Source organism: Duganella sp. OV510 (assembly GCF_900100205.1).
Lineage (GTDB): Bacteria > Pseudomonadota > Gammaproteobacteria > Burkholderiales > Burkholderiaceae_D > Rugamonas.
Genome location: NZ_FNEQ01000012.1, coordinates 1 through 186,059, shown reverse-complemented (window position 1 = coordinate 186,059; position 186,059 = coordinate 1). Strand labels below are relative to the sequence as shown.

At 62.8% G+C, this 186,059-nt stretch carries 175 protein-coding genes, 1 tRNA gene, 1 other RNA gene and 1 pseudogene; 59 read left to right on the top strand and 119 right to left on the bottom strand.

What is annotated here, in order from left to right:
- From BLS51_RS26445 to rfbD, 3 genes and pseudogenes are all read left to right on the top strand, one after another.
- Positions 1-182: pseudogene (locus tag BLS51_RS26445) on the top strand (glucose-1-phosphate thymidylyltransferase); the annotation flags it as partial.
- Positions 179-727 (top strand): dTDP-4-dehydrorhamnose 3,5-epimerase, encoded by a 549-nt coding sequence (gene rfbC, locus BLS51_RS26440; protein WP_090191459.1) that lies wholly within the window; start codon positions 179-181, stop codon positions 725-727. The pseudogene BLS51_RS26445 and the gene rfbC, both read left to right, overlap by 4 nt.
- Positions 724-1,581 carry a dTDP-4-dehydrorhamnose reductase gene (gene rfbD, locus BLS51_RS26435; RefSeq protein WP_090191457.1) on the top strand — a complete coding sequence of 286 codons (858 nt, stop codon included), beginning with the start codon at positions 724-726 and terminating at the stop codon, positions 1,579-1,581. Before rfbC ends, rfbD begins: the two co-directional genes overlap by 4 nt.
- A gap of 4 nt (positions 1,582-1,585) precedes the next feature.
- Here the strand turns inward: rfbD and icd are convergent, their stop codons facing one another.
- Positions 1,586-2,842 carry an NADP-dependent isocitrate dehydrogenase gene (gene icd, locus BLS51_RS26430; protein WP_090191454.1) on the bottom strand — a complete coding sequence of 419 codons (1,257 nt, stop codon included), beginning with the start codon at positions 2,840-2,842 and terminating at the stop codon, positions 1,586-1,588.
- A 115-nt stretch (positions 2,843-2,957) separates the two neighbouring features.
- Here icd and BLS51_RS26425 point away from each other — a divergent pair, with 115 nt between their 5' ends.
- Positions 2,958-3,518, top strand: a complete 561-nt coding sequence (locus tag BLS51_RS26425) for a pseudouridine synthase (protein WP_090191451.1) — start codon at positions 2,958-2,960, stop codon at positions 3,516-3,518.
- 94 nt (positions 3,519-3,612) lie between these two features.
- On the opposite strand, the gene rpsT is transcribed toward BLS51_RS26425, so the two are convergent.
- Positions 3,613-3,879, bottom strand: a complete 267-nt coding sequence (rpsT, locus tag BLS51_RS26420; RefSeq protein WP_090191448.1) for a 30S ribosomal protein S20 — start codon at positions 3,877-3,879, stop codon at positions 3,613-3,615.
- Positions 3,880-4,074: 195 nt separating this feature from the next.
- Between rpsT and murJ the strand changes: the two genes are divergently transcribed.
- Positions 4,075-5,613 carry a murein biosynthesis integral membrane protein MurJ gene (gene murJ, locus BLS51_RS26415; RefSeq protein WP_090191446.1) on the top strand — a complete coding sequence of 513 codons (1,539 nt, stop codon included), beginning with the start codon at positions 4,075-4,077 and terminating at the stop codon, positions 5,611-5,613.
- Here the strand turns inward: murJ and BLS51_RS26410 are convergent.
- From BLS51_RS26410 to gspG, 11 genes are read right to left on the bottom strand one after another with little or no spacing between them, the layout of a single operon-like run.
- Positions 5,610-6,326, bottom strand: coding sequence for a type II secretion system protein (locus BLS51_RS26410; RefSeq protein WP_307188171.1), 717 nt, complete (start codon positions 6,324-6,326; stop codon positions 5,610-5,612). The genes murJ and BLS51_RS26410 overlap by 4 nt on opposite strands.
- Before the next feature lie 5 nt (positions 6,327-6,331).
- Positions 6,332-6,712 carry a type II secretion system protein gene (locus tag BLS51_RS26405; RefSeq protein ID WP_090191443.1) on the bottom strand — a complete coding sequence of 127 codons (381 nt, stop codon included), beginning with the start codon at positions 6,710-6,712 and terminating at the stop codon, positions 6,332-6,334.
- On the bottom strand, positions 6,706-7,176 hold the full coding sequence (locus BLS51_RS26400) for a type II secretion system protein (RefSeq protein WP_090191441.1): 471 nt from the start codon (positions 7,174-7,176) through the stop codon (positions 6,706-6,708). The genes BLS51_RS26405 and BLS51_RS26400 overlap by 7 nt, the downstream gene beginning before the upstream one ends.
- 9 nt (positions 7,177-7,185) lie before the next feature.
- Positions 7,186-9,219, bottom strand: coding sequence for a secretin N-terminal domain-containing protein (locus tag BLS51_RS26395; RefSeq protein ID WP_090191438.1), 2,034 nt, complete (start codon positions 9,217-9,219; stop codon positions 7,186-7,188).
- Positions 9,219-9,773, bottom strand: a complete 555-nt coding sequence (locus tag BLS51_RS26390; protein ID WP_090191435.1) for a hypothetical protein — start codon at positions 9,771-9,773, stop codon at positions 9,219-9,221. Before BLS51_RS26390 ends, BLS51_RS26395 begins: the two co-directional genes overlap by 1 nt.
- Complete coding sequence (locus BLS51_RS26385) at positions 9,770-10,333, bottom strand: hypothetical protein (RefSeq protein ID WP_090191432.1); 564 nt, start codon at positions 10,331-10,333, stop codon at positions 9,770-9,772. The genes BLS51_RS26390 and BLS51_RS26385 overlap by 4 nt, the downstream gene beginning before the upstream one ends.
- A complete protein-coding gene (locus tag BLS51_RS26380; RefSeq protein ID WP_090191430.1) occupies positions 10,318-10,854 on the bottom strand; it encodes a hypothetical protein in 537 nt (178 codons plus the stop codon). Before BLS51_RS26380 ends, BLS51_RS26385 begins: the two co-directional genes overlap by 16 nt.
- Entirely contained in the window at positions 10,851-11,642 is a 792-nt protein-coding gene (locus tag BLS51_RS26375; protein WP_090191426.1) for a hypothetical protein, read from the bottom strand. The genes BLS51_RS26380 and BLS51_RS26375 overlap by 4 nt, the downstream gene beginning before the upstream one ends.
- Positions 11,635-13,314, bottom strand: a complete 1,680-nt coding sequence (locus BLS51_RS26370) for a GspE/PulE family protein (RefSeq protein WP_090191423.1) — start codon at positions 13,312-13,314, stop codon at positions 11,635-11,637. Before BLS51_RS26370 ends, BLS51_RS26375 begins: the two co-directional genes overlap by 8 nt.
- Positions 13,311-14,501 (bottom strand): type II secretion system F family protein, encoded by a 1,191-nt coding sequence (locus BLS51_RS26365; RefSeq protein WP_090191420.1) that lies wholly within the window; start codon positions 14,499-14,501, stop codon positions 13,311-13,313. Before BLS51_RS26365 ends, BLS51_RS26370 begins: the two co-directional genes overlap by 4 nt.
- Positions 14,502-14,513: 12 nt before the next feature.
- Complete coding sequence (gene gspG, locus BLS51_RS26360; protein WP_090191417.1) at positions 14,514-14,933, bottom strand: type II secretion system major pseudopilin GspG; 420 nt, start codon at positions 14,931-14,933, stop codon at positions 14,514-14,516.
- A 299-nt stretch (positions 14,934-15,232) separates the two neighbouring features.
- Between gspG and BLS51_RS26355 the strand changes: the two genes are divergently transcribed.
- Together BLS51_RS26355 and BLS51_RS26350 are read left to right on the top strand one after the other, a co-directional pair.
- Positions 15,233-15,946: an NF038120 family PEP-CTERM protein gene (locus BLS51_RS26355; RefSeq protein WP_090191414.1), complete on the top strand. Its 714-nt coding sequence runs from the start codon at positions 15,233-15,235 to the stop codon at positions 15,944-15,946.
- Positions 15,947-15,962: 16 nt separating this feature from the next.
- Complete coding sequence (locus BLS51_RS26350; protein WP_090191412.1) at positions 15,963-19,139, top strand: S8 family peptidase; 3,177 nt, start codon at positions 15,963-15,965, stop codon at positions 19,137-19,139.
- A 36-nt stretch (positions 19,140-19,175) separates the two neighbouring features.
- On the opposite strand, the gene BLS51_RS26345 is transcribed toward BLS51_RS26350, so the two are convergent.
- The 33 genes from BLS51_RS26345 to BLS51_RS26185 all read right to left on the bottom strand — a co-directional run bounded on the left by BLS51_RS26345 (position 19,176) and on the right by BLS51_RS26185 (position 58,878).
- On the bottom strand, positions 19,176-20,213 hold the full coding sequence (locus BLS51_RS26345) for an RpnC/YadD family protein (protein WP_139168794.1): 1,038 nt from the start codon (positions 20,211-20,213) through the stop codon (positions 19,176-19,178).
- Positions 20,214-20,271: 58 nt separating this feature from the next.
- On the bottom strand, positions 20,272-21,072 hold the full coding sequence (gene epsA / locus BLS51_RS26340; protein ID WP_090191409.1) for an XrtB/PEP-CTERM-associated transcriptional regulator EpsA: 801 nt from the start codon (positions 21,070-21,072) through the stop codon (positions 20,272-20,274).
- 2 nt (positions 21,073-21,074) lie between these two features.
- Positions 21,075-21,773 carry a winged helix-turn-helix domain-containing protein gene (locus BLS51_RS26335; protein ID WP_090191407.1) on the bottom strand — a complete coding sequence of 233 codons (699 nt, stop codon included), beginning with the start codon at positions 21,771-21,773 and terminating at the stop codon, positions 21,075-21,077.
- A gap of 91 nt (positions 21,774-21,864) precedes the next feature.
- Positions 21,865-22,497, bottom strand: coding sequence for an NF038129 family PEP-CTERM protein (locus tag BLS51_RS30035; RefSeq protein WP_090191404.1), 633 nt, complete (start codon positions 22,495-22,497; stop codon positions 21,865-21,867).
- A 15-nt stretch (positions 22,498-22,512) separates the two neighbouring features.
- Positions 22,513-25,533 (bottom strand): ExeM/NucH family extracellular endonuclease, encoded by a 3,021-nt coding sequence (locus tag BLS51_RS26325; RefSeq protein ID WP_090191402.1) that lies wholly within the window; start codon positions 25,531-25,533, stop codon positions 22,513-22,515.
- Positions 25,534-25,701: 168 nt separating this feature from the next.
- Positions 25,702-26,202 (bottom strand): FxDxF family PEP-CTERM protein, encoded by a 501-nt coding sequence (locus tag BLS51_RS26320; RefSeq protein ID WP_175472700.1) that lies wholly within the window; start codon positions 26,200-26,202, stop codon positions 25,702-25,704.
- Positions 26,203-26,594: 392 nt separating this feature from the next.
- The gene (locus BLS51_RS26315) at positions 26,595-27,143 is read right to left on the bottom strand and encodes an FxDxF family PEP-CTERM protein (RefSeq protein WP_090191396.1); all 549 of its coding nucleotides are present in this window, start codon (positions 27,141-27,143) and stop codon (positions 26,595-26,597) included.
- Between the two features lie 282 nt (positions 27,144-27,425).
- On the bottom strand, positions 27,426-28,388 hold the full coding sequence (locus BLS51_RS26310; protein WP_090191393.1) for a TIGR03790 family protein: 963 nt from the start codon (positions 28,386-28,388) through the stop codon (positions 27,426-27,428).
- A 197-nt stretch (positions 28,389-28,585) separates the two neighbouring features.
- The gene (locus BLS51_RS26305; RefSeq protein ID WP_090191391.1) at positions 28,586-29,116 is read right to left on the bottom strand and encodes an FxDxF family PEP-CTERM protein; all 531 of its coding nucleotides are present in this window, start codon (positions 29,114-29,116) and stop codon (positions 28,586-28,588) included.
- Between the two features lie 29 nt (positions 29,117-29,145).
- Complete coding sequence (locus BLS51_RS26300) at positions 29,146-29,685, bottom strand: FxDxF family PEP-CTERM protein (protein ID WP_175472699.1); 540 nt, start codon at positions 29,683-29,685, stop codon at positions 29,146-29,148.
- Between the two features lie 235 nt (positions 29,686-29,920).
- Positions 29,921-31,336, bottom strand: a complete 1,416-nt coding sequence (locus tag BLS51_RS26295; RefSeq protein ID WP_090191385.1) for a mannose-1-phosphate guanylyltransferase/mannose-6-phosphate isomerase — start codon at positions 31,334-31,336, stop codon at positions 29,921-29,923.
- Positions 31,337-31,556: 220 nt separating this feature from the next.
- On the bottom strand, positions 31,557-32,774 hold the full coding sequence (locus tag BLS51_RS26290) for a glycosyltransferase family 4 protein (protein ID WP_090191382.1): 1,218 nt from the start codon (positions 32,772-32,774) through the stop codon (positions 31,557-31,559).
- 4 nt (positions 32,775-32,778) lie between these two features.
- Entirely contained in the window at positions 32,779-34,020 is a 1,242-nt protein-coding gene (locus BLS51_RS26285; RefSeq protein ID WP_090191380.1) for a hypothetical protein, read from the bottom strand.
- Positions 34,021-34,022: 2 nt separating this feature from the next.
- Complete coding sequence (locus BLS51_RS26280) at positions 34,023-35,132, bottom strand: polysaccharide pyruvyl transferase family protein (RefSeq protein WP_175472698.1); 1,110 nt, start codon at positions 35,130-35,132, stop codon at positions 34,023-34,025.
- Positions 35,133-35,201: 69 nt separating this feature from the next.
- Positions 35,202-36,356, bottom strand: a complete 1,155-nt coding sequence (locus tag BLS51_RS26275; protein ID WP_090191376.1) for a nucleotidyltransferase family protein — start codon at positions 36,354-36,356, stop codon at positions 35,202-35,204.
- 44 nt (positions 36,357-36,400) lie between these two features.
- Positions 36,401-37,411 (bottom strand): UDP-glucose 4-epimerase GalE, encoded by a 1,011-nt coding sequence (gene galE / locus BLS51_RS26270; RefSeq protein WP_090191373.1) that lies wholly within the window; start codon positions 37,409-37,411, stop codon positions 36,401-36,403.
- Between the two features lie 3 nt (positions 37,412-37,414).
- Complete coding sequence (locus BLS51_RS26265; protein WP_090191371.1) at positions 37,415-38,569, bottom strand: DUF1972 domain-containing protein; 1,155 nt, start codon at positions 38,567-38,569, stop codon at positions 37,415-37,417.
- Between the two features lie 58 nt (positions 38,570-38,627).
- The gene (locus tag BLS51_RS26260) at positions 38,628-40,145 is read right to left on the bottom strand and encodes an oligosaccharide flippase family protein (RefSeq protein WP_090191369.1); all 1,518 of its coding nucleotides are present in this window, start codon (positions 40,143-40,145) and stop codon (positions 38,628-38,630) included.
- 4 nt (positions 40,146-40,149) lie between these two features.
- The gene (locus BLS51_RS26255) at positions 40,150-41,187 is read right to left on the bottom strand and encodes a nitroreductase family protein (protein WP_090191367.1); all 1,038 of its coding nucleotides are present in this window, start codon (positions 41,185-41,187) and stop codon (positions 40,150-40,152) included.
- Between the two features lie 54 nt (positions 41,188-41,241).
- Positions 41,242-42,465: a glycosyltransferase family 4 protein gene (locus tag BLS51_RS26250; protein WP_229207759.1), complete on the bottom strand. Its 1,224-nt coding sequence runs from the start codon at positions 42,463-42,465 to the stop codon at positions 41,242-41,244.
- Positions 42,449-44,809: a glycosyltransferase gene (locus tag BLS51_RS26245; protein ID WP_175472697.1), complete on the bottom strand. Its 2,361-nt coding sequence runs from the start codon at positions 44,807-44,809 to the stop codon at positions 42,449-42,451. Before BLS51_RS26245 ends, BLS51_RS26250 begins: the two co-directional genes overlap by 17 nt.
- Before the next feature lie 177 nt (positions 44,810-44,986).
- Entirely contained in the window at positions 44,987-46,399 is a 1,413-nt protein-coding gene (locus BLS51_RS26240; RefSeq protein WP_139168792.1) for a hypothetical protein, read from the bottom strand.
- 98 nt (positions 46,400-46,497) lie between these two features.
- On the bottom strand, positions 46,498-47,958 hold the full coding sequence (locus BLS51_RS26235; RefSeq protein WP_139168791.1) for a hypothetical protein: 1,461 nt from the start codon (positions 47,956-47,958) through the stop codon (positions 46,498-46,500).
- An 85-nt stretch (positions 47,959-48,043) separates the two neighbouring features.
- On the bottom strand, positions 48,044-48,727 hold the full coding sequence (gene epsI, locus BLS51_RS26230) for an exosortase-associated protein EpsI, B-type (RefSeq protein ID WP_090191354.1): 684 nt from the start codon (positions 48,725-48,727) through the stop codon (positions 48,044-48,046).
- The gene (gene xrtB / locus BLS51_RS26225; RefSeq protein WP_217636501.1) at positions 48,724-49,635 is read right to left on the bottom strand and encodes an exosortase B; all 912 of its coding nucleotides are present in this window, start codon (positions 49,633-49,635) and stop codon (positions 48,724-48,726) included. The genes epsI and xrtB overlap by 4 nt, the downstream gene beginning before the upstream one ends.
- 2 nt (positions 49,636-49,637) lie before the next feature.
- Positions 49,638-50,513: a chain length determinant protein tyrosine kinase EpsG gene (gene epsG, locus BLS51_RS26220; RefSeq protein WP_090191351.1), complete on the bottom strand. Its 876-nt coding sequence runs from the start codon at positions 50,511-50,513 to the stop codon at positions 49,638-49,640.
- A 16-nt stretch (positions 50,514-50,529) separates the two neighbouring features.
- Complete coding sequence (gene epsF, locus BLS51_RS26215) at positions 50,530-51,939, bottom strand: chain length determinant protein EpsF (RefSeq protein WP_090191349.1); 1,410 nt, start codon at positions 51,937-51,939, stop codon at positions 50,530-50,532.
- A 69-nt stretch (positions 51,940-52,008) separates the two neighbouring features.
- Positions 52,009-52,797, bottom strand: a complete 789-nt coding sequence (gene epsE, locus BLS51_RS26210; RefSeq protein ID WP_090191346.1) for a polysaccharide export protein EpsE — start codon at positions 52,795-52,797, stop codon at positions 52,009-52,011.
- A gap of 34 nt (positions 52,798-52,831) precedes the next feature.
- Entirely contained in the window at positions 52,832-53,764 is a 933-nt protein-coding gene (locus tag BLS51_RS26205) for an EpsD family peptidyl-prolyl cis-trans isomerase (protein ID WP_255369076.1), read from the bottom strand.
- 190 nt (positions 53,765-53,954) lie between these two features.
- The gene (locus BLS51_RS26200; protein ID WP_090191343.1) at positions 53,955-55,337 is read right to left on the bottom strand and encodes an undecaprenyl-phosphate glucose phosphotransferase; all 1,383 of its coding nucleotides are present in this window, start codon (positions 55,335-55,337) and stop codon (positions 53,955-53,957) included.
- 14 nt (positions 55,338-55,351) lie between these two features.
- On the bottom strand, positions 55,352-56,566 hold the full coding sequence (gene epsL / locus BLS51_RS26195) for an XrtB/PEP-CTERM-associated polysaccharide biosynthesis outer membrane protein EpsL (RefSeq protein WP_139168790.1): 1,215 nt from the start codon (positions 56,564-56,566) through the stop codon (positions 55,352-55,354).
- Between the two features lie 253 nt (positions 56,567-56,819).
- A complete protein-coding gene (locus tag BLS51_RS26190; protein ID WP_090191339.1) occupies positions 56,820-58,703 on the bottom strand; it encodes an ATP-binding cassette domain-containing protein in 1,884 nt (627 codons plus the stop codon).
- A 100-nt stretch (positions 58,704-58,803) separates the two neighbouring features.
- Positions 58,804-58,878: transfer RNA gene (locus BLS51_RS26185), tRNA-Arg, on the bottom strand.
- A 123-nt stretch (positions 58,879-59,001) separates the two neighbouring features.
- Here BLS51_RS26185 and BLS51_RS26180 point away from each other — a divergent pair.
- Positions 59,002-59,763, top strand: a complete 762-nt coding sequence (locus BLS51_RS26180) for a hypothetical protein (RefSeq protein WP_090191336.1) — start codon at positions 59,002-59,004, stop codon at positions 59,761-59,763.
- 7 nt (positions 59,764-59,770) lie between these two features.
- Here BLS51_RS26180 and BLS51_RS26175 read toward each other — a convergent pair whose 3' ends face one another.
- The 15 genes from BLS51_RS26175 to BLS51_RS26110 all read right to left on the bottom strand — a co-directional run bounded on the left by BLS51_RS26175 (position 59,771) and on the right by BLS51_RS26110 (position 78,488).
- Positions 59,771-60,811, bottom strand: coding sequence for an acyltransferase family protein (locus tag BLS51_RS26175; protein ID WP_090191333.1), 1,041 nt, complete (start codon positions 60,809-60,811; stop codon positions 59,771-59,773).
- 101 nt (positions 60,812-60,912) lie between these two features.
- A complete protein-coding gene (locus BLS51_RS26170; protein WP_090191330.1) occupies positions 60,913-61,308 on the bottom strand; it encodes a RidA family protein in 396 nt (131 codons plus the stop codon).
- 1 nt (position 61,309) lies between these two features.
- Positions 61,310-62,470 carry an acyl-CoA dehydrogenase family protein gene (locus BLS51_RS26165; protein ID WP_090191328.1) on the bottom strand — a complete coding sequence of 387 codons (1,161 nt, stop codon included), beginning with the start codon at positions 62,468-62,470 and terminating at the stop codon, positions 61,310-61,312.
- On the bottom strand, positions 62,470-63,324 hold the full coding sequence (locus BLS51_RS26160; RefSeq protein ID WP_090191326.1) for an enoyl-CoA hydratase family protein: 855 nt from the start codon (positions 63,322-63,324) through the stop codon (positions 62,470-62,472). Before BLS51_RS26160 ends, BLS51_RS26165 begins: the two co-directional genes overlap by 1 nt.
- The gene (locus BLS51_RS26155; RefSeq protein ID WP_090191323.1) at positions 63,321-63,803 is read right to left on the bottom strand and encodes a MarR family winged helix-turn-helix transcriptional regulator; all 483 of its coding nucleotides are present in this window, start codon (positions 63,801-63,803) and stop codon (positions 63,321-63,323) included. The genes BLS51_RS26160 and BLS51_RS26155 overlap by 4 nt, the downstream gene beginning before the upstream one ends.
- Positions 63,793-66,117 (bottom strand): bifunctional salicylyl-CoA 5-hydroxylase/oxidoreductase, encoded by a 2,325-nt coding sequence (locus BLS51_RS26150; protein WP_090191321.1) that lies wholly within the window; start codon positions 66,115-66,117, stop codon positions 63,793-63,795. Before BLS51_RS26150 ends, BLS51_RS26155 begins: the two co-directional genes overlap by 11 nt.
- Position 66,118: 1 nt before the next feature.
- Positions 66,119-67,714 carry an AMP-binding protein gene (locus BLS51_RS26145; protein WP_090191318.1) on the bottom strand — a complete coding sequence of 532 codons (1,596 nt, stop codon included), beginning with the start codon at positions 67,712-67,714 and terminating at the stop codon, positions 66,119-66,121.
- 82 nt (positions 67,715-67,796) lie between these two features.
- Complete coding sequence (locus tag BLS51_RS26140; RefSeq protein ID WP_090191315.1) at positions 67,797-68,510, bottom strand: response regulator; 714 nt, start codon at positions 68,508-68,510, stop codon at positions 67,797-67,799.
- Positions 68,511-68,590: 80 nt separating this feature from the next.
- A complete protein-coding gene (locus tag BLS51_RS26135) occupies positions 68,591-73,420 on the bottom strand; it encodes a two-component regulator propeller domain-containing protein (RefSeq protein WP_090191312.1) in 4,830 nt (1,609 codons plus the stop codon).
- A gap of 3 nt (positions 73,421-73,423) precedes the next feature.
- Positions 73,424-74,599 carry a patatin-like phospholipase family protein gene (locus BLS51_RS26130; protein WP_090191310.1) on the bottom strand — a complete coding sequence of 392 codons (1,176 nt, stop codon included), beginning with the start codon at positions 74,597-74,599 and terminating at the stop codon, positions 73,424-73,426.
- Positions 74,600-74,636: 37 nt separating this feature from the next.
- Positions 74,637-76,415 (bottom strand): gamma-glutamyltransferase, encoded by a 1,779-nt coding sequence (ggt, locus tag BLS51_RS26125; RefSeq protein WP_090191308.1) that lies wholly within the window; start codon positions 76,413-76,415, stop codon positions 74,637-74,639.
- Between the two features lie 141 nt (positions 76,416-76,556).
- Positions 76,557-77,315: a 3-hydroxyacyl-CoA dehydrogenase gene (locus BLS51_RS26120; RefSeq protein WP_090191305.1), complete on the bottom strand. Its 759-nt coding sequence runs from the start codon at positions 77,313-77,315 to the stop codon at positions 76,557-76,559.
- 61 nt (positions 77,316-77,376) lie between these two features.
- Positions 77,377-77,526 (bottom strand): hypothetical protein, encoded by a 150-nt coding sequence (locus BLS51_RS29860; RefSeq protein ID WP_175472696.1) that lies wholly within the window; start codon positions 77,524-77,526, stop codon positions 77,377-77,379.
- A gap of 58 nt (positions 77,527-77,584) precedes the next feature.
- A complete protein-coding gene (locus BLS51_RS26115; protein ID WP_090191303.1) occupies positions 77,585-77,854 on the bottom strand; it encodes a hypothetical protein in 270 nt (89 codons plus the stop codon).
- 1 nt (position 77,855) lies between these two features.
- A complete protein-coding gene (locus BLS51_RS26110) occupies positions 77,856-78,488 on the bottom strand; it encodes a GntR family transcriptional regulator (protein ID WP_090191298.1) in 633 nt (210 codons plus the stop codon).
- A gap of 59 nt (positions 78,489-78,547) precedes the next feature.
- On the opposite strand from BLS51_RS26110, the gene BLS51_RS26105 reads away from it, so the two are divergent.
- Entirely contained in the window at positions 78,548-78,988 is a 441-nt protein-coding gene (locus tag BLS51_RS26105) for an OsmC family protein (RefSeq protein WP_090191295.1), read from the top strand.
- A gap of 130 nt (positions 78,989-79,118) precedes the next feature.
- Positions 79,119-81,119 carry a TonB-dependent receptor domain-containing protein gene (locus tag BLS51_RS26100; protein ID WP_175472695.1) on the top strand — a complete coding sequence of 667 codons (2,001 nt, stop codon included), beginning with the start codon at positions 79,119-79,121 and terminating at the stop codon, positions 81,117-81,119.
- A gap of 7 nt (positions 81,120-81,126) precedes the next feature.
- On the opposite strand, the gene BLS51_RS26095 is transcribed toward BLS51_RS26100, so the two are convergent.
- The 8 genes from BLS51_RS26095 to BLS51_RS26060 all read right to left on the bottom strand — a co-directional run bounded on the left by BLS51_RS26095 (position 81,127) and on the right by BLS51_RS26060 (position 87,791).
- Positions 81,127-81,594, bottom strand: a complete 468-nt coding sequence (locus tag BLS51_RS26095) for a hypothetical protein (RefSeq protein WP_090191293.1) — start codon at positions 81,592-81,594, stop codon at positions 81,127-81,129.
- Positions 81,595-81,659: 65 nt separating this feature from the next.
- Positions 81,660-83,783, bottom strand: a complete 2,124-nt coding sequence (locus BLS51_RS26090) for a sodium-translocating pyrophosphatase (RefSeq protein ID WP_090191290.1) — start codon at positions 83,781-83,783, stop codon at positions 81,660-81,662.
- A 128-nt stretch (positions 83,784-83,911) separates the two neighbouring features.
- Positions 83,912-84,568, bottom strand: a complete 657-nt coding sequence (gene adk / locus BLS51_RS26085; protein ID WP_090191287.1) for an adenylate kinase — start codon at positions 84,566-84,568, stop codon at positions 83,912-83,914.
- A gap of 177 nt (positions 84,569-84,745) precedes the next feature.
- On the bottom strand, positions 84,746-85,492 hold the full coding sequence (kdsB, locus tag BLS51_RS26080; RefSeq protein ID WP_090191285.1) for a 3-deoxy-manno-octulosonate cytidylyltransferase: 747 nt from the start codon (positions 85,490-85,492) through the stop codon (positions 84,746-84,748).
- Positions 85,493-85,494: 2 nt separating this feature from the next.
- Positions 85,495-85,671 carry a Trm112 family protein gene (locus BLS51_RS26075; protein ID WP_008446346.1) on the bottom strand — a complete coding sequence of 59 codons (177 nt, stop codon included), beginning with the start codon at positions 85,669-85,671 and terminating at the stop codon, positions 85,495-85,497.
- Positions 85,652-86,782 (bottom strand): tetraacyldisaccharide 4'-kinase, encoded by a 1,131-nt coding sequence (lpxK, locus tag BLS51_RS26070; protein WP_090191282.1) that lies wholly within the window; start codon positions 86,780-86,782, stop codon positions 85,652-85,654. The genes BLS51_RS26075 and lpxK overlap by 20 nt, the downstream gene beginning before the upstream one ends.
- Entirely contained in the window at positions 86,739-87,173 is a 435-nt protein-coding gene (locus BLS51_RS26065) for an ExbD/TolR family protein (protein WP_090191280.1), read from the bottom strand. The genes lpxK and BLS51_RS26065 overlap by 44 nt, the downstream gene beginning before the upstream one ends.
- Positions 87,174-87,185: 12 nt before the next feature.
- Positions 87,186-87,791 carry a MotA/TolQ/ExbB proton channel family protein gene (locus BLS51_RS26060; protein ID WP_090191277.1) on the bottom strand — a complete coding sequence of 202 codons (606 nt, stop codon included), beginning with the start codon at positions 87,789-87,791 and terminating at the stop codon, positions 87,186-87,188.
- 939 nt (positions 87,792-88,730) lie between these two features.
- On the opposite strand from BLS51_RS26060, the gene xseA reads away from it, so the two are divergent.
- Positions 88,731-90,095: an exodeoxyribonuclease VII large subunit gene (gene xseA, locus BLS51_RS26055; RefSeq protein WP_090191275.1), complete on the top strand. Its 1,365-nt coding sequence runs from the start codon at positions 88,731-88,733 to the stop codon at positions 90,093-90,095.
- A gap of 33 nt (positions 90,096-90,128) precedes the next feature.
- Here the strand turns inward: xseA and glk are convergent, their stop codons facing one another.
- A complete protein-coding gene (glk, locus tag BLS51_RS26050; protein WP_090191272.1) occupies positions 90,129-91,121 on the bottom strand; it encodes a glucokinase in 993 nt (330 codons plus the stop codon).
- 211 nt (positions 91,122-91,332) lie between these two features.
- On the opposite strand from glk, the gene BLS51_RS26045 reads away from it, so the two are divergent.
- The 4 genes from BLS51_RS26045 (at position 91,333) to BLS51_RS26030 (ending at position 95,026) form a co-directional block, all read left to right on the top strand.
- Positions 91,333-92,313: a LacI family DNA-binding transcriptional regulator gene (locus BLS51_RS26045; RefSeq protein ID WP_090191269.1), complete on the top strand. Its 981-nt coding sequence runs from the start codon at positions 91,333-91,335 to the stop codon at positions 92,311-92,313.
- 122 nt (positions 92,314-92,435) lie between these two features.
- The gene (gene sodB, locus BLS51_RS26040; RefSeq protein ID WP_090191266.1) at positions 92,436-93,014 is read left to right on the top strand and encodes a superoxide dismutase [Fe]; all 579 of its coding nucleotides are present in this window, start codon (positions 92,436-92,438) and stop codon (positions 93,012-93,014) included.
- 69 nt (positions 93,015-93,083) lie between these two features.
- Entirely contained in the window at positions 93,084-94,124 is a 1,041-nt protein-coding gene (gene mgrA, locus BLS51_RS26035; protein ID WP_090191264.1) for an L-glyceraldehyde 3-phosphate reductase, read from the top strand.
- Positions 94,124-95,026, top strand: a complete 903-nt coding sequence (locus BLS51_RS26030; RefSeq protein WP_090191261.1) for a LysR family transcriptional regulator — start codon at positions 94,124-94,126, stop codon at positions 95,024-95,026. The genes mgrA and BLS51_RS26030 overlap by 1 nt, the downstream gene beginning before the upstream one ends.
- Before the next feature lie 18 nt (positions 95,027-95,044).
- Here BLS51_RS26030 and BLS51_RS26025 read toward each other — a convergent pair whose 3' ends face one another.
- Positions 95,045-95,380: a hypothetical protein gene (locus BLS51_RS26025; protein ID WP_090191259.1), complete on the bottom strand. Its 336-nt coding sequence runs from the start codon at positions 95,378-95,380 to the stop codon at positions 95,045-95,047.
- Positions 95,381-95,535: 155 nt separating this feature from the next.
- On the opposite strand from BLS51_RS26025, the gene BLS51_RS26020 reads away from it, so the two are divergent.
- The 7 genes from BLS51_RS26020 to BLS51_RS25990 all read left to right on the top strand — a co-directional run bounded on the left by BLS51_RS26020 (position 95,536) and on the right by BLS51_RS25990 (position 101,888).
- Positions 95,536-95,778 carry a DUF4148 domain-containing protein gene (locus BLS51_RS26020; RefSeq protein WP_090191256.1) on the top strand — a complete coding sequence of 81 codons (243 nt, stop codon included), beginning with the start codon at positions 95,536-95,538 and terminating at the stop codon, positions 95,776-95,778.
- 9 nt (positions 95,779-95,787) lie between these two features.
- The gene (locus tag BLS51_RS26015) at positions 95,788-97,221 is read left to right on the top strand and encodes an efflux transporter outer membrane subunit (protein WP_229207757.1); all 1,434 of its coding nucleotides are present in this window, start codon (positions 95,788-95,790) and stop codon (positions 97,219-97,221) included.
- A 101-nt stretch (positions 97,222-97,322) separates the two neighbouring features.
- Positions 97,323-97,769 (top strand): MarR family winged helix-turn-helix transcriptional regulator, encoded by a 447-nt coding sequence (locus BLS51_RS26010; RefSeq protein ID WP_229207756.1) that lies wholly within the window; start codon positions 97,323-97,325, stop codon positions 97,767-97,769.
- A gap of 10 nt (positions 97,770-97,779) precedes the next feature.
- A complete protein-coding gene (locus tag BLS51_RS26005) occupies positions 97,780-99,924 on the top strand; it encodes an FUSC family protein (protein WP_090191248.1) in 2,145 nt (714 codons plus the stop codon).
- Positions 99,914-100,114 carry a DUF1656 domain-containing protein gene (locus tag BLS51_RS26000; RefSeq protein ID WP_090191245.1) on the top strand — a complete coding sequence of 67 codons (201 nt, stop codon included), beginning with the start codon at positions 99,914-99,916 and terminating at the stop codon, positions 100,112-100,114. The genes BLS51_RS26005 and BLS51_RS26000 overlap by 11 nt, the downstream gene beginning before the upstream one ends.
- Before the next feature lie 21 nt (positions 100,115-100,135).
- Positions 100,136-100,996, top strand: coding sequence for an efflux RND transporter periplasmic adaptor subunit (locus BLS51_RS25995; protein WP_090191242.1), 861 nt, complete (start codon positions 100,136-100,138; stop codon positions 100,994-100,996).
- Complete coding sequence (locus BLS51_RS25990; protein WP_090191240.1) at positions 100,989-101,888, top strand: LysR family transcriptional regulator; 900 nt, start codon at positions 100,989-100,991, stop codon at positions 101,886-101,888. Before BLS51_RS25995 ends, BLS51_RS25990 begins: the two co-directional genes overlap by 8 nt.
- An 18-nt stretch (positions 101,889-101,906) precedes the next feature.
- Here BLS51_RS25990 and BLS51_RS25985 read toward each other — a convergent pair whose 3' ends face one another.
- The 5 genes from BLS51_RS25985 to BLS51_RS25965 all read right to left on the bottom strand — a co-directional run bounded on the left by BLS51_RS25985 (position 101,907) and on the right by BLS51_RS25965 (position 106,592).
- Positions 101,907-102,653, bottom strand: a complete 747-nt coding sequence (locus BLS51_RS25985) for an SDR family oxidoreductase (RefSeq protein ID WP_090191237.1) — start codon at positions 102,651-102,653, stop codon at positions 101,907-101,909.
- Positions 102,653-102,985: a hypothetical protein gene (locus tag BLS51_RS25980; protein ID WP_090191234.1), complete on the bottom strand. Its 333-nt coding sequence runs from the start codon at positions 102,983-102,985 to the stop codon at positions 102,653-102,655. Before BLS51_RS25980 ends, BLS51_RS25985 begins: the two co-directional genes overlap by 1 nt.
- Before the next feature lie 22 nt (positions 102,986-103,007).
- On the bottom strand, positions 103,008-103,658 hold the full coding sequence (locus BLS51_RS25975; protein ID WP_090191231.1) for a thiol:disulfide interchange protein DsbA/DsbL: 651 nt from the start codon (positions 103,656-103,658) through the stop codon (positions 103,008-103,010).
- A gap of 76 nt (positions 103,659-103,734) precedes the next feature.
- The gene (locus BLS51_RS25970; RefSeq protein ID WP_090191226.1) at positions 103,735-104,604 is read right to left on the bottom strand and encodes a cobalamin-binding protein; all 870 of its coding nucleotides are present in this window, start codon (positions 104,602-104,604) and stop codon (positions 103,735-103,737) included.
- On the bottom strand, positions 104,604-106,592 hold the full coding sequence (locus BLS51_RS25965; RefSeq protein WP_090191224.1) for a TonB-dependent receptor family protein: 1,989 nt from the start codon (positions 106,590-106,592) through the stop codon (positions 104,604-104,606). The genes BLS51_RS25970 and BLS51_RS25965 overlap by 1 nt, the downstream gene beginning before the upstream one ends.
- A gap of 267 nt (positions 106,593-106,859) precedes the next feature.
- On the opposite strand from BLS51_RS25965, the gene BLS51_RS25960 reads away from it, so the two are divergent.
- Positions 106,860-107,654: a DODA-type extradiol aromatic ring-opening family dioxygenase gene (locus BLS51_RS25960; RefSeq protein ID WP_090191221.1), complete on the top strand. Its 795-nt coding sequence runs from the start codon at positions 106,860-106,862 to the stop codon at positions 107,652-107,654.
- Between the two features lie 92 nt (positions 107,655-107,746).
- Here BLS51_RS25960 and ylqF read toward each other — a convergent pair whose 3' ends face one another.
- On the bottom strand, positions 107,747-108,697 hold the full coding sequence (gene ylqF / locus BLS51_RS25955; RefSeq protein ID WP_090191218.1) for a ribosome biogenesis GTPase YlqF: 951 nt from the start codon (positions 108,695-108,697) through the stop codon (positions 107,747-107,749).
- Positions 108,698-108,819: 122 nt separating this feature from the next.
- Here ylqF and BLS51_RS25950 point away from each other — a divergent pair, with 122 nt between their 5' ends.
- Both BLS51_RS25950 and BLS51_RS25945 read left to right on the top strand, forming a co-directional pair.
- Positions 108,820-110,811, top strand: coding sequence for an OPT family oligopeptide transporter (locus BLS51_RS25950; protein ID WP_090191216.1), 1,992 nt, complete (start codon positions 108,820-108,822; stop codon positions 110,809-110,811).
- 55 nt (positions 110,812-110,866) lie between these two features.
- Positions 110,867-112,831 (top strand): alpha/beta hydrolase family protein, encoded by a 1,965-nt coding sequence (locus BLS51_RS25945; RefSeq protein WP_090191213.1) that lies wholly within the window; start codon positions 110,867-110,869, stop codon positions 112,829-112,831.
- Here BLS51_RS25945 and BLS51_RS25940 read toward each other — a convergent pair.
- Entirely contained in the window at positions 112,828-113,754 is a 927-nt protein-coding gene (locus BLS51_RS25940; protein ID WP_090191208.1) for a histone deacetylase family protein, read from the bottom strand. The two genes, BLS51_RS25945 and BLS51_RS25940, sit on opposite strands and share 4 nt — an antisense overlap.
- A gap of 45 nt (positions 113,755-113,799) precedes the next feature.
- Between BLS51_RS25940 and BLS51_RS25935 the strand changes: the two genes are divergently transcribed.
- The 5 genes from BLS51_RS25935 (at position 113,800) to BLS51_RS25915 (ending at position 119,734) form a co-directional block, all read left to right on the top strand.
- Positions 113,800-114,720 carry an AAA family ATPase gene (locus BLS51_RS25935; protein WP_090191206.1) on the top strand — a complete coding sequence of 307 codons (921 nt, stop codon included), beginning with the start codon at positions 113,800-113,802 and terminating at the stop codon, positions 114,718-114,720.
- A 6-nt stretch (positions 114,721-114,726) separates the two neighbouring features.
- Positions 114,727-115,722: a DUF58 domain-containing protein gene (locus BLS51_RS25930; protein WP_090191202.1), complete on the top strand. Its 996-nt coding sequence runs from the start codon at positions 114,727-114,729 to the stop codon at positions 115,720-115,722.
- Positions 115,719-117,809, top strand: a complete 2,091-nt coding sequence (locus BLS51_RS25925) for a transglutaminase TgpA family protein (RefSeq protein ID WP_090191199.1) — start codon at positions 115,719-115,721, stop codon at positions 117,807-117,809. Before BLS51_RS25930 ends, BLS51_RS25925 begins: the two co-directional genes overlap by 4 nt.
- A complete protein-coding gene (gene mltB / locus BLS51_RS25920; RefSeq protein ID WP_090191196.1) occupies positions 117,800-118,957 on the top strand; it encodes a lytic murein transglycosylase B in 1,158 nt (385 codons plus the stop codon). Before BLS51_RS25925 ends, mltB begins: the two co-directional genes overlap by 10 nt.
- A gap of 423 nt (positions 118,958-119,380) precedes the next feature.
- Entirely contained in the window at positions 119,381-119,734 is a 354-nt protein-coding gene (locus BLS51_RS25915) for a hypothetical protein (RefSeq protein ID WP_175472693.1), read from the top strand.
- Positions 119,735-119,796: 62 nt separating this feature from the next.
- Here the strand turns inward: BLS51_RS25915 and cysM are convergent, their stop codons facing one another.
- Positions 119,797-120,699 carry a cysteine synthase CysM gene (gene cysM / locus BLS51_RS25910; protein WP_090191191.1) on the bottom strand — a complete coding sequence of 301 codons (903 nt, stop codon included), beginning with the start codon at positions 120,697-120,699 and terminating at the stop codon, positions 119,797-119,799.
- A 124-nt stretch (positions 120,700-120,823) separates the two neighbouring features.
- Between cysM and BLS51_RS25905 the strand changes: the two genes are divergently transcribed.
- Positions 120,824-122,593 (top strand): FAD-dependent oxidoreductase, encoded by a 1,770-nt coding sequence (locus BLS51_RS25905; protein WP_090191188.1) that lies wholly within the window; start codon positions 120,824-120,826, stop codon positions 122,591-122,593.
- Between the two features lie 78 nt (positions 122,594-122,671).
- Here BLS51_RS25905 and BLS51_RS25900 read toward each other — a convergent pair whose 3' ends face one another.
- The 16 genes from BLS51_RS25900 to gyrA all read right to left on the bottom strand — a co-directional run bounded on the left by BLS51_RS25900 (position 122,672) and on the right by gyrA (position 139,978).
- Positions 122,672-123,994: an MBL fold metallo-hydrolase gene (locus tag BLS51_RS25900; protein ID WP_090191185.1), complete on the bottom strand. Its 1,323-nt coding sequence runs from the start codon at positions 123,992-123,994 to the stop codon at positions 122,672-122,674.
- A 55-nt stretch (positions 123,995-124,049) separates the two neighbouring features.
- Positions 124,050-124,346 (bottom strand): ComEA family DNA-binding protein, encoded by a 297-nt coding sequence (locus BLS51_RS25895; protein WP_090191179.1) that lies wholly within the window; start codon positions 124,344-124,346, stop codon positions 124,050-124,052.
- A 103-nt stretch (positions 124,347-124,449) separates the two neighbouring features.
- Positions 124,450-125,373, bottom strand: coding sequence for a D-glycero-beta-D-manno-heptose-7-phosphate kinase (gene rfaE1 / locus BLS51_RS25890; RefSeq protein WP_255369075.1), 924 nt, complete (start codon positions 125,371-125,373; stop codon positions 124,450-124,452).
- Between the two features lie 10 nt (positions 125,374-125,383).
- Positions 125,384-126,751 (bottom strand): UDP-glucose dehydrogenase family protein, encoded by a 1,368-nt coding sequence (locus tag BLS51_RS25885; protein WP_090191177.1) that lies wholly within the window; start codon positions 126,749-126,751, stop codon positions 125,384-125,386.
- Positions 126,752-126,762: 11 nt separating this feature from the next.
- Positions 126,763-127,938, bottom strand: a complete 1,176-nt coding sequence (gene lapB, locus BLS51_RS25880; RefSeq protein WP_090191175.1) for a lipopolysaccharide assembly protein LapB — start codon at positions 127,936-127,938, stop codon at positions 126,763-126,765.
- A 9-nt stretch (positions 127,939-127,947) separates the two neighbouring features.
- Positions 127,948-128,253 carry a LapA family protein gene (locus BLS51_RS25875; protein WP_090191172.1) on the bottom strand — a complete coding sequence of 102 codons (306 nt, stop codon included), beginning with the start codon at positions 128,251-128,253 and terminating at the stop codon, positions 127,948-127,950.
- Between the two features lie 112 nt (positions 128,254-128,365).
- Entirely contained in the window at positions 128,366-128,671 is a 306-nt protein-coding gene (locus BLS51_RS25870; RefSeq protein WP_072787195.1) for an integration host factor subunit beta, read from the bottom strand.
- 10 nt (positions 128,672-128,681) lie between these two features.
- A complete protein-coding gene (rpsA, locus tag BLS51_RS25865; protein WP_090191169.1) occupies positions 128,682-130,358 on the bottom strand; it encodes a 30S ribosomal protein S1 in 1,677 nt (558 codons plus the stop codon).
- 70 nt (positions 130,359-130,428) lie between these two features.
- A complete protein-coding gene (cmk, locus tag BLS51_RS25860; RefSeq protein WP_090191166.1) occupies positions 130,429-131,097 on the bottom strand; it encodes a (d)CMP kinase in 669 nt (222 codons plus the stop codon).
- Positions 131,098-131,102: 5 nt separating this feature from the next.
- Positions 131,103-132,416 carry a 3-phosphoshikimate 1-carboxyvinyltransferase gene (gene aroA / locus BLS51_RS25855; RefSeq protein WP_090191163.1) on the bottom strand — a complete coding sequence of 438 codons (1,314 nt, stop codon included), beginning with the start codon at positions 132,414-132,416 and terminating at the stop codon, positions 131,103-131,105.
- A gap of 89 nt (positions 132,417-132,505) precedes the next feature.
- The gene (locus tag BLS51_RS25850) at positions 132,506-133,417 is read right to left on the bottom strand and encodes a prephenate dehydrogenase (RefSeq protein ID WP_175472692.1); all 912 of its coding nucleotides are present in this window, start codon (positions 133,415-133,417) and stop codon (positions 132,506-132,508) included.
- Positions 133,418-134,527: a histidinol-phosphate transaminase gene (gene hisC, locus BLS51_RS25845; protein ID WP_090191160.1), complete on the bottom strand. Its 1,110-nt coding sequence runs from the start codon at positions 134,525-134,527 to the stop codon at positions 133,418-133,420. It abuts the gene before it with no gap.
- Between the two features lie 15 nt (positions 134,528-134,542).
- Positions 134,543-135,616 carry a prephenate dehydratase gene (pheA, locus tag BLS51_RS25840; protein ID WP_090191157.1) on the bottom strand — a complete coding sequence of 358 codons (1,074 nt, stop codon included), beginning with the start codon at positions 135,614-135,616 and terminating at the stop codon, positions 134,543-134,545.
- On the bottom strand, positions 135,613-136,710 hold the full coding sequence (gene serC, locus BLS51_RS25835) for a 3-phosphoserine/phosphohydroxythreonine transaminase (protein WP_090191155.1): 1,098 nt from the start codon (positions 136,708-136,710) through the stop codon (positions 135,613-135,615). Before serC ends, pheA begins: the two co-directional genes overlap by 4 nt.
- Before the next feature lie 19 nt (positions 136,711-136,729).
- Positions 136,730-137,266: a DUF2059 domain-containing protein gene (locus BLS51_RS25830; protein ID WP_090191152.1), complete on the bottom strand. Its 537-nt coding sequence runs from the start codon at positions 137,264-137,266 to the stop codon at positions 136,730-136,732.
- An 81-nt stretch (positions 137,267-137,347) separates the two neighbouring features.
- A complete protein-coding gene (gyrA, locus tag BLS51_RS25825; protein ID WP_090191150.1) occupies positions 137,348-139,978 on the bottom strand; it encodes a DNA gyrase subunit A in 2,631 nt (876 codons plus the stop codon).
- Positions 139,979-140,382: 404 nt separating this feature from the next.
- On the opposite strand from gyrA, the gene ompA reads away from it, so the two are divergent.
- The 5 genes from ompA (at position 140,383) to BLS51_RS25800 (ending at position 145,012) form a co-directional block, all read left to right on the top strand.
- Positions 140,383-141,096, top strand: coding sequence for an outer membrane protein OmpA (gene ompA / locus BLS51_RS25820; protein WP_090191147.1), 714 nt, complete (start codon positions 140,383-140,385; stop codon positions 141,094-141,096).
- Between the two features lie 94 nt (positions 141,097-141,190).
- Positions 141,191-141,886, top strand: a complete 696-nt coding sequence (gene ubiG, locus BLS51_RS25815; RefSeq protein WP_090191145.1) for a bifunctional 2-polyprenyl-6-hydroxyphenol methylase/3-demethylubiquinol 3-O-methyltransferase UbiG — start codon at positions 141,191-141,193, stop codon at positions 141,884-141,886.
- Between the two features lies 1 nt (position 141,887).
- Positions 141,888-142,583, top strand: a complete 696-nt coding sequence (locus tag BLS51_RS25810; protein ID WP_090191143.1) for an HAD family hydrolase — start codon at positions 141,888-141,890, stop codon at positions 142,581-142,583.
- Between the two features lie 177 nt (positions 142,584-142,760).
- Positions 142,761-143,795, top strand: coding sequence for a hypothetical protein (locus BLS51_RS25805; protein WP_090191140.1), 1,035 nt, complete (start codon positions 142,761-142,763; stop codon positions 143,793-143,795).
- 119 nt (positions 143,796-143,914) lie between these two features.
- Entirely contained in the window at positions 143,915-145,012 is a 1,098-nt protein-coding gene (locus BLS51_RS25800) for a hypothetical protein (protein WP_090191138.1), read from the top strand.
- Here BLS51_RS25800 and BLS51_RS25795 read toward each other — a convergent pair.
- Complete coding sequence (locus tag BLS51_RS25795) at positions 145,009-146,280, bottom strand: O-acetylhomoserine aminocarboxypropyltransferase/cysteine synthase family protein (RefSeq protein WP_090191136.1); 1,272 nt, start codon at positions 146,278-146,280, stop codon at positions 145,009-145,011. The genes BLS51_RS25800 and BLS51_RS25795 overlap by 4 nt on opposite strands.
- A gap of 137 nt (positions 146,281-146,417) precedes the next feature.
- On the opposite strand from BLS51_RS25795, the gene BLS51_RS25790 reads away from it, so the two are divergent.
- The 4 genes from BLS51_RS25790 to BLS51_RS29580 all read left to right on the top strand — a co-directional run bounded on the left by BLS51_RS25790 (position 146,418) and on the right by BLS51_RS29580 (position 148,701).
- Entirely contained in the window at positions 146,418-147,290 is an 873-nt protein-coding gene (locus BLS51_RS25790) for an RNA polymerase sigma-70 factor (RefSeq protein ID WP_090191552.1), read from the top strand.
- 85 nt (positions 147,291-147,375) lie between these two features.
- The gene (locus tag BLS51_RS25785) at positions 147,376-147,840 is read left to right on the top strand and encodes a carboxymuconolactone decarboxylase family protein (protein ID WP_090191134.1); all 465 of its coding nucleotides are present in this window, start codon (positions 147,376-147,378) and stop codon (positions 147,838-147,840) included.
- A 99-nt stretch (positions 147,841-147,939) separates the two neighbouring features.
- The gene (locus tag BLS51_RS29585) at positions 147,940-148,488 is read left to right on the top strand and encodes a hypothetical protein (protein WP_139168789.1); all 549 of its coding nucleotides are present in this window, start codon (positions 147,940-147,942) and stop codon (positions 148,486-148,488) included.
- Positions 148,489-148,701: a hypothetical protein gene (locus tag BLS51_RS29580; protein ID WP_139168788.1), complete on the top strand. Its 213-nt coding sequence runs from the start codon at positions 148,489-148,491 to the stop codon at positions 148,699-148,701. It abuts the gene before it with no gap.
- A gap of 49 nt (positions 148,702-148,750) precedes the next feature.
- On the opposite strand, the gene ssrA is transcribed toward BLS51_RS29580, so the two are convergent.
- Positions 148,751-149,110: a transfer-messenger RNA gene (gene ssrA / locus BLS51_RS25775) on the bottom strand.
- Positions 149,111-149,260: 150 nt separating this feature from the next.
- Positions 149,261-149,797 carry a hypothetical protein gene (locus BLS51_RS25770; RefSeq protein WP_139168787.1) on the bottom strand — a complete coding sequence of 179 codons (537 nt, stop codon included), beginning with the start codon at positions 149,795-149,797 and terminating at the stop codon, positions 149,261-149,263.
- A 172-nt stretch (positions 149,798-149,969) separates the two neighbouring features.
- On the opposite strand from BLS51_RS25770, the gene BLS51_RS25765 reads away from it, so the two are divergent.
- The 3 genes from BLS51_RS25765 to BLS51_RS25755 are packed head-to-tail and all read left to right on the top strand — an operon-like array spanning position 149,970 to position 151,258.
- Positions 149,970-150,605 (top strand): TetR/AcrR family transcriptional regulator, encoded by a 636-nt coding sequence (locus BLS51_RS25765; RefSeq protein ID WP_090191128.1) that lies wholly within the window; start codon positions 149,970-149,972, stop codon positions 150,603-150,605.
- A gap of 26 nt (positions 150,606-150,631) precedes the next feature.
- Positions 150,632-150,931, top strand: a complete 300-nt coding sequence (locus BLS51_RS25760; RefSeq protein WP_090191126.1) for an antibiotic biosynthesis monooxygenase family protein — start codon at positions 150,632-150,634, stop codon at positions 150,929-150,931.
- Positions 150,932-150,955: 24 nt separating this feature from the next.
- Positions 150,956-151,258: a hypothetical protein gene (locus tag BLS51_RS25755; protein ID WP_090191123.1), complete on the top strand. Its 303-nt coding sequence runs from the start codon at positions 150,956-150,958 to the stop codon at positions 151,256-151,258.
- Between the two features lie 34 nt (positions 151,259-151,292).
- On the opposite strand, the gene pncB is transcribed toward BLS51_RS25755, so the two are convergent.
- The 3 genes from pncB to BLS51_RS25740 are packed head-to-tail and all read right to left on the bottom strand — an operon-like array spanning position 151,293 to position 154,021.
- Entirely contained in the window at positions 151,293-152,486 is a 1,194-nt protein-coding gene (gene pncB / locus BLS51_RS25750; protein WP_090191120.1) for a nicotinate phosphoribosyltransferase, read from the bottom strand.
- Positions 152,483-153,370: a cysteine hydrolase family protein gene (locus tag BLS51_RS25745; protein WP_090191117.1), complete on the bottom strand. Its 888-nt coding sequence runs from the start codon at positions 153,368-153,370 to the stop codon at positions 152,483-152,485. The genes pncB and BLS51_RS25745 overlap by 4 nt, the downstream gene beginning before the upstream one ends.
- Before the next feature lie 39 nt (positions 153,371-153,409).
- On the bottom strand, positions 153,410-154,021 hold the full coding sequence (locus BLS51_RS25740; protein WP_090191114.1) for an FMN-dependent NADH-azoreductase: 612 nt from the start codon (positions 154,019-154,021) through the stop codon (positions 153,410-153,412).
- A 103-nt stretch (positions 154,022-154,124) separates the two neighbouring features.
- On the opposite strand from BLS51_RS25740, the gene BLS51_RS25735 reads away from it, so the two are divergent.
- Complete coding sequence (locus BLS51_RS25735) at positions 154,125-155,351, top strand: LysR family transcriptional regulator (RefSeq protein ID WP_090191111.1); 1,227 nt, start codon at positions 154,125-154,127, stop codon at positions 155,349-155,351.
- On the opposite strand, the gene BLS51_RS25730 is transcribed toward BLS51_RS25735, so the two are convergent.
- The 4 genes from BLS51_RS25730 to BLS51_RS29855 all read right to left on the bottom strand — a co-directional run bounded on the left by BLS51_RS25730 (position 155,329) and on the right by BLS51_RS29855 (position 157,733).
- Complete coding sequence (locus tag BLS51_RS25730) at positions 155,329-155,652, bottom strand: chaperone modulator CbpM (RefSeq protein ID WP_090191549.1); 324 nt, start codon at positions 155,650-155,652, stop codon at positions 155,329-155,331. The two genes, BLS51_RS25735 and BLS51_RS25730, sit on opposite strands and share 23 nt — an antisense overlap.
- 2 nt (positions 155,653-155,654) lie before the next feature.
- Positions 155,655-156,602, bottom strand: a complete 948-nt coding sequence (locus tag BLS51_RS25725; protein WP_090191108.1) for a DnaJ C-terminal domain-containing protein — start codon at positions 156,600-156,602, stop codon at positions 155,655-155,657.
- Positions 156,603-156,677: 75 nt separating this feature from the next.
- Positions 156,678-157,322 (bottom strand): beta/gamma-crystallin, encoded by a 645-nt coding sequence (locus BLS51_RS25720; RefSeq protein ID WP_090191105.1) that lies wholly within the window; start codon positions 157,320-157,322, stop codon positions 156,678-156,680.
- A gap of 96 nt (positions 157,323-157,418) precedes the next feature.
- The gene (locus BLS51_RS29855; RefSeq protein ID WP_175472691.1) at positions 157,419-157,733 is read right to left on the bottom strand and encodes a beta/gamma crystallin-related protein; all 315 of its coding nucleotides are present in this window, start codon (positions 157,731-157,733) and stop codon (positions 157,419-157,421) included.
- 94 nt (positions 157,734-157,827) lie between these two features.
- Between BLS51_RS29855 and BLS51_RS25710 the strand changes: the two genes are divergently transcribed.
- Positions 157,828-159,186 (top strand): MATE family efflux transporter, encoded by a 1,359-nt coding sequence (locus tag BLS51_RS25710; RefSeq protein WP_090191102.1) that lies wholly within the window; start codon positions 157,828-157,830, stop codon positions 159,184-159,186.
- Between the two features lie 105 nt (positions 159,187-159,291).
- Positions 159,292-161,496, top strand: a complete 2,205-nt coding sequence (locus BLS51_RS25705; RefSeq protein ID WP_090191099.1) for a S9 family peptidase — start codon at positions 159,292-159,294, stop codon at positions 161,494-161,496.
- A gap of 77 nt (positions 161,497-161,573) precedes the next feature.
- On the opposite strand, the gene BLS51_RS25700 is transcribed toward BLS51_RS25705, so the two are convergent.
- Both BLS51_RS25700 and BLS51_RS25695 read right to left on the bottom strand, forming a co-directional pair.
- On the bottom strand, positions 161,574-161,765 hold the full coding sequence (locus BLS51_RS25700; RefSeq protein WP_090191098.1) for a CsbD family protein: 192 nt from the start codon (positions 161,763-161,765) through the stop codon (positions 161,574-161,576).
- A gap of 74 nt (positions 161,766-161,839) precedes the next feature.
- Complete coding sequence (locus tag BLS51_RS25695; RefSeq protein ID WP_090191095.1) at positions 161,840-162,472, bottom strand: class I SAM-dependent methyltransferase; 633 nt, start codon at positions 162,470-162,472, stop codon at positions 161,840-161,842.
- Positions 162,473-162,622: 150 nt separating this feature from the next.
- Between BLS51_RS25695 and BLS51_RS25690 the strand changes: the two genes are divergently transcribed.
- The 3 genes from BLS51_RS25690 to BLS51_RS25680 all read left to right on the top strand — a co-directional run bounded on the left by BLS51_RS25690 (position 162,623) and on the right by BLS51_RS25680 (position 164,400).
- Positions 162,623-163,057, top strand: coding sequence for a hypothetical protein (locus BLS51_RS25690; RefSeq protein ID WP_090191093.1), 435 nt, complete (start codon positions 162,623-162,625; stop codon positions 163,055-163,057).
- A 92-nt stretch (positions 163,058-163,149) separates the two neighbouring features.
- Positions 163,150-163,977, top strand: coding sequence for an HDOD domain-containing protein (locus BLS51_RS25685; RefSeq protein ID WP_090191090.1), 828 nt, complete (start codon positions 163,150-163,152; stop codon positions 163,975-163,977).
- 144 nt (positions 163,978-164,121) lie between these two features.
- The gene (locus BLS51_RS25680) at positions 164,122-164,400 is read left to right on the top strand and encodes a flagellar protein FliT (RefSeq protein ID WP_090191088.1); all 279 of its coding nucleotides are present in this window, start codon (positions 164,122-164,124) and stop codon (positions 164,398-164,400) included.
- A gap of 45 nt (positions 164,401-164,445) precedes the next feature.
- Here BLS51_RS25680 and BLS51_RS25675 read toward each other — a convergent pair whose 3' ends face one another.
- Both BLS51_RS25675 and BLS51_RS29850 read right to left on the bottom strand, forming a co-directional pair.
- Positions 164,446-165,663 (bottom strand): aspartate aminotransferase type Ic, encoded by a 1,218-nt coding sequence (locus BLS51_RS25675; protein WP_090191085.1) that lies wholly within the window; start codon positions 165,661-165,663, stop codon positions 164,446-164,448.
- A 101-nt stretch (positions 165,664-165,764) separates the two neighbouring features.
- On the bottom strand, positions 165,765-167,609 hold the full coding sequence (locus BLS51_RS29850; protein ID WP_175472690.1) for a type IV pilus assembly protein FimV: 1,845 nt from the start codon (positions 167,607-167,609) through the stop codon (positions 165,765-165,767).
- A gap of 118 nt (positions 167,610-167,727) precedes the next feature.
- Here BLS51_RS29850 and fumC point away from each other — a divergent pair, with 118 nt between their 5' ends.
- Entirely contained in the window at positions 167,728-169,125 is a 1,398-nt protein-coding gene (gene fumC, locus BLS51_RS25665) for a class II fumarate hydratase (RefSeq protein ID WP_090191081.1), read from the top strand.
- On the opposite strand, the gene BLS51_RS25660 is transcribed toward fumC, so the two are convergent.
- Complete coding sequence (locus BLS51_RS25660) at positions 169,122-169,910, bottom strand: hypothetical protein (RefSeq protein ID WP_090191077.1); 789 nt, start codon at positions 169,908-169,910, stop codon at positions 169,122-169,124. The two genes, fumC and BLS51_RS25660, sit on opposite strands and share 4 nt — an antisense overlap.
- A gap of 182 nt (positions 169,911-170,092) precedes the next feature.
- Here BLS51_RS25660 and BLS51_RS25655 point away from each other — a divergent pair, with 182 nt between their 5' ends.
- Both BLS51_RS25655 and BLS51_RS25650 read left to right on the top strand, forming a co-directional pair.
- Complete coding sequence (locus BLS51_RS25655) at positions 170,093-170,311, top strand: RNA-binding S4 domain-containing protein (protein ID WP_090191075.1); 219 nt, start codon at positions 170,093-170,095, stop codon at positions 170,309-170,311.
- Between the two features lie 143 nt (positions 170,312-170,454).
- Positions 170,455-170,748 (top strand): DUF883 domain-containing protein, encoded by a 294-nt coding sequence (locus tag BLS51_RS25650; RefSeq protein ID WP_090191072.1) that lies wholly within the window; start codon positions 170,455-170,457, stop codon positions 170,746-170,748.
- On the opposite strand, the gene BLS51_RS25645 is transcribed toward BLS51_RS25650, so the two are convergent.
- From BLS51_RS25645 to BLS51_RS25605, 9 genes are all read right to left on the bottom strand, one after another.
- A complete protein-coding gene (locus BLS51_RS25645; RefSeq protein ID WP_090191069.1) occupies positions 170,722-172,512 on the bottom strand; it encodes an MNIO family bufferin maturase in 1,791 nt (596 codons plus the stop codon). The genes BLS51_RS25650 and BLS51_RS25645 overlap by 27 nt on opposite strands.
- A 12-nt stretch (positions 172,513-172,524) precedes the next feature.
- Positions 172,525-172,776, bottom strand: coding sequence for a BufA1 family periplasmic bufferin-type metallophore (locus BLS51_RS25640; RefSeq protein WP_090191066.1), 252 nt, complete (start codon positions 172,774-172,776; stop codon positions 172,525-172,527).
- 142 nt (positions 172,777-172,918) lie between these two features.
- Positions 172,919-173,104, bottom strand: a complete 186-nt coding sequence (locus BLS51_RS25635) for a YjfB family protein (RefSeq protein ID WP_090191063.1) — start codon at positions 173,102-173,104, stop codon at positions 172,919-172,921.
- 53 nt (positions 173,105-173,157) lie between these two features.
- A complete protein-coding gene (gene mobB, locus BLS51_RS25630; RefSeq protein WP_090191060.1) occupies positions 173,158-173,694 on the bottom strand; it encodes a molybdopterin-guanine dinucleotide biosynthesis protein B in 537 nt (178 codons plus the stop codon).
- A 48-nt stretch (positions 173,695-173,742) separates the two neighbouring features.
- On the bottom strand, positions 173,743-173,928 hold the full coding sequence (locus BLS51_RS25625; protein WP_090191057.1) for a hypothetical protein: 186 nt from the start codon (positions 173,926-173,928) through the stop codon (positions 173,743-173,745).
- Between the two features lie 68 nt (positions 173,929-173,996).
- Positions 173,997-174,692 (bottom strand): general secretion pathway protein GspB, encoded by a 696-nt coding sequence (locus tag BLS51_RS25620; protein ID WP_090191054.1) that lies wholly within the window; start codon positions 174,690-174,692, stop codon positions 173,997-173,999.
- A gap of 45 nt (positions 174,693-174,737) precedes the next feature.
- Positions 174,738-176,333 (bottom strand): AAA family ATPase, encoded by a 1,596-nt coding sequence (locus BLS51_RS25615; protein ID WP_090191051.1) that lies wholly within the window; start codon positions 176,331-176,333, stop codon positions 174,738-174,740.
- 25 nt (positions 176,334-176,358) lie between these two features.
- A complete protein-coding gene (locus BLS51_RS25610) occupies positions 176,359-176,880 on the bottom strand; it encodes a hypothetical protein (RefSeq protein WP_090191049.1) in 522 nt (173 codons plus the stop codon).
- Positions 176,862-177,047, bottom strand: a complete 186-nt coding sequence (locus BLS51_RS25605) for a hypothetical protein (protein WP_090191046.1) — start codon at positions 177,045-177,047, stop codon at positions 176,862-176,864. Before BLS51_RS25605 ends, BLS51_RS25610 begins: the two co-directional genes overlap by 19 nt.
- Before the next feature lie 252 nt (positions 177,048-177,299).
- Between BLS51_RS25605 and BLS51_RS25600 the strand changes: the two genes are divergently transcribed.
- The 7 genes from BLS51_RS25600 (at position 177,300) to BLS51_RS25570 (ending at position 185,921) form a co-directional block, all read left to right on the top strand.
- Complete coding sequence (locus BLS51_RS25600; RefSeq protein WP_090191544.1) at positions 177,300-178,394, top strand: head GIN domain-containing protein; 1,095 nt, start codon at positions 177,300-177,302, stop codon at positions 178,392-178,394.
- A 284-nt stretch (positions 178,395-178,678) separates the two neighbouring features.
- Positions 178,679-179,548, top strand: a complete 870-nt coding sequence (locus BLS51_RS25595) for a glucosamine kinase nucleotide-binding domain-containing protein (protein ID WP_090191044.1) — start codon at positions 178,679-178,681, stop codon at positions 179,546-179,548.
- 13 nt (positions 179,549-179,561) lie between these two features.
- A complete protein-coding gene (gene nagA, locus BLS51_RS25590) occupies positions 179,562-180,659 on the top strand; it encodes an N-acetylglucosamine-6-phosphate deacetylase (RefSeq protein ID WP_090191042.1) in 1,098 nt (365 codons plus the stop codon).
- A gap of 5 nt (positions 180,660-180,664) precedes the next feature.
- A complete protein-coding gene (locus BLS51_RS25585) occupies positions 180,665-181,678 on the top strand; it encodes an SIS domain-containing protein (protein ID WP_090191039.1) in 1,014 nt (337 codons plus the stop codon).
- A gap of 1 nt (position 181,679) precedes the next feature.
- Positions 181,680-183,182: a beta-N-acetylhexosaminidase gene (gene nagZ / locus BLS51_RS25580; protein ID WP_090191036.1), complete on the top strand. Its 1,503-nt coding sequence runs from the start codon at positions 181,680-181,682 to the stop codon at positions 183,180-183,182.
- A 47-nt stretch (positions 183,183-183,229) separates the two neighbouring features.
- The gene (locus BLS51_RS25575) at positions 183,230-184,537 is read left to right on the top strand and encodes an MFS transporter (protein WP_090191034.1); all 1,308 of its coding nucleotides are present in this window, start codon (positions 183,230-183,232) and stop codon (positions 184,535-184,537) included.
- Between the two features lie 73 nt (positions 184,538-184,610).
- Positions 184,611-185,921 carry a hypothetical protein gene (locus BLS51_RS25570; protein ID WP_090191031.1) on the top strand — a complete coding sequence of 437 codons (1,311 nt, stop codon included), beginning with the start codon at positions 184,611-184,613 and terminating at the stop codon, positions 185,919-185,921.
- The last annotated feature ends 138 nt before the right edge of the window (positions 185,922-186,059 follow it).

The following is a 186,059-nucleotide window of genomic DNA, read 5'->3' as shown; positions in this document are numbered from 1 at the left end:
GCCAGTTCATCGCCACCATCGAGAAGCGCCAGGGCCTGAAAGTCGCGTGCCCCGAAGAGATTGCCTATCGCAAGGGCTATATCGACGCCGACCAGCTGCGCAAGCTGGCCGAGCCGCTGAAGAAAAACAACTATGGTCAATATTTGCTGCAAATCCTGGAAGATAAGGTAGTCCAACGATGAATGTTATTACTACGCCGCTGGAAGGCTTGCTGGTGCTGGAGCCGAAAGTGTTCGGCGATGATCGCGGCTTTTTCTTCGAGAGCTTCAACGCCCGCCGTTTCGCGGAACTGACCGGCGTGACCGCCGAGTTTGTGCAAGACAATCACTCGCGCTCGTCGAAAGGCGTGCTGCGCGGTCTGCACTACCAGATCCAGCATGCACAGGGCAAGCTGGTGCGCGCCACCGCTGGTTCGGTGTTCGACGTCGCGGTCGACATCCGCAAAAGCTCGCCGACTTTCGGCCAGTGGTACGGCATTGAACTGTCGGCCGAGAACAAGCGTCAGATGTGGATACCGCCTGGCTTCGCCCACGGCTTCGTCGTGACCTCGGATAACGCCGAGTTCCTGTACAAGACCACCGACTACTGGTCGCCGGAGCATGAGCGCTCGATCCTGTGGAACGACACGGCGATCGGCATCGTCTGGCCGCCGGAACTGGATACGCCGCGCCTGTCCGCCAAGGATGAGGCGGCGTCGCTGCTGGCCAACGCCGAGGTGTTCGCATGAAAGTCTTACTGACCGGCAGCACCGGCCAGGTCGGCTACGAGCTGGCGCGCAGCCTGCAAGGCGTCGGCGAGGTCGTGGCGGTGGACCGCAATGTTATGGACCTGTCCAATCTGGACCAGGTGCGTGAAGTGATCCGCAGCGTCAAGCCGCAGCTGATCGTCAATCCGGCCGCCTACACGGCGGTCGACAAGGCCGAGAGCGAGCCCGAGCTGGCTTTCCGCATCAACGCCGAAGCGCCGGGCGTCATGGCCGAGGAAGCCAAGGCGCTGGGCGCGGCACTGGTGCACTACTCCACCGACTATGTGTTTGACGGCTCGCAACCATCGGCGCGGGTGGAAGACGATGCGGTTGGCCCGCTGAACGTCTACGGCGCCAGCAAGCTGGCCGGCGAACAGGCGATTGCTGCAGCTGGCATCCCGCACCTGATCTTCCGCACCAGCTGGGTGTACGGCATGCGCGGCAAGAATTTCCTGCTGACCATGCTGCGCCTGGCGAAGGAACGGGACGAACTGAAGGTTGTGGCCGACCAGCACGGCGCACCGACCTGGAGCCGCACCATCGCCGACACCACGGCGCAAGTGCTGTCGCAGGCGCACGCCGGCGGCCGCGAATGGTGGGTACAGAACAGCGGCATCTACCACCTGAGTGCGCAGGGACAGACGACCTGGCATGAATTCACCCAGGCCATCGTCGAAGAAGCGGGATTGCAGTGCAAGGTGCTGCCGATCACCACCGCCGACTACCCGACGCCGGCCAGGCGCCCGACCTATTCAGTGATGTCGTCGGAACGCCTGACCACGCGCTTCTGCCATCTGCCAGACTGGAAAGAAGCGCTGCACCTCTGCATGCGCTAATGGCTTAGGCCATCTGCTCGATCATTACCTCGCCAAAGCCCGAGCAAGACACCTGCACTGCGTTTTCCATCAAGCGCGCAAAGTCGTAGGTGACTTGCTTGGAGCCGATGGCCTGCTGCATCGATTTGATGATGAGATCAGCTGCTTCGGTCCAGCCCATGTGGCGCAACATCATTTCCGCCGACAGGATCAGCGAGCCAGGATTGACGTAATCCTTGCCGGCATATTTCGGCGCGGTGCCGTGGGTCGCTTCAAACATCGCCACCGAATCCGACATATTGGCGCCCGGCGCGATGCCGATGCCGCCCACCTGCGCCGCCAGCGCGTCCGATATGTAGTCGCCGTTCAGGTTCAGCGTGGCGATCACGCTGTATTCCGCCGGGCGCAGCAGGATCTGCTGCAGGAAGGCATCGGCAATCGAATCCTTGATGATGATGTCGCGGCCGGTTTTCGGATTCTTGAACTTGACCCATGGGCCGCCGTCGATCAGCTCGGCACCGAATTCCTTTTGCGCCAGCGCATAGGCCCAGTCGCGGAAGCCGCCCTCGGTGTACTTCATGATGTTGCCCTTGTGGACAATGGTGACCGATGGCTTGTCGTGGTCAATGGCGTACTGGATCGCCTTGCGCATCAGGCGCTCGGTGCCCTCCACCGACACCGGCTTGATGCCCAGGCCGGACGTCTCCGGGAAGCGGATCTTGTTGACACCCAATTCCTTCAGCAGGAAATCCATCAGGCGCCTGGCGCCCTCCGAGCCCTGCGCGAATTCGATGCCGGCGTAGATGTCTTCCGAGTTTTCGCGGAAGATGGCCATATTGGTCTTTTCCGGCTCTTTCAGCGGCGATGGCACGCCGCTGAAGTAACGCACCGGACGCAGGCAGACATACAGGTCCAGCTGCTGGCGCAGCGCCACGTTCAGCGAGCGGATGCCGCCACCCACCGGCGTGGTCAGCGGACCTTTGATCGACACCACGTAGTCTTTGACCGCCTTCAGCGTTTCTTCCGGCAGCGCGATGTCCGGACCGTACACCTGAGTCGCTTTCTCGCCTGCGAAGATCTCCATCCATTTGATCTGGCGCTTGCCGCCGTAGGATTTGGCTACCGCCGCATCCACCACCTTCAGCATCACCGGCGTGATGTCGCCGCCCACGCCATCGCCGACGATATAGGGAATGATCGGGTTATCTGGTACATTCAGGGAAAAATCCGCGTTGACGGTGATTTTCTGGCCGTCAGCCGGTACTTTGATATGTTGCTGCATCGTGGTTCTCCGAAAGGGATGTATTCTTTAGTCTTCTATAAGATATAAGACGTTTGTGCCATTATGTGTCGAGGCATCAAAGTTTTCAAGCCTACACCATTTTTAGTTTTCAATAATGCCCCTGATTTTATTTAACAAGCCTTTTCAAGTGCTGTGCCAGTTCTCTGCGCAGGAGGGTAAGGCGACACTGGCCGACCACCTGGCCATTCCCAACATCTACCCTGCCGGCCGGCTGGACTACGACAGCGAAGGCCTGATGCTGCTGACCGACGACGGCAAGCTGCAGCACGCCATTGCCCACCCCGATCACAAGGAGGCCAAGATCTATCTGGTGCAGGTGGAAGGCGTTGCTGACGCCGTCGCGCTGGAGAAGTTGCAGGCGCCGCTCAACCTGGGGGATTTTGTGACGCAACCATGCAAGGCGGTGCGCATCGCCGAGCCGGCGTGGCTGTGGCCGCGCAATCCACCGATCCGCCAGCGCGCCGATCAGCCGACCAGCTGGCTAGCGATCACGCTACAGGAGGGCAAGAACCGCCAGGTGCGGCGCATGACGGCAGCGGTCGGCCTGCCGACGCTGCGACTGATCCGCACCGCGATTGGCGGCATTTCGCTGGCCACGCATCCGCTGATGCCGGGCGAGTGGATGGAGGTGTCGCCGAAAGATCTGGCACCCTGAAACGACAACAGCCCCATGCCGGGGCTGTACAAACGACAAAGCCCGCGCCGGACGAACCGGAGCGGGCTTTTGCTTTACTTCCCTGTGAGGGGAATTAAGCTGCCAGTGCTTTCAACGCAGCGGCCAGACGGCTCTTGTGACGAGCTGCCTTGTTTTTGTGGATGATCTTCTTGTCAGCGATGCTGTCGATGGTCGACACCGAAGTTTGGAAGATAGTCGTCGCAGCAGCTTTGTCGCCGGCCTGGATCGCCTTACGCACGGCTTTGATAGCGGTGCGCAGGGTCGAACGCTGGGACGAGTTGTGAGCGTTTTGCTTAACTGCTTGACGAGCGCGTTTGCGCGCTTGTGCGGTATTTGCCATGAAATTTCCTAAATCAGTAAATGATGCGTTTGCAAACATTATTGTTTGGCAAACAGGTGCGTCCAAGGTTGCAATCAGAGCGAACCGTGTGAGTCAAACTACTGCTTGCCAAACAATATTGTCTGCGCAACAGAATTTTGTACAGCCTAGGATTATAGCGATATTTTCCTGTCGGAGCAACTATAATCACGTCCCATGAACTTGCTTAAAACACTGACCGCCATTTCCAGCATGACAATGCTGTCCCGGATCACCGGACTACTGCGTGAAACCTTGATTGCCCGTGCCTTTGGCGCCGGCGGCATGACGGATGCCTATATCGTGGCGTTCCGCATCCCTAACCTGCTGCGGCGGCTGTTTGCCGAGGGCGCGTTCTCGCAAGCCTTCGTGCCCATCCTGTCGGAATACAAGAACAAACAGGGGCTGGAAGCCAGCAAAAAGCTGACCGACCATGTGGCCAATACGCTGGTATGGTCCACGCTGATCGTCACGGTAATCGGTATTATAGCCTCGCCGCTGTTCATCTACCTGATTGCCAGCGGCCTGGAGGAGTTCGACGCCGCCGTCTGGATGACGCGTTTGATGTTCCCGTATATCAGTTTCATGGCCTTTGTGGCGCTGGCCGGCGGCGTGCTGAATACCTGGCGCGAGTTCAAGATCCCGGCCTTTACGCCGGTGTTGCTGAACCTGTCGTCGATTGTCGCCTCGCTGTTCCTGCAACAGCACCTGGAACGGCCGATCTATGCCATGGCCATCGCCGTGTTCGTCGGCGGCATCTTGCAGGTGGCGATCCAGATTCCAGCGCTGATCAAGATCGGCATGCTGCCCAGGCTGTCGTGGAATCCGGCCGCCGGCCTTGGCGATCCCGGCGTGCGCCGCGTGCTGAAGAAAATGGGGCCGGCAGTGTTTGCCGTGTCGGCCGCGCAGATCAGCCTGATGATCAACACCAGCATCGCCTCGCGCCTGGTGGAAGGCAGTATCTCCTGGCTGTCGTACGCCGACCGCCTGATGGAGTTCCCCACCGCGCTGCTGGGCGTGGCGCTGGGCACCATCCTGCTGCCCAGCCTGTCCAAGGCACAGGCCGACGATGACAAGGTGGAATACTCCGGCCTGCTGGACTGGGGCCTGCGCCTGACCTTCCTGCTGGCGCTGCCAGCAGCGGTCGGCATGGCGGTGCTGGCCGAGCCGCTGATCGCCACCCTGTTCCATTACGGCGCCTTCACCGGCGCCGACGCCGCCGCTTCAGCCAGTCCGCTGATCGCCTATTGCGCCGGCCTGCTGGGCATCATCCTGGTGAAGACGCTGGCGCCGGCCTTCTATGCACAACAGGATATCCGCACGCCGGTGCGGATCGCCATCGGGGTGCTGATCGCCACGCAGCTGATGAATCTGCTGTTCGTGCCTTATCTGAAGGTGGCCGGCCTGGCGCTGTCGATCGGCCTCGGCGCCTGCCTGAACGCGGCCTTCCTGTACACCGGCCTGCGCAAGCGCGATATCTATCGTCCGGCGCCGGGCTGGACGATGTTTTGCGTGAAACTGGTGATCGCCTGCGCGCTGATGGGTGGCGCGGCGTGGTTTGGCTCGCAGCAAATTGACTGGCTGGGCTTGCAGCATCACGCTTTCCTGCGTATCGGTGCCCTGCTGCTGCTGGTCGGCGCTTGTGCAGTAGTGTATTTTGCCGCCCTGCTGGCGATGGGGTTCCGCCTGCGCGACTTCAAGCGCATCGCACGTTAATCGGGTTTAGTCTCTTCAGCGGGCGGCTCGGTTGGCGGGGCTGGCTGCTCGGCTGGCGATGTGGCTGGCGGAGCCGGCGGCTCGGCAGGTGGCTCGTCGGCGGGCACCGGCTCGGCTGGTGGGGCTGGCGGAGGCGGTGGCGAATCAATCAACAGCGGTGGCGTCAGGCCTGGCTGGGGCGCGGGATTCGCCGCCCCAGGCACTGCTGGTGTGGCCGGTGCCGGATTGGCGCTGCCCGGCCCTCCCGGCTTGCCCGTCGCTGCAAAACGCCATTCCGATATTTTCTGCTTGCCCTCAAAACCCGCAAAGCGCAGCGAGAAATTGCCGATCTTGACCGGCTTCGCATCCGACAGGCTATAGACCGCAAGCACCCCCGCCTTGTCGGCCAGGTACACAATCCCCCACTCCGCCTTGCCCGTCATCGGATCAGGATAAATCTGCCGCAGATGCCGCCGCATGGCCGTGGAGCGCGGATCGCGCAGCAAGTCCTTCAACGACGGCGGCTGCGTCGGCATGCCGGCCGGCGTGGCGTCCGCATAGCTTTGCAGCGCATCGCTGAACGCGGCGCCGATGTCCAGCAACTGCTCCTCCGCCCTGCTGCGCTGGATGACTGAACCCATTTTCAGCGTGGCGGCAGCCACCAAGCCGATGATCGCCACCAGGATAATCACGCTCAGATAGGTAAAACCGCCTTGGCGGCGGGGGCGAGGCATGGCCATCACCAGTCGGCGTAAGGCTTGCCGTTACGGTCGTTGCCGGCCGCGCCGCTGTGGATGTTGTACACGCCCCCCTTGGTGCCATCTTCCGGCGGCACGATGATCCACGTTGTATCGCTATCGGCAACCGGATCGAATGGCAGCGCACGCAGATATTTTTTCTCCACCAGTTGATCCAGCGTATCCGGATAGCGGCCGGTGTCACCGTAATACTGGTCGATCACCATGCGCATATTGCGCAGGTTGTCGGCCAGGACAGTCTCCTTCGACTTGTCCACGCTGGGGAAGTAACGCGGCACGGCAAGCGTCAGCAGCAAGGCGATGATGCCCAGCACCACCAGCAGTTCGATCAACGTGAAGCCCTTGGTTTTCATGGTCACCATTTTTTATAGGGGATGCCGTTCAAGCCGGTCTTTTCGCTCAGGCTGAAAACATCATAGACATCTTCACCTTCGCGCGGCTGATCGGGCTCGCTGGCGTAGCTGCGCTTGCCCCAGGTTTGCGCATCGCTCAGCGTGGCGTCGCCATTGAATGGATCGCGCGGCACACGGCGCAGGAAATAGATCCTGGCGTGCTTGGGATTCTGCAGGTCGGGCACACCCTCCACCAGCACCTCCAGATTTTTCGGATAACCGCTGGCAGCCAGCGTTTTGGTGATGCGGTTGTCGTCATAGGCTTTTTTATAGCCGTCCAGCGCGTGACGGATCTCGCGCAGCGATACGCGCAAGTCCTGCTCCTGGCGGCGCTGCACTACCACCTGCGCTGTGGGAATGACCAAGGCGCTGAGCAGGCCAAGGATGGCCAGCGTCACCAGCAACTCGATCAGCGTGAAGCCACGTGCGCGCATGGAAGGCCTTTACTGCTGCACCGGCGGTGCGGTGTCAGTGGGCGGCGCTGGAGATGGCTCAGCCGCTGGCGGCTGCACGGCTTGCGGCTGTGCGCCTTGCGTGGCCGGCAGCGGCGCCGGCTGCGTTTGCGATAGCGGCGTAGCCTGCACAGGCGATGGTAATGGCGCGGCTGGAACGCTGGCTGGAGCGCCTACGGTTGGCACGCTAGCCGGGCCCGCCGCAGGTGGCTGCGCCGGCCGTGGTTGTGCCCCAGGTGGTGATGGCAACGTCACCGGCGTGCGCGGCGTCAGGTCGGGGCGGCGGCGGAAGCTGGCTTCCGTGCCAGCCGAGAACTCCGCAGCGGAAGCCTCCGGACGCTGCACATTGCGGATCAGGTGGGGCGTAATCGACAGCACGATCTCGGTCTTCTGATTGTCATCACGCTGGCTGCCGAACAAACGGCTCAGCAATGGCAATTCGCTAAAGCCCGGAATCTTGTTGGACGAATTGCGCTCCTCGTTGTTGATGAGGCCCGCCAGCACCTGGTTCTCGCCGTCCTTCAGCTGCAACATGGTGGTCGCCTGGCGCGTGCCTAGCTGGTAAGCGGTGGTGCCGTTCTTGGTGGTGATGGTGCTGACCAGGTTGCTGACTTCCAGCTGCATCTGGATCGCCACCTCATTATTCAGATAGATGGTCGGTTCCGCTTGCAACGTCAGGCCCACGTCCACGTACGTCACCGAGTCGCTGGCAAAGCCGCCCACACCGGAAGACACGGTGGAAGTAATCACCGGCAGCTTGTCGCCGATGACGATCTTGGCCTTCTGCTTGTTGCGCACGCGGATGCGCGGATTGGCCAGCAGGTTGGAATCGCTGGCGTTCTTGTTGGCGTTGATCGCCAGCTGCGCGCCGGTGACACCAATAGTGCGCTGGTTCAGGTTATTCAAGTCGCGGATGGTGATGCCGGTGCCGCCCGATGTCGACAGCGGCGCAAAGCCCAGTGATGTCGGCCACACCACGCCCAGGTCCATCAGGCTGGAACGCTTCACTTCCAGGATTTCCACTTCCAGCATCACCTCCGGCTCCGGCGCGTCCTGCAAGGCGATCAGGCGTTCGGCCAGGCGGATCGCTTCCGGGTTATCGCGCACGATAATCAGGTTGAGCTTTTCATCCACCACCACGTCGCGCGACTTGAGGATGGTCTTCAGCGTGTTGGCCACCAGCTTGGCTTCGGCGTTCGCCAGGAAGAAGGTCTTCACCGTCATTTCCTGGTATTCCTTCAGCTTGGCCGCCACATTAGGGTAGATCAGGATGGTATTGGCATCCATGACTTGCTGTTCCAGCTGATTGGTCAGCAGCAGGAAGTAGATCGCTGATTCGACCGTGCTATTTTTCAGCAGCACGGTGGTCTTCTGGTCGCTCTTCACGTCCTTGTCGAACACGAAGTTCAAACCCGAGCGGCGTGAAATCACTTCAAACACCTGCTTCAGCGGCGCATCGCGGAACTCGATGGAGATCGGCTGCTTATAGGTTTTCGCCAGGCCGGATTCCACCGCTGGCGGTGCAATCTTTTCGTTTACCTCGCGCAGCATGGCGCGCGCCTGCTCGTGTGCCGGCGTCTCCGCCAGAACGGCGTTGAGTTTTTGCCTGGCCAGTTCGTTTTCGTTCTTGCCCATGTGCTGCGCGGCGGCTTCCAGCAGCTTGCCCTGGCGGCTGTCGCGCTCCAGCGCACGCATGCCGGCAATCGCGCGTTCGTTGCGCGGATCGAGGCCCAGCACGCGGCGATAGCCCTGCTCCGCCTGCGCCGCGCGGCCTTCTGCCTGGTCGCGTTCCGCCACGTCCAGCAGGCGTTGCGTGGCGCGCTCGCGTGCACTCAGCCAGGCGGCGCGATATTGCGCGTTGCCTGGCTCGGCCTGCACTGCCTGCTGGTATTTTGCGAGGCCTTCCTCGATCTGGTTTTTCGCGATCAGGTCATTACCGTCGCGGTAGGCCTGCTGGGCGGCGCAACCGCTCAGCAGGATGGCCAACACCGCGCAGCGGCCGATATTCGTCAGAGAGTTAGCCATCACTCGAAAACTCCAATATTCATCTGTTGTTGCTGATTCAAAGGCAGGTAGGTCACGGTCATCAACGGCGGTGCGATTTTCTCGACGCGGTAGGCGCCGTCGATCACCGTCTGCAAGCGCGCGCTATAAGTCTTGTCGCCGCGCGACAGATACACTTCCCACGCACCATCTGCCACCGCCTTGCCGATGTAGATGAATGGCAGCGGTGGCGCCATTGGCGGCGGAGGCGGCGTTTTCGATGGCGGCGGTGGTGGTGGTGGGGGCGGATTCCAGTTCTGACCAATGAACACGCCCTCGCCTTGCGCAAAACTGGCGTCGCCGGCCTCACCGACCAGCTCCGCGCGCGGCGTCAGGCGCAGGATAGCTGTCTCTCCCTTGGGCGCGGCGCCGGCTGCTTCGCGGCCGCTGCTGCGTGGCGCGGGTGCCGCCGGCGCCGCACTCGCTGTGCGCGTCACTGGTTCGGCGATATCGGCCGACGGCGAGTTATCGCCAAACAGCACCAGGCCCGCAGAGGCCACCAGCGCCAGCAGCATCACGATCTGGTACGGCTTCATGGCTGCTCCCCTTTCAGGTACAGCGTAAAACGCAGGCGCGCTTCCACCACCGGCTCGGCGATGGTGTCGCGGCGGAACGCCACCTCATCCAGTGATGCAAACGGCATGTCACGCAAGCCCTGCATGGCAAACTGCCAGATCGATTGATACGGGCCTTTTACCGGCAAGATGATCTGGTAGGTGCTGACGCTGCTGGCCTTGTCGTAGCCTGGCTTGTATTCGCCCTGGCTCAGCACGAGACTGGATTTCGCCGCAAGGTCGAACAATACTTTGACCTGCTGCTCGGCATGGCGTTTCTCGCCCAGCACATCGTAGAACGCGGCCAGGTTCTGATTGGCGGACGGCGGTGAAGGCGGCGTCACCAGCGTGGATGGCGCTGGCAGCGGCGTGGTCATCACGCGCGCCTGTTCGGCGCGCTGTGGCAACAGCCAGGCCCACGCGGCGACGCCGGCCACGCACAGCACCGCCGCCACGCACGCCGGCAGGCCGGCACGCGACAGCGCGATGCGGGCGCGCAGCAACAACGCCGATACGTTGAGGTTATTTACCGGGCCAGCCATGTCGCCTCCAGCTGGAATCGCAAGGGACGATTCGGGTCCTGCTCGTTGATCTCGTGGCGGGTCAGCAGCACGTCGCTGAAGCTTTCCTGTTCCTTCAGCGCTTCCACGTAGGCGACCATGTCATCGCTGCTTTTGGTTTCAGCGGTGATTTTCAGGATGCGCTTGCGCGGGTCCGGCTCCATCGCCACCAGTGCCACGCTGCGTGGCGTGGCCGCCAACACTGCGTCCTGCAATTCGCGCCAAGGCAGGTTGAGTTGCATGATGGCGCCGTTGACAAACGCAGCCTGCGCTTCCGGTATCGCGACACGCGCCACCTCCACCGGCCGCGCGCTGATGGCGGCGACACGCTCGCGCAGATGCTGTAGCTGATGTTCACGCTCGCGCTTTTGTTCGATCAATTGCCAGCCGCCGATGGCGGCGCCTGCACACAGCAGCACGCCCAAGCCAGCCAGCGCCAGCACGGCAGGATGGATGTGGAACAGCGTGCGGCGCACGCTGCGTGGCGCGAAGTCGATCTTCATGCCGCGCTCCCAACCAGCGTGCAGGGGATGTGCGCGGCGCTGCTTACCGGCTTGGTCCAGGCGGCAGGCGCGCTGCCGCTCACTTGCAGCAGCGCTGGCGCTTCCATATCCAGCAGCAGCGCTTCGCGTTGCAGTGTTTGCGTCAGCCATTGGTGATCGGCACCGTGCGGGACTGGCAGCGGACGGATGGCGCGCAAACGCTTGCTATCGGCCTCCGTCGCGGCCAGCGTTAACAGATTGTCGTGTACGTGGCCATACCATGCGCCCTGCTTCAGGCCACGGCGGCTGCGGTTCCAGGCGTGGACAAAGCGCGGCTCGATGGCGACAACCGACAGCTTGCACTCATTGACCGCCACGCTTAACGCGGCCAGCAAGGCGCGCGGCATGGCGGCTGCGAAAAATGGCTGCGTTGCGCTCCAGTCAGCCGCGAGCTGCCAGGCGGATAGCGACTCACCGTACAGCGCCTGGAAACGCAGGCCGGCGGCGGCTTCCAGGTCGGCCAAACGGGCGGCGCCAGACGGCGGCGTGACGCGCCACATGCGCGCCAGTTCGTCGGCGACCACCATGCTCACCGGCCAGCCGGCCACGTCCAACTCGCCGAGCAATGTGCGCATGGCGTTGGCGATGGCATCGAAAGGATGATCAGCCGATGGCGCAATCGCCTGCGTGGCAAGCGTGTCGGCAGGTGCGCCAGCGCGGCCCGGCAAACGCCAGCGGCTGGCGCGCTGCACACTGACCGCGTGCGGCGCAACGTCGATGCGCAGGTATTGTCCGATTGCTCTACGCATGCAAAGTCACCCGTTTGATTTCGGACAGCGTGGTGCCACCACGCTTGACCAGCTCCAGCGCCGCCTGGCGCAGGCTGCGCGTGCCGTTCTCGTAGGCTGCTTGCTTGATCTGGCGGATCGGCCGCTTGTCGACGATCAGTTCGCGGATCTCGTCGTTCAGCGTCAGGATCTCGGCGATAGAGCGGCGTCCCTTGTAGCCGGTGCCGCGGCAATCGCCGCAGCCTTTACCCTGCATGAAGCGGTACTCGTAGGCGTCGGCGCGCGTCATGCCGACACTGGCCAGTTCCTGCTCGTCCGGCGTGTATTCGGTGGCGCAGTGCGGGCAGTTGATGCGGATCAGGCGCTGCGCCCAGATGCCGTTCAGTGCCGATACAAACGCATACGGATCGATGCCCATGTGCGTGAAGCGGCCGAACACGTCGAACACATTATTCGCGTGCACGGTGGTCAGCACCAGGTGGCCCGTCAGCGCCGACTGCACGGCGATTTCCGCTGTCTCGCGGTCGCGGATTTCGCCGACCATGATCTTGTCCGGGTCGTGGCGCAGGATGGAGCGCAATCCCTTGGCAAAGGTCAGGCCCTTTTTCTCGTTGACCGGAATTTGCAGGATACCCGGCAGCTGGTACTCGACCGGGTCCTCGATCGTGATGATCTTTTCGCGGCCGTTGTGGATTTCAGTCAGCGCCGCATACAACGTGGTGGTCTTGCCGGAGCCGGTCGGGCCGGTCACCAGCAGCATGCCATAAGCTTCCTGCGCCAGCGTGCGCAGCGCCACCAGCGACGGCGCGTCGAAGCCCAGCGCTTCCAGCGTCAGCGAGCCGTAGGCTTCGATCATCGCGCGCTTGTCGAGAATACGGATCACCGCATCCTCGCCGTGAATGCTCGGCATGATGGAGACGCGCAGGTCGATCTCGCGCCCGCCCGACTCCACGCGGAAGCTGCCGTCCTGCGGCACGCGGCGTTCGGCGATATCCAGTTCGGCCAGCACCTTCAGGCGCGAGATGATCTGCTCGGCCACATCGATGCCGTTGACGGCTGTGGCGTGATCGAGCACGCCGTCCACGCGGTACTTGACCGCCAGGCCGCCGGCCGTGCTTTCCAGGTGGATGTCGGAGGCACCGGCTTTCAGTGCATCGTACAGCGTCGAATTGACCAGGCGAACCGCCGGGCTGGCGCCTTCCGACACCGAGGCGAACGACAGTACCGCAGCCGTCTTGCCATCGCGCCGGCCTTCGCTGGCGCCGGGCAGCAGCGTATCGGTGGCGCGTGCGGATTCCTCCTGCTTGGACAAATACGCCTGGATGTCGGCCTGCAGGGCCAGCCGCGTCGCCAGCGGTGCGGACGGCGTGGCGCGCGCCTGCGTGCCCAGCCAGGTTTGCAGGTCCAGATCGAATGGATCGGCGATCACGCCCATCACCGCGCCATCATGCGCGCGCAGCAGCACGCAATGGCGCGCCATGGCCTGCGACAGCGGCAGCAAGTCCCAGGCCGGTTCGTACTCCAGCATGTCGGCCGTTTCCAGCACCGTCATGCCGAACGGCTGCGCCAGCGAGCGCACCAGCAGGCGCGGCTCGGAACCGGTCAGCGCTTCCAGTTCCTCCACCAGCGTACGTTTCGATTGCTGGCGCAAATGGCGTGCGCGCGCCAGCAGCGTGGTGTCGATGGCCGTCATGACATATCTCCAGCCAGATCAAAGATCGGCATATACAGCAGCACCACGATGGCGCCGACCACCAGGCCGATGGCGGCCATCAGCAGCGGTTCGAAAGTACGGGTGAAGCGTTCGATCCAGCGGCTGATTTCTCCGTCGTAGAACGCGGCGGACTGGGTCAGCATCGGCCCCATGTCGCCGGTGCGTTCGCCGACACGCAGCATGCGCAGCGAGATCGGCGTGGTCAGCTGGCTGGATTCGAACGCGGCCGACAGCGGCAAGCCTGATTCCACCGCTGCACGCGCCGCCTGCAGGTTGGTGCGCATCGTTGGCGACACCATGCCCTGCACAGTTTCAATCGCATGCACGATGGTGATGCCGCCTTCGCTCAACATGCCCAAGGTCAGGTATAGCCGCGATAACTCATAGATGCGCACCCGCTCACCGATGGCTGGCAGCTTGCCCAGCAGGCGCACCAGGCCCCCATTGGCCATCAGCTGGCGCACGCCCAGCAGCAACGCCAGCAGCGCACCGGCAATCATGGCCAGCACCAGCGTGGTGTGGGCGCCAGCGAACTGGCCCCAGTTCAGCATCTGCTGCGACAGCCACGGCAGGTTGCGGCCGGCGCCCTGGTACACCTCGGCAAAGCGCGGCACCACGTAGCCGATCAGGAACAGGCTGACGCCACCGCCCACCAGCAGCAGGATGCATGGATAGATCGCCGCCGACACCAGCTTGGCGCGCACCGCGTCGATGCGCTGCTGATAGTCGATGAAGCGCGCCAGTGAGCGCGGCAGGTCCGACGTGCCTTCGGCCGCCTTGACGATGCCGACGTACAGCGGCGGGAACAGGTCGGGCTGTTCGGCCAGCACGGCGGAAAAACGCTGGCCTTCGCGCAGGCCTGCCAGCAGGCGTTCCAGCACGCCGCGCGTGGCCGGATTGCCCTCCTTCTCCAGCAAGGCTTCCAGCCCTTCGACGATGCCCAGGCCCGCCGTCAGCAGCGCCAGCAGTTCCTGGCTGAACAGCACCAGGGAAAGCGCACTGCGCTTTCCGGCGCGCCTGACCAGGCCAGCGCGCACCGGCGTGATGGCGCTGACGAACAAGCCGCGCGCCTCCACCTGGCGGCGCGCGTCCGCCTCATCGCGGCCATCGATTACCAGATGGGAGATGACCATATCGGCCGACAAGGTGCGCACGTCGAACTGCATGACAGGAGTGTTTTATTGCGAGGTGATGTCGGCGTCTTCGCCGCTGCCGCCCGGCTGGCCGTCGCGGCCCAGCGAGATGATGTCAAATTCAGACTTGCTGCCCGGCGCCTTGTACTGGTAAGGGTGGCCCCACGGGTCCGGCGGCACGCCCTTCTTCAGGTAAGGACCGTTCCATTTGGCGGTAGCAGTCGCCGGGGCCACCAGCAGCGCGTCCAGGCCTTCCTCGGTGGTTGGATAGCGGCCGACATCCAGGCGGAAGGTGTCCAATGATTTTTCAAACGCCTCGATCTGCGCCTTGGCGATGGTGACTTCCGACTTGCCCAGTTGCGAGAAGTATTTCGGCCCCACGTAGGCAGCCAGCAAACCGATGATAACGATAACGACCAGCAGTTCCAGCAGGGTAAACCCGCTGCGTTTTTTTACTACGTCCATCCCTGCAACTCCTCTGCAATAAAGCGGCGGTCTAAAGTCAGAGGCTACCACGTGATTTGCATCTCCGACAATCTTTTCTTCATCATTTGATGTGTTTCAAGCTTGTGGCATTTTTCTAACAATCCGACGCATGATTCCTCGACCATATTTTCATTCACGCAACGAAATAAACTTAACTTTCATAGTCGAATAAACAAATTTAATACGTTGCCACACATGCCACAAAATTAACAATAAGCCTATACTTTTCAACAGCACCACTCCGTTGTTTCCAACGACCACCTGAGAAGGAAAGACCCATGAAACGCGTTTTACATGCATTATTACTGGGCTTGATGACGCTGGCTGCCCTGCCATCCGCGTCCGCCAAGGACATCACGCTGGACTTCGAGAACCTGCCGCCGGGTCCCTTGTTTCACGGCGATGCCTGGAATATCGGCAACGACATCTACTTTGAAACCTTCTCCAACTCGACGGTGGCGCAGAACGGCGATTACGTTGGCGAAGTGGTGGACAGCAACTGGGCGTTCGAGCAGTGCGGGCAACTGCAATGCACGTCCAACGGCAGCACCTATGTGGCTGCGGTGAATGACGCCGCCATGTACTTCTCCACCTTCAGCGGCAACGCCTTCAGCGTGCGCTCGCTGAGCGCCAGCTTCCTCGGCCCCTACGCCGATAGCTATACCAGCATCGTTGGCGCGGTGCGCCTGATGGGCGTGCACGCCGACGGCAGCTCGGTGCTGCAAACCTTTACCTTCGGTGCACCGGGCGCGGATGGTTACGCATTCCAGAGCCTGTCGGTGTCAAACGCCTTTGCGGCCGACCAGTTCACCGAGCTGTATGTGTTCGGCCTGGCGTGCAACAGCGCCGGCAACTGCGCCGGTTTCAATAGCGACCGCGCCCAGTTCGCGCTCGACGACCTGGTGCTGATTAGCGCCGTTCCTGAACCGGCCACCTGGCTGATGTTCGGCAGCGGCATGCTGCTGGTTGCCACCCGTCGTCGCCGCGCCTGAGACAAGGAGATCCAACATGAAATTACGCCCCATTCCCGCCGCCGCCATCCTGCTGCTGTCGGGCGCCCTGTCGCTGGCCCAGGTGGCCCAGGCGCAGGAAGAACGCCGTTCCTACCTGATCCAGCTGGCCGACAAGCCGGCCGCCACCTACACCGGCGGCGTCGCCGGCCTGGCCGCCACCCAGCCGCCATCCGGCCAGCGCATCGATCCAGGCAGCGCCACGCTGCAGCTGTACACCGACTATCTTGGCCAGAAGCAGGCCGCTATCAAGGCCTTGGTGCCGGCGGCGGAAATCGAATATGACTACAAGGTCGTGCTGAATGGCTTCTCGGCGCGCCTGACCGACGCCGAGGTGCGCGCGCTGCAAGCCAATAGCGCCGTGCTGTCGATCCAGGCCAACGCCGTACGCCAGCTGGACACCGCCTACACCCCCACCTTCCTCGGCCTGGAAGGCGCCGGCGGCCTGTGGGCGCAGGCGGGTGGCAAGCAACACGCCGGCGAGAACGTCATCATCGGCGTCATCGACAGCGGCATCTGGCCGGAGAATCCAGCCTACGCCGACCGCATCGATGCCAGCGGCCTGCCAACCTTCGACAACAGCGCCACGCTGGCCTATACCGCACCCGTTGGCTGGACCGGCACCTGCCAGACCGGCGAGGCGTTCACCGCCGCCAACTGCAACAACAAGCTGATCGGCGCACGCTTTTTCCGCGACGGCTTCGAGCGCTCCGGCGAAACCCAGCACTGGTCCGAGTTCATCTCGCCGCGCGATTCGATCGGCGGCTCGCTCGGCAAAGGCGGCCACGGCACGCATACCTCCAGCACGGCGGCCGGCAACAACGGCGTGGCAGCGACGCTGGGCGGCATGGCGATGGGTTCGGTATCCGGCATGGCGCCGCGCGCCCGGGTCGCCATGTACAAGGTGTGCTGGACGTATGTGGACGGCACCACGCCCGGCAAGAACAGCTGCTGGGAGCAGGACAGCATCGCCGCCATCGAACAGGCGGTGCTGGACGGCGTGCACGTGCTGAACTATTCGATCAGCGGCGGCACCAGCCCCGGCAACTCGGTCGAGCTGGCCTTCCTGAACGCCACCGCAGCCGGCGTGTTTGTCGCCGCCTCGGGCGGCAATGATGGCCCGGCGCAGGCAGTCAACCACGTTGGTCCATGGCTGACCACGGTAGCGGCGGCCGCACACGACCAGTTCCGCGTCGCCACGCTGGCGCTGGGCAATGGTGCCAGCTATGCCGGCGCCTCGCTGAGCAATACTGTGCTGCCGTCCACCACGCCGATTATCCGCTCGGAGGATGCAGCGCTGCCTGGCACTGACCCGAACGCGGCGCGGCTATGCTTCAGCGCCGGCTGGATCGGCGCGCCGGTGCTGGATCCGAACAAGGTGCGCGGCAAGATCGTCACCTGCGAGCGCGGCACCAACGACCGCGTCGACAAGAGCCTGGCCGTCGCGCAGGCCGAAGGCGCCGGCATGGTGATGGTGGACAACGGCAGCGGCCTGGTGGTCGAACTGCACTCGGTGCCGACGGTGCACGTGTCAGCTGCCGATGGCGCCGCCATCAAGGCCTATGCACTGGCAGGCGGTGGCACGGCCAGCCTGTCGCGCTTCTTTGAAAAGAAAGGCACTGGCCCGATCATCGCCGGCTTCTCGTCGCGCGGGCCGAACGCCGCTGATGGCAACCTGCTCAAGCCGGACCTGGCCGCGCCCGGCGTCGATATCCTGGCGGCGGTGGCGCCTGAGCTGTCGCCTGCCCAGCAAGCCAGCCTGAACACCGGTACGCTGACGCCGGTGCCAAATGCCTGGGCACTGTACGGCGGTACGTCGATGGCTGCGCCGCATGTGGCCGGCATCGCCGCGCTGCTGCGCCAGGCGTACCCGGACTGGTCGCCAGCGGCGATCAAGTCGGCGCTGATGACCTCGGCCACGCAGACCTTCCCCGACACCCAGCCGGGCCTGTCGGCAGGCGTGCTGCCGTGGGCGCAGGGCGCCGGGCATATCAATCCGCGTGGCGGACTGCCGGCTTATGGCGGCACAACCAGCAACGCCACCGGCGCCATCGCACCCGGCCTGGTGTACGACATCGCGCCGGCGGACTATCGCAAATATCTGTGCGGCAGCGGTGTCAGCAGCCAGTGCAGCAGCGGCACGCTGGTCGGCTACAACCTGAACGTGCCATCGATCACGCTGGCCAATGTGCTGGGTAACGTGACCGTCGCGCGCACGGTCACCAATGTCGGCACCACCGCCTCCACCTATACGGCGCAGGCGTCGGTGCCAGGCTACACCACGGTGGTGACGCCGGCATCGCTGACATTGGCGCCGGGCCAGAGCGCCAGCTTCACGCTCAAGCTGACGCGCGGTGCGGCGCCGGACAACGTGTGGCAGTATGGGGCGCTGACCTGGAAGGATGGCAGCCACATTGTGCGCATCCCGGTCACCGCACGCAGCGGCAAGCCCATCTCCGCGCCGGCGTTACTGGCCAGCGTGCGGCCGGCAGGCAGCATGGCGATCAGTGTCGGCACCGGATTCTCCGGGCGCATGAATGCTTATACCGGGGGCTTCAAGGCTGTGACCAAGGGTGCGCCGCTGACGGTGACCCAGGCCGTCGCTCCGGTCGACACGCCGGAAGAAGTGGCGGCTGCGTGCAATGACAACGATCCCGGCGCGGCCAGGATTCCGGTCAGCTTGCCAGCCAACACGGTGGTGGCGGCGTTTGAGCTGTTCAACAATGACACCGCGCACGGCGCCGCCGACGATCTCGACATGGTGGTACTGGACGCCAGTGGCGAGCTGGTCGACTACAGCGGCACCGGCGGCTCCAATGAGGCCATCGTGCTGAAGTCGCCGGCGGCAGGCAGCTATACGGTGTGCGTGGTGGGCTGGAAGACGCCGGGAGCGGCGGCAACCACCTTCCGCCTGTCATCGGCGGTGGCGCTGCGTGGCGAGACCACCGGCAATCTGCGGGCTGGCGTGCCTAGCCAGGTCTACCTGGCCAGCACGGCATCGGTCAGCGCCAGTTGGTCGGGCCTGGCGAGCGGGCAGCGCTACTACGGCGGTATCCAGCTGCTGGATACCAGTGGCGGCGTTGGCGCCACCACGGCGCTGCTGGTGGAAACCAATAGCCCGATTCCGCAAGTGCAGCATCCGGACCGCAGTGCTACACGGGTGGCGCGCAAGTAGGCTGTGAAGCAGGCGCCGTACCTGGTGGTGCGGCGCTTATTCGAACACTTGTTTCAGCGACTCCGCCTCGGGCAGCATATCGCCCCAGGCCGTGAGTTGCGCCAGGCTGGCTTGTGCCAGCTTGTTGCGGACAACCTCAGGTAGCGGTCCGAAGCGCCGGACAAGCTGCCGCTCCAGCACCACCAACGCTCCCTCCTTGCGGCCCCGCGCCAGACCTTGTTCCAGACCTTGTTCCAGACCTTGTTCCAGACCTTGTTCCAAGCCCTTTTCAATGCCTTGCTCCAAGCCCTCCTTCAGACCTTTTTGCCGTCCCTTATCCAGGAACATTTGCTCCAATGGGGTGATCCATTCCATCTTATGCTCCTTCTCCAGCTTGACAACAGATTGCCAGTAACGTTCTTGCAGCGATTCAGGCAGTACCATCATCCAGTTGATCACTTTGAATAGCTCAATTATGCGCCGCCTGCGCCAACCATGTTGGAACAGGAGCTTTGTAAGTTGCCATTTGGCGGCATAGAGCTGATTTGCATCATGCCGTGCTTGTTGCGTGCGCAGATGAGCCAGCGTGACCCACGCAAAAGGATTATGCGACGCCAGTAACTCGTCAATTCGCTCCGCGTAGTCCAGAAGTTTGGCGGCGGAAAAAGAAATGCCCATCACGGTTCCAAGCACCCGGTTGTGGAATGCATCTGGTCGCCACTTGCGATCCTCATCCGCCAACAGCACCAGGCTTGCCACCGGTTGTTCATATTGCTTGAAGATACGGTAGTTGTAGTCCAGAACGCGCAACGCGAGGGAAGCGTCACGCTGCGCCTGCACCTCGACGTGGACCAGCACCCATTGCACGCTACCGTCGTGCAGACATACCTCGACCAGTTTATCGGCGACCATGCTGTCAGCGGCAGCGCCGAAATTGATGCCTGCCAGCTCCTTGTCGCGGAAGCGCGGCCGTCTGGACCAATCAATCTCGGCATGGAGGTGGGGGAAAAAGAAGGCCATGAAGTCGCCGAAAGCATGCGTCAATGCCGCTTTCCAGGGCAAATCATAACGGGCTGGCGGCGTGGCGGTGGACATCCGTCCAGTCTAAGACACCGCCATCAGCCCATTTTGCGATAGTACGAACATCTCGCGCTCAGGCGGCGCGGGCGAGTGGCTGGGGTGGGCGGTCGAACAGGTGCAGGGCCATGCTGCGGGCGATCGCCTGCGCGCGGTTGGAGACGTCCAGCAGGCGATACAGCCGCTGCAGGTGGTTTTTCACCGTCAGGCCGCTGATGCCGAGGATCAGGCCGATCTCTTCGTTGCTCTTGCCTTCGCGTACCCAGTGCAGAATCTCCGCCTCGCGCGCGCTGACCGGACGCGCCAGCGTGCCGGCCTTCGCCTGCGTCTGCTGGCGGTTGATGCGTTGCAGGCTCATGTGCAAATACGGCAGCAGCAGCTGCATGAAATAGGCGTGGCGCGGACGCGGGCGATGCGGCAGGCCAAACATCACGAAGAACGTGGCACCACCGGGTAGGCGCTCGCTGCCATGCATCAGCAGGTTTTCCAGGCCCAGCTCGCGCAACGCGACCTGGAACGGCACCAGGCCGTGTCCAGCTTTCAGCGGATCGGCGCCGGGACCGGCATCCAGCATGGCCGGCATGCGGCCCCCGAGGCGGGAATATTGGGCCAACCGCAGCGCCAGGCCATCGTCGCGATTGCTGAGGCGATGGCGCAACTCTGCATCCAGCACCGTGCTGTGCAGGCATTCGACCTGCTGCAATTCATCCTGTGCGCCAAACTGCAGGCACACCATCACCTGGTGCGGCAGCAAGGCCTGCAACTGCCCCTGCGTCCACAGGAAAAACTGGCGCGCATCCTGCAAGGGCAAGGCGGCTTCGATGGCGTGCAGCAGGTATTCCTGCTCCAGCTTGCTCAGGATGACCAGCTGTTCCATGTTCAGCCCTGCGCCGCGACAAAGCGGTAACCGCTGCCGCGCACGGTTTCGATACGCTGCTGGTAGCCGCTCGGCTGCAAGGCGCTGCGCAGACGGCCGACATGCGTGTCAACCGTGCGCTCATCCAGATAGACGGCGCTGCCCCACACCTGGTCCAGCAACTGCGCACGGCTATGCACCCGTTCCGGATGACTCATCAGGAAATTCAGCAGCTTGAATTCAACGCGTCCCAGCGCCAGCTCGCGTGCGCCGGCGGTGACGCGCTGGGTGCATGGATCGAGCCGCAGACCAGCCAGCTGCACCGGCGCGTCGGCGCCCACCGCCACCTGCACACGACGCAGCAGGCAATGCACACGCGCCACCATCTCGCGCGGACTGAAGGGCTTGGTCATGTAATCGTCGGCGCCGGCATCCAGCGCCATGATCTTGTCCGGCTCGCCGCAGCGGGCGGTCACCATCATGATCGGCAGGAATCGTGTAAGGGATTGTGCGCGCAGGCGGCGTACCAGCGACAGGCCGGATTGGCCGGGGAGATTCCAGTCCAGCAGCACCAGGTCGGGCAACTGGTCTTCCAGCATCAGCAAGGCGCTTTCGGCATCGGCCGCACGGCTGATCTGGTGGCCGGCCATGCCCAGGTTAAGCGCAATCAGCTCCTGGATCGCGGGCGTGCTTTCGATAACGAGGATATGGGCGGCTGGCATAGTGTTCCCCTGTAAAGGAAACACTATGCATTAAGCAATGTGGCTTTACTAATATGATTTCCATCGCAGATTGAGAGGTCTGCGATATAAATCAGCGCCCTTGCTGACGGCGGCGAATCAGGCCCAACAACGCCAGGCCGCCCAGCATCATGGCCCAGGTTTCGGCTTCCGGCACGGCGCTGACGGTGACGCCCGAGCCCAGCACATCGCTGGTGATGCTGCCCTGCCCGCCCACGGTCGCCGATGGCGTCCAGTTCAGGTGCAGCAAGGCGCCGTCGATGCTGCTGCTGTCGCCCAGCAGCGTGGTACGGTCGGCGCCGTACAGCGCCACCGACAGCAGCGAGCCGAACAGGCCGCTCGGATCAGCGTCGCCGCTGAAGCTGACGCTGAAGCTGACCTTGCCGCTGCCATAGTTCACCGCGTGGAACAGGTCGTTGTACGCACCGTACACATTCTCGATGCGGAAACCGCTGTTCAGCGAACCGCTCACGTTGTACAGCTCGGCGCCATCGCTGCTGCCGAAGTTGACGAAGTTGCCGATGTCGGCATAGGTGGCGACCACGCCGGTAGGCGCATGCGCCAGCGAGATATCGATCCAGCCGTTGCTGCCATAGCCGCTGGTGTCGAGCTCAACGGTCAGGGTGCCGGCTGCGGCGGCCAGGCTGCTGCAGGCCGCCAGTACAAGCGCCATCGCGGCGCGGCGGAAGTTTTGAATAGTGAACATGATGAGTTGCTTTCCTTAGAAGTTGCCGCTGTAAATTTTGACTGCCGAATAAGTGACGCTGCCGCTGCCGGTTTTGCTGAAGCTGGTCGGCACGGTGATGCTGGCGCGAGGTGCCAGCGTCGACTGGCCGAGCGTCAGATAAGGCGCACCGTCATGCGTGCCGTTCGCGCCGACCAGCGTGGCGCCTGCCACCAGGCCGTCGAATTGCAGCTGGAACGGACCGTTCAGCGTGGCGCCGCTGGTGTTGGTCAGCGTCACGCTGCCGCTCCACTTGGCGGTGGCGCGGCTGTACACCAGCGTGCCCGAGACGGCGCGCAGGCTGGCGCTGATGTCGCTGCTGGCGGCTTGCAAGTTCAGGCTGATCACCACCGGATCGTGGTCCGACGCGCGGTAAGGCGCGCTGGTGTATTTGTCCTGCGGCTTGCCATCGGTGTTGTAGTCGACCACGGTCGGCTCGTCGGCGTTGTTATGCCATTCGGCCGCGTCGGCCACCTGCGGATTCAGCGCGGCGCTGGCCAGCGCGTGGTCCAGGTAGCCGGCTTCGCCGTTGAACACATACGAGTACGGCAGCTTGCCGGCGCCGCGCACGTGACGCTCCAGCTGGTTGACGTAGCCGGTGGCGGTGATGGCGGCAATCGGATCTTCCTGGCCGTAGGCGTTGAAGTCGCCGATCAGGAGCACGCGCGCATCGCCGGCGGCAGCCACCACCTGCGGCACGAAGCTGTTCACCAGGCGCTGCGCCTGCTTGATGCGGGTGGCGTTCCAGCAGCTCTGGCTATCGTTCTGATCGACATCAAGGCTGCCGTCGGTCGGGCAGCTCCCCTTCGACTTCAGGTGGTTGACCACCAGCGAGAACCTGGCGCCGTTGGCCGCCTTGAAGGTTTGCGCCATCGGTGGGCGGTTGTTGATGCTATCGGCATCGGACAGCGCATTGCCCACCAGCGTCAGCTTGGCCGGCTTGTAGATCATCGCCACGCGGATGGCGTCGGTGCCGGTGGCGGCCGGTTTTGGCACCACAGCATAGGTTTGGAAGCCGGTGCCTGGGGAGATGGCTTCATTGAGCGCGTTCACCAGATAGGTGACGGTGGTTTCGCCGCTGTTCTGGATTTCCATCAGGCCGTAGACATCGGCGTCGATCGCCTTCAGTTCGCCAACGATCTTGGTGCTCTGGCGCTGGAACTCATTCAGGTTGTCGGCGCCACGGCAGTTCGACTTCGACACGCTGGTGCCCAGCGTGCAGCCGGCGGTGGCGCCGGTGACATCGGTGCCGTTGGTGAAGGTGGTGAAGTAGTTCAGCACATTGGCGCTGGCCACTTTGATGTTGCCGGCAGCCAGTGCTGGTGGTTCTTCACGCGGATGGTCTTGCGAGAACTGCGGCGCTTCGGTCGGCTGCAGCTTGAAGGCCGCGCCGCCACCGCCCTTGGCGCCGAAGTCGACCACGCCGGTCAGGCCGTGCACGGTGTCGCCGGCGCGCAGCGAACCGTCTGCTCCCAGGTAAGGAATGGTGGCCGGGGCGACAAAGATGCCATCGTCCAGGATGATCTGGTTCAGCTGGTTGGCAGCCGCTTGCGCGATGGCTTCGGTGGTGCGTGGGCGATAGCGGTTGGAGGCGATCTCCAGGCGGCCCGACGACAGCGTCACTTCGCCGCGCGAACCGAGGTACTCCAGCTGCGACACGGTCAGCGGGCTGGCGAAACGCACCAGCATGCCTTCGACGCGGCCCAGATTGGCGTGCGGCAGCGCGACATTGGTCGGCGTGATGCTGCCGGTGCCCAGCTTGGTGATCGCGCTGACGGCGGTCAGCTCGGTATAGGAACGGGTGGCGCTGGCTGGCGTGTATTCGCTGACCGTGCCGGTGATGCGGATCTTGTCGTTGAGCTGCACGGCGCCGATGTTGGCGGCGGTGGTGTAGACGAACAGGCCGTCCGAGGTCAGCGGATTGCCATCGCCGTCCTGGTCCTGGATGAAGAAGCCGGTGGCGATCTTGGCGGTGACCACGCCTTCGGTGGTCTGCACCGTGTTGACGTACGGGCTGGTATCGCCCTCGCCCTGGATTTGCGGAATGGTGTGGCTGACCGCCGCCGGCGCGCTGATGCTGACGTTGATCGCGCAGGTGGTTTCCTGCGACTGGTCATTGCCGAACTTGACCACCACCGCGTAGCTGCCAGCCTGAACGCTGGCAGCAATGTTCAGGCTGGCGGTAGCGATGCCGCCAGCGCTGGAAGCGGCCTGGAAATTGCCCAGGCTGATGCCCGGCACAGTGGCCGAACTCACGATGGCGCTGTTGACGATGCCATCGGCATCGGTGGCGCTGAGGTCGGCGCTGCCGTCGATGCCGAAAGCCAGAGACAGATTGGCCGGACAGGTGGCGATGATCAGCGGCTGTTGCGGCACGCCGCACTGGTTGACCGGGTTGGCGCTATTGCGCGGCAGCGGTTCGCCGGCGACGAAATCGGCGGCGTTGTTGTCGCTGTCGGTGCAGCCGCCGGCAGCGCGCAGCGCGGCGGTGGTGGCCAGCAGGCCAGGCGCGGCGCCGCTGCCTTCGAAATAGGTGGCGGTGCCGAAGCCGACCAGGTCGACAATGCTGCTGGCAGCCGGCGAGGCGCCGGACAGCGCGCCGGTGCCGGACACCAGCGCCACTTTGCCGTTGTTGGCGCTCATGGCCGAGGTGCCGGTCGCATCCGGCGTCGGCAGCGCCACGGTGCCTCCATTGCCCTTGGCCTGCTGCACCAGGAAATACTGGCCCGGCTTCAGCACGGTGCCGCTCAGCGGCGTGACGCCCCAGGCGCCGGTGCCGGCGGCGCTGGTGTACTGCACGCTCCAGCCGCTGAGGTCAACGTCGGCATCGCTGCGGTTGAACAGTTCGACGAAGTCATGGGTCAGCGTGGCGCCGGAATTGCCGCCACCGCCGTAGACCTGGGAGATCACCACCGGGGATGCGGCCAGCGCGGGCGCCGACAAGGCAGCCGACAAGGCGATGGCCAGCAGGGTGCGGCGGCCGGGTATCGCGGCAGCCAGGATCGGGGATGTTTTCATTAGTTGTCCTGTAATATAGGCAAATTGCTCTTTAAGTTGCAATTTGCATATTACGGCGTCGCGGTGACGTCTTGATGACAAGTGATTAGTCCAATCGGATCAATCCCGCAGGCGAAAAAAAACCGCCTTGCTCACGCAAGACGGTTTTGCTGCAGCGCAATGCCCTACTTAGGCAGCGTTCTTTTTGCGGCGTGCAGCCAGCGCGCCAATCAGACCCAAGCCGCCCAACAGCATGCCGAAGGTTTCCGGTTCTGGTACGGCAGTCACGCTGTAGTTGGCGCCCAGGAAAGCGGCATTGGTGAACTGGCCATCGTGGCCCAGCGTACCCGAAGCAATCACGTCATACACGCCAGCCGCGACGCCCTTGTAGCTGAACGCGCCGGTGGCAGCATCCAGGTCGCCGGTCAGGGTGCCGATCGAGGCGCCACTGAAGCTCACGGTATCCAGCGTAAACGTACCAGCGAACGGCTGGCTGAACGAGACGTTGGTGGCAGCAAACACCAGACCGGTGACGTCGGACAGCGAGCCCACGGTGATCGTACCAATTTTCACATCGGCAAAGGAGTAGGTTGGCGCCGTGACATACACAGCTTCCGAACGGTGGATGACATCTGCCGATGCGCTCAGCGAAGCCGCTGCCAGTACGATACCCGCAACAAGTGCTTTCATTTTCATATAAGTTCCTTGGGGAAAAATTTGATGGATCCTAACCACCATCGGGTTGAAAGAGAAACAACCTATAGAAATGGTAGCATAAATTTATCAAAATAAATTATTATTTTCCCATTGAAGATGTCGAATTTAAAACTTTTTACATTATGAAAAAATGAAATTGCACTGCAACAATTTCAATGACTCATCTACCTAGTTTGGGGAGTGCGAGCACAGACGTCTGCCAGAGTGAAAAGCAGAGCGGGGAGACGTTAAACGGGGATTGCGTCGCATGGCGGGGTTACGTTGGCGTGCGAACCAGCGACTGTTGTAGCGAAGGGACAGTGGCACCGTCGGCGCCACTGTCCCTGATGCGCTGCCGCAAAAGGCGGCAGCGCAAGACTGCAGGATCAGGACAGCTTTTTGGCGTCCTTGTTGCGACGACGGCTCACGAAGCCGATCAGGCCCAGGCCCGCCGCCAGCATGGCGAAGGTTTCTGGCTCAGGAACGGCGCTCACCGACACGGTGCCAGCGTAAGAGGTGGCAGCTGCCGACAGCAGCTTGCCAGTCACCAGCACATAGTAGCTGTCGTTCTGAATCGCGCCGGTGCTGCTCGCGGTCCAGTTATCCAGCGAACCTTGCGACCACTGGGTACCGTCCAGCGAGAAGCCCGCCGAGTTGAATACCTGGAAGTTGGTGATTTCGATCGCATCCGCCAAGTTAGGTGCGGTGAATGCGCCGACAAATGCGCTCAACACGCCGGTGCCGGAGAAGCTGTATTTATCGGCAAACGTGTCACCGATGCTGCCCGAAGTGAACGAGTGGCCGAAGAATGCCGTGCCATTCGACAAAGACAGGGTTTGTGCGCCCTGGCTGACGTCTGCAGCGCTTGCTACGCCGGAAGCCAGAGCGGCGGTTGCCAGAGCACCCGCTGCCATCAAAGATTTCAGTTTAACCATAATTCCTCCATTGATAAATCGTTGAAGCCGCCCTCGCGGCCGCGATACTCAATACCGCTGAACGATGCTAGCATGGCAAAAACACATATGTTGGTGTTTTGTCACTGAAAAATTTCGCCCAATAAACAAATTCCAATAGGAAATTCGGTCAAAACTTGCTGCCAAAATGCCAGCCACCATAGGAGAAATCAGGTATCGCGGTTACCGCAATGCAGCATGAGCATCGCGATGTAGGATTGATCCTACAAACAGACGGGAAAAATGGAAGGCTAACGCAACGGTTCATCGGCGATAAGGGGCTGCCAAAGGCTCGCCAATAAACACGCCCTGGGCGGGCCAGGCGACGCTCTTCCAATACGCTTCGATCGCCGTGTTACCAAGCAAATATTGCCGCAACAACACGGTCGGCTGCGGGAATTTTTGCCAGTAATTGCAGGGTTCGGTAACGGTGCCATAGCTGGCGGTAGCGCCGGCATCCAGCCAGCGCAGGCTGCTCATCTGGCTGTCGCTGAGCAGGTCGCCGCCGGTCGAGGTCAGATGATCGGCCAGTGCGCCGGGCAAAAAACGCAACGTGTCCAGCTTGGCCACGCGTGCCATGCCGGTCTGGTAAATGATGATGTCGCTCTGCCCTTCCAGGCTGTCGGCTTGCAGATGCCTGATGGTCAGCTTGCGCGCCGGCAGCTGACCAGCACGGGGAAACAACGGCGCGCGACTATTTCGTGCGGTTTCGCTGGTGGTCAGATACCAGGCGTTGGCAGTCGGCACACTGAAGCCGCTGGCCACGCCGCGCTCGATCAGCGCCTTGGCAGCCGCCACCGACTCGGTTGGCAACAGCATCGACAGCCGCATACCATGTTCTTTGAACGGCTGGCCGCCGGTAGCGTTGAAATACGGACTGGGCTTAGACGGCGCGCACGGCTTTTGACACAGCGCCGCATCCAGTCCCAGCGTGTAGGCGGCAGTGATGGCGTTGCACTCCACCGCGTAGGGCGCGGTCCACACCATCAACACCGCCTGGATCTGCGGCGATAGCTTGGCGTCGATCTGCTCCTTGAGCTGGCGAAACTGTTCGGCATTCAGCCGCCGTGGCCGGTTGGGGATGCGCACATGCACCACGTTTTGCTCCGGCACGGCGCGCGCGTTGCGGTAATATTCGCCGATTTCCACGCTGAGCGGATCATCATCGTTGATCACCAGCGCCAGCTGGCTGGCGCGCAGTGCACCGCTATCCGTAGCAGACGCCATTTGCGCCTGGGCGGCGCAGCAAGCCAATGCAGTGAGGCAGAACAATAATAAGGAACGCAAGGCAATACCGATCATGGCTGGGCAGGCGGCGGCGCCGTCTTTTTTGCATTATGGGGCAAGCAGGTAAAAAAAGAAAACCCCCGGCAGGATCGCTCCCAGCGGGGGTTTTGCTGCGCGCCGCCATCAGCGGCGCAGTATCAGGCGACGCTTTTGCGGCGACGGGCAACCAGGCCCACCAGACCCAGGCCAGCCAGCAGCATGGCATAGGTTTCCGCTTCAGGCACCGCCGACACCAGCAGGTTGCCGGAGTAGATGGTGACGTCCGTGCTGGAGACCTGGCCTTCGATTTTGAGGTAGTAGCTACCGCTGGACAGGTTGCTGCCCGACAGGATCCACAGGCCGCTATCGGCATCCAGGCCGCCGGTGGCAGCGGCAACGGTCGAACCGACTTGGTACAGGTTGAACAGGGTGAAGTCGATACCGGTGCTGTCATCCAGGCTGATTGCCGAGATGTTCGAGCCGGCATTGCTCAGCGCTGGAATGTCGAAGAAGAACAAGTCCGAGAAGGTTTTTCCCTTGCTGCCAGCAGCAAACTCGGTGGCGGAGCCGAAGCCGGACGAGCCGTCAACCAGGGACAGGTGCTCGGTACGCTCGAAATCAGCGGCGCTGGCAAAGGCGCTGGCGGCTGCCAGTACCAGGCCGATCAGGATGGAGGTAATTTTTTTCATGCTTTATCTCACAAGTTTAAAGTCAGCGCTTACACGCTTTTTTTGCGACGTCGCGCAACCACGCCAACCAGGCCGAGGCCAGCCAGCATCATCGCATAAGTTTCCGGCTCAGGAACAGCCGTGACCTTCAGGGCGATATTGCCAGACAGGCTGGCAGCCGAATTGACCTTGCCGATGACCTGCAGGTAGTAGTCGCCTGCCGTCAGGATCTGGTTGCTGGCATTCAGTTTCCAGTTATCAACGATACCACTGGACTTCTTCGTGCCCGAGTACACCAGGGTACCGCTGCTGGTGTAGACGGCGAAGCCGGTCAGGTCCAGGCCAGTGGTCGCCGACAACGCGGTCGAGGTCACATCGGCAACCAGCAGGCTGGTGTTGCTGACGTGGAAATTGAACTGGTCGGTGAAGGTCGCGCTGGCCGCAGCGGAGGTAAAGGTGGCCGTGTATTTTGCCGCGTTTTTGCTCAGGTCAATGGTCTTAACCGAGTGCGATGCGTCTTTCGCATGGGCGGAAAAGGCAACACCCGCCAGCAACAACGTCGCCATGATAGCTTGGGAGGTTTTTTTCATGCAAAGCCTACTTAAAGGGTTGGATAATGTCATCAGGACATCAGATTTATCGGAGAAACAACAACCTGCGGCAAGTATATTAGAAGTTGGCCAACAAAGCTTGTAAATTTTAAATTTATTTAAAAAAATGATAACGACAGGCAACTTTCATCAAGATTGCGCCGCTGGGCCGCGTTCGGACGAAAAAAAGGCCTGAAAATCAGGCCTTTTACGACAGAACTGTTGCGTCGCAACATCACGAACGTTGGTAGACATCCTCAAAGCGGACGATGTCATCCTCGCCAAGATAGCTGCCGGACTGAACTTCAATCAGGTGCAACGGCAGCTTGCCGGGATTTTCCAGCCGGTGGTTCATGCCGATCGGAATATAAGTCGACTCGTTCTCGGTCAGCAACGTCACCTTGTCGCCGCAAGTCACGCGCGCGGTGCCGCTGACCACGATCCAGTGCTCGGCGCGGTGATGATGCATCTGTAATGATAGCTTACCGCCCGGATTCACCGTGATGCGCTTGACCTGGAAGCGCTCGCCCAGGTCGATGCCTTCGTAGCAGCCCCATGGGCGGTAAACCCGCGTGTGATGCAAATGCTCGGTGCGCTGTGCGGCTTTCAGATGCTCGACAACTTGCTTGACACGCTGCACCTGGTCCTTGTGCGCCACCAGCACCGCGTCCGCCGTTTCCACCACCACCAGGTCCTTGACGCCAACCACGGCCACGATGCGGCTTTCCGCCCGCACCAGCGAACCGCTGACATCGTCCAGATACACGTCGCCACGGCTGACGTTGCCATGCTGATCGGCCTGCTGCACTTCCCACAGTGCCAGCCACGAGCCGACATCGCTCCAGCCGATCGACGCCGGCACCACCACCGCATGGCGGGTATGCTCCATGACGGCATAATCGATCGAATCAGCTGGGCAGGCAGCGAACGCCGCCTCGTCCAGCCGGCAGAAATCCAGGTCGCGGTAGCTTTGGCTGACCGCCGTCGCACAGGCGCTGGCCATGGCCGGCTGGAACGCCTGCAACTCTTCCAGGTAAGCGGCGGCACGGAACAGGAACATGCCGCTATTCCAGTAATAATTACCTGCGGCGAGGAAGCCGGCGGCGGTGTCGCGGTCCGGCTTCTCGACAAAGCGGTCGACCGCAAAGGCCCCCGGCTGCGCCAGCGCGGCGCCGGCATGGATATAGCCATAGCCGGTTTCCGGCGCGGTCGGCACGATGCCAAACGTGGTCAGCGCGCCATTGCGCGCCGCTTCGGCGGCCTGGTCGATGGCAGCATGGAAAGCAGGGACGTCGCCGATCACGTGATCGGCCGGCAGCACCAGCATCAAGGCCTCCGGATCGATGGCCTGCAGGTAGAGCGCGGCAGCGGCCACCGCCGGCGCGGTATTGCGCGCCACCGGTTCCAGCATGATGCACTGCGGCGTCAGCTGGATTTCCCGTAGTTGTTCGGCCACCATAAAGCGGTGTTCGTTACCGCAAATGATCAGTGGCGCTTGCAGCTCGGCATGGTCACGCAATCGCAGCGCGGTTTCCTGCAGCATGGTACGGTCCGAAACCAGCGGCAGCAGCTGCTTGGGCAGCGCCGCGCGCGACAGTGGCCATAAACGGGTGCCAGCGCCGCCGGACAGGATGACGGGATAAATTTTCATGAACTTACACTCTGATGGATGGAAATAATGTGCTGGTCGGGACGGCTGCGACGTTCGCGCGGCAAGCCAGGCGTCGCCGGTGCGGTGACACTATAGTCGCTAAAGCCGGTCGCCCCGCATAGAGAAACATTCGGTAACACACCATGGCGACCAAACGGCCACACCCCAAGTGAGCAATTTTACAATATTCTTTCCACTTCAAGCAATTGCCCGAGTGCAATCAGCTGGCGATGGCGTCCGGGACAAACTCCCGGTAGACATTCAGCATATTTTGATAATAAATATCGCGGCTGAAGGTATTGACGATTTTGGCGCGCGCCGCCAGCGCCATGTCGGCCGCCACGTGCGGGTGCTCGTGCAGATAGCTGATCGCTTGCCGCAGGCTCTCGACCGATTTCGGCTCCACCAGCAAGCCGCTGACCTGATGCTCAACCACTTCCGGCAAGCCGCCGATGCGCGCGGCGATCACCGGTTTGCCATAGGCCATCGACTCCGCTGCGGTCAAGCCGAACGTCTCCTCCCAGATCGATGGCACGACGGTGCAAAAAGTGTGCTTGATTTGCGCCGCCAGCGCCTCGCCGGTCAAATAGCCGAGGCAGGACACATGCGTCATGCCATGTTCGGCAATGTACTGCTGCACCTGCGGCAGCGCGGCGCCGGTCCCCACCATGTGCAGCCGCAAATGCGGCAGCGCGCGCATGGCTTCCAGCAGGACCATCACCCCCTTGTCGATCTCGATGCGGCCATAGTACAGGAAATAGCCGTCGTGCTGCGGGGACGGCTGCAACTGCTCGGTATCGATCGGGTTGTACACTGTCACCACCTTGTCAGCCGGCACGCCCATGCTGATCACCTTGTTGCGCAGGAAGTCGCTGACGGTGACAAATTTGTCGAACGCACTCACCGCGCCATTCGCATACGAAACATAGGATTCCAGCATCGACACCGCCGAACGGGCCAGCGACCCGCGATTGCAGCGGTTGAGCACGGCGTTGTAAAACTTGAAGCCGCTACACCGGTTGCAGCTCTCGCCGTGCAGCACATTGGTGTAGACCGGGCAGACAATCTTGTATTCGTGCAGCGTTTGAATCAGCGGAATCTTGCGCCGCTTGACCTCGCTGATGATCGACGAGGTCAGGCTGCCGTAATAGATATGGCAATGCACAACGTCGGGCTTGAGTTCGTCCAGCAAGGCAGCGATCGCCTTCTTGCTGCGCAGCGAATACACGAATGCCACCACATCGGCTGGTTTGGGCGACTTGATATTGGCGCCTTCAGGGAAGAACCTGCTCCACTTGGTCGGCAGGTTTTTTGCATGCTGGGCAGCAAAGGGAGCACACACGTGGCCACGTTCTTCCAGAATCGCGATGTGATCCATCAGGACACGATCGGCGCCGCCCTGTATCCAAAAATTTTGCCCTGCTACAATTAATTTCATAATCTTATCCGGTAAGCTCGCTGCGTTTAATCTTCTTCATGCTCGACAGGGTGTACAGCATAAACACCACCGTCAGCAACAGCTCTGCCGCAATCAGCGCCAGTAAAATCGTCAGCACCGACGGCGCCTGCAACAGGTACAGCACGGCGATGAACAGCACGATGCAGCCCAGCTGGACGCTGGTGCGCACCATCACATAGCGGGGCAGCGCCAGCAGCATGCCGGTCCACGACTGCAGGCATTTCAGCAGCAGCAAAATTGCCGCCACGCTCAGGAAGGTCGAGATGTCGGCAAATTTCGGCCAGATGTGGCTGGCCAGGAACAGCGCCACAAACACCACGCCGCCCCCCACCACCAGCATGATCAGCGCGGTCTTTTTCAGCGACTCAAGCAGGATGCGCACAATCTCGGCCGGCTGCCGCTGGTTGAACGCATGCGCCAGCTGATAGCCATAGCGGTTGGTGACCAGCGAAATCGACAAGGTCGAGCTTACCGACCAGAACAGCATATAGATACCGAAGTAGGCAGCCGTCTCGACGTTGGTCTTGCGCGCCACCAGGCTGGGGATCGCGGTGGCAAACGAAAACGCCATCACCACCCCGCTCCACGACGCATAAAAATTCTTGTCGCGCGCAAAGCCCAGCGCCAGCGGCGGACGCGCCACGCCCTTGAAGGTGCGCTGGCTGGCGGACAGCAGCAACAGCAGCGTCACCAGCGACAGCAGGCTGAAGACGATGGCGAACAGCTGGTCCTCCGGTGCCGCCGGCCACCACGCTTTGGCCAGCGTGACAGCCAGGAAGCCGGCCACCACCAGACTTTTCAGCAGTGTCGGCACGCCCTGGAAAAAAGCCACCCGCAACGGGCTCTTGCTGATTTGCGACTGCACCACAAACGCGTTGGCGATCACCGACACCAGCAGGAACAAGGCAAACGCCAGCGTCACCCACAGCGCAGGGGAAAACACCGCATACAGCAAGCCCACCACCAACGCTGCCACGACGGGCAGGAAGAAGAGATTTTTCTCCTGCTGCCGGTAGGCGTCGATATGGCCCAGGAAATAGCCGAGAAACCCCAGCGACGCCACCGCTGTCCAAAACGCCACCTGGCTGCTCATCACCGTGTACCAGCCGAAAACGCTGGTACTGAAATACACCGAGGCAAAAAATGATGACAGCAGGCCTAATGCCGAGCAAGCCAACGTGATAAGCGTGGCGCGGCGATGTTGCCCCCCTTCAGATTTCGACATGATCAAACGCGCCCGACAAGTTTTCCAATATTCTTCAGGCAAATCGCCTGCTGTGTTTCCGCGATGGCGGCCCGCTCATTGGCGCTGATCGGCACCCAGGCCTCGCTCAGTGCACTGACCGGCGCGGTGTAATCCACCACGCAGCGCTCCAGGCCGATCCCCTTGAAAAAGCCTTTTTGCTTGTAGCCGACATTCACGATGCTGGTCGGCGTAGCCATCGCTACCGCCAGAATACCGGAATGCAAGCGGCTGGCGACGACCTGGCGCGCGCGCGCCACCGCCGAGCAGTATTCAGCGTAGCTCTTGGCGTAGCACACCTGCAGGCCGTCGCGCTGGTACTCTGCGTACAGCTCGGCGGTCAACAGTTCATCGCCAACATCGCCAGTGGTGGCAAGCAGGATTTTTTTATCCTGAAATGCGCTCAGCATGCGCTGCAGAAAATCGCGGTAGGCCGCGCGCTCGCTGACCGCCGAGGTCACGTTCAGCAGCAAGTCGTACTCGGGCGCCGGCGAGGGCGCCGGCAAGGCCGGCAGGCAGAACGCGTAGTCGGAGCCCGGCGCGACGTGGACGCCAAACTGGGCTTGCGCCTTTTCCCGTGAAATCGGGTCGCGCATGTCGACATGGCAGGCGCCGGCCAGGAAGCGCCTGAACAACCACGCCGCTGGCCCGCTTATCTCGCCGGACAGGCTGACACCGGACACCGCATACGGGATCTTGTAGCGGTTCAGAACCAGGCCCAGCAAATACATGGCGGTTGGAAATTGCAAGCGGTTGTCCATGATCAGGCTACCACCGCCGAACACCGCCAGGTCCATCTGTTTGATGCGGCCCAGCGCGCGCAGCAGCCGTAACAGATAGCGCCCGGTCCACGCAGTGTGGTACAGATAACTGGCCTGCATGCTCATGCTGTCGGACTTGCCGGCACCTGCTGCCGGCACCGCCAGCGCCGCATCGTCCACTGCTATGCCTTTTTGCAACCAGAATTTATGGACCTTGGCCTGGCCGCCCGATACCGCGTTGATCGCGGCAGTCAGCCCGCCGGCGATTGCCCTGTCGCCGATGTTGTGCGACAAGCTCTCATTAATCACGAGAATGTTTTTTACTTCACGCATGCGCATCCCTAGTGAAATTATTATCCCGCGCCAGCGACGGAGCGTGCTCCGGCCGCCGGCGCACGGCGCTTATTTTGCTGCCAGGCTGAGGCCGGCGTCTTCTTCGGTCCGGCGCTTGGTACGGCGGTCACGCGCATTGCCCCAGGTATTCGGCTTCCAGTCCGAGACGTGCTGCATTTCGCCGGCGCGGTTGACGCTGTAATCCTTGAAGACGATCATTTCCTTCAGCGCGATGTCGGGCAGGATGCGGGTGTACTCGAACAGCACGCTGCGCACAATTTCCGCGCCGCTGCAGATGTGGCTGCCATGGCCGATCCAGGTCGGACCGACAATCGTGACACCCGACTCGATGCGCGTGCCGGAACCGATGTAGACCGGGCCCTCGATCCGCGTGCCCTCCCAGTCGATGCAGGTGTTGAGGCCGACCCACAGGCCATCGTTGATCTGGAAGCCGGGCATGTCCAGGTGGGCGACCTCGCCCATCAGCACGCTCTGGCAGACTTCCCAGTAGTCCGTTACGCTGCCGATATCGATCCAGTTGAAGGCACGGGTCTGGGCGTAGAACGGCAGGCCTTTCTCGGCCAGCAGCGGGAACAGTTCGGAGCCGATGTCAAACGGACGGTCGGTCGGAATCAGGTCGATCACTTCCGGTTCAAAGATGTAGATACCGGTGCTGGCGAAATTCGACAGCGCCTCTTGCTGGCTCGGCTTTTCCTGGAAGGACTTGATGCGGCCGTCCTTTTCCGTCACCACCACGCCGTAGCTGGATACCTTGTCCCATGGCACTTCCTTGGTGACCACCGACGCCAGCGCCCCCTTGCGCTTGTGCTCGAACAGCGCCGACTTGATATCGAGATCGATCAGCGCATCGCCGCACAGGACGATGGTGGTTTCGTCGAAGAAGCCGCCGAACTGCTGGATCTTCTTCATGCCGCCGGCCGAACCCAGCGGCTGCGGCACCACGTCGCCGTTATCCAGCGTGTAGCCTTCGAAGGAATAACCGATCTGCACATCGTACTGGTGGCCCTCGCCGAAAAAATTCTCGATTTTCTCGTGCAGGTAGCTGACATTGACCATGATTTCCTTGACCCCGTATTTGGCCAGATGCTCAATCAGATACGCCATCACCGGCTTGCCCAGGATGGGGATCATCGGTTTGGGTAAATCATAGGTCAGAGGTCGTACCCGCGTACCTTTGCCAGCCGCCAAGATCATTGCTTTCATCGTGTATGCTCCAGAGAGTTTACCAACATAAATTTGTGCTTGCGTTACGCTGCCGCCTGCATCTGCCAGCGCCAGACATCGGCGCACATCTGCGCCACGCTGCGCGTGGCGCGCCACCCCAGCTCGCGCTGCGCCAGGCTGGCGTCGGCATAATAGGCGGCGATATCGCCTGCGCGCCGCGGCAGGATTTCATACGGCACGGCGCGACCGCTGGCCTGCTCGAAGGCACGCACCATTTCCAGTACGCTGTGAGCGCGTCCCGCACCGAGGTTGTAGGTGCGCAAACCCGGTGCGGCCGACAGTTGCTCCAGCGCCTTGAGGTGGCCCCGCGCCAGGTCGACCACGTGGATGTAGTCGCGCATGCCGGTGCCGTCCGGCGTCTCGTAATCGGCGCCGTACACCGGCAGACGGGCACGCTGGCCAGCCGCCACCTGGCCAATATACGGCAACAGGTTCTGCGGCACGCCGCGCGGGTCTTCCCCTATGAGTCCGCTTTCATGCGCGCCCACCGGATTGAAATAGCGCAGTATCGCCACCCGCCAGCCCGACGCGGCCCCCACCTGGTCGCGCAACATTTCCTCGATCATCCATTTGCTGCGCCCATAAGGATTGGCCGGCAGCAGCGGAAAATCTTCGAGGATCGGCGAGCGCACCCGTTCGCCATACACGGTGGCCGAGGAACTGAACACCAGCGTCTTCACGCCCGCCGCCGCCATCACTTCCAGCAACACCATGCTGCCGCCGACATTGTTGTCGTAATAATGCAGCGGCTGCGCCACCGAATCGGCCACCGACTTCAGGCCGGCAAAGTGCACCACCGCGTCGAAACGATGGCGCGCAAACAGCGCGCTCAGGCCGGCGCGGTCACGCAGGTCCAGGCATTCGAACAGTGGCGCCCTGGCGCTGATGCGCTGCAGCCGCGGCAAGACCTCGGCCTTGCTGTTGCTGAGGTTATCCACCAGCACCACGGTGTGGCCGGCATTCAGCAATTCCACCGCCGTGTGCGAACCGATAAACCCGGTGCCGCCAGTGACCAGGATGTGCAGCCCCGCCATCCCTTAGTCCTTGATCCGCGCGGCGCCCGCTGGTGCTGGCGCCTCGGCCAGCATCAGGTCGGCGTGCGGCGCCAGCAACGCCAGGTAATCCGCCAGAATGGCGTCCCAGGTGAATGCTTCGCGGTGACGCTGGGCACTGGCGCTGCGCATGCGTTGCAGTTGCGTCTCATCGCTGAGCAGCGTGTCGAGCACCTGGGCGCAGCCCTGCTCGCCGTCGAAGAAGCGCGCATCGGGACCGCACACCCAGCGGTTAAAGCCGTTGTCGTGCGCCAGCACGGCATTGCCCGCGCCCAGTGCTTCCACCAGCGACGGGTTGGTGCCGCCAACCTGGTGACCATGGATGTACAGGCGCGCGTAGAAGCGCAGCGCTTCCACCGTTGGCGCGTCGTAGACCGCACCCACAAACAGCACCTCGTCCGAGCCGGCCGCCGTCACCGATGCCTGGTAGGCGTGGTTGGGATCGTACTTGCCAAGCACCACCAGTTTCAGGCCGCGCGGCTTGCGCGCCCATGCGCGCACCACTTCCAGAATCGAATTTTCCGGTTCCGCGCGGGCAATCAGGATCGCATAGCCGTTCGGTTCCAGTCCATAGTGCGCCAGCTTGCCGACGTCGGCCTGCTCCACCAGCTTGCCGCCGTAGGCAATGGTGGTGATCTTGCTGCGCTGGACGCGTGAGCTCAAGTGGTTCTTGATTTCCGGGTGATCGGCGATCAGGTGGTTGCCCAGCCACGCGCCAGCCCATTCATTCAGGTAGAACCACACCTTGGCCACCGTGCCCCATTTCTGCCGGCGCCACTCGATGCCATCCATATTGAAGAAATTGGTCAGGCCCTTGATGCGATACCACAGGCCGAACACCGCCGTGTTATAGCCCAACGTCAGGATCAGGCCAGGCGAGCGGCCCGCGTGCAGCGTCGATTTCCAGTCGAACACCACAGTGCCCAGCGCGCCGCCTTGCGTGACCGGAATATGCACCCGGTGCACGCCCATCCACTCGTCTTCATGCACCTCACCCGCCTCATCCTGCTGGCAATACACCGTCACCCGCCAGCCCCGCGCCACCAGATACAGCGCCAGTTGCTCCGCAAACGTTTCAAATCCGCCGTGATTGGCCGGTATCCCGCGCGTACCCAGGATACGGATTGCTTTTATCTTCATTTATTACTCCTGATCAATTTACTCAATATATGTTGTAGTCGACACTACCGCAGCGCCGTCAAAAGACGAATACTTTCCTCGGCAGCACGGCATTGAGCATGGCGCGTTCGGCATCGCTAAACGCGCCCATTCCCCGCACGATCAGTAAATAAACCGGCGCCCCCAGCAACAAAGCCATTGCCCCCCCCGTCATACCTGGCCAGCTCAGTCGCATCAGCCCCGCCACGGCGCACAGCGCCGCGCCGGCGAGCATGAAAATCAGCGCGCCGCGTCCGTCCGGCCGGTAGTCGTAGCCGGCCCGACGCAAGTAAATAATTGCAATTAGATTATAAATTAAACCACCGATTGCCGACGAGACGATTGCACCATAAATGCCAAATAATGGTAGCAAGAACCATGCACAGGGCAGCGCCAGCGACGACGCCAGGCCGGCGCACAGTTGCATGGCATTGCGTTCCAGCGTGCCGGCAAGCAAGGACAACACCTGCTGGTGGCTGCTGCTGACCAGCAATCCCAGCACGCCGACCAGCACCCAGCCGGCGTCGCCGTAGCGGCCGTCCGACAGCCAGCCCAGTACGGCGTCGCCATACACCGCCGCTAAAGCGATGCCTGGCGTCAACAATAACAAATTGAGCTTGAGGATCAGGCGCGCCATGTCATTCAGCAGGCTGAAGTCCCGGGTGCGCAGATAGCGGCTGACAAATACCGGTTTAATCAGGCGCAGCAGCAACTGCGCCGGCAAATAGCGTTGCACGGTATCGCTGAGGTTGTACACAAAGCCATAACGCCCCGCCTGTATCAGCCCCAGCAGTCGCGTCACCAGCAATTTCATCGCTTGCGCATTGAACAGTTGGAACACCAGCTGGGCGCTGTAGTTGAACACGGCAAAGCGGCCCATGCGCTGCCTATGTCTCAAGGCAATTTCCCAGCCGCTACGCCAGCCGGGGCCGGAGAAGCGTCGCAGCAGCAAGGTGCAGGCGGTGATGGCGGCCACGCCAGCTGCAGCGATTTCCACGTACACCAGCGCAGCCAGATCAAGCGTGCCGGCCTGCATGCTGGACAGCAGCAGCAGCAAGCGCAAGCCGCTGTAGACCGTGGTGCAGCGTGCCGCCTGACGCTGGTGCAACATCGCCTCCAGCAAGGCCACCGACAGCGCCAGCATGCCGTTGCAAAAAATCGCCAGCAGCCACAGGCGGAACAGATAAACATAGTCCGCCAGGCCCAGCGCCGCCGTCAGCCACGGCGCCACCAGCCATCCCGCCACGACCAGCAGCAACAGCGTGGCGGCGCGCGCGCCGAGCGCCAGCAGCACCAGGCCCGACAATTCGCGGTCGTCATGCTGGCTACGGAATTCCGGCAGAAAACGTTCGGCCGCGGTTTCGATGCCCAGCGCCGACGCCGCCAGCAGCGATACCTGCAAGGCGGCAAAAGCGATGTAGACGCCATACTCGGCCGGCCCCACCGTGCGCACCAGCAGCATGATGGTCAGCAGACCGATCAGGCCATTGAGCAGCTTGCCGACCAGGAAGTGCAGCAGCGACTGCTTCAGCGCCGACAGACTGTAGTGATGGGCCATCGGCTCAGCGCGCGACCAGCACGTGCGATAGCCGCTTGCGGTGCGAGCGCGGCACCAGGCTGGCTGGCGGCGGGTAGCCAGCCACCATCAGCATGACGATGCGTTCCGCATCGGGCAAGCCCAGCAATTGATGGGCGGCATGGTCGGTGGCAGGCGTCACGCACCAGTTCAGGCAGCAGCTGACCAGCCCTTGCACTTGCAGCGCATACAGCAGCGACATGGAAAACAGGCCGCCGTCGATATAAGGCTGATGGCGTTCGCTCGCATCGAAGAAATAACGCATGTCGGCGGTGATCACCAGCACCACCGGCGCCAGGTGGCCGAAGCCAAGGTTGCCGTTCTGATGGCTGAGCAACTGTTGCTTGCGTTGCGCGTCGCTGATCGCATACAGGCGGCACGGCTGGCGGTTGCAGGCTGACGGGCTCAGTTGCGCCAGCTGTACCGCCTGCTGCAACAACTGCTCCGGCACCGGCGTCGGCGCAAAGTCGCGGTAGCTGCGGCGCGCCTCGCTGAGCGCCAGCAGCTGCGCATAACTGACCGCCGGCGGCGCCGCCAGCGTGACCACCGGCGTGCTCGGCGCGCTGGCTGCGGCGGGCCGCGTGCGCAGGAAGGCGTCGATCTGCGGCAGGATGCGCTGCTCGCGGTCCAGCCCGTGCTCCAGCAGCCGCGCCCGATAAGCGCTGAGGCTGCTGAGGGCGCCGAGATAGATCGGGTCGTCGCGCTCGTGCCCGCCCTGCTCCCAGGCTTCCAGCAGGCGCATCACTTGCGGTAGCACTTCCAGCCCGAACAGGCGGCGCGGGCCCGGCATGCACAAGCCTTTTTCGATCTTGTGATAGTAGAACAGCAGCTTGGCCTGCAGCGGGCCGGCCGCCATCTGCGGTTCGCGCTGCCAGTACATGTGGCGCCAGACCTGTCGCAGGTCGGTGGCGCCGTAGCGCAGACGCGCCAGGCTGAGCACAAAATACTTGGCGCGGGTATAGCGCGCGTGACAACGCGGGCAGGCCTTCAGCAAACGACGAAGAGCGGCGATCAGCCCACGCATAGATTCCCCTGTCTAGTTGATTGAAAGCCGCAGTATCGCATGCGGCCGGACGCTTCAGCGCACGCCGAGATCGGCGTACAACGCCAGCATGGCCTGCAAATACGCGGCGCGGCTGAAGTCGCGGCAGACCAGCGCCCGTGCAGTCTTGCCGATCTGCTCCAGCTGCGCGGCCGGCAAGCTGGCCACCCGCGCCAGCTGGGCCGCCAGCTGCGCGACATCGCCACTGGCAAAGGTCCAGCCGGTGGCGTCATCGGTCACCAGCTCGGGAATGCCGCCTATGGCGGCGCCAATCACCGGCTTGCCCAGTGCAAAGCTTTCCAGCACGGTCATCGGCGCGTTTTCATACCATTCCGACGGCAATACCACCGCGCGCGCGCCGCGCACCAGGTCGTGCAGCGCCGCGCCCGCGCGGTAGCCGAGGAAGCTGATGTCGCCGCCCAGCTGCGCCGCCAGCGCGCGCAGCTCCGCATCCAGCGGACCGGTACCGACCAGCTTCAGCGGGACGCCGGCAGCCACTGCCGCCCGCATCAGCGTGGCAACGCCTTTTTCCGCGACCAGCCGGCCGAAATACAGGAAATAATCGCCCGGCCGGTAGTCCGGCGTGAAACGGCTGGCGTCGACATAATTGGGAATGTAGGCAAACCGCTCGCGCGGCCAGCCCCATTCGACAAACTTCTCCATGAAAAAGCGGCTTGGCACCACCACCTTGCTAAGCTTGCCCTGATAGCTGTTCAGCCAGCGGTGCACGCTGCTTTCAACCATCACGATGGCGCTGGCCGCCAGCGAGCCGCGCACGCAGCGATGCGTCAGTACATTGCTCAGCTTGCCTCCCTTGCAGCGTTCGCAGACGCCCTGCTGGTTGTACATCTTGTAGGCCGGGCAGGCGATCTTCAGATCATGCGCGGTCATCACCATCGGCACCCCGGCCTGCTCCAGCGTGCTCAGGATCGACGGCGACAAATGGTGATAGATACAGTGCAAATGCGCGACATCGGCGCGGTAGCCGTCCAGCAGCCGTGTCAGCTGGCGCTGCGCTTCGCGCGAGTACACCACCTTGGATGCCATCGCCAGCTTTTGCGTCAGCGTATAGGCGTGTCCATACTCGATCTCGCCGACAAAGTATTCCGACCATGGGGTCGCCATGTTCTGCGGATGATGCATGGAAAAGAAGGCATTGTCCCAGCCCTGCTCCTGCATCAGCGCCGCATGCTCCAGATACACCACATCTGAGCCGCCACGACGGTAATGGTAGTTATTAATGCTAAGCAATCGCGGCACGCGCGGGTTCCCGATCAAAAATGAAGTGAGCGTAAGCGCGGGCAATGCTGTCCCAGTCGCAAGCAAGGGCGGCATGCTGCATCGCCGCACGGTAAGGCGCGGGATCGGCGCGCACGCTGTCCAGCGCGCTGCGCAGCCTTTCCGCCAGTCCCTCGCCAGCGTCGAACAGCACGCCGGCGCCGGCTGGCACCTGTTCCGGAAAATCGCCTACGCGGCTGGCCAGCACCGGCACCCCAAAGGCAATCGCCAGTTTCAACACGCCGCTGGTGGTGCCCTCGCGGTAAGGCAGCGCCACCACGTCGCTGGCGGCGAAATAGCGCTCGACTTCTTCGAAGGGAATCCGCCGCTGGTCCAGCAGCACATTCGGCCAGCGCTGTGCCTGCGCCATCAGCGCTGCGCAGGCGGCGCCGTGCTGCCGCATCTCGCCATTGCCGGCCACCACGAACTTGACGCCGGCGACATCGCGCATATCACGCGCCACCGCCAGGAATTCCGCCAGCCCTTTGCGCGGTTCCAGATGGCCGAAAAACAGCACCACAAAATCGTCCGCCGCCAAGCCGGGCAACCCGGCGCGCGCCTGCGGCCTGCTGATCCCGCTCAGGCGAAACAGGTCGTAGACGCCGTGCGGCACCACCAGCATCGGCCGCTGCACGCCGAGCGCAGCGACCGCATCGCGCGCGGCCAGCGAATGCACCACCAGCCGTTCAAAGCCGCGATAAAACCAGCGGTACTCCCAGCGGCTCCACACACGCGGGTAGTGCGGCAACACATCATGTACCACCAGCACCGTGCGGATGCCGGCCAGGCGCAGCAGCATGGCCAGCGCTGCTTCCAGCAACGGCAGCTTGAGCGGTCCTTGCTGCAACACGCAGTCGGGACGCTCGCGCAGCAGCCGCAGCACCAGCGGCGGCATATCCAGCAGATAGTGGCGCGAGCGGCGGAACGCCAGCCGGACCTTGAAGCCCAGCGTGGCGAAGCGCGGGGTCAGGCTGGCAGCCGTGATCAGCTCCGGCTGCGCGTACGGCAGCAAGGCCCGCGCCAGCGATACGCTGTAGTCGGTCAGGCCCGAATCCCCGGTAAAGCACAGGATCGCCACGCTGCCGGTGGCGGTGGCGGGCGCTGGCAACTTGCCCATCCACCGGATATTGCCTTGCGACAGTTGCAGCACTTGCGGCAGGCGCACAGCGATCTGCGCCGCCATGGCGGCGCGCGTATCGACCGCGTCGCGCAGCCAGTACCACACCGCGTCGGCGTCACCCAGCTGGCGCGGTTGCAGGATCACCGAGGCCGGCAAGCCAAAGTGCGCCAGGCAGCCTTCGAACTTGTCCTGGTAGGACGCGGCGGCGATCGGCACGCCACTCCCCAGCGCGGCGATCGCCAGGTGCATGCGGCCGGTCAGCACCACGTCGCAATGGGCCACCAGCGCCTTCAGTTCATCGGCCATGAATTCAGTGGCGGGCAGCAACACCTGCGCCAGCAGCGCCGACGGCAGCAGCGCCAGGCAATGCGCCAGCATGCTGTAGTCATTCGGGCCATCACGGAAGTCGTGCGGCATCAGCAGCACTGCGGCGTGACGCTCGCGTATCAAGCGCGCCAGTCCCTGCGCCGCCACCGCCACCGCCGTGGCTTCGTCGCAGGCGCCCGGCACATCCAGCAGCATCCGATGCAGATTGAAGCCGACCACCACCCGCCCTTCGGCGCGCCGGGCGGCGCTCCAGGCGGCAACCTCCGTCACCGCCGCCGTGCTGCGCGGCGTCAGGCAGAACGCCACGTCGGCCACCAGCGGAATGGCGCGGCCACAATGCTCGGCAAAGCGTTGCACCGACAGCGGATCGCGGCCATACAAGCCGATGTCCGCATGCAGCGCGGCCAGCGCGGCCACGCAGGCCGGATGCGGCGCGGCATTGAAGCTGAAGCCCAGCACGCCTACCTGCAACCCTTGCAGGCGCGCCGATTCGCACAGCATGGCAATCCGCAGCACGGTCACCGGCCAGTAATAGCCATCCATGATGTCGGCGCCGATCACCGCCATGTGGCTGGCGCCGCGCAGACCCGCCAGGCCGATGCCGCGCAGGCGACGCCGGCCCCAGATCGGCAAGGCCTCCACGCCGGGTATGCTGCCGCTCAGTGCGGCGGCGTCGGGCGCGGTGATGAGCGAGATTTTTGCGGCCGGGTGCAGCCGGCGGAATTCGGCAATCACCGATAACAGCATGGCCTGATCGCCACGCGACCCCAGCACTTGTTGTGGATCGGACGGCAGCAGGATCAGATGTGCAGGCCGGCCAACGGGCGGCGGACTGCGGCGCGCGGCCAGACGCCGGATCGCCGCGACCCGATAACGCATTTCAGCCACAACGCGGATTTTTCGTATGGCCTGGAGTGGCTGCATGAATGAGTCAAAAAAGCGTGGATTACAAACCGCACGATGCCAGCATGATGATGATCACGCCAACGGCTGCGGGGACCAGCCACCAGTCCCCGACATCGGCCGCAGCCTTCTGGCGTCGTGCGCCCTACCTTATTATGGTTCGACGATCGAGAACACCGATTGCGCTGGTACACACCAGGACGAGCTCGTACGCGACGCCAGCTGCTTCTGGCTGGACGCCATGGTCACGGCATTCGGTGCGTTGTCGGTATTGTCGGTGGCGGCCGACGCTGCCGTGGTGGTGCGCAGCGTAGCGGTGCCGGCATTACGTTTGCCGGCGCTCCAGTTGATCGTGACCAGATACGGCTCGGTGCCACGATTGACACCGATCACACTGGCGCTATTGCCGCCGGTGGCGCTCATGCCGACCAGTTTCACGTCATAGCCGCCAGAATAACCGCTGGTGGACTTGGGCACCGTGTATTTGACCTGGACCAGATTGTCGAGATACGCCTCGCGCGCTGTGCGCAAGCCCCAGTAAACCGGGCTGGGATACAGCTTGTTGTCCAGCTTGCTGACGCGTATCAAATTCCATGGTCCCGCATTACCCAGCGCGTGCCAGTTGCTGCTGGCGACCTGGTTGTTGCCCATCAGCGCCAGCAAGAAGTCGACCGACGAAATCGCGCCGCCCAGGCTGGTGGCCATATACCAGTTGTCGCGCCACTCCCCCACTTTGGGCACGGTCGGCCAACGCGCATGCTCGGTCACATACACCTTGCCGTCCGAACGCGCGGTGGTCCAGGTCTTGCCGAACGCATTGACAAACTTCATGGCGTAAGGAATGTCGATGCCATCATAGTACGGATGAATGGCAATACCACGCGCCACCTTGGACAGTCCGGTCGCCAGCGTGTCGTTGAAATCGTTATAGTCGGTACCGCTCCATGGTGCGGTGCGCCCTGAAACAACCCATTCAATCCCGCTCAGATTGGCAGTTTTGTTGACTGCGCTGATCACAGCGCCAGCGCGCGTGACATAGGTGCTGGCGGACCAGTTAATTGGCGCCAGATCGAGTTCATTGCCAAGTTCCACTGCCATCACGCCGCAGCTGGCGCCTGTCACGCACTTGAACGGCGAGGTGGTACGCACATAATTAAGCATGCCCACCGCATCCGCGCTGGCCGCATCAGCGGTCGATGGCGTCGCCACTTTGCCATAAATATTCAGCGTCAGGATGGCTCGACTATTCAGGCGTTTTACGAAACCACCAAACTCATCCAGGCCGAAGCTGGGCACGGTCTTATTATTAAAATCCGACACCATGGTAGTGCGGGCAGCCGTCGCGCCAACGGTTTTTTTCCACTCAAAGTTATTGGTGGGATTACCGCCAGGGTAGCGATAAACCGCACCGGCAAAAGGCGCCAGCAAAGGATACAGATCTTCACGCACCACGCCTTCCTGGTTCACATAAGACGATTGAAAGTCACTCCATGGCACGTTAAAGCCGAACAATTCCTTAGGAATCCCCGCGCGCGTGACCACCGCAGTATTGATGTCTAACGCCAACTGCTTCGTGGACGGCGCTGTACACTGATCAGCGGCAATAGCCACCAGCGGTAAGCCGAGCAGGGTGAAGACGGCACTCCTAAGCTGATGATTTGCATTCATGACTGTTTTTCCTTGGAAACTGTTGAAGCAATGCCAAACAGCATCGCCGATAGGCTGAAGAGTCGGATATCTTGGAACGCCGGCGAACTAAACGACAACATGATCATATAAGCCATCATTGCCATTGTTGATAACCAGTAAGCGCGTGCCTTGGGGGCCAATTCCTTCACACTTCTTTTTATAGCATAAAGCCATAGCAGAACATAGGAGAGTAATAAAGTGAACGCGCCGAAGAAGCCAGTTTCCGCCAACGAGTTCGGCCAGTAAGTATCCATTAAGTAGTTTTGCTTGCCATACCAGAAGTAGCGATTAAAGCCAAGCCGGTCATACAGGCTATGGTCAAATTTCTCTGCGCCAGCGCCACCATAAGTTCCAAAACCAGAACCCAGTGGGTAATACGTCTTGGCTGTGACCAACGCGCCGTCAAAGATTTGCGCACGCGGTTGTTGTAATGCACCTACAGTTCCATAGCCCCACTGCCCCGCTTCTTTTTGCAAGTTTTCCTGGAACACTGATAAAAATATCACCGATGCAATCAAGCCAAGCGCCCCGCCGATCACGACTCGCGCAAACATCTGTTTGGGTTTGACCAGCACGAAGATCATCGCGCCCGACACCAGAAAACCGACCATCTCCTGCCGCTGCACACCACAAACAATCAGCAAAAAGTTCATACACACCGCAAGCCAACAAGGCGGATGCTCTTCATCCGCCATCAGCGAGCGGCCCAGCGCCAGCAAGCCGAATGTGGCGCCGGTATTGGCCAGGAAGGAGGGGTGCTCGAACATCCCCACCGCACGCGACGGCAGCAGACCGAGCGGGTCAACCGAGGCATTCAATGCCTGACCCGATGCGAAGATTTTAAAGTATATCCCCGGCGCCACCCATTCAAACGCCACCATGGCCAGGCATGGCAACCAAAACCAGCGCACCATAAACCACAGCAGTTTTTCGACCTGTGAATTCCAGGCGAAGGCGTAGCCCAACGCCAGCGCGACAACAGGCTTCAGATCGGAAAATATCTGGTACGCCGCTGCGTATTGCTGGCTGCGGCCGAAGAAGGTGGACAGCGAGCCGATCGCAAGAAACACCACGAAGGCGACCATGGCGCCGCGCAGCAAGGCCTCGCGGCGGATGTCGTGCCAGAATTTGGCCAGCCCGAACATGGCAAGCGCCAGCACACCCATCTGCCACACGCCAAACAACGAAATGCCGGTTACCTTGCGCACAAAGCCTACGGCTAACGGCAGGATAAAGATGACCCACAAAAACCAGTTGCGGTTGCTCTCCGTACGGAATTGCAGGATCAGGAAGAACAATAGCGCGCCACCTAGTCCAACGCCAGCGATGCCAGCCAGCGGACCAACCAAGGCGATCGCCGCGCTGGCCGCCAGGATGAAAAAAGCCAATCCTAGCCAGACAAAAGCCAAACCAGTAGAGCGTAGAGAGACATTCATAGGCATACCATCGGAACACAGCAAGGACGCGATGACCTCCGCGTCGAAAAGGTGCGGCGACAGGCGCCGCACCGGTTATACAATTTTACTGAAAAGTAGCGCCAATCAGCTTGACGCGCGCTTCGGGCGACAGCGCCGCCACCATGCTGCGCACATAGCGCTCCTGCAAGGCATGACCGGCCGCCGGATCGGCATTGAACGACGACACGCGGAACAACAGACCGTCCGGAATCTTGCCATGCAAGCCGTAACGTATCTGCGCCAGCTTGGTGCTGGTGCCGCCCATCACCGCGTGCTCGCCGATCAGGGTCCAGTAGGTGACCGGTTCGCTGCGGCCAGCAAGCGTGGCCATCAGGCGCCGCACCGGAATCACGCCGGCGCCGGTATCCAGCACGCCACGTTCGTTGGAACGCAGCTGGAAGCCCTGGGCCGGATAACACACTTCCGGATAGTGCAGCTGCATCGAGTCGCGCTGGTCGTCACCATAGGCCAGCGACAGCATGATGCGCTCGCCATCGCGGTTGATGTAGGTGCGCGACAAGGTTTGCTGGTAGATCTTGTCAATCGTGGCCTGCTGCTGCGGATCGACCACCATCGCCACCGTCTGCGGTTCTTCGCGCCACTCGCCGAAGCTGGCCGGCACCAGTGCCGACAAGCTGACCGGCGGCCGTCCGGTGACCAGTTTCTCGGTCGGGCGCCAGGCGGCGGCCAGTCCGGAGGCCAGCACCATCAGCACCATCAACACCAGGTTTCTGCGCCATACCGTCATTTGCTTGCTCCTGGTAGCGTCTGTTGCTTGTTCACGTGCAGCTTGACACCAAACTGCAGCAAGGAGTCAACGCCGATAATCAGCAACAGCGCACTGATAAACAACACCATGCCGGCGAAACCATGCAGGAAGCCCTGGCCCACGGCATCGCCGAAATAATAAGTAATCAGCGTCAAGGCGATCACACGGATCACATTGGCGGTGAACGAGATCGGGATGATCAGGCAGGCCAGCACCACGTTACGCAGCGGTGAGGTGTGCTTGACCACGTTCAGGTAAAACAGCCCCAGCGCCTCCAGCGTCAGCAAGGTCTGCAAGCCGGCGCAGGCGTCCGCCACCAGCAGCTGGTACTGGCCGATCTGCAACGTCACGCCGCTGCGGGCAATCGGGTAGCCGGCCCAGTACAACAGCAATTCGGTCACGTACGACACCGCCATCTTCATCGGCATGGTCAGCGCGCCAACCACGGCGCCAGGCAACGGGATCATGAACAGCATGAAGAAGAACGGGAACCATTGCAGCGCCAGCGCCTTGGGACCACGCAAAATCAGCAGCAGCGACGCCAGGATCAGGATGAAGGAGCCGATTTCAAACATCAGCACATCCTGCGCGCGCCCGAAAACATACAGGCACAGCGCCAGCACCAGCGGCACCCAGCCCATCGGCATGGCTGGCCGCCCTTCGGTGGCCTGCCACATGGCCGGCCATTGGCGCGCAATCAGCCACAGCGCCAGCAGCAGGATGATCGGCCCGTGGGCGTAGCCCTCGGTGCTCCACAGTCCAGTGCCCAGATCATAAAACGTCGGGCCGTACATGGCCACCAGTCCCAGCGCCAGCGGCCACCACAACCGGTAGAACTGGGGGCGCGCCAACACCTGCGCCATCTCCCACTGAACGGTATTGCTCATGATTAGTAGTCGACCAGTACGGTGCCAACCACTTCGGCGCCCACCCGGCCCAGCTGCTCGGACACCACCGCGATATCGTCCAGCGCAGTACTGTTCTGGCGCACCACCAGCAGCACGCCTCCCAGGCGGGCGGCGATCGCCAGCGCATCGGCACCGCTGGAGAAGGCAGCAACGTCGTACAGCACCACATCATAGCGATTGCTGACTTCGAGGTTAACCTGGAGGAAGGTGCTACGGCTCAGCAGTTCCTGCGGGTTGGGTGGCAGGGTGCCGCACGGCAGCACCGACAGGTCGACAAACGACGGCACTTTGGCGATCACATCCAGATCGGCGCGGCCGACCAGGATATCGGACAGGCCTTGCTTGGTGTCGAGGCTGAAGATCTGGCTCTGGCGCGGCTGGCGCAGGTTGGCATCCACCAGCAGCGTTTGCTCGCCCAACTGGGAGAACACCACTGCCAGGTTGGCGGCGAACAGGCTGGCGCCCTCGCCGGGATTTACCGCCAGCACCGCCAGCGCCTTGCGCTCACCGTTGAACCAGCGCAGCATCAGCTGGCTGCGCACCGCGCGCAGCATTTCGACCTGCGGGCTGAACGGCGCATAAGCCGCCACCAGTTCATCAGCAAAGTTGCCTTGGCCGCGTTGCAGGTACGGGTAATCGAACTGACGCGCCAGCACCATTTCAATGTCAGCGGCAGTCACCAGGCCGAGCCGCTGCGCCGCTTCGCCGAAGCGCAGCCCCTGCTCTTTCTGCAGGCGCAGGATGCGCTCACCGTCCTCCGGCTTGAGTTTGCCCATGTCGAGCAGGATACGCCCCATGCTGGAGTCCGGCGCGCTGGCCGAGGGCTTGATGGAGAGCGAAGGAGTAACTTGGGTCATCGGAGGCACCATATCATCAGTTTGCGATCATTTTTTGCTGCAACGCGCTGCGGCGTTTCAGGCTGAAGCGGCGCTTTTTCGGCGCTTTCCAGTCCAGTACGCCCAACACCGGCACCTTGGCCACCGCCACCAGATCGGCGGCCGAGCGTACGCGACGGTCGGTCAGCTCGCTGAACACCGCCACCGCCACTGCCAGGATAATACCCATCAACACCGACAGGATCAGGTTCAGCAGCAGTTTCGGCGTGCTTGGTTCGATCGGCGGCACCGCAGGATTCAGCACTGCGATATCGGTCTGGTCGGCCTGTCCCTCGATCTTGGTCTGGCTCAGGCGCTGCGACGTCGCGTCATAGGCGCGCTGGGCGTTTTCCAGTTCCTTGGTCAGCACGCCCATCTCATCGCGGGTGCGGTTGAGTTCCAGTACCTTGGTTTTTTGCTCGTTCAGCGCAGCGCGTACCGCCGCCTCGCGCTGGCGCAGGATTTGCGCGTTGCCGCCGATGCTGCTGGCAGCGTTGTTCAGCTGCTCACGCAGCTCCGAGCGCAGTTTCTCCACCTCGGCTTTGGCGCTCTGGTATTGCGGGTGATTGCGGTCCAGGCGCTGGCCAATCTCCGCCAGCTTGGCTTCCGCGTTGCCCAGGTTCAGCTTGAGGTTCTGAATCAGCGGGCTGGCCGCCACATCCGGCGAGTCCGCGCTACCGCCCACGGCCATGCGCTGACGGGAGGTCGCTTCCATCAGCTGACCTTGCGCAGCCACCAGCTGTGCGGACAAATCATTCAGACGATTCTGTTCCACGTCGAGGCGATTGTCGACACTGACAATGCCATGTTCCTGCTGATACTTCGACAGCCGGCTCTGCGTCGCTTCCAGTAGGTCGCGCTGCTGCTTGATCTGGCCGTTGAAATAGGCAGTAGCCCGTTTCATCGGGTCGACTTTCAACTGCACGTTCAGCTTCAGATATTCGTCAACAAAGGCATTCGCCACCGCCGCTACGAAGTCAGGATCGGCGCCCTTGAAGGTGACATCGACCACGCTGCTCTCACGCGATGGCACGATATTGATCTTTTTCAGCAGCAGGTCGGCCAGCCAATCGCGCACTGTGCCCTTGCCGCCGGTATCATCATTGAACTGCTCGATGACAGCCGGACTGCTCGCCAGCTTCAGCGAGTCGACCACGCGCAAGGCCACGTTCTTGCTGGTGATGATGTCGATCTGGGTCGCCATATAGCCAGGCAGTAGCTGGCCTGGCATGCCGAGCCCGGTAACCGGATCGATCCCCTTGTAGTTCATCACCAGGGAAGCGGTGGCCTTATAGGTTGGCGGGATGATCAGGCTGACCACCAGGGTAAGTAGCACCGTCGCTAACAGCGTCAGCAAGGCAGCTTTGCGGCGCGCCCGCAGTATCAGCAGTAACTGGGAGAGATTCATAGTGTGCTTTCAATACGTAAAAATAAAACCGGAGCCGGACGCTGCCAGGCAGCTCTGCCGCTCTGTGGCTTAGAACAAGCTTTCCTTGACGTAGATGACGTCGTCGGCTTTCACCAGATCGTCATGTTTGGCATCGATGGTTTGCAGCACGCCATCGGTACCACGGCGCTTGATGCGGATGCCGCGTTCGGTGCCGCGCGGGGTCAGTCCACCGCCCGCCGACAAGGCCTGGATCACGGTCATTGCCCGCTCGAGACGGAAGGTGCCAGGACGCTGCACCTCACCGTAGATGTAAAAGCGCGGTGCGCGCTCGACATAGATGATATCGCCGCCAACCAGCGAGAAACCGCGATTCGGCTCGCCACTACGGGCAACGTCGATGATGTCGATCACTTCGCGACGGTTTTCACCATTGCGTTTGCTAATCAGCGTGATGGTGTCGCCACCGTCCGCCGCGATACCGCCGGCCAGTGCCACCGTGTCCAGCACGCTGCGCTTGCTGTCCAGCGGATAGCGCCCCGGACGATTCACCTGGCCCAACACCGACACCTGCTGACTTTGCAGCACCGTCACCAGCAGATTCACCTGCGGGTTGCGCACGAACCCGCCGCTCTCCAGTTGGCCGGCAATTTTCTTCTCGGCCGCCGCCACCGTCAGGTCGGCCACCTTGACTTGCCCCACCAGCGGCACGCTCATATAGCCGCCATCGCTGACCCGGGTTTCAACCGTCATGTCAGGATTATTAAATACCGACATCTTGACGACATCTCCAGCGCCCAGCGTCAAGTCCTGCGCCTGCGCGACCGACCAGCTCATCCCCAGCAGCGCCATCGACATCCATAGCACGAATCGTTTCATCATATGTTCAACCTCTTAAAATAGTGGAAATGCCTTACTTCAAGCCGGCAACGCCGCGCTCGGTGGCGGTCTTGCCGTCGGCAGGCGCTGCGTCCGCTGGTTTGACCGGTTCAGCTGCGCCCGTGACCTTGTTGAAGTAGACGATCTTGGCATCGGCGCGCAGTCGGCTCAGCTCCGCCTCGGAGGCCGCCTTGCTGCGCTGTGACATCAGCGCCTGCTCGATTTGCGGCGCTGCCACCTCCAGCGTCACTGGCGCCTCCTTGACGTCGACCAGGGTCATCAGAATGCTACGCTCGCCCTCCTTGACGATGAACAGCTGTCCCTTCGGCATACTGCTCAGTTTGCCGCTCAGCTCCGGCGGCAAATCACTGCTGGTGCGCGACAACTGGGCGCGCGCGTATTTCACCTTGTGGCTGTCCAGCCAGCTGGCAACATCCTCCAGCGACTTGGCTGCGTCAATCGCAGCAGTCAGTTCCGGCGTCAAATCCTTCGACGCCAGCACCAGCTGGCGCATGTCAAACTGTTTGCGCTGGCTAAAGAATTCCGGATGCTTGCTGAAGTATTGCTCGACCTCGGCGGAGCTGGGCTTGGTGATATTGCCAACCTTTTTTTGCAGATAGGCCTGAGCAATGATCAACGCTTTGGCCCGTTCGATCGCCTGCATCACTTTCGGATCACGGTCGATCTTTTCCTTGCTGGCCTCGGACTGTAACAGCTGCCGATCAACCAGCGCCGCCAGCAACTGTTTGCTAGCCTGTTCCTGCTGCGCCACTTGAATATTGGCTCGTTGCATTTCCTCATTCAACTGCGAGATGGTGATCTCCTCGCCGTTCACGCTAGCCAGCGCCTGGCCAGGCTTCTTTTCCTTCTCGCCGCAGGCAGACAACGCCAGCACAGCCATGACGGCCACTGGCAACAAACGACGGGCCGCGCTGCAGCGCTTTGCCTTCTGAATAGAGTGGTTCAAGATTTACTTCCTTTAAAAGCGGCACCGGCTGGCGGGAGGGCGCACCGCCCCTCTCGATAGCAACTAATTGAGTGATAAAACGATAAATAACCCAGACCAACAATCAGTATGCTAGGGGGCGACATACTTGTCAATATTGTCAGCGTCGATAATACTGAAGCAATACTTAAACGTGGCGCACCGTTGCTGCCTAGTGCGCATTTTCACGTTTCAGCACAACATGAATCGTACGTACGATAATCCACAAATCCAGCGCCAGCGACCAATGACGCAGGTAATCAAGGTCATAGCTGATACGCGCCTCCATCTTGTCCAGCGTTTCGGTCTCGCCGCGCAAGCCGTTCACCTGCGCCCAGCCGGTTATTCCGGGCTTGACCTTGTGGCGCAGCATATAGCCCTTGATCAGCTTGCGATACTGTTCATTGTGCGTGACCGCGTGCGGACGCGGGCCGACGATGCTCATCCGTCCTTGCAGAACGTTAATAAACTGCGGCAACTCATCAAGCGAACTGCGACGCAGGAAGCCCCCTATCCGCGTCACGCGCTGATCGTTACGGGTCGCCTGGACCACCTTGGCCCCGTCTTCGGCCACCGTCATCGAACGGAACTTATAGACAATGATTTCTTCGCCGTACAAGCCGTAACGGCGCTGGCGGAAGATAATCGGCCCCGGCGACGTCAGTTTCACAGCAGCAGCAATCACCAGCATAATCGGCGTCAGCAGAATCTGGATGACAGTGGCCAGCACGATGTCGCTGAGCCGCTTCAGCATGTAGTTCAGGCCAGTGAACGGGGTTTCGCAGATGGCGATGACTGGCATACCGCCGACGTTGTCAAAGCGCGCCTGCATCAGGTCGAAGACATAGATATCCGGCAGGAAGTAGACGGAGGCGGTGGTGTCTTGCAGTTCGTCGAGCAGCTTACGGATGCGCGGCTGCGCCGAGATCGGCTGGCTGATATAGATGGCCTTGATCTGGTGCTCACGCACATACTGCGCAATATCGCCCATCGTACCCAGCACCGGATGTGCCAGACTCTCGGGATGACGATCGGCGGCGCGGTCATCGAAGAAACCAGCCACACTCATGAACAGGCCGGCATTGTTTTCAACCGCGCGGGCAAAGCGCAAGCCGACATCATTTGCGCCAACGATCACGGCGGAGCGCACCTCGCTCGGGTAGTTACGCCGGCGCTGTATAACGCGACCGGCCAAGTGCGCCGTCAGCAGCAGGACCGGCGTGACGATGAACCAGGCTAGCATGCTGTGCGGGTCATAATAGCGCGCCAAGCCGCTGAGCTGCCCCAGCAGCACCAAGATCGCAACCGTCACGGCCCAGCCAAGTAGCAGGTCACGCGCATATGGCAACAGACGGCCGCTGCGCCAAGTCCGGTAAGGATCGATCAACTGGTACACCGCCGACGAAACAAAATACACCAACACCATCAACACCAAGTAGTAGCCGGTGAACGGCACGCCAAACAGCATCGGGCACAGGTACAGCATACCCATGACAATGACCGGATCGAGCAGCCGCTCAAAAAAGAAAATTACGGGAACGTTATTGACCATCATAGTATTCACGGGACCTAGAACTGCACATTGGCGTTGATGGAAGCACCTTTGGATCGATAATCAGGGCTGAACGCCGTATTCGACGAACGCACATCCCGGTTGATCGAAGCGCCCAGACTGATATTCGTCCTGATCTGGTAATTCACATTGATCGAACCGACACGGGTCGAATCCTCTGCATTCTGCGGCAAGACCACCCGGATCGGACCTTGCAACTCCCGCCGCGTCGTCTGGTATCTTGCCTCGATACGCACTTTGACAGCCGGCGACCAGATCGCACTCAGCGTTGCCCTCTTGTTCAGGCTATAGCTGACAAAGTCGCCTTCAAACGGTTCGAACTCCTTGGCCAAGGCTCCCACCAAGGTCAGCGTTGATAAAGGCGACCAGTGCGCCAGCAAGTTGCCATTAAACCCGCTGGAATCGTTGCCCGATGCGAGATCGTGGTGGCGCTTAGCGCGGCCGACCAGCAACTGCACATCGGTCACATCACCGACTTTCCAGTAGACCTTCAGGCGCACACTGTCCTGCGTGTAATCCTCAAGCGCACGCACCGTCCTGTCATTGTAGCGAGCCCGTGTATGGTTCAGTTGCAGGCCGATGGTACTGCCGCGATGAGTCAGATAATCCAGGCCCAGCTCGGTGCCGTCGACGTCACGATTGAGATAGCGCTGAGACAGCAGGTCATATTCGAATTCGTTATGCTTGAAACCGCCGCGGACTTGCCACTCCGGGTGGAAGCTCCACTTGGCCTCGACAAATTCCCCGCGCTGCACGCGCAGATTACGCTCGGCGCTGTGGAAATCGTTAAACGGCACCAACGTCTCGGAGAAGTCGCCACCCAGCCGTCCCTGGACGTGATTGCCAAGCTGCCAGTTCCACGTAGCCGATGCTTCCTTGGCGTTGTAGTCGAGCTGACTGAAACGGTCGAAGCTAACTTTCGTCACCTTTGCCAAACCCTCGAAGGTCTGGCGGCCGACCGGCCGCTCGAAGCCGACCCCGGCAACCATCTGCCGCGAATGATCGGACATCGGCACGCCGGTGCGCGCCACTGCGTCACTCAGCCGCAGTAAATTGTCGTCATATGAATAACCAACACCGACGAAGGGGGTAAAAGTGTCACTCAACGCTGCGTGCGCAGGCACCGCTAACAATACCCCCAACGCCGCCACCCCGGTCCGCGCGCTGCTGCCAGCGCTTCTGCCCTTGTTTTTTTGAAAATAATTTAACATTATTTATATTCGATCTTTCGGTAGGCACCCGGAAAAATTCCAAGGTCGCCAGCAACGGTCAATTCTGGGCTGAATAATATCACTGCAACAACAAAAATCATGCACATTTGGATAACGGAAGGAAAAACGCAACGCCTGCCTGAGCAAATATCCGCTGACACCCGCTGTAACAAATCCATAATAGTATTGAAATTTACACCATGATACTGCATTGCAGCATCCGCGCCAACGACTGTCAATCGTGCGACCAACCCTACCCGCCCAGCATCTCCCATCGCTCTAGCGCCACCAGCAGCTCGACTTCAATCTCCGCAACCCGCGCGTGCAGACGCTTGGCCTCGGCCGGCGTCTTCTTATAGAAGTCGGGATCGGATAATTGCAGCGTCAACGCGCTTTGCTCATCCTCCAGCAAACTGATCCGCTGAGGCAACTCCTCCAGTTCACGCTGCTCTTTGAAGCTGAGTTTTTTCTGCTTGGCGGCTGGCGCCGCCGCCGGCGCGACCACTGCGGCAGGCTTGGGGCTGGCCTTCACCGGCGCTGCCACCGTGCGCACCCGCTCCCAGTCACTGTAGCCACCAACGAATTCACGCCACTGCCCATCACCTTCCGCCACAATCACCTGTGTCACCACGTTGTCCAGGAAGGTGCGGTCGTGGCTGACCAAAAACACCGTGCCAGGGTAGCTCTCCAATAATTCCTCCAGCAACTCCAGGGTTTCAATGTCCAGATCGTTGGTCGGTTCATCGAGCACCAGGCAATTGGCCGGTTTGGCAAACAGGCGTGCCAGCAACAGGCGATTGCGCTCGCCGCCGGACAGGGATTTGACCGGCGAACGGGCACGCTCCGGCGAGAACAGGAAGTCGTTCAGATAGCTCATCGAGTGCTTGCGCTGGCCGTTGACTTCGACCCAGTCGCTGCCGGGCGAGATGGTGTCCACCAGGCTGGCTTCCTCGTTGAGCTGGGTGCGCATCTGGTCGAAGTACGCGACCTGCAGCTTGGTGCCCAGTTTGGCCTCGCCGCTGTCCGGTGCCAGTTCTCCCAGGATAATCTTCAGCAAGGTGGTCTTGCCGGCGCCGTTCGCCCCGATCAGGCCAACCTTGTCGCCGCGCAGGATGGTGCCGGTAAAGTTGCTGATGATGCTGCGCTCGCCATACACCTTGCTGATATTCTCCAGCTCGGCGACGATTTTGCCCGAGCGTTCGCCAGCCGACACTTCCAGCTTGACCTGCCCCTGTTGGTCGCGCCGCGCCGCGCGTTGCAGGCGCAATGCTTCCAGCCTGCGTACGCGCCCCTCATCACGGACCCGGCGCGCCTTGACACCCTTGCGTATCCAGATTTCCTCCTGGGCCAGCACTTTGTCGAACTTGGCGTTCTCCACTTCCTCGTTCTCCAGCAACTCGGCCTTGCGCGCCTGGTAGGTACTGAAGTTGCCGGGGAAGGACAGCAGACGGCCACGATCAAGCTCGATAATGCGGGTAGCGACATTGTCGAGGAAGGAGCGGTCGTGGGTAATAAACAACACACTGCCCTTAAAGTCGCGCAACAATCCTTCCAGCCATTGAATCGAGGTGAAATCCAGATGATTGGTCGGCTCATCCAGCAGCAGCACGTCCGGTGCCGATACCAGCGCGCGCGCCAGCGCCACGCGCTTTTGCATCCCGCCCGACAGCTCACGCATCAGCAGGTCACCCGGAAGGTTCAGTTTATCCAGCACGGTTTCAACCTTGTTCGATACATTCCAGGCATCGGCCGCATCCAGCTGCACCTGAATATCATGCATGCGCGCCATGACGGCATCATCGTCGCCCTGGCCAAACTGGCCGGTCAGCTGCTCGTACTCCTTGAGCAGCGCTGGCAGCTCACCCAGGCCGGCAGCCACCGAATCGTGCACGCTCATCGCCGGATCAAACACAGGCTCCTGTTCAACATAGACGATGTGCAGGTTTTGCTGCATGACCAGCAAGCCATCGTCCAGCTTGAAGCGGCCGGACAGAATTTTCAGCAGCGACGATTTGCCGGTGCCGTTGCGGCCGATGATGCCCACGCGTTCACCGGTTTCGAGGGAAAATTCAGCGTGATCGAGAAGCGCGACGTGGCCAAACGCCAGCTGCGCCGAAGAAAGTGAAATGACTGCCATAATGAATGAGCTGCGCGGCTTCGGCCAGACTAGCCCGGACCGCAAATGAATGGATAAGACCAACATTGTACCGTCAGGCGCTGCGGTGCAGCAGAGAGAATGGTATCGCCAACAGGAATCGAACCTGTATCTATTTCTTAGGAGGAAATTGTTCTATCCATTGAACCATGGCGACACACGGCGGCATTATATAGCGTACGGCCAGCCCGGGCAAAGAGTTGAACGCTATACGGATGGATTTCTGCCAGCAGATAGGCTAGCATCGCACGCACGCCCTCCACTGTGCCACCCTTCAACCATGACTCATCCCATTCTGCGACGCCGTCACCAACAGGGTGCCGCCTTATTGTTGTTGCTCACGCTAGTAATGCTGGGTACGGGCTTGCTGGTCATGGGCGCCTTCGGCCGCAGCAGCAGCGATCAAGAAAAGCGCCGCCGGACCCTGCACAGCCTGACCGAGGCGCGCGAAGCGCTGATAGGCTATGCGGTACGCTACGGTAGGCTACCACGCCCTGCCATTTCAGCGCTGGATGGACGCGAAGCCCCCACGCCGTGCCAAAGCGAGACCGAGTGCACAGGCTTCCTGCCATGGGTAACGCTCGGCATCAGCGGAGCCGACAGCTGGGGCAAACTGCTGCACTACAGCGTGACGCCGGCTTTCACAACCGTCAATCTGAATGCATCCACTAGCATCCCTACCAAGCAGGTGCTGGGCCGAGATGCAAATGGCCTACTCAGCTACAAGGTCGGTGGCGCGGCTTGTACGCTGGCGATGCCATGCACGCCGGCAGTCATTTTTTCCAATGGCAAAAACAACTTGGGCATCAGCAGACTCGGAATTGCCATGGCCAACGCATCGCTATCGAATTCCGACGAACTCGACAATAATAATACAACCCACCTGTTTTATGCCTATGCAGCGCAATCCGACCCGGCTAAGCCCGGCGGCGAATTCGACGATTTGCTGACGTGGGTGCCGCTACCGACGCTGTACCAGCAGATGTCCCGCGCCGGCGCGCTGCGCACCATCAATCTCTACAGCGGCATGCCCGGCAATTGACGGCGTTTCAGGCGGGTACTACCCTTGGTTTGCTCGTCCATGATTTGACTATCCTGGCAATCGGGCGCTCCACGAAGGTGAACATCAACAATCCCAACAGATTTCCGAGAACCACGGCGAACAAGGCCATCAATATCATCTTCAATGTCTGGCCTTCGGCCACTTTATTAGACAGAAATTTGATCGCGCCCAGCATAAAACCATGAAACAAATAGGTGCTGTAAGAAGCGTCGCCCAAGCGTTCCAACAGCATGGTCCACTTTCCTGGCCGCGCAGACTGGAAGCTCGCCGCTGTCCACACGCAGGCCAACACCATTACCACATTAAATACCAACCTCAATCCTTCTTCGCTGTACAGATTGACCCATATTGCGGCAGGCAGTAAGAGTGCCCAGGCGACGACAGGCAACGCCATCGAGCTGGTATCCCGTTCAAAGTGCTTGCAGGCCAGTCCTACCAGCATGCCGCAGACGAAGAACAATAGGATGTGATTGGCATAAAACGCCAGCATGCCCATATCAGCGGCCGTACCCTGCAGCGCAGCGAGCCCAACGAACACAAGCACGCATAACGTCAAGCCCCGGACCCGAGGCAGAATCAATGACAGTGCAAATACGAAATAAAAGAACATTTCCAGATTAAGCGTCCAGCCCTGGGCCAGGATAGGCTGATACAACTTGCCTGCGCCCACATACGGTATAAACAGCAGTGATTTGATGTAATTTACAAAACTATAATCGCCGCCAAAGTTACGCTTATTAATGAACTGCATCGTGGTCGCCAGCGCATAAATAGGCAGGATGCGCAAAATCCGGCGCCAGAAGAAATCTGCCGCCCTCGCAGCGCTGCCGAAAGTCTCGTACTGGGTGGTAACCATGATAAAACCACTGATGCCGAAGAAAACAATGACACCAATTTTCCCTAACGGAGGAACTACGTAATGCGCTGCATTTGCCCATTGTGTCACAACATTAAGAAGCAGGTGTTCAGCAACGACCAAAGACGCGGCTATAAACCGAAGTATTTGAATACCGTGATATTTCTTCATTTTGCCTTGAAATTTGAGAAAAAAAAGCAACTTCCGATAGAATTCGCGTTGTCATCCCCTCTATTTTATTGCATTTTTTACCATTCCGCAATAGAATCGTCCTAGGAGGACGGCGCTACTGCTGTCACTTCGATCTCCACCCGCGCGCGGTCTTCGACCAGCGCGGCCACCTGCACCGCCGTCATGGCCGGATAGTGGGCGCCGATGATGTCGCGGTAGGCGGCGCCAATGGCCTTGTAGGCGGCCACGTATTCGTTTTTGTCCACCACGTACCAGGTCATGCGCACGATGTGTTCCGGCTTCGCGTTGGCCTCGGCCAGCACAGCGACGATGTTCAGCAGCGCCTGCCGCACCTGGCCTGCGAAATCATCGGTGTGGAAGACGCCGTCGCCATCCCAGCCGATCATGCCGCTGACGAACACCATGCGGCCATTGGCCGCCACGCCGTTCGAGTAGCCACGCGGACGCGCCCAGCCTGGTGGTTGCAATATCTCCATCTCAGATCTCCTTCAGCAGTTCGCGTGCGATGATCAGTTGCTGCACTTCGGTCGCGCCTTCGTAGATGCGCAGCGCGCGGATCTCGCGGTACAGGCTTTCCACCACCTGGCCGCTGACCACACCGAGGCCGCCGAACATCTGCAGCGCGGCGTCGATCACCTGCTGCGCGGTTTCAGTGGCGTGCAGCTTGGCCATCGCCGCTTCCTTGGTCACCTTGCCGCCCTGGTCGCGCTGCCACGCGGCGCGGTAGGTCAGCAATGCGGAGGTGTCGATGCCGGTGGCCATCTCGGCCAGTTTCGCCTGCGTCAGCTGGAAGTCGGCCAGCACCTGGCCGAACATCTGCCGCTGCGTAGCACGCGCCAGCGCCTCATCCAGCGCGCGGCGGGCGAAGCCCAGCGCCGCTGCCGCCACCGAGGTGCGGAACACGTCCAGCGTGGCCATCGCCACCTTGAAGCCCTGCCCCGCTTCGCCCAGCCGCTTGCTGGAAGGGATGCGGCAATCGCTGAAGCGCAGGCGCGCCAGCGGATGCGGTGCAATGACATTGATGCGCTCCGCGATCGTCAGCCCCGGCGCATCGGCATCGACGATGAAGGCGCTGATGCCGCGCGCGCCAGGCTGTTCGCCGGTGCGTGCAAACACCACATAAAAATCGGCGATGCCGCCATTCGAAATCCAGGTCTTCTCGCCGTTGAGCACATAGTGATCGCCATCCTGCACCGCCGCGCACTGCATGGCGGCGACGTCCGAACCGGCCTGCGGCTCCGACAAGGCAAACGCCGCAATCGCCTCCCCACGCGCCACGCGCGGCAGGTAATCGGCGCGATTGGCCTCGCTGCCAAACAGGCTGATGGCACCTGAGCCCAAGCCCTGCATGGCAAAGGCGAAATCGGCCAGCCCGTTGTGGCGCGCCAGCGTTTCGCGGATCAGGCATATGGTACGCGTGTCGATGCTGTCGCCAGCGCCGCCATGCGCCTTGCCGCCGATGGCGTGGCGCAGCCAGCCGCCTTCGCCCAACTGGCGCACCAGATGACGGCAGGCCGCGTCCACATCTTCCTCGTGCGCGCCCGCCACATGCTGTGCGGCCCATGCGTCCAGCGCCTGTTCCAGCACAGCGTGGCGAGCTTCAAAGAATGGCCACGCCAGGTAATTCTTGTCGCTCATTAGTCACCTTCAAATTGCGGTTTTTGCTTGGCCACGAAGGCGTGATACGCGCGATGGAAGTCGTTGGTCGCCATGCAGATCGCCTGCGCCTGCGCCTCCGCCTCGATGGCTTCGTCGACGCCCATATTCCATTCCTGCTGCAGCATTTTCTTGGTCATGCCGTGCGCGAAGGTTGGACCATCGGCCAGCCCCTGTGCGAAAACGCGCGCGGCATCCAGCAGCGCTTCCGGTTCCTGCACGCTATTGAAGTATCCCCAGCGCTCGGCTTCAGTGCCGGACATCGAACGTCCGGTGTACAGCAGCTCGGCGGCACGGCCCTGCCCGATTACCCGCGGCAGCAGCGAGCACGCGCCCATGTCGGCGCCAGCCAGGCCCACGCGGGTGAACAGGAAGGCGGTCTTGCTGCGCGCCGTGCCTAGGCGGATGTCCGACGCCAGCGCGAGAATGGCGCCAGCGCCGGCGCACACGCCATCCACCGCCGCGATGATCGGCTGCGGGCAGTGGCGCATGGCTTTCACCAGGTCGCCCGTCATGCGCGTGAAGGCCAGCATGCCGGGCATATCCAGCCTGGTCAAAGGGCCGATGATGTCATGCACGTCACCTCCGGAGCAGAAGTTCTCGCCGGCGCCGGTCAGCACCACCGCCTTGACGTCGTCTGCATACGCCAGTGCGCGGAACAGGTCGCGCAACTCGGCATAGGATTCAAACGTCAGCGGATTCTTGCGCTCGGGACGGTTCAGCGTCAGCGTCGCCACGCCGCCGCTGACGTCAAACAGGAAGTGGCTGGCCTGGTAGCCGGCCAGTGCGGCGCGGTTGCCGGGCAGTTGTTGCGGTTCGCCGGGAAGGTATTTCATGACTCGGTCCTCAGCTTTTGCTTCATGTCGGACAGCAGTTCGATCAGCTGCGCCTTGTCCTCGCCGGAGACATCCTGCAACAGCTCGGCGAGCCAGCTTTCATGGACCGCCGCCATGGTGGCAAAGGCTTTGCGGCCGGCCGCCGTCAGCTTCACGCTGTAGGCGCGGCCGTCCTTCGGATCGGGCACGCGCACCACCAGCTTCTCCTGCTCCAGCTGATCGGTGATGCCGGTGATGTTACCGCCGGTGACCATCATACGCTTGGACAGTTCCCCCATGCGCAGCCCCTGCGGGTAGCGCTCAAGTTGCGCCATCAGGTCGAAGCGCGGCAGCGTAATGCCGAAGGTAGCGCGCAGGCGGCTGCGGATTTCGTTTTCGATCTTGACGGTGCAGGACAACATCCGCAGCCACAGCTTGAGCGACTGGTGATGGTCCTGCGTCAGGCGGCTGGCCAGGTCCAGCTGTTCTTCATCTTCCATGATTTCTTTCCAATTGTTGTTTACCTGCCAGGTATTGTTTAGGCCATGCCACAGCCTTGTAGCCGATGCGTGCCGCTTCCGCCAGGGTCCATGCCGCATTCGCCAGGTGCGGGCGGCCTACCGCGCACAGGTCGGCGCGGCCGGCGGCGATGATGCTGTTGGCATGATCCGCCTCGTAAATCGAACCGACCGCAATCGCACCGATGCCGGCTTCGTTGCGGATGCGGTCGGCAAACGGTGTCTGGAACATGCGGCCATAGACCGGCTTCTCTTGCTTGCTGACCTGCCCCGATGAGCAGTCGATCATGTCGGCGCCTGCGGTCTTGAACAGGCGCGCGATCTGCACCGCATCGTCCGGCGTGATGCCGCCTTCCACCCAGTCATGCGCGGAGATACGTACGCTCATCGGCTTGTGCGATGGCCACGCGGCGCGCATCGCGGCGAACACCCGCAGCGGATAGCGGCAGCGATTTTCCAGGCTGCCGCCATATTCGTCATCGCGCTGGTTGGTCAGCGGCGAGATGAAGGACGACAGCAAATAGCCGTGTGCGCAGTGCAGCTCCAGCCAGTCAAAGCCGGCATCGTTGGCGGCCAGCGTGGCATGCACGAAATCGGCTTGCACCTTATCCATCTCCGCCGCCGTCATCGCGCGTGCGGTCTGCGACACGCCCGGCAGGTACTGCTGCGCGGAGGCTGAGACCAGCGGCCAGTTATCCTTGTCCAGCGGTTGATCAATGCCGTCCCACATGGCGCGCGTGGAGCCTTTGGCGCCGGCGTGGCCGAGTTGTACGCCGATCGCCGCATCGCTGTGCTGGTGAACGAAATCGACGATGCGCTTCCAGGCCACGGTGTGCTCCGGTGCGTACAGGCCCGGGCAAAACGGCGTGATGCGCGCGACGGCGGACACGCAGGTCATTTCGGCCATGAGCAGCGCGGCGCCGCCCAATGCGCGCGCGCCAAGGTGGGCTAGGTGGTAGTCGCCGACTGCGCCATCGACCGCGCTGTATTGCGCCATGGGCGACACCACAATGCGGTTTTTCAGCGTGAGGCCACGCACCTTGTACGGCGTGAACATCGGCGGCGCGGCGGCCGACGACGGCTTGGCGCTGATTGACGGCGACGCGACGGCGGCCGGCGGCACGCCTGCCTGTTCGGCGGCGCGCTGCGCCAGCCATCGTTCGTAATCGCTGACATAGGCGGGATCGCGCAAGCGCAGGTTTTCGTGCGACAGACGCTGGCTGCGCGTGAGCATCGAATACGCGAATTGCGGCGCCTCCATGGCGGAGTAGCGTTCGACGTTTTCAAACCACTCCATCGAATTGCGCGCAGCGTTTTGCAGCTTGAGCACTTCGACCGAACGCAACGCAGCATACTTGGCCAGCGCAGCCGCCATGGTGGGCTGCGCGCCAAAGCAACGCGCCAGCTCGATGGCGTCTTCCAGCGCCAGCTTGGTACCGGAACCAATCGAGTAATGCGCGGTGTGCGCGGCATCGCCCATCAGCACCACCGGCACGTCGCCATTCCAATGCACCCAGTTCGCGCAAACGATGCGCGGGAACTTGATCCACATTGCCGAGCCGCGCAAATGCGCCGCGTTGGACATCAGCGCATGGCCATCCAGTTGGTCGGCAAACAGGCGCTCGCAGAAAGTGATCGACTCTTCCTGGCTCATCGACTCCAGCCCGGCCGCGCGCCATACATGTTCCGGCGTTTCAACGATGAAGGTGGAGGTGTCGGCGTCGTACTGGTAGATGTGCGCCTGGAACCATCCATGCTCCGTTTGTTTGAAAGCGAAGGTGAATGCATCGAATTTCTTGCGCGTTCCCAGCCACACGAAGCGGCAATGGCGCTGCTCGATCTGCGGCTGGAAGCTGTCCGCATGGCGCGTGCGCAGGCGGCTGTTGAGGCCATCCGAGGCAATCACCAGATCGGCATCGTACTGCTGCTCATCGCTGACATCCGTTTCAAACACCAGTTGCACGCCCAGTTCTTCGCAGCGGTGCTGCAAGATGTTGAGCAGATGCTTGCGGCCGATGCCGCAGAAACCATGGCCGCCAGAAGTCAACTTGCTGCCTTTGAAGAAGACGTCGATATTGTCCCAATGATTGAAAGACGCTTCGATCGCCTGTGCGGTCGGCACATCCGCTTCCATCAGGTTGCCCAGCGTCTGGTCGGAAAACACCACGCCCCAGCCGAAGGTATCGTAGGGACGGTTGCGCTCCACCACCGTGATCTGGTGAGATGGGTTCTGCTTCTTCATCAATAGCGCGAAATACAGGCCCGCCGGGCCACCGCCTATGCACAGTATCTTCATGTCATTCGCTACGCAGTTTGAAACGTTGCAGCTTGCCGGTTTCGGTGCGCGGCAAGGCGTTGAGGAATTTGATCGAGCGCGGATATTTGTACGGTGCCATCTGCTCTTTCACAAATGACTGCAATTGCGCCGTCAGCTCCGGCGACGCCATATGGCCCGCGCGCAGCACCACGTGCGCCTCAACGATCTGGCCACGCTCCTCGTCCGGTTTGCCGATCACGCCGCATTCCGCCACCGCCGGATGGCGCAACAGTACATCTTCCACCTCCGGCCCGGCGATGTTGTAGCCGGCAGAAATAATCATGTCGTCGGTGCGTGAGCGGTAGTAGAAATAGCCGTCGGCATCCATCTCGTATGCATCGCCGGTCAGGTTCCAGCCATTCAGCACATAATCGCGCTGGCGTTCATCGGCCAGGTAGCGGCAGCCGGTCGGGCCTTTTACCGCCAGCCGGCCGATCACACCAGGGCCGACCGGCTTGCCCTGGAAGTCCAGGATGCAGGCCTGGTAGCCTGGCACCGGCTTGCCGGTAGCGCCAGCGCGGACCTGGTCGCCGGAAGCGGAAATAAAAATGTGCAGCAGCTCGGTCGCACCTATGCCGTCGATCATTTGCAAGCCAGTGGCCTGGCGCCAGCTTTCGCGCGTGGCTGGCGGCAGCGCTTCGCCGGCCGACACGGTTTTCTTCAGGCTGGAAAGGTCGAACTGCGGCGCCAGCGCTGCCATCTGGCGATACGACGTGGGCGCGGTAAAGCAGATGGTTGCGTGGTGCGTCTCGATGGCTTTCAACAGCGTTTCAGGTGTCAGCTTTTCCAGCAGCACCGTCGCCGCGCCCACGCGCAGCGGGAACAGCAGCAGGCCGCCAAGACCGAAGGTGAACGCCAGCGGCGGCGTGCCGATGAAGATGTCGTTACGCTGCGTGTGCAGCACCGAGCGCGGGAAGCAATCGCAGATCACCATCACGTCGCGGTGGAAGTGCATGGTGCCCTTGGGGATACCAGTGGTGCCCGATGTGAAGCTGATCAGGCAAACGTCGTCGGCCGCCGTATCGAGCGCATCGAATTCCGCCGACTGCGCCGGCAGCAGCGCTTCCAGCTCGCTGAACCAGAGCGTGTTGGCGCGTGCCGCCGCTGGCTGCTCCGCCGCAGCCATGTCATCGCGCAGATTGTCCGCACACAGCACGGCGTTGACCTGCGCCTTGTTGGCGATGGCGCCCAGCTCGCGTGCGCGCAGCAGCGGCATGGTCGGCACGGCGATCAGCCCGGCCTTCATCACCGCCAGGATGCAGGCCGCCATCATCGGGCTGTTGGCGCCGCGCAGCAGCACGCGGTTGCCCGGCTCCAGCTTCATCGGCCCGCGCAGTACGTGGGCAATGCGGTTCACCTGCTGCAGCAATTGCGCATAGGTCCACTCACCCAGCGCGCCACGCACCGCCACACGTTCCAGCGGACACTCGTCCAGCAGCGTGGCGACGCAGTTGAGGCGTGGCGGGTACTGAAGTTCGGGGAGGTCGAAACGCAGGTCCGGCCACAGTTCGCGCGGCGGCAAATGCGTGCGGGCGAAATGGTCGGTGTAGGCGCTGGTTGTGAGAGCTTGGTTCATGTTCGCCTTGAAGTTGGAAGTTGCAGGTATCCACGGCAGCGTGGATACTTTAAACTTAAACTATCTCAACATCAAGTGCTTCTTAGCTGGCTGCCTGGCGCACCAGGCCAGCCTGGTGTATCACGGCACGAATGACGTCGCCAACCACTGCCTGCACCGCATCGTTGGACAGGCGACCTGGCGCGAAGCTCTTCAACGCGGCGGCCGCGCCGTGCAGGCCCAGCGTGACGCAGCCCGCATGCAGGCGGTCGATGCGCACCTGTGCATCCTGTTGCTCGCCCTTGGTCAGCAGAGATTCGAGATCGGTGGCGGCAGCGGTCAGCTGGTTCTGAAAGCCGCTCAGGTAGACCAGCAGGCGCTCGCCATTGATGCCGAGCCGGCGTTGCGTATCGGCTGGCGCTTCAGCATGGTGGTCGTAGCCGCTGGCTGCCTGGTCGAGAAAGCCCGCCAGATGCACGCGCACCTGCTCCGCCTGGAACGGCTTGACGATGTAGCCTGCGGCGCCAGCCTTGGTGGCTTCCTGCACGGTGTCCTTGTCGTTGGCGGAAGTCACCAGCACAAACGGGATACTGTTAATTTCCGCGTGAGCCTTCACACGCTGCAGCAGTTCCATGCCGGACAGGCGCGGCATGCGCAGGTCGCAAAAGCAGATGCCCGGCCGCAAGCCGGCTTCCAGTTGCTCCCAGGCGTCGGCACCATCTTCCGCTTCGACGATTTCAAAACTGCCGCAGCTATCGATGAGGTGCATCAGCACCATGCGTGAGACGACATCATCGTCCACTACCAGAACTTTCATGTGGCTCCCTGTGTCGCGTGTTGTGATGATATTACATCAATAACAGCCACTTGCAATGCTCCGCACAAGATAAAGATACCTTACTGCGTGCCAGTTGCCGCCAGCAGGCGGCGCAACTGCGCCATGGCGGTCTCGACCTGCGTCCAGTTGCCATGGTCGGCCTCCAGCTCCAGGTCGCCGCACAGCGCCTGCAACTCCTGCTCTTCCAGATAGCCAGCGCTGCCCTTCATGCCATGCAGCAGGCGGCTGGCCGCTTCGCGGTCGCGCGTGGCCAGGGCCTGCTCCAGTTCCAGCAGGCGCAAGGGCGCGTCCTGATTGAAGGCGCTGCGCAGGCGGGCTTTCAGATCGCTGGCGCCGCTATGCTGTGCCAGGCGCGAAGTCTCCAGCGCCGCTGGCGCCACGCCGAACATCGAATCCAGCTCCGGCGTGCCGCTTGCCGGATTGCGTCGCGGCTGCATGCGCGGCAGCTGGAAACCCCTTTGCAACTGACGTTCAATCGCGCGACTTAACTGGAAGTGCAGCTTGTCCTCGTCGATCGGTTTGGTGAGGAAGTCATCCATGCCGGAGGCCAGGTAGCGGCTGCGGTCTTCTTCGCTGGCGTTGGCGGTCAGCGCGATAATCATCAGCTCCTGGTCGCGCACCGGCGCCTCTTCCGGGCCACCGGAGCGGATCAGGCGCGTGGCGCTGGCGCCATCCATTTCCGGCATGCGGCCGTCCATCAGGATCAGGTCATAGCGCGTCAGCGAACAGGCCTTGACCGCCAGCGCACCATTGGCCGCGATATCGACCTTGTGACCCAGATCTTCCAGCATCATGCGGATGATGATCTGGTTGGTCGGGAAGTCCTCGGCGCACAACACCTTGAGCTGATGGCTGTGCGGCTCGCGCGGCACATGCGGCACCACCGGTGGCGGCACGCCGTTCGGCAGCGGCAGTTCAAACAGGAAGGTGCTGCCTTTGCCCGGCGTGCTGACCGCGCTGATTTCACCGCCCATCAATTCCACCAGCTGGCGGCAGATCGCCAGTCCCAGGCCTGTGCCGCCATAACGCCGCGTGGTCGAGGCGTCCGCCTGTTCGAATTGCTGGAACAGGCGCGGAATCGCATCGGCCTCGATGCCGATGCCGGTGTCCGACACGCTGAAGCGGATGCGGTTTTCGGCATCCTCATCCGGCACGCGCTCAACCCGCATCGTTACCGTACCCTGTTGAGTGAACTTGAAGGCGTTGCCCACCAGGTTGACCAGCACCTGGCGCAGGCGCGTAGGGTCGCCCACCACGAACTGCGGCAGGCCGTCGCCGAACTCCAGCGCAAAGCCCACGCTATGCGCTGCGGCCTGCTCTTCGAACAGGCTGACCACATTCTCCACCGCCGACGACAGCGCGAAATCGATATTTTCGATCGACAGCTTGCCCGCCTCGATCTTGGAGAAGTCCAGCAGGTCGTTGATGATGGACAGCAGCGACTGCGCATTGGCTTGCGCGCGCAGGATCTGTTCACGCGTGCCGGCCGCAACCTGCAGATCGCGCAGCGCGAAGCCCAGCATGCCGATCACCCCGGCCAGCGGCGTGCGCATCTCGTGGCTCATATTGGCCAGGAATTCGGATTTCTGGCGGGTGGCGTCTTCGGCTTTTTTCTTCGCGTAGCGCAGCTGGTCGCGTGTCTGCCGCAGCGTTTGCAGCGTCTCTTCCAGCTCCTGATACGCGCGCGCGTTTTCCAGGCCGGCGGCGGCGTGGGAAGCCAGCGTTTGCAGCATGTCCATGTGAATGCGCTGGTAGCTGTTCTTGTCGCGGCTATGCACGCTGAGCAGGCCGACCACCTTGTCGCCGGCAATCAGCGGCGCGTACATCATCGACTGCGCCGGCGCCGGCATCACGCCGTCTTCGCGCGCGCATGGGATCAGCGAGTCCAGGCCGGAATCGTCCATGTAATCGCGATACTCTTTCTGGAAGTCGTTGATCAGGATAGGCTTGCGATGCGTCAGGCACCACACCGCCAGCTGGTTCGGCTGGTCCAGCCGGCGCTGGTAGGGCAAGGAGCGCACGCCGGATTCAATCGCGAACGGGAAATCGATCACGCCATCTTTTTGGTGCACAAAGCCGATGCCGAAAATCTGCGCGTTCATCAGGTGGTTGACATGGCGGTACAGCGTCTGCATGGTGGTTTCCACGTTCAGCGACGCGCTCATCTCGCGACCCAGCTCACTCAGCACGGAGATATTGCGGTGGGCCTGCTCCACTTCCTCCTTCTGCCGCTCGGTATCGAGGCGGCGCTGTTCCGCTTCGGCGCGCTGCGCCTCCGCTTCCAGACGACGCCGCTCCAGCTCATGCTTTTGCTGTTGCAGTTGCTGGTTCTTGTATTCGACTTCCGCCGTGCGCGAGCCGACCAGCTGCTCCAGCCGCAATTGCTGGTGCCGCAGGCTGCGCACGCGCGCGTGGTAGGCGGCATACACACCGCCCAGCGCCAGCAGGCCTAGCAGCGTGCGGAACCACCAGGTCTTCCAGAACGGCGGCAGGATGGTGATTTCCAGCGTGGCCGCATTGTCGTTCCAGATGCCGTCCTTGTTGGCCGCCTTCACGCGGAACACGTACTTGCCCGCGTCCAGGTTGGTGTAGGTGGCGAAGCGCTTGGTGGAATCGGTGACCACCCAGTCTTCATCGAAGCCCTGCAACTGGTAGGCGAAGCGGTTGCGCTGTGGCGCTGCATAGTGCAAGGCCGCGAACTCCAGCGAGAATACCGAATCGGCCTCCAGCAGCGTCAGGGCACCCGTGTGCTCGATCGAGGTTTTCAATACGTCCGGATGGTCGCCCTGCCCCGGCTTGAGCGACTTGTTAAAGATCTGGAAATCGGTGATCGCTACCATCGGCGCCACGCTGTTCTCGCGCACGTCGCCCGGCAAGAAGGCGGTGATGCCGTTAAAGCCGCCGAAGTACAGCGTGCCGTCCGGCGTGCGCAACGCGGAGCCGTCGAAGTAGGCGCCTTCGATGGTGCCGTCGGCGCCGCTGTAGTTGCGTACCAGGCCCGTATCGATATTCAGCCGCGACAAGCCGCTATTGGTGCTCACCCACAGATTGCCAGCGTCATCCGGCAGGATGGAGGCGATGGCGTCATCGGCGATGCCGTCCTTGCGCAGGTAACGGCGGAAGCGCACATTGCCATCGGCCGCGACTTCCATCTTGTTCAGGCCGGCCGCCGTGCCGACCCAGATGGTGCCGCGCGCGTCTTCGTACAGGTAGTGCACCTCATCGTGACTGAGGCTGTAGGGATCGGCGGCATCGCGGCGGAAGTGGCGGAACTTGCCAGTCTTGCGGTCCAGCAGATCCAGCCCATTGAATGTACCGATCCAAAGCTGTCCCTTGCGGTCTTCCAGTATCGGCCGCACCACATTGTCGGACAGGCTGCCGATGTCGGCGGGATCATGGCGGAAGGTGCGCGTCTCCAGCGTCTGAGGGTCAACGCGGTGCAGGCCGCCGCGCGAAGCCACCCACAAGATGCCGCTGCGGTCCTGCACGATATTGCGGATCGTGTCACTGGCCGGATCGCCGCGCACAAACGACAGCGAGCGTATCGCACCGCTGGCCAGGTTCAGGTGATTGACGCCGGCCGGTCCGCCGATCCACAGGTTGCCGTTCTTTTCGCGCCACAGCGAGGTCACCTGGTCGTCATTGATGCTGTTGGCCAGGCGCGGATCGTGGCGCCACACCTTGCTGGCGCCGCTGACCGGGTCGTACAGGTTCAAGCCGCCGCTGCTGCCCAGCCACAGCTTGCCTCGGCCATCGGCAACGATGGCGCGCACCTTGTTGTCCGACAGCGCGTTCGGCTGGTCGGCCTGGCGCACGATCCGGGCGAAGCCGCCACTGCCCATGTCGACGCGGCTGACGCCATCGTTCCAGGTGCCGACCCAGAAGGTGCCGACGCGGTCGCGGAACAGCGCCGAGATCTGGTTGTCCGCCACGCTGTGCGTGTCACTGACCTGGTGGCGGTATGGCACCATCCGTCCTTCCGACGACAGCCAGCGGAACAAGCCGTCCGCCAGCGAGCCGGCCCACAGATTGGCTTCCGCGTCCTCGTACAGGGACGTGATGCTGACGCCAGGTTGCAAGCCTTGCTGCGCGCCCAGGCGGCGCCGTTGCGGTTCGTCGCCCAGCAGGCCCCATTGTTCCAGCCCGCCCTGCGTACCGACCCACAGCGTCTGCGCACCATCCACCTGCAACGCCACCACCGAATTGAATTTGCTGTCGCCGCTGGCGTCGACAGCATAATGCTGGAAGCGCGCACCGCCAGGCGGCAGCATGTCCAGGCCGGCGGCCGTGCCCACCCACAAACGGCCGCTGGCATCGCGCGCCAGCGCATTCACATGGTCGCTGACCAGGCTTCCCGCATCGGCGGGATCGTGGTGCCAGCTGGTGAAGCGCTTGCTGGCCGGATCGAAGTGATGCAGGCCATCGGCGGTGGCCACCCACAGGCCGCCCAGCCCATCATCGGTGATCGCGCGCACATGGCGGTTGCCGTTGCCGCGCTGCGCCGACTCGCGCGGCAGGAAATGGGTGAAGGTCTTGGTGACGGAGTCGTAGCGATCCAGGCCGCCATCGGTACCCACCCATAGCTGGCCGGAGGGATCGAGGTGCAGCACGCGCACCCAGTTGTCCACCAGGCTGCGCGGATCGGAGACCGCGCTCTTGTAGACGATGGTACGGTAGCCGTCAAACCGCGTCAGGCCGGCCTGCGTGCCCAGCCAGATGAAGCCCTGCTTGTCCTGCGCGATGGCCAGCACGGTCTCCTGCGCCAGTCCATGCTCCACGCTGAGCTGCTCGAAGCGCAGCGTGCGCGGCGGCGCGCCGGCGCTGGCCGTGGCCTCCCACAGCAACAGGGCCAACAGCAGCAGGTGGCGAAGGACTTTAAAACAGCACATGCATCAGGATTCAAAGAAGGCCAGCACGTCGCTCTTGCGCGCAAAGGTGTCGCGCTGGCCGAGGCGTATCAACTCGCAGGTGTAGGTGGATTCAAACAGCAGGTAGGAAGCCAGCGCGGCGCCGCGCGCCTCGGTCGCGCCGATGCCGGACAACATGGTGCGGATCGGCGCCGGCAGGCTGGCGATGTGACGTGTCGCGATATCGTCCAGCCGTTCGGACGGTGCGATCACCAGTAGCTGCACCGGCTTCAGCGGAGTTTTCTCCAGCAGTTCCGGCGGCAGCATGGACAAGGTTTTGTTGATGCGTTCCAGCCGCTCGATATCCACCGCCAGGCCATCGAGGAAGATCGACGACAGCGCATGGCCGGCGATCTGTGCCAGGCTGGGATAGCGGGCAGCGTTCTTTTCGGCGGCGCTGCGGGCCGGCTCGGTCAGGCGTCCTGCGCCCACCACCAGCACCTTGCTGGCGCCAAGGTGGATGGCCGGCGAGATCGGCGCCAGCTGGCGCATCGAACCGTCGCCGCAGTATTCGCGGTGGCCGCCCATGTACAGCGGCGTCGCCGGGAAGATGAAGGGAATCGCCGATGACGCCAACAGGTGTTCGACGCCGATCTGGTCCTGCAGGGCTACGCGCTGCATGCGCACCCATGGCGCGATATCGGCGGCGGTCTGGTAAAACGTCAGGTGATTGCCGCCGGTGTAAGACGAGGCGGTAACGGCCAGCGCGTGCAGCAGGCCTTCGGACAGCACGCTGTCCAGCCGCGGCAGGTCGAGCATACGGTGCAGCAGGCCGACCAGCGGCGTGTTATCCAGCAGGGACGCCGGCGGCGCCGCGCGCCATTTGCGCAGCAGCCAGCCGAAGGACAACAGCGACAGCCAGCGCGCGCCGGACCGGATCACGCCCAGCGAATCGGCGCGGTAGACCTGTTCCACCTCGATGTTCTGCCAGACGTCCAGCAGCTTTTGCACACCTTCGCCAAAGTTATCGGCGCGGCAGGCCAGCGCCGTGGCGTTGATCGCGCCGGCGGAAGTACCGCAGATGATGTCGAAAGGATTGCGGGCCGGTGGCCAGCCCTCCTCCCACAAGATCTCCGATATCGCCTGCAGCACGCCGACCTGATAGGCCGCGCGCGCGCCGCCCCCGCTCAGGATCAAGCCTGTTTTCTTTTGTAGTCCCATCTTGCAAGATTAGCAGGGTCTACGCCATTTGGGGAGCTTAATCCCCCAAAACCACGCCCTCGCGGCGCGGATCGGCGCCGCCAAACCACTCCTGCCTGCCGTTGACGGTGCGGCGCTGTATGCCTTGCAAACCGGAGTTCTGGTCATATTCGCGGATATCGTGGCCGCGCGCCTTCAGCTCCGCGACAACCTCACGGCTGATGCGCCCAGCTTCCAGCTCGGTCGGACCATTGCGGCTGCCGATATTCGGCAGGCTGATGGCCTGCTGCACATCCAGGCCCCAGTCCAGCGTGCCGACCAGCACCTTGGCCACGTAGTTGATGATGGCCGAGCCGCCCGGCGAGCCGGTGGCCAGTACCAGCTTGTGCGTGGCCTTGTCGAACACCAGCGTCGGCGACATGGCGCTGCGCGGGCGCTTGCCCGGCTGGACGCGGTTGGCGATCGGGCCGTTGTCATCCTGCGAGTCGAAGGAGAAATCGGTCAGCTGATTGTTCAGCATGAAGCCGTCGACCATCTGGCGCGCGCCGAACGCATCTTCCACCGAGGTGGTCATCGACAGGCCGCCGCCGAAAGCATCCACCGCCACCAGGTGCGAAGTCGATGGCTTGTCGATCGCGGTGTCGGCGCCCCAGGCGACCTGCATGGTGTCCGGCGTGCCGTAGTTGGCGCGTCCCATCGACTTGTCACCGATCAGCGCCGCGCGCTGCTTCAGGTAGCCCTTGTCCAGCATGGCGCTGACGCCCTTGCCGGGCAGCGGCACGAAGTCGGTGTCGGCGACATAGCGGTTGCGGTCCGCGTAAGCCAGCCGGCCCGCTTCAGTGAACAGATGGATGCCCTCTGCGGTCAGCTGGCCGTTGACCGGCTTGTAAGGGCTGATGTCCTTGTTCTCCAGGATGCCCAGCATCTGCGCGATGGCGATGCCGCCCGACGATGGCGGCGGCGCGCCGCATACGGTCCACTGCTTGTAGTCGCTGCAGATAGGCGCGCGTTCCCTGGCCTGGTAGCCGGCGATGTCGGCGGCGGTCAGCTTGCCGGGATTGGTCGGATGCGAGGCCACCTTGGCGGCGATGTCCCTGGCGATGCGGCCTTTGTAGAAAGCGTCCGCGCCGCCATCGGCGATCTCGCGCAGCGTCTGCGCCAGCTCAGGATTCTTCAGCAGATAGCCGACCGGGCGTGGCTTGCCGTCGGCGTCGTAAAAGTAGGCGCGGGCGACCGGATCGCGCGCCAGGAATTTATCGTAGGAGATCAGCGCGTTCAGGCGCGGGCTGACGGCAAAGCCGTTCTGCGCCAGCTGGATCGCCGGCTGGAACAGGGTTTTCCACGGCAGCTTGCCGTGCTGTTTATGTGCCAGTTCCAGCATCCGCAGCACGCCAGGCGCGCCGGTCGAACGCCCACCGACCACGCCGACTTCGCGCGATACCGGCTTGCCATTCGCATCCTGGAACAGGTGTTCGTCGGCAGCGGCGGGCGCGGTTTCGCGGCCATCGTAGGATTGCACGCGCTTGCCGTCGGAATACAGCAGGAAGGAACCGCCGCCGATGCCCGACGATTGCGGCTCCACCAGCGTCAACACCATCTGCACCGCGATCGCCGCATCAATCGCGGCACCACCCTGCTTGAGGATCTGGTAACCGGCTTGCGTGGCCAGCGGATTGGCTGCGGCCACCATGAATTTTTGTGAGGACTTGCCGGCCTTCTCCGCGTAGCCGGTGGCGATTTCCGGCGCGTGGTCCGGCGTGGCGCGTTGCGCATAAGCTGGCGCCTGCAACGCGCCGATGATGGCGACGCTTAGCGCCAGTGTCTTCAGACGATTCATGTACTCTCCCAAACAAATTCATCTGGCATCGTACACGAAATCATGTAAACCGTTTTAGCGCGCCACGGCGAAGGCGCCGGCGCCGATCAGCAGCAGGCCAAGCATTTTGAGTGGCGTCAGGCTCTCCTGCCGCCACCTCCCTTACTTCGGTTGCATGCGAATCGCGCCGTCCAGGCGGATGGTTTCACCGTTCAGCATCGGATTCTCGATGATGGCTTTAGCCAGCAGCGCATATTCCTCCGGCTTGCCGAGGCGTGGTGGGAATGGCACCATGGCGCCCAGCGCGTCCTGCACTTCCTGCGGCATGCCCATCAACATCGGCGTTTCAAAGATGCCGGGCGCGATGGTCATCACGCGGATGCCGTTGCGCGACAGGTCGCGCGCCATCGGCAACGTCAGTCCGGCGACCGCCGCTTTCGACGAGGCGTAGGCGGTCTGGCCGATCTGGCCGTCGAAGGCCGCCACCGAAGCGGTGTTGATGATGACGCCGCGTTCGCCGGTCGCCAGCGGCGTATTCTTGCTCATCGCCTCAGCCGCCAGGCGGGCCATGTTGAAGGTGCCGACCAGGTTAATCATCACCACTTTCTGGAACAGTTCCAGCGCGTGCGGGCCGTCCTTGCCGACCGTCTTGGCGGCTGGCGCGATGCCGGCGCAATTGACGATGCCGCGCAGCGTGCCTTGTGCCAGCGCGGCCGCCACCACCGCCTGGCCGTCCGCCTCCGAGGTCACATCGCATTTGACGAACACGCCCTTGAGCTCGGCGGCCAGCGCCTGGCCGGCGTCCGCCTGCACATCGGCCAGCACCACCTTGCCGCCCTGCCCCGCCAGCATCCGCGCAGTCGCCGCGCCCAGTCCCGACGCGCCGCCGGTAATGATAAATACGCCATCCTGAATCTGCATGCCTGTCTCCTGTTCTTATTTGACGTTTACGTAAACGTCAGCATTGTAGCGCAGAATCCGGCTATTTCGGCTTGGGCGGCGCCGGCTCGCTGTTCTTTCCCTCGACGATGAGCACGTGTTTATCAACCGCGCCGGTTTTTTGCTGCTTTACCACCTGCACGGCGACTGGCCGATGGTCATAGACCGAGCGTGGCGCTTTTGGAGCAAGCATGTTTTCCCCTTGAATTGTTATTGGGAAAGCAAATGGTGCTGCGGTGTTTTTTTACAAGTCAGTGCTTGCCAAGATAGTCGCGCAGGATGCCAGCGCCGTAGAGCAAGAGCAATACCGGGCTGGCCAACACAAGATAGGCGATCGGCCAGGACATTGTGATCAGCCACCCCGACATCCCCAGCGCATCGGCCAGCGCTGCCTGAAGCGCAACCGGCAGTTGCAGAAAGACGTAGCGGCCTTTGGCCTCGTCCAGGCTGAAGGCATAGATGACACAGGCGGCAGTCAGCAAGACATAAACCGTGCACAGCCACAGACCGGTTTTGCTCATCTCAATTCTCCATGGTGCGGATTGCCGACAGCACGATCGCTTTGGCGCTGGCCAGATGTTCGATGGTGGTTGCGTACGCGCGGTCGGCATCACCGGCGATGCAAGCTTGCAGGATGTCGGCGTGTTCGTGCTGGAACGCAGGGGTATCGGCCAGCAGCGTGGATTGCAGACGCTCATAGCGCTCCACCTGGGCGCGCAGTTCGCGGATGGCTTTGAGCTGGCGCTCGTTACCACATGAGGCGTACAGCAAGGCATGGAATTCGCGGTTGAGCTCGCCCTGCTTTTCGCGCGTGGCCGCCTCGCCCAGCAAACGATGCACCAGTTCGGCCCGGGCCAGCGTTTCCGCATCCAGGCGCTGCACGGCATGGCGGATGGCGTCACCTTCGAGCAGCATGCGCAGCGCGTAAATTTCGTCGATGTCAGCGGCAGTCAGCGTGCGCACCACGGCGCCGCGATTCTTGTGCTGCTCGACCAGCCCTTCCGCCGCCAATTTCTGTATCGCCTCGCGCAACGGAATTCGGCTGACCGCAAAGCGCTCAGCCAGGTCGCGCTCGATCAGGCGCGCGCCATCGGGCAATGCACCGCTGGCAATCAGACCGCGCAAGGAGGCCGCGAGATGTTCGGATGTACTCATGTATCGAATGGTATACCAAAATACCAAATAGCGATACACTGGCCGCAAGGAGAAAAGATATGAAACATCATTACCAACTCAATGTGACGTGGACTGGCAACCGCGGCAGTGGCACGTCCAGCTACCGCGACTATGGCCGCGACCACATCATCAGCGCGCCCGGCAAGCCAGCGATTCCCGGCTCATCGGACCCAGCCTTCCGGGGCGACGCCACGCGCTGGAATCCCGAAGAGCTGCTGCTGGCGTCCGCCGCAGCCTGCCACAAGCTGTGGTATCTGCACCTGTGCGCCGACGCCAACATCATCGTCACCGCCTACGAGGATGAAGCCGAAGGCACGATGCTGGATGAGCGTTTCGAGCGCATCATCTTGCGCCCCCACGTCACCATCGCGTCCGGTGACCGCGAACTCGCGCTTCGGCTGCACCACACAGCACACGAGAAGTGCTACATCGCCAACTCGGTCAACTTCCCGATCCTGTGCGAGCCCCTCATCATGTAAGGACTTTATTTTTTATTAATGAAGGCTTATAATACAAATGATTTCTATTCTCATTGCGGCAAACGACCGCATTTTACGAACCACCTAGCACCCGGTAGGCAGCCAGGCAACACCACTCTGGAAAGCCTCTATGTCTACCTGCCGTTCCCTTGTTGCCACGTTGCTGGCACTGTCTGTTCACCAAGCCTGGGCCAACGACTCAGCCGCCGATGCGCCGCTGCCAACCGTGGTGGTCACCGCCTCCGGCGCTGCCATCGATATCAAGGACGCCCCGGCCAGCGTCAGCGTCATCAGCCGCGAGGAAATCGAGCGCCAGCCGGTGTATGACCTCAGCACGCTGCTGCGCCGCATTCCCGGCGTCACCGGCGGCACCAGCCCGGTCGGCGAAGAATCGAAAATCAAGTTGCGCGGCCTGCCCGACAAATACACACTGATCCTGGTCGACGGCAAGCGCGTCGGCAGCTCGGCCGACACCGCCTACCGTCCCGACCTCGGCCGCCAGGATCTGAACTGGATCTCGCCCGAGATAATCGAACGCATCGAGGTGGTGCGCGGCCCGATGTCGTCGCTGTACGGCTCGGACGCGATGGGCGGCGTGATCAACATCATCACGCGCAAGGTGCCGGGCAAATGGAACGGCTCGGCCACCGCCAACACCACCCGTCCGCAGGACAGCGGCCGCGGCGACGCGCACCAGCTCGGCTTCAATGTCGCCGGTCCGTTGAGCGACACGGTCGGCATGCGCTTCGGCCTCGGCCAGAGCAAGCAGAATCCCGATGAGCAGGTGCGCGGCAACGCCGGCGGCATCGGCGGCGAACGCAACCAGACCGCCACTGGCCAGTTAAGCTGGAAGCTGGGCGAACGCCAGAGCCTGACGCTGGACGCCAGCTACGGCCGCCAGGAAGCCAGCGACTCCTCCACGCTGGACCCGGACGGCGATCCGCTGTTCTACGCTTGGGGCGCCAGCAAGCTGATACGCAAGAGCGCCAGCCTCGGCTACGAAGGCCGCTTCGCTTTCGGCACCGCCAAACTCAATCTGTACCACAACGATTTCGACAACCGCATCGCCAACACCGTGGCGCGCTCCAAGGACACCACGCTGGACGCCACACTGGAAAAACGCCTGGGCTGGGGCGTCGAACAACTGCTGGTGGTCGGCGCCCAATGGAAGGACCAGGAGCTGACCAATACCGACACCATCGGCACCGTGCCCACCGACTATCTGGGCAACAAGGTCGAGGGCGCAACGCTGTCCGGCACCACCTCGGCCCTGTTCGCCGAAGACCAGTTGTTCCTGCACGACGACCTTAGCGCCACGCTGGGCGTGCGTCTCGACCATCACGACAAGTTCGGCAACCACTACAGCCCGCGCCTCTACCTGGTGTATCACCCGGCGCCGGCCTGGACTGTCAAAGGCGGCGTGTCGCAAGGCTTCCGCGCGCCCAGCCTGAAGGAGAACTCGCCGGCCTCGGCTACCAATTCGGGCGGGCGCGGCTGCACCAGCCTGGCACCGCTGGGCTATGTCCGTGGCGGCTGCTACATGGCCGGCAATCCCGACCTGAAACCGGAAACCAGCACCGCCGCCGAACTGGGCCTGGCTTATGAACACCAGGGCTGGGACTTCGGCGTCACCTATTTCCATAACGACTTCAAGAACAAGATCGACTACGCGCCGCTGGGCTTCTTCCAGAAACTGTGGTGGACGCGGCTGACCAATATCCAGAAGGCGCGCACCAGCGGGCTGGAGGCGACCGCCAACCTGCCACTGACGCCCACGCTGAATTGGCGCAACAATTTCACCTATATGCGCGAAGCGAAGAACCTGACCACCGGCGCCAACCTGCTGTCCACACCGCGCCTGTCGTGGTACTCGGCGCTGGGCTGGCAGGTCAGCGACCAGCTATTTGGCGAGGTGTCGGCCCAGTACACCGGCAAGGAGCTGGACACCGGTCCGCTGTCCAACCGCGCATACACCATCGTCGACGCAGTGGTGTCGTACAAGGTCACGCCGGGCTGGACGGTGCGTGGCGGCGTCGAGAACCTGTTCCGCAAGGGGCCGACAGCTGACGGCTTGGTCGATTACTACGTGCCGGGCCGGCGCATGTTCGCCGGCGTGACCACGCGTTTCTAAACCTGGCCTAGCACTGGATCATCGCGCCGGAGCGGTTGCAGACCTTGCCGTTCGGCCCGACCACGCCGCCGCCCATATTGTTGTAGCGCACGCCGTTGGCGCCGTAGCAGCCAGCCGCATCGCAACTGGTGACCGGCACCGGCGCGCGCGGCGGATTGGTCAGGCTCTGCAATGACGGCGATGGCTGCATGCCGGGCATGGCCACCTGCGGTGCCCGTTTCACCTGTGGCATCGGTTCGATGATCTGCGTGACCGCACGGCGCGGCGCCGGCACCTGTGCCGGCGCCTTGCGGCAAGGCTCGACAGCAAGGCCGGTGCCTTCGGCGTTCAGTGTGCAGACAGGCAGTTTGGCGTATTCGGCGTCTACCTTGCGCTCGGCGGCCATGGCGACCGGCTCCTGCGCCCACGCTGCCTCGCACACCAGCATGCCAATCAGAAAAGCGGCAGTCAGCGCGGCTGGTTTGATGATATTCATGGTCTTCCCTCCTCTCTCCATTATTAGCAGGTGCACGATAGGAGGGAAGCCATGGATACATTTAGTTACTGCTGCTGTAACGGCGGTGGCGGTGGCACGTCGGCCGGTGCGACAATGGCGGGCGGGTGCGCCGGCAACGGCACCGACACCGCCAGCCAGCCCGAGGCCGGCAGCAGCGGCACCAGCAACAGCGCCACGATATTGATGATCTTGATCAACGGATTCACCGCCGGCCCTGCCGTATCCTTGTAAGGATCGCCAACGGTGTCGCCCGTGACCGCCGCTTTGTGCGCATCCGAACCTTTGCCGCCGTGGTGGCCATCTTCGATGTATTTCTTGGCGTTGTCCCAGGCGCCGCCGCCGGTGGTCATCGAAATCGCCACGAACAGCCCGGTGACGATCGTGCCCATCAGCATGCCGCCCAGCGCGGCCGCGCCCAGCAGCATGCCGACCACGATCGGCACCACCACCGGCAGTAACGACGGCACGATCATTTCCCTGATCGCCGACGCGGTCAGCATGTCGACCGCCTTGTCGTACTCCGGCTTGCCGGTGCCCTCCATGATGCCCGGGATGTCGCGGAACTGGCGGCGCACCTCCACCACCACTGCGCCGGCCGCACGGCCCACCGCCTCCATCGCCATCGCGCCGAAAAGATAGGGGATCAGTCCGCCGATGATCAGGCCAACGATCACCATCGGATTCGACAGATCAAACGTAATCGCCCGGCCAGCCGATTCCAGCGCGTGCGTGTAGTCGGCAAACAGCACCAGCGCCGCCAGCCCGGCCGAGCCGATTGCATAGCCCTTGGTGACTGCCTTGGTGGTGTTGCCCACCGCATCCAGCGGGTCGGTAATCGCCCGCACCGAATCCGGCATGCCCGACATTTCAGCGATGCCGCCGGCGTTGTCGGTGATCGGGCCGTAAGCATCCAGCGCTACCACGATGCCGGCCATCGACAGCATCGAGGTGGCGGCGATCGCCACGCCGTACAGCTGGCCCAGCTGGTAGGAGACGAGAATCGCCGCGCACACCGCCAGCACCGGCCAGGCAGTGGCCTTCATCGACACGCCCAGGCCGGCAATGATGTTGGTGCCATGGCCGGTGGTCGATGCCTCGGCGATGTGCTTGACCGGATGAAAGTCGGTACCGGTGTAATACTCGGTGATGTAGACCATCAGCCCGGTCAGCACGATGCCGACCACGGTGCAGCCGATCATGCGCATGCGCATGGCCTCATCCGGCCACAACTGCCAGGTCACCGCCACAAAGCCGATCAGCGACAGGCCGGCCGCCCACCACAGCCCGGTGTACAGCGCCGACATGATCTTCTTGCCCGGCTTGGCCTTGACCATCGAGCAGCCGATGATCGAGGCGATGATGGACACCGCCCCCAGCAGCAGCGGATACACCACCGCCGTGCTGCCACTGGCGCCCATCAGCAGCGCCCCCAGCAGCATGGTGGCGATCAGCGTCACCACGTAGGTTTCAAACAGATCGGCGGCCATGCCGGCACAATCGCCGACGTTATCGCCGACGTTGTCGGCAATCACGGCCGGATTGCGCGGGTCGTCTTCCGGTATGCCGGCCTCCACCTTGCCGACCAGGTCGGCGCCAACGTCGGCTCCCTTGGTGAAGATACCACCGCCGAGCCGTGCAAAAATCGAGATCAGCGAGGCGCCAAACGCCAGTCCGATCAGCGGCTCGATCACCTTGTGCAGATCAACGTTGGGCCCGACGCCCGCCACCAGGAACATGTAGAACAGCACCACGCCCAGCAGGCCCAGCCCGACCACCAGCATGCCGGTGATGGCGCCGCCCTTGAAGGCCACGTCGAGCGCCTCGTTCATGCCCTTGGCGGCCGCCTGCGCGGTGCGCACATTGGCGCGCACCGAGACGTTCATGCCGATGAAGCCGCACGCGCCCGACAGCACCGCGCCGATCAGGAAGCCGATGGCGGTGCTCACGTCGAGCAGTACAGCAATGAGGATCAAAAGCACCACGCCGACAATGCCGATGGTGCGGTACTGGCGCGCCAGATAGGCTGCGGCGCCCTGTTGAATCGCCAGCGCGATTTCCTGCATGCGCGGATTGCCCGCGTCTTGTCGCAAAATCCAGCTACGCGACCATAGTCCATAAATCACGGCGATGACGCCGCACGCAACTGCCAACCATAAGCTGCCTGCCATGAGTGTCCCCTTTATTTTTGTTGATCAAGCTTACAAACCACACTGCAAGGTGCGAACTGCAAAACTTCAAAAATCGGGATGGCGCTGGCGAAAAAAAAGCGGACCATCGGTCCGCTCTACTTTACCGCTTATTTCGACAGCGCGGCAAACGCTGCGTCACGAATCTCGTCAACCGGACCGACGCCTTCGATGCGGCGGTATTTCGGCGCGCCTGCCTGGCCCGACTGTGCCCAGTCGTTGTAGTAGCCCAGCAGTACTTCGGTTTGGTTGTGATAGACGTCCAGGCGCTTCTTCACCACGTCCGCCTTGTCGTCGTCACGCTGTACCAGGTCTTCGCCGGTGACATCGTCCTTGCCTTCGACCTTAGGCGGGTTGAATTTGACGTGGTAGACGCGGCCCGATGCCGGGTGGCAGCGGCGGCCATCGATACGCTCGATGATCTGCTCGTCCGGCACGGCGATTTCCAGCACGTAGTCCACCGCCACGCCGCTGTCCTTCATGGCGTCAGCCTGGGCGATGGTGCGTGGAAAGCCGTCAAACAGGTAGCCGTGGGCGCAATCCGGCTGGGTCAGGCGGTCCTTGACCAGGCCGATGATGATGTCATCCGATACCAAACCACCCGCATCCATCACTTTTTTCGCGGCCAGGCCCAACTCAGTGCCGGCCTTGATCGCGGCGCGGAGCATGTCACCAGTCGAAATTTGTGGGATGTTATATTTTTCTTTGATGAAATTAGCCTGGGTGCCCTTGCCGGCACCTGGTGCTCCTAAAAGAATAAGACGCATGAAAAGTTCCTAAAAAACAGATATGGGTATGGGTTGGTAAGTAGCGGATCGTACGAAACTTACCACAAAACATAGTTTGAACGCCAATTTCAAGCCGATAGAGCGTATGAATATCGCACAGTTAAGCTAGTTATATCAGTGCGAACTGACTTCTACCTGACTTGAATTTGCGCTAAATCAATAGAACTGGCGCACGCGCTCCAGATCCTCCGGCGTGTCCACACCGGCGGCCGGCGCAGAATCGGTAACATGCACGGCAATCGGATAGCCATGCCACAGCACGCGCAACTGCTCCAGCGCTTCGATGGATTCCAGCGGCGACACCTGCAGCGCCGGGTAGGCCTGCAGGAAGTCGTTGCGGTAGGCGTACAGCCCGATGTGACGCAGCGGTACATAGCCTGCGGGCAGGCTGTCTTTGGATTGTGCAAAGGCGTCGCGATGCCACGGGATGGTGGCGCGCGAGAAATACAGCGCACGGCCGGCCTTGTCCAGCACTACCTTCACCACATTCGGGTTGAAGGCGTCGGCCACATCGTGCAGCGGATGGGCGCAGGTGGCCATCGGCACGTCGGCGCCGATGCGGGCGGCGGCGGCCTGTAGCAGCGCGGTGTCGATCAGCGGCTCGTCGCCCTGCAGGTTGACGATGACAGCGTCATCCGCCAGGTTCAGTGTGCGCGCCACTTCGGCGATGCGGTCGGTGCCGGACGGATGGTCGGCACGGGTCATGCACACTTCCACACCGTGCTGCTGGCAGGCGGCACGGATATCCTCATGGTCGGTAGCGACGATGACGCGCGACGCGCCAGACTGCTGCGCGCGCTCGGCGACGCGCACCACCATCGGCTTGCCGCCGAGGTCGGCCAGCGGCTTGTTCGGCAGCCGGGTCGAGGCCAGGCGCGCCGGAATGATGACGATGAAGGACACGTTTATTCAGCCTTGTCCTGCAGGGTGCGGGCTTCGTCGGCCCACATGATCGGGATGCCGTCGCGGATCGGATAAGCCAGGCGGTCGCCTTTGCATATCATTTCCTGGGCTTTCTTATCGTACTCCAGAGGGCCTTTGCAGACCGGGCAAACCAGGATATCAAGCAATCGAGCGTCCACGACATTTCTCCACAATTTGGTCGGCCAGCGCGCGGTCGATGCGTGCTGTTACCGGGACGACCCATAGTCTTGGATCGCCACTGAGTTCTTCAATTTGCGCACATTTTACTGCATCCTTCTCGGTCATCAAGATCAGGTCGGCATCCAGGGTGGCAAATGGACGGTCCTGGAAGTCGTGATGATCGGGCAAAGGCAGTTCGGTGACGTGCAGGCCGGCGGCTTTCAGCATGCCAAAAAAACGCGACGGATTGCCGATGCCGGCGGCGGCAACAATGCGCAAGCCCGGCTGCGCGGCAATCTCCGCCAGGCTGCGCCGCTGGGTGCGGTCGCGCAACTGCTCGGCGATATCGCCAGCCAACGTCATCTGCCACGCCCCCGCAATGCGGCCCACAGCGGTCTGAGCGGGTTGGCGGTGCGGCTCTATCGACGCACCAACCCGGCGCGCCAGTTCCTCGGTCAGCTGCGGCGTGTTGATGACGGTGAAGTCACGCCGGCGCGACACCGGCTCGCGCAACGGCCCGGCCGGCAGCAACCAGCCATTGCCGGCGCCACGGCCGTCAAACAGAATGATTTCCACATCGCGTTGCAGCTTGTAGTGCTGCAGGCCGTCGTCCGTCAGCAGGATATCCACCTCTGGATGCGCGGCCAGCAGCGCGCGGCCGGTAGCGGCGCGGTCGCGCCCCACCATCACCGGCGCGCCGGTGCGCTGCCTGATCAGCAGCGGCTCATCGCCCACCTGCGCCGGCGTGGAAGCGGCGCTCACTTCACGCGCGCCCTCCCCGGCGCTGCCGAAACCGCGCGAGATCACGCCCGGCCGCATGCCCGCCGCCTGCAAGGCCTGCACCAGCCAGATGGTCAGCGGCGTCTTGCCGGTACCGCCGATATAAATATTCCCCACCACCACCACCGGCACCGGCAGCCGCGACGACTTCAGCACACCGGCACGGAACAAGGCCACGCGCAAGCGGCTCAACAGGCGAAACACCAGCGACAGCGGCCACAAGGCGCACGCCAGCGGGCCACGCCGCAGCCAGTTACGCGTCAGCGTGGATTCCAGCGCCGACGATTTATTTGCCGCCACCGGTTTGCGCCGCGAAAGTAAGTTTTTCATAGCCGGCGATGCGCGCGGCTTCCATCACATTGATCACCATCTGGTGCATGGCGAACTGGTCGGCATTGACGATCACCACCGGCGACTTGCCGGCGTCGCCCGCCTTGGTCGCCGCGTCGCGCATGGTCTGCGCGAAACCGTTGACGTCACGGAAGGACACCGGCTCGCCGTTGATGGTGTAGTTGCCCTTGGCATCCACCGTCACGTTCAGCTCGAATGGCTTTTCCTCGGCCTTCTGCGCCTCGGCGGTCGGCAGCGTAATCTGCAGCTCTGTGAACTTGCTGTAGGTGGTGCTGACCATCAGGAAAATCAGGATCACCAGCAGCACGTCGATAAACGGGATCAGGTTGATCTCCGGGTCCTCGCGGCGCTGGCCTTTGCGGAAGTTCATGGCGCGGCGTCCTTACTTGCGCTTGCTGTGGACGATGTCGACAAACTTCACCGCCTGCTGCTCCATGTCGATGATGAAGCTGTCCACCAGCGCGCGGAAGTGGCGGTAGAACACCAGCGTCGGCATCGCGATCGCCAGGCCGAAACCGGTGTTATACAGCGCCACCGAAATGCCGTGCGCCAGCTGCGCCGGATTGGAGCCGGCAGCATTCTGCGAACCAAAGATCTCGATCATGCCGACCACCGTGCCGAACAGGCCCATCAGCGGCGCCAGCGTGGCAATGGTGCCCAACGTGGTCAGGAAGCGCTCCAGCGTATGCGCCACGCCGCTACCGGCCTCCTCGATCGACTCCTTCATCACCTCGCGCGGCGCGTCGACGTTGCGCAGTGCGGCCGACAGCACGATGCCCAGCGGCGAGCTTTTTTCCAGCTTGTCGATGACATCCGGCGTGATCTGCTTGTTGCGGTAGACCTGGACCACTTCGTCCAGCAGCTTTTTCGGGATCAGCTTGCTGCGGCGGAGGTACATCAGGCGTTCGATAATCAGCGCTGTTGCAACGATGGAAGCAATCAACAACAGCCAGATAGGCCAGCCGGCGGCTTGAAAGATGGCGAGCAAAACGAACTCCTGTGGAAAAAATCTGCAACTGAATGGCGCAATGTATCTTGTTGGGGCGATGTCGGCAAGTGTCTGGTGGAGTTCTCAACATTTTCTGTGGACAATAATGTGAGCAAACGTCTGCGTTCATGGCTAAGTCTTTGATTCGAAAAGAAATAGTTGTGTAGCTTAAAAATAAAGCAGGAAAACTCTGGCTTACAAATGTGAACTTCCCCACACTTATTGTGGACAAGATTGTGCGCAATCGGCTTCATATCAAACTACATCATTGATTTTAAAGCGTTTATTTTCCGTGAGTAAAAAACCGGCAGATGGGTTCCAAAAGCCCTTTTTCATCCGAAAGATGCACTTATCCACCGTCCAGAAGATCTATGCGAGGGATCGGTTTGAACTATCGAGACAACTCGGTAGTTCTGCACATTTTATGTGGATAAGATTGTTAGCAAGGCAGAAGTCACCTCACCAAGTCCTTGATTTATAATATGTTTGCTTCACAGCGCAAAAAATAAGCAGCGGCTCAACAGCGCCTTCTGCCAACTTGACGGCTCCCGGAGCATGGCTGAACCAGCAACACAAGCACCAAGTTTTGCACAAATTCTGTGGATAAAATTGTGCGCAATGGGCGGAATCCTGCTCAAGCGACTGATTTTAAAGAGGATAATTTCCTTGCGTAAATTTTGAGCATGCGAAACATGCAAAAGGAAATACCTATCGCTCACGGTAATGAACAATTTTTGTGGATAACTTTGTGCGTAACCACCCTTGCTTACGCCAAAGTGCTTGATCCATAAGGATTTTTCCCCACTGCACGCAAATGCAGCAAAAAAGTTTACGCTTTAAAATCAGGGACCTATCTATAATACTTGCTGTATTAGCTGCGTTATGACCGCTGTGTGACCAAACACACATAGTGTGGATAGTTTCCTTTTTAAAAATGTGATGAATTTCGACAGCCATTCCGACACCGCCCCCGCCGCCGCGCCAGTGATCACCGTCAGTGCGCTCAACCAGGCCGTGGCGCGGCTGCTGGAGCGCAGCTTTCCGCTGCAATGGATCTCGGGCGAAATCTCCAACTTCACGCGGGCAGCCTCCGGCCACTGGTACTTCACGCTGAAGGATGATGGCGCCCAGGTGCGGGCGGTGATGTTCCGCGGCCGCGCGCAATACGCCAACTTCGTCCCGCGCGAAGGCGACAAGGTCGAGGTGCGCGCGCTGGTCACGCTGTATGGCGCGCGCGGCGATTACCAGATCAATGTGGAAGCGATCCGCCGCGCCGGTGTCGGCTCGCTGTTCGAAGCCTTCCAGCGGCTGAAGGAAAAGCTGGACGCGGCCGGGCTATTCCATCCGGAGCGCAAGCGCGCGCTGCCGATGTTTCCGCGCACCATAGGCATCGTCACCAGCCCGCAGGCGGCGGCGCTGCGCGACGTGCTGACCGCGCTGCAACGCCGCGCGCCGCACGTACAGGTGATTCTCTACCCGACACCGGTGCAGGGCCAATTGGCGGCCGAAAAGATCGCCGCCGCCATCGACACCGCCTCGCTGCGCGGCGAATGCGATGTGCTGATCGTCTGCCGGGGCGGCGGCAGCATCGAAGACCTGTGGTCGTTCAATGACGAGGAAGTGGCGTATGCGGTGGCGAATTGCCGCATGCCGGTGATTTCCGGCGTCGGCCACGAGACCGACTTCACGATTTGCGACTTCGCCGCCGACCTGCGCGCCGCCACGCCGACAGCGGCGGCCGAACTGGCGGCCACGCCGCGTGCCGACTGGATCGGCTCGCTGCGCGCCGACGTCATCGACCTGCGCCGCGCCATGCGTCGTGCGCTGAACGACGCCGAGCAAACGCTGGACAACCACCAGCGCCGCCTGCTGAATCCAACGGCGCAGATCGACCAGCAGCGCCACAAGCTGCGCGCCCACGCCACCGCGCTGACGCACGCCAACCGCGCGCCGCTGACGCAGGCGCGTCATCAGCTGGATCGCCTGAGCGGCCGCCTGGGCGCACGCAAGCCAGATGTCAGCGCAGCGCAATCGGTGCTGGCCAGCCTGCAACACCGCGCCACGACCAGCATCGCCCGCCAACTGCACCACAAGCGCGACGCACTGGCCGCGCTGTCCTCGCAGCTGGAACTGCTGAATCCACAGCGGACGCTGGAGCGCGGCTACGCCATCGTCACCAACGAACAAGGCGCCATCCTGCGCGCCCCAACCGAGCTGAAGCCGCAAACCACCCTCACCGTCCGCCTCGCCGAAGGCAGCGCCAACGTCGACATATCCGGGGTCAGTTCTGCCAAACGTACATGAGTCCGTGTACGTTTGGCAGAACTGACCCCGGATTCAGGTGGCGGAGAGCATGGCGGACATGCCGATCAGCGCCGGGTATTCGGCGGTGATGACGTAGGTGGGGATGTGCGCCAGGTAGTCGGAGAAGCGGCCTTTCTGCTCGAAGCGGGCGCGAAAGCCGGAGCGTTCGAAGAACTCGCTCATCTTCAGCACCGTGCGGCCGCCGATGTAGATGCCGCCCTTTGCGCCCAGCGTCAGCGCGACGTTGCCGGCCACCGTGCCCAGCATTTCGCAGAAGGCCAGCAGCGTTTCTTCGCACACCGGATCAAGCCGGTGCAGGCCGCGTTCCATGATATCTGCCGTGTTCAGGTTCTGCGGTTCGGCGCGCGCTCGTTCGCATAGCGCGCGGTAGACCAGCGCGATGCCGATGCCGGATACCAGCCGCTCGCTCGATACATGCTCGTGATAGCGCCGCGCGTAGCGCAAGATGTCGATCTCGCGCTCGTTCATCGGCGCGAACGTGGCGTGGCCGCCTTCGCTGTCGATGGCGATCCAGCGCTCGCCGGCCGGCACCAGGCCGGATACGCCCAGCCCGGCGTCCGCCCCCACCAGGCCGATGGTGGCGCCGCTGCGCAGGATGCCGCCGCCGATCTGGTGCTTGTGCTCCGCCGCCAGGTAGGGCAAGGCGCTGGCCAGCGCGGTGAAGTCGTTCACCACCACCAGCGATTTCAGGCTGAATTGTGAACACACGGCTTCAACCGAGAACGACCAGTGGTGATTGGTCATGGTCACCCAGTCGCCGTCGATCGGGTTGGCGATGGCGATGCCGGCAAAGCGCGCCTGGTAGCCGCCCGCCGCCACCGTCGCCGGCTGCGACAGGTAGGCCACCATCGCCGCGCCCAGCGTCGGGTAAGACTGGCAGTCGGTCAGCCAGATCGCTTCGATCTGGTTGGGCGCCGTTTCCAGCCCGAAGCTGGCACTGCTGCCGCCGATGTCGGCCAAGATGCGCGGGCCGTGCGCGAGGTGCGAAAATGCATCGCGTTTCATGTCTCTTTCCGTTCTGTCTCTTTTTTATGCTGGACTGGCAGCTTGATTATATGTCACGCTTAGAACTGAAAACGTTTTCAGAAGCGTTTTTCATTAAATACCGCCGATCAATGAAAGTCAATGTGCTAATCTTCCGGCGCAAAGGTTTTCATAACTACATCTACAAGGCACTACTTTGGCAGACATTCCACCCTCCAGCCCATCGACCCTGTTGGACGTTGCACGCCAGGCGGGAGTGTCTCCGAGTACGGTTTCGCGCATCCTCAATGGCACCGCCAAGGTGTCCGACGACAAGCGCCGCGCAGTGCTGACGGCGATCGAGGAGATGAAATTTGCGCCCAACCAGATGGCGCAGGGCCTGAAAAAAGGCCGCTCGATGACCATCGGCATCGTGGTCCAGGATATCTCCTCCCCCTTCTTCGATGAAACGCTGCGCGGCGTCGACGACGGCCTCAAAGGCACCGGCTACGCTTCGGTGATCGTCAGCGGCCACTGGAATGCCGAGGAGGAAGCCGACCGTATCCGCCTGCTGCTGGCGCGCAAGGTCGACGGCATCATCCTGCTGTCCGGCCGCATCGACGATGAAACGGTGCTGGGCTTTTCCGGCCAGCGGCCGATCGTCTCCACCGGCCGCGCCATCAAGACCCGCAGCGCACTCGGCTTCAAAATGGATAATGAATATGGCGCCTACCTGGCGGTGCACCACCTGATCGAACTGGGCCATCGCCACATCGCCTTCATCTCCGGCCCGGCCAACAATACCGACGCCGACGACCGCCTGGCCGGCTACGCACGCGCGCTGCGCGAGGCGAATATTCCGCTGGACGACAAGCTGGTGGTCGAGGGCAATTACCACGAGGCCAGCGGCATGCTGGCGATGAACCGCCTGTTCGACACCGGCCAGCAGTTCACCGCCGTGTTTGCCGCCAACGACCTGAGCGCCTATGGCGCGCGGCTGGCGCTGTACCGCAAGGGCATCCGCGTGCCGGATGATATCTCGCTGGTCGGCTTCGATGACCTGCCCGGCTCCTCGTACACGACGCCGCCGCTGACCACCATCCGCCAGCCGCTGTACGACATCGGCCGCATCGCCACCCACGCATTGTTGCGCATCATCAATGGCGAGGAAGTGCGCGGCGAAGTGCCGCCGCTGGAATTGATCGTCCGCGAAACCACCCGCAGGCTGCGCTAATCCCTGTTAATCCACACGAAACCGGGGTGTTTTCTGCGGCGATGCCCTATCCGCTTTACAATGGTGGACGTTGCAATAAAATGACCCGGTTTTTTTAAACCATTCAATCAAAAGGAAGAACGATGGAACATACTCTGCCACCTCTGCCATATGCAATCGACGCCCTGGCGCCGCACATCTCGCAAGAAACCCTGGAATACCACTACGGCAAGCATCACCAAACGTATGTCACCAACCTGAACAACCTGATTAAAGGTACCGAGTTCGAAAACCTGTCGCTGGAAGAGATCATCAAGAAATCGTCGGGTCCAGTCTTCAACAACTCGGCACAGATCTGGAACCACACCTTCTTCTGGAACAGCCTGACCCCGAACGGCAAAGGTGCACCAGACGGCGCGCTGGCTGACGCCATCAACGCCAAGTGGGGCTCGTTCGACAAGTTCAAGGAAGAGTTCACCAAGTCGGCCGTTGGCAACTTCGGTTCGAGCTGGACCTGGCTGGTGAAAAAAGCCGACGGTACGCTGGACATCGTCAACACCTCGAACGCCGCCACCCCGCTGACCACCGACGCCAAAGCGCTGATCACCATCGACCTGTGGGAACACGCTTACTACATCGACTACCGCAACGTGCGTCCAAAGTTCATCGAGACCTTCTTCAAGCTCGCCAACTGGGACTTCGCTGCCGCCAACTTCGCTTAAGCGACAACGGCAGCTTGAGCAAAAGCCCGCAGCGCCCGCGCCTGCGGGCTTTTTTATTGGAGACAGTTCATGACCTACCTCGCGTCCGCGCAGCGCTATGATGAGATGCAGTATCGCACTTGCGGCCGCAGCGGCTTGAAGCTGCCGGCGATGTCGCTCGGCTTGTGGCATAACTTTGGCGATAGCACGACCCTCGCCGCCCAGCGCGAAATGCTGCGCACGGCGTTTGACCTGGGCATCACGCACTTCGACCTGGCCAATAACTACGGGCCGCCATACGGCTCCGCCGAAACCAACTTCGGTCACATCTTCAAGGAAGACTTCAAGCCCTACCGCGATGAGCTGATCATCTCCACCAAGGCCGGCTGGGACATGTGGCCCGGCCCTTATGGCCAAGGCGGCGGCTCGCGCAAATACGTGCTGGCCAGCCTGGATCAATCGCTGCAACGCATGGGCCTCGACTACGTCGATATCTTTTACTCGCACCGCTTCGATCCGGACACGCCGCTGGAAGAAACCATGGGCGCCCTCGCCCACGCGGTCCAGCAGGGCAAGGCGCTGTATGTCGGCGTGTCGTCCTACTCAGCCGAGAAAACCGCCGAAGCCGCACGCCTGCTGAAGGAGTGGAAGGTGCCGTGCCTGATCCATCAGCCTTCGTACAATATGCTGAACCGCTGGATCGAAACCGAAGGCCTGCTGGACACGCTGGGCCAGCAAGGCATAGGCTGCATCACTTTCACCGCGCTGGCGCAGGGCATCCTCAGCGACAAATACCTGAACGGCGTGCCGGCCGATGCGCGCGTCAACCGTCCCGGCGGTGGCTCGCTGCTGCCATCGCACCTGAGCGAAGCGAATCTGCAGCGGGTGCGCGGCTTGAACGACATCGCGCAGCAACGCGGCCAGACGCTGGCACAGATGGCGCTGGCCTGGGTGCTGCGCGACCAGCGCATCACCTCGACGCTGATCGGCGCCAGCAACGCCACGCAGATCCGCGAGAACGTCGACGCGCTGAAGAATCTCAGCTTCACCAATGAAGAACTGGCGCAGATCGATGCGCTGGCGCAGGAAGGCGCGATCAACCTGTGGGCCGGCTCCTCGGCGCACAAATAATGGATCGTTTTAACGCCATGCGCATCTTCACCCGCATCGTCGAGCTGGAAAGCTTCAGCAAGGCGGCGGAGGATTTGCAGATACCGGCGGCCACCGCCACCTACACCATCAAGCAGCTGGAAGCGCGGCTCGGCGTGCGCCTGTTGCAGCGGACCACGCGCCACGTCAGCCCGACGCTGGACGGCCAGGCCTACTACCAGCGCTGCGTGCGCATTCTGGCGGACGTCGAGGAAACCGAGGCGGGATTCGGCAACAGCGGCGTGGCGCCGCGCGGCAAGCTGCGCGTGGATCTCCAAGGCACGTTGTCGCAGCGCTATGTGCTGCCGCGCCTGAAGGAGTTCTTCGCCCGCTATCCGGATATCGAACTGGAAATCGGCATGGGCGACCGGCTGGTCGACCTGGTGCGCGACGGCGTTGATTGCGTGCTGCGGGTTGGCGAGTTGCGTGATTCGTCGATGGTGGCGCGGCGTGTCGCCAGCCTGCAGCAGGTGACTTGCGCCAGCGCCGCCTACCTGCAACAGCACGGCATGCCGCACACGCTGGAGGACCTGCACACGCAAGGCCACCAAGCGGTCAACTTCTTCTCGTCCAGCAGCGGCAAGATGTTCCCGTTCGAGTTCATCGTCGATGGCGAGGATGTCAGCATCACCCTGCCCGGCCAGGTCTCGGTTGGCAGCGCCGAAGCCTATGCCGCCTGCTGCGCCAACGATCTGGGACTGGTGCAGATGCCGCGCTATCACATCGACCAGCAGCTGCGCAGCGGCGCCATTGTTGAAGTGCTGGACCAGTGGCGCCCGCGCCCGATGCCGGTGTCGGTGCTGTACCCGCACCAGCGGCAGCTGTCGCCGCGCGTGCGGGTGTTTGTCGACTGGCTCAGCGACGTGATGGGCGCCGCCAGTTAAAGCTTGGCGCTGGCGCGCTCAGTTGCGCCGTTCTTCGCGTCGCGCCTGCGGCGGCACGTCGCGCTCGGCGTTCTCGTCCGGCGCCATCTCGCCTCCATCGCCATCCGTCTCCGGCATCGTTTCGACATGGTCGTAGCCGATGTCGCTCTCGATATCTTCCCGGCCCACGCTGGCGCGCTCGCCGGTGCCTTGCGCATCGGTGTCGCTATCCATCTCCGCGCCAGGCTGTCCCACCATATCGCTGCCGCTGTCCGAATTGTCGCTCGGGCCCAGCGCGCGCGTGCCATGTCCGCGACCGAGGGTACGGTCGGCGCCTGCCGGAATGTTGTCCGGGTCTAAAGTGCTGTCAGCCATGATGACCTCCTTGCCATAAAAATCACATTACAGCACCGGCAAGGCCTTGGGTCAGTGCGTCCACACGCTTAAAACTATTATGCCCATAGGAATTTTTTACTTTACAAATGTATTATTCATCTCCATACTTATAACCATCAAATACGGAGAACATCATGAGCACCACGAGCAAACACCTGCTGAGCGCCCTGGCCACTGCGGCATTTGCAGTCGCCGCGACCGCCACCACCGTCACCAATGCCTTCGCCCAGACTGAGAAAAAAGTCGAGCAGCCTCAAGGTAAAACCCGTGCCGAAGTGCAGGCCGAATACCTGGAAGCGCGCAAGAACGGCACGCTGATCGAGACCGAAGCCGACATGGACGTCGCCCAGACCCGTAAGCACATCGTCAAGCACTAAGCAGCACCTGTGAAGAAGCTCTCGTTCGCACTTTCCCTCTGCGTGTTGGCCGGTTGCGCCAACATGGGCAACGTCCAGCCGCAGGCGACCCGCCTCAAGTCCGCCGACCTGAATCCGGGCAAGGCCATCGCCGCCGCCAGCGCAGCAGGGGACAAACTCGTCGCCTGGCCGGACGAGCGCTGGTGGGAAGCGCTGCACGACGAGCAGCTGAACAAGCTGGTGACCGCCGCGCTGAGCGACAACCCATCGTTGCGCGCCACGCTGGCCCGCGTGCGCCAGGCCGAATCACTGGCCGGCGTCGCCAAGGCCGCAACGCTGCCGCGCGTAGACGCCTCGGCCAGCGCCGACCGTGAGTTGTACTCGGCGCACAGTACGATCCCCGCACCACTCGCCGGGAACTACGCGTGGAAGAACACCGCCACGCTATCCGGTTCCTACGATCTGGACCTGTGGGGTCGCAATCGCGATGCGCTGGCCGCCGCGCTGGATGAAGTCCATCTGGCCGCCGCCGAATCGCAAATGGCACGCCTGACGCTGGAAACCTCCATCGTCCGCACCTACATCCAGCTGTCGCTGGAGTATGCGTTGCAGGACAGCGTGGCGGACAACCTGGCGCAGCGCCAGCGCATCCTGGAAATCACGCGCCGCCGCAAGGCCGCCGGACTGGCCAGCGATATTGAAGTCAGCAGCATCGAGACCACGCTGCCAGCGGGTCGGCGCGAGCATGAACAACATGGCGAAACCATCGCCCTGCTGCGCAACCAGCTGGCAGCACTGATAGGCAAAGGACCGGGCGACGGCGAAACGATCGCCCGGCCATTGCTCACCCTTGAGACGGCGCGCGCCGACGGCGTGCCGGCCGACCTGCCGGCCGAACTGGTCGGCCGCCGCCCGGATATCGTGGCGCAGCGCTGGCGCGTGGAAGCAGCCGGCGCCCGCATCAGCGTGGCGAAGAAGGACTTCTACCCGAATATCAACCTGGCCGCCTTTGTCGGCCAGCAGTCGCTGGGCTTCGGCCATTTCCTCGAAGCCGGCTCGCAGATGCGCGGCATCACGCCGGCCATCAGCCTGCCGGTATTTGAAGGCGGCCGCCTGCGTGCGCAACTGGGCAACCAGACCGCCATCTACGACGGCGCGATCGAGCAGTACAACGCCAGCGTGGTACAGGCGATGTCGGACGTGGCCAACGCGGTAGTGAAGATAGATTCAGTCAAGCAGCAGGACCAGCTGGCGCAACGCGCGCTGGCGTCGGCACGGCGCCAGCAGCAGCTGGCAGAAAAAGCCTACCAGGCCGGCCTGACCGACACCCTCAATGTCATCAACGCTCAACTGACATTGTTGAATGAGCAGCAGCAAATGGCGCAAGTGGCCAGCAAACAGCTGGACAACTATGCATTATTGATGTCGGCGCTAGGCGGAGGCATAAAACTGGATTTGAACTGACACTTAAATAGTACAATCAGTCCTTTCCAAAAAATATTAGAGGAGTGGCAATGAGTAGTTTTGAAGCGACTAAAAAACGCCTAAAAAACATCCATGGCCGAATGCCGGAGTTTCCAGAGGAGCTGATGCGCCTGTTGCGCATGACTTACCACATCCAGAAACGGATGAAAGATTTGAGCAACGCCGCGTTGCGCAAGTATGAGCTGGTCGACGCCAGCTACATGGTGCTGGCAGTGCTATACGGTTCGGACAATGAAACCTCGACGGCATCGACGCTGGGCGAAGCCTGCATGGAGAAGCCCGCCAACCTGACGCGCGTGTGCAACGACCTGGAATCGCAGGGCCTGATCACCCGTGGCAACCGGCCCGGCGACCGCCGTTGCGTGATGATCTCGCTGACCGACGAGGGCCGCGCATTGGCCGAGAAGGTGCTGCCGGAGGTATGGAGCACCACTACCCGCGCCTACGATGGCTATAGTGCGGAAGAAGTAAAACAACTGGAAGCGCTGCTGAAACGGCAGCTCGATAATTTAGAATCAATCACTTAGACCTGAGCACATGAACGCATCTCCCGCCGCCTCGCCTTCTTCGGACCACAGCGCGGCGCGGAGAGCCTTCATTTGGGTACGCAAGGAAACCGCCGACTGGCTGAACACCGAAGGCGAACGCTGGATCTACGTGGTGCGCGCCATGCTGGCCGCCTTCTCCGCCTTGTGGCTGGCCTTCCGTCTCGGCCTCGACTCCCCTTTCACCGCCCTCGCCACCACCATCGTGCTGGCCCTGCCCAGCAGCGGCATGGTGCTGGAAAAAGCCCTGCACCGTTTTCTCGGCACGCTGGTCGGCTGCGCCGCCGCGTTGACGCTGGTGGCGCTGTTTCCGCAGACGCCGATCGTGCTGTTTCTCGGCCTGGCGCTGTGGGTGGCGCTGTGCACCGGCGGCGCGGCCATGCACCGCAACCAGCAGTCGTACAGCTTTGTGCTGGCCGGGTACACGGCGGTGATGATCGCGGTGCCGGCGGTCGATGCGCCATCCGGCGTGTTCATGCTGGCGGTAACGCGTGTGACGGAAGTTAGCCTGGGCATCCTCTGTTCGGCGGTGGTGCATGACGTGATCTTCCCGCGCCGTCATTCGCGCGCGGTAATGCGCACCGTGCAGGCGCGCTACGCCGGCTTTATCGGCTTCTGCCGCCAGGTGCTGGAGCACCGCATCACACCGGCGGAGGCGGAGTTAAACCACCTGAAGTTTGCCGCTGATATCGCCGCGCTGGAATCGGGGCGTGCCGCCGCCTTCTTTGAAGCCGGTCATTCGCGCTCGCACACGCGTCAGCTGCACGCCTTCAACGCCGCCTTCATGACCGCGCTGACCACCTTCTACACGCTGCATCGCCTGTACCACCGCCTGCGCATGGCAGGCGCAGGCCCGGTGCTGGCGCTGGTGGAACCGATATACGCGCATCTGGCAAAGACGCTGGGCGAGGATCTGACCTCGGCGCGGTTGGCGCAGATGCGTGGCACGCTGACCAACGATATCGCCGCCGCGCGCGCGCGATTGAGCGCCGGCCCGGCGCCGGAACGCGCGCTGCAGATCGACTTCGACACGGCGGTTGAGCTGCTGGAACGCTTCGCCGGCGACCTGGCTGATTTCGCCGCGTTGTATCACGGCCTGGCGCAGCAGAAGCGCCAGCAGGTCAGCGATCCCGGTTCATATTCGCCGAAGACGCCGCCAGCCATCATCGCCGCCAGCGGTTTCCGCGCCGGCGCCACGCTGCTGGTGACCGCCGCCATGTGGTACTGGCTGGCGTGGCCAGGCATGGTCAACGCGATTCTGATGGCGACGATCTTCTGCGCGTTGGCCTCGTCGTCGCCACGGCCGACAGCGCTGGTGCAGCAGGTGCTGATCGGCTTTCTGCTGGCGATACCGCTGGACTTCATCACCGAATTCTTCATGATCGCCAGGTCGGACAGCTTCTTTCCGATGGCGCTGGCGGCGCTGCCGCTGTTCTCCTTCGCCGCCTACCTGTGCAGCGGCCCGCGCTGGGCCGGCGTTGGCATCGGCATGGGCATGTTCTCGGCCACGCTGGTGGTGCCGATGAATATGATGCGCTACGACGTTGAATCCTTCGTCAGCAGCGAACTGTCGCTGACCATGGGCGTAGTGGTGGCCTACCTGATGTTCAAGGTGGTGCTGCCCGAGCATACGATGGGCCATCGCGGCCACGTCGCCGCCGCGCTGTGGCGCGAAGCGCAAAATGCCTGCACCAAAAGCCTGTATCGCCTGAAGCGCCGCTTCGACAACCGCGTGCGCGACCTGCTGAGCCAACTGAATGCCGCTGCCGGCCCGGCGCCAAGCGCCGAAACGCGCGCGGTGGTGCGCCAGGGCCTGACCTTGCTGGAACTGGGCCACGCCGTCATCGAGCTGCGCCAGCTGATCGCCGCCTCGCATGCAGGCGCTGCGCGCGACAGCCTGGAAGTGGTGCTGCGCCAGCTGGCCGCCTATCTGCATGCGCCGTCGCACGCCACCGGCGAAACCGCGCTGCAAGCCATCCTTGACGCCGGCAGCGCCGTGCGCGCTGCACTGTCCGATGTGCTACCCGATGCGCAGCATGAGCGCCGCGCGCGGCTGAACACGGCGCTGACCGATCTACATTCCATCTATACGTCCTTGCTGGACCAGCTTTCGACAGGAGATATCCGTGCCGCGTGAAATTGACTTTTTTGGCGTGCTGCTACCCGGCGTACTGCCGGTGTTCCTGCTCAGCGGCCTGCTGCAACTGGCGCTGGATGCGGTATTGAGCCACATCGGCGCGTATCGCAGCAGCTGGCACCCTGCGCTAGTGCGACTGTGCATGTTCGTCTGCATCTTCAGCGCCCTTCTGGTCACCCTGTACAAATAACTTTATCTTTGAGAGCCTTCTGTGAGCGCATCTAAAATTTTTCGTTTTTGCCTGACCATGCTGTTGCTGGCGGCGGCCCTGTGGATGGGCCGTTCGGCCTGGGATCATTACATGGAATCCGCCTGGACCCGCGACGGCCGCGTCAAGGCCGACGTCATCACCATCAGCACCGACGTGGCGGGCACCGTGACCGAAGTGCTGGTACACGATAACCAGCTGGTGCAGAAAGGCGATGTGCTGTTCATCGTTGACAAAGCGCGCTACGAGAACGCGCTGGCGCAATCGAAAGCGCTGCTGGCGTCGCAGCAGGTGGAAAAAGGCCGCCGCACGCAGGAGGCCAAACGCCGCGCGGGCCTCGACGACACCATCGTCTCGGCAGAGAGCAAGGAAACCGCACAAGCGGCAGTAGGCACCGCTTCGGCGCAATACCAGGCCGCAGCCGCTGCGCGCGAACTGGCTGAGTTGAACCTGGAACGCACCGTGGTGCGCGCGCCGGTCACCGGCTACGTCACCAACCTGAATGTTCATCCGGGCGATTTTGCCGCCGTCGGCGCGGCCAAGCTGGCGCTGATCGACGCCTCATCGTTTTACGTGGTCGGCTATTTCGAAGAAACCAAGCTGCCGCTGCTGAAGGTGAACGACAAGGTGGAAGTGCACATGATGAGTGGCGCGGCGCAGTTGCAAGGCCACATCGAGAGCATCGCACGCGGCATCACCGACCGCGATGCGAACCTGGGCCGCGAGCTGCTGGCCGACGTCAATCCAACTTTCAACTGGGTGCGCCTGGCGCAGCGCGTGCCGGTGCGCATCCACATCGATGGTAAGCCGAAAGACCTGGAACTGGTGGCCGGCACCACCTGCACTGTGGTGATCCATGGATAACAACCTGATACGCCTGTTTATCGACGCCGCACAGCTGGGCAGCTTTTCGGCCGCAGGCCGCAAGCAGGGCCTGTCGCCGGCGGCGTCCAGCGCCAGCATCCAGCGGCTGGAAGCGTCCTTGCAGGTCAAGCTGTTCGAGCGCACCACGCGCCAGTTGCGACTGACCGAGGAAGGCCGTCTATACCGCCACTTTGCCGAACAGGCGATGGCGCTGATGAGCGAAGCGGAAGCCAGCTTGCAAGCCGGCACCAGCAGCGTGCGCGGCGTGGTAAAGATTTCGGCGCCATCGGACCTGGGCCGCAATGTGCTGATGCCGATGCTGGACGATTTTCGCGCCCGCCATCCGGACATACAGTATGCGCTGACCTTGAGCGGCAACGCCTCCAACATGGTGCAGGATGATCCGGACCTGGTGCTGCGCTACGGCCAGCTGGCCGGCAACGACATGGTGACGCGGGTGCTGGCGCCCAGCCGGCGCGTGGTGTGCGCGGCGCCGTCACTGATCGCACGCACCGGCGGTCCGGCGACGCCGGAAGACCTGGCATACTTTCCAGCGCTGGTGCTGGTGACGGCCATGGGCGCCATGCAGGAGTGGCGCTACTGCACCAACGACGAGGCGGACGAACGTCGCTCCGTGCGCGTGCAGCGCGGGCAGCAGAGCAATGATGGCGAAATCCTGCGCAGGTGGGCCATCGCCGGCCGAGGCTATGCGTATAAGGCACTGCTGGATATTTCGGATGATCTGCGCTGCGGCAGGCTGGCAACGGTACTGGACGAATACTTCACCGACAGCGAACCACTGACGTTGCTGTACCACCGCGACCGCTACCAGCCGCCACGCGTGGCGCTGCTGATCGCCTATTTGCAGCAGCGCTTCGCCGAGCTGGCGTAAGCGCCTCTGCAGGCCAGCCTAGCGCGCGCCGGCGGCGTCGATGATGGCGCCGCTGACGTAGGAAGATTGAGGACCGAGCAGCCACAGGATGGTTTCGGCGATTTCCTCCGGCTGGCCGCCGCGTCCCAACGGCACCGTGGACGCCAGTTTGTTGACCCGATCTGCATCGCCGCCGCTGGCGTGGATGTCGGTATAGACGATCCCCGGCCGCACGCAATTCACGCGGATGCCTTCCGGGCCGACTTCCTTGGACAGGCCAAGCGTCAGCACATCCACCGCGCCTTTGCTGGCGGCGTAGTCGACATACACGTTGCCGCCGCCATGACGCGCAGCGCCCGACGATACGTTGACGATGCCGCCGCCCTGCCCGCCGCGCGCGGTGGACATGCGCCGCACCGCTTCGCGGCTGCACAGGAAGTAGCTCAGCACATTGGTGCTCAGCACGCGTTGCAGACGTTCGGCCGACATATCGGCCAGCTGTCCCTGCTGCTCCAGCACGCCGACATTGTTGACCAGCGCCGTCAGCGGCCCCAGTTCCTCGTCGATGGTGGTGAACAGCCGCAGTACGTCCGTCTCGACGCCGACATCGGCCTGCACGGCGATCGCTTCACCGCCCTCGCCGGCAATCTGCGCGCGCAGCTGCTCGGCCGCTGCGGCGTTGCTGTGATAATTGATGCAGACCGCGTAGCCACGGCGGCTGGCCAGCAGCGCGGTCGCCGCGCCGATGCCACGGCTGCTGCCAGTCACCAGCAAGACCTGTTTCATTACTTCTCCGGGCTCAGGTTGGACATCGCGTAAGTCAGGTGCTGCCACCAGTGATCGCGCGACTCCACGCTGCGCAGGCATTTCTTGTCCAGTTCAGTCTTGAAGACCGGATCGCGGCATTGCTTGTTGATCAGCGCATTGCGCTGGTTCTCGGCATTGACCAGCGCGATGCCCATCCAGAAAATCACGCCCATAAACACAATCACCAGGCTCCATGCCACGTGATTGATGTAGGACCATTCAAACAGCGTCTCCAGCGCAGGCGAAGATTCCTTGTAAATCTTCATCACCTGGCCTTCAGCTTCCTCTCGCTCGTTGCGTGGGAATTTCATTTTCTTATCCGTCCTTCCTTGATTACTTCTTCGCGGCGCGTTCCTGCAGCGACCTGACCACCAGGCTGTCGACCACCGCGAACATGGCTTTATGTGCTTCCTCGGCCGACGATACACCGTGACCCGCCACCACCGGCGAGGTGGTGTAACGGCCATCAACGACCAAAGCCGGCACGCTGTCCAGTTTATACTGCGCAGCCACCTGCTGCGCGCGTTTCAGTTTAGCCTGAACGCCGAAGGAATTAAAGGCGGCCAAATATTTGGTCTTGTCGACGCCGTTCTTCACCAGGAAATCCAGCAGCGCCTGATCGGTATTCAGGCGATTGCGGTCGACGTGGATGGCGTGGAAGATCTTTTCATGCAGATTGGTGATATTCAGCGCCTCCAGCGTGTAGAAAGCGCGCGCCTGGGCATCGTCGCCCATGTGCATGCGGCGGAACACGACCTTGTCACCGTTCTTTTTGACCCAGCTGGCCAGCAACGGATCAAGCACATTGCAGTGCGGGCAGTGGTACATGAAGAATTCCAGCACCTCGACCTTTTTGCCGGTCTCGGGACGCGGGCCGTCGACAGTGTTGTAGTCCAGGCCATTCTTGAAATCGGCGGCGCCTGCGGCAGCAGCCACAAAGGCAAGAGTGGCGACCAGTGGGCGCAGCAGGTTCAGCAAACGCATGACAATCCTTCAAATAGGCGATAAACGCGGCAGATTACCACTTTTTCCCTGCGCCGGCGCAGTGATTAAGCCGGGTTTAAGGACGGCGTTTGCGGGCCGCTTCCAGCTTCTCACACAACACGACCATGCCATCGGCAATGCGCGGTGTGGCGCGCACCAGCAACTCGCTGTCCAGCATGAACAGGTTGTCGCGCTGGACCGCCTGCAAGCCTTTGTACGGCCGCCAGATGTTGATGCCAGCTTGGCCGTCATGCTGCTCGCTGCCGATAATGGCTTCCGGGTTCTCCTGCAACACTGCTTCGGTGCTGACCGATGGCGCGGTGACTTTGAGGCCGGCAAAGATATTGCTGCCGCCGCAGACGCGCAACGCATCGCTGACGATGTGCTCTCCATTCAGCGTGAACAGCGGCTTCTCCCAGATCTGGTAGAACACCCGCACCGGCGACCGCTGGGCATAGCTGGCGGATAGCTTGCCGATCTTCTGCCGATAGTCGCGGGCGGCAGCTTGCGCGGCAGCGTCGGTGCCCAGCAGCTGGCCCAGGCGGGTCAGGCTGGTGGCGATGTCGTCGAGCTTTTTCGGTTCGCTGTAGAAGATCGGAATGCCCAGGCTTTTCAGCTGCGCCAGCTGGCGCTCGGTATTCCCGGTCTGCCATACCACCAGCAGATCCGGACGCAGCGCCAGCAGGCGCTCCATGTCGATCTGCGCGTTGGTGCCGATCACCGGCAGGCGCTTGGCCGCTTCCGGATAGTCGCTGTAGTTCATGGCGCCGACCACGCGCTCGCCACCACCGGCTGCAAACAGCAGCTCGGTGATGTGCGGCGCGGTCGAGATCACGCGCAGCGCCGGCCTGGCCAGCGTGACGCGATTGCCCGCGTCGTCCTGCACCGTGATGGCGGCGTGTGCAGCGGTGCCGGCCAGCGCCAGCAACAATGCGAGTGTGCGCATCAGAACTCGTAGCGCGCCGAGAGCTTCAACTGGCGACCGTTGGATGGATAGATGCCACCTTTGCAGCTGAAGGCTTGCGAGTAGTAGTTCTTGTCCGTCAGGTTCTGGCCCGATACGGCCCACTCCCACTGGCCAAAGGTGCGCGCATAGCGTGCGTCCAGCGTGGTGTAGGACGGCATTTGACCCGAGCAGTCGTTGGCGAAGTCGGAACCATAGCGCTGCTTGTCGGTCCACTGCACGCCCACGTCGGCGGTTTGGCTGGCGCCGGTCCAGGCCAGGCGCGCGGACAGCGTGTTTTTCGGCACCAGTACCATCTCCTTGCCGTCGTTGACGCCTTCGCGGAACTTGGCCTGCACGTGCTGGTAGTGCGCGTTGACCGCCCATGCCGCATTGAGCTTGTGCTCCGCATCCAGTTCAAAGCCCTGACGGCGCGTTGGATCGAGGTTGGTGTTGGCGCCGTAGACGTTCGCCGTTGGATCGAAGAAGATCTCATTGGTCAGGTTATGACGGAACACGCGTGCGGTGATTTTGCGGACGGCATCAGCGTAGCTCAGGCCCAGTTCCGCGTCATGCGACTGCTGCGCCGCCAACGGTTTGTTGAAAACCGGCGTGTAGGAATCCTCGTCAGAGGTGGCGACGCGGAAGCTCTGCCCCAGCTTGCCAAATACCGTCACGTTCGTCACCGGCATATAGCTCGCTTGCAGTTCCCACGCATTGAGCGCCTGCTTGGCGTCGTAGGCGGCGGAGGCCAGCGGATCAGCGTAGTCCTTGTCGAAGATCTCGCGGCGCACACCAGCCGAGATGCGGCCCTCGTGGACCGGATCGAAGCGCAGTTCATCGCGCACGTACAGCGCTTTTGATTTCTGCTCGGCGTCGGCGGCGGAGTAGGCGAAACCGCCGGATGCCGCATCGGTGGTGCGGTCCCATTTGGTGAAATCGAAACCGGCCACCAGCTCATTGACCATGCCGTTGATCGCGCCCAGCTTGCGCACGCGCGGCGAGAACTGCCACTGCTTGCTTTCATAGCGGCCGGTGGATACGCCAAACGAGGACACGTACATCGACTCCACCGTCTTCTTGCGATACGACAGATCGGCGGCGAGGTCATGGCCATACAGGCGATGCTGGCCGAACACGGTCAGGCGGTCGCTGTCGAGCGAGCCGTTGTCATTCGGCGTCAGCGTCTGGCGCGGATTGGCGTTGAACTGCGCTTCGCTCAGCGCGCCGGCAAATTGCATGTCCTGGCGCGCGCCTTCATAACGGAAGCCGACGCGATCGAACTGGTTGGCAAACCATTGCGCGCCGCCGCTGAACTGGGTTTGCTTGAATTCGTTGTTGTCGCGGTAGTTGTCGGTGCGCTGGGTGTCCAGCGTAGCGTCGGCCGCAAAATTGTCCCAGGCCTGGGCGCCGGACAGGCGCACTTCGCCCGCGTGGAACTGGCCACCTTCGACAAACATGCTGGCGCGGCTGGTATTGGCCTGCGGACGCTTGGTGACGATATTGATCACGCCACCGGTGGCGCCGCCGCCATACAGCACGCTGGCGCCGCCGCGGGTGATTTCGATGCGGTCCACGGTATCGACCGGAATGGTCGACAGGATGGCGTTGCCCAGTTCATTCTCGGACAGGCGCACGCCATCCAGCACGATCACCAGATTCTGGCTGCTGTTGGTGCCGAAGCCACGCAGGTCGAGGCCGAAGTCCGGGCTGCCGTCCAGCGACTGGCGGCCGTACACGCCGCCGACCTTGCGGATCGCCGCATTGACATCGCTGGCGCCGGAGCGGCGGATTTCATCCGCGCTGATGATGATGGCGCCGATAGGCGTCAGCGAAGGATCGGCGTCGAAGCGCGCGCCGGTGACGGTAATCGAGGACAGCGCCTGGCCGGCTTGCGCCACATCGGCTTCTTCAGCGTGAGCAAGGGGAGCGGCAAAGCACAGGGATACAGCGGCAGCCAGCAGGCGCGGACGGAATGCGGAGGAGTTCATGTTTTATCGTTTTCTAAAAAGCCATCCGCCTGCGTCCCCGCAGACTGGAAGCGTACGGGAGGCAACGCCTCCCCCTCGTCTGGCCGGTATCCGGGCTGGTTACGGTTGCGGGGGCAGCACACTTTGGATTCGTGTTTCCCTGGCGCCAGAACAGGCGACATTATACGCCCGACAAGATCATTCAGTTTTTAGATATGATCCATCTATATTTACTGCATTGATTCCGCAACTATGAGTGCCTATAGTGAAGGTTGAAAGGAATTCGCTATGACACTACCTACCTATTTCCTGTCCCACGGCGGCGGCCCCTGGCCGTTCATGATGGACCAGGTCGGCCATCTGTATGGCAAGCTGGACGCCTCGCTGCGCGACATCCCGCGCCAACTCGGCGTCACACCGAAAGCGCTGCTGGTGATTACCGCGCACTGGGAAGGCCGCGACTTCATGCTGTCGTCGTCGCCAAAGCCGCCGATGATTTATGACTACGGTGGCTTCCCGCCGCACACGTATGAGGTGCAATATCCTGCACCGGGTTCGCCGGAACTGGCGGCGCAGGTGCAGCAACTGCTGGAAGCCGGTGGCCATCACGCGGTGCTGGACGCGCAGCGCGGCTTCGATCACGGCACCTTTAGCGCGCTGTATCCGGTGTATCCACAGGCGAATATGCCGATTGTGCAGCTGTCGTTGAAATATGGTCTGGATCCACGCGAGCACCTGGAAGTCGGCCGCTTGCTGGCGCCGTTGCGCGAGCAGGGTGTGCTGATTGTCGGCAGCGGCTTGAGCTACCATAACCTGCGCGCCTTCAACGCCGCCGGCGCGGCAGCTTCGCACGCTTTTGATGGATGGTTGCGCGCCACCATGGCGCTGCCGCCGCAAGCGCGCACGGCACAGCTGATGCAATGGGAACAGGCGCCAGCCGCGCGCATGGCGCACCCGCGCGAGGAACACCTGCTGCCGCTGATGGTGGTGCTGGGCGCGGCAGAGCAAGATGCCGCCAGCGTGCCGTACCACGAAGACGCCTTCATGGGCGCCCTCGCCGTCAGCAGCTTCCGCTTCGGCTAGAACCGGGGTCAGTTCCGCCAAACGTACACGAGCCCTGCCGTAGCGGACGCTACGGCAGGGCTCGTGTACGTTTGGCGGAACTGACCCCGGGTTTAGGTGCCGCGCTTGCCGTTGGCGGCGGCGCGGGCTTTTTCGGCGGCGATGGCGGCTTTCTCGGCGGCCTTGGCGGCCATCTCGGCTTCGTGTTGCGCCAGGCGGGCGTTGCGCGTCTCCGGCGTTTCCAGCGAGATGCGGCCCAGGATGCCGCTGCGGTAGTCGCCGAGGAAGGTGTGGGCGGCCTTTTCGTAATCCAGGTCGCCACCCTTCTGGCGGAAACCGCGCTTGATGCCGACACCTTCCACCACGCCGATGGCGTCAAATTTCTCCAGCTCCTTGAAGCCGTAGCGCGCCACCAGCAGTTCCGGGTAGTGCACCAGCAGTTCGCCGGCCAGGAACTCGGCCACTTCTTCCTCGATCAACGCGTTCGAGCCGATCGCGTGGCTGGCGGCCAGCATCAGGCCGTCGCTTGGCAGCGCAATCTTCGGCCACAGCATGCCGGGCGTGTCGACCAGCACGGTGTTCTTGTCCAGATAGAGCTTCTGCTGCTGCTTGGTCACCGCCGGCTCGTCGCCGACTTTCGCCACCCGCTTTTTCAGCAAGGCGTTCATCAGCGTCGACTTGCCGACGTTGGGGATGCCCATGATCATGATGCGCAGCGGCTTGGTCGGCACGCCGCGATGCGGCGCCAGCTGCTTGGCCAGCTCCGGAATGCGCGCCACGTCGGCCGGCTTCTTGGTGGTCATCGCGTAGGCGGTCACGCCTTCCTGCGCGTTGTAGTACGCGGTCCAGGCAGCGGTGGCGGCCGGGTCGGCCAGATCAATCTTGTTGAGGATCTTCAGGCACGGACGCTGACGGAACTTGCGCAGCTCCTCCACCATCGGATTGGTGCTGGCCTCGGGCAGGCGCGCGTCGACCACCTCGATCACCAGATCGGTGTTCTCCATCTGTTCCGCCGCCTTCTTCTTGGCGGCATTCATATGCCCTGGGTACCATTGTATCGACATGCTCTGACCTTCAAAAACGTTCTGACAACCCGCTATTTTACCTGCTAACGGGACCGGTATTCGTTTATCATGGGGCGCTTTACCCTTTAAATTATACAAACAACAACTCCGGAGTGCTGAAGATGAGCATAGCTGCACCGTCCAACCCGAGGGAAATCACTCTTCGCGGGATTATTCTGGGCATTCTGATTACGCTGGTATTCACCGCCGCCCAGGTTTACCTCGGCCTGAAGGTCGGCCTGACCTTCGCCACCTCGATCCCGGCCGCGGTGATTTCGATGGCGCTGCTGAGCGCGTTCAAGGACGCCACCATCCAGGAAAACAACATCGTTCAGACCATCGCCTCGGCAGCAGGCACGCTGGCCTCGGTGATTTTCGTCCTGCCCGGCCTGCTGATGATCGGCTGGTGGGCGCACGTGCCGTTCTGGCCGACCTTTGGCGCCTGCGCCATCGGCGGCGTGCTGGGCGTGATGTACACGGTGCCGCTGCGCCGCGCGCTGGTGTCGCAATCGTCGCTGCCATATCCGGAAGGCGTGGCAGCCGCTGAAGTGCTGAAAGTCGGCATGGCCTCGCGCGAAGGCGCGGCTGAAGGCAAGGCCGGGCTGCGCGCGGTGGTCTGGGGTGCATTGACCTCGGCCGTGTTCGCCGCCTTCGCCGCCGCCAAGCTGATGGCTGCCGAAGTGACAATCTTCTTCCGCACCGGCGCCGGCGCCACCGGCATCGGCGCCTCCAGCTCGCTGGCGCTGATCGGCGCCGGTCACCTGATGGGCATCACGGTCGGCGTCGCCATGCTGGCCGGCCTGGTGATCGCCTGGGGCATCCTGGTGCCGCTGATGACCAGCCTGACACCTGCTGCCGCCGGCATGGCGGTGGCTGACCATGCGCTCAGCATCTGGTCCAAGGAAGTCCGCATGATGGGCGCCGGCGTGATCGGTATCGCCGCCATCATCACGCTGGCCGGACTGGCCAAGCCCATCCTCGGCGGCCTGAAGTCGGCCATCGACACCGCGCGCAAGGCCAAGCTGGACGGCGCCGTGCTGGAACGCACCGAGATGGACATCCCGATTTTCATCGTCGGCCTGGTGACGCTGATTTCGCTGGTGCCGGCCGGCTGGCTGCTGGCCAGCTTCCTGCAAGGCGGCCCGCTGGCCTCGCTGTCGGTGCCGCTGGTGGCGGTGGGCGTCGGCTACATCCTGATCGCCGGTATTTTCGCGGCAGCGGTATGCGGCTATATGGCGGGCCTGATCGGTTCGTCGAACTCGCCGGTATCCGGCATCGCCATCCTGGGCATTCTCGGCGCCGCGCTGAGCGTCGGCTTCGTCGGCCGCAGCATCATGGGCCCGGAAGTGGCGCAGGCGCTGATCGCCTTCGCGCTGTTCGTCACCACCGTGGTGCTGGCGGTGGCGGTGATCGGCAACGATAATCTGCAGGATTTGAAAACCGGCCAGCTGGTCAACGCCACGCCGTGGAAACAACAGGTCGGCCTGCTGATCGGCGTGGCCGCCGGCTCCTGCGTGGTGCCGCCGGTGCTGGAACTGCTGAATCACGCCAATGGCTTCGTCGGCGCGCCCAACCTGGATTCGATCTCGGACCAGCCGCTGGCGGCGCCGCAAGCCTTGCTGATCTCGACCTTGGCCAAGGGCGTCATCGGCGGCAACCTGCAATGGAATCTGCTTGGCTATGGCGCGCTGATCGGCCTGGCGCTGGTGCTGGTGAACTTCGCGCTGAAAAAGGCCAGCAACGACAAGTACAGCCTGCCGCCGCTGGGCGTCGGCCTGGCGATCTACCTGCCAAGCGCGGTGATCACGCCGGTGGTGATTGGCGCCGTCGCTGGCTGGCTGTTCGAGCGCGCGGTCGAGAAAAAGGCCGGCGGCGAGTCGGCCAAGCGCATCGGCGTGCTGGTGATGTCCGGCTTCATCGTCGGCGAGAGCCTGTTCAACGTCGCGCTGGCCGGCCTGATCGTCTTGTCCGGCAAGGGCGAACCGCTGGCCATCGCCAACAGCATGGGTGAAGGCACCACCATGATCATTGCGCTGCTGCTTGGTGCCGCCATCGTCGGCGGCCTGTATCGCTGGTCGGCGCGCAACGGCGCCAGCGTCCATCAGCAAAGCTGATAGACAAAAAAGCAATACCCCTCTATGATTGCCGTATTGCAATCATAGAGGCTGTATGAAAACCTACGTTCTGCCCCTGCTGTTCGCCGCTATCGCCGGCTCCGCCCACGCCGCTCCGCCGGTCCAAAGTTTTTTCGAGACACCCCAGGTTTCCCATGTCGAACTGTCGCCCAAGGGCGGCTACGTCGCGGCCGTGCTGGCGCTGCCGGACGGCGGCTCGGTGCTGGCGGTGCGCAGCACCGATGGCGACGCCCAGTTCCAGGGCGTGTTCAAGGCGTCGGCCGACCAGACGATCTACAGCGTGCACTGGATCAATGAAAAGCGCATCGGCATTACCGTCAAAAATCTGCTGATCGAATTCCAGGGCAACCTCGAAGAAGTCGCGGTCGACCGCGACGGCGGCGAACTGACCCACCTGATCACCGGCAACTGGGGCCACCGCCAGGATAGCCTCGGCAGCAATATCCGCTCGCAAAAGCTGACCGCCGACTATCTTTACTCGGCCGCCACCCGCGACGGCTCGGACGATATCCTGGTCGAACACTATAGCTGGAACAATATCGACATCGCGCCGGACCAGTCGCGCATGTACCGCCTGAACACACGCACCCGCCAGTTGCGCCCGGCGGTGGACGGCACGCAACCGCCGGCCGTCAAGGACTGGATGGTCGACACCTATGGCCAGGCGCGCATCGTGCTGTCGCAGAAAAACGGCCGCTGCATCTATTCCTATCGCCGCGCCGGCGAGAACGAATGGAAGGAACTCAACAACAGCGGCTGCTACGACAGCCGCTTCGTGCCAAAGTTCTTCGATGGCAACGACACGCTGTACGTGCGCGCAGATTACAAGGGCTATGGCGCGCTGTACCGCTACGACCTGAGGACGCTGAAGATGGAGGCCGAACCGATCGTTTCGCTGCCCGGCTTCGACTTCAGAGGCGTGCCGGTGATCGACTATGCCAGCCACCGCCTGATGGGCGTTCACCTGTACGGCGACGCTGGCACCACCTGGTGGATTAATCCGCAGTTGAAGGCCGAGCAGGCCAAAATCGACGCGCTGCTGCCGGGCACCACCAACACCATCGATTGCGCCGACGAATGCCTGCAAGGGCCGGTGCTGCTGGTGTCGGCTGCCTCGGACCGCCAGCCGACCACCTATGTGCTGTACCAGCGCGCCAGCGGCAAGCTGCTGGCGCTGGGCTCGACCCATCTGGACATCGCAGCGAAGGACATGGGTCTGCGCGACTTCCACCACTACCGGGCCCGCGATGGCCGCCAGATCCCGGCCTATGTGACGCTGCCGCCCGGTCCGGCCAGCGGCCCGTGGCCGGCCGTGGTGCTGGTGCACGGCGGCCCCAACGTGCGCGGCGTGTTCTGGCACTGGGACGCCGAGGCGCAGTTCCTGGCGTCGCGCGGCTATGTGGTGATCCAGCCCGAATTTCGCGGCAGCACCGGCTACGGCTACGACCATTTCAAGGCAGGCCTGAAACAATGGGGCATGAGCATGCAGGACGACCTGGCCGATGCCGCGCTGTGGGCGGTCAAGCAGGGCTGGGCCGATCCGAAGCGCATCGGTATCATGGGCGCCAGCTACGGCGGCTATGCCACGCTGATGGGACTGATCAAGCATCCGCAGATCTTCCGCGCCGGCGTCGAGTGGGCTGGCGTCACCGACATCAGCCTGATGTTCAACACGCCGTATTCGGACGCCTCGGAAGAGACGCTGAACTACAGCCTGCGCACGCTGATCGGCGACCCGGAGCAGGACGCCGCCCAGTTCAACCAGTATTCGCCGCTGCTGCGCGCGGCCGAACTGAAACAGCCGCTGCTGATGGCGCACGGCCTGGAAGACCTGCGCGTGCCGATCGTCCACGCCAACCGCTTCCGCGACGCGGTGCAGGCGCACAACAAGAACGTCGAGTATGTCACCTACGACGAGGGCCACGGCTGGCGCCACGCGGCGAGCCGCATCGACTTCTGGACCCGCGTCGAGGCCTTCCTCGACAAGAACCTGCGTTAGATCTCGGCCAGCGCCTTCAGGTGGGCCACCACGCTGCGGCCCAGCGCCGACAGGTTGTAGCCGCCTTCGAGGCAGCTGACGATGCGGCCGCCGGCGTGCTGGCGCGCCACCGTCATGATCTGTTCGGTCATCCAGGCGTAGTCGGCTTCGACCAGGCCCATGCCGCCGATATCGTCCTCGCGGTGGGCGTCGAAGCCGGCCGAGATGAAGATCATCTCCGGCTTGAAGGCGTGCAGCGCCGGCAGCCATTGTTCGGTGACGATCTGCCGCACCGCCTCGCCCTTGGTGTGCGCCGGCACCGGCACGTTGACCAGGTGCTCGGTGATCGGCAGCGGCTCGCTGTACGGGTATAGCGGGTGCTGGAAGAAGCTGACCATCAGCGCGCGCGGCTCGTGCAGAAAGGCTTCCTCGGTGCCATTGCCGTGATGGACGTCGAAGTCGACGATGGCCACGCGCGACAAGCCGCGCACATCCAGCGCGTGCTTGGCGGCCACCGCCACGTTGTTGAACAGGCAGAAGCCCATCGGCTCGATCGGCCGCGCGTGGTGGCCGGGCGGGCGCACCGAGCAGAAGGCGTTGTCGATTTCGCCGTCCAGCACGGCGTTGGTGGCGGCCACGGCGGCGCCGGCGGCGCGCTGGGCGGCGCGCCAGCTCCAGGCGTTAAGCGAGGTGTCGCTGTCAAGCGGGTAGGTGTCGCCTTCGGCCGGCACGTTGTCGCGCACGATGGCGATGGCGTTCTTGCTGTGGTTGCGTTCCAGGTCGGCGATGTCGACCAGCGGTGCGTCGCGGTGCTCCAGCAGGTCGCTGATATGCGAACCGATGAGCTGGTCGGCGATCGCCTGCAGGCGCGCCGGTGATTCCGGGTGCCAGTCACCCATGTCGTGACGCTGGCAATCGGGATGGCTGTAGATGGCGGTGGTCATGTTTTTCTGTAGAATCCCCTCAGGCGCTAATCTACCATACATATCATGACCACAAAATTGCATGCCGTGGCACGTCAGGTCGGCGACATCATCGTCGGCAAGGAGTTGCAGATCCGCCAGGCGCTGGCCTGCCTGCTGGCTGGCGGCCACCTGCTGGTGGAGGATGTGCCGGGCGTCGGCAAGACCACGCTGGCGCACGCGCTGGCGATTTCGCTGGGCTTGCGCTTCAATCGCATCCAGTTCACCAGCGACCTGCTGCCGGCCGATGTCAACGGCATTTCGATTTATGAACGCGAGCGCAACGGCTTCGTGTTCCATCCGGGACCGGTGTTCACCCAGGTGCTGCTGGCCGACGAAATCAACCGCGCCACGCCGAAAACGCAATCCGGCCTGCTGGAGGCGATGGAGGAGCGCCAGGTCAGCGCCGATGGCGTGACGCGCGCGCTGCCGGAGCCGTTCTTTGTAATCGCCACTCAGAACCCGACGCATCAGGTGGGCACTTTCCCGCTGCCGGAGTCGCAGCTAGACCGTTTCCTGATGTGTCTTTCATTGGGCTATCCGGATGCGGCCGCCGAGCGCGCACTGTTGATGGGCGAGGACCGCCGCACGCTGCTAAAGACGCTGCCGGCGGCGATGACGGCGGACGAGCTGGCACAGGCGCAACAAGGACTGCGGCAGATTCACGCATCGGCGGCGCTGGTCGATTATGTGCAGGCGCTGGCGGCGGCATCTCGCCAGAACGGCATGTTTGCCGAGGGACTGAGTCCGCGTGCGGCAATTGCGCTGCTGCAGGCGGCGCGCGCGTGGGCGGCGCTGGAGGGACGCGACCACGTGCTGCCGGAGGATGTACAGGCGGTGCTGGTGCCGGTGTGCGCGCACCGGCTGCGGCCGCTGAAGTCGGCGCATGGCGTGGCGCTGGCCAGCCGCGACCTGGTGTTGCAGTTGGCGGCCTCGGTGCCGGTCTAGCCCAGCATGGTGGCCGCGCTGCAAGCCCTGTATCGCAAGGGCCGCGACAAGTGGCTGTTCCAGTTGCGCGACAGCGAGCCGGGCACGGTGACGCTGACCATGCGCAGGGTGTTCATCCTGCCGACCCGTGCCGGGCTGGCGTTCACAGTGCTGCTGCTGGTAATGCTGATCGGCGCGCTGAACTACAACCTCGGCCTCGGCTTCGCGCTGACCTTCTTTGCTGGCGCTTGCGCGGTGGCCGATATGGTGCTGACCGCGCGCAATCTGGCGGCGCTGCGGTTGGCGCCGGGACGCACGCAGCCGGTGTTTGCCGGCGAGTCGGCGCAGTTTGAGCTGCTGCTGCAGAATCCAGCTGGGCCGGACCGCTTTGCCGTGTGGCTGGGCTTTCAGGCGGACGGCGAGCCGCGCCAGGTGAGCGATATCGCTGCGGGCGCCAGCAGCGCGGTGGTACTGTCGGCGCCGGCGCTGCAACGCGGCTGGCTGGCGGCGCCGCGTGTGCGGCTGGTGACCCGCTTTCCGCTCGGCCTGTTCCGCGCCTGGAGCTACTGGCAGCCGGATGCGCGGGTGCTGGTGTATCCGGCGCCGGAACTGCCGGCGGCACCGCTGCCGTCGTCCGGCGCGGCCAGCGAGGATGGGCATGGCACGGTGGGGCTGGATAATTTTGCAGGCATCCGCGCCTACCAGGCCGGCGATCCGCTGCGGCACCTGGCGTGGCGGCAGATCGCGCGCCACGATCCGGCGCTGGGCGGGCAGCTGGTGACCAAGCATTTCGAAGGCGGTGCGGTGGCCGAGCTGGCGCTGGATTTCGCCGCGCTGCCGCCGCAGATGGCGCTGGAACACAAGCTGTCGCGCCTGGCCGGCTGGGTGCTGGAGGCCGAGCAGCGCGCGCTGCCCTACCGCTTCCAGCTGGCGCAGCACGACTACGGCCCCGCCCTCGGCGACGCCCACCGCGCCGCCTGTCTGCGCGCCCTCGCCCTGTACGGCCAGGAGGACACGCCATGAGCGCCACGCCACCCGACAACAGACGCTCCGCTACGACCGTCTCGCCGGCCGAAGAGACGCGCTCGTCCGCGCCGCTCGGCCGACCACGCGCGCGGCTGGCGCTGCGGGTGACGCGCGACAAATCGGACACGCTGCTCTTGCTGCTCGCCGCCTTGATGGTGCTGGCGCCACACCTGCCGCACCTTCCATTGTGGATCAGCACCCTCGCCTGCGTCACGCTGCTGTGGCGCGCAGCCATCACCTGGCGCGGCAGGCGCATGCCGTCAGCCTGGCTGCTGGTGCCAGTAGCACTGGCGGCGATGGCTGGCGTCTATGTTTCCTACCGCACGTTGTTGGGACGCGACGCAGGCGTCGCCATGCTGGTGCTGCTACTCACTTTCAAACTGCTCGAAATGCACGCCAGGCGCGACCTGTTCGTCGTCACCTTCCTCAGCTTTTTCGTGCTGCTGACCAGCTTCCTGTATTCGCAATCGATGCCCAGCGCGCTGTGGGCCATCGCCGCGCTGACGGTGCTGCTGACCGCGCAACAGTCGTTCCAGTACACCGGCGCCGTTCCGCCGCTGCGCCAGCGCCTGCGCACCACGGCCAAGCTGGCAGCGCTGGCGGCGCCGTTGGCGCTGCTGCTGTTTGTCGCCTTCCCGCGCATCCAGGGCCCGCTGTGGGGCCTGCCCAGCGACGCCGCCGGCGCCAAGACCGGCCTGGGCGACAGCATGGCGCCTGGCTCGCTGTCGTCGCTGGCGCAATCCGACGAAGTCGCCTTCCGCGTACGTTTCCTCAGCCCGGCGCCACCGCAGCATCAACTGTACTGGCGCAGCATCGTGCTGGGCGACTACGACGGCCGCACCTGGACCCGCGTGCCGCGCAAGCGCGGCCTGGAGCGGCTGGACATCGCGATCCACACGCGCGGCCCGGCGGTGCGCTACGAAACCACGCTGGAGCCCGCCAACACCCGCTGGCTGGCCCTGCTGGAACTATCGGCGCCGGTGCTCAGCCTGCCCGGCTACCGCCTGCGCGACACCGACGAGATGGAGCAATTCAGCACCGAGCCAATCACCCGCCGCATACGCTTCACCACCGGCGCCTGGACCGGCTATACGTTGCAAGCCGGCGAACAGTCGCAACGCATGGCGCGCTGGCTCGAACTGCCGGCCGGCTACAACCCGCGCACGCTGGCGCTGGCGCAACAACTGCACACCAGCCAGCCGGACGCCAGCCCCCAGCAGCTCAGCCAGACGGTGCTGGCGCGCTTCCGCGCCCAGGACTACAGCTACACGCTGGAACCGCCACTGGCCGGGCGCAACGCGGTTGACGAGTTCCTGTTCGACAGCAAGACCGGCTTCTGCGAACACTATGCCGGCGCCTACGTCGTGCTGATGCGCGCCATGGGCGTGCACGCGCGCGTGGTCACCGGCTACCAGGGCGGCGAACGCAATCCGCTCGACGGTTTTGTCACCGTGCGCCAGTCCGACGCCCATGCCTGGGCCGAAATCTGGACTGCGCGCAACGGCTGGCAGCGGGTCGATCCAACCGCCGCCGTGGCGCCCGAGCGGGTGCAGCGCAACTTGGCGCAGGCGCTGCCACGGCCGGCAACCTTCGGCCTCGGGCCGCTGATCGACCTGCAAAACGATCCGGATTCGTGGCTGGCGCAACTGCGATTTGGCTACGCCGCGTTGAATAATTCTTGGAATCAATGGGTACTGGATTACAATCCCGATAGGCAGCGAAGTTTCCTTGGAGAACTAGGCACCGCCTTCGGCAACTGGCGCACGGCCCTGGCGGCGGTGCTGGTGGCAGGCCTGCTGTGGCTGCTGCGCTGGCAACGCCTGCGGCGGCCGACTGATGTGCTGGACGGCTTGTACGCGGCCTTTTGCCGGCAGCAGGCGCGCCACGGTTATGTGCGCGGGCCGTCCGAAGGGCCGCGCAGCTATGCGGCGCGCTTGCGCGCCATGCCGGCCAGCCAGGAAAAACACGCTGCGATGGAGCAGTTTTTGCACCTGTACGGTATGCTGAAGTATGCCGCCGTGCAGACCGAATCACGCCCGGCGTCGCTGGCGACGCTGAAAACCCTGTTACCTTTATGCCGATGAAGACTTTGATCACCGCCCTGCTGCTGAGCGCAGCCACCCTTGGCACCACGGCCACCGCGCAGGTGGACCGCTACGGCTACAAGCTGCCGCCAAGCATGCAACAGAAAAAGAAAAAGCCGGCCGCGCCGAAAAAGAAAGTGCCGGCCACCGATTACACCGGCGAATACGTCAACTTTGGCGACTGGAAAGAAGTCCGCGCCTTCCTCGATGACGTCGCCGAGCGCGACGGTTTCGACCGCGCCGAACTGGGCGCGCTAATCAATCAGGTGCGCTATGTCGACGCCGCCGTGCAACTGGTCAAGCCGGCGCCACCGGGCAAGCCGAAGAACTGGCAGGCCTACAGCAAGCTGATGATCGACCCGGTGCGCACCGACGCCGGCGTCAAGTTCTGGAACGAAAATGCCGAGGCGCTGAGCCGTGCCGAATCACTGTATGGCGTGCCGGCCGAGATCATCGTCGCCATCATCGGTGTCGAAACCGTCTACGGCCGCAACACCGGCCGCTTCCGCGTGCTGGACGCGCTGACCACGCTGGCCTTCTCCTATCCGGAAGCGCCGCAGCGGCGCGAGCGCATGGCCTTCTTCCGCGGCGAACTGGAAGCCACGCTGCTGTTCGCGCGCCAGACCGGCATCGATCCGCTGTCGCTGAAAGGCTCGTTTGCCGGCGCCATCGGCATGCCGCAATTCATGCCAAGCAGTGTGATGAAATATGCAGTCGACTTCGACGGCAACGGCAAGATCGACCTGCTGAACTCCAGCAGCGACGCCATCGGCAGCGTGGCCGCCTTCCTGACCAGCCACGGCTGGCAGCGCGAGCAAACCGGCGCCATCGTGCAGGCGGCTACTGTGTCGCCCAACCGCACCTGGGAACCGATGCTGCAGCAGGGGCTGAAAGCCAGCTACCGCACTGCCGAGCTGAGCGCCGCTGGCGTGACCACGGCAACGCCGGCACCGGACCAGTTATACGGCCTGGTGGATTTGCAAAACGGCGCTGATCCGACTGAATATTGGCTCGCAAACAACAATTTCTTCGCGATTACGCAATACAACCGCAGCTACTTCTATGCCATGTCGGTGGTGGAACTGGGCCAGGCGGTGCGCTTGGCGCGGGGCGGCGCCAGTGCGCCAGCAGCTGCTTCAGGGATGTAAGCAAGCGTAAAACGCCTTGTACCGTGACGCACGCCACGGTATTGTTTTGTTGACACTTGGAAATAATTTGCGCAGACTAGTGCTTAACAGGCATCAAATAGGCTGCTTAACAACAACGATTGTTATATAATTAACTTTAATTCATAATTAAAAGTGTGCGTGGGCAGCATAGCATAGAAGTCAGTGTATAATTCTCACACATTGTTGCAACGCGACAACAATACTCCACGGGAAGACTGACTTTTTTTATTGCTGTCGAGTATTAGATTGCGCGATGTTGTACAATTGTGTATATATTATATAACTTGTTATCCTGAAATCCGTGTCCGTGCGTGAATACTCCTGGTAAGGATTGGACATTGACGGCAGCAAAGCCCCGAGTGTTGTACTTTGCAGGACAACTTTACAGAAGGAAAAGACGACATGACAAACCAAGTCGGCATAGACATGAACAACGATGCGGATGGCGATGATCTGCTGCAATACAATCCCAACCGCCTGCTCGATACCCTGATCGAGAACCTGCGCCTGAAAAACGACGCAGCCTTGTCGCGCGCACTGGAAGTGGCGCCACCGGTCATCAGCAAAATCCGTCACCATCGCCTGCCAGTCGGCGCCTCGCTGCTGATCCGCATGCACGAAGTGTCGGACCTGAGCATCCGTGACCTGCGTTACCTGATGGGCGACCGCCGCAACAAGTTCCGCATCAGCGACAAGCAGTTCAAACCAAAAGAAGGTGAAACCCCAGGCGGTGGCACCAATAACAACCAGGGCTGATCCGCCCGGTTGCCAGTAGCGCCCTCCTCCCTTTTACACAAGGGACGAGGGCGTTGTTACTTCTACGCCGGGAATACGCCGGTCGACAGGTAGCGGTCGCCACGGTCGCAGACGATGAACACGATGGTGGCGTTCTCCACCGTCTGCGAGATGCGCAGCGCGATCTCGCAGGCGCCGGCCGCCGAGATGCCGCAGAAAATCCCCTCTTCCGCCGCCATCCGGCGCGCCATGCGCTCGGCCGCCGCCTGCGACACCGATTCCACGCGGTCAACGCGCGAACGGTCATAAATCTTCGGCAGGTAGGCTTCCGGCCATTTGCGGATGCCGGGAATCGACGAACCCTCTTCCGGCTCGGCGCCGATGATCTGCACCTCCGGATTCTGTTCCTTCAGGTAGCGCGAGGTGCCCATGATAGTGCCGGTGGTGCCCATGGCGCTGACAAAGTGGGTAACGCGGCCATCGGTGTCGCGCCAGATTTCCGGGCCGGTGCTCTCATAGTGGGCGCGGGCATTGTCCTGGTTGCCGAACTGGTCGAGGATGATGCCCTTGCCGTCTTTTTGCAGCTGCTCGGCCATGTCGCGCGCATATTCCATGCCGCCGGTCTTCGGCGTCAGCATGATCTGCGCGCCGTAGGCGGCCATGCTCTGGCGCCGCTCGACACTGAGGTTTTCCGGCATCAGCAGCAGCATCTTGTAGCCACGGATGGCGGCCGCCATCGCCAGCGCGATGCCGGTGTTGCCGCTGGTGGCTTCGATCAGCGTGTCGCCCGGCTTGATGTCGCCGCGCTCCTCGGCACGCATCAGCATCGACATCGCCGCGCGGTCCTTGACCGAACCGGCCGGATTGTTGCCTTCCAGCTTGCCGAGAATAATATTGTTGCGGGCGGCGGCGTCCGCGCCGGGCAGGCGCACCAGCTGCACCAGGGGCGTGTTGCCGATCGTATCTTGCAGAGTCTTGTAAGCCATCGTGTTCTTGTTAGAGTTCGCCAAAACAACCATTTTAGCCCAGATGGGGGAATGCGACCCACAGAGCCCCCGGCTTACGCTAGACTGCAACACTCGTACAACCAGCTTCACATCCGGAACCGTCATGTCCACCTCCACCGCAGAACTGCTACCTGAAGAAATTCCGGACGAGCCGGCGCCATCCGCCCTGCTCAACCTGGAACAGCGCAGCCACCAGATTTTCCCGACGCTGAGCGCCACCGACGTGCGCCACATGCAACGTTTCGGCCACGTGGTGTGCTTCAAGAACGGCGAGATGATTTTCGAGGCAGGCAAGACCAGCTTCGGCCTGATGCTGGTGCTCAAGGGTGGCATCGAAGTCAACCGCTATGATGGCCTCGGCAACACCTCGTATGTGACCACGCACCTGCCCGGCCAGTTCAGCGGCGAAGTGGCGCAATTGTCCGGCCGTCCGGCGCTGGGCAACGGCCACGCGGTGGGCGATGTCGAAGTATTGGTGGTGCCGTCGGAATCGCTGCGCCAGCTGCTGGTGGCGCATGCCGAACTGGGCGAACGCATCGTGCGCGCGCTGATCTTGCGCCGCGTCGGCCTGATTGAGCAATCGTCGGGTGGACCGGTGATCGTCGGGCCGCGCGGCCATGGCCGGATACATACGCTGCAAACTTTCCTGCAGGCTAACGGCCATCCGCACATCGTGCTGGATCCGGAACACAACCAGCAGGCCGCCGACCTGATGGCGCACTACCAGCCCAAGGCGGAAGAGCTACCGCTGGTGGTCTGCCCGGATGGCCTGGTCAAGAAGAATCCCACCGTGGTCGACATCGGCCGCTGCCTCGGCATGCTGCCCGAACTGGATACCGACAAGGTATGGGACGTGATCGTGGTTGGCGCCGGCCCCGCCGGGCTGGCGACGGCGGTGTACGCGGCGTCGGAAGGCTTGTCGGTGCTGGCGCTGGATACCCGCGCCTACGGCGGCCAGGCTGGCGCCAGCGCGCGCATCGAAAACTACCTTGGTTTCCCGACCGGCGTGTCGGGCCGTGCACTGGCCGGCCGCGCCTACGTGCAGGCGCAAAAGTTTGGCGTCGAGATCGCCATTCCGGCGCCGGCCGGGCGGCTGGTCTGCGACACCTATCCGCTGCAAGTGGAAATGTGCGGCAGCCTGCAACGGCTGCAAGCCAGGACCGTGGTGCTGTCGTGCGGTGCGCGCTATCGCCGTCCTTCGCTGGCGAACCTGAAGCAGTTTGAGGGCAAGGGCGTGTATTACTGGGCGTCGCCGGTCGAGGCCAAGCTGTGCAAGACCGAAGAAATTATTCTGGTCGGTGGCGGCAACTCGGCCGGACAGGCGGCGGTGTTCCTGTCGGGCTACGCGTCCAAGGTGCACATGCTGATCCGCAAGGACAGCCTGTCGTCCACCATGTCCAGCTACCTGATCGAACGCATCCAGGCGACGCCGAATATCGAATTGCACACCTGCTCCGAGATCGTCGCGCTGGAAGGCGATGAGGATGGCTTGCGGCAAGTACGCGTGCGCGATGCGCGTGCCGACGCCGAGCGCGATTACGATGTGTGCCGTGTGTTCCTGTTCATCGGCGCCGAGCCGAATACGGGCTGGCTGAGCGACTGCGGTGTGGATGTTGACGCCAATGGCTTCATCCGCACCGGCTTCGACGTCACCAAGGCGCAGTGCAAGGCCAACTTCGCCAACGGCGTCTACCCGCGCGATTTGCCGTCCCGCGCTGCGCTGGAGACTAGCGTGCCGGGCGTATTTGCCATCGGCGACGTGCGCGCGACATCGACCAAGCGGGTTGCCGCCGCTGTGGGTGAAGGCGCGGCAGTGGTTTCGCAGATTCACCAGTTCCTGGCGAACCTGCCGGCCGCGCATATCTCCCGATAGCAGGCTTAAGCTGCTTTTGCAGCTTTACGCCGGCGCCACGCGGCGCTGGCCAGCACGCACAGGGGTCAGAACCGGACTTTAGGAGCGGCCCTGTGGCGCACCCATGAGGCGCTTCAACTGTGCGGCCTGGTAGGCGGCGAAGGCGTTGTCGAACAACGTGCGGATCAATGGATCGTCGACGATGTCGGCGTCCGCCGGGGCGCCGTTGATGCGCATATACATGCTGGTCAGCGATTCGCCCAGCGCCAGGCCGGCGTACAGTTTCGCCATCGGAATTTCGGTCAACCAGCTTGGTGCTTCTTCGTCGCCGGTCAGCGCGATATGGTCGCCGTGGATCTGGTAGCGGAATTGCTGCACCTGGCCATCATGATCGTAGACCGACAGCTGCCATACGCAGGGCGTGGAGAAGTAGCTGTCTTCCGGCAGCTCCATGTCTGCGTAGCGCTGCAGCAGTCCGCTGCGGCAGAAGTCCAGCACCAGTGCGGCTTGCTCGGCCGTCAGCGGCACGAAGTGACGCGCGATCTCCGCCGTCGGCGGCGGCTCGATACCGGGATCATATTCGTAGTCGACGTCCTGCTCGCCCACCGGCACCACCCACGGCAGCGACGACGACGGCGTCAAACCGGCCGCATCCAGCTCCACCGACACCGACGGATTCAGGCGCACCACCTGCGCATCCGGCAGCCACTCGGCAATCGCCGCGCCGAACTGCCGATAGGTGATCGGGAACAGCGCGTGGTTGTACCACGACCATGGCTCCTGGCGGAACTGGCAGGAACTCGGCACCACGTAGCGCGGCGCCAGCGCCTGCAATTGCTCAGGCCATTCCTCCGGCAATGCGGCCGGGCCGCGCTCGGCGCGCGACGGCGCGATCACGTCCACCTCGCGCATGGTCTGGAATGGCCACAGCACCATGTCCCACGGCGCAAACGGTTTGAGCTGCTCCAGCGTTTCCGGGTCCATCCACGAATCGACCACGTTCAGCACTTCCAGGCCTTCGGCGCGGATGTGGAACATCGAATCGACGTCCGCCTCCAGCGCGCGGCGCGGTATCACTTCGATGGCGCCGATCTGCACCGGCACATCCAGCGCCAACGGCTCTACGCTGCTGAAACCCAGCGCGCGTATCATCGCGAACAGTTCATCGAACAGGCAATACAGGTAAATTGGCGTAGCGCGATCGAGCAGGTCCAGGCTCTCCAGCGAGCAATGATCGTCGTGAAAATGGGAAATGAATACCGCGTCCGGCCGCAAGGCGCGCACCTGCGCCAGCTCGAACCGCACCTCCGGATATGCGTGGCAATTCCTGCTGAACGGGTTTTCAAACACCGGATCAAACAGGATCTGCGTGCCGCCGCTTTCAATCGCGTAGCCGGCGTGGAGGATGCGGGAAATTTTCATAGCCCGCATCATCTCATGCGCCGCGCACGGCGTCACGTCGCGCGCGGCATGGGGATTACTTGGCGGACTTCGGCGGCGCGCCGTCTTTCGGCTTGCCGTTCACCTGCAGGCCAGCCTCGGACAGCCGCGCGGCGTTCTTGGCGCCAATACCTTTGACGCGCGACTCAAAATCAGCCCAGTCCTTGAACTCGCCTTTCTTGCGCTCTTCCAGGATGGCCTTGGTCTTGGCCGGGCCGAGGCCGCGTATGCCATCCAGCGCGGCTTCGTCGGCCTTGTTGACGTCGACCTGCGCCCAGGCGAAGGTCATGCTTGCCAGCAGCGTGGCAAGGGCCAGCAATAGTTTCTTGTACATGGAATGTCTCCGTGAAGGTTAAGCAAGGGCGACCATTCGCACCTTGCGTCACCTACAACGGCGCCCGGCAGTGGCGCGGTTGACCGCGCACTGCTGAGCCAGATCAAGACGGGAACAATTCGGCGTGGGTAACCGTTGCCGTGCCCAGCTTGCCAACCACGATGCCGCCGGCGCGGTTGGCGGTTTCCACCGCTTCCTGCCAGCCGGCGCCAGTGCCCAGCATGCAGGCCAGCGTGGCGATCACGGTGTCGCCGGCGCCGGAGACGTCGAACACTTCGCGCGCCTGGGCCGGCATGTGGAACTGGGCGCCGTCGGTGTACAAGGTCATGCCCTCTTCCGAACGGGTCAGCAGCAATGCGTCCAGTTTCAGCTCGGCGCGCAAGGCTTGTGCCTTGGCGGTCAGTTGCGCTTCGCTGCTCCAGGTGCCGGCGATCAGCTTGAACTCCGACTTGTTTGGCGTCAGCACGGTGGCGCCGGCGTAGCGGCTGAAATCATCGCCTTTCGGATCGACCATCACCACCTTGCCGGCGGCGCGCGCGGCGGCGATCATGTCGGCCACTGCCACCAGGCTGCCCTTGGCGTAGTCCGACAGCACGATCACGTCGTAGTCGGCCAGCAGCGCCTTGAACTGTTCCAGCTTGTCACGCAGCACGGTATCGGTCGGCGCTTCCTCGAAATCGATGCGCACCATCTGCTGCTGGCGGCCGATGACGCGCAGCTTGATGATGGTGGAGATGGCGTCGTCGCGCTTCAGGTAGCTGCGGATGCCGCAACCTTCCAGCAACTGCTGCACCTCGTCGCCGGCCTCGTCGTTGCCGACGATGCCCAGCAGGCCGGCCTGCGCGCCCAGCGCGGCCGCGTTGCGCGCCACGTTGGCGGCGCCGCCGAGGCGCGCTTCGCGCTTCTCGATGCGCACCACCGGCACCGGCGCTTCCGGCGAAATGCGGCTGACATCGCCAAACCAGTAGCGGTCCAGCATCACGTCGCCCACCACCAGGATGCGTACTTTGTCCAGATTCGTCGTCACAATCAGCCTCTTAGTTGCGGGTCAGCACAGAACGGCCGATGCCGTGGTATTCGAAGCCCAACTCGGCCATGACATCCGGCTCGAACAGATTGCGGCCGTCGAAGATGACGGCGTGCTTCAGCGCCGCCTTGATCTTGTCGAAGTCCGGGCTGCGGAAGGCCTTCCACTCGGTAACGATGGCCAGCGCCTCGGCGCCGGTCAGCGTATCCATCGGGCTGTCGGCGAAGCGCACGCGCGCCTGTTCGGCGGCGCTCAGGTCCAGCGCCAGCACGCGTTTGGCTTCCGGCATGGCGACCGGGTCGTACACCGCCACCGTGGCGCCGGCGTCCAGCAGCTGGCGGATCAGCACCCGCGCCGGCGCTTCGCGCATATCGTCGGTGTTCGGCTTGAAGGCCAGGCCCCAGATGGCGAAATGCTTGCCGCCCAGGTAGGCGCCGAAGCGCGACAGCACTTTGCGGCCCAGCACCAGTTTCTGCTTGTCGTTGACCGACTCCACCGCGCGCAGAATCTGCAAGTCCTGCTCATAGTGGCGCGCGGTGCGCTCCAGCGCCTGCACGTCTTTCGGGAAGCAGGAGCCGCCATAACCGGCGCCAGCGTACAGGAAGCTGTGGCCGATGCGCGGATCGGAACCGATGCCGCGGCGTACCGCTTCGATGTCGACGCCAACGTTGTCGGCCAGATTGGCCAGTTCGTTCATGAACGAGATGCGGGTCGCCAGCATGGCGTTGGCGGCATACTTGGTGAATTCGGCCGAGCGCACGTCCATCCAGAAGGTACGCTCGTGGTTACGGTTGAACGGCGCGTACAGGCGCTTCATCAGCGCGGCCGCCTGCAAGCCTTCGGCGCTGCTGTCGTGGCCGATGACGATGCGGTCCGGGCGCATGAAGTCTTCCACCGCCGCGCCTTCTTTCAGGAACTCGGGATTCGACACCACGGTGAAGCTGGCGTCGCTGGCGCGCTTGTGCAACTCTTCCTGCAAGGCGATGCGCACACGGTCGCCGGTGCCAACCGGCACGGTCGACTTGTCGACGATGACCTTGAAGCCGGTCATATGCTTGCCGATATTGCGGGCGGCGGCCAGCACGTATTGCAGATCGGCCGAGCCGTCTTCATCCGGCGGCGTGCCGACCGCGATGAACTGCACTTCGCCATGCGCCACCGAGGCAGCCACGTCGGTCGAAAAATGCAGGCGGCCGGCGGCGTGGTTGCGCGCCACCACTTCGTCTAAGCCCGGCTCGTGGATCGGGATGCCGCCGTTGTTCAGCAGGTCGATCTTGGCCTGGTCGACGTCCAGGCAGAACACGTCGTTGCCCAGTTCCGCCAGGCAGGCGCCGGTGACCAGGCCCACATAGCCGGTACCGATGATGGTGATTTTCATGGTGAGACTCTTTAATTCATGACGTTAAGTTCTTCGGTGCGGCGCGGCGGGTAGGTTTCCCAGCGGCTGCAACCAGGGCACTGCCAGTAGAACTGGCGCGACTTGAAACCGCAATGGCTGCACTGGTAGCGCGCCAGCTTCTGCGTATAGCCGTGCACCAGGTTCTTCACCATCGACAGCTCGGTCACCAAGTTGGCCGGTGCATCGACCAGGCGCGCTTCCAGCAGCTTGTCCAGGCCCAGCAAGGTCGGTGTGCGGCGCAATTCGTTGGATACCAGCTGCTTGGCGGCATCGACGCCTTCCAGCTCCAGCACCACTTTATAGACCACCTCGATCAGGTCGATCGACGACGCCTGTTCCAGATACGATTTCAGCAGGTTCAAGCCTTCCTGCGAACGGCCGACCTTGCGGTAGCCATCCATCAGCCTTTGCGCCACCAGCGCCACGTGCGGCACGCTGATCTGCTCGACACGGCGCCAGCTGACCAGCGCCGCCTCGACATCGCCCTGCGCCAGCTGGGCGTCGCCGGTCAGCATGGTGGCGCGCACGTTGACGCGGTCAGCCTGCAGCGATTTTTCCAGCAGTTCCAGCGCCTGCTCAGGATGCAGGTGCACCAGCGCATCCTGCGCCAGCTCGCAGTAGAACTGCGCGATCTGCTTCTGACGTGAACCGGCGCCCGATTCCTGCAGGCCGATCGCTGCCTCAATCGCGCGCGGCCATTCCTTCTCGCGCTGGAAAATCTCCAGCAGCGCACGCCTCGCCTGCACCGCATAGGCGCCGTTCAGCAGCGTATTGAAGGTTTCCTCGGCGCGGTCCAGCAGACCCGCCTTCAGGTAGTCCATGCCCAGCTCGTACTTGGCGTGATCCTTCTGGTCCTGCGGCAGATCGGGACGCGCCAGCAGGTTCTGGTGAATCCGGATGGCGCGCTCGGTTTCGCCACGGCGGCGGAACAGGTTGCCCAGCGCGAAGTGCATATCGGCCGATTCCGGATCGAGCCGGACGATTTCAATAAAGGCGTCGACCGCCTTGTCCTGCTGATCGTTGAGCAGGAAGTTCAGGCCTTTGTAATAGCCGCGCGGCAGCGTGCGCGACTCCGACACCACGGCGCGCATATCGACGCGCGCAGCCAGCCATCCCAGGCCGAACAGGACCGGGATACCGAGTAACCACCAGAGTTCAAATTCCATGTGTGCTGATTATTGTTGTGTATTGACGCTGTCCGGCTGCGGCTGGCGGGTGGCCTGCTGCGCCGAGGATTGCAGCGTGTGAATGGTGGTCTTGTGCTTGTTGGTTTCGCGGCGGTGGCGGAACACGGTCGGCGTCAGCGCCAGCACGCCAAGCGCGGCGCCAGCGACAAAGAAGCCCAGCAGCATCAGCACCAGCGGGCCGCGCAGCTCGTAATGCAGGAACAGTTGCAGATCGACTTCCTGCGAGTTCTTCAGCGCGAAGCCGAAAAACAAGACAAAAATGATGAAGCCTACGATGGGGGAGATGAATTTCATCAGCCGTTGTCCTGTTGAATAAAGTCCGAGAGCGCCAGTATAGCTCACCTCGGGCAACAAAAAAAAAGCGGCATCCCGAAGGACGCCGCTTTTTGCTTAACTATTGAATGCTTCAGTCCTCGATAATCGGTTGTCCGACCATCGCGTCAACCCGCTCGCGCAATTGCTTGCCCGGCTTGAAATGAGGCACCCGTTTTTCGGGCACCATCACCTTGTCGCCCGACTTCGGATTGCGTCCGATGCGCGGTGGCCGGCTGTTGAGGGCAAAGCTGCCAAAACCGCGGATCTCGATGCGCTGACCAGTCGACAAAGCGTTGGTCATCGCATCCAGGATGGTTTTGACGGCATATTCCGCATCTTTGGCCACCAGCTGAGAATAACGCTCAGCCAGGCGGTTGATTAACTCGGACTTAGTCATCGACTAGTTCTTAGTTTTTGTTGTCCAGCTTAGCTTTCAGCAGTGCGCCCAGGCTGGTGGTGCCCGAAGCAGCGTTGCTGTCCGAAGCGATGTTTTTCATCGCTTCAGCGGTGTCAGCCGAGTCTTTCGCTTTGATCGACAGCTGGATCGAACGTGCTTTACGGTCGATGTTGATCACCAGAGCTTCGACGGCATCGCCGACTTTCAGGTGGGTGCCAGCATCTTCCACGCGGTCACGCGAGATTTCCGAAGCGCGCAGGTAGCCTTCAACTTCTTCCGACAGCTGGATCACGGCGCCTTTAGGCTCAACCGATTTCACGGTGCCGTTAACCAGCGAACCTTTGTCGTTCATCGCTGCGTAGTTGTTGAATGGATCGCCTTCCAGTTGCTTGACGCCCAGGGAAACGCGCTCACGCTCAACGTCGATCGCCAGAACGATGGCTTCCAGTTCGTCACCTTTCTTGAACTTGCGCACGGCTTCTTCGCCGGACTCGGTCCACGACAGGTCGGACAGGTGCACCAGGCCGTCGATGTTGCCAGCCAGGCCGATGAACACGCCGAAGTCGGTGATCGATTTGATCGCGCCGCGGACTTTGTCACCTTTCTTATGGGTCACACCGAAGTCGTCCCATGGATTGGCTTTGCACTGTTTCATGCCCAGCGAGATACGGCGACGCTCTTCGTCGATTTCCAGAACCATCACTTCTACTTCGTCGCCCAGTTGGACAACTTTGTTAGGCGCGACGTTTTTGTTGGTCCAGTCCATTTCGGAAACGTGTACCAGGCCTTCGATGCCTTGTTCAACTTCAACGAACGCACCGTAGTCGGTCAGGTTGGTCACTTTACCGAACAGGCGGGTGCCTTGTGGGTAACGACGCGACAGACCGGTCCATGGGTCATCGCCCAGTTGCTTCACGCCCAGCGAAACACGGTTCTTCTCTTGATCGTATTTCAGGACTTTTGCGGTGATCTCTTGACCAACGGTCAGCACTTCCGATGGGTGACGCACACGACGCCATGCCAGGTCGGTGATGTGCAGCAGGCCGTCGATGCCGCCCAGATCCACGAACGCGCCGTAGTCGGTGATGTTTTTCACAACGCCGGTTACCACGGTGCCTTCTTTCAGCGTTTCCATCAGTTTCTGACGCTCTTCGCCCATCGAAGCTTCGATGACGGCGCGGCGGGACAGAACGACGTTGTTACGCTTGCGGTCCAGTTTGATAACTTTGAATTCGAGGGTTTTGCCTTCGAATGGGGTGGTGTCTTTGACTGGACGGGTGTCCACCAGCGAACCTGGCAGGAAGGCACGGATGCCGTTGGTCAGAACGGTCAGGCCGCCCTTGACTTTGCCGTTCACGGTGCCGACGACGATCTCGCCCGACTCCATTGCTTTTTCCAGTGCCAGCCACGAAGCCAGACGCTTGGCTTTGTCGCGCGACAGGATGGTATCGCCGAAACCATTTTCCAGCGATTCGATGGCCACGGAAACGAAGTCACCTACTTTGACTTCCAGTTCGCCCTGGTCATTCTTGAATTCTTCAACAGGGATGAAAGCTTCCGATTTCAGGCCTGCGTTGACGATCACGAAGTTGTGATCCAGACGAACGACTTCAGCCGAAATTACTTCGCCCGAGCGCATATCTTGACGCGACAGGGATTCTTCGAAGAGGGCTGCAAAACTTTCCATAATAAACTTCCAGGTCAGCCAGTAAGGCTCGCAGGATGCGACTTCAACTGGGTTAGGTTAATAAAAGGTATTACTTGGTGATGCCGGCGTACCATTTCAAGACCTGGTCGACCGCTTCATCAGCAGTCATTTCCGAGGTATCGAGCACGTGCGCGCCTTCTGCCGGGATCAGCGGCGCGATGGTCCGTTTCGTATCACGGTCGTCGCGGGCCTGCAAATCCATCAGGAGGTCTTCCATATTAGCAGAAATTCCCTTGCCTATCAATTGCTTATAACGGCGCCCCGCACGGGCGGCCACGGAGGCGGTCAAAAACACCTTCAGCGGGGCGTGCGGGAAGATTACCGAGCCCATGTCGCGGCCGTCCGCGACCAGCCCCGGCGCCTTGCGGAAACCCAGTTGCAGCCCGGTCAGCGCGTGGCGGACGGCCGGGAAGGTGGCGATCTTGGACGCCGTGTTGCCGACCTCTTCCGCGCGGATGGCGTCGGTGACGTTTTCATGCGACAGGATGATGTCGCCGCCCTGGAAACTGCAATGCAGGTGTTCGGCCAGCTTGGCCAGCGCATGCTCATCGCTCAGGTCGGTGTCGCGGCGCAGCGCCGACAGCGCGGTCAAGCGATACAGCGCGCCGGAATCCAGGTAGTGGAAGCCGAGCTTGTCGGCAACGCGGTGGGCGACCGTGCCCTTGCCGGAAGCGGTCGGGCCGTCGATGGTGATGACTGGAATCTGGGAAGTTGGCATATCGGTTACTTTGCTATTTTCGCAAACGCGGTGAAGTAGTCAGGGAAAGTCTTGTTCACGCATTTCGGATCGTTGATGCGGGTGGCCGCGCCCTTGCGCAGCGCGCCGTCCAGCGACACCAGCGAGAAGCACATCGCCATGCGGTGATCGTCGTAGGTATCGATGGTAGCAGCTGCGATGGCGGCAGGCGGTGTTACCTTGATGTAGTCCGGGCCCTCCTCCACAATCGCGCCGACCTTGCGCAGTTCGGTCGCCATGGCGGCGATGCGGTCGGTTTCCTTGACGCGCCAGCTGGCGATGTTGCGCAGCGTCGACGGGCCGTCGGCGTACAGTGCGGCCACGGCGATGGTCATGGCGGCGTCGGGGATGTGGTTGAAGTCGGCGTCGATGGCTTTCAGCGGGCCGTTGGCGCGCGCTTCGATCCAGTTGTCGCCCATGGTGATCTGTGCGCCCATCTGCGCCAGCGCGGCGGCGAAGCGGACGTCGCCCTGAATGCTGTTGTTACCGACACCTTCGACCCGCACCGGACCGCCGCCAATCGCTCCGGCCGCCAGGAAGTACGAGGCCGACGAGGCGTCGCCTTCAACGTGGATGGTGCCCGGCGACTGGTAGACCTGGCCGGGCTGAATGGTGAACGACGCCCAGCCATCCTGCTCGACCTTGACGCCGAAGCGGCGGATCAGGTTCAGCGTGATTTCGATATACGGCTTGGAAATCAGTTCGCCGGTCACGTCGATGGTGATCGCGTGATCCTTGGCCATCAGCGGCGCCACCATCAGCAGCGCGGTCAGGAACTGGCTCGACACATCGCCGCGCACCGACAGGCGCTGGGTAGTGATCTTGCCTTGCTTGATGTGCAGCGGCGGGAAGCCTGGGTTGCCGGTGTATTCGACGTTGGTGCCGGCGGCGTTGAGCGCGTCGACCAGGTCGCCGATCGGACGCTCATGCATGCGCGGCACGCCGTGCAGCGTGTAGTCGCCGCCGATGACGGCCAGCGCTGCGGTCAGCGGACGGATGGCGGTGCCGGCGTTGCCCATGAACAGATCGGCCGATTTATTCGGCAGCACGCCGGCGACGCCGGTAACGTGGTGGATGGTGCCGGTGGCGGTTTTCTCTTCGGTCCATAGCACGCCGAGCGAGCGCAGCGCCGCCAGCATGACGGCGGTATCGTCCGACGCCAGCAGATCAACAATCGCCACCTCCCCTTCCGACAACGCCGACAACAAGAGGATACGGTTGGAGATGGACTTCGAGCCCGGCAAACGCACCGCGCCTTCAACGTGGGGGATCGTTTGCAGATCAATATATTCGTGAGTCATATGCTTTCCTTAACTTCGGGGTCAGTGCCGACATTCGGACATTGGGTCGTGCGCGAGCCAATGTCCGAATGTCGGCACTGACCCCGAATTTATTCTTTATCGGGCGATGGCGGCGCTTCGGCTGCTTCGATGGCGGTGATCCATTGGTGACGGGCGTGCTGGGCGTTGCTGTAGACATGCTCCAGCGCTGCGCCGTCGTTGGCCGCCAGTTGCGCGCGCAGCAGCGTCAATTGTGCCATGTACGCGTCCAGCTCCGCCAGCAGGGCCGGCTGGTTAGCCAGGCTGATGTCGCGCCACATTTCCGGCGATGAGCCGGCGATGCGGGTGAAGTCGCGGAAACCGCTGGCGGCGTACTGGAACAACAGGCCGGCGTGCGGCTTGCGGGCGATGTCGTCCACCAGCGCATAGGCCAGCAGGTGCGGCAGGTGGCTGACGGCGGCGAACACTTTGTCATGTTCTTCCGGCGTCAGGCGGTGGATGATGGCGCCGCATGCACGCCATGCTGCGGCCACGCGTTCGATGTCGGCCTCACGGTTTTCTGCCAGCGCGGTCAGCACCACTTTCTTGCCGATGTAGAGGTGATCGATGGCGGCGTCCGGGCCGTTGGTTTCGCGGCCGGCGATCGGGTGGCCGGGCACGAACTGCGCGATCTTGTCGCCCAGCGCACGGCGTGCGGAGGCCACCACGTCGGACTTGGTGCTGCCGGCGTCGGTGACGATGGTGCCGGCTTGCAGGTGCGGTGCGATCGCGGCCAGTATCGCCTCGGTCTGCGCCACCGGCGCCGCCAGCAGCACCAGGTCGGCACCGGCCAGTGCGGCGGCCAGCGACGACTCGCCGGTCACGCCGATGGCGTCGATGATGCCCAGCTCCAGCGCGCGCGCCATCGAGGCGGCCGAGCGGCCGACGCCGACGATCTCGCGCACGGCGCCGGCCTTCTTCAGCGCCCGCGCAAACGAGCCGCCGATCAGGCCTACGCCGAAAATAACAACCTTGTTCAGCATTTATTCCGCCAATGCGTTCGTCAGCGCTTCGATGAACGCTTCGTTTTCTTCCGGCAGACCGATGGAGATGCGCAGCCACTCCGGCAGGCCGTAGCCACCAACCGGACGCACGATCACGCCCTGCTTCAGCAGCGCCAGGTTGATGCGCGCGCCAGCGCTTGCATCCTCGCCCACTTTCACCAGCACGAAGTTGCCGTACGATGGCACGTACTCCAGTCCCAGCTTGTCGAACGCCGCGATCAATTGCTGATAGCCCTCGGTATTATTGGCCGCGCCGCGCGCCAGGAACTCTTTGTCGTTCAACGCCGCAATGGCCGCCGCCTGCGCCAGCGAGTTGACGTTGAATGGCTGGCGGATGCGGTTCATCAGGTCCGTGACCGCCGGCTGCGCGATCGCGAAGCCCACGCGCAGACCCGCCAGGCCGTACGCCTTGGAGAAGGTGCGCGACACCAGCAGGTTTGGATACTTCTTCACCCACTCGGCCGACTCGAACTGGTCTTGCGGCGCCAGGAATTCGTTGTAGGCCTCGTCCAGCACCACCACCACGTGCGCCGGGACCTTGGCCAGGAAGGCTTCGATTTCCGCTGCCGGGATGAACGTGCCAGTCGGATTATTCGGATTGGCGATGAACACCAGGCGCGTATCTTCGCGGATCGCCGCCAGCATCGCTGGCAGGTCGTGGCCATAGGCCTTGGCCGGCACCACGATGTGCTGCGCGCCGATGCCCTGTGTCGCCAGCGCGTACACGGCAAACGAATACTGCGCGTAGACCACCGACTGGCCACGCTCGACAAAGGCTTTCGCGGCAATCTCCAGGATGTCGTTGGAGCCGTTGCCCAGCGTGATCCAGTCAGCCGGCACGTCGTAGCGTCTGGACAGCGCGCCCTTCAGATCGAAGCCGTTGGCGTCCGGATAGCGCCCCAGTTCCGCGATGGCGGCAGCCATCGCCTGCTTGGCCGATTCCGGCACGCCAAACGGATTCTCGTTCGACGCCAGCTTGACGATGCTGGCTTCATCCAGGCCAAACTCGCGCGCCACTTCGGCAATTGGTTTGCCTGCCTGGTAAGGGGCGATGGCGCGGACGTATTCAGGACCGTAGTTCTTGCTCATAATGTCTCTCTCTAATCAGGTCAGGCTGACCGGGTAGGAACCCAGCACCTTGAAGAAGGCAGCGTTGCCCTGCAGTTCGGCCAGCGCCCTGGCCACTGCCTCGTCCTGCACATGGCCCTGCACGTCGACGTAGAAGTAGTACTCCCACGTGCCGGTGCGCGCCGGGCGCGATTCAAAGCGCGTCATCGACACGCCATGCTGCGCCAGCGATCCAAGCAGGCGGTAGATCGAACCGGCCTTGTGCGGCGCCGCCAGCGCCAGTGAGGTGCGATCCTCGCCCGACGGGCCGGCCTGCAGCGAACCAATCACCGCGAAACGGGTGCGGTTGTGCGGATCATCCTGGATGTTGGCCTTGACCGTACCCAGGCTGTAACGCACGCCAGCGCGCTCGCCGGCAATCGCCGCCAGCCTGTGGTCGTCGCGCGCCATGCGCGCCGCTTCGGCGTTGGACGACACGGCGATGCGCTCCAGGTCAGGATAATTATTGTTCAGCCAGATCTGGCACTGCGCCAGCGCTTGCGCGTGGGCGCAGATGGCGGTGACGCCGTCCATATTGCCGGTACCGGTCAGCAGGCTGTGACGCACGGCGATCGACACTTCGCCGCTGATGGTCAGCGGCGTGTGCAGCATCAGGTCAAGCGTGCGGCCAATGGCGCCCTCGGTCGAATTCTCAACCGGCACCACGCCGAATTCGGCCGTGCCGGCCTCGGTGGCGCGAAACACTTCATCGATTGAGGAGCACGACAGCACGTCGACGGCAGTGCCGAATTGTTCGTACACCGCCTGCTCGCTGTAGGTGCCGGCCGGGCCGAGGAAAGCCACGGTGACACGCTTCTCCAGCGAGCGGCAGGCAGACATGATTTCGCGCCAGATGGTTTGCAGCTCCGCGTTGCCCATCGGGCCGGGATTGCGATCGGCCACGCCGCGCAGCACCTGCGCCTCGCGCTCCGGACGGAACACCGGTGCGCCGGTTTCGGCCTTCACATGGCCGACTTCCTGCGCCACGCGCGCGCGCTGGTTCAGCAGGTCGAGGATTTGCGCGTCGATCGAGTCGATCTGTTCGCGCAAGGGTTTCAGTTTGTCGTTCATGGCTTATTGCTCGCATTCGCTGCGAATTCGTTCAAGTAGTCTACGAGCGCTTGCACGCCCTCGATAGGCATCGCGTTATAGATCGATGCGCGCATACCGCCGACGGACTTGTGGCCCTTCAGTTGCAGCAGGCCGCGCGCTTTGGCGCCGGCCAGGAATGCTTCGTTCCTGCTCTCGTCCGTCAGGTAGAAAGGCACGTTCATGCGCGAGCGGTTTTGTGGCGCTACGCGGGTGTCGTAAAAGTCGCTGGCGTCCAGCGCGTTGTACAGCAGTTCGGCCTTGGCCTGGGCGCGGCGCTCCATCTCGGCCACGCCACCCTGGCGCTTCAGCCACTGGAACACCAGGCCGGCGATATAGATGCCATAGGTAGGCGGCGTGTTGTACATCGATTCATTGTCGGCCACCAGCTTGAAATCAAACGCCGACGGGCAGACTGGCAGCGCCTTGCCCAGCAAATCATCACGAATGATGACGATGGTGACACCGGCCGGGCCGATGTTCTTCTGCGCGCCGGCAAAGATGGCGCCGTATTTCGACACGTCGATCTGGCGCGACAAAATGTGCGACGACATATCGGCCACCAGCGTCACGTCCTTCAGGCGCGGATCATTGAAATCCGGCTGGTATTCGACACCGCCGATGGTCTCGTTGGTGCACATGTGCAGATAGGCGGCGCCAGGCGTCAGCTGCCAGCCGGCTTGCGGCGGCACTTCGGTATTCGACGAGGCGACCACATTGACATTGGCGTACTTGCGCGCTTCCTTGATGGATTTGTCCGACCACGAACCGGTGTGGATGAAATCGATGGTTGCGCCGGCGGGCTTGTGGCCCAGCAGGTTCAACGGGATCAGGGCGTTCTGCGACAGACCGCCGCCCTGCATGAACAAGATCTTGTAATTGTCCGGTACTGCCAGCAGCTCGCGCAGATCGCGCTCCGCTGCCTTGTAAATCGATATGAATTCCGGTCCGCGGTGGCTCATCTCCATCACCGACATGCCGCTGCCATGCCAGTCCAGCATTTCGGCGGCGGCTTGCGCCAGCACTTCCTTCGGCAGTACGGCAGGGCCGGCGGAGAAGTTGTAGATGTGCGTCATTGCGTTCCTTAGATGTGGATTATTTCTGTCCCTGCTGCAGCTTTTGCAGCATCGGGCCGATGCGGCGCTGGACGATCTGCTGGCCCACCTGCATGCCCTCGCCCATCAGCTGCGGCATCAGGTTCAGCATCTTGGCGCCGACCGGCGAGCGGTAGAAGGCGGTGATCTGTTTCAGCTCATCGGCGCTGAAGTGGCGCGCGTAGAGCGGCACGGTTTCGGCCAGGATGTCATCCACCAGCGTCTGGTCGTTCATTACGCTCTGCATGGCGTTGATCGCCGCAGGCAGTTCGGCTTCCATCTTCGCCAGCGCCTTCTGTTTGTCGGCGTCGCTCAGCTTGGGATTGTTCTTGATCGAGGCCTCGGCGCCGGCGCGCAGCGAAGCGCCCATGCCCTGCGCCATCTGCTGCATGGCGCCGATCATCACGGTGCGATAGTTCATCGACTCGAACAGCTCCTTGGCGGCGGCGGTGGACGCGGCGTCGGCGGTTTGCGCGTAGGCGGCGGGGGCGCCGATCAGGGCCAGCGAGGTGGCCAGGCATGCTACGAATTTTTTCATGTAATCTCCTTAAATAACAACGGGGCCAGTTCTATTGTCGCGCAATAGTCGTGGCCCCGCTGGCTCCTGTTTAGGTGAGCTTTACTCCGTCGCTGAATCCGGGCCCGGTTCCAGCTCCACTTCATCGATATCCGTCTCGACCACGCGCTGCAGGCCGGACAGCTTGGTGCCGTCTTCCACCGCGATCAGCGTCACGCCCTGGGTGGCGCGGCCCATCTCGCGGATCTCCGCCACGCGGGTGCGGATCAGCACACCGCCGGTGGTGATCAGCATGATCTCGTCGGTCGAATCGACCAGCGTTGCAGCCACCACGCGGCCATTGCGCTCGGAGGTCTGGATGGCGATCATGCCCTTGGTGCCACGGCCGTGACGGGTGTACTCGGTGATCGGGGTACGCTTGCCGAAGCCGTTCTCGGTGGCGGTCAGCACCGACTGCTGCTCGTTCTCGGCCACCAGCAGCGCGATCACGCGCTGGCCTTCGTCGAGATTCATGCCGCGCACGCCACGGGCGTTGCGGCCCATCGGACGCACGTCGTTCTCGTCGAAGCGCACGGCCTTGCCGGCGTCGGAGAACAGCATCACATCGTGTTCGCCATCGGTCAGCGCGGCGCCGATCAGGAAATCGCCCTCGTCCAGGTCGACCGCGATAATGCCGGCCTTGCGCGGATTGCTGAAGTCTTTCAGCGGCGTCTTCTTCACGGTGCCCAGGCTGGTCGACATGAACACGTAGTGGTCTTCAGGGAAGGTACGGTTCTCGCCCGACAGCGGCAGGATGACCGTGATCTTCTCGTTGTCCGCCAGTGGGAACATGTTGACGATCGGCTTGCCGCGCGAATTGCGCGAGCCTTGCGGCACTTCCCACACCTTCAGCCAGTACAGGCGGCCACGGTTGGAGAAGCACAGGATGTAGTCGTGCGTGTTGGCGATGAACAGCTGGTCGATCCAGTCTTCTTCCTTGGTCGCCATGGCCTGCTTGCCGCGACCGCCGCGTTTCTGCGCGCGGTACTCGGAAATCGGCTGCGACTTCATGTAGCCGGTGTGCGACAAGGTCACCACCATATCCTGCGGCGTGATCAGATCTTCGGTATTCAGGTCGGACGCGTTGTGCTCGATGTTGGAGCGGCGCGGATCCTTGGCTGGATCGCCGAACTCGGTCACCACCGAGGTCATTTCTTCGGTGATGATGGTGGTCACGCGCGATGGCGTGGCCAGGATGTCCAGCAGGTCGGCGATTTCCGCCATCACGTCCTTGTACTCGTTGACGATCTTGTCCTGTTCCAGGCCGGTCAGGCGTTGCAGACGCATTTGCAGAATTTCTTGCGCCTGGTCGTCGGACAGCTTGTACATGCCATCGGCCTGGATGCCGTAGTGCTTCGGCAGGTGCTCCGGACGGAAGGCGTCGATGCCGCCGATGGTGCTGCCTTCGCTGGTACGGGCCAGCATCTCGCGCACCAGCGACGAATCCCACGAACGGTCCATCAGCGCGGCTTTCGCCACCGGCGGCGTTGGCGCCGCCTTGATCAGGGCAATGAAGTCGTCGATATTTGCCAGCGCGACTGCCAGGCCTTCCAGCACGTGACCGCGTTCGCGCGCCTTGCGCAGTTCGAACACGGTACGGCGCGTCACCACTTCGCGGCGGTGCGACAGGAAGCACGACAGCATTTCCTTCAGGTTCAGCAGCTTCGGCTGACCGTCGACCAGCGCCACCATATTCATGCCGAAGGTGTCCTGCAACTGGGTTTGCTTGTACAGATTGTTCAGCACCACTTCCGGCACTTCACCGCGCTTCAGCTCGATGACCACGCGCATGCCCGACTTGTCGGACTCGTCGCGGATGTCGGAAATGCCTTCCAGCTTCTTGTCGCGGACGTTTTCAGCGATGCGTTCCAGCAGCGATTTCTTGTTGACCTGGTACGGCAGCTCGTCAACGATGATGGCGGTGCGGCCGCCGTCCTTGCCGTACTCTTCGTAGTGGGTCTTGGCGCGCATGACGACGCGGCCACGGCCGGTACGGTAGCCATCGCGCACGCCGGAGACGCCGTAGATGGTGCCGCCGGTCGGGAAGTCCGGCGCCGGGATCAGTTCGATCAGTTCGTCGATCGAGCATTCCGGGTTTTGCAGCACATGCAGCGCGCCGGCAATCACTTCATGCAGATTGTGCGGCGGAATATTGGTGGCCATGCCCACCGCGATGCCGGACGAACCGTTGATCAGCAGGTTGGGAATGCGGGTCGGCAGGACGGTCGGCTCTTTTTCCTTGCCGTCATAGTTCGGCTGGAAGTCGACCGTGTCCTTGTCGATGTCGGCCAGCAGTTCACTGGAAATCTTGTCGAGACGGCACTCGGTGTAACGCATCGCTGCCGCGCCGTCGCCGTCGACCGAGCCGAAGTTGCCCTGGCCGTCGACCAGCATGTAGCGCAGCGAGAAGTGCTGCGCCATGCGCACCAGCGTGTCGTAGATGGAGGCGTCGCCGTGCGGGTGGTATTTACCCATGGTGTCGCCGACCACGCGGGCGCACTTCACGTAAGCGCGGTTCCACACGTAATTCGATTCATGCATCGAGTACAAGACGCGGCGGTGGACAGGCTTGAGGCCGTCACGCACGTCCGGCAAGGCGCGGCCGACGATCACGCTCATGGCGTAATCGAGGTAGCTCTTGCGCATCTCTTCTTCGAGGGAAATAGGGATTGTTTCTTTTGCGAATTGATCCATTGGCCGGTCGTTTACTGTGGTTTATTGAGCCTCTCCCAAGAGACAGGCAAGCGTTCGATTTTAGCATGCGCGCAAGGCAACTAGCGGAAAACCGCGTCGAGGCCGCATTCATGCGGTGTAGCGCACCGTCGCGCACGGTAACAAGTTGTAATATTCATGACACATTACTCAATTATTATCGACAATCACGTTGCAACAAAACAACATTTTGGTCGAATCCGAAATAGCGCCATGTTGGAGCGTTTTAAAGGACTTTCATCGCTTGTGGCAAAATGGACGAGAAGTCAATTGCTTGATTCGCAAGCGGGAAATGAGCCTGACGCCCCTGCGTGGTAGAATTCCCCCACGCAAAGAACTACGTCGCGCAGTTTTCTGCAGATATCACCCCCGAAAGGAAGAAAAATATGAAAAAACTGATTTCGATGCTGGCCATCTCGGCTGCATTTGCCGGTTCGGCCATCGCCCAGACCGCGCCAACCGCCCCACCATACGCACCAGTCACCCAGGACATCAAGGCTGCCACGCCGAAGAGCGCCTATGTGCAGGATGCACGCGGCATCATCGCCCGTGACCCGTTCGGCCTGTGCTGGCGCACCGGCTACTGGACCCCGGCTGACGCCGTGCCAGGTTGCGACCTGCCACTGTGCGTTGAGCCAGAGAAGCTGGAAAACGGCAAGTGCGTAGCGCCGCCACCTCCGCCACCACCAGTAGCACCTGCTCCGGCCCCTGCGCCAGCACCAGTGCCAGTCGCACCAGTGCCAACCGCACAAAAAGTGAGCTTCGCTGCTGACGCCTTCTTCGACTTCGACAAGGCCGTGCTGAAACCAGAAGGCAAGTCCAAACTGGACGACGTGACCTCGAAACTGGGTTCGATCAACCTGGAAGTCATCATCGCCGTCGGTCACACCGACTCGGTCGGTACCGATGAGTACAACCAGAAGCTGTCGGTACGTCGTGCTGAAGCTGTCAAGGCCTACATCATCTCGAAAGGCGTTGAAGCCAACCGCGTGTACACCGAAGGCAAAGGCGAGAAACAACCTGTAGCGGACAACAAAACCGCTGAAGGCCGCGCCAAAAACCGTCGCGTAGAAATCGAAGTAGTCGGCACCAGCAAGTAATCGCTGACTGCAAGACAGAAGCCCCGCTCTCTAGCGGGGCTTTTTTTTATCCTGTGCTTTAGAATAGCGGGATTCGTCTTTTTCCTATCTTGCTATGAACGCTGATCCATTAGAACTGCAAAAATTCGCCGAACTCGCGCACCGCTGGTGGGACCCGACCTCGGAGTTTCGTCCGCTGCACGAAATCAACCCGCTGCGCCTGGAGTGGATCAACGCGCGCGCGCCGCTGGCCGGCAAGCAGGTGATCGACATCGGCTGCGGCGGCGGCATCCTGTCCGAATCGATGGCGCGCAAGGGCGCCACCGTCACCGGCATCGACCTCGGCGAAAAAGCGCTGAAAGTGGCCGACCTGCATTCGCTGGAATCCGGCGTGCCGGTGCGCTACAAGCTGATCGCCGCCGAGGAGATGGCCGCCCAGGAGCCCGGCCAGTACGACGTGGTGACCTGCATGGAGATGCTGGAACACGTGCCGGACCCGGCCGCCATCGTGCGCGCCTGCGCCGCGCTGGTCAAACCCGGCGGCCAGGTGTTCTTCTCGACGCTGAACCGCAATCCCAAGGCCTACCTGTTTGCCGTCATCGGCGCCGAGTACCTGCTGCGCATGCTGCCGAAAGGCACCCACGATTACGAGAAATTCATCACCCCGGCCGAGCTGTCGCAGTTCATCCGCAGCGCCGGGCTGGAACTGGCCGGCTTCAAGGGCATGGGCTACAACCCGCTGACCAAGATCTATTCGCTCAACGACGACACCAGCGTCAACTACCTGGTGGCCGCGCGCCGCCCGCTCTGATATGACCATCGCCCTGCCCGCCGCGCCACGTGCCATCCTGTTCGACCTCGACGGCACGCTGGCCGACACCGCGCCCGACCTGGCCGCCGCCGTCAACCTGCTGCGCAGCGTGCGCGGCCTGGCGCCGACCGCCTACGAGATCCTGCGTCCGACCGCCTCGGCCGGTGCGCGCGGCATGATCGGCGCCTCGTTCGGCATGACGCCCGATGACGAGGGCTATATCGCGCTGCGCGATGAGTTCTTCAGCAACTACGAGGCGGCGATGGCGGTACACAGCCGGCTGTTTGACGGCATCCCGGCGCTGCTGGCCGGCATCGAGGCGGCCGGGCTGCAATGGGGCGTGGTGACCAACAAGTCGCAGCGTTTCACCGAGCCGCTGCTGCCGCAGATCGGCCTCGGCCACGCCGCCTGCGCCATCTCCGGCGACACCACCGCGCACGCCAAGCCCCACCCTGCCCCGCTGCTTGAAGCGGCCAGCCGGCTCAAGCTGGCGCCGGAGCAGTGCTGGTATGTCGGCGACGACCTGCGCGATATCCAGGCCGGCAAGGCGGCTGGCATGCTGACCATCGCCTGCGGCTGGGGCTATTGCGGCGCCACCGAGCCGCAAAGCTGGCAGGCCGACTACCTGTTCCAGCAGCCGGCCGAACTGTTGGCGCTGATCCAGGCAGCGCTGGCCGATGACGCGCTGGCGGCCTGATTGCGCAATCAGTTGCGCGGAGGATGCATTTCGTCGGATTTTTGTTGCCGTATGGACAGATCAGGCGTAGTCTCCCGCATGACTGCGTAGCATTACTTATTTCCTGAAAGCTAAGACTTCGCTGGATAGGAAAGAAGAGTCAGTCTCCGACAACTCAACTTTCCCATCAGGTGCATCATGGATTTTCCTGAACAGGTTGCCCAAAACCCGCAACCTTATGCAGATTCATTCGCCACCCTGCCGCAGCGCACCACCGCGCCGCAGAGCTGGATGGTGCGCGTGGCCGCCGCCAAATACCATTGGTACGACCTGATCGCCGGTTTTGCCGAAAAGCCGGACATCCGCGATCCGATCGGCCGCTACATGCGGCGCATGCAGTTCGAGCTGGAAGCCACCGCCGAGAAGCGCCACCTGTTCTTTGCCGTCACCCGGCCACGGGTACGCTTCGACATCGCCGGCGTGGTGCAGTGGGGTTTTTTCTCGCTGAAACTGACCCTGCCGCTACTGATGGGTGCCGAGCAGACCAAGGAATCCATCACCGTCGAGCTCAAGGTGCCGTTTGCCGCCACCATGAAAAAGCCGACCGTCATCCTGACCGAGAATTTCATCAGCCTGAACTGGGGCGGCCTGGTCGAAGTATTTTCCGTGCACGACCTGCTGCAGACCTATGCGCACACGCTGAAGCTGCCCAGCAAGGTGGCTTATGTCGGCCAGACGCGCGATCCGGAAGGACAGCTGGGCAAGGGCCGGCTGCCGGCGCTGCACAAGCTGCGCGCCCAGTACGGCATGGACTACGACACGCTGCTGCTGGTGGTCGGCCTGGAGGTGGAAGTCAGCTGCGCCGACGGCGATCCGGCCGCGCTGCCGCACAACGAGCATCCGATGACTGCCGATGTGCTGCACGCCGAGCGCGCCGATGTCATCGAGGCGGCGCTGATCCGCTATTTCGAAGGCAGCAATCCGCGCTGGCGCCAGCTGGACGAGCGCAAGGCGCGCGCCGAGCGGCTGGCGGCGGTGCAGGCGGCCAACAACCTGGTGCAGTACACCATCGACCTGGCGCTGGCGCCCGAGGATACCGGCCACTACAGCCATCTGGCGTCGGAATTCGTCAGCGCCGCCAACCGCCATCTGCTGAGCTGCTATATCGCCGACGGCCAGGCCCAGGTTGCGGCCATGCCACTGCCGGCGCCGGCCAAGGGCGGCAAGGGCTGAGGCGGCGCCCCGGCGGTGTTACATTACGTGGTTACTTGATGTTGCGACACATTTCCGCGTGGAAATAACACGCTGGAAGCACTATAATCACGGAATCATGACACACCTGGAGCGCGCAAATGAGCAATGACGACGACGATTATCCCGATCCGTCGCCGGAAGAGCTGGGCATAGGCGCGCTGTTCGAGGAGGCGCCCGAACCCTTTCTCGACCTGGTGGCGCCGCCGCCCGACGCGATGGAGGAATTGCTGCCGCTGATGCCGCAGCGCACCGCCGCGCCGCAAACCTGGATCGTCACCGTCAACGACGCCAAATTCCACTGGTATGACCTGATCGCCGGCTTCCCGTCAGTGCCGGACATCCGCGACCCGGTCGGCCGCCACCTGCGCCGCATGCAGTTCGACCTGGAGGCGACCAGCGAGAAGCGGCTGATCTATTTTGCCGTCAACCGCCCGCGCGTCCGCTTCGATACCTCACGCAGCACCAGCTGGGGCTTCTTCTCGCTGAAGCTGACCGTGCCGCTGCTGGTTGGCATCGAGGAAAAGAAGGAAAGCCTGACCATCGAGCTGACCGTGCCGTTTGCCGCCACGCTGAAAAAGCCGTCGGTTGTGCTGAGCGACCAGTTCATCACGTTCAACTGGGGCGGGCTGATCGAGGCGCTGTCGATCCACGACGTGCTGCAGCAATATGACAATCCCTACCAGTTCAGCACCGAGGTGCAATATGTCGGTCAGACCAGGGACCCGCTGGGCCGGCTGGCGCGTGCGCGCGTGACCGGCGTGCAGCGGGTGCACCAGCGCCACAGCGAGGACCGCGACATGCTGCTGCTGATCCAGCGCATGAATGTCGAAGTGATGTCGGCTGACGGCGATCCAGCCGAGCTGGAGGTCAACCAGAATCCGGTGGCAGCCGACATGCTGCTGAAGGACCGCATCGACGTCGTCGAATGCGCGCTGATCCGCTATTTTGAGGGACCGGAGATGCATGGCCGCAGCGACAAGGAAGCCGAGGTACGCCGTCAGCGCGTACGCGAGGTAGCGCTGAGCAACAAGCTGGACAGCTTCCGCATCGACCTGCGGCTGGAAGACGCCAACAACTACCACGACCTGTACTCGCGCCACACCAGCATCTCGCGCAGCCACATCATCGACTGCACCATCGACGACGGCAACATCATCGTCGAGCGCGTGCCGGTGCCGGAAAAGAGCAAGCCCTAGACCGCCGCCAGCGCCTGTGCCAGGTCGGCCAGCAGATCGTCGCTGTGCTCGATGCCGATCGACAGCCTTACCGTATCCACCGTCACGCCCGCCTTGACCAGCTCTTCCTCGTTGAGCTGGCGGTGGGTGGTGCTGGCCGGATGGCAGGCCAGCGACTTGGCGTCGCCGATATTGACTAGCCGCGTGAACAGCTGCAACGCATCCTGGAAGCGCGCCCCGCCCTCCTTGCCGCCCTGCACGCCAAAGGTCAGCACGCCGGACGGCCGGCCGCCCAGATAGCGCTGCGCCAGCGCGTAATCCCGGTGCCCTTCAAGGCCGGCGTGATTGACCCACTTCACCTTCTCATGCCGGCCGAGGTAGTCGGCCACCTTGCGCGTGTTGTCGACGATGCGTTCCATGCGCAACGCCAGCGTCTCTATCCCTTGCAGCAGCAGGAAGGCGTTGAACGGCGACAGCGCGGCGCCGGTATTCCGCAGCGGCACCACGCGCGCGCGGCCGATGTAGGCGGCCGGCCCCAGCGCCTCGGTATAGACCACACCATGATAGGACACGTCCGGCTCGTTCAGGCGCTTGAAGCGCTGCTTGTGCTGCGCCCACGGGAATTTGCCGGAATCGATAATCGCCCCGCCGATCGAGTTGCCGTGGCCGCCCAGGTATTTGGTCAGCGAGTGCACGACGATATCAGCGCCGTGCTCGAACGGGCGCAGCAGGTAAGGCGTGGCCACCGTGTTGTCGACAATCAGCGGCACGCCATGCGCATGGGCGACGGCGGCAATCGCGGCGATGTCGCTGATATTGCCCAGCGGGTTGCCGATCGATTCGATGAACACCGCCTTGGTGCGCTCGTCGATCAGCGCGGCAAACGATTGCGGATCGGCGGCGTCCGCGAAGCGGGTGCTGATGCCGTACTGCGGCAGCGTGTGGGCAAACAGGTTGTAGGTGCCGCCATACAGTGTGGCGGCCGAGACGATGTTGTCGCCCACCTCGGCGATGGTCTGGATGGCGTAAGTGATGGCCGCCTGGCCGGATGCCAGCGCCAGCGCACCGACGCCGCCTTCCAGCGCGGCCAGGCGTTCCTCCAGCACATTCTGTGTCGGATTCATGATGCGGGTGTAGATGTTGCCCTGTACCTTCAAGTCGAACAGGTCGGCGCCGTGCTGGGTGTCGTCGAAGGCGTAGGCGACGGTCTGGTAGATCGGCACGGCGACCGCGCGCGTGGTTGGATCGGGCTTGTAGCCGCCGTGGACGGCGATGGTTTCCAGTTTCATATTGTCTCCTTGGTTGGCGCCGCCCAAGGTAGCGCGAAGCCGGCGGCCTGACGACGAATGATTCCAAAAATGCAAATGCGCAATCCGGATAAGGTAAGCTGTCACAAACCGGCCAGCTCGGCCGTCTAAGGTGCATGATGACCGATACCTCCATTTTCACGGCGCTGCGACCACGCCTGTTCGCCACCGCCTACCGCATGCTGGGCACCCGCGCCGACGCCGAAGATGTCGTGCAGGACGCCTGGCTGCGCTGGCACGACAGCGCCCGTGCAGAAGTGCAGTCGCCAGAAGCGTGGCTGGTGACCATCACCACCCGGCTGGCGATCGACCGCCTGCGCGCCCGCATGGCCGAGCGCGCATCGTATGTCGGCTGGTGGCTGCCCGAACCGATCGTCGAACTGGACGAGCAGACGCCGGAAAGCAGCGCCGAGCTGGCCAGTGAAGTATCGATGGCCTTTTTGTGGGTGCTGGAACGGCTGTCGCCGGAAGAGCGGGCGGCCTTCCTGATGCGCCAGGTATTCGAGCACGACTATGCCGACATCGCCACCATGCTGGGCAAGAGCGAGGCGGCCTGCCGGCAAATGGTGCACCGGGCGCAGGAGCGCGTGCAGCAACAGAAGCCGCGTTTCGACGTGCCGAAGGAGCAGCACCGCGCGCTGCTGGGCCGCTTCATGGCCGCCGCACAGCTTGGCGACCGCGCGGCGATGAAGACCATGCTGGCCGACGACGTGCAACTGGTGGCCGATGGCGGTGGCAAGGTCAATTCTTACCTGCGCGTGCTGCACGGCGCCGGCCGCGTGGCCGGCTCGTTCTGGTCGCTGGAAAATATGTATCCACAGCAGGTGATGTACCGCCAGGCGCGCATCAACGGCGAGCCGGGGCTGCTGCGCTACGTCGACGGCAAGCTGGAATCAGCGCAATCGTTCCGCATCGAAAACGACCGCATCGCCGCCGTCTTCATCGTCCGCAATCCCGACAAGCTGACCGGCGTGCCGCAAACTATTTTCTGAAAGCTGTCACACGCGGCGCGGCTGGGCCGTCTTACAGGTATGAAGGGCGCGCGGTGCGCCCTCCGCTACTCTGAAAGGCATTATCATGACGCAAGCAGCCCGTATTCCCCTCTTCCAACTGGCACCGGCCAATCTGCAGGCTATGATCGCGCTGTCGGCGTCGGTCAAGAAAAGCTCGCTCGGCGTACGGTTGGTGGAACTGATTAATTTGCGCGTATCGCAGCTGAACGGCTGCGGCGTCTGCATCGACATGCACTGGCGCGACCTGATCAAGCAAGGCGCCGAACCACGCCACCTGAACGCCGTCGCCGGTTGGCGCGAGGCGCCGTTCTTCAGCGCACTGGAACGCGCGGCGCTGAACTGGGCCGAAGCAGTCAACGCCCTGCCCCACAAGCAGCCAAGCGATGACGATTTCGCCCAGCTGAAAGAGCATTTCACCGATAACGAAATCGCCGAACTGAGCTACGCCATCGCCGTGATTCGCGGTTGGAACGTCATCAACGCCAGCCTGCACAACCAGATCCCGGAAGTGCCGGCGCCGGGCTTCTAATCGGAGCATCAAGGCTTGGGTTGTGACCGATCAAAACAGCCCAAGCCCAGCGTTTTACCATCGGGGACGAGCAAGACCCTTTCCCCGATGGTAGTCGCCATGCAAAACTCCTGGGATTTCTCGGTATATGATCCACACTGCCCTAGGGTCAGTCCGGATATCTCCACGCCAAGCCGTTTCGCCGCAGTACGATTCGAGAACGCCGTTCGTCACGAAATCAATGAGAATGGCGCGTTCTTCCTCGCTGACGGAACGCTCATCTTGCATAAAATTGGCACACCAAACAATGTTCGCTTTTCCGGGAACGAACTCATTGGCGCCAATAACAGCCTGTTTTCGCATAATCATCCCGGCGGCCAGTCGTTTTCTATGCAGGATGTGCAACATGCCGTGGAACTCAGCCTGATTGAATTGCGCGCCGTCGCCCCGCGCTGGCGCTATATCATGCGTCCTGGCGAAACGCGGCCAACTTGGGCCGAAGTCGAGCAGTCGGTCAAGGACGAGGCGCCGTTTGCGATCGATGAAATCAACGCTATGCTGAAAGCAAACCAGCTGCAACACCAGTACCGGCAGATTGAAGCACATCATCATCTCTGGATACGTGTATCCAAGAGCCTCAACCTTCATTACCAACGAGAGGCTTCCTAAATGAATTTATCGCCACTCACCGCCGCAGAATTTCTGGCTCAGATATTACCCCCCTTAGGCTATGAGCATCACATCGTAGTTGAACGCCGTGGCGTGTTGCTATGGGTGCGACGCGACGAGTTGCAGACCGATGATGCGATCTGTTTTTACGACGGCGATTGCCGCGAAGTCTTTACACCCAACGATCCACGACTGTATACCTTGATGAAATAGAAAAAGGCCCCGGCGCTTGCGCGCCGAGGCCTTTGTTCTTGCATCCGGATGGTGGAGCCGGCGGGAATCGAACCCGCGTCCGCAAGCACTCTACAGACAGTTCTACATACTTAGCACTATCATTTAATTTAACCTGTACAACACGGATGTGCACGTTTTGGACAAGCGATTCACCTTAGATTTAGCGCTGCTTCAAGTGACCCGTCACAGCGCGATTCCCTGTAAATGACTCCTTAGCTTTTAACGGCCCGCCCCAGGGAAGAAGCGTTTAGGAGCTAACAGCCCTTAGGCTGCCAGTGCGTACGAGTTATCGTTTGCAGTTATTGATTTCTGGGTGTATTTACGAGGTAACCAGGCCTCGGTATGCCCTGTTCTGCTTTGCAACCCACGTCGAAACCAGGTCGGCCCCACAGAACTTCTATTCTACAGCACTTTGCCGCGCCCCGCCACGCACGTCAAACGCCGGTCATATTTGGTCGCTATGATGACGTTCATTAGCGCCGCCACGGCGACTACTACCGGCGCCGGCGGTCGGGAAATATACCGGCACCATCTTCCTTCACAATAGCTTGAGCAGTATCCCGGCGATGCCGATGATGCTGGAAAGCAGCATTCCCACCAGCCAGCGGAACTGCGTGTGCATGTCGCCACGCAGGTGGTCGATCTTGGCGTCGATGAGACGGAGGTTGCCCAGCATTTCCTCGCGCACCCGCTCGATCTTGACGTCAAGCAAACGGAAATTGTCGAGCATTTCTTTGCGCAGCAGCTCTAACCGAGCGGTACCGTCCCGGTTAGAGGCGTCAAGCCTGCCGCTGACGTCACGGTTCAGTGCTTCGAGCTTGCCGTTCAACGCGCTGTACATGGTGTCAATCCGCGCGTTGGTTTCCCGGTGCAGTTCGAGACCGTGATCTTTCAGCCGCTCGATGCGGGCAGTGACTTCGCGTGCCTGTTCGCGCAGGCTGGCGTTGACCTCCTGACGCAGCAAATCCATCCGCTCCAGCGACTCGCGGTGCATCACGTCGATGCGGGCGTTGACTTCGCGTAAGCTGTTGCCCAATTCGGCCAGCGGTTTGCCGTTGTCCATTGGTGCATTCATGGTCGTCTCCCCTGTCTTCTGCCCGAGCTTAGAAGGCGTACGCCCGCCAGTCATGATTTACCTCAAAGGTGTGAGCTGTTGTTGCATTGCAGCACACCGTGACGGTTTTGTGAAATCAGCCTCGTCCGTGCATTAGAATGACAGTGTCATCATTTCAGCAAGCGATGCCGACATGCACGATGCCGCAGCCACTGTTCCGAAGAAGCGCGGGCGCCCGCACAAGGGCGAAGGCGGCGGCCTGCGCGCCGAATTGATCGAAAAGTCCGCCCTGCTGTTCCGCACCAAGGGCTATGACAACACCACCGTGCGCGACATCGCTGCTGCCGCCGGCATCCAGGCCGGCAGCTGGTTCTACCATTTCAAGACCAAGCAGGAGATCCTGGCCGCCATCATGGAGCAAGGCATGCAGCGCGCGCTGGCCGAGGTGGAGGCGATCGCCGCCCAGCCACTGTCGCCCAGCGCCATGCTGCACCGGCTGGTCGAAGCCCATCTGCATACGCTGCTGGCGCCCGACCACCATTTCATCGCCGTGCTGCTGTACGAGTGGCGCTCGCTGGACGAGCAGTCGCGCGACCGCATCACGGCGCTGAAGGACCGCTACGAGGCGGTGTGGGACCACGCCATCGGGGCGCTGCACCGCTCGGGCGCGTGGACCGTGCCGTCGCAGTTCGACCGGCTGCTGATCTTCGGCGCGCTGAACTGGACGGTGCAGTGGTACAAGCCGGGCAGCGGTGCCGATGTGCGTGAGCTGGCTCACCAGGCGATGCGTTTCATCCTGCGCACGCCTGCCGCAGTTGAGGCACAATAGGGGCATACCAACTGCCAGGATGCACCATGATTTACGAGATTGCCGAGCTGTATATCCAGCCAGACAGCCACGACCAGTTCCAGGCCGCCGTGGCCAAGGCGGTGCCGATCTTCCAGGCGGCCACCGGCTGCCTGTCGATGCGCCTCGACCGCGATATCGAGACGCCGGACACCTATCACCTGGTGATCGGCTGGGCCACGCTGGAAAACCATACGGTGGACTTTCGTGGCAGCGCCGGTTTCCAGGACTGGCGCGCCCTGGTCGGCGGCTTCTTCGCCCAGCCGCCGAAAGTGGAGCATTTCAGCACCGTCGTCGCCGGCTTTTGAACACATAACAACAAGGAGGCCATCATGTCCCGTACCATCCACCGTAATTTCCCGCAACCCACCGATGCCGAGAGCGCCCGCAGCGCGCTGCTGTCCGGCGGCTTCCCGCAGGCCAGCATCAAGCTGACCAAGCATGCTGAACTGCCGCCATCGGTCGCCACCAGCACGGTCGGCAACCTGCTTGATGCGCTGACGCCAGGCGGCCCGGCTGCTGCTGCTGCCGCGCGCCATCGCGCCGGCGCCATGCTGTCGGTCGATGTCTATGATGACGAGGAGCGCGACAAGGCCGACGCCATCATGGGCGGCTTCGGCGCCAGCGAGGCGTAAGCGCGCTCAGCGCCCTGCCCCGCCTTGCCCGGCGCTACACCGCCGGGTGGTTGAACACCTGCCGCAGGTAGGCCAGGAAGGTTTCGTCCTTGCTGATGGTCTTGCCCGGCGAGTCGGACAGCTTGGCCACCGACTGTCCATTGCACTGCACCAGCTTCATGACGATGTTCAGCGGCGCCAGTCCGACATCGTTGGTCAGGTGCGTGCCAATGCCGAAGCCGGTCATGATGCGGTCGGCGAAGTGGCGGTAGAGCGCGATCGCGCTGTCCAGATTCAGGCCGTCCGAGAACACCAGCCGCTTGGTCTTCGCGTCGATGCGCAACGCCGCGTAGTGCGCGATGGCTTTTTCGCCCCACAGCACCGGGTCGCCGGAGTCGTGCCGCAGGCCGTCGAACAGCTTGGCGAAATACAGGTCGAAGTCGTCCAGGAAGGCGTCCATGCCGACCACATCGGTCAGCGCGATGCCGAGGTCGCCACGGTATTCCTGCACCCAGGCTTCCAGCGAGGCTTTCTGGAAGTCGCGCAGCCGCACGCCGAAGGCCTGGAAGGATTGCATGTATTCATGCGCCATGGTGCCGATCGGGATCAGGTTGAATTTCATCGCCTGGTAGACGTTGGAGGTGCCCTTGAAATACTCGGGCACTTCGCGCGCCAGCCGCTGCACCACTTCGTCATGCCACTCGCCCGAGAAGCGGCGGCGGGTGCCGAAGTCCGACATTTCGAACGGGAAGAATTTGGCCGGTTCCTGGCCGAAAGCTTTGAGCCTGGCGATCTTGGCCGTCAGCCGCGTGCGACCCTCGGTCAGCGCGGCGGCGTGGTCGAAGCGGCGGAAGTACAGCTCGTTGACGATGTACAGCACATAGATCTCGAAGCCCATCACGTGCACCTGCGGGCCGGCGGCGTGGATCTTCAAGATGTCGCCGTCGGCGCTGACGTCGATGAACTTGCGCTGGAAACGGAACACCGTCAGGAAGTCGACAAAGTCGCTTTTCATGTAGCGCAGCGAGCGCAGATAGCTCAGTTCCTCGTCGCGGAAGCTCATCGAGCATAGGTGGTCAAGCTCCTGCTCGATCTGCGGCATCAGTTCGGTCAGCGGGAAGTCCGGCGTGTTGCGGCAGACGAATTCGTATTCGGTGTGCGAGTTCGGATGGCCGTGCAGCAGCGCCTGCCACATGGTGAATTTGTATAAGTCGGTTTCCAGCAGGCTGCGGACCACCGGCGCTTTCATGCCGGCTCTCCGGCGTTGGCGATCAGCTCGGCCAGGGCGTCGGACGATTGCAGCAGCTGCACGCCGCGCGCGGCCATCGCCTGCAGGAAGTCCTGGTACTGGGCTTCGAAGCCGCTGACCGGGCTGATGCAGTCGGTGACCAGCGCCAGCTTGGCCAGCGAGGCGGCGCCGTATTGCTGCTCGAAGTAGTCGGCGATGTGTTCGACCGTGGCCTTGACGCAGTGACTGCCGGCCTCGCCGGCCACGTAGATGCGGTCGGCTTCGGCCAGCGTGCGCACGAATTTGTAGTTGAACTGGGTGTCCGGGTCGTCGGCGTCCGGCACTTCGGCCTGCACCGCCGAGTAGTGCTCGGTCCATGGATTCGAGCCCTTGGCCAGCTTGGCGACGATGCCCAGCGCGGCGTCTTCCCAGTGGCCGTAGGCGGCGCGCACGTCGGCGTGGACGTTGTGGCCCCAGCTGCCGATCTCGCAGTGCACCGGCCACACCATCAGCTGGTAGCGGCCGGCCGCTTCCAGCCGGTCCAGGTAGTTTAGCGCGATCGGCAGCGACGCCAGGTGGCGCGGCAGGTATTTCTGCGCGCGGACGTCGGCAGCGGTGATTTCGGTGAACGGGGCGACTGCGGCGCCGCCAGCGGCGGTCCAGAAGGTCGGGTGGGCGATGTCGAAGCGGTGGTGCGAGTCGAGCGTGACGCTGAGCGCGCTGATGCCGGCGCGGCCACGGTTAATCAGGCCGGCCAGGCGCAGCATGTCCTGGTGGGCGCCCGGCACCGGCAGCGCCGGCCGCAGGGGCTGGCGGGTAACCGGATCGGTGGGCAGGTAGCTGGCTGGCAGGTCGCAAAAGTCGTTTTGCGGGTCTATCATCAACAGATGTAGATTCCGTTTCATGGATGAAGGCTCCGGTACAGGGAGCCTTCATCATACAGCTTAGGCGGCGATGGCGTCGATCTTTGCGCGGCTCTTGGCGATGGCGCTGGCCACCGCTTCTTCGCCCATCGCCACACCTTCGGCGACGATGAAGGTGACGTCGGTCATACCGAGGAAGCCCAGCACCGCGCGCAGGTAGGTGGTGGTGTAGTCGTAGGCAGCGTACGGGCCTTCGCTGTAGGCGGCGCCGGTGGCCACCACCACATAGACTTTCTTGCCGGTGACCAGGCCTTCGGCGCCGTTGGCGCCATACTTGAAGGTGCGGCCGGCGCGGGCGATGTGGTCGATCCAGGCTTTCAGGCCTGAGGTGATCGAGAAGTTGTACATCGGGGCGCCGATGACGATGGTGTCGGCGGCCAGCACTTCGTCCACCAGCGTGTCCGAGGTCTGGATGACGCTGGCCTGGGCGGCGCTGCGCTGCTCGGCCGGCGTGTAGTAGGCGCCAATCATTTCCTCGGTCAGGTGCGGCACCGGGCTCACGGCCAGGTCGCGGGTGACCACGCTGGCGGCCGGGTCGGCCGCCTTCAGCTTGGCGATGAATTCGCTGCCCAGCTGGCGGGTCAGGGAGCCGGTGCTGCGCACGCTGCTGTCGATGTGGAGAATGTTTGCCATGATGCTGAGTCCTTTTCGGTGGGGAGGTTGCAGCGATCATAAAGCGATTATAATATCGATGAAATGCTGTTTATTTCTATTTAATCTATCGAGAATATCGATTATGCGAGATCCCGGCCTGCCCTCCCTCGACCAGCTGCGCGTGTTCATTGCCGTCATCGACCATGGCGGCTTTGCCCATGCGGCGCGCGCGCTGCACCGTACGCAGTCGGTCATCAGCTACACCATCGCCAACCTGGAGGAGCAGCTGAATGTGGCGCTGCTGGACCGCAGCAAGCGCAAGCCGACGCTGACCGAGGCCGGCAAGGCGCTGCTGGCCGATGCCCGCGCGGTGTCGCTGAAGGTCGACGGCATGCGGGCGCGCGCCAAGGCGCTGTCGGCCGGGCTGGAGGCGGAGGTGTCGCTGGTGGTCGATGTGATGTTTTCCACCTGTAAGCTGGTGCGCATCCTGCACGCTTTCCAGAAGGAGTTCCCGACCGTGTCGATGCGTCTGCGCACCGAGGCGCTGGGCGCGGTGACGCAGCTGGTGGCCGATGGCACCTGCCGCATCGGCATCAGCGGCTGGATGCCGGGCACGCCGGATGTCATCGAGCGCCAGGCCTGCGGCTTTGTCACCATGGTGCCGGTGGTGGCGCCCGACCATCCGCTGGCGCAGATCGACGGCATCGTGCCGACCGCTGTGCTGCGCGAGCACACCCAGCTGGTGCTGACCGACCGCAGCACGCTGACGCAGGGCCAGGATTTCGGCGTGCTGGCGCTGCGCGACTGGCGCCTGGGCGATCTGAGTTCCAAGCATGCGCTGCTGCGCAATGGCATCGGCTGGGGCAATATGCCGCAGGAGTTTGTGCAATGGGATCTGGATGCAGGCCGGCTGGTGCAGTTGCAGATCGCCGAGGGCAGTTCGTTCAGCTTCCCGCTGTATGTGATACGCCGTGGCGACGAGGAGCCGGGACCGGCCACGCGCTGGCTGATGCAGCAGTTCCTCGATCTGGCGCAGGGCGAGCCGGCGCCGCTGAGCGAGCGCGAACAGGCCGAGCTGGCGGCGCATATGGCGCAGCTGGCGGCACAGCCGCATGCTTATCACGCGCTCAGCGAGTGCGCGCAGGCGGCGGTGCGCACACCTGCCGTGGTTGGCGGTGTTGCCGCTGTTGCCGCTGTTGGCGGTGTTGGCGGTGTTGGCGGCGTTGGCAGCGTTGCCGCTGTTGGCGCAGTGGGCGCAGCAGCGGAGGCGCCACCGGGCAAGCCGGGGCGCAAGCGTGCACGCTTGCCGGCGCCCGATGCGCCGGCGGGCCTGGCGGTGGCCGCGCCTATTTCACTCCGGCCGCGCTAAGCTTGCCGCGCAGGCGGCGGATTTCTTCCGACAGGTCGACCACCAGCGCCGCCACGTCGTCGTTGGCTTCGAACGCGCGCTCGATCTGGCACAGCCGCCGCGCGCGCACCAGGTCGGCGCTGCTGAAGCGCCAGCCGCCACTGTCGGCCTCGGCATCAGCAGCGGCATCGTCATGCGCCAGCAGGATGCCGGTGCGCACCCGCGCCACCACCCAGTCCGGCTCGACGGCGCAGGCCTGCGCCAGTTCTTCCAACGTCAGTGCGGCGTCGTCGACCACCACCGCAGTCAGCACTTGTCCCATGATCATCCTCCCGTGCGCGGATTGAAGGCCATCTCGCGCGCCATCGTTTGGTACAGTTGTTTGGCGGCCTCGCTGTCGGCCGGCGGCAGCACCACTTCCAGCAGCAGGTAGAGGTCGCCGATTTCCTTGCCGGGGATGCCGCGCCCGCGCAGCCGCAGCTTGCGCCCGCTTTGCGAGCCGGCCGGCACGGTGACGTTGACCTTGCCCGACGGCGTACTGACCTCGATCTCGCCGCCCAGCGCCAGCTCCCAAGGCGCCACCGGCACCGTCTGGTAAACGTCGCGGCCGTCGATGCGGTAGCGCGGATGCGGGCGGAACTGGATTTCCAGGTACAGGTCGCCCGGCCCGGCGGCGCCCTGCTGCCCCTGGCCGGACAGGCGCAGCTGCTGGCCGGCGGTCACGCCTTTCGGGATGTTGACGCTGAGGTTGCGCTCGCGCGTGACGATGCGGTCGTGGGGGTCGCGCTCGGCCACCATCAGGCTGATGGTGCGGGTCGCGCCTTGATAGGTGTCGCTCAGATCGATGGTGATGCTGGCGTGGCTGTCGTCGCCCTTCTGCGGCGCCTGCCGGCGGCGCCCGCCGCCGCCGCCGAAGTTGGCAAACAGGTCGGAGAAGAAATCGCTGTCGCCAAAGCCGCCGGCGCCACCGAAGCCGCCCTGCTGGCCGCCGGGGCCGCCGCCAAAGCCGCGCCCCCAGTCGGGCGGCGGGCGGAATTCCTGGCCGGCGCGGTATTGGTGGCCGCGCCCCAGCTCGTCGTAGGCCGCGCGCTTCTCGGCGTCGCCCAGCACGCCGTAGGCTTCGTTGATTTCCTGGGTCTTCTGCTGGGCGTCGGCTTCCTTGCTGACGTCCGGATGGTATTTGCGCACCAGCTTGCGGTACGCCTTTTTGATCTCATCCTCGCTGGCCGTCTTGGCCACGCCCAGGGTCTGGTAGTAATCCTTGTATTCCACGTTGCCCGCTCCTGTAATGCACCGTTGCCAGTCTAGCGCAAATGCTCAAACCGTGCGGGCCGCGTGGCCCTCCCTTTAGCGCAGGCGGCGCACCGACGAGATGCGGTTGTTCATGTCGTCCAGGCGGTCGTAGCGGCCCGGGTTCAGCACGATGCAGCGGCCGCCGTAGTTGGCGTGCTCGCACAGTTCCCAGCGGCCTTCGTTGACGATGACCGAGCCGGCGCGGTCGTTGAAGTCGTAGTCGTCCAGCTTGCGCACGTCACCGGGCAGCTCGGCGCGGCGGCCGCCGAAGTTGGCCTGGGCGAACAGCACGATCGCTTCGCCACGGCCGTAGCCGGGGCCTCGGCCATCGCGGTCATCGCGGTCGCCGTGCCCGCCGGGGCCGCGGCCATCACGGTCATCGCGGTCACGGCCGCCGACCTCGCGCACCGACGATACCTGGTCGTTAAAGCCCTTCAGTTGGCGGTACTCACCGCGTTGCAGCGTCATGCACTGTCCCTGGAAGCCGGCGTGCTGGCACAGTTCCCAGCTGCCGGAACGGACGATGACGCTGGAGGTGCGGTCGTTGAAGCCCTGCTGCACCAGGTCAGGCGTGGCGCCGCGCACGGTCACCGAGCGGCCGCCGAAGTTGTCGTCGGTGTACAGCGTGATTTCGCCGGCGTGGGCGACGCCGGCCAGCAGCAGGGTGGTGGTCAGCAGGCGCGAGAAGATGTTTTTCATGGTGTGGTCACAAGAAGTTCAGATACGGGTATAACGGCTGTCCGGACAATGTCGCTGACAGGAAACTATAACCAATTTGCAAGCAATTGTAAGGCCTCAGGGACGGCGCGGCGCGTCCACTTCGCGCACCGACGAGATCATGTCGTCGAAGCCTTTCAACTCGGCGTACTCGCCTTCCTTCAGGATCAGGCATTTGCCCTTGTAGTGCTTTTCCGCGCACACCTGCCAGCTGCCCTTGTGCACCACCACGCTGGAGGTCTTGTCGTTGAAGCCCAGCGGGTCGAGATCGGGCGTGGCTTCGTGCAGCGTGATGGCCGGGCCGCCCAGCCGCGTGTGGCTGTACAGCGTGATGTCGCCGGCATGGGCCAGCGAGCAGGCGCCGAGCGCGGCGGCGGCGAGAAAGGGGCGCATGGCGTCTCCGAGTTGGGCTGAGCCAGCATGATAGCGCGCAAAACTGTTAGCAACACAGTAAAATTGTGCCTTTCTGTAACGACTTTGTTTTGTCATGCCGCATACCTTTACCCTCCCCAATATCCGCCGTGAAATCGTCGCCCTGTGGCGGCTGGCCTGGCCGGTGCTGGTCGGCCAGCTGGCCACGGTCGGCATGGGCGTGGCCGACGTCGCCATGACCGGCCACACCAGCGCCGACGAGCTGGCGGCAGTGTCGCTGGGCGCCTCGGTGTGGTCGATCATCCTGGTGACGGTCAGCGGCGTGATGATGGCGATTAACACCATCGTGGCGCACGATGTCGGCGCCGGCGCGCTGGGCAAGGTGCCGCACGCGGTGCGCCAGTCGCTATGGAAGGCGCTTGGCGTCGGCGTGGCGGCGATGCTGCTGGCCAACCTGGCAACGCTGGTGTTCGACTACCTCGGCCTGGCGCAGCATGTGCATGACCAGGCGGCGCTGTTCGTCCACATCATCAGCATCGGCCTGCCGCCGTTTGCCGCCTACCGCGCGCTGTACGGCTACAGCACCAGCATCAACCAGACCAAGCCGGTGATGGTGATCGCCATCCTCGGCCTGCTGTTCAATGTGTTCGTCAACTGGCTGCTGGTGTTTGGCAACTGGGGCTTGCCGGCACTGGGCGGCGTCGGCTGCGCGGTGGCGACCGGCCTGTGCATGTGGCTGATGCTGGCGGCGATGATTTTCTGGGTCTGGCGCACGCCGGTGTACCGCCCGACTTTCCCGTTCACCCATTGGGAATGGCCGCACTGGCCGGAGATCCATTCGATGCTGCGCCTCGGCCTGCCGATCGGCGTCACCTACTTTGCCGAGGTCAGCGCGTTTGGCGCGGTCAGCCTGCTGGTGGCGCGCTATGGCGTGGTGGAGATTTCCGCGCACCAGATCGCACTTAATTTCAGCTCGCTGACCTTCATGGTGCCGCTCAGCTTTGGCATCGCGCTGATTACCCGCGTCGGCCAGGCCATGGGCGAGGGACAGCCGGTTCGGGCGCGTTTTGTCGCCTGGATCGGGGTCGGCATGTCGCTGGCCTTCGGCCTGCTGTCGGCGCTGCTGATGGTGGCGTTCCGCCAGCAGATCGCCGCCGCCTACACGTCCGACCTGGCGGTGCAGGCGCTGTGCGCCTACCTGCTGCTGTTTGCCGCGCTGTTCCAGCTGTCCGACGCCACCCAGGTGGCGACTTCCAGCGCCATCCGTGGCTACAAGGTCACGCGCCAGCCGATGCAGATCCAGCTGCTGGCCTTCTGGGGCTTCGCGCTGCCGCTCGGTTGCTGGCTGGGACTGGGGCATGAGATGGCGGCAGCCGGTTTCTGGATCGGCCTGACCATCGGCCTGACGGTGGCGGCAGTGCTGCTCAGCTGGGCGCTGCACAAGCTGTCGCTGGAGAAGCTGGGCCGGGCCTGACGCCGAAGGAAAAACGGTTTTCGGGCGCGGATTCCCAATCTTGCCGTCTCGCCACGGCGGTGTGCGTCTGGTATCGTCTCGGCTTCTGCCCATTAGAGAGACACCATGCGCTTCATCCTTTGCTTCCTTGCCCTGCTGTCGGGCGCCGCCTCGGCGGAAAAACTGACCCTGGACCGCATCCACAGCGACCCGTCGCTGTCCGGTCCGGGCGTGCGCAGCCTGAAAGTCTCGCCCGACGGCGCCCGCGTCACCTTCCTGCGCGGCCGCGACGACAACCAGTTCCAGCTGGACCTGTGGGAATACAACCTGAAGGACAAGACCACCCACCGCCTGGTGGACTCCAAGCTGCTGGTGCCGGACGAAAACCTGTCCGATGCGGAAAAAGCCCGCCGCGAGCGCGCCCGCACCGCCAGCCTGAAAGGCATCCTGAGCTACAGCTGGTCGCCGGACGGCAAGCGCCTGCTGGTGCCGATCGCCGGCAATCTGTACCTGATCGAGGCCAGCAAGCCGGACCAGGCGCGCATGGTCGCCAGCGGCAATGTGCTGGACCCGAAAATTTCGCCGCAAGGCCGCTATGTCTCCTACGTGCGCGACCAGAACCTGTTCGTCATCGACCTCAACACCGGCAAAGAGAAGCAGCTGACCACTGACGGCAAAGGCACCATCCACAATGCCGAAGCGGAATTCGTCGCGCAGGAAGAAATGTCGCAGACCACCGGCTACTACTGGGCGCCGGACGATTCCGCCATCGCCTACAAGCGCTACGATGAAGCGCCGGTGCCGGTGGTGCGCCGCTTTGAAATCTTTGCCGACCGCACCGAAGTGGTCGAGCAGCGCTACCCGGCTGCCGGCGATCCGAATGTGCTGGTGGAGCTGAAAATCGTTTCGCCGGTCAGCGGCGAAATCCGTGATGTCGCGCTTGGCGCAGAAAAAGACATCTACCTGGTGCGCGCCGACTGGAGCGCCAACAGCAAGGCCCTGCTGTTCCAGCGCCAGACCCGCGACCAGAAAAAACTGGAACTGGTGTCGGTCGATGCCGCCTCGCTGGCGCAAAAGGTGCTGATTACCGAAACCTCCGCTACCTGGATCAGCATCTTTGACGACCTGCGCTTCCTGGAAGATAACAAGAGCTTCATCTGGTCGTCCGAACGCAGCGGCCGCAAGCACCTGTACCTGTACGGCCTGGACGGCAAGCTGAAACACGCCATCACCAAGGGCGAATGGGGCATCGACCGCCTGCTGGCGGTGGACGAGAAAAACGGCCGGGTGTTCGTGCAGTCGAACCGCGACGCGGTCATCGACAGCCAGACCTACGCGCTGAAACTGGATGGCAGCAGCGCTGACAAGCCGACCCGCGTGACGCAAGGCGACGGCTGGCACGATTCGTCCTTCGCCCGCAACGGCGAGGTGTTTGTCGACACCTATTCGAGCCCGGACACGCCACCGCAAGTCAGCATCCGCAAGCCTGACGGCGCCATGATCCAGTGGCTGGAAAAGAATGAACTGAACGCCAGCCATCCTTACGGCAAATACCTGGATGCGCACCTGAAAACCGAGTACGGCACGCTGAAGGCCAAGGACGGCCAGACCTTGTACTACTCGATCATCAAGCCGTCCGCCTTTGACGCATCGAAGAAATACCCGGTCTACCTGTCGACCTACGGCGGCCCGCACTCACAGCACGTGTCGCGCAAATGGGGCAATTACTTCGACCAGTACATGGCGCAGCAAGGCTTTGTCGTCTGGCGCCTGGACAACCGTGGCTCCTTCCGCCGCGAGCGCGCCTTCACCGACGCCAACTACCATCAACTGGGCCGCGTGGAAGTGGAAGACCAGCTGACCGGCATCGAGTGGCTGGGCAAGCAGAGCTTTGTTGATGCCAAGCGCATCGGCGTGTTCGGCTGGAGCTACGGCGGCTTCATGTCGCTGCGCCTGCTGGCGGAAGCATCGGACAAGATCGCCATGGGTGTGTCGGTGGCGCCAGTAACTGACTGGACGCTGTATGACACCCATTACACCGAGCAGTTCATGGGCACACCGAAGGAAAACGCGGCCGGCTATGAATACAGCGGCGTGTATTCGCATCTGGATGGCCTGAAATCACCGCTGCTGCTGATTCACGGCATGGCCGATGACAACGTGTTGTTCACCAATACCACGCGCATGATCGACGCGCTGGTCAAGCGTCAGGTGCACTTCGAGCTGATGACCTATCCGGGCGCCAAGCATGGCATCTCCGGCCCGGTCCCGCAGCGTCACGTGTGGGGCAATATTGAGGCGTTCTTCAAGAAGAATCTGAAGCCGGAATAAACGGCAAACAGCCCCACGCGCTGGACGCGGCCAAGGCCGCGCCTATGCTGTGGGGCTGTTTTTATGGCGCGCCGCAATTAGTTGCGGTTGCCTTTCACGACATCTTCGACGGCTTCCTTGGCGTCGCCGTAGCCTTTCTGGATTTTGCCTTCAGCCTGTTTGTTCAGGCCCTTGGCTTGCTGCTCGGAGCTGCCTACCAGTTTGCCGGCTTCTTCCTGAATTTTGCCGCCGATGTCTTTCAGTTTGCCTTCGACTTGATCCTTGTTCATGATGAACTCCTTAGTAGCTAAAGGACACACAGCCCAGTGCTGTGTGCATGGGATCTACTATAGGACGCTTGCCGCTAGGCTTCTGTGCGCTCACGTACGCAGCGCCAAACACTGGCCAGCCACGGTTGTTGCTCACGCGGCAGACCTGTTGGACGGTAGTAATGGCTGACCGGCGCAAAACCCGCTGCCATCAGGTATCGCTCCCAGGTATCGTAATCGTAGTAGCTGCCGTAACGCGGACCGTTCCAGCCTTCACGGTTGTCGCCGCGCGGATTGGAGCTGAATAGCACGCCGCCAGTCTTCAACGCGCCATGCAGCCGGCGCAGCACCTCCGGCAACGCCGCGCTCGGCACATGAAACAGCGAAGCGTTCGCATACACGCCATCAAAATATTCCGCCGGCAGATCGAGTTCGACGAAATCCTGCTGCCATACCTCGCAGCCGCTATAAGCACGCGCCATCTCGACGAAACGCGCCGAGCCATCGATGCCGGTCGGTTCATGCCCCATCGCCTTGAACGCCTTCAGATCGCGCCCCGGTCCGCAGCCCAGGTCCAGCAGCCGGTATGGCGCGCTGGCGTGTATTGCGTCCAGCAAGGCGGCGATGTTCTGACTGACATCATGATCGATGGTGCCAGCAAAAAACTGCTCCGCCGTCGCCTCATAATGCCGCAGCGTCGCCTGCGTAATGTCTTGAATGTCGTCCATGGGCGCTATTGTCTCACTGTGTGCGGGATCGTTACTATTTCTGATGTCTATTTCAGTCTATTTCTGCCTATTTTGAACTTTGTGCGCTGCACGATGGTCTAACGAGTAGAAAACAGTAGAAATTAGATCAAAATAGACAGGAGAAATAGTATGAATCCCGCACGCATTGCTTTCATACCCCCGGCCACGCGCGACGCGCTTGAAAGCTACCTCTACCGTACACGCAGCGCCCTGACGCCGGCGCAGGCCGTCGCCGCTGCGGTCGCGCTGTGGCTGGAGCATCAAAAATCAGCAAATTCCTTTTCGCTGCGCGGTTACCAATGGAAGCAACTGTTCCTTCCCGAAGGTAGCTGCTTGCGCATGACCTACAAGGAAATGACGTTTTACGCCAAGGTCACACGGCGGCTGGATCAACAGCCGCTGTCGTCCGCCGACGCTATCTCGGAAGCCGCCAAGGCCATGACAACCACGCTGGGCGCGGCCATGCTGCTGATCAAGCATGTAGACCACCAGTCGACCACCATCACCGAGCGGCGCCTGCCGAAAAACCGCCGTGAATACGACCTGATGGACGACGATCACTGAAAAGCGACGAAAGCCTCCCAAATCTCTTCTGGTATTGGAAGATTCGCTATATAGTTAGCCTATAGCAACGCGACTATCCCAAGGAGATAAATATGAAACTTGATGCCCTGTTCCAGAATCCAACTGCGTTGCCCACCGCGCCCAAGGTCGTGGAAGAGCTGATCAGCAGTTTCGACAAGGCCAGCGTCTCGACCGAAGAGATTGCAAAGAAATTGTCGACGGATCCTGTGCTGAGCGCCAAGCTGCTGCGCCTCGCCAATTCGGCCTACTATCACGTTTCGCGCAGCATCGGCACCGTGGAAGACGCCGTGCTGATGCTGGGCTTCGTCACCGTTCGCACGCTGGTCATCAGCTCGGGCCTGGTGAGCGGCTTCAAAACCGTGCCCGGCCTCGACCTGAAACAGTTCTGGAAATACAGCCTGCACACCGCCGTGGCGGCCAAATGGATCGCCAAGAAAACCAAGGAAAACACCGACCTCGCCTTCACCATCGGCATGATGCACGCCATCGGCCAGCTGGTGATCCACTCGGCCGCGCCGGAACAGGCGATGGCGCTGGACAAGGTGGCCGGCCCGATGGATTCGCGCCGCCTGGACGCCGAACAGCAGTCGCTGGGCTACACTTTTGCCGACGTCGGCGCCGAACTGGCCAAGCGCTGGAAGTTCCCGGCCGCCTTCTCGGAAACCATCTCGGCCTTCCCTGAACCGCACCATAACGGCGAGCTGAACCGCCTGGCCGCCGTGGTGGCGCTGGCCGCCTGGCGCGCCCGTGTCGCCCAGGCCGAGCTGACCGACGATGAAATCGCCGCCTGCTACCCGGTCGACTTGGCCGAGGAGCTGGGCCTGGAAGACAACGCCCTGATCGACGACATGCCGCCGCCGGACGAATTGAGCGCCGGCCTGGAAGAACTGGTCAAATAAGTTAATTTTCCAATATCAAAATCCGCCTGTTTTGCCGCAGGCGGATTTTTTTCGATTTTTTTTTTCAAAAAACCCTAAAGTTCCCGTTGAAGGCGACGTTAAACAAGACATGCGGTAATCCGCTTAACTTAGCCAGGTGGGATCATGACCTCTTCCGAAGTCCTCTCGATGTACGAAAACATTGCCGGTTTGACCAATCAAATGGCGGCTGCTGCACGCATCGGAGATCTGGACCGCCTGGGCCAGCTGGAAGGCCAGTGCGCCACCGAAGCACGCGCAGTCAGCACCGGCGTGCCGGCCCTGAACGGCGGCCAGCGCCTGCGCAAGATTGACCTGCTGAAACAGATCCTGGCCAACGACCGCGAAATCCGCGACGTGACCGATCCGTGGATGAACAGCATTCCAGGCATGGCGCACCAATAAGCACCATCGCCGCAAAGGAAAAGCGCCTCCGAAGAGGCGCTTTTTTTATGCCGTCAGCGCCAGGCGCAGCGACAACGCAATCCCCTGCGCCGCCTGGTTGATCTCGTCCAGCGACGGGAAGCTCGGGGCGATGCGGATGTGACGGTCCTTGGGATCGAGGCCATACGGGAAGGCCGCGCCGGCCGGCGTCAGCGTGATGCCGGCTTCCTTGGCCAGCGCCACGGTGCGCTTGGCAGCGCCATCCGGCGTCACCAGATCGATGAAGTAGCCGCCCTGCGGCTGGGTCCACGACACGCCCGACACATCGCCCAGCAGCGCCTGGAACTGTGCCAGCACCGCGTCAAACTTCGGTTTCAGCAGCTGGCGATGCTGTTCCATTAGCGCCTCGACGGTGGCCAGGTCCTTCAGAAAGCGTACATGGCGCAGCTGGTTGATCTTGTCCGGGCCAATGCTGCGGAAGCCTGCATGTTTGGTCCACCAGGCGATATTCGCCGGCGACGCCGCCAGCGCTGCCACGCCCGAACCAGCCCAGCTGACCTTCGACGACGAGGCAAACACAATGGCGCGGTCCGGATTGCCGGCTTTTTCACAAGCCTGCAGGATATTCGCAACTGCCAGCTTCTGCTCGCCCAGGTGGTGGAAGCGGTAAGCGTCGTCCCACATCAGGCGGAAGTCTGGCGCGGCGGTTTTCATCGCCGCCAAACGCTCGACCACCTGATCCGAGAACACCACGCCGCCCGGATTGCTGTACTTCGGCACCAGCCACATGCCCTTGATGCTGGCGTCCTCGGCCACCAGCTTCTCGACCAGGTCCATGTCCGGACCGTCGGCGTTCATCGGCACATTGATCATCTTGATACCGCGCGCCTCGCAGATGGCGAAATGGCGGTCGTAGCCCGGCACCGGGCACAGGAAAGTCACCGGATTCTGCACCCACGGCGCATGGCCAGGCACACCGTTCAACAGCGCATAGACGATCACATCATGCATCAGCGACAGGCTGGCGCTGCTGTCGACCACTACTTGTGCGGCCGGCACATCCAGCAGCTCGGCAAACAGCGCGCGTGCTTCCGGCAGGCCGACGCTGCCGCCGTAGTTGCGGGCATCGGTGCCATCGGCGGCTTTGTAGGTGGGCAGCGCTTCGGTCAGCGCATTGGACAGGTCCAGCTGCTCGGGCGCCGGCTTGCCGCGCGACATGTCGAGCTTGAGGCCGCGTTGTTTGAAGGCTTGGTATTGGGCTTGATAATCAGGTGCTGCGCTCATCGGAGGGTCTCTCTATGGTGGGAAAATAGCGCCAGACACTATACCCCAGAAAGTCAGCCGAAAGGCAGAGCTTACAGCTATAAGCTTATGCAAAAACCGCATTAGTGGGCGGCGGTCTTCACCTCGACGAACTCCTCCTCCGGCGCCGGCTCGGGCGCTTTCTTCTTGCGGAAGCCTTGCCAGATTTTCAGCGGCCCCTTGCCGGTCTGCTTCTTGCGCCACCAGATGAAGCCGGCGCCCAGCAGCGCCAGCAGGCCGACGCCGCCAGCCGCCAGCGGCAGCGTGTAATCGCTCTGCGGCTCCGGCGGCTTTTCCTTCTTGTACTTCAGCTTGGGCAGCACGCGCACCTGCTTGGTCGCCACTGGCGCTGGCGCTGCGGCTGCGGCTGCATCTGACGCCGATGCCGATGCCGTCGCACCACCGGCCGCCGCATCCGCAGCCGCCTTGGCCGCATGCGCCTCCGGCTCGGCGCGTGCCGACAGGCTGGCAGAGGCCGACATCGCCGCCGCATCGCCAGCAGCCGCTCCGCCATGCCTGGCCCGTCTGGCGCCCGAAGCCGCGCCCTCACCCGAAGCCGGCGCCTTCACTGACGCTTCGCCTGTAGCCACCATCTTCGCCTGATCCTTGCCTGCCGCCTGATCCTTGCCTGCCGCCTGATCCTTGCCCGCCGCCTGATCCTTACCCGCCGCCTTGGCCTGATCGCCGCTACCGGTCGCCGCTTTAGCCTGGGCCGCCATTTGCGCCGGGGCCGTCGCCGCCAGCGCCGGTGCCGAGGCGCCTTTCGCAGCTGGTACGTGGCCGGCTGGTGCGTGGCCGGCTGGCGCTGGTGCCGGGCTGGCCGCCTGAGCAGTCTTCGGCGCCGCCAATGCCACTGGCGCCGCGCCGCCCAATGCACCTTGCAGCGCCTTCATCTTGCCCTCCAGCTCAGTCAACTTGCTGGACAGCTCCGCATTATGCGCATCCAGCGCCACGCACTCCTTGGCGCTGATGCCGGCCGGTGGGCACGACGCCGCCGGCCGCTTGACGCCCTTGGGCAAAGGCAGCGGCGCCAACGGCAGCAACGCCTGCGACACGCCGACCGGCACCGGCGCCACGTCCTCATTGGTCGGCGCTTTGGTTGGCCTGCCGTCGGCCGACACCCACACGCCAGCAATCCGCCGCGCCGCCGCAGCCGCCTTGACCTCGCCCGGCACGCCGGTTTCCGCCTCATGCATCGACGGCAACGGCGCCGGCTTGCTGCGGTCGCGCACCGGCGCAGCGGATGCCGTCTGCCTAGCCTCCTCCGCCTCGCGCGCACCCGCCTCTTTGGCAGTCACCTCTCTGGCTGCGCCATCCTTCGCCGCCGCATCCTTTGTGGCCGCATCCCTCACCACTGGCACCTTGGCCACTGCATCCTTTGTGGCCGCATCCCTCACCACTGGCACCTTGGCCACTGCGTCTTTTGCGGCCGCATCCCTGGCTGCCGCCGTCCGCGCCGCGCGCGCCTGGGCGGCAATCTGCTCCGCCTGCGCCGAGGTCATCGCGCTGGCTGGCGGCACGGCTGCTTGCGGCGGCGGCGCCGGATTCGGATCCTGCTGCAGCCACACGGTGGCCAGCCGCACATCCTGCCTGCCCGGCACGCCCAGTTGCACATACACATGGACGTAATCCGCCTCCACAGGCCGCGTGGTTGACACATGCAACACCGACTTCTGCCCGCGCTTTTCAACCTGCAAGCGCACGCCCGACAAGGCCGGATTCATCGCCACATTCGCGCCCCGGTAGACATTCGCATCCGCCAGCCGTACCTGCAAGCCAGCCTGCTCCTCCGGCGTCAGCGCCAGCAGATCGATATCGGCCGCCAGCGGCTGGCCGATATACGAGCGCGGCACGACGTCCCCCAGCTCGGCCGCCTGAACGGCGCCCAGCCATGAGCAAATTAGCAAGGTCAGGAGCTTGTGCTGCATCATCATTCCAAAAAGTGTAACAGCTATAACGGCGCAAAATCCCGTTTTTGTAGCCCTCGGTTAATTTTTCCAAACTGCGCTACACTGATTAGTCTTAATTCTCTACCAAGGATTCAAAATGAGCACCCGTAGTGAACGCGACAGTTTCGGCCCGATCGACGTCCCCGACCACCAGTTGTGGGGCGCGCAAACCCAGCGCTCGCTGGAGCATTTCCGCATTTCCAGCGAAAAAATGCCGGTCGAACTGATCCACGCGCTGGCCAGCGTCAAGCGCGCCGCCGCCCGTGTCAACCTCGACCTCGGCCTGCTGGACGGCGCCAAGGCCATCGCCATCACCCAGGCTGCCGACGAAGTGCTGCACAACCAGCACCCCAGCGAATTCCCTCTGGCCGTATGGCAGACCGGCTCCGGCACCCAGTCGAACATGAACATGAACGAAGTGCTGGCCAATCGCGGCTCCGAGCTGATGGGCGGCGTGCGCGGCGAAGCGCGCAAACTGCACCCGAACGACGACGTCAACAAAGGCCAGTCGTCGAACGACATCTTCCCCACCGCCATCCACGTCGCTGCCGCCCAGGCGCTGGCCAACAACGTGCTGCCGGCGCTGAAACAGCTGCGCGACAGCCTGCAAGCCAAGACCGACGCCTTCCAGGACATCGTCAAGATCGGCCGCACCCACCTGCAGGACGCCACGCCGCTGACGCTGGGCCAGGAATTCTCAGGCTACGTCGCCCACCTCGACTTCGCCGAACAGGCCATCAAGAGCGCCCTGCCCGGCGTGCTGCAACTGGCGGCCGGCGGCACCGCCGTCGGCACCGGCCTCAACGCGCATCCCGAATACGCCACCCGCATCGCCGCCGAGCTGGAACACGCGCTGCACCTGCCGTTCCAGACCGCCGACAACAAATTCGCCGCGCTGGCCGGCCACGACGCCCTGCTGAGCGCCCACGGCGCGCTGAAAACGCTGGCCGCCGCGCTGATGAAAATCGCCAACGACGTGCGCTGGATGGCCTCCGGCCCGCGCTCCGGCCTGGGCGAAATCACCATCCCGGAAAACGAGCCGGGCAGCTCCATCATGCCGGGCAAGGTCAACCCGACCCAGTGCGAAGCGCTGACCATGCTAGCCTGCCAGGTGTTCGGCAACGACGTCGCCATCACCATGGGCGGCGCCTCCGGCAACTTCGAACTGAACGTCTACAAGCCGCTGATCGCCCACAACTTCCTGCAAAGCGCGCGCCTGCTGGCCGACGGCATGCGCAGCTTCGAGGAACATTGCGTGCACGGCATCGAACCCAACACCGGCCGCATCGCCGAACTGATGGAGCGCTCGCTGATGCTGGTCACCGCGCTGGCGCCGCACATCGGCTACGACAAGGCCGCCTCGATCGCCAAAAAAGCCCAGCACGAAGGCACCACGCTGCAGGAAGCGGCGCTGGCGCTGAACTACGTCACGGCCGAACAGTTCGCGCAGTGGATCGTGCCGATCGACATGACCCGGCCGGGTGCCAAAGGCTAAAAGCCGTAGGAGTAACGCACGCCCATCAGCAGGTCCGGGCGGGCATTGGCGTCATGACCCGGATTCATCCGCCACATCAGCGCCCCGGTCAGCCGGCCATGGCTGCCGTCGCGGCCATAGGCGCGGGTATAGCTGAATTCCAGATCGTGCTCGGTGGCGGTCGGCCGCAGGTTGAGGCCGGCCACTGCAGCGGCCAGCGGCGCCCTGTCGTTATATTCCAGCGAACCACTGCGCACCCTGGCCGGCATCGACCAGGTCAGCGCCAGCCGGTCATTGCCGCTGAACAGTTGGCGCTGCACCAGGCCGGCGCTATACGCCAGCGTGCGCACCGCCGACATTTGCGCCAGCAGACTGTCCGGGCTGCCGATGCCTGCCGTTTTGCCGTACGAAACCATCGCCACCAGCGCGCTGTGTGGCGCCAGTGCATAGCCCAGCGACAGCGAGGTGAAGCGCGTGGCCGGCCGCGTGCTCAGCAGCATCGACATGCTCTGCATGCCCGGCGCGCCGCCGCTCTCGCGCAGCAAGCCAACAGTGACGATGCCGCGCCCCATCTTCTGCTCGAACTCGGCGCTGCTCAGATAGCGCTGGCCGCGCGCCTCGAACAGCGGCGCCGGCTGCACGGCCAGCCGCAGGCGCGGCGTGGCGTCGGCGCGCAACGCTTCGGCCAGCGCCGCCTGGCGGTCGGTGGCGGCAAACAGGGGGACGGGAGGCGCCAGTGGATCGCTGGCGGCGGCATCGGCGCCGAGACAGCCGGTGATCAACCATGCACTACAGAGCTTGTTCATGATGCAACTCGCGGAAGGTCGTTGCGGCCTGCCTAAAACTTCAGCAGTCAACTCAGCATAGCAACTTCTTTTCCGGCTAGCAATCCCGACCAATGCGGTACACTGCGCGCCTGTCGGAATGCCGCTACACTAGCGCATGGGCGCGGCAAGGCCGGCTTCACATCACGGTAGCAGAGGATAAAATGCAGAAAGTAAGTTTTGAATTGAACGGGGAATTTGTCGAACTGAACCAGCTACTGAAGCTGGTTGGCCTGTGCGACAGCGGTGGCGCCGGCAAGCAGATCGTCGCCAGCGGCGACGTCAAGGTCGACGGCAAAAAAGAGTTGCGCAAAACCGCCAAAATTCGCGCCGGCCAGCAGGTACGACTGGGCGATGTGCAGATTTCTGTGGTCGCGGCGTAATTTATCTTGTCCTTGGGAAATATATCGGTAAGATGTAAGGTGGGCGTCCGGGCTTGATCTGGCGCAATCCGGCGTGGGCCGGCCTGGATATAGTGGGCTGGCAGGGGCCGCTCTTTCAACCAGTCGCTCACCAGGGGGATGTCATGGATGCTCAGGAACCCAGCAGCCCCAGCCAGGAGAGCTTGCTGGACGACTTACGCCAGGTGATCGAAAACGCCGAGGAACTGCTGAAGAACACCGGCGACTACCACGGCGCGCTCTACCAGGCCGCGCGCAACAAGCTGGCCGAAGCGCTGCAAAACGCCACCGCCGAACTGGCGCGCTTTGAAGACGTGCAGATCGACCGCATGATCGAGCTGACCGCGCTCGCCAACCGCCTGCACCGCGACATCAGCGGCGAAGCCAAGCTGCTACGCGCGTTCAAGCGCGACAGCTGACTCCAGCAGCACGCCAAGCGCCAGCCACTGTTGCAGGCTGGCCGCCACATCAAAATTCTGATCCAGTTCGAAAGCCGCATCCAGCGCCGCGCCCAGGCTTGCGCCTTGCGCCAGCGCCCGCAGCGCCGCATGGCCGGCCGCGCTGAGCGGCGCCAGCAGCGGCGTCCACTGCGGCCGCGCCACCAGCGCGTAGCTGGGCTGCGCCATATCATCCGGGAAATCGACGCCGCTGTCCGGCTGATGCGCCAGCCACAGCGGCACTACCGCATGCCCGGACGCCAACAGCTGCACGGCAGGATGCAGGCCGAAGCCCGCTGCCTCCATCTGATCCGCCGGCAAGGCCGCCAGATCGGCAGCGGTCAGCGCGTGCGCGGCCGGCGCGTAGTGGGCGCGGTGCAACGCCCATTCCAGCGCCGCCATGTCCGGCAGGTAAGGCAGGTGCGCCGCGTGGGAGAAGTTGCGTAGGAAAGCGGCCATTCCGGCGCCGAAGTGGTTCAGGTCGGGATTGCCGGACGGTTGCGCGCGGCCGTAAGCACGCGCCAGGCCGCCGAAGAAATCCTCGCCGACCAGCGCCAGCAGCACCGGATAAGCGCCCGCCAGCGTCTTGCGCCAGGTCTCGGACTGGTTGCCGCGATACAGCGCGTAGCGCTCGGCCGCCTGTCCCGGCTTGAACAGCGCCAGCGCCGGCGCCGTCAGCCCGACATCGAACAGCGCGCCGGCAAACAGCTGCTGGCCGTCCAGCAAAGCCGTCTGGCCGGTCGCCTGGTCCAACGTCTGGCCGGTCGCCTTGTCCGACGTCTGGCCGTTCGCCTTGCCTGACGTTTCGTCGATCGCCTTGTCCAACGTCTGATGTGCCACCTGGCTGGACATCTCGCCAGTTGCCCGGTCCGGCGCTTGTGACGCCGCCCGCTGCGCCGCCTTGCTGGTGCGCTCAAACGGCATCACCGTGCTGGCTGGCGCGCGGGCATGCAGCGCTTCCGCCTTGCCCGCCTCGCCCAGCAACACCTCCAGCGGAGGCACGTCGGTATCCCACTCGATCAAGGTCGGCACAGCGCCGAAGCGCTGCAAGGCCGCCTCATACAAGCGCCACACCGGCGCCGCCACCCGCGCGCCATGATGATCGATGACCGCCTGCGGCGTCACCAGATGCCCGGCCAGATGGATCTCGCCGACCACCCCCGGCGCCAGCGCCGCCATGGCCGCCAGCGCGTCCTCGCCATGGTTGCATTGGTTCACGTACAGATTATTCACATCCAGCAGCACGCCGCAGCCGGTGCGCGCCGCCAGCGCCGCCAGGAATTCCGCCTCGCTCATCGCATCCGCATGGAAGCGCACATAGGTCGACACATTCTCCAGCAACAACTGCCGTCCCAGCGCATCCTGCACCCGCGCCACGCGCGCCGCCAGCAGCGCCAAGGCCGCCTCATCCAGCACCAGCGGCAGCAGGTCATGCAACTGCCGCCCTTCCACCGCGCCCCAGCTCAAATGCTCGGACACCAGCGCCGGCTGCACGCGCGCCGCCAGTGCACAAACACGCCGCAGATGCTCATCGGAAAAGCCGCGCGCCGAGCCCAGCCCGAGCCCGACGCCGTGCAAGCTGAGCGGATAATCGCGCCGCAACTGCTCCAGCACATGCCAGTCCCAGCCGCCCGCATCCAGATAATTCTCGCTATGCACCTCCAGCCAGCCGACGCGCGGCCGCTGCTGGAGGAACTGGCGGTAATGCGGCGCCCGCAGGCCGACGCCAACACCCAGCGCGCCCATCACCGTCGGCAATTACTTGGCGGGAGGCGTGGTCTTGCCGCCGGCTTTCTCGCAAGTGCCCTTGGCCACATACTTCCACTCCTCGGCCGCGTTATCGGTCTTCGACTGGCCGGCGCAGGAATGCGCGGCAGTGGCGCAATCGTTCTGGCCGGTCTTGGCGACGCCATAGCATTTTTCTTTTTCCTCGGCCGCAGCCGCCGTACCCACCTGGGCCGCGCACACCGTCGCCAGCGCAGCGGCGATCAAGGCTTGACGTTTATTCATGTTGAGAGTCTCCAAAAGGTTGAAAGCAAGCGCAGCGTACCAGCAAACACGCTGGTACGCACCTGTCGAATGGATGTCGGAGAAAGCTGCGCGAACGCGCCGCGCACCGGACGGTGCGCAGGAAGCACTACAAGCCGGCCGTTCAGGCCTTGGTGTTGATGTTGTTGCCCAGATGCGCCGGCAGATTCGGCGGAATCGCCTCAATCAGCGCGGTGGCGCTGGACGCTGCGATATCCTGTGCCTTCTTCAGCACAGCAATGCCGACGGCCTGCTTGGTGCCGGTGTCAGCGATCGTGGTTGCGGTTTGAGCAATGCCGGTAACGTCCATGGTAACCTCCAATAAGAGCTATCACCATATTTACGGACGCGGCGCCAGCAACTTTAGGGCTGCGTCGAAGTTTTTTTCAGATGCGTGAGCAACCAGGCCAGTACTTGTTGCGGCTGATTCACGTCCAGCCAGGCGACGCTGTCGCGCAAGCCGTCGGGCCGCGCGTGATCGGCCGCCACCGCCACCACCCGCTGATCGTGCGGATATAGCGGCTCACGGCCAGTCTCCAGCCGGTACACCTCCAGCTTATCGATCGCGTAAGTCTTGAAACCTTCCAGCAAGGTCAGGTCGGCCGGCGACATGCGCGCCAGCTGTTCCTCCAGCGTCGGCTCGGGGCCGCCGCGCAGTTCGTGGATGATGGCGTAGCGGAACGGCGAACCGACCATCACCTCGGCGGCGCCAGCCATGCGCAAGCGCGCGCTGTCCTTGTGCTGCGGCTCGAACTGCAAGTCATGGTGGCTGTGCTTGATGACATTCACCTTGACGCCCTGCGCCGCCAGCTGCGCCAGCAGATACTCCAGCAGCGTGGTCTTGCCGCTGCCGGAGGTTCCAATCACGCCCAGCACCTTGCGCGGACTTACTTGATGCATTGCCTGCCCCTCTACCCCATCTTGATGTCAGGCATTATACGACGCGGCTCAGTCTTCCAGCTTGATGGCGGCAGTGCGTCGGTGGTTGGCGCAGGTCAGTACGATCAGGCACAGGCATACCAGCAGTATGCTCAGCGCGCCCGGTTCAGCGGCTTGCAGCGCCTCGGCGGCGTGGGCGCGCGGCACGTACGAGGCGGCGCCGATCAGGAATGGCAAGTACTTTACGTGTTTCATGATATTTCCCTTGCTGAGTTCACAATGATAGAAAAATATCATGACTTTATGACAGGCGAATTACCGGCTCAATACGGAACGCGGTAGCGGTAGCCTTTGAAATTGAATACCGCCTCTTTCGGCTGCAGTTTCTCCAGGATCAGGCCCGGCGCCACCTCGTCGCCCTCGCGGCGCAGCACCTTGTCGACCAGCAGCAGGCGGTCGGCAGCGTTTTTCGAATAAATGTAGCCGCCCACCGTCACTGGCGGGATCGAACGCTGGATCGGTTCCGGCAATTCGCGCAGATTGACCACAGGTTCTTCCGGCGCGCCGGCCGGCTTGGCGATGGGTGCGGCCGGCTGCGGCGCCCCTGTGATCGGCGCTGGCGCCGGCACAGTCGCGGTAACCGGCGCCGACGCCGTGGCGCGCGCCAGGTTGGCCACCGATGGCGGCAGGTCGGCGTCCGGCGCCGGCAAGGGCGTCGGCTCGGCTGGCGCTATCGACAAGGCCGGCTGCGCTGGACGTGGGGCAGCAGGCTGTGACGCGGCAGCCACCGGCGCGCTGGCCGGCACAACGGCTGCGTCAGGCGCCGACGGGCGCCACAGCAGCACCAGCAATACGCCGATCACCGCCGCCATGCCCACCACCGCCGCCAGCATCGGCATGCTGAAGCGCGCCGCCGGCCGCTGCTGCTCCGTCTGCAAAGTCGGCGCGTGGATGGTCGGCGCATTGCCCAGTTGACGTTCTGCCTGCGCCTTTTTCAAGGCTTCCAAAATATAAGACATAGCTTTAAATCCGATAACAATCCATGAAATACGCTGTGCCGCCGATCAGCGCAGGCGCGGCTCCTGCACGCCGCCCAGCTGATACAGGCGGATGAACGTCTTCGGTCCGGCCACGCCATCAGCCTTCAGCTTCTGCGCCGCCTGGAACTCGGTCAGGCGCTTGCGCAAGGCAGCATCCAGCGGCTGATTATCCTGCGGCCTGGGCAAATCATAGATCTGCGACAGGCGCCTGGCCAGCCAGTCAACATCCGGGCCCTGGTCGCCGCCGCGCACCTCGTCGCGCCAGGCACGCGGCGCACGCCAGAAAGTGGTGTATTCGCCGTCATAGCGCGCCGCCAGCGCATCCACCTGCAGCGTGCGCGGCGGGCCGCCGGCGAACACGATGGTGGCTTGCTCGCCGTCCAGCGCGGTCAGCAGCGCATAGTTGGGCGCGGCGGGATCGTCATGCAGCTTCAGCATCGCCGGCCGGTCGAGCAGGCGTAGATCATCCAGGCTGCCCTTCGCCTGCAGGCAGCGCAGATTGGCGCGCGCCGCCGCCGGGCAAGGATCGTCGGCGGTCAGCGTCAGTCCCCACAGGCCGGCCAGCTGGCGCAAGGCCTGCGCGCTGTCGCCGCCCAGCTGCGGCGCGACCGCAGCAGCCGGAACTGCCGGCGGGCGGGCGACACTGGCAGAGGCTGCCGCAGCCTGAGCGACGGCCACCGGCTTCACCGCGCGCGTCGCCAGTTGCCACGCCAGCGCGCTGAGCACCACGCCACCCAGCAAGCCCGCAGCCACCAGCGGCCAGCGCGCCTTCGCGCCGGCCCGGGCAGCGCCGGCATCCTGTCCGGCAAACACCTCGCTGGCTGCACGCTTCAAAATCGTCCGCGACACCTGCGGCTGGTTCTCCACATAGGCGCCCAGCAGCGCCCGGTCGCACAGCAGGTTGATGCGTCGCGGCACGCCCTTGGTCAAGCCATGCACCAGCGCCATCAGCTTGCGCGGAAACGGCACGATGGAGGTCGCCCCCGCCACCGCCAGCCGGTGCTCGATATACGTGCCCGTCTCCGCCTCCGACAGCGAGCCCAGGTGATAACGCGCAATCACCCGCTGCGCCAGCTGCTCCAGCTCCGGCCGCGCCAACATGTCACGCAACTCCGGCTGGCCGATCAGGATGATCTGCAACAGCTTGCGCTCGCTGGTTTCCAGATTGGTCAGCAAGCGCAGCTGCTCCAGCACCTCGGCCGACAGATTCTGCGCCTCATCAATAATCAGCACATTGTTGCGACCCTGCGCATGGCTGGCCAGCAGATAGGCATTGATCGCATCCACATACGCCTTGACGCTGACCGCGCCGGCGCCGGCCGGCGGCAGCTCAATGCCAAACTCATCGCAGATGGACAGCAGCAACTCCTCCACCGACAGCTTGGGATTGAAGATATAGCCCAGCTTGCAATTGGCGGGAATCTGCTCCATGAAGCAGCGGCACACGGTGGTCTTGCCAGCGCCGATCTCACCGGTCAGCAGCACAAAGCCGCCGCCCGAGCCGATGCCGTACAGCAGATGCGCCAGCGCCTCGCGGTGGCGTTCGCTCATGAACAGGTAGCGCGGATCAGGCGCGATGGAAAACGGCGATTGCTTCAGATTGAAAAATTGCGTGTACATGAAAGCCCAGGGAAAGCGCGGTCGCCTATTTTAGCCTTTGTCGGACCGGCGGCGGCTGCGTCGGTGGCAGCGGCTTGTACTTGGCACAATAAATCTTCGACTTGGTATCGAAATACACGATGCGGCTGGCCGGCTTGGCCTCGCGCACCGGGTAAGCGGACGTATCGATCACCGTGTAGTGCGTGCCGACCTGGCGGATGATGGCCTTCTCCAGATCCTCGGGCGTGGCCTCGGCTACCGCGCCGACAAAGATAAAGGTGCTGGTGTCATCGCTGACCATCACCTCGGAAATCTCGGTGCCCCACAGCGACGCGCCGGCAGTGCGGAACCAGTAGGCGCCGCCCTCATGCTTGTACCAGTTGCCGAAATGCTTGACGAAATAATTGTAGAAGAAAATATTGTCGGTATGGTCGCGGCACAGCAAGCCGTTGCCAACCACCGTGCCGAAGTGGGTCGGCACCGACTGCGCGGCCGCCGTCGCAGACAGCAGCGCCAGCACGGCGCCCCAGCCGGCGCGCAAGCAGCGCTTCACGTCTTCGACAGCCACGCGCGATTGGCGCTGATGCGCGCCTTCGCCGTCGGTGGCAATGCTTCGTAGCAACCAGGATACTGTTTCAAGGCATGCTCCTTGATTTCCTTCTGCAAGCCGTTAATCAGAAAAACGTACAGCACACCACCATCGTTGGTACTTTTGGACCCCAAGTATTTGATCATGTGCACTCCTTTCAACTGCGCATGCCTTGCCGGCGGCATATTGATGCATCCATTATGACATCACGGCCGCAGCGGGGCCACACAAACGATAACGGCGTGCGCGGCCAACGCTGAAGGGTAGCTGGCGCTGCGGTTCAACCCCGTGTTTCTGCAGTTGATCCCGCGTTTCCGCGCGTCCGTCCCATGGCGCACGACGGCCACGGCGCAATCGCCTATCGTGCAAGCCTCGCCCCTTCCTATATCGAGAGCAACATGAAGCAGACGACCCAACACGCCGCGCTGGCTAGCACCCTGCTACTGGCCGCCGCCGGCGCCCACGCCGCCGACAAGCCAAACAACGACTACGGCAGCGAAACCCGCACCGTGGCAGCTTTCAGCAGCATTAACCTGATGGGACCATTCAACGTCATCGTCACGGCGGACGCTGGCAACAGCATCGAGCTGTCCGGCCCGCGCCGGCGCTTTGCCGACATCGAAACCACGGTCAGCGACGGCACGCTGACGGTGCGCCAGCCCAGCAGGCAAAAGAAAGGCTGGTCCATCAACTTCGACTGGAGCGGCAAACAGCAGCAACAGCTGACGGTGCGCATCAGTGCCGCCAACCTGAAAAGCCTGCGCAACGCCGGCAGCGGCGACGTCGACCTGCGTGGCTACCAGGGCCAGCAGTTGACGCTGATCTCGGACGGCCCCGGCGACCTGCGCGCCAGCGGCAAGGTCGGCGATCTCAGCGTCACCGCCAACGGCAGCGGCGACCTCGACCTGCGCGCACTGCAGGCGGGCGGCCTGAACCTGCAAATGAACGGTCCGGGCGACGTCGACGCCGGCGGCGTCACGCAAGACCTGAATCTGGTAGTCAACGGCTCGGGCGACCTCGACATTGGCGAACTGCGCGCCGGCCGCGTCAGCGCCTCGCTGCACGGACCCGGTTCGGTGGCGCTGCGCGGCACGGCCAAGGAAGTACGCGCCGAAGTCAGCGGCTCGGGCGACCTCGAAGCCTGCGCGCTCAGCACCGAAGCGGCCAGCGCCGTGCTGCGTGGTCCGGGCGAAGCCTGCCTGGCCGGCCACATCAAAAAGCTGGACGCCGAAGTGCACGGCTCGGGCGACCTGACGGTACGCGGGCTGGAAGCGCAGAACGTGCGTGCGCGCCTGAGCGGTCCCGGCAACATGACGCTATCCGGCACCGCCACCGTGCTGAGCGCACAAGTCAGCGGCTCGGGCGATCTCGACGCGCGCCAACTGAGCACGCGCCGGACCGACGTCACGGTGCGCGGCCCCGGCAACGCCGTGGTCGCTGTCAGCGACCAGGCCGACGCCAGCCGCACCCACCTCGTCACCTACCACCGCTAAACCCAACTCCGGGGTCAGTTCTGCCAAACGTACATGAGCTCGTGTACGTTTGGCAGAACTGACCCCGGAGTTGAATTGGCACGCAAATGCCACAACTAGGATGGAGCGCAGAAATTCAAATTTTTCTATATAAAACAGGTAGTTAGATAGGCATTACAAGAAGACAACAGCAGTCCACTTCAATATTTTTTAATACCAGTTAAATACCTGTTGACAAGCTGGTTAGCCAACCCTATAGTGCCCTTCATCGCGGGCCATCCCGGCTAGAGCTTTCTCAGGTAAACATGATCGAATTTTTTATCGGCGTTGACGGCGGCGGCAGCGGCACCAGGGCGCGTCTCGCGCGGGCCGGCGGCGTCGAAATCGCTGAAGGCGCCAGCGGGCCGTCGGGCTTGATGCATGGCATCGCCAAGGCCTGGGCGTCCGTCGATGACGCCGCAGTTGCTGCTTTCCGCGCCGCCGGCCTGGATTTTCCCAACAAATCTTCCATCGCCATTGGCCTCGGCCTGGCTGGCGTGCACAATAAGCAATGGGCGGCCGAGTTTGTCGCCGCCAATCCGGGCTACGCACGCGTCGCGCTGGAAAGCGACGGTCATACCACCGTGCTGGGCGCGCATCAGGGCCAGCCTGGCGCCATCATCGCGCTGGGCACCGGCAGCGTCGGCGAAATCAAGCTGAACGATGGCCGTCACGTCGAAGTCGGCGGCTGGGGCTTTCCCGCCGGCGACGAGGCCAGCGGCGCCTGGATGGGCCTGCGCGCCATCAACCATGTACAGCAGGTGCTTGACGGCCGCTTGCCTGCCAACGCCTTTGCCACCGAGGTCGCCAATGCCTGCGGCGGCCAGCGCGACGCGATCCAGAACTGGCTGGCGCAAGCCTCGCAGACGCATTACGCACAGCTGGCGCGCATCGTGCTGCAGCACGGCGACAGCAACGACACCGCGCGCGCCATCCTGCTCGAAGCGGGACGCCAGGTGCAGCTGATGGCCGATGCGCTCGACGCCAGCGGCACGCTGCCGATCGCGCTGTGCGGCGGCCTGGCCGCGCCGCTGCGCCCTTACCTGCCGGTGTCGATGTTGAAGCGCATCGTCAACCCGCATGGCGATTCAGCCGCCGGCGCGCTGCGCCTGATCCAACAACATTTGAATTCGTAGCGGAGTCGCGCAGATGAGCGATGCAATCAAAGGCAATATCCTGACACCGTCCGGCTGGGTCCACGGTGAACTCACTTTCAACGAACGCATTGCGGCCATCAGCGGCAGCAGCGTCGATCCCGCGCTCAACGAAGCAGTCTATATCCTGCCTGGCTTTATCGATTTGCACGTGCACGGCGGCGGCGGCAAGGATGTGATGGAAGGCGGCGACGCCGTCCGCACCATCGCCGCCATCCACGCGAAACATGGCACCACCAGCATGCTGGCCACCACCATGACCGCGCCGGCGGAAGATATCGACCTGGCGCTGCGCGGCATCGGCAAGGCCGCCGCCACGCGCGGCAAGGGCGAAGCGCGCGTGCTGGGCGCACACCTGGAAGGCCCGTTCATCAACTCCGGCAAGCTGGGAGCACAGCCACCGTACGCGCGCTCGGCAACACTGGAAGATGTCGAGAAGCTGGAAGAACTGGCGCCGCTGCGCGTCATCACGGTGGCGCCGGAAATCGCCGGCCACCAGGCACTGGTCAAGGAACTGTCGGACGCCGGCATGCGCGTACAGATCGGCCACACGCTGGGCAGTTACGAGGACGGCGTGGCCGCGCTGAAGCAAGGCGCGCGCAGCTTCACCCACCTGTTCAACGCCATGCCCGGCCTGCATCACCGCGAACCCGGCATGGTCGGCGCCGCGCTGGCGCACGCCACTTACGCTGAACTGATCCCCGACCTGCTGCACGTGCATCCGGGCGCTATCCGCACCGCGCTGCGCTGCATCCCGAACGTCTACTGCGTCACCGATTCGACTTCCGCCACCGGCATGCCGGACGGCGAGTACATGCTGGGCCGGCACAAGGTCATGAAGTGCATGGGCGGCGTGCGCCTGCCCGACGGCACGCTGGCCGGCAGCACCCTCACCATGGACCAGGCGCTGCGCAACCTGGTCGGACTCGGCCTCGATCTGGCGGATGCCTCGGCCCGCGTCTCCACCTATGCGGCCGATTACCTCGGCCTCTCCGAGCGGGGCCGCCTGGCTCCCGGCGCGTTCGCCGACTTCGTGGTGCTCGACCGTGACCTGAATCTCAAAGCCGTCTATATCGAAGGAGAACTGTTGTGACCTCAATGATGTTGAAAGAAGCCCTATCCGCCGCTGATTGCGTCGCCCTGCAACTGGCCAACGACGGCGAGCAGTACGCGGAACTGGGCCGCAAATTGAGGAGCACTTCCTTCTCCACCGCGCTGACCATCGCGCGCGGCAGTTCGGACCACGCCTGCGCCTACGCCGCCTACCTGATCATGGCGCGCCTGGGCCGCGTGGTGGCGTCGCTGCCGATGTCGCTGGTGACGCTGAACAAATCACCGCTGATCACGCGCGACACGCTGGCCATCTCGATCTCGCAATCCGGCCAGAGCCCGGACGTGGTCGAGCCGATCAAATACTTCCGCGACGGCGGCGCCACCACCATCGCGCTGGTCAACGATATCGATTCGCCGCTGGCGCATGCCGCCGAATACGCGATGCCGCTGCGCGCCGGCAAAGAGCAGAGCGTGGCCGCCACCAAGAGCTTCATCACCAGCCTGGTGGCCAGCGCACGCCTGGTGGCCGCCTGGCAGAACGATCCGGAACTGCTGGCGGGCCTGGAGGCGCTGCCTGAATCGCTGCGCGCCGCCACCACCGAAGACTGGTCGAAAGCTGTCGAGGTGCTGACGCCGGCCCGCAACATCATGGTAGTCGGGCGTGGCATCAGCTTCCCGGTCGCTTTGGAAGCGTCGCTGAAATTCAAGGAGACTTCGGCCTTGCAGGCGGAAGCCTTCAGTGGCGCCGAGATCAAGCACGGCCCGATGGCGCTGATCGAAGAAGGCTATCCGCTGGTGATCTTCGCCACGCGCGGCGCAACCCAGGCCAGCCTGCTGGCGCTGGCGACCGAGATGCGCGGCCGTGGCGCGCGCGTGCTGCTGGCCGCGCCGGCTGATGTCGCCGAACGCGATCTGACCTTGCCGGTCGCCGCCACGCCGGACCTCGATCCTATCGTTGCCATCCAGGCGTTCTACAAGATGGCCGCCGAGCTGTCCGCCGCGCGTGGCATGGACCCGGACCAGCCGCGCCACCTGAGCAAAGTCACCAAGACCAACTGATATGCAGAACGACGACCTGAGAAAAATCGCCGGCCAGCTGATCATGATCCGCTTCCCCGGAACGGTGCTGGATGAAGCCACCGCCGCGCACCTGAAGGCGAACGGCATTCGCGCCGTCTGCCTGTTCCGTGGGAATATGACGGACTCCGAACAACTGGCCAAGCTCACCGCCGACCTGCGCGCCGTCATGGGTCCGGACGCGCTGATCGCCATCGACCAGGAAGGCGGCGCCGTGGTGCGCTCGACCTGGGTGCCGGCGCCGCCAGCAGCGATGGGCCTGGGCGCGGCCAACGACACCGACCTGGCCTGGCGCACCGGTGCCGCTGTGGCGCGCGCAGTCAAGTCGCTGGGCTTCAACTGGAATTTCGCGCCGGTGCTGGACCTGAATAACAATCCGCACAATCCGGTGATCGCCGAGCGTTCCTTTGGCGCCGAACCGCAGCGCGCCGCCGAACTGGCAATGGCGTGGATGGCCGGCAGCCATGCGGAAGGCGTGGCCTGCTGCGTCAAGCATTTCCCCGGCCACGGCGACACCAACGTCGATTCGCACCGCGACCTGCCGACCGTGAACAAGCCGGTGGAAGAACTGGACCGCCTGGAGCTGGCGCCGTTCCGCATCGCTTCCGCAGCAGCACCGGCGATGATGACCGCGCACATTGTCTATCCAACGCTAGATGCCGAGAATCCGGCCACCATGTCGCGCCGCATCCTGCACGACCTGCTGCGTGAGGAATGGCAGTACCAGGGAATCATTATCACCGACGGCATGGACATGCACGCCATCGCCGGCCGCTATGGCGTCGGCAACGCCGCCGTGCGCGCACTGACCGCTGGCGCCGACATGGTGATGGCGCTGGGCACCACCGAAACGCAAAACGAAACGCTGAATGCCATCGCCGCCGCCATCGCCTCGGGCGAATTGTCGCAGGCCGATATCGATACGCGCCTGGCGCGCCTGTCCGCGCTGGCGCGCGCCTACCCATGCAAGCCGCGCTCGTACAAGGAAGATGCGGCAGACCGCGAGATCATGGCTGAAGGCTGGCGCCGCAGCCTGACCGCCTACAGCATTGACGGCAAAGCACCGCATCGCCCTGCTGCCGGCGCCAAGGTGCGCCTGATCGCGCGCCAGGACGTGGTCAGCGACGGCGTGTCGGAAGCCGGCGTGCCGGCCGCCGTGGTGGCCGAGTCGCTGCGCCAGCTGTACGACGTCGAGCTGCTCACTTTCGCCGACGCCGACAGCTTCGACTGGAGCGCGCTGCCGCAGGACGGCCGCTACACCATGCTGGCCTCCACCTCGCGCCTGCGCTACGGCGAGCACGCGCGCGCCACCTGGCGGCCGGACCTGCACCTGGCGCTGTGGAATCCGTATCAGGCGCTGGACATCCAGGCGCCGGCGCTGCTGACCTACGGCTTCGCCAGGCCGGCGCTGGACGCCATCAATGGCTGGCTGTCGGGTGAACTGCAAGCCAGCGGCAAAGCGCCGGTGCCAGGCTTCGAACAATAACCGTCACTCCCGGCAGACGGGAGCCCATGCTGGTGGAGATAAGTCGCATGAAAGAGCAAGTACGCAATCCGAAGTTCTGGGTTCCCAGCCTGTATCTGGCGCAAGGCCTTCCCTTCTTCGCAGTGGCCATCGTCGCCAACCAGATGTTGAAGAGCATGGGCGTGCCCAACGACGAGCTGAATCACTGGACCGCGTTGATCGGTTTCGCCTGGGTGTTCAAGCCGTTGTGGAGTCCCTTCCTCGAACTGGCCAGCAGCAAGAAGCTGGTGGTCACCTTCTTCCAGGTATTCGGCGGCATATGCCTGGGCGGTGTCGCGCTGGCGCTGCACGCGCCTTTCTGGTTTGCCGCCTGCATGGCGATGCTGGCATTGGTCGGCATCTCTGCCGCAACCCACGATATCGCCTGCGACGGCTTGTACATCACCAGCCTCGATGAAAAAGAACAGGCCAAATACGCCGGCTGGACCGGCACCTTCTTCAACGCCGCCAAGTTCTTCACCACCGGCGCCCTGCTGGTGCTGGCCGGCCACTTCGAAAAGACGCTGGGCGTAGTGACGGCATGGACCATCTGCTTCTGCATTCTTGGCGCCATGATGGTCGGCCTGGGCCTGTACAACAGCTGGGCGCTGCCGCTAGCGAAGAATCAGGTCAGCGCCGATACCAATGTTGCCGCCATCGCCCGCACACTACGTGAAGTGATCGTAGAGTTCCGCAACAAGCCGGGCATCTGGGTGTCAGTCGTGTTCATCATCCTGTTCCGCGCCGGCGAGGCGCAGGTGCAGTCGATCGGCCCGCTGTTCCTGCGCGAGGCGCGCCACCTTGGCGGCCTGGGACTGACCACCGCCGAAGTGGGCGCGGTGTACGGCACTGTCGGCACCGTGGCCTTCCTGGTCGGCTCCATCGCCGGCGGCTACTTCACCTCGTGGCTGAGCCTCAAGCGCGCCATGTTGTGGCTGATCCTCGCGGTCAACCTGCCCAACATCGCCTTCTACTTGTTATCCTATTTTCAGCCGACCGACCTGGCCGTCATCGGCACCGCGCTCAGCGTCGAGATGTTCGGCTACGGCTTCGGCTTCGTTGGCCTGATTCTGTACATGATGCAGGTGGTGGCGCCGGGTAAATATCAGACCGCCCACTACGCCTTCGCCACCGGCATCATGCAGCTTGGCTTTGTGCTGTTCAAGCTGTTCAGCGGCGACATCCAGATCGCCCTCGGCTACCAGCACTTCTTCATCTGGGTAATGATTTGCGCGATTCCGGTGGCGGTGCTGTCGCAGATCATTCCAATGACCGCGCGGCCGCAGCCGCAAGAGGAAGAAGCAGCACCGCCGCATGGCGCACCGCAACACGGTTGAATTCGGAATTCTGCCCGGTTTTGTGTAACAATACGCGGGTTTACATCCCCTATTGTTTGATTGAAGGATAACCATGTCCCATAAACGTCTTGCTCGTATTAGCCTGCTCCTGGCCGCCATTGGCCTGAACGCCGCACCGGCCGTCATGGGCCTGGCCCCGGTACACGCCGCGGAAGAAAAGAAGGCGCCTGAGCAGCCAGCGAACACCGTTCGTCCTGATATGTACAAACTGATCGACCCGGCGCAAACCAAGCCGCTGATCGACGCCAAGAACTACGCCGAATTCCAGAACCGTATCGACCAGGCAGCCGCGCTGCCTAACGTCACGCCGTACGAAGCCTTCATCCTGAACCGCATGCGCCTGCAACTGGCGCAAGCGCAGGACAACAACGAAGCCAGCGTCAAGGCGCTGGAAGCGATCATCAGCTCGGACCAGCTGAAGCCAGAAGAACGCGCGCGCTTCATCGAAGCCACCGCCAACATCTACTACAGCGGCCTGAAAAACTTCGACAAGGCGATCGAATGGTTCGACCGCTACGGCAAAGAAACCGGCGACACCGCCAAGTTCCGTCCATTCGCGCTGCGCGCCTACTTCCTGAAAAACGACTTCGCCACCGCCAAGGCCGAAGCCATCAAGGATATCGATGCCGCCAAGGCAGCCAACACCGCGCCCGCCAAAGACACCATCCTGGTGCTGGCCAACGTCGGCGTGAAAAACAAGGAACCGGACACCTACCTGAGGGCCGTGGAAGAGCTGACCCGCTACTACCCGACCGAAGACTACTGGAACGACCTGCTGAGCCGCACCCGTGGCAAGAAGACCTACAACAACCGCCTGGACCTGGATCTGGTGCGCCTGAAAGCCGTGACCGTGCCAGGCCGCATGGAAACCGACGACTACGTCGAACAGGCCGAACTGGCAACGTTGGGCGGCTTCTTCACCGAAGCCAAGATCGCACTGGAAAAAGCCTATCCGAATGGCGTTGTGCCAGCCGGCCAATACAAGGCGCAGATCGAAAAAATGCGCACCAGCGCCAACAAGGGCGCCGCTGACGATGCGAAAAACATCGACGCTGGCATCCCTGCCGCACAGAAGTCGAAAGACGGCGTCGGCCTGGTCAACCTGGGCTACAACTACGTGACCCTGGGCCAGTACGACAAGGGTATCGATCTGATGAAGCAAGGTATCGCCAAAGGCGTATCGAAGAATCCTGAAGATGCGAAGCTGCGCCTGGGCTACGCTCAAGCCATCGCCGGCAAGAAGGATGAATCGATCGCCACGCTGACCCCACTGGCGGCAGGTGCCGATCCACGCGCCGACCTGGCCCGTTACTGGATCAACTACCAGACCGCACCGAAGATCGCTGCGGGCGAGAAGCAGTAATCCTCGCCATACCAAAAGCCAGCCTTCGGGCTGGCTTTTTTTTGGCTCTTCACGGATTTCTGTGAAATGCATCTAGAAATGAGAAAGCGGTGAAGAAAAGTTAGACTTGTTGTGCGACCAACAAAACTTAACTTTACC

Bases quoted from the DNA above. Each gene is read 5' to 3' on its own strand.
- rfbC (WP_090191459.1), top strand. From the start codon at position 179: ATGAATGTTATTACTACGCCGCTGGAAGGCTTGCTGGTGCTGGAGCCG.
- rfbD (WP_090191457.1), top strand. From the start codon at position 724: ATGAAAGTCTTACTGACCGGCAGCACCGGCCAGGTCGGCTACGAGCTG.
- icd (WP_090191454.1), bottom strand. From the start codon at position 2,842: ATGCAGCAACATATCAAAGTACCGGCTGACGGCCAGAAAATCACCGTC.
- BLS51_RS26425 (WP_090191451.1), top strand. From the start codon at position 2,958: ATGCCCCTGATTTTATTTAACAAGCCTTTTCAAGTGCTGTGCCAGTTC.
- rpsT (WP_090191448.1), bottom strand. From the start codon at position 3,879: ATGGCAAATACCGCACAAGCGCGCAAACGCGCTCGTCAAGCAGTTAAG.
- murJ (WP_090191446.1), top strand. From the start codon at position 4,075: ATGAACTTGCTTAAAACACTGACCGCCATTTCCAGCATGACAATGCTG.
- BLS51_RS26410 (WP_307188171.1), bottom strand. From the start codon at position 6,326: ATGCCTCGCCCCCGCCGCCAAGGCGGTTTTACCTATCTGAGCGTGATT.
- BLS51_RS26405 (WP_090191443.1), bottom strand. From the start codon at position 6,712: ATGGTGACCATGAAAACCAAGGGCTTCACGTTGATCGAACTGCTGGTG.
- BLS51_RS26400 (WP_090191441.1), bottom strand. From the start codon at position 7,176: ATGCGCGCACGTGGCTTCACGCTGATCGAGTTGCTGGTGACGCTGGCC.
- BLS51_RS26395 (WP_090191438.1), bottom strand. From the start codon at position 9,219: ATGGCTAACTCTCTGACGAATATCGGCCGCTGCGCGGTGTTGGCCATC.
- BLS51_RS26390 (WP_090191435.1), bottom strand. From the start codon at position 9,773: ATGAAGCCGTACCAGATCGTGATGCTGCTGGCGCTGGTGGCCTCTGCG.
- BLS51_RS26385 (WP_090191432.1), bottom strand. From the start codon at position 10,333: ATGGCTGGCCCGGTAAATAACCTCAACGTATCGGCGTTGTTGCTGCGC.
- BLS51_RS26380 (WP_090191430.1), bottom strand. From the start codon at position 10,854: ATGAAGATCGACTTCGCGCCACGCAGCGTGCGCCGCACGCTGTTCCAC.
- BLS51_RS26375 (WP_090191426.1), bottom strand. From the start codon at position 11,642: ATGCGTAGAGCAATCGGACAATACCTGCGCATCGACGTTGCGCCGCAC.
- BLS51_RS26370 (WP_090191423.1), bottom strand. From the start codon at position 13,314: ATGACGGCCATCGACACCACGCTGCTGGCGCGCGCACGCCATTTGCGC.
- BLS51_RS26365 (WP_090191420.1), bottom strand. From the start codon at position 14,501: ATGCAGTTCGACGTGCGCACCTTGTCGGCCGATATGGTCATCTCCCAT.
- gspG (WP_090191417.1), bottom strand. From the start codon at position 14,933: ATGGACGTAGTAAAAAAACGCAGCGGGTTTACCCTGCTGGAACTGCTG.
- BLS51_RS26355 (WP_090191414.1), top strand. From the start codon at position 15,233: ATGAAACGCGTTTTACATGCATTATTACTGGGCTTGATGACGCTGGCT.
- BLS51_RS26350 (WP_090191412.1), top strand. From the start codon at position 15,963: ATGAAATTACGCCCCATTCCCGCCGCCGCCATCCTGCTGCTGTCGGGC.
- BLS51_RS26345 (WP_139168794.1), bottom strand. From the start codon at position 20,213: ATGTCCACCGCCACGCCGCCAGCCCGTTATGATTTGCCCTGGAAAGCG.
- epsA (WP_090191409.1), bottom strand. From the start codon at position 21,072: ATGGAACAGCTGGTCATCCTGAGCAAGCTGGAGCAGGAATACCTGCTG.
- BLS51_RS26335 (WP_090191407.1), bottom strand. From the start codon at position 21,773: ATGCCAGCCGCCCATATCCTCGTTATCGAAAGCACGCCCGCGATCCAG.
- BLS51_RS30035 (WP_090191404.1), bottom strand. From the start codon at position 22,497: ATGTTCACTATTCAAAACTTCCGCCGCGCCGCGATGGCGCTTGTACTG.
- BLS51_RS26325 (WP_090191402.1), bottom strand. From the start codon at position 25,533: ATGAAAACATCCCCGATCCTGGCTGCCGCGATACCCGGCCGCCGCACC.
- BLS51_RS26320 (WP_175472700.1), bottom strand. From the start codon at position 26,202: ATGAAAGCACTTGTTGCGGGTATCGTACTGGCAGCGGCTTCGCTGAGC.
- BLS51_RS26315 (WP_090191396.1), bottom strand. From the start codon at position 27,143: ATGGTTAAACTGAAATCTTTGATGGCAGCGGGTGCTCTGGCAACCGCC.
- BLS51_RS26310 (WP_090191393.1), bottom strand. From the start codon at position 28,388: ATGGCGTCTGCTACGGATAGCGGTGCACTGCGCGCCAGCCAGCTGGCG.
- BLS51_RS26305 (WP_090191391.1), bottom strand. From the start codon at position 29,116: ATGAAAAAAATTACCTCCATCCTGATCGGCCTGGTACTGGCAGCCGCC.
- BLS51_RS26300 (WP_175472699.1), bottom strand. From the start codon at position 29,685: ATGAAAAAAACCTCCCAAGCTATCATGGCGACGTTGTTGCTGGCGGGT.
- BLS51_RS26295 (WP_090191385.1), bottom strand. From the start codon at position 31,336: ATGAAAATTTATCCCGTCATCCTGTCCGGCGGCGCTGGCACCCGTTTA.
- BLS51_RS26290 (WP_090191382.1), bottom strand. From the start codon at position 32,774: ATGAAATTAATTGTAGCAGGGCAAAATTTTTGGATACAGGGCGGCGCC.
- BLS51_RS26285 (WP_090191380.1), bottom strand. From the start codon at position 34,020: ATGTCGAAATCTGAAGGGGGGCAACATCGCCGCGCCACGCTTATCACG.
- BLS51_RS26280 (WP_175472698.1), bottom strand. From the start codon at position 35,132: ATGCGTGAAGTAAAAAACATTCTCGTGATTAATGAGAGCTTGTCGCAC.
- BLS51_RS26275 (WP_090191376.1), bottom strand. From the start codon at position 36,356: ATGAAAGCAATGATCTTGGCGGCTGGCAAAGGTACGCGGGTACGACCT.
- galE (WP_090191373.1), bottom strand. From the start codon at position 37,411: ATGGCGGGGCTGCACATCCTGGTCACTGGCGGCACCGGGTTTATCGGT.
- BLS51_RS26265 (WP_090191371.1), bottom strand. From the start codon at position 38,569: ATGAAGATAAAAGCAATCCGTATCCTGGGTACGCGCGGGATACCGGCC.
- BLS51_RS26260 (WP_090191369.1), bottom strand. From the start codon at position 40,145: ATGGCCCATCACTACAGTCTGTCGGCGCTGAAGCAGTCGCTGCTGCAC.
- BLS51_RS26255 (WP_090191367.1), bottom strand. From the start codon at position 41,187: ATGCGTGGGCTGATCGCCGCTCTTCGTCGTTTGCTGAAGGCCTGCCCG.
- BLS51_RS26245 (WP_175472697.1), bottom strand. From the start codon at position 44,809: ATGCGTTATCGGGTCGCGGCGATCCGGCGTCTGGCCGCGCGCCGCAGT.
- BLS51_RS26235 (WP_139168791.1), bottom strand. From the start codon at position 47,958: ATGAATGTCTCTCTACGCTCTACTGGTTTGGCTTTTGTCTGGCTAGGA.
- epsI (WP_090191354.1), bottom strand. From the start codon at position 48,727: ATGACGGTATGGCGCAGAAACCTGGTGTTGATGGTGCTGATGGTGCTG.
- xrtB (WP_217636501.1), bottom strand. From the start codon at position 49,635: ATGAGCAATACCGTTCAGTGGGAGATGGCGCAGGTGTTGGCGCGCCCC.
- epsG (WP_090191351.1), bottom strand. From the start codon at position 50,513: ATGACCCAAGTTACTCCTTCGCTCTCCATCAAGCCCTCGGCCAGCGCG.
- epsF (WP_090191349.1), bottom strand. From the start codon at position 51,939: ATGAATCTCTCCCAGTTACTGCTGATACTGCGGGCGCGCCGCAAAGCT.
- epsE (WP_090191346.1), bottom strand. From the start codon at position 52,797: ATGAAACGATTCGTGCTATGGATGTCGATGGCGCTGCTGGGGATGAGC.
- BLS51_RS26200 (WP_090191343.1), bottom strand. From the start codon at position 55,337: ATGATGGTCAATAACGTTCCCGTAATTTTCTTTTTTGAGCGGCTGCTC.
- epsL (WP_139168790.1), bottom strand. From the start codon at position 56,566: ATGTTAAATTATTTTCAAAAAAACAAGGGCAGAAGCGCTGGCAGCAGC.
- BLS51_RS26190 (WP_090191339.1), bottom strand. From the start codon at position 58,703: ATGGCAGTCATTTCACTTTCTTCGGCGCAGCTGGCGTTTGGCCACGTC.
- BLS51_RS26180 (WP_090191336.1), top strand. From the start codon at position 59,002: ATGACTCATCCCATTCTGCGACGCCGTCACCAACAGGGTGCCGCCTTA.
- BLS51_RS26175 (WP_090191333.1), bottom strand. From the start codon at position 60,811: ATGAAGAAATATCACGGTATTCAAATACTTCGGTTTATAGCCGCGTCT.
- BLS51_RS26170 (WP_090191330.1), bottom strand. From the start codon at position 61,308: ATGGAGATATTGCAACCACCAGGCTGGGCGCGTCCGCGTGGCTACTCG.
- BLS51_RS26165 (WP_090191328.1), bottom strand. From the start codon at position 62,470: ATGAGCGACAAGAATTACCTGGCGTGGCCATTCTTTGAAGCTCGCCAC.
- BLS51_RS26160 (WP_090191326.1), bottom strand. From the start codon at position 63,324: ATGAAATACCTTCCCGGCGAACCGCAACAACTGCCCGGCAACCGCGCC.
- BLS51_RS26155 (WP_090191323.1), bottom strand. From the start codon at position 63,803: ATGGAAGATGAAGAACAGCTGGACCTGGCCAGCCGCCTGACGCAGGAC.
- BLS51_RS26150 (WP_090191321.1), bottom strand. From the start codon at position 66,117: ATGAAGATACTGTGCATAGGCGGTGGCCCGGCGGGCCTGTATTTCGCG.
- BLS51_RS26145 (WP_090191318.1), bottom strand. From the start codon at position 67,714: ATGAACCAAGCTCTCACAACCAGCGCCTACACCGACCATTTCGCCCGC.
- BLS51_RS26140 (WP_090191315.1), bottom strand. From the start codon at position 68,510: ATGAAAGTTCTGGTAGTGGACGATGATGTCGTCTCACGCATGGTGCTG.
- BLS51_RS26135 (WP_090191312.1), bottom strand. From the start codon at position 73,420: ATGTGCTGTTTTAAAGTCCTTCGCCACCTGCTGCTGTTGGCCCTGTTG.
- BLS51_RS26130 (WP_090191310.1), bottom strand. From the start codon at position 74,599: ATGGGACTACAAAAGAAAACAGGCTTGATCCTGAGCGGGGGCGGCGCG.
- ggt (WP_090191308.1), bottom strand. From the start codon at position 76,415: ATGAATCGTCTGAAGACACTGGCGCTAAGCGTCGCCATCATCGGCGCG.
- BLS51_RS26120 (WP_090191305.1), bottom strand. From the start codon at position 77,315: ATGCAGATTCAGGATGGCGTATTTATCATTACCGGCGGCGCGTCGGGA.
- BLS51_RS29860 (WP_175472696.1), bottom strand. From the start codon at position 77,526: ATGCTTGCTCCAAAAGCGCCACGCTCGGTCTATGACCATCGGCCAGTC.
- BLS51_RS26115 (WP_090191303.1), bottom strand. From the start codon at position 77,854: ATGAGCAAAACCGGTCTGTGGCTGTGCACGGTTTATGTCTTGCTGACT.
- BLS51_RS26110 (WP_090191298.1), bottom strand. From the start codon at position 78,488: ATGAGTACATCCGAACATCTCGCGGCCTCCTTGCGCGGTCTGATTGCC.
- BLS51_RS26105 (WP_090191295.1), top strand. From the start codon at position 78,548: ATGAAACATCATTACCAACTCAATGTGACGTGGACTGGCAACCGCGGC.
- BLS51_RS26100 (WP_175472695.1), top strand. From the start codon at position 79,119: ATGTCTACCTGCCGTTCCCTTGTTGCCACGTTGCTGGCACTGTCTGTT.
- BLS51_RS26095 (WP_090191293.1), bottom strand. From the start codon at position 81,594: ATGAATATCATCAAACCAGCCGCGCTGACTGCCGCTTTTCTGATTGGC.
- BLS51_RS26090 (WP_090191290.1), bottom strand. From the start codon at position 83,783: ATGGCAGGCAGCTTATGGTTGGCAGTTGCGTGCGGCGTCATCGCCGTG.
- adk (WP_090191287.1), bottom strand. From the start codon at position 84,568: ATGCGTCTTATTCTTTTAGGAGCACCAGGTGCCGGCAAGGGCACCCAG.
- lpxK (WP_090191282.1), bottom strand. From the start codon at position 86,782: ATGAAAAACTTACTTTCGCGGCGCAAACCGGTGGCGGCAAATAAATCG.
- BLS51_RS26065 (WP_090191280.1), bottom strand. From the start codon at position 87,173: ATGAACTTCCGCAAAGGCCAGCGCCGCGAGGACCCGGAGATCAACCTG.
- xseA (WP_090191275.1), top strand. From the start codon at position 88,731: ATGAATTTCGACAGCCATTCCGACACCGCCCCCGCCGCCGCGCCAGTG.
- glk (WP_090191272.1), bottom strand. From the start codon at position 91,121: ATGAAACGCGATGCATTTTCGCACCTCGCGCACGGCCCGCGCATCTTG.
- sodB (WP_090191266.1), top strand. From the start codon at position 92,436: ATGGAACATACTCTGCCACCTCTGCCATATGCAATCGACGCCCTGGCG.
- mgrA (WP_090191264.1), top strand. From the start codon at position 93,084: ATGACCTACCTCGCGTCCGCGCAGCGCTATGATGAGATGCAGTATCGC.
- BLS51_RS26030 (WP_090191261.1), top strand. From the start codon at position 94,124: ATGGATCGTTTTAACGCCATGCGCATCTTCACCCGCATCGTCGAGCTG.
- BLS51_RS26025 (WP_090191259.1), bottom strand. From the start codon at position 95,380: ATGGCTGACAGCACTTTAGACCCGGACAACATTCCGGCAGGCGCCGAC.
- BLS51_RS26020 (WP_090191256.1), top strand. From the start codon at position 95,536: ATGAGCACCACGAGCAAACACCTGCTGAGCGCCCTGGCCACTGCGGCA.
- BLS51_RS26010 (WP_229207756.1), top strand. From the start codon at position 97,323: ATGCCGGAGTTTCCAGAGGAGCTGATGCGCCTGTTGCGCATGACTTAC.
- BLS51_RS26005 (WP_090191248.1), top strand. From the start codon at position 97,780: ATGAACGCATCTCCCGCCGCCTCGCCTTCTTCGGACCACAGCGCGGCG.
- BLS51_RS25990 (WP_090191240.1), top strand. From the start codon at position 100,989: ATGGATAACAACCTGATACGCCTGTTTATCGACGCCGCACAGCTGGGC.
- BLS51_RS25985 (WP_090191237.1), bottom strand. From the start codon at position 102,653: ATGAAACAGGTCTTGCTGGTGACTGGCAGCAGCCGTGGCATCGGCGCG.
- BLS51_RS25980 (WP_090191234.1), bottom strand. From the start codon at position 102,985: ATGAAATTCCCACGCAACGAGCGAGAGGAAGCTGAAGGCCAGGTGATG.
- BLS51_RS25975 (WP_090191231.1), bottom strand. From the start codon at position 103,658: ATGCGTTTGCTGAACCTGCTGCGCCCACTGGTCGCCACTCTTGCCTTT.
- BLS51_RS25970 (WP_090191226.1), bottom strand. From the start codon at position 104,604: ATGCGCACACTCGCATTGTTGCTGGCGCTGGCCGGCACCGCTGCACAC.
- BLS51_RS25965 (WP_090191224.1), bottom strand. From the start codon at position 106,592: ATGAACTCCTCCGCATTCCGTCCGCGCCTGCTGGCTGCCGCTGTATCC.
- BLS51_RS25960 (WP_090191221.1), top strand. From the start codon at position 106,860: ATGACACTACCTACCTATTTCCTGTCCCACGGCGGCGGCCCCTGGCCG.
- ylqF (WP_090191218.1), bottom strand. From the start codon at position 108,697: ATGTCGATACAATGGTACCCAGGGCATATGAATGCCGCCAAGAAGAAG.
- BLS51_RS25950 (WP_090191216.1), top strand. From the start codon at position 108,820: ATGAGCATAGCTGCACCGTCCAACCCGAGGGAAATCACTCTTCGCGGG.
- BLS51_RS25945 (WP_090191213.1), top strand. From the start codon at position 110,867: ATGAAAACCTACGTTCTGCCCCTGCTGTTCGCCGCTATCGCCGGCTCC.
- BLS51_RS25940 (WP_090191208.1), bottom strand. From the start codon at position 113,754: ATGACCACCGCCATCTACAGCCATCCCGATTGCCAGCGTCACGACATG.
- BLS51_RS25935 (WP_090191206.1), top strand. From the start codon at position 113,800: ATGACCACAAAATTGCATGCCGTGGCACGTCAGGTCGGCGACATCATC.
- BLS51_RS25930 (WP_090191202.1), top strand. From the start codon at position 114,727: ATGGTGGCCGCGCTGCAAGCCCTGTATCGCAAGGGCCGCGACAAGTGG.
- BLS51_RS25925 (WP_090191199.1), top strand. From the start codon at position 115,719: ATGAGCGCCACGCCACCCGACAACAGACGCTCCGCTACGACCGTCTCG.
- mltB (WP_090191196.1), top strand. From the start codon at position 117,800: ATGCCGATGAAGACTTTGATCACCGCCCTGCTGCTGAGCGCAGCCACC.
- BLS51_RS25915 (WP_175472693.1), top strand. From the start codon at position 119,381: ATGACAAACCAAGTCGGCATAGACATGAACAACGATGCGGATGGCGAT.
- cysM (WP_090191191.1), bottom strand. From the start codon at position 120,699: ATGGCTTACAAGACTCTGCAAGATACGATCGGCAACACGCCCCTGGTG.
- BLS51_RS25905 (WP_090191188.1), top strand. From the start codon at position 120,824: ATGTCCACCTCCACCGCAGAACTGCTACCTGAAGAAATTCCGGACGAG.
- BLS51_RS25900 (WP_090191185.1), bottom strand. From the start codon at position 123,994: ATGAAAATTTCCCGCATCCTCCACGCCGGCTACGCGATTGAAAGCGGC.
- BLS51_RS25895 (WP_090191179.1), bottom strand. From the start codon at position 124,346: ATGTACAAGAAACTATTGCTGGCCCTTGCCACGCTGCTGGCAAGCATG.
- BLS51_RS25885 (WP_090191177.1), bottom strand. From the start codon at position 126,751: ATGAAAATCACCATCATCGGTACCGGCTATGTGGGCCTGGTCACCGGC.
- lapB (WP_090191175.1), bottom strand. From the start codon at position 127,938: ATGGAATTTGAACTCTGGTGGTTACTCGGTATCCCGGTCCTGTTCGGC.
- BLS51_RS25875 (WP_090191172.1), bottom strand. From the start codon at position 128,253: ATGAAATTCATCTCCCCCATCGTAGGCTTCATCATTTTTGTCTTGTTT.
- BLS51_RS25870 (WP_072787195.1), bottom strand. From the start codon at position 128,671: ATGACTAAGTCCGAGTTAATCAACCGCCTGGCTGAGCGTTATTCTCAG.
- rpsA (WP_090191169.1), bottom strand. From the start codon at position 130,358: ATGGAAAGTTTTGCAGCCCTCTTCGAAGAATCCCTGTCGCGTCAAGAT.
- cmk (WP_090191166.1), bottom strand. From the start codon at position 131,097: ATGCCAACTTCCCAGATTCCAGTCATCACCATCGACGGCCCGACCGCT.
- aroA (WP_090191163.1), bottom strand. From the start codon at position 132,416: ATGACTCACGAATATATTGATCTGCAAACGATCCCCCACGTTGAAGGC.
- BLS51_RS25850 (WP_175472692.1), bottom strand. From the start codon at position 133,417: ATGCTGAACAAGGTTGTTATTTTCGGCGTAGGCCTGATCGGCGGCTCG.
- hisC (WP_090191160.1), bottom strand. From the start codon at position 134,527: ATGAGCAAGAACTACGGTCCTGAATACGTCCGCGCCATCGCCCCTTAC.
- pheA (WP_090191157.1), bottom strand. From the start codon at position 135,616: ATGAACGACAAACTGAAACCCTTGCGCGAACAGATCGACTCGATCGAC.
- serC (WP_090191155.1), bottom strand. From the start codon at position 136,710: ATGACGCACATCTACAACTTCTCCGCCGGCCCTGCCGTACTGCCGAAG.
- BLS51_RS25830 (WP_090191152.1), bottom strand. From the start codon at position 137,266: ATGAAAAAATTCGTAGCATGCCTGGCCACCTCGCTGGCCCTGATCGGC.
- gyrA (WP_090191150.1), bottom strand. From the start codon at position 139,978: ATGGATCAATTCGCAAAAGAAACAATCCCTATTTCCCTCGAAGAAGAG.
- ompA (WP_090191147.1), top strand. From the start codon at position 140,383: ATGAAAAAACTGATTTCGATGCTGGCCATCTCGGCTGCATTTGCCGGT.
- ubiG (WP_090191145.1), top strand. From the start codon at position 141,191: ATGAACGCTGATCCATTAGAACTGCAAAAATTCGCCGAACTCGCGCAC.
- BLS51_RS25810 (WP_090191143.1), top strand. From the start codon at position 141,888: ATGACCATCGCCCTGCCCGCCGCGCCACGTGCCATCCTGTTCGACCTC.
- BLS51_RS25805 (WP_090191140.1), top strand. From the start codon at position 142,761: ATGGATTTTCCTGAACAGGTTGCCCAAAACCCGCAACCTTATGCAGAT.
- BLS51_RS25800 (WP_090191138.1), top strand. From the start codon at position 143,915: ATGAGCAATGACGACGACGATTATCCCGATCCGTCGCCGGAAGAGCTG.
- BLS51_RS25795 (WP_090191136.1), bottom strand. From the start codon at position 146,280: ATGAAACTGGAAACCATCGCCGTCCACGGCGGCTACAAGCCCGATCCA.
- BLS51_RS25790 (WP_090191552.1), top strand. From the start codon at position 146,418: ATGACCGATACCTCCATTTTCACGGCGCTGCGACCACGCCTGTTCGCC.
- BLS51_RS25785 (WP_090191134.1), top strand. From the start codon at position 147,376: ATGACGCAAGCAGCCCGTATTCCCCTCTTCCAACTGGCACCGGCCAAT.
- BLS51_RS29585 (WP_139168789.1), top strand. From the start codon at position 147,940: ATGCAAAACTCCTGGGATTTCTCGGTATATGATCCACACTGCCCTAGG.
- BLS51_RS29580 (WP_139168788.1), top strand. From the start codon at position 148,489: ATGAATTTATCGCCACTCACCGCCGCAGAATTTCTGGCTCAGATATTA.
- BLS51_RS25770 (WP_139168787.1), bottom strand. From the start codon at position 149,797: ATGAATGCACCAATGGACAACGGCAAACCGCTGGCCGAATTGGGCAAC.
- BLS51_RS25765 (WP_090191128.1), top strand. From the start codon at position 149,970: ATGCACGATGCCGCAGCCACTGTTCCGAAGAAGCGCGGGCGCCCGCAC.
- BLS51_RS25760 (WP_090191126.1), top strand. From the start codon at position 150,632: ATGATTTACGAGATTGCCGAGCTGTATATCCAGCCAGACAGCCACGAC.
- BLS51_RS25755 (WP_090191123.1), top strand. From the start codon at position 150,956: ATGTCCCGTACCATCCACCGTAATTTCCCGCAACCCACCGATGCCGAG.
- pncB (WP_090191120.1), bottom strand. From the start codon at position 152,486: ATGAAAGCGCCGGTGGTCCGCAGCCTGCTGGAAACCGACTTATACAAA.
- BLS51_RS25745 (WP_090191117.1), bottom strand. From the start codon at position 153,370: ATGAAACGGAATCTACATCTGTTGATGATAGACCCGCAAAACGACTTT.
- BLS51_RS25740 (WP_090191114.1), bottom strand. From the start codon at position 154,021: ATGGCAAACATTCTCCACATCGACAGCAGCGTGCGCAGCACCGGCTCC.
- BLS51_RS25735 (WP_090191111.1), top strand. From the start codon at position 154,125: ATGCGAGATCCCGGCCTGCCCTCCCTCGACCAGCTGCGCGTGTTCATT.
- BLS51_RS25730 (WP_090191549.1), bottom strand. From the start codon at position 155,652: ATGGGACAAGTGCTGACTGCGGTGGTGGTCGACGACGCCGCACTGACG.
- BLS51_RS25720 (WP_090191105.1), bottom strand. From the start codon at position 157,322: ATGAAAAACATCTTCTCGCGCCTGCTGACCACCACCCTGCTGCTGGCC.
- BLS51_RS29855 (WP_175472691.1), bottom strand. From the start codon at position 157,733: ATGCGCCCCTTTCTCGCCGCCGCCGCGCTCGGCGCCTGCTCGCTGGCC.
- BLS51_RS25710 (WP_090191102.1), top strand. From the start codon at position 157,828: ATGCCGCATACCTTTACCCTCCCCAATATCCGCCGTGAAATCGTCGCC.
- BLS51_RS25705 (WP_090191099.1), top strand. From the start codon at position 159,292: ATGCGCTTCATCCTTTGCTTCCTTGCCCTGCTGTCGGGCGCCGCCTCG.
- BLS51_RS25700 (WP_090191098.1), bottom strand. From the start codon at position 161,765: ATGAACAAGGATCAAGTCGAAGGCAAACTGAAAGACATCGGCGGCAAA.
- BLS51_RS25695 (WP_090191095.1), bottom strand. From the start codon at position 162,472: ATGGACGACATTCAAGACATTACGCAGGCGACGCTGCGGCATTATGAG.
- BLS51_RS25690 (WP_090191093.1), top strand. From the start codon at position 162,623: ATGAATCCCGCACGCATTGCTTTCATACCCCCGGCCACGCGCGACGCG.
- BLS51_RS25685 (WP_090191090.1), top strand. From the start codon at position 163,150: ATGAAACTTGATGCCCTGTTCCAGAATCCAACTGCGTTGCCCACCGCG.
- BLS51_RS25680 (WP_090191088.1), top strand. From the start codon at position 164,122: ATGACCTCTTCCGAAGTCCTCTCGATGTACGAAAACATTGCCGGTTTG.
- BLS51_RS25675 (WP_090191085.1), bottom strand. From the start codon at position 165,663: ATGAGCGCAGCACCTGATTATCAAGCCCAATACCAAGCCTTCAAACAA.
- BLS51_RS29850 (WP_175472690.1), bottom strand. From the start codon at position 167,609: ATGCAGCACAAGCTCCTGACCTTGCTAATTTGCTCATGGCTGGGCGCC.
- fumC (WP_090191081.1), top strand. From the start codon at position 167,728: ATGAGCACCCGTAGTGAACGCGACAGTTTCGGCCCGATCGACGTCCCC.
- BLS51_RS25660 (WP_090191077.1), bottom strand. From the start codon at position 169,910: ATGAACAAGCTCTGTAGTGCATGGTTGATCACCGGCTGTCTCGGCGCC.
- BLS51_RS25655 (WP_090191075.1), top strand. From the start codon at position 170,093: ATGCAGAAAGTAAGTTTTGAATTGAACGGGGAATTTGTCGAACTGAAC.
- BLS51_RS25650 (WP_090191072.1), top strand. From the start codon at position 170,455: ATGGATGCTCAGGAACCCAGCAGCCCCAGCCAGGAGAGCTTGCTGGAC.
- BLS51_RS25645 (WP_090191069.1), bottom strand. From the start codon at position 172,512: ATGGGCGCGCTGGGTGTTGGCGTCGGCCTGCGGGCGCCGCATTACCGC.
- BLS51_RS25640 (WP_090191066.1), bottom strand. From the start codon at position 172,776: ATGAATAAACGTCAAGCCTTGATCGCCGCTGCGCTGGCGACGGTGTGC.
- BLS51_RS25635 (WP_090191063.1), bottom strand. From the start codon at position 173,104: ATGGACGTTACCGGCATTGCTCAAACCGCAACCACGATCGCTGACACC.
- mobB (WP_090191060.1), bottom strand. From the start codon at position 173,694: ATGCATCAAGTAAGTCCGCGCAAGGTGCTGGGCGTGATTGGAACCTCC.
- BLS51_RS25625 (WP_090191057.1), bottom strand. From the start codon at position 173,928: ATGAAACACGTAAAGTACTTGCCATTCCTGATCGGCGCCGCCTCGTAC.
- BLS51_RS25620 (WP_090191054.1), bottom strand. From the start codon at position 174,692: ATGTCTTATATTTTGGAAGCCTTGAAAAAGGCGCAGGCAGAACGTCAA.
- BLS51_RS25615 (WP_090191051.1), bottom strand. From the start codon at position 176,333: ATGTACACGCAATTTTTCAATCTGAAGCAATCGCCGTTTTCCATCGCG.
- BLS51_RS25605 (WP_090191046.1), bottom strand. From the start codon at position 177,047: ATGATCAAATACTTGGGGTCCAAAAGTACCAACGATGGTGGTGTGCTG.
- BLS51_RS25600 (WP_090191544.1), top strand. From the start codon at position 177,300: ATGAAGCAGACGACCCAACACGCCGCGCTGGCTAGCACCCTGCTACTG.
- BLS51_RS25595 (WP_090191044.1), top strand. From the start codon at position 178,679: ATGATCGAATTTTTTATCGGCGTTGACGGCGGCGGCAGCGGCACCAGG.
- nagA (WP_090191042.1), top strand. From the start codon at position 179,562: ATGAGCGATGCAATCAAAGGCAATATCCTGACACCGTCCGGCTGGGTC.
- BLS51_RS25585 (WP_090191039.1), top strand. From the start codon at position 180,665: ATGATGTTGAAAGAAGCCCTATCCGCCGCTGATTGCGTCGCCCTGCAA.
- nagZ (WP_090191036.1), top strand. From the start codon at position 181,680: ATGCAGAACGACGACCTGAGAAAAATCGCCGGCCAGCTGATCATGATC.
- BLS51_RS25575 (WP_090191034.1), top strand. From the start codon at position 183,230: ATGAAAGAGCAAGTACGCAATCCGAAGTTCTGGGTTCCCAGCCTGTAT.
- BLS51_RS25570 (WP_090191031.1), top strand. From the start codon at position 184,611: ATGTCCCATAAACGTCTTGCTCGTATTAGCCTGCTCCTGGCCGCCATT.